Raw genomic sequence first — 228772 nt, forward strand, 5'->3', positions numbered from 1 at the left:
GACCACGCGCTCGTGCTTGCGGCGCTCGGCGGTCATGAGGGTGCGCAGGCGGTGGTGGTTGCCCTCACCGACGAGCACGATGCCCGGGGGACCCACGACGCGGTGCACGACGTCCTGCTGCTTGGTGAACGCCACGACCGGGTCGACCTTCCACCCGCGCCGCAACGTCTGCAGCGCGGCCGCCGCGGCGCCGCGCTGCCCCTCGATCTGGGCGTACGCCGCGCGCTGGGCCCGGCGGCCGAAGACGACGAGGCCGCCGATGAGCGCGCCGAAGAAGGCGCCCACGACCTGGAAGACCAGGCCGACGACGCCGGAGCCGGGCAGCAGCCAGAAGAGGAACCAGCCGATGAGCCCGCCGAGCAGGGCCGCGCCGAGCACCCACAGCCCGATGCGGGGGTCGGTCCGCTTCGTCATCCGGTAGGTCTGGGCGATCTGCTGGCGGCGGTTCAGGTCGCTGCCGGGCGCGGGGGTCGACATCGGGTGCCTTCTTCTCGGACGGGGCTGCGGAGCGGTGCTGGTCGGGAGGGCAGGCTACGCGGTCGTGGCCGCGCCGCCGACCACGGCCTCGACGCGGTCGGCGACGCCGGAGCGGCCGCCGTCGAGGGTGACGTCCTCGCCGCGGGCGGCCATCGCCTGGGTGTAGAGCCGGCCGGCGCGGTAGGACGAGCGCACGAGCGGGCCCGAGAGCACCCCGGAGAAGCCGATCTGGTCGGCCTCGTCCTTCAGTTCGACGAACTCCTCGGGCTTCACCCACCGCTCGACGGGGTGGTGGCGCACCGAGGGCCGGAGGTACTGCGTGATGGTGATCAGCTCGCAGCCGGCCTCGTGGAGGTCGCGCAGCGCCTGGCTGACCTCCTCGCGGGTCTCGCCCATGCCGAGGATGAGGTTGGACTTCGTCACCAGGCCGAAGTCGCGGGCCTGCGTGATCACGTCGAGCGAGCGCTCGTAGCGGAAGGCGGGGCGGATGCGCTTGAAGATCCGCGGCACGGTCTCGACGTTGTGGGCGAGCACCTCGGGGCGCGACTCGAAGACCTCGCCCAGCAGGTCGGGCTTGCCGTTGAAGTCGGGGATGAGGTTCTCGACGCCGGTGCCGGGGTTGAGCTCGTGGATCGCGCGCACGGTCTCGGCGTAGAGCCAGGCGCCGCCGTCCTCGAGGTCGTCGCGGGCGACGCCGGTGATGGTGGCGTAGCGCAGCCCCATCTGCTGCACCGACTCGGCCACGCGACGCGGCTCGTCGCGGTCGAGGGCCTGCGGCTTGCCGGTGTCGATCTGGCAGAAGTCGCAGCGGCGGGTGCACTGGTCACCACCGATGAGGAAGGTCGCCTCGCGGTCCTCCCAGCACTCGAAGATGTTGGGGCAGCCGGCTTCCTGGCAGACCGTGTGGAGTCCCTCGGACTTCACCAGGCCCTGGAGGTGCTTGTACTCGGGGCCCATCTTGGCCCGGGTCTTGATCCACTCCGGCTTGCGCTCGATCGGGGTCTCCGCGTTGCGCACCTCGAGCCGGAGGAGGCGACGACCGTCAGGGGTCACGTTGGTGGCGCTCACTGTCCTCACTGTACGCCGCGGGGCGGGCGCTCCCAACGCGGTGCGGCGCCGCGACGGGCCGGCTCAGGCCACGTCGGCGCGGCGGAACGCGAGCAGCGACGGCAGCGCCACCAGGACCGCCAGGACGAGGAGGTAGCGCCCGCCCTCGCCAGCGGTGAGGACCTCGGGCCGACCCGCGTCGGTGAAGGTCTGGTAGCCGTCGGCGAGCACCGCGGCCACGCGCACGGCGGGGGTCGCGGTCAGCGCGTCGTCGCTGCCGGTGAGGGTCACGAGGACCACCGGGAGCACGGCCAGCGCGGCGAAGAGGACGCCCAGCGCGGCCACCGTGCTGCGCACGAGCAGCGTCAGGGTGCAGCTGACGACGGCAGCCGCGACGGCCACCAGCGCGGTGCGCCAGCACAGCTGCCACAGTGCGGCCTGGTCGGCGGCCGTCACCGGCAGGTCCCGGGTCGCGGCGACGAGCCGCAGCCCGCCCGCGAACACCCCGAGCAGCGTGGCGGTGGCCGCGAGCGCGCCCACCGCGGCGGCGACCACCTTGGCAGCCCACACGCGCGCCCGGCGCGGCTCGACGAGCAGCTGGTTGGTCATCGACCCGGTGCCCCAGTCGTGGCCGGCGAAGGTGGTGCCGACGAGCAGGACGAGGCCGCAGAGCACCGTCGCGAGGGCGACCCCGTGCTCCGCCGCCACCCGCTCGAGGTCGAGCGCCGGCCGGCCGCCGAACCACTCCGGCTGCGGCAGCACGGCCTCCTCGCAGGCCTCCTGCACGACCTCGGGGTCGCTGAGGTCGACCGCGGGCAGCCCCCACCCGGCCGGGTCGGCGACGCAGTCGCGCAGGACCTGCTGGGTGCCGGGGGCGCGGGTCTCGCGCTCGACGTCGGCGGCGATCCGCTGCTGCTCCTGCGCCGACAGCGGGCGGGTGTCCCACGCCGCGACGGCGCCGATGAGCACGGTCAGCAGCAGCGCGGCGAGGAGGAGCCCCTGCACCGCCCGGCGCCAGCGCAGGCGGGTGAGCTCGACGAGCACGAGACGGGTCACCGCTGCTCCTCCGTCGTGGTCCTGCCCGCTGAGCCCCCGGTCCCCGGCCGGGCCAGGGGTGCCGGGGAGCCCCCGGTGAGGCCGAGGAAGACGCTCTCGAGGTCGACCTGCTCGCGGCGCAGCCCGCGCAGCCACACCCCGCCCTCGCCGAGGGTGCGGGTCAGGGCGGCAGGGTCCGCCACGCCGTCGACCACCACGGTGCCGGGCGGGTCGGCCGCGCGCGCGGCGTACCCGGCGGGGAGCAGCAGGCGCAGGGCCGCCTCGGGGTCGTCGACGAGGACCTCGTGGCGGCCGCCCGCGGCCTCGCTCAGCAGCTCGGCGACCGGGCCGGTCGCGACGACGCGACCGCGGTCGAGGATGGTCACGCCGGTGCAGACCTGCTGCACCTCGGCGAGCACGTGGGAGCTGACCAGGACGGTGACGCCGCGCTCGCCCAGGTCGCGGACGGTGTCGCGCACCGAGCGGATGCCCGCGGGGTCGAGGCCGTTGGTCGGCTCGTCGAGGACGAGCAGGTCGGGGTCGCGCAGCAGCGTCGCGGCGATGGCGAGCCGCTGGCGCATGCCGAGCGAGTAGCCGCGGTAGCGGTCGCGGGCGCGCTCGGTGAGCCCCACGGTCTCGACGGCCGCGTCCACCCGGGAGTCGGCGACGCCCACCGCGCGCGCGAGGAGCAGGAGGTTCTGCCGGCCGGTGAGGCCGGGGGAGAACTTCGGCGACTCCACCACGGCGCCGACGCGGTGCACGACCTGCGGCAGCCGGTCGGGCACGCGCTGGCCGAGCAGCGCCATCGTGCCGCCGGTGGGCCGGGCGAGGCCGAGCAGCATGCGCAGGGTGGTCGTCTTGCCCGACCCGTTGGGGCCGAGGAAGCCGTGCACGCCACCGCGGGGGACGGCCAGGTCGAGGCCGTCGACGGCGATCCGCGGCCCGCGGGTGGTGCGGTAGACCTTGCGCAGCCCCTGCGCCTCGACGGCCAGCTCCCCGGTGTGCACGACGTCCCCCCTCACGCGGCGGGCGAAGGGCGCCGCCGCCCGATGGTGGCAGCCGGGTCAGGGACCGTGGGCGCGGCGCGCCGGGGTGGTCGGCCGGATCAGGCCCCGGGTCGCACGAGCTCGACGCGCGGGCCGCGGCCAGGCTCGGGGCGGGGGTCGTAGTCGGGGGTGCGGTCGTAGGCGTCCCAGGCCAGGAGGCGGTCGAGGTGCTTGCGCACCAGCGGCAGCACCTCGGCGACCGTCACGTCGCGGCCGAGCTCGGCCGACAGCGAGGTGACGCCGGCGTCGCTGATGCCGCAGGGCACGAACCGGTCGTACCACCCGAGGTCGACGTCGCAGTTCAGGCTGAAGCCGTGCATGGCGACGCCCTGGCTGACCCGGATGCCGATGGCGGCGACCTTGCGCTCCGGGCCGCGGTCGTCGGCGCGCAGCCAGACCCCGCTGCGGCCCGGCACCCGCGCGGTGGTGACCCCGAGGTCGCGGCACACCCCGATCAGCGCCTCCTCGAGGCGTCGCACGTAGTCGACGACGTAGACGTGCTCGGGCAGCCGCACCAGGGGGTAGCCGACGAGCTGGCCGGGGCCGTGGAAGGTGATCTTGCCGCCGCGGTCGACGTCGACCACCGCGGCGCCGCCGCTGTCGAGGGGCTTCTCCTCGGGGGTGGTGCGCTTGCCGCACGTGAAGACCGGCGGGTGCTCGAGCAGCAGCACCCGGTCGGGGCCGCCCGCGACGACCTCGGCGTGCAGCCGGCGCTGCAGCTCCCACGCGTCGAGGTAGTCGACCGCGTCGTCGCCGGTGCGGGGCGGGAGGTAGGTCAGGGCCACCGTCCGAGCGTACGCCGCGGGGCCTGTGGAGGAGCACCGGCACCGGGCCGTCGACTCGGGCAGGCTGGGCGGGGTGAGGAACCCCGTGCTCGTCCCGGCCGTCGTCGCCACCGCGCTGCTCGTGGCGCTCGCGGTCGCGGCCGTCGTCGTGACCAGCCGCCCGGTCGAGGGCGGCGCGGCGCCGCTGGCCGTGCGGGCGGCGGGGACGCCCGCCGCCCCGGCCGCCGCCCCCGCCCCGCGGGGCGCCGGGCGCGCGCGGCCCCTGTCGCCCGGTGACCTGCTGCGGGCGTGGGACGCCCGACGCGGCCGCGCGTGGGCAGCCGGCGACCTCCCCGCGCTGCGCGCGCTCTACACCGCGGGCTCGGCCACCGCAGCCGCCGACCTGCGGATGCTGCGGGCCTGGCGGGCGCGAGGGCTGCGGGTCACCGGGTTGCGACCCGAGGTGCTCGAGGTGTCGGTGCTCCACCGCGGCCCGGGCCGGCTCGTGCTGCGCGTGACCGACCGCTGGCCCCGCGCCGTGGCCGCGGGCCGCGGGACCCGGCGACTGCTGCCGGCCGCCCCGGTCGCGACCCGGCGCGTGGAGCTGCACCGGAGCACGGCGGGCGGCAGTGACGCCTCGCGCTGGCAGGTGGTGGAGGTGCGCCCCGCCGGGTGAGCCGGGTCAGGCGAGGCCCGCCGCAACCACGTCGCGCACGTCGCGGTCGCGGAAGGCGTAGCCGTCGCGCACCAGCACCTGCGGTCGCGCGTTGACCGACCCGAGCACCTCCGGCGCGAGCGCTCCTGCGGCGACCCGCAGCAGCGGTGAGGGCACCGGCAGCACCGCGGGCCGGCGTACGGCGCTGGCGAGGGCCGCGGTGAACTCGCGGTTGGTCGGGGTGTCGGGGCAGCACAGGTTGACCGGTCCTGCGACGTCGGAGTCGACGAGGTGGGTCACCGCGCCCACCCAGTCGCGCAGGGAGATCACCGGGAAGTACTGGTGGCCGCCGCCCAGGCGGCCGCCGAGGCCGAGGGAGAACAGCAGCCGCAGCTGCTTGAGCGGCGCGGCCCGGCGGTCGAGCACGGGTGCGGTGCGCAGCACGACGACGCGCGCGCCGGCCTGCGCGGCGGGCTCGGTCGCGGCCTGCCACTCGCGGGTGACGTCGGTGAGGAGCGCGTCGCCGTGGGAGCGGGCGTCCTCGGTGAGCACCTCGTCGCCGTGGTCGCCGTAGAAGGAGATGCCGTTGCCGGCCAGGAAGGCCGGGGGCGTGTCCGCCGCGGCCACCGTCTCGGCCAGGAGCCGGGTCGTGGTCACCCGGCTCTCGCGCAGCTCGCGGCGCCAGCGCGGCGAGTGCGGGTTGCCGGCCGTCGGCGAGCCCGCGAGGTTGACCACCACGTCGGCGGTGCGCACCAGGGTGCGGTCGAGCGTGCCGGCGTAGGGGTCCCACGTCGACTCGCCGCCGCCCTGGGCCGGGCGGCGCACGAGGCGGATGACCTCGTGGCCGCGCCGGCCCAGCTCGTCGACCAGGTGGCTGCCCAGGAAGCCGGACGCGCCGGCGACGACGACCTTCACGGGGGTGTCCTCAGACCTCGAACTGCCCGGACTCCAGGCGCTGCTTCACGTCCTGGAGGAAGCGGCCCGCGTCGGCACCGTCGACCAGGCGGTGGTCGTAGGTCAGCGCGAGGTAGACCATGTGGCGCACCGCGATCGTCTCGCCGAGGTTGGGGTCGTCGATCACGACGGGCCGCTTGACCACGGCACCGGGGCCGAGGATCGCGACCTGCGGCTTGTTGATGATCGGGGTGTCCCACAGCGCGCCGACGCTGCCGAGGTTGGTGATGGTGAAGGTGCCGCCCGACAGCTCGTCGGGGCCGATCTTGTTGGTGCGGGTGCGCTCGGCGACGTCGGCGATCTTCTTCGCCAGGCCGGCGATCGTGAGGTCACCCGCGTCCTTCACCACCGGGGTCAGCAGACCCTTCTCGGTGTCGACCGCGAAGGCGACGTTCTCGCGGTCGTAGTAGGTGATCTCGCCCGCGTCGGTGTCGATCGTCGCGTTGAGCTTGGGGTGCTGCTTGAGCGCGTCGACGGCCGCCTTGGCGAAGAACGGCAGGTAGGAGAGCTTGACGCCCTCGCGCTGCAGGAACTCCGCCTTCTTCGTGTCGCGCAGGCGCGCGACGTTGGTGACGTCGACCTCGACGACCTGCGTCAGCTGCGCGGAGGTCTGCAGCGAGTCGGTCATCCGCTCGGCGATGATCTTGCGGAGGCGGCTGATCTTCTCGGTGGTGCCCCGCAGCGGCGACGGCGTCGACGACTGCGCCGCGCCGCTCGCGCCCGACGAGGCGGGCGCGGAGGCGGCGGGAGCGCCCGAGGCGGCGGGGGCGGCCGGTGCGCTCGCGGCCTGCTTGGCGGCGGCCGCGGCGTCGAGGACGTCCTGCTTGCGGATGCGGCCGCCGACGCCGGAGCCGGTGAGCCCTGCCAGGTCGACCCCGTGCTGCTGCGCGAGCTTGCGCACCAGGGGGGTGACGTAGCCGGCCTCGTCGCCGCTGGCCTGGCGGGGCTGGCCCGACTGGCCGGAGGGGGCCTCGCCCTGGCGCGGCTGCTGCTCCTGCCCGGGCGCGACCTGCTGGGCCGGACCGTCCGCGTCGCCGGCCTGGTCGCGCTGCTCGGACTGGCGCGGGGTCTCCGCCGACGGGGCCTCGGAGGCCTGCGGGGCCGGCTCGTCGGCGGGCTCGGACGGCTGCTCCTGGGAGGCGGGCTGCTGGGCCTCGGTCGGCTGCTCGGGCTGCTGGGGCTCCTCGGCCTGCTGCGGGGCGGCGTCCTGCGAGCCACCCCCGGACGGCTGGCCGGAGCCGATGACCGCGAGCTCGGCGCCGACCTCGACGGTCTCGTCCTCCTCGGCCTTGATCTCCAGGAGGGTGCCGGCGACGGGGGAGGGGATCTCGGTGTCGACCTTGTCGGTGGAGACCTCGAGCAGCGGCTCGTCGACGGCGACCTCGTCGCCCACCTGCTTGAGCCAGCGGGTGACGGTGCCCTCGGTGACGGACTCGCCCAGCGCGGGCAGCGTCACCGCGGTGCCGGAACCGCCGGACCCGCCCGAGCCGCCGGTGCCGCTGCCGCCGGACTGCTGGTCGCCGCCGGCGGGGGAGTCGGGCTTGGCGGACTCCGGGGTCTCGTCGCCGGGCGGCAGGTCGCCGGTCTGCTCGGCGATCTGCTGCTCCTGCTCGGCCTTCTTCTCGGCCTCGCCCTCGTCGCGGGGCTGGGCCTCGGGGGTGGCGGTGTCGTGCTCGCCACCCTCGTCGCCGCCCTGGTCGCCGCCCTGGTCGCCGCCCTGGTCGCCGCCCTGGTCGCCGCCCTGGTCCGCGCCGGCCTCGTCGGACTCGCCGACCAGCGCGAGGACCGCGCCGACCTCGACGGTGTCGTCCTCGTCGGCCTTGATCTCGAGCAGGGTGCCGGCGACGGGGGAGGGGATCTCGGTGTCGACCTTGTCAGTGGAGACCTCGAGCAGCGGCTCGTCGACCGCGACGGTGTCGCCCACCTGCTTCAGCCAACGGGTGACGGTGCCCTCGGTGACGGACTCTCCGAGGGCGGGGAGGGTGACTTCGGTGGCCATGGTGTTCCTTCGCTTCGCGTGCGGGTGGGCTGGGTCGGACCGGGTCAGGCGTGGGCGTGCAGCGGCTTGCCGGCGAGGGCCATGTGGGCCTCGCCGAGCGCCTCGTTCTGGGTGGGGTGGGCGTGCAGCAGCGGGGCGACGTCCTCGGCGTGGGCCTCCCAGCCGTAGATCAGCTGTGCCTCGCCGACGAGCTCGCCGACGCGGTCGCCGACCATGTGGACGCCGACGACGGGGCCGTCGACCTGGCGCACCAGCTTGACGAAGCCCTGGGTCTGCAGGATCTGGCTCTTGCCGTTGCCGCCGAGGTCGTAGGTGACGCTCTCGACGGCGTCCTCCCCGTGCAGGGCCTTCGCGGCCGCCTCGTCGAGGCCGACCGAGGCGACCTCGGGGTGGGAGTAGGTGACGCGGGGGATCGCGGTCTCGTCGACCGGCTGCGGCGCGAGACCGGCGATCTCCTCGGCGACGAAGATGCCCTGCGCGAAGCCGCGGTGCGCCAGCTGCAGCCCCGGCACGATGTCGCCCACCGCCCAGACGCCCTCGACGCCGGTGCGGCAGCGGTCGTCGGCCAGGACGAAGCCGCGCTCGGTGGCGACGCCGACCTCCTCGAGGCCGAGGCCCTCGGTGACCGGACCGCGGCCGACGGCGACGAGCAGCAGGTCGGCCTCGAGCACGTCGCCGCCCTCGACGGTCACGGCGACGCCGGTCTCGGTCGGCTTGACCGACTGGAACGGGGTGCCGGTGCGGAAGGTGATGCCGCGCTTGCGGAAGGCGCGCTGCAGCGCGGCGGAGCAGGCCTCGTCCTCGGCCGCGACCAGGCGGGGCAGGGCCTCGACGATCGTGACCTCGGTGCCGAAGGATCGCCAGACGCTCGCGAACTCGCACCCGATGACGCCACCGCCGAGCACGATCGCCGAGGACGGCACCCGGTCGAGGCGCAGGGCGTGCTCCGAGGTGAGCACCCGCTCGCCGTCGACCTCGAGGCCCGGCAGCGAGCGGGAGCGCGAGCCGGTGGCGAGCACGACGTGGCGCCCGCGCAGCACGGCCTCGCCGCCGGCGGTGAGCGCGACGGTGACCTCGCGCGCGGCGCTCAGGCGGCCGGAGCCCTCGACGACGGTGATGCCGCGGCTCTTCACCAACCCGGTGAGCCCCTTGAAGAGGCGGGCCACGACGCCGTCCTTGTAGGCGTTGACGCCGGCCATGTCGACCCCGTCGAGGGTGGCCTGCACGCCGAAGCGCGAGGCGTCGCGCGCGGCGTCGGCGACCTCGGCGGCGTGCAGCAGCGCCTTGGTCGGGATGCAGCCCACGTGGAGGCAGGTGCCGCCGACGCGGTCCTTCTCGACGAGCGCGACGCGCAGCCCGAGCTGGGCGGCCCGCAGCGCGCAGGCGTAGCCGCCTGAGCCGGCCCCCAGCACCACCACGTCGAAGTCCTGGTCGAGCTGTCCTCCGTCGGCCACGCGCGTCCTCTCGTCTCGCCGCCTGGTGGGCGGGTCCGGTGACCGGGCCATCCTCGCACCCCGGTGGGGGTCCGTCGCACCCGGTCGGGCGCCATCCTGCCAGTCCTCCAGGTGACCCGCCGGTAGCCGTGTCGGGCCTCCGGTCGCGGCGCCAGGCACACTGGTGCCATGGGTCTCTTCGATCGACTGCGGCCGGGCCGGGGCTCGGGGCGCACCCGCATGCGCCGACCGGGCCGCGACGCCGCGCGCACCGGGTCGACGACCGTGCGGGCCTCCGACCGTGCCGACGAGCAGCACCTGCTCGACTTCGTCCGCGGACGACGCGGCGTCGAGGGCTTCGTCGAGCCGCGCACGGCAGTCAGCGACGTGACGCTGCTGCTCGTGGCCCACGACGGCGAGTGGACCCGGCGTCGGGTGCCGTCGGTGGCGTGGGCGCACCGCTTCTGCAACGACCAGCAGGTGCCGTCCTACGACGCGGCGGTCGTCGGCGTGCCGCAGCGCATGCGCGAGTGGAACGCCCGCCAGCGCCACGCCCGGCGCGAGGCCGGCCCGCAGGCCTGACCCCTGGCGTACGCCGGGCCTCAGCCCTCCGCGCGGCGCCGGGCGAGCTCGACCAGGGTCGCCACCGCGACGCCGGTGCCGCCGGGGGTCGTGTGGCCGCTCGGGCCCCCGCTGTGGAAGGAGGGGCCGGCGATGTCGAGGTGGGCCCACGGCAGGCCCGCGGTGAACTCCCGAAGGAAGGCCGCGGCGAAGAGCCCGCCGCCCCAGCGCACCCAGTCGTGCTGGGCGAGGTCGGCGACCTTGCTCGAGCGCACCCGCTCCTGCATCTCCTCGGGGATCGGCATCGGCCACATCGCCTCGCCGACCGCCTCGGAGGCGGCGAGCACCTCGTCGACGACCTCGTCGACGCCCATCACGCCGGTGACCTTGTCGCCGAGCGCGAGCACCATGTGGCCCGTCAGGGTGGCGACGTCGTAGACCACGTCGGGCGCGACCTCGGTCGCGCGCACCAGCGCGTCGGCCAGCACCAGGCGGCCCTCCGCGTCGGTGTTGCTCACCTCGACGGTCGTGCCGCCGTAGATCGAGAGGACGTCGCCGGGGCGCACGGCACGACCGGACACCATGTTCTCGGCGAGCGGGGCGAAGGCGGAGACCTTCACCGGCAGGCCGAGCTCGGCGATCGCGAGGGTGGCGGCCACGACGGCGGCCGCGCCGGCCATGTCGCTCTTCATGTCCTTCATCGAGGAGCCCGGCTTGAGCGTCAGACCACCGGAGTCGAAGGTGATGCCCTTGCCGACGAAGGCGACGTGGGCGGTCGCGCCCTTCGGCGCGTAGACGAGCTCGACCAGCCGCGGGGGCGCGTCGGAGGCGCCGCCGACGCCCAGCAGGCCCCCGCAGCCGAGCTCCGCCAGGTCGGTCTCGTCGAGGACGCGCAGGCTGACCTTCGGTGCGCCGCGCCCCTTGGTCAGTGCGCCGTGCGCCTGGGCGACCGCCTCCGCCATGCGGGGCGGGGTGAGGTCGCCCGGAGGCGTGTTGACCCAGTCGCGGGTGGTCGCGACCGCACGCGCCACGACCTGGGCCTCCGCGAGCGCCGCGGTCGTCGCCTTCGACCGCGCCGCGGGGGAGAGCACGACGACCTCGCTGGGCGTGGCAGCGGTCTGCTCGCCCGACCGGTAGGTGGTGAAGGTGTAGCCGCCGAGGGTGAAGCCCTCCACGGCCGCGCGCACCAGCGTCGCGGAGTCGGCGGGCAGGGCGAGGGCGACCGAGGCGGCGTTGGTGACGGCGCGCGCAGCGGCCCCGGCCCCGCGGCGGACGGCGACCTGGTCGACGGCCGCCGCCTTGCCCAGCCCGACCAGCACGAGCAGCGGCGAGGACAGCGTGCCGGCGGTCGGCACCTTGGTGACCTCGCCCGAGGCGCCCTTGACGCCCAGCGACGTCAGCAGCGGGCGCCACTTGCGCCCCCACGCCTTGGCGACGTCCTCGCCGCCGGGCGCCACCACGGGCCCGTCGGGGCCCTGCACCACCCCCACGACCACGGCGTCGGCCTTCGACTTGGCGGGGCTGGCGGAGCGCACGGCGTAGGTCGTCACCGGGTCACCATAGCCACGGCCGCAGGGCTCCTCGGCTGCGGTAGGTTCGCCGCCATGTCGACCCCGGCCGCCGACCTGCTCACCTCCCCGCTGCACGAGCGCCACCTCGCGCTGGGGGCCAAGCTCGCGGAGTTCGGGGGCTGGTCGATGCCGCTGGAGTACACCGGGGTGGTCGCCGAGCACACCGCCGTGCGCACCGCGGTGGGGCTCTTCGACGTGAGCCACCTCGGCAAGGCGGTGGTGCGCGGGCCGGGCGCGGCGGCGTACTGCGACGCGACGCTGAGCAACGACCTGGGCCGGATCGGGCCCGGTCGGGCGCAGTACACCCTGTGCCTCGACGACGCCACCGGCGGCGTGGTCGACGACCTCATCGCCTACCTCCGCTCCGACGACGAGGTCCTGCTCGTGCCCAACGCCGCCAACACCGCCGAGGTGGTGCGACGGCTGCAGGCCACTGCGCCCGACGGCGTGGAGGTCGTCGACCAGCACCGTGACCACGCGGTGCTCGCGCTCCAGGGCAGGTACGCCGACGAGGTGCTCGGCGCGGTCGGCCTCCCGGTCGAGCACGACTACATGTCCTTCGCCGAGGTCGAGCACGACGGCGCGCCCGTGGTGGTCTGCCGGACGGGCTACACCGGTGAGCGGGGCTACGAGCTGGTCGTGCCGGCCGCGGCCGCGGGGTCGCTGTGGGACGCCCTCGTGGCTGCGGGCGAGCCGCACGGGCTGGTGCCGGCCGGCCTCGGTGCCCGCGACACGCTGCGCACCGAGATGGGCTACCCGCTGCACGGGCAGGACATCTCGCTCGGCGTGACGCCCGTGCAGGCCCGGCTCGGCTGGGCGGTCGGCTGGCGCAAGGAGGCCTTCTGGGGTCGCGACGTGCTGCTGGCGGAGAAGGAGGCCGGCCCGACCCGGCTGCTGCGGGGGCTGAAGGCCGTCGGTCGCGGGATCCCGCGACCCGGCATGGCCGTGCACCTGCCCGGTGTCGACGAGCCCGTCGCCACCGTCACCTCCGGCACCTTCTCGCCGACGCTGCGCACCGGCGTCGGCCTGGCGCTGCTGCCGGTCGTCGTGGGCGAGGGCGACCAGGTCGAGCTCGACGTGCGCGGTCGCCGCGAGGTCTTCGACGTCGTCAAGCCGCCCTTCGTCGAGCCCTCCGTCCGCTGACCCCGCAGCGCGTGACCCCTCGGCGGGTGCGCAGCGCGCGACCCCTCGGCGGGGGCTAGGGGAGGGCCAGCACCGTCGCGACGAGGGCGCCGGTGGTGCCGACCTCGACGACCGCGCCGTGCACGTCGCCGGTGAGGCCCCCGAGCCGGCGCACGCAGTGGCGGGCCAGCAGCAGGGCGGGCACCACGCCCAGCAGGCCGGCGAGCAGGGCCGCTCCGTGCTCGCCGCCGCCGCCGGAGACGGCCCCCAGCACCACGCAGGCGAGCACGGAGGTCACGACCGCGACGGCCAGCCCGGCGGGGCGCAACGACCCGGCGACGGTGGCACCGAGACCGTCGGGTCGCGCGGCAGGGAAGGCCGGCAGGCAGGCGAGGGCCAGCGCCAGGCGACCCGTGACGAGGGCGACCACCAGGCTCGCGCCGCCGACGCCGACCGACAGTGCGCTCGCCAGCGCGGCCACCTGCACCAGTAGCACCAGCACGAGGGTGGCGACGCCGAAGGGGCCGACGTCGGAGGCGCGCATCACCTCGAGCGCGCCCGGCGCCGGGCGGCCCGAGCCGAGGCCGTCGGCGGTGTCGGCGAGGCCGTCGAGGTGCATCGCCCGCGTCAGCAGGGCGAGGGCGCCGACCGCGAGGCAGGCGAGCAGCAGCGGCGAGCCCTCGGCGCGTCCGGCGGCGAGGCCGAGCGGGGCCGCGACGACCGCCGCGAGGAGCAGGCCCACGGCCGGGGCGAGGGCCATGGCCCACCCGGCCACGCGCCGGTCGACGCGCCGCGGTGCCGCCACCGGGACGGCGGTGAGCGTGCCGAGCGTGAGGCGCGCGGCGTCCGGCAGCAACGAGGCGAGGCGGCTCACAGCCTCACCACCCTGCCTGCCACGCACCAGCGCACGTCCTCGGACTCTGCGGCGAGTGCCGCGTTGAGCCGGCCCACCTCGTCGCGCCAGCGGCGCAGCGCAGCGGTCGCGGGCACGAGGCCCTGGCCGACCTCGTTGGAGACCGCGACCACGCGCCGGCCGGTCGCGCACCACGCCGCGACCAGCGCCGCGCACTCCGCGGCCACCGCGTCGCCCGCGCCGGCGGCCCACGCGTCGTCGTCCCAGGCGTCGTGGGCGTCGAAGACCCGGGTCAGCCACAGCGTCAGGCAGTCGACGAGCAGCGGGCCGCCGTCGGCCTGCAGCAGGGGGACCAGGTCGGTGGTCTCGAGCGTGGTCCACCTGGCCGGGCGCTGCGCGCGGTGCCGCGCCACGCGCTCGACCCACTCCGGGTCGTCACCGGGCGGGTAGGACGTGGCGACGTAGGTGACGTCGTCGGCGCTGGTCAGCAGTCGCTCGGCCTCCCGCGACTTGCCCGAGCGGGCCCCGCCGAGCACCAGGGTGCGGCCGGTCGACGGCGGCACCACGGGGCCCGGCTCACCCTGGCCGTGGGGGCCGACGGTCACGACGGTGCCGTCGTCGACCACCCGCGCGCCGCAGTCGCGCAGCCGGCGCGCGAGCTCGGGGGTGGGCGGGTTGTGGTGCGACAGGTGCACGGCGAGCACGTCGGTGCCGGGGACGACGGCGCCGACCGCCCGCAGCCGGCGCAGCTGCTCGGCGAAGCCCACCAGCCCGAGGTGGCCCTCGCCGGCGAGGTCGGCTCGGTCGCCGAAGGTCTCCTCCAGCGCCACCACGTCGTACGCCGCACCCTCCGCCGCCGCGACCGTCGCCGCGGGCAGCGCGCCGGTGTCGGTGGCCCACAGCAGGCGGCCGCCGTCGGGGGTGGCGACGTCGTAGAGCACGGCGTCGGGGGCGTCGCCGTCGCCGAGACCGGTGCGGTGAGCGGCCTCGAGCACCCGCACGGTGCACCCGGCGACCTCGTGCACCTCGCCCGGACGCACGGGCACCCAGGTGACGGGGGCGTCGGGGGAGAGCCAGGGACGGGCCGCCGCGACCGCGTCGGGCGGGCCGAGGACGACGAGGGGAGCGTCGCCCACCCAGTCGCGGAACATCAGCGTGGCGGGGCTGCAGTGGTCGGCGTGCTGGTGGGTCCACAGCACGGCGCGCACGCCCGCCAGCGAGGTGCCGCACCGCTCGGCGGCGGCGGGGGTCGCCGGGCCGCAGTCGAGCAGCAGCACGTCGTCGAGGAGCGCCGAGGTCTGGGTGCGCCAGCGCCCGGCCGCCCGCTCGGCACCGCAGGAGGCGCACCGGCAGAAGGCGTTCGGCCAGCCATCGGCCGCGCCCGTGCCGAGCAGCCGCAGCCTCACGGCACGCGCTCGGGTGCGCGCTCGAAGACCGGCGCGGCCTCGAAGGCCGCGAGGCGCGAGGCGCGGCGCAGTGCGCGCAGCAGCGGACGCCCGACCAGCAGCAGGACCACGAGGCTCGACAGGCCGCGGCCGAGGTCCCACAGCAGCGAGGTCGCGAGGTAGTAGCGGGCGTAGGACGCCACGTTGGCCGCGGCGCCGGCGCCGGCCTCGAAGCTCAGGCCGTCGCCGTACTGCGCGAAGGGCCAGAACCACAGGTTCATCAGCGCGCCGTAGGCCAGCCCGGTGACCAGCCCGAGGCCGGCGAGGAGCGTCACCTCGGTGCGCCCGCGGGCGGCCCGCGGCAGGCAGCCGCCGAGGAAGCCGACCCAGCCCGCGGCGATCATCTGGAAGGGCAGCCAGGGGCCGACGCCGCCGGTGATGAGGGCCCCGACGAGGAGCGTGAGGCAGCCCAGCACGAAGCCGAAGCCGCGCCCGAAGACCCGCCCGCCGAGCAGGATCACGGCGAAGCTCGGCTCCAGGCCGGCCGCGCCCGGTGAGAGCGCGCGCAGCGCGCCGCCGACCGAGGCGAGCATCCCGAGCAGCGCCACCGCCTTGGCGTCGAGCCCGCCGGCGTCGACCTCCGCGAGGACGACCGCGACCAGCAGCGGCAGCACCGCGACGAAGAGCCAGGGCGCGTCGCTCGCGTGGGAGGCGCCCTCGCCCGCGCCGCCCGTGTCGAGCACGAAGGGCCAGCCGAAGGCCGCCAGGGAGACCAGCGAGGCCACGAGCAGCGTGAGCGCGGCGCCCCACCGCAGGCGCACGACCCGGGGAGCGGCTGCCGCCTCGGGGCGGGCCCCGGTGGCGGCGGTGCTCACGACACCTCCAGCGTCTGCAGGGCGTCGGCCACGTCGTCGGCGGTGAGCCACGCCTGCGGCGCCATCACCTTCGAGACCTGCGGGGCGAACGCGGGGGAGGCGACGACGACGTCGGGCGCCGGGCCGTCGGCCACGACCTCGCCGTCGGCGAGGACGACGACGCGGGAGGCGACGGCGGCGACCAGCTCGACGTCGTGGGTGGCCAGGACGACGCCGTGGCCGGTGGCCGCGAGGTCGCGCAACCGGGCCACGAGCCGCCGCTTCGCGACGTAGTCGAGGCCGCGGGTCGGCTCGTCGAGCAGCAGCAGCCGCGGTCCGGCGGCCATCACGACGGCGAGCACGAGCGAGAGCTTCTGCCCCTCCGAGAGGTCGCGGGGGTGGTGGTCGTCCGCGATGCCGGGGGCGAGGTCGTCGAGCAGCCCTCGGGTGGTGCCGGGTGCGGCGTGGGCGTCGCGGTCGGCGGCGCGGCACTCCTCGGCCACCGAGGCGGCGTAGAGCAGGTCGCTCGGCACCTGCGGGACCAGGCCCGCAGAGGCGGCGTCGAGCAGGCCGGCGCGCGTGCGCTGCAGCCCGGCGAGGGTGCGCAGCAGCGTCGACTTGCCGGCGCCGTTGCGGCCCATGACGGCCACCACCTCGCCCTCGAAGACGTCGAGGTCGACGTCGTCGAGCACCGTGCGCCGGCCGTAGCCGCTGACCAGGCCGCGGGTGCGGACCACCGCGGCGCCGCAGGTGGTCGCGAGGTGCGGCGGTGGGTCGACGTCGGCGAGGCGGACGCGCAGGTCGACCGAGCGGCGCCGGGCGTCGCGCACGGTGAGGGGGAGCGGGTCCCAGCCCGCGGCGCGGCCCAGCTCCACCACCGGCGGCGCCACGGGGGTGGTGGCCAGCACGTCCTCGGGGAGGCCGTGCACCAGGGGGCCGTCGCCGGGCAGCCACACCACGCGGTCGCTGAACTGCACCACCCGCTCGAGGCGGTGCTCGGCGAGCACGACGGTGAGGCCGAGGTCGTGCACGAGGCGCTGGAGGCTGGCCAGCACGTCCTCGGCCGCCACCGGGTCGAGCGCGGAGGTGGGCTCGTCGAGCACGAGCACCCGCGGGTGGGTGGTGAGGACGGAGCCGATGGCCACGCGCTGCTGCTGCCCGCCCGAGAGGTGGGCGAGCGGGCGGCCGCGCAGGTCGGCGAGGCCGAGCAGGTCGAGCGTCTCCTCGACGCGCTTGCGCATGGTGGCGGGCGGCAGCCCGAGCGACTCCATGCCGTAGGCCAGCTCGTCCTCGACGTTGTCGGTCACGAAGCCGGCGAGCGGGTCCTGCCCGACGAAGCCGACGACGTCGGCGAGGTCGCGCGGGCGGTGGGTCGCGGTGTCGCGCCCGGCGACGGTGACCCGGCCCCGCAGGGTGCCGCCGGTGAAGTGCGGCACGAGGCCGTTGAGGGTGCGCAGCAGCGTCGACTTGCCGCTGCCGGTGGTGCCGACCACGAGGACCATCTCGCCCTCGGGCACGTGCAGGTCGACGTCGCGCAGCACCGGCGCGTCGGCGCCGTCGTAGGTCACCGAGACCTGCTCGAGGCGGATCACGCGGCCGCTCCCGCGGTCTGGGCGCGCGGGGTCAGCGGCGGGGCGGCGGCCTCCGGCGGCGGCGGGGCGAGCACGGCCGGCAGCGCGGCGACCAGGATGCCGGCGAGGGCGACGAGCGGCACGGGTGGCAGCGCGGTGGGGGAGGCTAGCGTGAGCAGCTCGGGGCTCGTGGCGCCGGTCCAGAAGACCGCGCCGGCGGCGACCAGGCCGCACGCCACGACCAGCAGCTCGGGCAGGGCCCACGGGTCCGGGCGGTAGCGCGAGCGGCCCGAGCGTCGTCCCCCGAGCCACAGCCCGGCCACCGCGAGCGCGCTGCCGCCCAGCAGCAGGGGTGCGCCGTACCCGTGGGCGGTCAGCAGGCCGTAGACGCCGGCGAGCAGGCCGATCGAGCCGCCGAGCACCAGCGCGCTGGTCGCGCGGCGCGCGCGGACGCTCTCGCCGGTGGTGCGGCCGTAGCCGCGGGAGTCCATCGCGGCGGCCAGGTCGACCGAGCGCTCGAGCGCCCCCTCGAGCACCGGCATCGCGAGGCGCCCGAAGCGGCGCACCCGCTCGGCCAGGCCGGCAGGGCCGCGGCGCACCGGCGCCCCACGCATGCGGCCCGCGGTGCGCACCCGCGCCGCGTCGGTGGCCAGCTGCGGGGCGAAGGTGAGCGCGATGACGCAGGCGATGCCGACCTCGTAGAGCGCCGCCGGCACCGAGCGCAGCAGCCGCCGCGCGCTGCCGAGGGCGTTGGCCGCGCCGATGCAGCAGAAGATCGTCGCCAGCTGCAGGCCGTGCCACAGCGCCGCGAGCACCGCCTCGAGCGTGACGACGCCGCCGATCTTGAGGCCGGTGCCGGCGGGCAGCGGCAGCTGCGGCAGCGTGAACAGCACCGTCAGCCCCTGGGTGCGGGTCGACAGCAGCGCCTGGAAGACGACGTGCAGCGCGATGACGAGGAGGGCGAGGCGGAAGAACAGGGCGTACGACGCGGCCCACGGCGTGTCGGCGCGGCGTGCGGAGAAGACGAAGAAGGTGACGGCCGCGATCGTCAGCAGCACGACCGGGTTGGCGGTGCGGCTGGCGGCCGCCACCAGCGCGATCGCCCACAGCCACCACGCCCCCGGGTGCAGCACCCGGGGGTGGGTGGGGCGGTGGTGGGCGCGCACGCGCGTGGCCTCGTCGGGTGCCTCCGGCGTCAGCCCCGACGGTCGGCGGTGCGGCGGCGCGCGAGCACGATGCCGCCGATGACGAGCGTGAGGACGACGGCGGGCAGCAGGAGGTAGAGCCACGCGTCGGAGGGCGCCTCGTCGGCCGACTCGAGCGACTGGTCGCCCGGGAACTCCTCGGTCGGCAGGGCGTCGCCCTGGTCGAGCCCGGCGATCGCGAAGTCGACGGTCTCCTCGCCGTCGGCCGGGGTCGCGGTGTCGACGACGCCGCCGCAGCCGCTGGCGGGGTAGCCACCGACGGCGCAGAGCAGGCCGCCGTCGTCGGTGCGGGTCTCGGCGACGGCCGAGACCGCCTGGAGGGCGTTGGCCGACTCCGGCACGACGGCGCAGGCGGCGCTCGGCTCGGGCACGACCGCGCCCTCGCTGTCGGCCTCGACGCCGTAGTCGAGGACCACGGCCACCCGCTTCTCGCCCTCGGCGGCGGTCTCCTCGGCGCAGACGGCGTCGAAGGTGACGGTCTCGAGGTCGGCGCGGGGCAGGTTGGGCGCGGTGAAGTCGGCGGGGGCGGCGTAGCGCAGCGCCTCGACGGCGCCGTCCTCCGGCACGAAGTCGGCCAGGCCCACCTCGGAGGTGACGTACTCGCCGCCCTCGACGTGGAAGTAGCCCCAGTAGCGGTAGATCTGGGCCTCGCCGTCGGCCTGGGCCGGGGCGAGCGAGCCGGTGACGGCGACCAGGGCCGCGACGGCGGCGGTCGCGACCGCGGCGGTGACGCGGCGCAGGGGACGGGCGGTCCGGGGGGTGCGGGTGGTCATGGGAGACCTTTCCGGGCACGCACGGCGATCCGTCCTGGTGACCTGGGCGGAACGCTCCGTGCCGTAGTCCTCGACGGTGGTGGGGAGCTCACGTCGCCCGTCCGGTGCTCCGGCTCACCGCCGCGCCGGAGCGCGGCGGCTCACGGTTGCGGGTCAGCGCCGGACTCGCACCGGCTTCCCCGTCCGGGTCGCGCTCGGCAGTCTAGGGTCTCGACGCCGTGGTCACCACGCACCCAGCGGGTGAGCCGGCCCACTACCATCGGCGCATGGTTGACCTGCCCGAGCAGCCGCCCACCTTCCGTCCCGCCACCCCGGCCGAGCGGCCCTGGTGGTGGCGCCTCGAGGACGCCTCCGGCCAGGAGGTCGCGGTCGAGGGCGAGCTCGGCACCGCCCGCTTCCCCAGCCAGGGCGACGCCGAGTCGTGGGTGGGCGAGGTCTTCGCCGACCTCGCCGCCGAGGGCGTCGACGCCGTCACGCTCTTCGAGCTCGAGCGCCAGGTCTACGGCCCGATGAGCCTGCACCCCTGATGCAGACCTACCTCGACCTCGTCCGCCGGGTCCTCGACGAGGGCGTCGCGAAGGGTGACCGCACCGGCACCGGCACGCTGAGCGTCTTCGGCCACCAGATGCGCTTCGACCTGACCGCGGGCTTCCCGCTCGTGACGACGAAGAAGGTCCACACCCGCAGCGTCTTCGGCGAGCTGCTGTGGTTCCTGCGCGGCGACACCAACGTCCGGTGGCTGCAGGAGCGCGGCATCACCATCTGGGACGAGTGGGCCGACGACGAGGGCGACCTCGGGCCCGTCTACGGCTCGCAGTGGCGCTCGTGGCCGACCCCCGACGGGCACCACGTCGACCAGCTCGCGCAGGTGGTGGAGCAGATCCGGCGCGACCCCGACAGCCGGCGCCACGTCGTCACCGCCTGGAACGTCGCGGAGATCGACAAGATGGCGCTGGCGCCGTGCCACGCGCTGTTCCAGTTCTACGTCGCGCCCGACCCGGCGGGCGGCCCGTCGCGGCTGAGCTGCCAGCTCTACCAGCGCAGCGCCGACGTCTTCCTCGGGGTGCCGTTCAACATCGCGTCCTACGCCCTGCTGACGCACATGGTCGCGCAGGTGACGGGCCTCGCGGTCGGCGACTTCGTGCACACGCTCGGCGACGCCCACCTCTACGCCAACCACCTCGACCAGGCGCGGCTGCAGCTGACCCGCGAGCCGCGGCCGCTGCCGCGCCTCGTGCTCGACCCGGGGGTCGACCGCCTCGACGCCTTCGAGCTCGAGCACATCCGGGTCGAGGGCTACGACCCGCACCCGGTCATCAAGGCCCCGATCGCCGTATGACCCCCACCTCGTGACACCCGGGGGCACGCGGGTCACCCTCGTCGCGGCGGTGGCGCGCAACGGTGTCATCGGCGACACCCGTCCGGGGCACCCCGACATCCCGTGGCGGCTGCCGGGCGAGCAGGCGCAGTTCAAGGAGCTGACCCTGGGCCACGTGCTCCTCATGGGGCGCGCGACCTTCGAGACGATCGGCCGCCCGCTGCCCGGGCGGACCACCGTCGTGCTCACCCGGGACCGCGACTGGCGCGCGCCCGAGGGCGTGCTGGTCGCGCACACGCTCGAGGAGGCGCTGGCGCTGGCCGACGGCCTCCCCGGCGAGGTCATGGTCGTCGGGGGCGCCCAGGTGTACGCCGCGGCGATGGCGGTCGCCGACGCGCAGGTGCTGACCGAGGTGCCGCTCGAGCCCGACGGCGACGTGCGCTACCCCGACGTGCCCGCGGGGGAGTGGGTCGAGGTGGCCCGCGAGCGCTTCGAGCACTGGGAGCGCGTGCGGCTCGAGCGCCGCTGACGCGCTCCGGACCCGCCGTCGACACCCCCTGCCGCGGCGTGGCGCGCCGCGCACCCGGTGCGGTCGAGCGCGCACGTGGCGATAGCGTGGGGCCCATGACCGCTGCTGCGCGCGAGGCCCTGCCGGGTGCTCCCGAGGCCCCCTTCGGCCACGTCCTCACGGCCATGGTGACGGTCTTCGACGACGACGGCGCGGTCGACCTCGACGCCACCGCCCGGGTCGCGGCGTACCTCGTCGACCACGGCCACGACGGCGTCGTGGTCTCGGGCACGACGGGTGAGTCGCCGACGACCAGCGTCGCCGAGGACGGCGAGGTGCTGCGTGCGGTGAAGGCCGCGGTGGGCGACCGCGCCAGCGTCGTGGCCGGCGTCGGGACCAACACGACCGCGCACTCGGTCGAGCTGGCCGAGCAGGCCGCGGCCGCGGGTGCCGACGGCATGCTGCTGGTCACTCCTTACTACAACAAGCCGTCGCAGGCCGGTGTGCTCCACCACTTCCGCTCCGTCGTCGAGGCCGCGCCCGACGTGCCGGTCATGCTCTACGACGTCCCGGGGCGCACGGGCACGACCATCGCGCTGCCGACCTTCGAGGCGGCCGCCGCGTGGGACTCCGTCGTCGCGGTGAAGGACGCCGTCGGCGACTTCGCGCGCGGCGTGCGGCTGCGCGAGCTGGGCTACGCCGTCTACTCCGGTGACGACGTCGCCAACCTCGGCTGGCTGGCGCACGGCGCGGCCGGCTTCGTCTCGGTCGCCGGCCACGCCGCCGGCGACGACCTGCGCGCGATGGCGCGCGACTTCTGGGCCGGCGACCACGCCGCCGCCCTCGCGACCTTCACGCGGCTGCTCCCCGCGATCGACGCCGTCATGGGCGTCGCCAACTACGGAGCGACCACCGCCAAGGCAGCCCTGCAGCTGCTCGGCGTCACCGACAACCGGGTCGTGCGCGCGCCGCTCGTCCCCCTCGACGACGACGAGGTCGCCGCGCTGCGGGCCGGCCTGGCGGCGTCGGGGCTGATCCCGCAGGAGTGACATGAGCCATCCGCACCCCGAGCTGTCCGCGCCGGACGCACTCGCCGAGGGGGGCCTGCGGATCATCCCGCTGGGCGGCCTGGGCGAGGTCGGCCGCAACATGACGGCCTTCGAGCACGACGGACGGCTGCTGCTCGTCGACTGCGGAGTGCTCTTCCCCGAGGAGGACCACCCCGGGGTCGACCTGATCCTCCCTGACTTCAGCGCCATCCGCGACCGCCTCGACGCGGTCGAGGCGCTCGTGCTGACCCACGGCCACGAGGACCACATCGGGGCCACGCCGTTCCTGCTGCGCGAGCGCGGCGACATCCCGCTGGTCGGCTCCGAGCTCACGCTGGCGCTGCTGGGCGGCAAGCTGCGCGAGCACCGGCTGCGCGAGACGGTGCACCACGTCGTGGCGGCCGGTGACCGGGTCTCCTTCGGTCCCTTCGACCTCGAGTTCGTGGCGGTCAACCACTCCATCCCCGACGCGCTGGCAGTCGCGATCCGCACCCGCGCCGGCCTGGTGCTGCACACGGGCGACTTCAAGATGGACCAGCTGCCGCTCGACGGCCGCATCACCGACCTGCGCGCCTTCGCCCGGCTGGGGGAGGAGGGCGTCGACCTCTTCATGACCGACTCCACCAACGCGGAGATGCCGGGCTTCACCACGGCGGAGAAGACCATTGCGCCGGTCCTCGACTCGGTCTTCCACGCCAGCGAGCAGCGCATCATCGTGGCCTGCTTCGCCTCCCACGTGCACCGCGTGCAGCAAGTGCTGGACGCCGCGGCGGCCCACGGCCGGAAGTGTGCCTACGTCGGCCGCTCCATGGTGCGCAACATGGCGGTCGCGCGAGACCTGGGCTACCTCACGGTGCCTCCCGGCGTGCTGGTCGACGCCAAGGAGCTCGCCGAGCTGCCGCCCGAGGAGCAGGTGCTCATCTCGACGGGGTCGCAGGGCGAGCCGCTCTCGGCGCTGTCGCGCATCGCCCAGCGCAACCACCACTTCGTCCACATCGAGGAGGGCGACACCGTCATCCTCGCCAGCTCGCTGATCCCCGGCAACGAGAACGCCGTCTACCGGGTGATCAACGGGTTGTCGCGGTGGGGCGCGCGCGTGGTGCACAAGGCCAACGCCAACGTGCACGTCTCCGGCCACGCCAGTGCCGGTGAGCTGCTCTACTGCTACAACATCGTGCGCCCGCGCAACGTCTTGCCGATCCACGGCGAGGTCCGCCACATGATCGCCAACGCCGAGCTCGCGGTCGCCACGGGCGTGCCGCGCGAGCGCGTGGTGATGGCCGAGGACGGCGTCGTCGTCGACCTCGTCGACGGCGTGGCCCGCATCGCCGGCAAGGTCGAGTGCGGCTACGTCTTCGTCGACGGCGCGTCGGTCGGCGACATCACCGAGTCCTCGCTCAAGGACCGCCGCATCCTCGGCGAGGAGGGCTTCATCTCCGTCATCGTGGTGGTCGACTCCAACACCGGCTCGGTCGTCAGCGGTCCGGAGATCCACGCCCGTGGCTTCGCAGAGGACGACGCCACCTTCGACGAGGTGCGCCCCGAGATCGTCGCCGCCCTCGACCGCCTGGTGGCCGAGGGCGTCACCGACACCCACCAGCTGCAGCAGGGCGTGCGCCGCGTCGTCGGTCGCTGGGTCTCCAAGGCCCACCGCCGGCGCCCCATGATCATCCCGGTGGTCGTCGAGGCCTGAGGGGTCCTCGCCAGACGGGGTCCCTGACCGGCCGGGGGTGCCGTCACTCGTCAGCCGGAGTCCCGGCCGACATGTGTCGGGACGGGCTGACGGGTCGGGTGCCGGTGGCGTCGGAGTCACCGGCTGACCGGTGACTCCTGCACTTGTGGGCCGAGAACTCGGGGCACAAGTGCAGGACCTGGGCCACAAGTGCGGTGTGGGTGACCTGCCGCCCGGGCCCATCGCCGTACGTCGAGTGGTCGCGGCGGGCTGTCGGAGTCACCGGCTGACCGGGGACTCCTGCACTTGTGGGCCGAGAACTCGGGGCACAAGTGCAGGACCTGGGCCACAAGTGCGGCGTGGGTGACCTGCCGCCCGGGCCCATCGCCGTACGTCGAGTGGTCGCGGCGGGCTGTCGGAGTCACCGGCTGACCGGGGACTCCTGCACTTGTGGGCCGAGAACTCGGGGCACAGGTGCAGGACCTGGGCCACAAGTGCAGGACCTGGGCCACAAGTGCAGGACTTGGGCCCCACGTGCAGTGTGGGTGACCTGACGCCCGGCCCGACCGGCGTACGACGGGTGGTCGCGGCCGGGTGGTGACGCGGCGAGGCCCCGCCGGGACGGCATCCCGACGGGGCCTCACGTGGTGCGGTGGTGCTGGGTCGAGCTGGGTGGTGCGGGTGGCTCAGCCCTGACGGCCCGGGCGACCCTTGCCCGGACCGCCGGCGCCCTTGCCGACGACCTTGCAGACGGTCATGGTGACGTCGTCGACGTACCAGCCGTCGAGGCCGCCGCAGCCGTCACGGCCCATGTCGAAGCGGACCTGCACGGTGTCGCCGGGGGCGACGCCGGCCGCGGTCAGGTCGACCACCGAGGTGCCCCAGGTGCCGGTCAGCTCGCCGCCGTCGGTGCCGGTGAAGCCCGGCTCACCTGCCAGCGGGTTGGTGTTGCCGGCCGCGGCGCTCGTGAGCGTGGCGGGCGGGTTGAAGGTGTACGCCTCCGCCGGGACGACGGCGAAGTCGCCGCCGTTGACGCTGATCTTCACGTTGCCGCCGTCGTAGCCGGTCTCCGTCGCCACGTAGTGGTCGAAGGAGAGCCGCGGCGACTGCGCGCCGCGGTCCGAGCGGATGCGGACCTCCGGACCGGTCAGCGTCGTGACGCCGGACAGGTCGGCCGTGTCGCCGGTGCACTGGCCCAGGTCGCTCGGGTCGGGGCCGAAGGCCGCCGTGCCCTCACGGCCGCCGGGCAGCGACCCGTCGGCCTGCCACTGCACGGGAGCCAGGTCGCCCTCGTAGCCGAAGACCAGCTCGTTCGCGACGGTCCAGCCTGCGAGGCCGTCCTCGAAGTCCTCGGACCAGAAGTCCTGGGTCTTCGTGCCGGGGCCGCAGGGGGCGCCGGTGCCGGGCTGCAGCAGCGGCTCGAAGCCGCACTGCACGGGCTCCTCGCGGAGCTCGACGGCCGCAGCCATGGCCTCGACCTGTGCGCAGTCGTCGGCCGTCAGGGTGCCGCCCTTGCCCGGGTCGCCCTCGGTGACGGTCAGCTTGTTCAGGGCCTGGCCGGTGAGGTCGGCGCACGAGGCGGCGAGGGCGTCGGCGTGGTCGGTGAAGTCCGACGCCGGCGTCTGGTACTCGGTCATCGCGCGGTAGTAGACGTGGGCCGCCTTCTCCAGGCCGATGCCGCGGACGGTCGTGCCGTTGTAGGTGCCGCCGTCGACGAGGAGCGCGTAGCCGTGGTTCGGCACGCCGGAGTTGCTGTGCACGCCGCCGTTGTCGTCGGTGGAGCACTTGTACTCCGCGTCCGAGACCTTGCCCGGGTCGCCGTAGCAGGTGGGCGACCACATGTCGCGGATGGCGCCGCCGAAGGCGTCGGACTTCTCGCCGACGAGCCAGCGGTAGGAGTCGACGCGGTCGCCGCCGGCGTCCTTCATCGTCACGTTGACCGTCTCGCCCTGCGCGAGCGCGGTGCGGATCGACTCGCGGTCCGTCAGGCCGATGGAGACGGTCGACACGAGGCTGGGGTCGTCACCCGACATGCCGATCGGCGCGTCGTCGCGGTTTCCGATGATCAGCGCCGCGGCGCCCTCGGCGGTCGCGACCTCGGCCTTCTGCGTGAAGGGGCACAGGCCGCGGTCGACGAGGACGACCTTGCCGGTCACGTCCTGGTCGTAGGGGGAGCAGCCGTCGAGGGCGGTGCCGCCCTCCTCGACCGCGTCGGTCGGGGCGACCACGTCACCGGTGATCCCGGTGCCGTCGAGCTGCTCGCCGAAGGAGGCGCCGCCGGTGAGGCAGTCCTTCGCGATCGACGACGGCGCGTTGATGGTCAGCAGCGGCAGCGCGGGGGAGTGGCTCGAGCACAGGCCCACCGGGCGGACGGCGGTCAGGTCGCCCTCGCCCTCGTCCTGGCGGCCGTTGATCAGGTCGACCGTCTCGCCCCAGATGTCGGAGTAGGCCTCGTTGAGCGCACCCGGCTGCCACTGGTAGATCAGGCCGTGGGTGTACTCGGTGTAGGCGTGGCCCCACTCGTGCGCCACCACGTCGTCGGAGGTGACGCCGTTGCAGTAGTTGGTGGTCGCGCCGTTCCAGTTGGCGTTCGGGCAGTTGATGCGCGGGTCGTTGTTGACCGTCTTCATCGTCGCGCCGGCGCCGTCGTAGGAGTCGCGGCCGAAGACGCTGGCGAAGAACCAGTACGACTCCCCGGTCGCCGCCACGAGGTCCTGCTGCGCCTGGGTGAGGTCGCCCGGCAGGGCGTCGCCCTCGCTCCAGACCAGGTCGGTGTCGGCGGGCGAGCCCTCGTAGAGCTCGCGGTCGAGCGCGCCGTGCACGAGCGACCAGCGGTTGACGGGCTTGCCGGTGGTGGCGTCGACGACGACCACGTCGCGGACCGAGCCGCCGTTGGTCACCTCGACGGTCCAGGCCAGGATCGACTCGCCGCCCTCCTCGCCGTTGACCAGCCCGAGGCGGTAGACGACGAGCTCGGGGTCGACCGCGCGGAGGTCGCCGAGGTCGTCGACCTCGTCGGCGTGCGCGGCGTGCTCCGCGTCGGTCTCCGAGCCGTGGTCGTGCGCCGGCGGGTCGGTGCGGACCTCGGCGACCGCCCGCTGGCCCGCCTCGGAGGCCGAGAAGGTCGGCGTGGTGTCGAGCGACAGGTCGGGAGCGGCGAAGCCGTTGACGGCCGTCAGGTCGCCCTGCTCGTCGACGTGGGCGCGCAGCAGCGAGCCGAAGACGGGGACGCCGCGGTGCTGCTGGCGGAAGGTCACGGTGGTGCCGAGGCCGCCGTCGCGCACCTCGGTGCGCACGAGCTCGTCGGGAGCGGCGCCGAAGGCCGGGGCGTACTCGTCGAGGAACGCCTCCGCCTTGGCGGTCGCGCCGCGCTCGCCGCGGGCGGCCTTGCCCGGCAGCAGGTCGCCGCCGGGGGTGCGGAGGAAGCCGACGGCGCCGGTGGACGGCTCGCGGCTGAGGAGGACGCGGCCCTGGGCCTGCTGACGCAGCTCGGCGACCAGGCGGTCGGGCGAGGCGGCCTGCGGCTGCGGGGCGGCGCCGGCCTGCAGGACGGGGGTGGCCGCGAGGCCGGCCCCCACCAGCGCCAGGCAGGCGGCTTGGCTGAGGAATCTCACGAGAGTGCAACCCTTCCGAGAATGGGGTGCCACCGCCGCACCCGAGCGGCAGCGGTCCCGGGCACCATATGGACCCTGCAACCAGGGCGGAACCCCTGCGACGGACATTTCCAGGTCACGTTCCGGTCACGGCCGCACGACGTACGGCGTCGCGCCGGCCTCACCGGACGGCTCGCGAAGCCGGGACGGTTGGGGCCACGACACGCTCGTGTGGTCCATGAGGCTGGTGTGACTTCGGTCTAGGGTCGCAGCATGGCGACCCGTACGTCTTCCCCGCCGGGGTCGCGGAGCTCGAGCACGCCGCGTGGTGGCAGCACCGCCGGCACCTCCAGCACCCGATCCCGGAGTACGACCACCCGCTCGACCACGACCCGTGCGAGCGGGTCGAGCCGCGGCTCCGCCAAGCGCAGCCCTGCCAAGGGCGGGGCGCCGGCGAAGGGGAAGGCCGCGGCGAAACGGGGGACGAGCAAGGGCCGCCCTGCCCCGCGCGCCGTGCGCACCGGCACGAACCCGGTCACCGTCGTCCTGCTCGGCCTCGGCCGGGCCGTGGTCGCCGCGTGGCTCGCGGTGGCCCACGGGGTCGGTGCCGTCGTGCGCGGGGTCGGCCACTCCGCCCGCGACCTCGACCCGGCGCACCGCCGCGACGGCCTCGCACTGGTGCTCTGCGGTCTCGCGGTCGTCGTCGCGGCCGCCGTCTGGTGGCAGGTGCCCGGCAGCGTCATGGAGGTCACCCGCACCGTCGTCACCGGCGCCGTCGGCAAGGCCGGCTGGCTCGTGCCGCTGCTGCTGCTCGGCGGCGGCTGGCGCACCATGCGCGACCCCGTCGGCGACGCCCCGGCCGGCCGCAAGGTCATCGGATGGACCGCCCTGGCCTGCGGTGTCCTCGGCATCGTCCACGTCGCCAACGGCGACCCGCAGCCGGTCGCCGGCGACACCAGCGCGCTGCAGACCGCAGGCGGGGCCGTCGGCTTCGTGGTCGCGAGCCTGCTGCTCGACCTGCTGCAGTCGGCCTACGTCGTGGTGCCGCTGCTCGCCCTCCTCGCCTTCTTCGGGCTGCTGGTCGTCACCTCGACGCCGCTCTACCAGGTGCCGCACCGCCTCGCCGACCTGCGTGACCGGCTGCTCGGCCGCGCCGAGCACGCCCCCGACGCCGACGAGCGTCGCGCGGGCGACGACGAGATCGACCCCGACATGGGCGACCCCGCCTACGACAGCCCCGTGCTCACCGACCGCGCGACCCGTCGTCGCCAGCGCCGGCGCCTCGACGAGGAGCCGGGGGAGCAGACCGCCGAGCACGACGCGCTCGTCGACCCGCCCGTCGACGGCGACGAGGCGGGCGCGCCCGACGCCCACGACGCCCTCGACCCCCTCGACGTGGCCCTCGGGCACGGCTCCTCCGCGCTCGGCAGCCCGGCAGCGGCCGCCGCGGAGGCGGGCCGGCGCGCCGTCGCCGCGAGCGCCGCGGCCCACGCGGCCTCCGGGGACGACACCGCCGAGCCGAGCGACGACGACACCTCGGGCGGCCTCGAGCCGCCGCCGCACACCCCGCTGCCCGCGCGCGTCGAGCAGCTCGCGCTCTCCGGCGACATCGCCTACACCCTGCCGGCCAACGAGGTGCTCAAGCCCGGGTCGGTGCACAAGACCCGCTCCAAGGCCTCCGACGCGGTGGTCGAGCGGCTCACGCAGGTGCTCGACGAGTTCGGCATCGACGCCCAGGTCACCGGCTACACCCGTGGCCCGACGGTCACCCGCTACGAGGTTGAGCTCGGCCCCGCGGTGAAGGTCGAGAAGGTCACCGCGCTGAGCAAGAACATCGCGTACGCCGTGGCCTCGGCCGACGTGCGCATCCTCAGCCCGATCCCGGGCAAGTCCGCGATCGGCATCGAGATCCCGAACGTCGACAAGGAGGTCGTCTCGCTCGGCGACGTGCTGCGCTCCGGCGCGGCCCGCGGCGACCACCACCCGATGGTGGTGGGTCTCGGCAAGGACGTCGAGGGCGGCTTCGTCGTCGCGAACCTCGCGAAGATGCCGCACCTGCTCGTCGCCGGCGCCACCGGCTCGGGCAAGTCGTCCTTCATCAACTCGATGATCACCTCGATCCTGATGCGCTCGACGCCCGACGAGGTGCGGATGATCATGGTCGACCCGAAGCGGGTCGAGCTCAACGCCTACGAGGGCATCCCGCACCTGATCACGCCGATCATCACCAACCCGAAGAAGGCTGCCGAGGCGCTCGCCTGGGTCGTGCGCGAGATGGACCTGCGCTACGACGACCTCGCCAACTTCGGCTTCCGCCACGTCGACGACTTCAACAAGGCGGTGCGGGCGGGCAAGGTGCAGCTGCCGCCCGACAGCGAGCGCGTGCTCGCGCCGTACCCCTACCTCTGCGTCGTCGTCGACGAGCTCGCCGACCTGATGATGGTCGCGCCGCGCGACGTCGAGGACGCGGTCGTGCGCATCACCCAGCTCGCCCGCGCCGCGGGCATCCACCTGATCCTCGCCACGCAGCGGCCCTCGGTCGACGTGGTCACCGGCCTGATCAAGGCCAACGTGCCCTCGCGGCTGGCCTTCGCCACCTCGTCGCTGGCCGACAGCCGGGTCATCCTCGACCAGCCGGGCGCGGAGAAGCTGGTCGGGCAGGGCGACGGCCTGTTCCTGCCGATGGGCGCCTCCAAGCCGGTGCGCGTACAGGGGTCGTGGGTCACCGAGGCCGAGATCGCGCAGGTCGTCAAGCACTGCAAGGAGCAGCTGCAGCCGACCTACCGCGACGACGTCACCGCCCCGGCCCAGGCCAAGCGCGAGCTCGACGACGACATCGGCGACGACCTCGACCTGGTGGTGCAGGCCGTGGAGCTCGTCGTCTCCACGCAGTTCGGCTCGACCTCGATGCTGCAGCGCAAGCTGCGCGTCGGCTTCGCCAAGGCCGGCCGGTTGATGGACATCCTCGAGTCGCGCGGGGTCGTGGGCCCCAGCGAGGGCTCGAAGGCACGCGACGTGCTGGTCAAGCCGGACGAGGTCGACGGCGTCATCGCGACGATCCAGGGGGAGATGTGAGCGCAGCAGCCCGGTCCCACGAGGGCCACGAGACCGACCGCAGCCACGAGCGCCCGCTCGGGTTGCGCGGCGTCGACGGGGCGCGTCCCGTGGACGACGCGCCGCAGCCGGCGCCCGCGCTCGAGCCGCTCGAGGTACGCCGCAACGGCGGCCTCGCGGGTCTCGTGGGCGTGCTGGCGGCCGCCGTCGCCATCGCCTGGCTCGGCCGGGCCACCGCGGGCGGGGGCGCGGTCGCGTGGCTGCTCGCCCTGGGCACGGCCGCGGTCGCCGCGGCGCACCTGCGCGCGTTCCTCGACGCCCGCACGCCACTGCTCGTCGCCGACACCCTCGGGGTGCGCATCCGGCTCGGCCGCACCTGGCGCGGCCTGCCGTGGAGCGCGGTCCGCGCGGTCGAGCACACCCCGTCGCGCGGGCCGCTGCGCGACGGCAGGCTCGTCGTGCACCCGCACGACCCCGACGGCTTCCTCGACGCCCTCGACGCCGCGGGCCGGCGCCGGGCCGCGCTGGCCTCGCGCCTGCACGGCGCGCCGGTGGCGGTGCCGCTCGGCCTCGCCACCCGGGTCGTCGGTGCCGACGACCTCGGCCTCGCCCTCGACGCCCTCGCCGACGGCGCCACCGCGGTGGTCGCCGAGCAGGCCGGCGACCCGGCGCCCGACGCCCCCGCGGCCGAGGAGGCCCGCGAGGCCGGCCGGGCTGACGACCCGGTGGTCGAGGAGGCCCGCCAGGCTGACGACCCGGTGGTCGAGGAGGCCCGCCAGGGCCGTCTCGAGACCCACGACCCCCGCCCGTGGCTCGCGCGCGGCATCGCCGCGCTCGCCGAGGCCGTGCCGACCCGCGCGCGACGCGGTGCCGAGGACGCAACCGTCGAGGCCGACGACCCACGCGACGAGGCCGGCGACGCCGAGGTCGAGGTCGCCGCTCCCGTCGCGACGGCGACCCCGGCGCCCGCCCGCGAGACCAGCGCCGCGCAGCGCACCGAGGTGCACCGCGACCCCGCTCCTGCGGCGCCCAGCGCCGCGGACCTGCTGCCGGAGGGCCGCGAGCTGCGGCGACCGGGCAGCGTCGACCTGGTGGAGGAGGCGCCCGTGTGGGGCGACCGGGTGCGCCCGATCGCCACGGCCGGCGAGCCGGTCGCCCCGTTGGTCATCGACGACTTCGCGGTCGAGCCGGCGGCCGACCCCGTCGTCGGGCCGGAGCTCGCCGCGGCCCGCACGCGGCTCGGCCTCAGCGTCGACCAGCTCGCGGCGCGCACCCGCATCCGGCCCCACGTCATCGAGTCCATCGAGGTCGACGACTTCGCCCCCTGCGGCGGCGACTTCTACGCCCGCGGCCACCTCCGCACGCTCGCGCGGGTCCTCGGCGTCGACGTGGCCCCGCTCCTCGCGGCCTACGACGAGCGCTACGCCCACGCACCCGTGGACGCCCGCCGGGTCTTCGAGGCCGAGCTCGCGACCACGCCGCTCGGCTCGATCCGCGGCACCCGCGGCGGGCCCGACTGGTCGGTGCTCGTGGCGGCCTTCATGACCGTCGTGCTCGCGTGGTCGGTCGTGCAGCTGCTGCTCGACAGCCCGCCGGAGGTGCGCCAGCCCGCCCCGACGCTGCGCAACGGCTCGGGCGGGCTCGGCGGCGGACCCGCCCAGGCCGACCCCGTCGACGTCGTCGTCTCGGCCGTGCAGGGCGGCGCGACCGTCGAGGTGCGCGGCGGTGACGGCGAGACCGTCTTCTCCGGCGACATCGCCCACGGCGAGTCCCGCGCGCTCGAGGTGGTGCCGCCGGTGCAGGTGCGCGCCGACGACGCCGGCGCGGTCACCGCGCGCGTCGACGGAGACGACAAGGGCCGCCTCGGCGAGACGGGCAGCCCCGCCACCCAGACGTACGTCGTGGCTCGCGGCGACGGCTGACGGCGCCCCCGAGCGGCGGCCGGGGGAGACCCGGCTCACCCCCGGCGGACCGCTCGCCGGTTCGACCCCGGCCGGTCGGCGCCGTCATACTCGGGGCAGCCATGACGACCGACACGACGACCACGACCGAGCCCCCCGCCGCGGCCGCCGCCCTCTCGACGCCGGGCGAGCTGCTCTCGGTCGCCGTCGTGACCCTCGGGTGCGCGCGCAACGAGGTCGACTCCGAGGAGCTCGCGGGCCGGCTCGAGGCGGGCGGCTTCCGGCTCGTCGGCGACGCCGACGAGGCCGACACCGTCGTCGTCAACACCTGCGGCTTCGTCGAGCAGGCCAAGAAGGACTCCGTCGACACGCTGCTCGAGGCGGCCGACCTGAAGGAGACGGGCCGCGCACAGGCCGTCGTCGCGGTCGGTTGCCTGGCCGAGCGCTACGGCAAGGACCTCGCCGAGTCGCTGCCCGAGGCCGACGCGGTACTGGGCTTCGACGACTACCCCGACATCGCCGACCGGCTGCGCTCGATCCTGGCCGGCGAGACCCACCACCCGCACACCCCGCAAGACCGCCGGCGGCTGCTCCCCATCTCGCCGGTCGAGCGCGACGCGGCCGCCGTGAGCGTGCCGGGCCACGGGGCCACCGCGGTGGCCGCGCCCGACCTCCCGGCCGGCGTGGCGCCGGCCAGCGGCCCCCGTGCGGTGCGACGCCGCCTCGACGGCGGGCCCACCGCGCCGCTCAAGCTCGCCAGTGGGTGCGACCGCCGCTGCTCGTTCTGCGCCATCCCCAGCTTCCGCGGGTCGTTCGTGAGCCGCCGCCCCTCCGACGTGCTCGAGGAAGCGCGCTGGCTCGGCGCGCAGGGCGTGCGCGAGCTCTTCCTCGTGAGCGAGAACTCCACCTCCTACGGCAAGGACCTCGGCGACCTGCGGCTGCTCGAGACGCTGCTGCCGGAGCTGGCGGCGGTCGAGGGCGTCGCGCGGGTGCGGGTGTCCTACCTCCAGCCCGCCGAGACCCGTGACGGCCTGGTGCAGGCGATCGCCTCGACGCCGGGTGTCGTGCCCTACTTCGACCTGTCCTTCCAGCACGCGAGCGCCACGGTGCTGCGCCGGATGCGCCGCTTCGGCGACCCGGAGAGCTTTCTGGGCCTGCTCGAGCGCGTCCGCGCGCTCGCGCCGCTCGCGGGGGTGCGGTCCAACGTCATCGTCGGCTTCCCCGGCGAGACCGAGGAGGACCTCGAGACCCTCTGCGACTTCCTCGAGGCCGCCCGGATGGACGTCACCGGCGTCTTCGGCTACTCCGACGAGGACGGCACCGAGGCCGCGACGCTCGACGGCCACCTCGACGACGACGAGGTGCGTGCGCGCGCCGAGCACGTGACGTCGCTGGTCGAGGAGCTCACCGCGCAGCGCGCCGAGGAGCGGCTCGGCGAGGTGGTCGAGGTGCTCGTCGAGTCCCTGGAAGACGGAGAGGTGGTCGGCCGCGCCGCCCACCAGGGCCCCGAGGTCGACGGCACGACGGCGCTCGCCCTCGGCGACGACCACGCCCGCCCCGCCGTCGGCGACCTCGTGCCCGCCACGGTCGTGGCGAGCGAGGGCGTCGACCTGGTCGCGGTCCCGCTGGCCGGAGCGCCCGCGTGAGCGGCACGGACGGCGCGGCCGCGCCGAGCAACTGGAACCTGCCCAACGCGCTGACCGTCCTGCGCATCGTGCTCGTGCCCTTCTTCGGCGCGGCCCTGCTGGTCGACGGCGGCGACTCCGCGACCTGGCGGCTGGTGGCCTTCGGCCTGTTCGCGGTCGCGATGATCACCGACAAGGTCGACGGCGACCTCGCGCGCTCGCGCGGCCTGGTCACCGACTTCGGCAAGATCGCCGACCCGATCGCCGACAAGGCGATCACCGGCATGGCCTTCATCGGTCTCTCGCTGGTCGGCGAGGTCTGGTGGTGGGTCACGGCGCTCGTGCTCCTGCGCGAGTGGTCGGTGACGCTGCTGCGGCTCTCCGTGCTCAAGCGCGTCGTCATCGCCGCGGCCGACCTCGGCAAGCTCAAGACCACCGTGCAGGCGCTCGCCCTCGGCGGGCTGACCCTGCCGCTGCTCGACCCCGACCTGCCCGAATCGCTGGTGGTGCCGGGCGAGGTCTTCTGGTGGGTCTCGCAGGCCGCGCTGGTCGTGGCCGTCGCGCTGACGCTGTGGTCGGGCTACGAGTTCTTCCGGGGCGTGTGGCGCCAGCGCCACCAGCTGCGCGGCGCGTCCGCGACCCCGCCGACGGCCTGACCGGCCGGCTCCCTGCGGTCGCCAACCGTTACCGATCCGTTCCCTGGCAGGGGTGGTCTCGACCACCTCCGTGATGCAAGGTGACCCGCGGTGTGACCACCCGCCGCGTCGGGCCAGTCCGTCGCGGTCGACCCCTCGGAAGGCACTCTCTTGCTCCCTGCACCCGGACACTCGGGCACCGGTGCGCGTCTCGGACTGCGGTCCCTGACGGCTGCTCTCGGTCTCGGACTCGTCGCCACCCCGCTCGCCTTCGTCGTCTCGCCGGCGTCGGCGGCCGACCCGGTCGACATCACGTTGCTCAACATCAACGACTTCCACGGCCGCATCGACGGCAACACCACCAAGGTCGCCACGACGATCGAGACGGCCCGCCGCGAGGCGGGGGAGGCCAACACCCTCTTCCTCTCCGCCGGCGACAACATCGGCGCCTCCCTCTTCGCCTCGTCCAACGGCGCCGACGTGCCGACCCTCGACGTCCTCGACGCCCTGGACCTGGCCGCCTCGGCGGTCGGCAACCACGAGTTCGACCGTGGCTTCGCCGACCTGGCCGGCCGGGTGCAGGACGAGGCCGACTTCGCCTACCTCGGCGCCAACGTCTACCAGCGCGGCACGACGACCCCGGCCCTCGACGAGTACGCCACCTTCGAGGTCGCAGGCGTCACGGTCGGCGTCATCGGCACCGTGACCGAGGAGACCCCCAGCCTCGTGACCCCGACGGGGATCGAGAGCCTCACCTTCGGCGACCCGGTCGAGGCGACCAACCGTGTGGCCACGCAGCTCACCGACGGCGACGAGGCCAACGGCGAGGCCGACGTCGTCGTGGCCGAGTACCACGAGGGAGCCCGCCCGGCGGCCACGCTCGAGGCCGCGGTGGCCGAGGGCGGTGTCTTCGCCCGCATCGTCCAGGACACCAGCGCCGCGGTGGACGTCATCTTCACCGGCCACACCCACGCGGAGTACGCCTGGACCGCCCCGGTGCCCGGTCAGCCGGGCCGCACCCGCCCCGTCGTCCAGACAGGCTCCTACGGCGACAACGTCGGCCGCGTGGACCTCGCCTACGACGCCGCCACCGACACCGTCACGGCTGCGGTGGCCCGCAACGTCGACCGCGCTGCGAGCGCCGACCTGACGCTGCCCCGCGTCGCAGAGGTCAAGGCCATCGTCGACGCGGCGATCGCCGAGGCCGACCGCGTCGGCAACGTGGCGGTCGGCCGCGTGTCCGACGACGTCACCACCGCCTTCAGCGGGGGCACCTACGGCCCCGACGGCTACACCGGCGGCAAGCGCGACGACCGCGAGTCGGAGTCCACGCTGGGCAACCTGGTCGCTGACGCGCTGCGCGACACCCCGATCCCGGCCACGGGCCGCACCGCCGACATCGGCGTCGTCAACTCCGGCGGCCTGCGCAACGAGCTGTTCTTCGCCGGCGACCTCTCGACCAGCCCCGAGAACACCGACGGCGTGGTCACCTTCGAGGAGGCCAATGCCGTCCTGCCCTTCGTCAACAACGTCTCCTACGTCGAGCTGAGCGGCGCGAGCTTCGAGCGGGTGCTCGAGCAGCAGTGGCAGACGACGTTGGACGGCTCCACCCCGTCGCGAGCCTTCATCCACCTGGGCCTGTCCGACAACGTGCAGACCACCCTGGACCCGTCCCGCCCGCTCGGTGACCGCGTGACCTCGGTGACGATCGACGGTGAGCCGCTCGACCCCACGGCGACCTACACGGTGTCCACCTTCTCCTTCCTCGCCGCGGGCGGCGACAACTTCCGCGCCTTCACCGAGGGCGTCGCCACGGACACCGGCAAGATCGACCGCGACCTGTGGATCGACGACTTCCTGGGCGACGGCGAGGTCAAGTCGCCCGACTTCGCTCGCCGGCAGGTCTACACCGACGCCCCTGCCGTGGTGCGGGCCAAGGAGGAGGTGACCTTCTCCCTGGCGCGCCTCGACCTCACCTCGCTCGGCGCCCCGGCGAACTCGGTGGTCTCGGTGGCGTTGGTCAAGCCGCAGGGCAACCGCAAGGAGCTCGGCATGTTCCCGGTCGTCGGCGGCGCCGCACACGTGTCCTTCACGGTGCCCGCGGGCGTGCCCCAGGGCTCCTACCTCGAGGTCCGCGCGCCCGACTCCGGCACGACCTTCGTGGTGCCCGCCGTCCGGCGCTGAGCTTCACGCCGGCCGGGACGGGGCGGAGCCGTCGCGCTCCGTCCCGCCCCGGCCGGTCACTCGCTGGTCCCCTCTCCCTCCCCGCAGCTCCCTCCCTCTCGGAAGGCCCCGTCATGCCCTCGTCACGACCCCACCGCCGCGCGCTCGCCGCGCTGAGCGGGCTCGGCCTCGCCGCCGCGGCCCTCGCCCCGCTCGCGGCCGCCCCGGCCGCGGCCGCCGCACCCGCCGACCACCTCGTCATCTCGGAGGTCTACGGCGGGGGTGGCAACAGCGGCGCCACCTTCACCCACGACTTCGTCGAGCTCTTCAACCCCACCGACGAGGCAGTCGACCTCTCCACCTGGTCGGTGCAGTACCGCTCCGCGTCCGGGACCAGCGCCCAGGTGACCCGGCTCGGCGGCAACGTCGCCCCGGGTGAGACCTACCTGGTGCAGATGGCGCGCGGCGCCGGCGGCACGACCCCGCTGCCCGAGCCCGACGCCACCGGCAGCACCGCGATGAGCGGGACCGCCGGCCAGGTGATCCTCGCGAGCTCCACCGCGGCCCAGAGCCCGACCAGCGCGGATCCGGACGCGGGCGCCGTCGTCGACTTCCTCGGCTGGGGCGGCGCGGCCGTTTTCGAGGGTTCGGCTCCGGCGCCCAGCACCACTAACTCGACCTCGGTGGCCCGCACCGACAGCCGTGTCGACACCGACGACAACCGTGCGGACTTCACGACGGGGGCCCCCACCCCGGGCACGCCCGCGCTGCCCTCGGGCGAGCCGGAGCCCGAGCCCGAGCCGGAGCGCGTCGCCATCGCCGACGTGCAGGGCGACGGCGCCGCCTCGCCGCTGGTGGGCCGCGAGGTCACCACGACGGGTGTCGTGACGGCCCTCTACGCCACCGGCGGCTACGACGGCTTCTACCTGCAGACCGCCGGCACGGGCTCCGGCGCCGACGCGACCCCAGGTCGCTCCGACGCGGTCTTCGTCTACGCCCCCCGGCTCGACCTCGGCGCGCTGTCCGTAGGCCAGCACCTGGAGGTCACCGGCGAGGTCAGCGAGTTCTTCGGCCTCACCGAGCTCTCGCCGGGCGCGCAGGACGACCTCGTGGCCCTCACCACCCCGGCGAGCGTGACGCCCCTGGCGACGACCCTGCCGCGCACCGCCGCGGAGCGCGAGGCCCACGAGGGCGAGCTGGTCGCACCGCAGGGCCCGTTCACGGTCACCAACAGTTTCCAGACCAACCGCTACGCCGAGGTGGGCCTCGCGGCGGGCACCGAGCCGCTGGTGCAGCCCACCGACGTCGTCGACGCGCAGGACACCGCCGGGGTGGCGGCCGTCGAGGCCGACAACGCCGCGCGGGCCGTCACGCTCGACGACGGTGCCAGCACCGACTTCCAGCGCACCACCGACGTGCCGCTGCCCTACCTCACCGCACCCGACGGTGCGCCGCGGCCCGTGCGCGTCGGCGCCCCGGTGACCTTCCTCGAGCCAGTGGTCCTCGACTTCCGCAACAGCACCTGGAAGCTGCAGCCCACCACGCCGTACACCGCCGACGAGCGGGGCCCGGTGGCCATCGCCGACACCCGCGAGGACGCGCCCGAGGACGTCGGCGGCGACCTGCGCCTGGCGACCTTCAACGTGCTGAACTACTTCAACACGACCGGCGCCGACTTCGAGGCCGCCGGTGGGACCTGCACCTACTACCGCGACCGCGCCGGTGACGAGGTCACCAACAACCGCTGCGAGCCCAACGGGCCGCGCGGTGCGGCCGAGGCCGACGACCTCGAGCGTCAGCAGGCCAAGATCGTCGCGGCGATCAACGCCCTCGACGCGGGCATCGTGTCGCTGGAGGAGATCGAGAACTCGGTCGCGCTCGGCGAGGCCGACCGCGACGACGCGCTGAAGGCCCTGGTCCGCGCGCTGAACGCCGACGCGGGCGCCGGCACGTGGGACTTCGTCCGCTCGCCCGACGCCGCCGACCTGCCGCCGGTCGCGGAGCAGGACGTCATCCGGACGGCGTTCATCTACCAGCCGGCGCTCGTGCGGCCGCTCGGCGCCTCGCAGGTGCTCGACGACCCGGCCTTCGACAACGCCCGGGAGCCGCTCGCGCAGCTCTTCCGGCCCGTCAAGGCGCGCGGCAAGGCGAAGTTCGCGGTCGTCGTGAACCACTTCAAGTCGAAGGGCTCGGGCACCGACGACGGCACGGGCCAGGGCAACGCCAACCCCGACCGGATCGCGCAGGCCGAGGCGCTGGCCGCCTTCGCCGACCGGTTCGCCGACGAGAAGGGCACCGACCGTGTCTTCCTGGTCGGCGACTTCAACGCCTACACCCAGGAGGACCCGATGCAGGTCCTCTACGCCGCCGGCTACACGAACCTCGAGTCCGACTTCGGCGACGCCGACGGCCGACCGGGTGAGGCGACGTACAGCTTCAGCGGCCTGTCCGGCTCCCTCGACCACGTGCTCGCGAGCCCGGGGGCACTGGAGATGGTGACGGGCGTCGACGTGTGGGGCATCAACGCGGGCGAGTCGCTGGCCTTCGAGTACAGCCGCGCGAACTACAACGTCACGCAGTTCTACGCGCCCGACCCGTTCCGCTCCTCCGACCACGACCCGGAGCTGGTGGGGCTCGACACGACCCGCTGACGCACGACCGCGCGACGGCCGGAGCACCCCTGTGGGCGGTGCTCCGGCCGTCGGCGTGCTCGCTAGGGTCACCGGCATGCCGGAGCAGAGCGACCAGCCCGACCCCGACGGCACCGACGCCGTCGAGGTCCCCTCCGCCGACGACCTCGGCGACCTGGCGGTCGGGCTGCACACGCTGCTGCAGCTGCGGGAGCAGACCATGGCCACGGCGGAGTCGCTGACGGGCGGGATGGTGGCCGAGACCCTCACCGACGCGCCCGGGGCGTCGCAGACCTTCGTCGGCGGCGTCGTCACCTATGCCACCGAGCTCAAGGTCTCCCTCCTCGGCGTCACCCAGGAGTGCGTCGACGAGCACGGCGTGGTCTCCGCGCAGTGCGCCGAGGCGATGGCCGAGGGGGCGCGCCGGCTCACGGGCGCGACGTACGCCGTGAGCACGACGGGGGTGGCCGGGCCCGGGCCGCAGGAGGACAAGCCGGTCGGCACCGTCTTCGTCGGCGTGGCGGGCCCGGAGGGCACGAGCTCCGACGAGCTGGCGCTGCCGGGGGAGCGCGACACCGTGCGCCGGGCGGCCACGGGAGCGGCGCTGTCGGCGCTGACTGCAAGACTCACCGAAGGGGCGAGGGAAGAATCCCCCGTCCGGTAGCGTTGACCGGACCAGAAGGAGAGGATGCGCGCATGGTGCTGTTCCGACGTCTGCTCGGCGACGTGCTCCGCGGCACGCGGATGCAGCGCGGCATGACGCTGCGCGAGGTCTCCGCCGAGGCCCGGGTGAGCCTGGGCTACATCTCCGAGATCGAGCGCGGGCAGAAGGAGGCGTCTTCCGAGCTGCTCGCCTCGCTGTGCTCGGCGCTCGACGTGCCGCTCTCCGACATCCTGCGCGAGGTCAGCGACGCGATCGCGCTCGAGGAGGCCGCGCTGGCGCTCGACGCCGGGCTGCCGCTCGAGACCCGGCTCGACACCACCGCCCTGCCCGTGCGGCGCCCCGCGCCCGCGGCCGGCGACGTGGTGGCCTCCGCCGCTTGAGCCCTGCGGCGACGCGCCGCTGCTGACGTGACGACGCTCCGGTCCCCACGCGGGGGCCGGAGCGTCGTCGTCGCTGCGGGTGCTCGGCGGGCTCAGCGGTGGATCGAGTAGGTCACCGTGAGCTTGTCGTGGTCGGAGTTCATCGGCGCGCGCGCCGCCGGCAGCGCCGCCACGCGCGGCGACGGGGCGTGGACGAGGTAGTCGATGTGGTCGTGGCCGCTGTCGTAGACGACGCGGTCGCCGAGGAAGGCCGCACGACGGTTGACGTCGCCGCCGCCGATGACCGCCGCGTGCCCGTCGCGGGTGCCGGCGGCGACCAGCGCGGCCAGGACGCGGGCCTGCCGGTTCCACGCGGCCTGGCGCAGCGCCTTGAACGAGACGCGCCGGTCGACCCAGGCGGCGGGCACGAAGTGGATGTTCCACCGCAGCACGCGCACGCCCGAGCGGCGGTGCTGGAGCACGACCCACGAGAGGTGGCGGTCGCGGCACACGCCCGGGATGGCGAGGCTGGCCAGCCGACGGTTCGCCGAGACGAGCGTCCAGGTGTCGCGGCGCCACGAGATGGGGTTGGAGTTCATCGGGCTCAGCGCGATCCGGCCGTCGCGGCGGCGGCCGCCGGGCCAGTAGGTCGACCACCCCCGCTGCCCGTTGATCGCGCCGACCTGGGCGCGGGTGGAGATCTCCTGCCACCCGACGACGTCGGCGCCGCGCACCGCCGTGCGCACGTCCTCGCGCTGCCGCGCGGCGGAGAGGTCGAACGCCACGTTGGCGCTCACCTGCCGGGTCAGTGCGAGGCGCGGGGTGGTGGGCAGGGGTGTCCCGGCGCCGCCGCCGCCGTTGCCGCCGCCGTCGTTCCCGCCGCCGTTGCCGCCGTCGTTCCCCCCGTCGTCGTTGCCGTTGCCGTCGCCGTCCCACCCGTCCCAGTCGTCCCAGTCGTCGGGGTCGGGCCAGTGCCAGTGGTGCGGCGCGGTCGCCGGGTCGCCCGGTGCGCTGGGGACGGCCTCGGTGGTCGCGGGGCCAGGGGTGCCTGTCTCGGAGGTGCCCGTCTCGGAGGTGCCCGTCTCGAGGGTGCCGGTCGCGGCGGCGCTGCCCGCGGTCGCGAGGGTGCCGGTCACGAGGACGGCGCACGCGAGCGCGGTGCCGCCGACCCGGGCGAGGTGGCGTCGGGCGGGGGCGGGGCGGGTGGTGCCGCAGGAGTCGGGGGTGCTGCGGAGCGTGGACGTCGGGCGGCGGAGGCCGAGCATGGGTGTGGGGGGCTCCCTCGTGCTGCGCCGCCTGCAGGCGAGGCGGCGACCTGGTCGCTGAACCCCCCGGATCGGCAGGCCGGGGCAGGACGTGCGCGGAACCTCGGACGACCACCCCTTCGGGCGGTGCGGCCCTCAGGTCAGTGCGACGCCGACCGCCCAGGTGGCGACGGCGGCGAGCGCCGCCGCCAGCTCGACGAGCAGCGCGAGGCCGACCGCGCGCAGCGCCGCCGTGGTCGACGGCCAGGCAGCGCGGGGCCCGACACGGCGGTGCTCCGCGGCGTACACGCCGAGGACGAAGCCGACGACGAGTCCGACGACGGGCACCACGAAGAAGCCCACGACCGCGGCCGCGCCGCCCCACGCGAGCGTGCGGGTGGGCACGCCGGCGGCGGTGAGGCGGCGCCCGGGCACGACGTACTTCACGACGGCACCGACGAGCAGGAGCGCGACGGCGACGGCGGCGACCGTCCAGGCGGTGGCGCCGCCGGTCAGCACCGCCCACCCCAGCACGCCGAGGCCGACCAGCGCGGTGCCCGGCAGCAGCGGCACGACGACGCCGACGACGCCCACGAGGAGCACCAGGGCGGTGAGGACGTCGAGGAGGGTCACGGGCGGAGCCTAGGGCGCCGACGGCGGTGGTCGAGACGCACGACGGCCCCGGACCTGAGGTCCGGGGCCGTCGTAGAGGTCGGTCTGGTCAGCGCTCGTCGTGGGGCGCCGACGGGGTGGGCTGGAGCTTGTGGGTCTCGTCGACGACGTTGACGGCGATCTCCTTGAGCTTGTCACCGTGCTCACGCGCGTGGTGGGCGCAGAACAGCAGCTCGCCGCCGGACTGGAGCTCCACGCGCAGGTAGGCCTGAGCGCCGCAGCGGTCGCAGCGGTCGGCAGCCGAGAGCTCGGCTGCTGCAGGGGCAACGGCAGTGGTCACAGGGAACCTCTTTCCTTCGTGGTCTCCGGGTCAACGGTACGTCCGGGGCCAAGATTCCCCGGGTGCCCGTGTCGCAGGACACGCCATCCAATCACGCGTGGGCGGTACCCCCCGGGGCCAGTCCCGCAACCCCGGCGGACGGGTGCTCGACCGCAGCACCACGTCTTCCTGGTCGGCCACGCTAGCCCCGACCTGAGCGCTCCGGCGGCAGCGAGCCCTCCGCGGCGCACGGCGTGTCGCCGCCTAGAGTGGTGCCCCGGCAGAGCACGCACGGACCGGGCGGGAGCACCACCATCGACAACACCTACAACGCAGCGCACCTGCTCGTCCTCGAGGGGCTCGAGGCGGTGCGCAAGCGGCCGGGCATGTACATCGGCTCCACCGACACCCGGGGCCTCATGCACTGCGTGTGGGAGATCATCGACAACGGCGTCGACGAGGCCCTGGCCGGCGCGGCCACCCGCGTCGAGGTCGTGCTGCACGCCGACGGCTCCGTGGAGGTCCACGACGACGGTCGCGGCATCCCCACCGACGTCGAGCCGCGCACCGGGCTGCCCGGCGTGGAGGTGGTCGCGACCAAGCTGCACGCCGGCGGCAAGTTCGGCGGCGGGTCGTACGTCGCGACCGGCGGTCTGCACGGCGTCGGCCTGTCGGTCGTCAACGCGCTGTCGGCCCGGATGGACATCGACGTCGAGCGCTCGCCCGCGGTGCAGGGCATGTCGTTCCGCCGGGGTGTGCCGGGCGTCTTCGCCGCCGAGGGCCCGACGGCCGACTTCGAGGCCCGCTCGGGCCTGACCCGCAAGGGCTCCCGCGTGGCGAAGGGGCGCTCGGGCACCCGCGTGCGCTTCTGGCCCGACCGCCAGATCTTCACCGCCGACGCGAGCTTCGTGCTCGACGAGCTGGTGACCCGTGCGCGGCAGACGTCCTTCATCGTGCCGGGCCTCGAGATCGCCATCCGCGACCTGCGCGGGGCGGAGCCGGTCGAGGAGTCCTTCCGACACGACGGCGGGATCGCCGAGTTCGCCGACTTCCTGTCCACCGGGGAGCCGGTCACCGAGGTGCTGCGCCTGCAGGGCTCCGACACCTTCACCGAGACCGTGCCGCTGCTCGACGCCCAGGGGCACATGACCCCGCAGGAGGTCGAGCGCGAGCTGACCGTCGACGTCGCGCTGCGGTGGTCGTCGGGCTACGACACCGAGCTGCGGTCCTTCGTCAACGTGATCGCGACGCCGAAGGGCGGCACGCACGTCTCGGGCTTCGAGCAGGCCGTCACCCGCACCTTCAACGACGTGATGCGCCAGACCAAGGCGCTCAAGGTCAACGACGACGACGTCGTGAAGGACGACGTGCTCGAGGGCATGACCGCGGTCGTCACCGTGCGCCTGGCCGAGCCGCAGTTCGAGGGCCAGACCAAGGAGATCCTCGGCACCCCGGCGGCCCGCAGCGTGGTGCGCAAGGTCGTCGCGAGCGAGCTGAAGGCGTGGCTGACGTCGTCGCAGCGCACCCAGAAGGCCCAGGCCAAGCTGGTCGTCGAGAAGGTCGTCGGCGCCGCCCGCACCCGCATCGCGGCGCGCCAGCACAAGGAGACGCAGCGCCGCAAGAACGCCCTGGAGTCCTCGGCGCTGCCGGCGAAGCTGGCCGACTGCCGCTCGACCGACAACGACCGCAGCGAGCTGTTCATCGTCGAGGGCGACTCCGCGCTCGGCACCGCCAAGCTGGCGCGCGACTCGGAGTTCCAGGCGCTGCTGCCGATCCGCGGCAAGATCCTCAACGTGCAGAAGGCGTCGGTCGGCGACATGCTGAAGAACGCCGAGTGCGCCTCGCTCATCCAGGTCGTCGGCGCCGGCTCGGGGCGCACCTTCGACCTCGAGGCCCGCCGCTACGGCCGCATCATCTTCATGGCCGACGCCGACTCCGACGGCGCCCACATCCGCTGCCTGCTCGCGACGCTGTTCTTCAAGTACATGCCCGACCTGGTGCGCGAGGGCCGGGTCTACACCGCCGTGCCGCCGCTGCACCGCATCGAGCTGTCCAACCCCAAGAAGGGGATGGACAAGTACGTCTACACCTACTCCGACGACGAGCTGCAGCGGAAGCTGGCCGAGCTGACGAAGAAGGGCGTGCGCTGGAAGGACCCCGTCCAGCGCTACAAGGGCCTCGGCGAGATGGACGCCGACCAGCTGGCCGAGACCACGATGGACCCCCGCCACCGCACGCTGCGCCGGCTCACCGCCGACGACGCCGAGGCGGCGTCGCGGATCTTCGAGCTGCTCATGGGCTCCGACGTCGCCCCGCGCAAGGAGTTCATCGTGCAGGGTGCCTACGAGGTCGACGTCGAGGCGCTCGACGCCTGACCCGCCACGCCGCGGTCCTCGGGGCGTGCGACGCAGACCACACCGCCGGGACCGGCGTACGACGGTAGGTTGCTGGCCGTGAGCGACTTCGACGACCTGCTGGAGGCGAACGCGCGGTTCGCCGAGGACCACGACGGCAGCGACCTGCGGGGCGCTGCGCGAGCCGGGGTGGCCCTGGTGACCTGCATGGACTCGCGCATCGACCCGCTGCGGATGCTCGGCCTGGAGCTGGGCGACGTGAAGGTCGTGCGCAACCCCGGTGGCCGGGTGACCCCGGAGGCGATGGAGGCGCTGGTGCTCGCCGCGCACCTGCTCGAGGCGACCCGCATCATGGTCGTCCCGCACACGAAGTGCGCCGTGGCCACCAACCCCGAGGCGGCGATCCGCGAGAAGCTCGCCGCGTCCGCCGGCACCGACGTGTCGTGGCAGCGGCTGCCGGTCACGGCCGACCAGCGCGCCTCGCTCGAGGCCGACGTCGCCGCCGTGCGGTCCCACCCGCTGATCCCCGACAGCGTGACCGTCGGCGGCTTCCTCTACGACGTCGACTCCGGGCGCCTGGAGCAGCTCGTCTGAGCCGACCCCCGCTGGGTCAGCCGGCGCGGAGGGCGGCGGCGGGCGACACCTCGCGGGTGTCCGCGCCGCGCAGCAGCACCAGCGCGAGGATGGCCGCCAGTGCCGCGCAGCCGGCGGCGCCGGCGAAGACCACCTGCTCCTGGGCGATGCCTGCCTCGCGCAGCAGCAGCGTGAACTCCTCGCACCGCGACCGGCCGCCGCACACCTCCCGCACCGCTGGCAGGTCGCGCTGCTCGGCGTAGTAGGCGCGCAGCCCGAGCGTCGTCAGGGCCGAGGCGCCCACGAGCATGCCGACCATGCGGGCCACCACGACGAAGGCGCTCACCACGCCGTGCTCGCTGCTGCGGCTCGCGGCCAGGGCAGCGGCGTTGACCGGCGCCAGCGCCAGCCCGAAGCCGAGGCCGCCGAGCACGAGCGGCACGGTCGCGGTCCACGACGCGAGCGCGTCGATGCCCCACCGGCTCATCAGGGCGAAGGCCACCGCAGCGGCGGCCATGCCGAGCGCCGCCACGACGCCGGCGGGCAGGCGGCGCAGCAGCACCCCGCCGAGCACCGCGCCGACGGGCAGCGCGACGAGGAAGCGCACCAGCACGAGCGCCGCCAGCAGCTGGGAGTCGGGGTAGACGGTCGTGCGGGCGAAGAGCGGCACGTCGACGAGCGCCGCGATCAGCGCGGCACCGACGAGCAGGCTCACCACCAGCGAGCCCCACACCGGGCGCGGGGCCAGGGCGCCGCGCGGCACCAGCGGGGCCTCGGCGCGGCGCAGGTGCACCACCAGCAGCACCGCGGCCAGGGCCGACCCGGCGAGGAACCACGGCCCCTGGGGCGAGAAGACCGCGACCTGCGGGTCGGCCGTCGCGAAGGCCAGCACGACGCCGCCCAGGGCGACCGCGACCAGCGACGAGCCCGGCAGGTCCGCGGCCCGCGCCGAGCGCGCCCACCGGCGCAGGTCGACGAGCGGGCGCCGCGCGGTGGCGCAGCGCACCACCAGGGCCAGCGCGGCGCCGACCGCCACGAGCCCCACCGGCGTGAGCCAGCGGCCCTCGCCCGCGACGGGGATGAAGAGGGTGCCCCACGTCAGGTCGCGCAGCAGCGGCGGCGGCATCGTGGCGGTGAGGCCGGCCGCGACCACCAGGACCCCCACCAGCACCAGGCCGACGGGGTCGGGCCACGCCCGTCGGCCACCCGCACGCCCGCCTCGTCCACGGTCGGGGGCCAGGCGTGCGATCGCCACCGCGAGCACGGCGCCGACCGCCAGGTTGAGCGCGAAGATGGCCTGCCACGGCGCGACGGCGAGCACGACGGCGCCGAGCAGCGGGCCGACGACCGACCCGAGCTCCTGGACGGCGGAGACCACACCGAGCGGCACCGCACGGCGCTGCGCGGGGTAGAGGTCGGCGACCAGCGCCAGCGTGGCGGGCACCAGCCCGCCACCGCCGACGCCCTGCAGGAAGCGGCCGGCCACCATCGAGGTGAGGTCGTAGGACAGCACGGTGACCAGCGAGCCGACCGCGAAGACGACGAGCGAGGCGACCAGCACGGGCACCCGGCCCTCCAGGTCGGCGATGCGCCCGATCATCGGCAGCACCGCGACGTAGCCGAGCAGGAAGCCCGAGATGATCGGGGCCGCGCGCTGCAGCTCGTCGAGCGGCACGCCGGCCGTCGTCATCATGTCGGGCAGCGCCAGCACGACGACGTAGGTGTCGGCCGCGGCGAAGGCGACCGCGAGGGCCGCCAGGGCGAGCAGCACGCGGGCGGTGCGGGGGACCGCGCCGCCGTGGGGCGACCCGCGGCCGGCTCGGCCCGCACCGTCGGTCACGGGGCGGTGATCTCCTGCTCGAGGCCGTAGTCGTCGAGCTCGAGCTCGTAGGTGAGGGTGTCACCGCCGGGGTAGAACGCCCCGGTCAGCTCCGCGCCGCGCAGCTCGCCGTCGTCGGTGATCGTGTAGACGACGTCGAAGTCGCCCGACGCCGTCGGGATGACGCCGGCCACGGCGTCGCCGGGGACCGTGCCGGTGTACTCGGTGAGGACGTCGCGGTTGCCCTCGCCACCGCGCACCGCCTCGCCGGCCACCACGTCCTCGGTCTCGGTCAGCAGGGCGGAGAGGCCCGACTCGGGGTCGAGGAGGGTCGCGGGGTCGGGTGCGCCGTACTCCGACGGGTCGACCTCCGACCAGCCGGGCGTCAGCGGGATCTGGGCGTAGACGGTGCCGTCGACGCTGACCACCGGCACCTCGAACTCGGAGCCGGCCAGCGGCACGGTGATGCTGCCCTCGAAGGCGAGCCCCGGCTCGTGGGTGGCCACGCCGCTGGCCTCGGTGACGCCGAGCACGCCCTCGGGCAGCTCGTCGGTGGCGAGCGAGAGGCGCACGCCGCTGGTCTCGTCGAGCGTCGCGCGCGCCTCGGCGAGCACGTCCTCCGGGGCGCGGTCGTCACCGCCGCCCTCCTCGCCGCTGCACCCGGCGAGCGCGCCCAGGGCGGCGAGGCCCAGCGCCGCCGCGCCCACGCTCGTCCGGCGCGTACGGCGGGGCGCGCGACGGGGCGTGAGGCGGGGCGCACGAGGGGGGCGCGGCGTGGCTCGCATGGGCTCAGCCTTCCACAGGGGTGGACGGCGACCCCGGGTCCTGCGCCGCGTCGGGCACTCGGAGCTGGGCCGCGACCGGTCCGGCGACCGCGGCGACCGGCTGGGCCAGCGGCACACCGCTGCCATCGCGCCGGCCGTCGGCCGCGGGCAGGTCGACGGGGGCGCCGCTCGCCGCGGCCGCGCGGGCGGGGGCGGGCCCGGCCCACGCGGTGAGCAGGGTGTCCTCGCCGCGCAGGAAGCGGTGGCAGCGCACGCCGCCGGTCGCACGACCCTTGGCGGGGTAGTCGCTGAAAGGCGTGACCTTGGCGCTGCCCGCCTCGGTGCCCGGCAGTGCGGTGGCGGAGCCGGAGACCGTGACGACCACGGCCGTCGCCGGGTCGACGGCGCCGAAGGAGAGGACCGCGGCGCCGGCGCCGAGCTTCACGCCGGCCATGCCGCCGCCGGCACGGCCCTGCGGCCGCACGAGCGAGGCGGAGAAGTGCAGCAGCTGGGCGTCGGTGGTGACGAAGCACAGCTCCTCCTCGCCGGAGGCCAGCTCGACGGCGCCGACGACCTCGTCGCCGTCCTTGAGCGAGACCACCTCCCACTCGTCGCGGTTGAGGACCTCGGGGTTGACCCGCTTCACGACGCCCTGGCGGGTGCCGAGCGCGAGCCCGGGCCCGTCGGTGCGCAGGGTGGTGAGGCAGAGCGCGCGCTCGCCGGCCTCGAGGGGCAGCACCTCGCTCAGCGGCAGCCCGCCCTGCAGGTGCGGGTCGTTGGCGGAGGCGGGGATCACCGGCAGGTCGAGGACGCCGAGTCGCAGGAGTCGGCCGCGGGAGGTGACCACGCCGACCTCGCCCCGGGCGGTGGTCGCCACCGCGGAGACGACGACGTCGTGGTTGGCACGGCCGTCCCCGGTCGCGGGGGGCTCGTCGCTGGCGGAGCGGGCGAGCAGGCCGGTGGAGGAGAGGTAGGCGAAGCAGGGGTCGTCGGCGACCTCGAGGGAGACCGCGGTGGTGGCGACCGAGGTGCCGGCGGACTGCAGCAGCACGGTGCGTCGCGGCGTGCCGTAGACCTTCGCGACCTCACCGAGCTCGTCGGAGACGACGCGCTCGAGCACGGCCCGGTCGCCGAGGATCGCGTCGAGCTCCTCGATCGTGCGCCGCAGCTCGTCCTGCTCCTTCTCCAGCTCGATGCGGGAGAACTTCGTGAGCCGGCGCAGCGGCATGTCGAGGATGTGGTCGGCCTGCAGCTGGCTGAGGTCGAAGACGGTCATGAGGCGCTCCCGGGCCTCCCCGGCGTTCTCCGAGGCGCGGATCAGCTGGATCACCTCGTCGATGTCGAGCACGGCGAGGAGCAGGCCCTCGACGAGGTGCAGCCGGTCGGCGGCCTTGGCCCGGCGGAAGACCGAGCGGCGTCGCACCACCTCGAAGCGGTGGTCGAGGAAGACCTGGAGCATCTCGCGCAACCCGAGGGTGCGGGGCTGGCCGTCGACGAGCGCGACGGCGTTGATGCCGAAGGAGTCCTCCATCGGCGTCAGCCGGTAGAGCTGCTCGAGCAGCGCCTCGGGCACGAAGCCGTTCTTGACCTCGATGACGAGCTGCAGGCCCTTCTCGCGGTCGGTGAGGTCCTTGACGTCGGCGATGCCCTGCAGCTTCTTCGACTGCACCAGCACCTTGATGCGCTCGACGACCTTCTCGGTGCCGACGCCGTAGGGCAGCTCGGTCACCACGATGCCCTTGCGCCGCGGCGTGACCGACTCGACGCGCGCGGTCGCGCGCATCTTGAACGACCCGCGCCCGGTCTCGTAGGCGTCGCGGACGCCGTCGAGCCCGACGATCTTGCCGCCGGTCGGCAGGTCGGGGCCGGGCACGAAGCGCATCAGGTCGTCGACCGAGGCGTCGGGGTGGCGGATGAGGTGCTTGAGGGCCTGGACGACCTCGACCAGGTTGTGCGGGGCCATGTTGGTGGCCATGCCGACCGCGATGCCGGTCGCCCCGTTGACGACGAGGTTCGGGATGGCCGAGGGCAGCACCGACGGCTCGAGCTCGCGGCTGTCGTAGTTGGCGCGGAAGTCGACGGTGTCCTCGTCGATCGAGGCGGTCATCGCCACGGCGGCGGGCGCCATCCGGCACTCGGTGTAGCGCATCGCGGCGGGGGAGTCGTCGGGCGAGCCGAAGTTGCCGTGCCCGTCGACCATCGGCAGCCGCACCGACCACGGCTGGGCGAGGCGCACCAGGGCGTCGTAGATCGCGCCGTCGCCGTGCGGGTGCAGCCGGCCCATGACCTCGCCGACGACGCGGGCGCTCTTGACGTGGCCGCGGTCGGGGCGCAGGCCCATGACGTTCATCGTGTGCAGGATGCGCCGCTGCACCGGCTTGAGGCCGTCGCGGGCGTCCGGGAGGGCCCGGGAGTAGATGACGGAGTAGGCGTACTCGAGGAACGACGACTCCATCTCGTCGGCGATGTCGGTGTCGAGGATGTGCTCCTCGAAGTCGTCGGGCAGGGGTTGCTTGGTCGAGCGCCGGGCCATGGCGCCATTGTCGCCGCACCCTCCCGTCGGGCGGCGCCGGGGCACGCCCGCCCGCGGGTAGATTCTCCCTCCGTGAGCGAGACGCGGACCGACGACCAGCCGCAGCACGCCCCCGCCCCGCGCCACTGGGAGGCCGACGTCCTGCTGCGCGACGGCCGCACCGCCCACATCCGGCCGATCCGCCCCGAGGACGCCGACCTGCTGGTCGAGTTCTACGGCCGCGTCTCGGAGAAGTCGAAGTACTACCGCTTCTTCGCGCCCATGCCGCGGCTCTCCGAGCGCGACGTGCGGCGCTTCACCCAGGTCGACCACGTCACCCGCGTCGCGCTGGTGCTGCTGGTCGGGGGCCGGATGATCGCGGTCGGCCGCTTCGACGTGCTGGACGGCGAGCGCTCGACGCAGGCGGAGGTCGCCTTCCTCGTCGAGGACGAGCACCAGGGCCGCGGCATCGCGCAGATCCTGCTCGAGCACCTCGCGCAGGCCGGTCGCGAGCGGGGGGTCGAGAAGTTCGTCGCCGAGGTGCTCCCCGACAACCAGCGGATGATCCACACGTTCAAGGACGCCGGCTACCAGGTCGCCTCGGGCTACGAGGACGGCGTGCTGGTGCTCGAGTTCCCCATCGACCCCACCGAGACCGCGATCGGGGTCATGCAGCAGCGCGAGCACCGCGCGGAGTCCGCCTCGATCGAGCGGTTCTTCGGCGCCCGCTCGGTCGCGGTGATCGGCGCGAGCCGCCGCCAGGACACCATCGGCCAGGCGCTCGTGCGCAACCTCGTCACCGGCGACTTCACCGGCCGGGTCTACGCGGTCAACCAGGCCGCGACCGCCGTCTCCGGGCTGCCGGCCTACAAGTCGGTGAGCGACATCCCCGACGAGGTCGACGTCGCCGTGGTCGCCGTGCCCGCCGAGTCGGTGCAGGACGTCGTGCTCGACTGCGCGGCCAAGGGCGTGCACGGCCTCGTCGTGATCTCGTCGGGCTTCGCCGAGACCGGCGAGGAGGGGCGACAGCGCCAGCGGCGCCTGGTCGGGCTCGCGCGTTCCTACGGCCTGCGGCTGATCGGCCCCAACTGCCTGGGCGTCATCAACACCGACCCGTCGATCTCGCTCAACGCCTCGCTGTCGCCGCTCATGCCGCCGCGCGGGCGGGCGGGCTTCTTCTGCCAGTCCGGCGCCCTGGGCTCGGCGATCCTCGAGAAGGTCAACAACCGCGGGCTCGGCCTGTCGACCTTCGTCAGCGCGGGCAACCGCGCCGACGTCTCGGGCAACGACCTGCTGCAGTACTGGGAGGAGGACGACTCCACCGAGGTCGTCCTGCTCTACCTCGAGTCGATCGGCAACCCGCGCAAGTTCTCCCGCATCGCGCGCCGGGTCTCCCGGCGCAAGCCGGTGGTCGCGGTGCGCTCGGGCCGCACCACCCAGGGTGTCCCGATGGGCCACGCGGTGCGCACGATCGCCGCGCCGCAGCAGGCCGTCGACGCGATGTTCCGCCAGGCCGGCGTCATCCAGGTCGACACGCTCGAGGAGATGTTCGACGTCGCCCAGCTCGTCGCCCACCAGCCGCTGCCGCGCGGTCGCCGGGTCGCGGTCGTGGGCAACTCCGACGCCCTCGGGCTGCTCGCCGCCGACGCGGCCGCCGCCGTCGGCCTCGTGGTCAACAAGTCGGTCGCGCTCGGCGCCGACGCGACGGCCGAGGACTTCGAGGACGCCCTCGACGCCGCGATCGACGACCCCGAGGTCGACTCGGTGGTCGCGGTCTACATCCCGCCGCTCAACGTCTCCGGCGAGGACGTCGCCAACGTGCTCGCCGCGGTCGGCGAGCAGTCCGACAAGCCGCTGGTGACGACCTTCCTCGGCGCCGAGGGCGTGCCCGAGCTGCTGCGGGTGCCCGACGTCGCCGGCTCGACCGCCGGCCGCGGCTCCGTGCCGTCCTACCCCGCGGTCGAGGCCGCGGTCCGCGCGCTGGCGCGCGTCGTCCAGTACGCCGTGTGGCTGCGCACCCCGGAGGGCACGCCCGTGGCGGAGGACGAGGTCGACACCCGCGCCGCCAGGCGGCTGGTCAACGAGGTGCTGATGCGCCACCCCGAGGGGCGCGACCTGGCCCCCGACGAGCTGCGCGACCTGCTCGCGACCTACGGCATCGAGCTGTGGCCCGCGATCCGCGTCGCCGACCTCGCGGAGGCGCAGGCGGCCGGCGCCGAGCTCGGCTGGGACGTCGTGCTCAAGGCCACCGCCGAGCACCTGCGCCAGCGCCCCGACATGGCGCACGTGTGGCGCAACATCGACACCCCCGAGGAGATGGCCGACGCCTGGGCCGGGCTCACCGAGCTCATCAACGACCCCGACCTCGCCGCCTTCACGGTGCAGCGCACCGCCCCGCCGGGCGTGCCCGTGGCGGTCAGCAGCCTCGAGGACCCGCTCTTCGGCCCGGTCGTCACCTTCGGCATCTCGGGGCCCTTCACCGAGCTCCTCGGCGACAAGTCCTACCGCATCCCGCCGCTCGGGGAGCACGACGCGGCCGACATGGTCCGCGAGGTGCGCTCCTCGCCGCTCCTCTTCGGCTACCGCGGCAGCGAGGTCGTCGACGTCGCCGAGGTCGAGCGCCTGGTGCGCCGCGTCGCGCAGCTGCAGGCCGACCTGCCGCAGCTGCGCTCGACCGAGCTCGGCCTGGTGCTCGCCGGCGCGCACGGCGCCTCGGTGCTCTCGGCCGCGGCGCGCGTCGAGCCGGTCGTCGACGCCCGCTCCGACTGGTTCGTCCGGCGGCTCTCCACGATGCCCGGCGACACGCTGCCCGACTGATCGGCGGGCCTCCCACCGCCGCGCCGCGCGGCGTCGGTGCGTGACACACTGCCGCCCATGCGCAGCCGCACGTCCGACGCCCACGACCCCGCCGCCCGGCTCCGGGACGCGATCCACCGCACGGGCTACTACCCCGAGGTGGTCTCCGACGGCGTCGTCGGTGCGGTCGGCGGCGAGGAGGTCGTCTCCTTCTACGTCCACCACGAGCCGACGATCGAGAACGACGAGGTGCGCCGCCACATCACCGTGGTCGTGCTCACCGCGACCCGCCTCATCCTCTGCCACACCGACGAGCACGCCGGCGACGACCTGCTGCCCGAGCCCTACACCTCGACCTCCACCGAGGCGATCGCGCTGGCGGCGGTCAAGTCGGTCGTCGTCACCCGCATGACCGCCAACCCGACGTCGGGCCCGCGCCCGCCGGCCGAGGCCGTGCTGACCATCGGCTGGGGCGGCGTGGGCCGCATCGACCTCGAGCCGGCCGGCTGCAACGACCCGCAGTGCGACGCCGACCACGGCTACACCGGCGTCGTGTCCTCCGACGACTTCTCCCTGCGGGTCTCCGCCGCGGCCGACGGCGCCGACGCGGTCGCCGGGCTGCTGGCCTTCGCCGACTCGCTGTCGGCCTCCACCCACCAGGTCTGAGGCGGGTCGCGGTGCCCGACGCCCTCGTCGCGCCGGAGTACGGCGCCCGCTCGCTCGCCGACGTCGTCCCGGCGGTGGCGCAGGCGCTCGGCGTCGGCGACGTCGCGGGACCGGCACCGACGGGGCCGTCCGCACTGCTGCTGCCGGACGCCCCGGCGTACGTCCTGCTGCTGGTCGACGGGCTGGGCGCCGAGCTGCTGGCCCGCCACGCCCACGCCGCGCCCTACCTCTCCTCGCTGGCGACCGGTGCGGCCACGGCCACCGCGGGGGTGCCGTCGACGACGGCGACGAGCCTGACCTCGCTCGGCACGGCGCTGCCGCCGGGCGCGCACGGCACGGGTTGGTCGGCTACACCTCGCGGGTGCCCGGCACCGACACCCTGCTCAACGCGCTGCAGTGGGACCGCGACGTCGACCCGCTGGTGTGGCAGCCGCACCCGACGGCCTTCGAGCGGCTGGCGCGCGCGGGGGTCGACGTGGCCGTGGTCAACAAGCGCGACTTCGCCGCCAGCGGGCTCACCCGTGCCGCCCACCGCGGTGGTCGCTACGTCGGGGCCGACACGACCGCGGAGCGCGTCGGCGCGACGCTGGAGGCGACCATGGCCGCCGGCGGCGTGGTGCCGTCGCTGACCTACCTCTACGAGGGCGACCTCGACAAGACCGGCCACCTGCACGGCGTCGCGTCCAGCGAGTGGCTGCAGGCCCTCGCGCAGGTCGACGAGGAGGCCGAGCAGCTGCGCGAGGCGCTGCCGCCCGCCACCCGGCTGCTCGTCATCGCCGACCACGGCATGGTCGACTCGACCGGCGAGGGCCGCCTGGACCTCGACGAGGTGCCCGAGGCGGCGGCGCTGCGCGACGGCCTGGTGCTGCTCGGCGGCGAGGCCCGCTTCCGCCAGCTGTGGTGCCGCGACGGGGCGCTCGACGACGTCGTCGCGACGTGGCGCTCGGTGCTGGGGGAGCGCGCCGAGGTGCTGACCCGCGAGGACGCCGCGGCACGGGGCTGGTTCGGCGAGGTCGCACCGTCGATCGGGCCGCGCATGGGCGACGTCGTGGTCGCCTGCCGCGACGACCTGGTGCTGCTCTCCAGCCGCGACTTCGCGGTCGAGACCCGGCTCGTCGGCTTCCACGGCTCGCTCACCGCCGACGAGATGCTCGTGCCGGTGCTGGTGGGCTGAGCCCCGCCGCCCGGACCGCCCGGGGGCCAGCCGTCAGCCGAAGGGCAGCGGCTCCGGGGCGAGCGAGACGGCACGGGCACGAGCGGCGGTGAGCCGGCGGCGGTGGTGCTGGCGGCAGAGCACCTCGTAGGCGACCACGACGTCGGGGTCGGCCTCGGCCCCCGCGGTGTCGCCGACCACCACCTGGTCGCCCTCGACGACCATCGCGCCGTTCTCGGTGCGGGCGTTGTGGGTGGCGCGCTTGCCGCACCAGCACAGCGCCTCGACCTGCAGCACGTGCGTGCGGTCCGCGAGCTCGACGAGCCGGGCGCTGCCCGGGAAGAGCAGGCTGCGGAAGTCGGTCAGGATGCCGAAGGCGAAGACGTCGACCTGCAGCTCGTCGACCACCTTCGCGAGCTGGTCGACCTGCGCGGTGGAGTAGAACTGCGCCTCGTCGCACACGAGGTAGTCGACGCGCCCGCCCTGGGTCAGCTCCCGGACGACGTAGGTCCAGAAGTCGAAGTCGGGGCCGACCTCGACCGCCTCGTGGGTGAGGCCCAGCCGGCTCGACAGCGTCGCCTCTCCGGCGCGGTCGTGGGCGGTGAAGATGCGGCCCGCGCGGCCCCGCGCCGCGTGGTTGTGGTTGGTCTGGAGCGCCAGGGTGCTCTTCCCTGAGTCCATCGTGCCGGTGAAGAACTGGAGCTCTGCCACGGGGCGGCAGTCTGCCACCCCGACCGCCTCGCCCAGGAGTTGCGGTCGGGCCCTAGGTTGGCCCCCATGGACTTCCGCTACCTCGGACGCAGTGGTCTCAAGGTCTCCGAGATCACCTACGGCAACTGGCTCACCCACGGCTCGCAGGTCGAGAACGACGTCGCCACGCAGTGCGTGCGCGCGGCGCTCGACGCCGGCATCACCACCTTCGACACCGCCGACGTCTACGCCAACACGAAGGCCGAGACGGTGCTCGGCGAGGCGCTCAAGGGCGAGCGGCGCGAGTCGCTCGAGATCTTCACCAAGGTCTACTGGCCCACCGGCCCCGGCGGGCCCAACGACTCCGGGCTGTCGCGCAAGCACGTCCTGGAGTCGATCGACGCCTCGCTGCGCCGGCTGCAGACCGACCACGTCGACCTGTACCAAGCCCACCGCTTCGACACCGAGACGCCGCTCGAGGAGACGATGCAGGCCTTCGCCGACGTCGTCCGGCAGGGCAAGGCCCTCTACATCGGCGTCTCGGAGTGGACCGCCGAGCAGATCCGCGAGGGCGCCGCCATGGCGCGCGACCTCGGCTTCCAGCTGATCTCCAGCCAGCCGCAGTACTCCATGCTCTGGCGCGTCATCGAGGACGAGGTCGTGCCGGCCTCCCGCGAGGTGGGCGTCTCGCAGATCGTGTGGAGCCCGATCGCGCAGGGCGTGCTGACCGGCAAGTACCTCCCCGGGCAGCCCCCGCCGGAGGGCTCGCGCGCCACCGACGAGAAGGGCGGCGCCGACATGATCAAGCGGTTCATGCGCGACGACGTGCTGGAGCGGGTGCAGGCGCTGAAGCCGGTCGCCGAGGAGCTCGACATGTCGATGGCCGCGCTCGCCGTCGCCTGGGTGCTGCAGAACGACAACGTGGCCTCCGCCATCATCGGTGCCTCGCGTCCCGAGCAGGTGCACGACAACGTGGCGGCCGCGGGCGTGCGGATCCCCGAGGACGCGATGCGCCGCATCGACGAGGCGCTGGGCGACGTCGTCGAGCGCGACCCCGGCAAGACCGCCGAGAACGCGCCGAAGAAGCGCCCCACCTGAGCAGGGAGGCACCGGTGCCGGGCCCGCTCGTCGACGCGGCCGCGCTGCGCGACCTCCTGCAGGCAGGGCGGCCCGTCACCGTCCTCGACGTCCGCTACCGCATGGGCGGTCCGCCGGGGCGCGCCGCGTTCGAGGCGGGCCACGTCCCGGGCGCGGCGTACGTCGACCTCGACGCCGACCTGGCCGCCCCGCCGGGCGCGGGCGGACGACACCCGCTGCCGCCCGTCTCGGTGCTGCAGGCGGCGTTGCGCCGCGGCGGGGTCCGCACCGGCGTGCCCGTCGTCGTGTACGACGACTGGTCCGGCCACGCGGCGGCCCGCTGCTGGTGGCTGCTGCGGTGGGCGGGGGTCGAGGACGTGCGCGTGCTCGACGGCGCCTGGCCCGCGTGGGTCGCGGCCGGGGGAGCGGTCGAGACCGGGCCGGGCGCGACGACTCCGCCCGGTGACGTCGTGGTGCGACCGGGCGGCATGCCGGTCGTCGAGGCGGACCGGCTGCTCGACGTCGACGTGCTGGTCGACGCCCGTGCCCCCGAGCGGTGGCGCGGCGAGGTGGAGCCGGTCGACCCCGTCGCGGGACGCGTGCCCGGCGCGGTCAACGTGCCCACCTCCGCCAACCTCGGACCCGACGGCCGGTTCCTCCCCGCAGCGCGGCTGTCGGCCGTCTACGGAGTCGTCGGTGCGGTGCCCGGGGCCGACGTCGCGGCGTACTGCGGCTCGGGGGTGACCGCCTGCCACGACGTGCTGGCCCTGGAGCTCGCCGGGGTGCGCGCGGCGCTCTACCCCGGCTCGTGGAGCGGGTGGATCGCCGACCCCGCCCGCCCCGTCGAGCGTGGCTGAGGAGCCCGCGCCTCAGCTCACCAGTGGACGCCCTTGAAGACCCGGGCCAGCATGATCTGCTCGGACTCGCGCGACCCGCCCGCGTCGACGCCCTTGGCGGCCGCGGAGTCCGGGAAGACGTGGTAGGCCATGTTGAGGACGCGGAAGGCGAGCCGCGGCGCGACCGTGTGGGCGATCGCGCCGGCGTTGCCGAGCGCGGTGTTGATCTCGTGGGGCCGCTCGACCATCGCCTCGACGACGAGGTCGGCGGCCTGGGCGGGGGAGATCGTGGGGAACTTGTCGTAGAGCTTGGTCGGGGCGATCATCGGCGTCCGCACGAGCGGCATGTGGATGTTGGTGAAGGTGATGCCGTCGCCGACGAGCTCGCTCGACACGACGTTGCTCCAGGCGTCGAGGGCGGCCTTGGACGCGACGTAGGCGGAGAACCGCGGCGGGTTGGTCTGCACGCCGATGGAGCTGACGTTGACGACGTGGCCCGAGCGCTGGGCGCGCATCGACGGCACCAGCCCCATCACCAGCCGGATCGCGCCGAAGTAGTTGAGCTGCATCGTGCGCTCGAAGTCGTGGAAGCGGTCCTCGGAGAGCTTCAGCGAGCGGCGGATGGAGCGGCCCGCGTTGTTGACGACGAAGTCGACGCCGCCGAGCTCCTCGGTCACCTGCTCGCAGAGCCGGTCGATGGCGTCGAGGTCGGAGAGGTCGCACGGGAAGACGTGGGCCTGCCCGCCCCGCAGCTCGATCGTGGCGCGGAGCTCCTCGAGCTTGTCCTTGCCGCGGGCCACGAGGACCGGCACGCCGCCGGCCTGGGCGACCTTGAGCGCGGTGACCTGGCCGATGCCCGACGAGGCCCCGGTGATGAGGACCCGCTTGCCGCCGAGGGCCTCGCGGATACGGGGGTCGTCGCCGGTCGAGGTGTCGAGGTGCTCCTCCCAGTAGCCCCACAGCGTGCGGGCGTAGGACTCGAGCACCGGCACCGCGATGCCCGACCCCGCGAGCGCGCGCTCGGTCGCGCGGGAGTCGAAGGTCGCGGTGAAGGACGTGTGGGCGAGCACCTCGGCCGGCACACCGAGGCGACCGACGGTCTGGTCGAGCGCCACCTTGACCGGCGCGGCCCGCAGCAGCCCGCCCACGACGGAGGACGGGCGCAGCGCCCGGGGCAGCAGGCCCGTGACGCCGCCGGTGACGCGGCGGTCGACGGGCGTGGCGAACTGCGGAGCGCCGGCCGCAGCGCAGAAGGCGTTGACCACGTCGACCACCGGCTGCGGCTCGGGGTTGACGAGGTGGAAGGCCTCGCCGTCGTGGCCGGGCGCGTGGGCGAGGTGGTCGATCGCCTTCGCGACGTAGTCGACCGGCACCACGTTGGTGTCGCCGAGGTCGACCCCGACCAGCGGCAGCCAGCCGGGCAGGGTGTCGCGCAGCCGCTTCATCAGCGGGAAGAAGTAGTAGGGGCCGTCGACCTTGTCCATCGCGCCCGTGACGGAGTCGCCCACCACGATCGCGGGCCGGTAGACGCGCCACGGCACCGGTGACTCCTCGCGCACGAGGCGCTCCGACTCGAACTTCGTGCGGTGGTAGGGCGAGGGGAGCGGCTGGCCCTCGTCGAACATCGCCTCGGTGAAGGGGCCGTGGTGGTCGCCCGCGGCGGCGACCGACGAGACGTGGTGGAAGCACCCGGCCTGCAAGGCGCCGGCCAGCTCGAGGGCGTGGCGGGTGCCGCCGACGTTCATCGCCTCGTTGGTGGCGGCGTCGGCGGTCATGTCGTAGATCGCGGCGAGGTGGAAGACGTGCTCCACGGTGCCGACGTGGCTGCGCACCCACTCCTCGGGCACACCGAGGCGCTCCTCGGCGAGGTCGCCGACGACCGGGAAGACCCGGTCAGCGCCCCAGCGGTCGACGAGCGTCTGCAGGCGGGCGAGCGAGCCCGCACGGCACAGCACGAAGACGGCGCCGTCGCGGCGGGCGACGAGCTCGTCGACGAGTCGGCGTCCGATGAACCCGGTCGCGCCGGTCACGAAGTAGGCCATGCGCGGGAGCGTAGACCCCCGAGGGTGCTCCTGGGGAGTGCTCGTGCGACCTCGTCGGACGTGGTATTACCCACCAGTAACCTCTGGCGGGGTCGCGCGTGGGACGGGCGGGTCAGCCCTTGTCGCCGCCGCCGAACATGATCTCGTCCCAGCTCGGCACCGAGGCGCGGCGCCCGCGCTTGCCGGGGCGGCGGGCGGGCTGCTCCTCGACCGGGGCGTCCGCGGGGGCCTCGGCGGGATCCGAGGGCGGGGCAGCGGAGCTGCCGGCCGGTGCGGTGGCGGGGGTGGTCGGGGCTGCGGCGTCGCGCTCCCCGCGCACCCGAGCGGCCGTCTCTGTCAGGTCCACCGTGGACTCGTCGGGTCCCGCTCCGGGTGCGGCGCCGGGGCCGGGGTCGCCGGGGCCGGGGTCGTCGGGATCGGCGCTGCGCACGAGCGCGAGCGCGTCGGCACCGAGCGGCAGCTCCTGGTCGGCTTCGTCGACGACCGTGCGACGGCGACGGCGGGCCGCCTCGAGGTCGTCGGTCGCCGCTGCGCCGGCGGCCTCGGGCTCGGGCGCCGCCACCTCCTCGCCGACCAGCCAGCGGGCGTCGTCGTCGTCGAGGGTGACGTAGTTGCCGGGCGGGTCGTAGGTGAAGGACGCGGTGCCGGCGCGCCCGGGTGCGTCGTACGCCGCGTGGAGCGACCAGCGGCCGTCGTCGCGGCGCCACGCGTCCCACAGGACCTCCGCGTCGGGCGTGCCGAGGGCGCGCAGCCGCAGCGCGACGAGGTCGCCGAGGGTGCGGGCGCCGCCGGGGGCCGGCTCGCCGCTGCGGCGGCGCACCGAGGAGCGCTGGGCGCGGTCGGCCACGTGGGCGCGCTCGGCCAAGACGGGACGGGCGTAGACCAGCACGCGCTCGACCGGGGTGCCGGCGGCCTCGGCGACCGCCTCGGGCGACTCGCCGGCGCGCACGCGGGCCTGGATGTCGCGGGGGCGCAGGGCGTTGTCGGAGCTGTCCACTCTGGTCTCCATCTGGCCGGTGCGGGCGGGCGCGCCCCGGAGGGCGGCGCGGAGGCGGTCGTCCACGTCGAGGGTGTGCTCGGCGCCCTCGGTGTCGACCAGGCGGAGGCGGCGGCCGTCCTCGCTCGTCCCCGCGAGCGTGAGGTGCGCCATCGCCTGCCCTGTCTCCTGCCGTCGGGGTCGTCCCTCTCCGCACCGAGCCTACGCCCCGGCGGCCCCCGCTAGGGTCGCGCCATGCCGTCGGCCGACCCTGCCCCGCTGCTGGTCGTGCTGGACCTGGTCGGCATCTTCGTCTTCGCGATCTCCGGCGCCCTGGTCGCCGTGCGCAAGGAGCTCGACCTCTTCGGCGTGCTCGTGCTGGCCGGGGCGACGGGGCTCGGCGGCGGCTTCGTGCGCGACGTCCTCATCGGCGCCGTGCCGCCGGCGGCCCTCGCCGACTGGCGCTACCTGCTGGTGCCCGCGGTCGCGGGGGTGACGGCGTTCTTCGTGCACCCGACGCTCGGTCGCTGGGAGCGGCAGGTCAACGTCTTCGACGCCTTCGGCCTGGCCCTCTTCTGCGTGGTCGGTGCGCTCAAGGCCTCCGCCTACGGCCTCGAGGTCGTGCCGGCGGCCCTCATGGGCATGCTCACCGGCATCGGCGGCGGCATGCTGCGCGACGTGCTCGCCGGCCGGGTGCCGGTGATCTTCCGCGGGGAGCTCTACGCCACCCCTGCACTGGCCGGCGCCGCCCTCGCCGTCGGCGGGGTCGAGCTCGGCCTGCCGGTGGTCGTCGTGGCGCCGGTCGCGGCCGCGGTGTGCCTCGTGTGGCGCCTGCTCGCGCTGTGGCGCGGCTGGCAGGCGCCGCTCCCACGCGGCTCGGCCAGCGTCTAGGGCGAGTCGGCCGCAGCCGTCGCCGCGCTGCCGGGTGCACCGGGTGCACCTGCGTCCCCACCGCCCGCGACGCCGTCGGGCAGCCGGTCGGCCTGGCGCGGCAGCGCCTGCGCGGCGAGGGCGGCGAGCACGCCCGCGCCGAGGCTGACGAGGTAGGCCGCGGACGCGCCCGCCGCGTCGACCACCGCGCCGCTGAGGGCGGCACCGGGGGCGACGCCGGCGACGAGCCCGGTGTGCACGACGGCGAGCCCCTCGGTCAGCCGCCGCCGCGGCACGACCTGCTCGGTGAGCGAGACCGTCGCGATGAGGGTCGGTGCGATGGTGCCGCCGCCGACGAGCAGGAGCGCGCCCATCACCGGGACCGACCCGACGAGCGCGAGGGGCGCCATCGCGAGCGCCATCAGCGCCGCGCCCCAGCGCAGCCGGCTCGCGGGGCCGCGCCGCCACGTCAACGCGCCGGTCACGACGCCCGAGACGAGGCTGCCGAGCGCCCACAGCGCCAGCAGCAGGCCGGCCCACGCCTGCGAGCCCTGCTCCTCGGCGAAGGCGACCGTGGTGACCTCGGCAGCGCCGAAGAGCACCCCGAGCATGGCGGAGACCACGACGAGCGGGGCGAAGGTGCGCCACGGCAGCCGCGGCCCGCGCGGCGCCCCGGTCTCGCGGGCGTGCACCGGGGGCGCGGTCGCGCCCTGCGCCGCGAAGGCCAGGCCACCGCCGACGCCGGCGACCACCGCCACGCCGAGGCCGGCGGCGGGGGAGACGGTCGTGGCGAGGAGGGTCACGACGATGGGTCCGAGGATGAAGACCGCCTCGTCGACGACCGCCTCCAGCGCGTACGCCGACTGCACGTCGGCGGGCTGGTCCAGCACGTGGGCCCACCGCGCCCGCACCGCGGAGCCGATCTGCGGCAGGCTCGCGCCCGCGCAGGCCGCCGTGGCGTAGGCCGTCCACGTCGGCCAGCCGGCCTCGACCGCCGTGACGAGGGCGACGGTGGAGACGCCGAAGGCGACGCTGGCCGCGGCGAGCACCCGGCCCTGCCCGAGCGCGTCGAGCAGCCGGCCCTGCACGATGGCGACCACGGCGTTGGCGACGGTGTAGGCGGCCGCGACGCTGCCGGCCAGGCCGTAGGAGCCGCTGGCGCCCTGCACCAGCAGGACGATGCCGAGGCCGAGCATCGAGATCGGCAGCCGCGCCACCAGGCCGGTCGCGCTGAAGCGCAGCGCCCCGGGCGTCGCGAGCACCCGCCGGTAGGCCGTGGTCAGCCCCGCTCGCTGCTCGCCGCCGCCCGTGCCTCCGGGCTGCGCCGCCTCCACCCCGTCCCCCCTGCTCACGCCGAGAGGGTAGGACGCCCCGGTCCCCGCGGCCGCATTGCGGGCGCTGCCTAGGATCAGCGGCATGACCGCCCCCGACGTCGCGCCCTACGACGCCCTGCTCCTCGTCTCCTTCGGCGGGCCCGAGAAGCCCGAGGACGTCGTGCCCTTCCTCGAGAACGTCACCCGCGGTCGCGGCATCCCGCGCGAGCGGCTCGAGGAGGTCGGCGAGCACTACTTCCTCTTCGGCGGCAAGTCGCCGATCAACGACCAGAACCGCGCGTTCCTGGCCGCGCTGCGCGAGGACCTCGCGGCGGCCGGTCTCGACCTGCCCGTCTACTGGGGCAACCGCAACTGGGACCCCTACCTCGCCGACACGCTCGCCGAGATGGCGCGCGACGGCGTGCGACGGGCGGCGTGCTTCTTCACCTCGGTCTACTCCTCCTACTCCGGGTGCCGGCAGTACCGCGAGAACCTCGCCGAGGCCTCCGCCGCGGTCCGCGAGCAGGGCCTGGAGCCGCCGGTGCTCGACCGGCTGCGGCTGCCCTACAACCACCCCGGTTTCGCGGAGGCCAACGTCGACGCCACCCTGGCGGCGCTCGCCGAGCTGCCGACCGAGGTGCGCGACGGCGCCCGGCTGGTCTTCGTGACCCACTCGATCCCGACGGCGATGGACGAGTCGGCCGGCCCCGACGGGCACGCCTACACCCGGCAGCACCACGCGATCGCCGAGCACGTCGTCCTGCGGGTGCAGGAGGAGACCGGTCGGCGCCACCGCCACGACGTCGTCTTCTGCTCGCGCTCCGGCCCGCCGCACGTGCCGTGGCTCGAGCCCGACGTCAACGACCACCTGCGCGCGCTGCAGCAGGCGGGGGAGGGCGCCGCCGTGCTGGTGCCGATCGGCTTCGTCTCCGACCACATGGAGGTCATCTACGACCTCGACACCGAGGCGCTCGCCACGGCCGAGGAGATCGGGATGCCGGTGACCCGCGCCGCGACGGCCGGCGTCGACCCGCGCTTCGTGGCGACGGTGCGCGACCTGCTGGTCGAGCGCGCGGCGGCCGAGACCGGCCGCGACGTCTCCCGCGCCACCGTGGGCGGGCAGCGCGCGGTCCACGACCGCTGCCCCGCGCACTGCTGCCCCAACCTGCGCGGACCCCTGCCCACCCTCTGCGGCGCGGATGCCTGAGCCGGCCGTCGACGACCGGCTGCTCGGCGAGCTGCGGGGCGTCGCCCTCGAGGTGGCCGGGCGCGCCGCGGAGCTCGTGCGCGACCGCCGCCTGGGCGACGTCGAGGTCGCGGCGACCAAGTCGAGTGCCGTCGACGTCGTCACCGAGGCCGACCGCGCCAGCGAGGCCCTCGTGACCGAGCTGCTCGCCGAGCTGCGCCCCGACGACGCACTGCTGGGCGAGGAGGGCGCCAGCGCCCCCGGCTCCAGCGGGGTGCGCTGGGTCGTCGACCCGATCGACGGCACGGTCAACTTCCTCTACGGCATCCCGCAGTACGCCGTGTCCCTGGCCGCCGAGGTCGACGGCGAGGCGGTCGTCGGCGTCGTGGTCAACGCCGCGACCGGCACCGTCTACGAGGCCGCCCTCGGCCAGGGTGCCCTGCGCGACGGCCGCCCCCTCGCCGTGCGCGACCCGGCGCCCCTCGCCGAGCGGCTGGTGCTCACCGGCTTCAGCTACGACGCCGGGCTCCGCGAGCTCCAGGCGGCCTCGCTCGTGCGGCTGCTGCCGCGCATCCGCGACGTGCGGCGCCGTGGCTCGGCCGCGCTCGACCTGTGCCACGTCGCGGAGGGCACCGCCGACGGCTACGTCGAGGAGGGCGTGAACCTCTGGGACCACGCCGCCGGGGGCCTCGTGGCCCGCGAGGCCGGCGCCCGCACCGAGCTCACCACCGGGCAGGGCGGTCTCGACCTCCTGCTGTGCGCGCCCGCCCACGGCTTCGAAGAGCTGCGCGCCGCGGTGGTCGAGGCCGGCTTCCTCGGCTGACGGGCGCTGAGGCGAGGGACACACCGCCCCACCCCCCTGGGGGGAACAACCCCACCGTGCCGCACGTTGGCTGGACCGGGTCCCGGTCCCGGTGCAGACACCGCCGGCGCGATGGTGCACAATCCGGCACCGACGAGGGCCCCGACCCGCACCGCCCGGCGAGCGCCGGGCACCGACTTCCCCGGCAGGAGCACACCATGGCGACCGACTACGACGCACCGCGCAAGACCGAGGAGGACCAGAGCGAGGAGAGCATCGAGGAGCTCAAGGCCCGCCGCCACGACAAGAACTCCGGCAAGGTCGACGAGGACGAGACCGAGGCCGCCGAGTCCTTCGAGCTCCCCGGCGCCGACCTGTCCCACGAGGAGCTCGCCGTCGAGGTCAAGCCCAAGCAGGACGACGAGTTCACCTGCATGAGCTGCTTCCTGGTCCACCACCGCAGCCAGCTCGCGGACGAGGGCAAGATGATCTGCCGCGACTGCGTCTGAGCCGCTACCGCACCTCCGCACTACCCACACGCACGACGAGGGCCGCACCAGCAGGTGCGGCCCTCGTGCTGTCCGTGGGTGCCCGCGCGGGCACCGTCGTGCTCAGGTGGTGGGCGCCCCCGCGGCGTCGGCGTGCTGGCCGTCCTTCTGCAGCTCCGGCGGCAGGTGGCCGGTCGACTTCAGGTAGTAGCCGGCCGCCCGGCGGGTGAAGGCCATGCGCACGATCTGGATGATCGCGCCGCTGGCAGCCGCCCAGAGCACCGCCTCGCGCAGGTCGACGTCGGGGTCGGCGGGGTTCGCCGGAGGGTTCTTGCCCGTGGCGGCGCGCCACGAGGTGTTGAGCGCCTTCTTCGCCACCGCCGCACCCATGAGGGCCGAGCCGAGCGAGAAGACCGACCACGCCTTGGAACCCGATGCCATCTGTCCTCCATCTCGAGACTGGAGGGCAACCCTAGCCGGGGCTCAGCGCGGGTCGCTCGCCCGGCGGCCGTCGCGGGCGGCCTCCAGTGCGGCCACCAGCCGCTGCGGGTGGCGTGTCGAGACCAGCCAGTAGGGCGTCGGGTCGGCCGGGTCGCGCAGCTCCACCTTGACGCTGCGCTTGAGGTAGGGCCGCAGCAGCAGGAAGGCTCGCGCGTCGGCCTCGACGCCGGCGGTGCGCCGCGTGGCCTCGCGGTCCAGCGCCGTGGCCGGGCCGAGGTGGCGCACGTCGATGCGCGCCCGCCCGGCCTGCAGCTCGGCGCCGTCGGGAGTGGTGACCACCCGCACCGGGGCACGGCCGTAGGCGAGCAGGAAGAGCGCCACCAGCGCGAGCGCGACGCCGGTGACGGCCCACGCGAGCGGCTCGGGCACGGCGACGACGAGGGCGAGCCACAGGCTGGCCACCAGCATCGTGCCCTGCACCCACCACCGCAGCGGGACCGTCAGGCGTTCGGTGTGCACGCCACGATCCTCCCACTCCGGCGGGAACGGCCCCGAGGGGGGCGGAGGGCTACCCTCGCGCGGTGCCCGACCTCGACGTGCTGCTGACCCGCCTCGACCCCGACCTCCCGCTCCCGGCGTACGCCCACCCCGGCGACGCGGGCGCCGACCTGCGCACGACGGTCGACGTGCGCCTGGCGCCGGGGGAGCGTGCCCTGGTGCCGACCGGTGTCGCCCTCGCGGTCCCGCAGGGCTACGTCGCGCTGGTGCACCCCCGCTCGGGGCTCGCCGCGCGGCACGGCCTGTCGGTGCTCAACACCCCGGGCACGGTCGACGCGGGCTACCGCGGCGAGGTGAAGGTGCTCCTGGTCAACCTCGACCCGCGCGAGCCCCTCGAGCTGCGTCGCGGCGACCGCGTGGCGCAGCTCGTGGTGCAGCGCGTCGAGCAGGTGCGCTTCGTGGAGGTCGACACCCTGCCGGGGAGTGAGCGGGGCGACGGCGGTTACGGTTCCACCGGGGGCTTCGGTCGTGCCGCGGCTCCCGGCCCGTCCGCAACCGAGGAGTCGTCGTGAAGTTCCGCCGCAAGTCCGCCGCGCAGTCCACCGACGAGGCAGCCGACTCCTCGGTCGACCTCGAGGGCCAGGAGCTCGGCGAGGACGAGGAGGTCCTCGTGCACGGCCCCGTCGACGCCGACGACCTCGACCTGGACTCCTTCGGCGACGAGGCGCCGCCGTGGGTCGACCTCGGCTCGCTGCTCATCACGCCCGAGCCGGGGATGCAGCTGCGGATGCAGGTCGACGAGCAGAGCCAGCGGGTGCAGGCGATCATCCTGACCGGTCCCGACGGGGCGCTCGAGGTCATGGCCTTCGCGGCCCCGCGCGGCGGCGGGCTCTGGGACGAGGTGCGGCCGCAGATCGCGGCCGACATGGCGCGCCGCGGCGGCACCGCGACCGAGGTCGACGGCCGCTGGGGCAAGGAGCTCGACTGCCGCATCACCGTGCAGCGCGGCGACGGCAGCCCCGCGACGCAGCCGTCGCGCATCATCGGCATCGACGGCCAGCGCTGGATGTTGCGCGCCACGCTGCTCGGCCGCCCGGCCGTCGACCGCGAGGCCGCCGAGCACTGGGAGGCCGTGCTGGCCAACGTCGTGGTGCGCCGCGGCAAGGAGCCCATGGCGGTCGGCGACCAGCTGCCCGTCGTCCTGCCGCCCGACGCCCGGCCCGTCTCCTGACCCGTCTGCTGACCCGTCTGCTGACCCGGCACGCGACCGGGTCGTCCTGACCTACGCTGGAGCCATGACCGCAGGCACGAGCCGGCTGCGCCGGACGATCAGTGCGTGGGCCGACGTGAAGGGCCAGGAGGCCCGTGACCTGCGCCGCGAGACCGAGCAGTCCGGCTGCGCCTGCATCGCCGAGTGCGGCGAGCGGGCCCGGGTGGTCCTGCGCGGCACGCTCAGCTCGGTGATGCTGCGCCCCCGCGGGGGCGTCCCGGCCCTCGAGGCCGAGCTCGACGACGGGTCGGGCCGCCTCAGCCTGATCTGGCTCGGCCGTCGCCGCATCGCCGGCATCGGGCCCGGCACCAAGATCCAGGTCGAGGGGCGCATCGGGGTCCAGGACGGCATGCGCGTGCTGTGGAACCCCCGCTACGAGCTGCTCCCGTGACCGCCGGCGAGCGCACCCCCGACGCCCGTCCGGCGGCCGGGCCCGCCGCGGCCCCGGCGCCCGACGCCCAGACCGTCGAGGCCGTCGTGCGCGCCCAGCTCGCCCGGGCGCTCGGCGGTCGCCGCGGCATGCTCGAGGCCGCGCTGCCCACGGCGCTGTTCACCGTCACGTGGCTGCTGGGCGACGACCTCAGGCTCGCGCTCGGCGTCAGCGTGGGTGCCGCGCTGGTCCTGCTCGCCGTCCGGATGGTGCAGCGCAGCTCGGTGCAGTTCGTCGTCAACGCGCTGGTGGGCATCGGCATCGGCTGGCTCTTCGTCACGATGTCGGCCCGCTCCGGCGGCAGCGAGGACGAGCAGGCCCTGGCCTACTTCCTGCCCGGCATCCTCTACAACGGCGGCTACACCGTCGTCCTCGCCCTCACCTGCCTCGTCGGCTGGCCGCTGGTCGGCTTCATGGTCGGCTCCGTCACCGGCGACGCGACCGCGTGGCACGACGACCGGCAGGTGGTGCGGCTGTGCACGCGCCTCACGTGGATCCTGGTCCTGCCGTGCGCCGTGCGCGCCCTCGCGCAGGGCCCGGTGTGGCTCGCGGGCCGCTCGGGCTCCCTCGACCCCGACGTGGCCGTCGCCGTGCTCGGCGCGATGAAGGTCGGCATGGGCTGGCCGCTGCAGCTCGCCGCGCTGGGCGCCATGGTGTGGCTGCTGGCGCGCGGCAGCACGCCGGTGGGCCGCCCGGCCTGACGGCGTACGCCGGGCCCTGGGGGCCGCGGGCCCGTCAGCCGCCGTGCAGCGTGGGCGCCAGCAGTCGCTCGAGCGCGTCCTCGGTCTCGGCGGGCACGACGAAGAGGAGCTCGTCGCCGGCCTCGACCGGCTGCTCGTCGGCCGGCACGTAGACCTGGCCGTCGCGCAGGATGGTGACGAGGGCGCAGTTCTCGGGCAGCGGGATGAGCCCGACGGGCTTGCCGACGTAGGGCGAGTCCTCGGGCAGCGTCATCTCGACGAGGTTGGCGCCGCCCTTGCGGAAGGTGAACAGGCGCACCAGGTCGCCGACCGAGACGGCCTCCTCGACCAGCGCCGACATGATGCGCGGCGTCGAGACGTTGACGTCGACGCCCCAGGCCTCGGTGAAGAGCCACTCGTTGTTGGGGTGGTTGACCCGTCCCACGGTGCGCGGCACGCCGAACTCCGTCTTGGCCAGCAGCGAGGTGACGAGGTTGACCTTGTCGTCGCCGGTCGCGGCGATGACCACGTCGCAGCGGTCGAGCGAGGCCTCCTCCAGCGAGGACAGCTCGCAGGAGTCGGCGAGCAGCCACTCGGCGTGCGGGACCCGCTCGGGCTTGATCGAGGCGGCGTTCTTGTCGATCAGCAGCACCTCGTGGCCGTTGTCGATGAGCTCGCGGGCGATGGAGCGGCCGACGGCCCCCGCTCCGGCGATGGCGACGCGCATGTCCCCTCTACTCCTGCTCGGGTCCGCGCTCGAGCACGGCGTAGGCGTGGGCGGCGTTCTCCTCGCGCATGACCAGGTGCAGGAGGTCGCCCTCCTGCAGCACCGTCTCGCGCACGGGCAGCATGCCCTCGCCGAGGCGGTCGATCCACGCGATGCGCGAGCGCGACTGCTGCTGGAAGACGATGGTGCGACCGCCGATCCAGGCCTCGGGCACGGGCACCTGGTCGAGGCGGATCGTGCCGGAGGGGTCGCGGAAGTCGGGCTCGGCGCCGGCCGGCAGCAGCCGGCGCAGCACCTGGTCGGCCGTCCACTTCACCGTCGCGACGGTGGTGATGCCGAGGCGCTGGTAGACCTCGGCGCGGCCGGGGTCGTAGATGCGGGCCACGACCTGGTCGATGCCGAAGGTCTCGCGGGCCACCCGGGCGGCGATGATGTTGGAGTTGTCGCCGGAGGAGACGGCCGCGAAGGCGTCGGCGCGGCGGATGCCGGCCTTCTCCAGGACCTCCTGGTCGAAGCCGATGCCGGTGACCTTGTCGCCGTTGAACTCCGGGCCGAGGCGGCGGAAGGCGTCCGGCTCGCTGTCGATGACCGCGACGGTGTGGTGGCGGTCCTCCAGGCTGCGGGCCAGCGTGGAGCCCACCCGGCCGCAGCCCATGATCACGACGTGCACACCGGCACGGTACTCCAGCGGACCCCTCCCGGACGCGTCGGTGCAGGCCGTGGGCGCCGCGGGGTCTAGCCTTGCCGGTCGTGGGTGTCGGCGACGTCTCGAAACGGATCCTGCTGGGGCGCAAGCTGCGCAGCTCGCAGGTGGGCGAGACCCTGCTGTCGAAGAAGATCGCCTTCCCGGTCTTCGCCAGCGACGCGCTGTCGTCGGTGGCCTACGCCCCCGACGAGATCTTCATCATCTTGTCGCTGGCGGGCATCTCGCTCTACGCCTACTCGTGGTGGATCGCCCTGGCCGTCGCGGTGGTGATGGTGACCGTCGTCGCCTCCTACCGCCAGACGGTGCACGCCTACCCCAGCGGCGGCGGCGACTACGAGGTGGCGATGGTCAACCTCGGCCCCCGCGCCGGCATGACGGTCGCGAGCGCGCTCATCGTCGACTACGTCCTCGTGGTGGCGGTGTCGCTCTCCTCGGCCGCGCAGTACGCCGCGTCCGCGATCGGGTTCGTCAGCGGGCACGAGGCGACGGTCGCCACGGTGCTCGTCGTGGCGCTCACCGTGGTCAACCTCCGCGGCGTCCGCGAGTCGGGCGCCTGGTTCGCCCTGCCGGCGTACGCCTTCGTGCTCGGCCTCGGCACCATGCTCGCCGTCGGCGCGGTCCGCGCACTGTCCGGCACCCTGCCGCCTGCCGAGAGCGCCGAGCTGCGGATCGTCGAGGCCGAGGGCTACGAGGGCACGCTGACGACGGTCGCGCTGGTCTTCCTGGTCGCGCGCGCCTTCTCGTCGGGCTGTGCGGCGCTGACGGGTGTCGAGGCGATCTCCAACGGCGTGCCGGCCTTCCGCAAGCCGAAGAGCCGCAACGCCGCCACCACCCTCGGGCTGCTGGCGCTGGTCGCGATCACGCTCATGATGGGCGTCGTCACGCTCGCCAACGAGATGCGCGTGCGCTACGTCGACCCCAACGAGGGCGAGCGCCTCGTCGACGCGGCCGGGCGCCCCGTCGAGCTGGAGCAGCAGACCCTCATCGCGCAGATCGCCGAGGGCGTGTTCGACACCTTCCCCCCGGGCTACTACTTCGTGGTGCTGGCCACCGGCGTCATCCTCGTGCTGGCCTCCAACACCGCGTTCAACGGCTTCCCGGTGCTGGGGTCGATCCTGGCCCGCGACGGCTTCGCGCCGCGCGCGCTCGGCTCGCGCGGGGACCGCCTGGCCTACAGCAACGGCATCGTCTTCCTCGCCGTGCTCGCCGTCGTCCTCATCGTGGCCTTCGACGCCGAGGTCACCCGGCTGATCCAGCTCTACATCGTCGGCGTTTTCGTCAGCTTCAACCTCAGCCAGCTCGGGATGATGCGCCACTGGACGCGTCAGCTGGCCTCGGAGGGCGACCCCGCCGTGCGGCGCCGGATGCAGCGCTCGCGCGCCATCAACGGCTTCGGCCTGGCCATGACCGCGGTGGTCTTCGTGATCATCCTGGTGACCAAGTTCCTCGCCGGCGCCTGGATCGCCCTGCTCGCGATGGGCACCTTCTACCTGCTGATGAGCGGGGTACGCCGGCACTACACCGCGGTGTCGGAGGAGCTCGCCGCCGACGAGCAGGACAAGGTGCTGCCGACCCGGGTGCACGCCATCGTGCTGGTGTCCAAGCTGCACAAGCCGACGCTGCGCGCGCTGGCCTACGCCAAGGCGATGCGGCCCAACGTGCTCGAGGCCGTCTACGTCGGCACCGACGCGCGCGAGGCCAACCGGCTGGTCGACGAGTGGGACGCCCGGCGCGTCGACGTGCCGCTCAAGATCCTGCACTCGCCCTACCGCGAGCTGGTGCGCCCGACCGTCGACTACGCGACCGAGATCCGCAAGGCCAACCCGCGCGGCGTCGTCGCGGTCTTCATCCCGGAGTACGTCGTGGGGCACTGGTGGGAGCAGCTGCTCCACAACCAGACCGCGCTGCGCCTCAAGGGCCGGCTGCTCTTCACCCCCGGCGTCATGGTCATCTCGGTGCCCTTCCAGCTGCGCTCCTCGCAGGCGGCCCTGGAGCGCGAGGAGCGCGACGTCGACCGCGTGCGGCCGGGCGACCTGCGCGCCGGGCGCGTGCGCGTCGACGAGCCCGGTGGGCAGGTGCACGGGCGGTGACGCGGCGGGTGCGGCCGCGCCGCGAGCGCGGCCGCTCGCGGGTGGGGGAGCGCTTCACCGCCGACGTCGGCCCCGTCGCGCACGGGGGCCACTGCGTCGCGCGGGTGCCGGTCGACCCCACCGACCCCGCCGACCCCGCCGACCCCGCCGACCCCGCCGACCCCGCGGCGACGCGCGTCGTCTTCGTGCGCCACGCGCTGCCGGGCGAGCGGGTCGTGCTGCAGGTGACCGAGGGGGGCGAGCGCGACCGCTTCTGGCGCGCCGACGCCGTCGAGGTGCTGGAGGCCTCGCCCGACCGGGTCGTGCCGCCGTGCCCCGTGGCGGGGCCCGGGCTGTGCGGTGGCTGCGACTTCCAGCACGTGCGCCTCGCGCGGCAGCGCGCGCTCAAGGCGGAGGTCGTCACCGAGCAGCTGCGGCGCCTGGCGGGGCTCGACGAAGCGGCGCTCGCGGAGGTCGTGGGCCCGGGGGGCCTGGTCGTCGAGCCGGTGCCGGGTGACGACGACGGCCTGCGCTGGCGCACCCGCGCCCGTTTCGCGGCCGCGCCCGGCGGCGGCCGGGGGATGCGCGCCCACCGCTCGCGCCGCGTCGTCCCGGTCGACGACTGCCTCATCGCCGCCCCCGGGGCCCGGGTCGAGGTCGTCGACGGCTCGACCGACTCCGACACCGTCGTGGCGGGGCAGGGTCCGGCTCGCGCGGGGGAGCCGCCCGTCGTCGAGGTGGTCGAGGCGGGCGGGGTGCGCCACGAGCTCGCCGTCGCCGCCGACGGCTTCTGGCAGGTCCACCCCGGCGCGCCTGCGGTCCTCGTCGAGACCGTGCTCGGGCTGCTCGACCCGCAGCCGGGGGAGCGGGCCCTCGACCTCTACTCCGGCGTCGGGCTCTTCGCCCGCTTCCTCGCCGACCGCGTCGGCGAGCGCGGCCGCGTCGTCGCCGTCGAGGGCGACCGCACGGCCGTGGGCCACGCCGTGCGCAACCTCGCCGACGCCGCGTGGGCCCGCCCGCTCGCCGGCCGCGTGGACGAGGTGCTCGCCACCTCGCTCGACGAGCCCTTCGACGTCGTCGTGCTGGACCCGCCGCGCGAGGGTGTCCGCCGCGCCGTGGTCGAGCAGGTCGTCGACCGCGCGCCGCGCGCCGCGGCGTACGTCGCCTGCGACCCCGCCGCGCTCGCCCGCGACGTCGCGACCTTCGCCGAGCACGGCTACCGCCTCACCGCCCTGCGCGCCTTCGACGCCTTCCCCATGACGCACCACGTGGAGTGCGTCGCGCTCCTCGAGCGCTGACCCGGGCCGCCCCCGCGGAGAGGTGCGATCCGCCTCGACGTCATGTATCTTGATGTCAAGACAACTGCTGCCGCCGACTTAGGCGAGCCTGTCTTCCGCGGGGCTTCCCTGCGAGGGCAGGATGGCGGGGCCCGACTGCGACGACGAGGAGACGCGAGACGATGGCGAGCAAGGACAGCTTCGGTGCCAAGAGCACCCTGGACGTCGACGGCAAGAGCTACACCTACTTCCGCCTCGACCAGGTCACCGGTGAGGGGCTCGACGTCGCGTCGCTGCCGTTCTCGCTCAAGGTGCTCCTCGAGAACCTCCTGCGCACCGAGGACGGCGAGGACATCACCGCCGACGACGTGCGCGCGCTCGCCGGCTGGGACGCCGACGCCGAGCCCGACAAGGAGATCCAGTTCACGCCGGCGCGCGTGATCATGCAGGACTTCACCGGCGTGCCGTGCGTCGTCGACCTCGCCACCATGCGCGAGGCGATGGCCGACCTCGGCGGCGACCCGTCGCGCATCAACCCCCTCGCGCCGGCCGAGATGGTCATCGACCACTCCGTCATCGCCGACGTCTTCGGCAGCGCCGACGCCTTCCAGCGCAACGTCGAGATCGAGTACGAGCGCAACCGCGAGCGCTACCAGTTCCTGCGCTGGGGCCAGGGCGCCTTCGACGACTTCAAGGTCGTCCCCCCGGGCACCGGCATCGTGCACCAGGTCAACATCGAGCACCTCGCGCGCACCGTCTTCACCCGCGAGGTCGACGGCGAGCTGCTGGCCTACCCCGACACCTGCGTCGGCACCGACTCCCACACCACGATGGTCAACGGCATCGGCGTGGTCGGCTGGGGCGTCGGCGGCATCGAGGCCGAGGCCGCGATGCTCGGCCAGCCGGTCTCCATGCTCATCCCGCGCGTGGTCGGCTTCAAGCTCTCCGGCGACCTGCCCGAGGGCTCGACCGCCACCGACCTCGTGCTCACGATCACCGAGATGCTGCGCAAGCACGGCGTCGTCGGCAAGTTCGTCGAGTTCTACGGCCCCGGCGTCTCCGCGCTGCCGCTGGCCAACCGCGCCACGATCGGCAACATGAGCCCCGAGTTCGGCTCGACCATCGCGGTCTTCCCGATCGACGAGGAGACCGTGAAGTACCTCGAGCTCACCGGCCGCCCGGCCGAGCAGCTCGCGCTCGTCGAGGCCTACGCCAAGGCCCAGGGCCTGTGGCACGACCCCGACGCCGAGCCGCGCTACTCCGAGAAGCTCGAGCTCGACCTCGCCACGGTCGTCCCCAGCCTCGCCGGCCCCAAGCGCCCGCAGGACCGCGTCGCGCTCTCCGACGCCAAGCAGTCCTTCCGCGGCGCCCTGGCCGACTACGTCACCGACGGCGCCGAGGGCGACAGCGGTCCCGACGACGCCGCCGACGCGCAGGGCTACGACGAGTCGGTCGAGGAGACCTTCCCGGCCTCCGACCCCGTCAGCAGCAACGGCCACGGCGAGGCCGCCCCGCCGAAGGACTACCTCTCCGCCGCGCCCGCCGACGGCGGCCGCCCGAGCAAGCCGGTGCGCGTCACCCTCGAGGACGGCACGGAGTTCGAGCTCGACCACGGTGCGGTCACGATCGCCTCGATCACCTCGTGCACCAACACCTCGAACCCCTCGGTGATGATCGGCGCGGCCCTGCTGGCCAAGAAGGCCGTGGAGAGGGGCCTGCAGCGCAAGCCGTGGGTCAAGACCACGCTGGCCCCCGGCTCGCAGGTCGTCAGCGACTACTACGAGAAGGCCGGCCTCACGCCGTACCTCGACAAGCTGGGCTTCAACCTCGTCGGCTACGGCTGCGTCACCTGCATCGGCAACTCCGGCCCGCTCATCCCCGAGGTGTCGGCGGCCGTGCAGGAGGCCGACCTCGCGGTCGTCTCGGTGCTCTCGGGCAACCGCAACTTCGAGGGCCGCATCAACCCCGACGTGAAGATGAACTACCTGGCCTCGCCGCCGCTGGTGGTCGCCTACGCGCTGGCCGGCTCCATGGACGTCGACCTGTTCCACGACCCGCTCGGCCAGGACGCCGACGGCAACGACGTCTACATGCGCGACATCTGGCCCTCGCCGCAGGAGGTCGAGGAGGTGATCGCCCAGGCGATCACGTCCGACATGTTCGACTCCTCCTACGCCGACGTCTTCGCCGGCGACGAGCGCTGGCGCTCGCTGCCCACGCCGGAGGGCGACACCTTCGCCTGGGACCCCGAGTCGACCTATGTGCGCAAGCCTCCCTACTTCGACGGCATGCCCGACGAGCCGGAGGCCGTCACCGACATCGAGGGTGCTCGCGTGCTCCTCAAGCTCGGCGACTCGGTCACCACCGACCACATCTCGCCCGCCGGCGCGATCAAGAAGGACAGCCCGGCCGGGAAGTACCTCGCCGAGCACGGCGTGGAGCAGCGCGACTTCAACTCCTACGGCTCGCGCCGCGGCAACCACGAGGTGATGATCCGGGGCACCTTCGCCAACATCCGCCTGCGCAACCAGATCGCGCCCGGCACCGAGGGCGGCTTCACCCGCGACTTCACCGCCGGCGGCGAGGTCACGAGCGTCTACGACGCCGCGGCCCACTACCAGGAGCAGGGCATCCCGCTGGTCGTGCTGGCCGGCAAGGAGTACGGCTCCGGCTCCTCGCGCGACTGGGCCGCCAAGGGCACGTCGCTGCTGGGCGTGAAGGCGGTCATCGCGGAGAGCTACGAGCGCATCCACCGCTCCAACCTCATCGGCATGGGCGTCATCCCGCTGCAGTTCCCCGCCGGCGAGTCCGCCGAGAGCCTGGGGCTGACCGGCGAGGAGGAGTTCTCCATCACCGGCATCACCGAGCTCAACGAGGGCCGCACCCCGCGCACGGTCAAGGTCAAGGCCGGCGACACCGAGTTCGACGCGGTCGTCCGCATCGACACCCCCGGCGAGGCGAACTACTACCGCAACGGCGGCATCATGCAGTACGTCCTGCGCAACCTGCGCCGGGGCTGAGCCCCACGGCGCGACCCGCGCCACGCGTCGTACGCCGACCCGTCACCCGCTCCTCGCGGGTGGCGGGTCGGCTGCGTGGAGGGGGTGCTGGCTACGGTGGGCGCGTGCTCGTCGCCTTCAGCATCAGCCCCACCACCAGCGACCCCACCGGCTCGGTCACCGCCGCGGTCGCCGAGGCCGTGCGGGTGGTCCGCGAGTCGGGCCTGCCGTGCGAGACCAACGCGATGTTCACCAACGTCGAGGGAGAGTGGGACGAGGTGATGGCCGTCGTGAAGCGGGCGGTCGACGTCGTCGCCGCCGCCTCGCCGCGGGTCGGGCTCGTGCTCAAGGCCGACATCCGGCCCGGGCACACCGGCCAGCTCACCGCGAAGGTGGAGCGCATCGAGGAGGCCCTCGCCCGGGGCGCCGAGGGCGAGGCGTGAGGCGCCGGCCGCGTCTGCGGCCCGGCTCGCTGCGGCCCGGCTTCCTGCGGCTGGTCCTCGTCGTCGCGCTCGCCGCGATGGTCGTCGTGGTCGCGGTGAGCGCGCCGGTCGCGCTGCGCGTGGCCGAGGACGTGCGGCGCGGGCCGGTCGACCTGTCGGCCGTCGTGGTCTACGACGACCTGCCCACCACCCACGTGCCCGACGACGTGCGCTACTCCGTCACCCCGCCGCCCGGCGGCCCGCACGCCGACCGCTGGCTGCAGTGCGGCGTCTACGACCGCCCGGTGCGCGACGCCAACGTCGTGCACGCCCTGGAGCACGGCACGGTGTGGCTCACCCACGCACCCGACCTCGACGAGCAGGAGGTCGCCGAGCTCGCGGCGTTCCTGCCCGACGAGGGGATCCTCTCGCCCTACCCCGGCCTCGACGCGCCCGTCGTCGTCACCGTGTGGGGTCGGCAGCTCGCTCTCACCGGCGCCGACGACCCGCGGCTGCCGCTCTTCCTCGAGGCGTTCGGCGACGGCGGCACCGCACCCGAGCCCATGGCCTCCTGCGAGGGCGGCGTCGTCGAGTACGCCGTGGGTGCGGGCACGCCCGTCTGACCCGCTCGCCCCCGCGGCAGGCCCGTTGCCCGGCTCTGGCGCGACCGGATCGGCACAATTGTGCGGATCAGCACTGTGCAACCGGCGGGTAACCGTCGTGGCCAGCACAATTGCGCCGAACTCGCCCCCACCGCCTGGCACGATCGACCCCGTGGACTCCGAGACCCGCACCTACCGCACCGGCGACCGCGAGGTCGTGCTCGACCTGACCCGCGACGCTGCCGACTTCGTGCGCGGCCGCGGCGACGGTCTGCTGCACGTCTTCGTGCCGCACGCCACCGCCGGGCTGGCGGTCATCGAGACCGGCGCGGGCAGCGACGACGACCTGCTCGCCGCGCTCGGCGACCTGCTGCCGGCCGACGATCGGTGGCGTCACCGCCACGGCAGCCGCGGGCACGGTCGCTCCCACGTGATGCCGGGGCTCGTCCCGCCGTACGCCACCCTGCCGGTCCTCGACGGGGAGCTCGCCCTCGGCACCTGGCAGAGCCTGTGCCTGGTCGACCTCAACGTCGACAACGACGAGCGGACGGTGCGCTTCAGCTTCCTCGCCGGCTGAGCACGGGGCGGTCGAACACGCGTTCGACTACACTCGCCGGGGTGTCCACCCCCACCGCCCCGCCCGGCTGGCCGGCCGAGGTGCGCCCGCCCCACGCGCCCGACTGGGAGCGCACCGCGGTGGCGTGGCTGCGCGACGTGACGCCGCCGGAGTGGCGGGGGATCGCCCCGCTGCGCCGCCACCCGCTGCTGCTGGCGCGCGGCGCGGTGCTGCACGTCGAGGGCCAGCAGGGTGCCGTGCGCCGCGGCCTGGCCGAGGCGCGGAGCGAGCTGGCGGCGGTCGGCGGACAGGAGCTGGTCGCCGCCGCCCTGGAGGCGTGGTCGCTGGAGGAGGCGCGGCTGCAGGGCCTGCGCCGGGCCGTCGGCCTGGTCGAGGAGGCGCTGCGCGGCCGTCGGTGGGTCGCCCGGCTCTGAGCGCTGCCGAGGGATGCTCAGCGCGTCAGGAGAACCAGGTGGTCCCGCAGGTCGTGCAGACGAACTCGTTGGTCGCGAGCCCGTCGTCGTAGGACACGGCGACGAGCCGCATCTCGTGCTCGTGGGGGGCGCGCTGGGGCGGGACGGCGACGTCCAGGTCCGCTGTGCTCACGTGGTTCTCCTCGACACCGGCGCGGCCCGGTGGGACCGCGGTGCTCCGGTGGTCAGTGTGTGCCGCGCCCGGGTCGCGAGGGCGGCGCCGCGCCGCCCGGCCACCAGTACCCTCCGAGGCATGCGTCGATTCGCCTCGGTCGTGATCGTCGACGCGCGAGGGTGGGTGCTGCTGCAGGAGCGCGACGAGCACGCCCCCATCGACCCGGAGCGCTGGGGCTTCGCCGGCGGCCACGTCGAGCCCGGGGAGGACCCCGACGACGCGGCGTACCGCGAGCTCGCCGAGGAGACCGGGCTCCGCCTCGACCCCGCCGGGCCCCACGCGCTGGCGCACGTCGCGACGCTCGCCGTGCGGCACGACGACGCCGACAGCGGTGCGGAGCCCGACCAGGTCAGGCTGTACGCCGCGCGCGTCGACGTCGGCGACGACGACCTGGTGTGCGGCGAGGGCCGGCAGGTGGTCTTCGTGGCCCCCGACCGGGCGCGCACCCTCCCGCTCACCGCCTCGGCGCGTCTCGGCCTGCCGGCGTTCCTCGACTCGGAGGTCTACGGCAGGCTGTGCGGGTGACCTCCACCACTCCGCACCCCGCCGCGCCGCGCACCGTCCCGATCACCGTCCACCCCGTCGCCGGCCCCGGCGCCGAGGACGTCCTCGTCGCCACCTCCGGGCCGCACGAGGGCAGCGTGTGGACGGGCACCGAGGACGGTGCCGTCGTGCGCATGTCCCCCGACGGCCGCACCAGCACCCGCGTCGCCGAGACGGGCGGCCGACCCCTCGGCATCGAGGAGCTGCCCGACGGCCGGCTACTCGTCTGCGACGCCCACCGCGGGCTGCTCGCGGTGGACCCCGACGGCGGTGCGGTCGAGGTGCTCGTGGCCGAGGTCGACGGGCGCGCGATGCGCTTCTGCAACAACGCCGCGGTCGCCTCGGACGGCGGGGTGTGGTTCAGCGACTCCTCCCGGGAGCACAGCATCGAGGACTGGAAGGCCGACCTGGTGCAGCTCGGCCGCACCGGCCGGCTGCTCCACCGCGCCGCCGACGGCACCGTCACCACCCACCTCGACGGCCTGGCCTTCGCCAACGGCGTCGCGCTCGCGGCCGACGAGTCGTGGGTCGTCGTCGCGGAGACCTCGGCGCGCACGCTGGTGCGGCTGTGGCTGACCGGGGAGCGCGCCGGCAGCCGCGAGCTGATGTCCGACGACCTGCCGGGCTACCCCGACAACATCGCGCGCGGCAGCGACGGCCTCGTCTGGGTCAGCATCGCCAGCCCGCGCGACCCCCTCGTCGAGCGGCTGCAGCGCGGCCCCCGGGTGCTGCAGCGCGCCGCGCTCGGGCTGCCCGAGGCGCTGCAGCCCGCGCCGAAGCGCACCGTGCGCGTGCAGGCCTACGACGACGCGGGCCGCGTCGTGCACGACCTCAGCGCCGACGGCACCCGCTTCCACATGGTGACCGGGGTCCGCGAGCACGAGGGCAAGGTGTGGCTGGGCAGCCTGCACGAGGCCGCCGTCGCCGTGCTGGAGCCGTGAGGCGCCGCGTCTAGACTCGGTCGGCATGGGACACCTCGAGGCGGTCACGGGGCCGCGCGACCTGCGCGACCTCTCCGATGAGCAGCTCGACCTGCTCGCCGCGGAGATCCGCGACCTCCTGATCCGCACGGTCGCGACCAACACCGGGCACCTCGGGCCCAACCTCGGGGTGGTCGAGCTGACCCTGGCGATCCACCGGGTCTTCGACAGCCCCCGCGACCGCGTCGTCTTCGACACCGGCCACCAGGCCTACGTGCACAAGCTGGTCACGGGGCGTCGTGAGCAGTTCGGCACCCTGCGCCGCGAGGGCGGTCTCAGCGGCTACCCCAGCCAGGCGGAGTCCGACCACGACATCGTCGAGAACTCCCACGCCTCCACCGCGCTGTCCTACGCCGACGGCCTCGCCAAGGCCTACGCCATCCGCGGCGAGGACCGCCACGTCGTCGCCGTCATCGGCGACGGCGCCCTGACCGGCGGCATGGCGTGGGAGGCGCTCAACAACATCGCGATCAACCCGCAGAGCCGCCTGGTCATCGTGGTCAACGACAACGGCCGGTCCTACACCCCCACCATCGGCGGTCTCGCGACCGCGCTCGCGACGCTGCGCACCGACCCGTCGTACGAACGGGTGCTGGAGGTCGTCAAGCGCCGGCTCAACGCCGTCCCCGGCGTCGGCTCGGCCGCCTACGACGCGCTGCACGCGGTCAAGAAGGGCCTCAAGGACGCCCTCGCCCCGCAGGGCCTCTTCGAGGACCTCGGCCTGAAGTACGTCGGCCCGGTCGACGGCCACGACCGCGTGGCGACGGAGAAGGCGCTGGCGCAGGCCAAGCGCTTCGGCGGCCCGGTCATCGTCCACGCGATCACGCGCAAGGGCTACGGCTACGACCCGGCCGAGCGCCACGAGGCCGACCAGTTCCACGCCCCCGGCCCGTTCGACGTGCAGACCGGCGCCGAGAAGCCCAAGGGCCGCATCTGGACCGACCACTTCGCGGAGGCGATCGTGGAGGTCGGCGAGCGCCGCCCCGACGTGGTCGCGATCACCGCGGCGATGATGCACCCGGTCGGCCTCGACACCTTCGCCGCCCGCTTCCCCGAGCGCACCTTCGACGTCGGCATCGCCGAGCAGCACGCCGCCACGTCGGCCGCCGGGCTGGCGATGGGCGGGATGCACCCCGTCGTGGCCGTCTACGCCACCTTCCTCAACCGTGCCTTCGACCAGGTGCTGATGGACTGCGCGCTGCACCGCTGCGGCGTCACCTTCGTGCTCGACCGCTCCGGCGTGACGGGCGACGACGGCGCGAGCCACAACGGCATGTGGGACATGTCGGTGCTGCAGGTCGTGCCCGGGCTGCGCATCGCCGCCCCGCGCGACGCGACCCGGTTGCGCGAGCTGCTCGACGAGGCCGTCGACGTGGCCGACGCCCCGACCGTCGTGCGCTTCCCGAAGGGCCCGCCGCCCGAGGACGTCCCGGCGGTCGACCGGGTCGGCGGCTGCGACGTGCTGGTGCGCTCCGGCACCCGCGACGTGCTGGTGGTCGCCCACGGCGCCATGGGCACCACCGGCGTCGAGGTCGCGGAGCGGCTCACCGCCCAGGGCATCGGGGTCACCGTGGTCGACCCGCGCTGGGTCAAGCCGGTCGACGAGGCGCTGGTCGGGCTGGCGCGCGAGCACCGCCTCGTCGTGAGCATCGAGGACAACGGCGTGGTCGGCGGCTGCGGGGCGACGCTGCTGCAGACGCTGGTCGCCGCGGGGGTGGAGACGCCGGTGCGCATCCACGGCATCCCGCAGGAGTTCCTCGACCACGCCAAGCGCGCCGCGATCCTCGAGCGCATCGGCCTCACCGCGCAGTCCATCGCCCGCGAGGTGGTCGAGCACGTCTCGACCCGCGGGACCGACCAGGTCGACGACGTGACGGGGGAGGGCCCCGGTCGTTCACTGGTCGATGCCGATCGACAGCGCTGACGCACCCCGCAGCCGGGGCCGGGCGGCCCTGCGCCCCGAGCGCCCGCGCCACGGCGCGCTGCTGCTCGCGCTCCTGCTGCTGCTCGCCGTCCCCGGCTGCGGCTTCCTCGACGGCGGCCCCGAGCCGCGCGAGCCGGCCACCCGCAGCTCGTCGGCGGCCTCGGCGGTCCAGGAGCTGCTCGACCGGCAGGCGCGAGCGGTCCGCCGCGGCGACCGGGCGGCGTACGCCGCGACGCTGGTGTCCCGGGGCGCTGAGCGCAGGCGGGCCCTGCGGCTCTTCGCCAACCTGCAGGCGCTGCCGGTGGCGCGCTACCGGCTGGTCGTCGACCCCGCCACCGTCGTGCGCACCTCGCGCGGCGCCACGGCCGTCGTGACCACCGTGCTCCGGCTCGACGGCTTCGACGCCGCGCCGGTGCGCACCCCGGCACTGGTGCGCTTCGCCGAGTCCAGCGGCGGCGACCTGGTCGTCGCCGACCACCGCGACCCGGCGTGGGCCGCCGAGCGCGCGGTGGCACCGCAGCCGTGGGAGGTCTCACGGATCGCGGTGGGACGCGGCGACGGCGTGCTCGTGGTCGCCGACCGGCCCTCCGCCCCGGCGGTCGACGCCCTGGTCGACGCGACCGAGGACGCGGTCGCCGCCGTCGCGCCACGGCTGCCCTACGACTGGGACCGCACGGTCGTCGTCTACGCGCTGTCCGACACCCGGGTGCTCGGTGGGCTCGCCCAGGTGCCGGGCGGTGACCCCGAGCGCCTCGACGCGGTGTCGGTGCCGGTGCGTGCCGCGCCCGACGGTCCGCTGGCCGCGACCCGGGTGGTGCTGCACCCGCGCTCGGTCGACGACGACGGGCCGGTGCGCGACCGGCTGCTGCGCCACGAGGTCACCCACGTCGCGCTGGCCGCCCGCGACGACGAGGTGCCGACCTGGTTGGCCGAGGGCATCGCGGAGTGGGTGTCGGTGCAGCCGCTCGCGCCCGCCGAGCGCACCATCGCCCGCTCGGCCGTGGAGGCGGCCCGCGACGGCGTCGACGCGCTGCCGAGCGACGAGGACTTCAACGGCGCGCGCTCGGCGGCCAACTACGGCATCGCGTGGTTCGCCGTCGAGCACCTCGCCACGACCTACGGCGAGCAGGTGCTCTGGCAGCTCGTCGAGGAGCTCCGCGGGCGCGACGACGCCGCCGAGGTCGACGCGGTCCTGCGCGACGTCACCGGTCTCACCACCGCCGACCTCGCCTCCGCTGCCGGCACCCGGATCGTCACGACCTTCGGGTGACCTCGGTCGCACGGCGCGCGCGGCGCGGGCACCGGCCGACCGTGCGCCGCCGCCAGCAGGAATACTGAGGGGTCGGGCGGCGCTGGGCCGCTGGAGCGCCGGCGACCGCCGGACGTGCGAGGACCGAGGAGGACGACCGGGTGTCGGCAGCGGAGTTCGTGCACATCGTCGACGACGTGCCGGCGCTCGACGGCGAGCGACGCCTGGCCGACGGCAGTCCGGGGCTGCTCGCGATGGTGGTGGCGCTCGACGGCTTCCTCGACGCCGGCAACGCCGGCGCGCACGCCGCGACCCACCTCGAGGGGCTCGGTGACGCCCCGGTCGTGGCGACCTTCGACGTCGACGTCTTCCACGACTACCGCGCCCGTCGCCCTGCCGTGTCCTTCGTGCGCGACCACTACGCCGACTACGACGCGCCGCGCCTGGTGGTGCGGCTGGCCCACGACAGCGGCGGCACGCCCTTCCTGCTGCTGCGCGGCCCCGAGCCCGACAACCGCTGGGAGGCCTTCGCGCGCGCCGTGCGGGCCGTGGTCGAGCGCTTCAGCGTCGACCTGGTGGTCAGCATCGGGTCGGTGCCGATGGCCGTGCCGCACACCCGGCCGATCGCGGTCACCCACCACGCCAACGACCCGGCGCTGCTCACCGGCGAGAGCCCGTGGCGCGGTGAGCTGCGGGTGCCGAGCAGCGCGCAGGCGCTGCTGGAGATCCGGCTGGGGGAGTGGGGCCACCCCGCCCAGGGCTTCGTCGCCCACGTGCCGCACTACCTCGCCCAGCTCGACTACCCCCGCGCCGCCCTCGAGCTGCTCGAGCAGGTCGAGCGCGCCGCCCGCCTCACGGTCGACCTGACCGCGCTGCGCACCGCCGCCGAGGAGCGCGAGGTCGAGGTCGCGACCTACCTCGCCTCCCACGAGGAGGTCGCCGAGGTCGTCACCGCCCTCGAGCAGCAGTACGACGCCTTCCGCCGCGCCGAGGAGTCCGGCAGCAACCTGCTGGCCGAGGAGCAGCCGCTGCCGACCGGTGAGGAGATCGGGCGCGAGTTCGAGCGCTTCCTGGCCGGGCTCGGCCCCGACGACCACGGCGGCGCTCCCGACGCCACCGACCCCCCGGAGGACGACGGCCGATGACCGACGCACCCGCACCCGCACCCGCCCCCGCTCCCGACACCGCCGCGGGCGCGCCCGCGGTCGAGGCCGAGCCGCTGGTCGACCTGCTCGACCTCGAGCTGATCGACACCGACCTGTGGCGCGGGGCCCAGCCCGACTCGCCGCGCGAGCGCGTCTTCGGCGGCCAGGTGGCCGCGCAGGCGCTCGTGGCCGCGGTGCGCAGCGTCGACGACGCGCTGAGCGTGCACTCGCTGCACTCCTACTTCCTGCTCCCCGGCGACTACAGCGTGCCGATCGTCTACGACGTCGAGCGCATCCGCGACGGCCGCAGCTTCGCCACCCGACGCGTCGTGGCGCGCCAGCACGGCCGGGCCATCTACTACCTCACGGCCAACTTCCACCGCCACGAGGAGGGCTTCGAGCACCAGGACGCGATGCCCGAGGTGCCAGGACCGGAGCACGGCATCGACATGACCGACCTGATGCGGCGCCGCGGTGATGCGGAGTCGGCTGCCCTGATCAAGGAGTGGGCGGCGATCGACGCCCGCTGGCTCGGCAACAGCCGCCACGGCCTCGACCCCGACCCGGCGCACCCGTCGCGCTCGCGGATGTGGGTGCGCATCAACCAGGACCTCGGCGAGGACCGCCTGCTCCACGACGCCGCCTTCACCTACGCCAGCGACATCAGCCTGCTCGGCGCCACGCTGGCCGCGCACCCGGTGACGCCACCGCAGGTGCAGATGGCCTCGCTCGACCACACCATCTGGTTCCACCGCCCCTTCCGCGCCGACCGCTGGTGGCTCTACGACCAGTGGTCGCCGTCGGCCCAGGGCGGACGTGGTCTAGCCCTCTCCCGGGTCTTCGCGGAGGACGGCACGTTGGTCGCGACCGTCGCTCAGGAGGGGCTGATCCGGCCGCGTCGCAGCTCGTGACAGCGACCCCCACTAGCATGACAACGGTGTAGTTCACCGGACGACACGCCGTACGACTGTGACGTGGGTTAGGTTCTGTGCGTTCTGTGACGACTGGGCCTCCTGAGGTGGATGTGACTCGGCGTCGCCCGACGCCTCGAGGTCCCCATGGCTGCCGCCCCCGCCACGCCCGCCACGCACTCCCGCTCCACGTCGACCCGTGGGCGCGCGCGCGTCGCCGTCGGCCTCGGCGCACTGCTGCTGGCCGGCTCGCCGGTGCTGGCGGCGCCCGCGCACGCGGAGCCGGTGGCCGACTACGAGGTGCCGTTCCCGTGCGGGCAGCAGTGGACGGGCAGCACCCGCGCGAAGCACAGCCCGAGCCGCTTCTCCATCGACTGGAACCGCCCCGACGACCTCGGTGACCCCGTGGTCGCCTCCGCCCCCGGCACGGTGACGACGGCGCAGGCCAGCGGCAGCAGCGGCTACGGCCGCTACGTCGTGGTCGACCACGGCGGCGGAGAGTCCACGCTGTACGCGCACCTGCAGGCCGTGACCGTCCAGCTCGGCCAGCGCGTCGACCAGGGCGTGCAGGTCGGGCTGCTGGGCTCGACCGGCAACTCCTCGGGGCCGCACCTGCACTACGAGCAGCGACTCGACCGCAAGGTGCAGGAGGCGTGGTTCAGCGGCGCCGCCTTCACCTACGGCAGCACGGTGGTCTCGCGCAACTGCCTCGACGTGCCGATGGCCGCCGACGTGCTGGGCGACGACCGGGCCGAGCTGGTGGTCTTCCGGCGCCAGGCCAAGGCGCAGTTCCGCGTGCTGCGCGCCGACGGCACGGTGAAGCGGATGAGCATGGGCACCGCCACCGACGAGCCGCTGCTCGGCGACTGGGAGGGCGACGGCCTGGCGAACCCCGGCATCCGGACCCCCACCGGCTCGACCTTCCGGCTGCGCACGCCGCGGGGACCGGTGTCGGTCACCTTCGGCCTGTCCTCCGACCGCGGGATCGCCGGTGACTGGGACGGCGACGGGCGGTGGGAGGTCGGCGTCCACCGCGCCCGCTCCGGCCACTTCCTGCTGCGCGGCGCCGACGGCACGACCACGACGTTCGCCTTCGGCGACGCCGACGACCTGCCGCTCACCGGCGACTGGAACGGCGACGGCCGCACCGACGTCGGCGTCTACGACACCGACTCGGCGCTGTTCACCCTGCGCTACGTCGACGCCGAGGGCACGGAGTGGACCGCCTCGGTGGCCTACGGCGAGGCGGGCGCCCTGCCCGTCGCCGGCGACTGGGACGGCAATGGTCGCACCGACGTCGGCACCTGGGACCCGGCCAGCGCGACCTTCTCGCGCCGGGTGGCGCCGTCGCCGACGAGCACGAACGCCCGCACCGTCGCGGTCCGCTTCGGCCGCCCCCGCTGAACCTCTCCGTCCCTGCGGGTGCGAGCCCGCGTCGAGGCCCACAGCACACCGGCGACGACGAGCGCACCGCCCGCGAGCTCGAGCACCGAGGGGGTCTCGGCCAGCAGCACCCACCCGGCCAGCAGCCCGGTCACGGGCACGAGCATCGAGAAGGGCGCCACGGTGCTGGCGGGGTGGCGGCCCATCAGCCACACCCAGGCACCGGAGCCGAGCACGGTGCCGAGCAGCACCGTGTAGGCCAGGCCGAGCCAGGCCGGCGCCGCGACGGGGGAGAGGGAGCCGGCGAGCGCCTCGCCGATGCGGCCGGGGCCCTCCGTGGCGAGCGAGAGCGCCAGCATCGGCACGGGCGGCACGACTGACATCCACAGCGTGAGGTGCAGCGGGTTGGGGGCGGCGGCCAGGCGGCTGGCGAGATTGCCGAACGCCCAGCCCAGGCCGCCGACCACGACGAGGGCGAAGGGCACCCAGCTCGTCTCCGACGCCCGGGCCAGGCCGACCACGACGAGCCCCAGCACGGCGACGAGGACCCCGGTCAGGCGCCGGGGCGTGAGGTGCTCGCGCAGCAGCAGGGCACCGAGCAGCACCGTGAACGGCGCGGACGACTGCAGGACGAGCGAGGCGAGGCCGGCGGGGAAGCCCAGCGCCATGCCGAGGTAGAGGCCGGCGAACTGCACCGTGCCGAAGCCGACGCCGTAGCCCACGAGGTGGCGCAACGGCACCGCGGGGCGGGGGACCAGCAGCACCGTCGGCACCGCGATCACCGCGAAGCGCAGCGCGGCGAGGAAGAAGGGCGGGAACTGCTCGAGCGAGGCGTGGATCGCGACGAAGTTGAGCCCCCACACCACGGTGACCAGCACGGCGAGGAGGGCGTGGCGGAGTGGCACGGGTCGAGCGTGGGGCCCCGTGTCACCTGCGGTCCAGCGAAAGGTCCTGCACTGTCCGTTTAGGCTGCCTTCATGGACGTCGCCCACCTCGAGCTGCTGCGCGAGCTGTCGGTGCGCGGCAGCCTGACCGCCGTCGCTGCGGCGACGCACCGCACGCCGTCCGCGTTGTCGCAGCAGCTGCGCACCGCCGAGCGGGAGGTCGGGGTGGCGCTGGTCGAGCGGGTCGGGCGCGGGCTGCGCCTGACCGCCGAGGGTCAGCTGCTCGCCGACAGTGCTGACGAGGTCGGCGCCGTGCTCGCAGGCGTGCAGGCGCGCCTGGACGCCCTGCGCGGGCGTCCGGCCGGGGTGGTCGGCATCGGCACGCTCCCGTCGGCCGGCACGGCGCTGCTGCCCGCCCTGGTCGAGCGGCTCCGGGGCACCGAGATCCGTGTCGAGCTGGACGACCTCGACCTGGCCGAGGCCGACTACGCCGCGCGCACCGTCGACCACGACGTCGTGGTGGGCCACAGCCTCACCGGTGACTTCCCGCTCGGCAGCGACGGCCTCGCACGGCGGGTGCTGGCGCGCGAGCCGATCGACGTCGCCCTGCCCGCCGGTCACCCACTCTGCGGGCACGACCGCCTGCGCCCGGAGCACCTCCGGGGCACGACGTGGGTCGGCGTCCCGGTCGGCTACCCCTTCGACACGGTCCTGCTCGCTGTCGAGCAGGCGCTCGACGAGCCGCTGCGGCGGGCCGTGCGCATCCGCGACAACCAGCTCGCCGCTGCCCTGGTCCGGGCGGGCGTCGGCCTCGCGCTCCTGCCGCGCTTCACCACGGCGACCGGGGACGGCATGGTCACCCGGCCGCTCGACGGCGTGCACGCACGCCGCTCGCTCGCGGCGCTGTGCCGGCCTGACCGCTACGCCCGGCTGGCCGTGCGGACGGTCGTCGACGAGCTCGCGGCCATCGGTGCTGCGCTGGAGGGCTGAGGGAGCGGAAGGGCATCCCTCTGCTCAGGTGAGCCACCCGTAGAGGGCGCCGGCGGCGAAGAACAGGCCGAGCACCAACCCCAGCTTGAGCGTCCAGGAGGCGATGAGCAGCGTCTGCTCGTCGCGCTCCTCCTGAGACCTCATCTCGGCATCGTAGCCACGGTGCGCCCGCTGTCGAGGGCCGGAGCCGGGGGCCCGGTGGGACGCGTCGCGGCCTCAGGTCGGCGGCAGTTCCTTGCGGAGGTGGACGTCGTCTCGACCGTCGGTCGGCACACCCTCCCAGCGGGCGAACTCGACGTACCCCGCCTTCTCGTAGAACCCCGGGGCCTGGAACGTGAACGACGTCGTGAAGACGTGGTCGCACCCACGTCGTGCCGCCTCCGACTCGAATGCCTCGAGCATCGTCGCGCCGAGGCCGCGCGCCCGGTGTTGGTGATGGACCCACAACATCGCGATGCCCGCGGCCTGACCCCACGTCCACCCCGAGATCCCGGCCACCAGCTCGCCGTCGTGCTCGACGCGCACGCTGAGCTCCGCAGCGGGGGCGGTGCCGGCCGGCGCGGCCGCGTTGTGCGCGTCGAGCTCATCGCTCAGGCGCTGGTCGAGCGCGGGGTCACCAGCGCCTACCTGGACTGCGAGCTCCACGGCGACGGATGCTCGCACGACACGTCGGCACCACCACGATCGGTGGGGCCTCAGTCGCCGGCCCCGTGCTGGGAGGTCACCCTCGGCCGGGCTTCGGCGAGGACCCGAGCGACGGTGATCAGGCCCAGACCGGCGACGACGAGGGTCCAGTCGACGTTCGCGACGTCCCAGGAGGACCCGATGTCGCGCTGCGGGAAGACGGCGTCGACCACGGCGGCTCGCGCCCACTCCAGCGCGAAGCCGGCCAGGAACCCGTAGGCGCCGAGGAAGCGACCGAGGTCGATGAGGGCGTTGCAGGTCCGGGTGTGGAAGTAGCCGTCGCGACGGGCTCGACGGAGGACACGCACGAGCAGCCCCATCGAGACCAGGAACAGTGTGGCGGTCGCGAGCGTGTCGGCGCGCGCGACGACGTACTGGACCGTCGTCGGGTCGTCGAGGCAGACCGTCCAGGCGCTCGGCCGCAACGACCCGGCGCTCGTGCCGAACTCGCCGTCCGCCTCCGGGATGCGTGCGAGCCCCAGGTTGCCGATCCGGCTGCTCAGCGACTCCCCGGGTCGGGTGTCGATGCACGTCGAGCCGGCGCCGAAGCCGAAGACGGTGGCGCCGGACGGGCCACCGCGGGCGACGTCGACGCCGGCCATGATCCCGATCAGCAGGAGGGAGCCGACGAACACGCTGATCAGGAGGGTGACCACCGACTCGAGCGGGGCGAGGGGGTCCTTCGTGCGTCCGCTCCGGCGGCGGAGTCGCTGGGGCGCGCTGGTGGGGGTCGACACGGTGTCCTCGTCGGCAGGTGGTGGTCACGACGACGCTAGGTCACGCGGCGAGGTCGCTGCGCCTCGGCGAGCGTGCTGGCGTCGATCCTCGGCAGATCTGCGGGTGTTGCCATGTTTCGCGACTCAGGGCGAGGAGCACACGGCGGCGACGCCGGACGTCGTCCTCAGAGCGCGAACCACGTCCCCTCCGACACCCACGTCACCTGGTCGCCCTCGACGCGGATGGCGGTGCGGTCGTCCAGGGCGTACGCCGGCCCGCTCACCGTCGCCGCCCACGCCTCGGCCTCGGCGCGACTGTTGCCGGGCTCGCCGTCGGCGGCCAGGTGCGGGCAGATCGAGAAGTCGACCCAGCCGAGGGTGCTGGTGTCCCCGGAGGGTGGTCGTCACTGCACGAAGTCCTCGCCGACCTCGGGCGTCATCACCATGCTGCCGGCGCTGAGCCCGACCCAGACGGTGTCGTCGAGCTCGGCCAGCAGGTCCACCAGGCCCGACTCGCGCATCCAGTGGCACAGGAAGAGCACGTCACCGCCCGCGACGAGCAGCGCGTCGGCCTCGCGCACCCGCGGCTCCCACAGCTCGCGGTCGATGCTGGGGAGTGCGGTGAGCTCGAGCAGCCCCACCGAGGCCCACCCCAGGTCGACCATCGGGTTCTCCGAGCGGCCGGCGACGAAGTCCCACGCCATCGTGCCCATGCCGACCCACGGGTGGGCGTACATCGCGGTCGGGATGCACAGGGCCGTGGCCTCCTCGACCGGCTTGCCGAGCATGTCGACGAGCGCCTCGCGGATGCTCGGGACGGTCACCCCGCCGGAGGTCAGCAGCAGCTTCACCGGTGCCTCCTCGGCGTCGTCACCCGACGCCCCAGGCGTAGAGGACGGCCAGGAGCGCGATGCCGGCCAGCGCCGCGACCCGCGCCGCGAGGCGGGCACCGGCCCGCACGCGCCGCTCGGTCACCAGACCCGCCACGGTCCCGGCCGCCGCACCGGCCAGCGAGGCGACGAGGAGGGCGGGCAGGCCCAGGTGGACGAGCGGGTCCCCGACCTCGTAGAAGTCGCCGTCCTGGATGCGCGGGAGCAGGACGACGACGAAGACCAGCGCGATCCCCGACCACAGGCCGAGCACCGCCCCCACGCCCACCCTCTCGGCCACCCGCGGAGTCTCCCGCTTCGGGTGCGTGCCCACAAGGTGGGCGCTCGGGGTGGTCAGCCGGGCCGGTCAGCGGCCGGGCGGGCCACCTCCACGGTCCTGCCCCCAGCCGCCCGGGCTCTCGGCGACGAAGTCGACCAGGTTCGACCGCAGACGCTCCGCCCACCCGCCCTCCGGGACCTCCGCGCCCGGCTGGAAGACCCAGTCGGTGAAGTGGTCGCCGAGTGCGTCCACGTCGAGCTGGACCGTGCCCTCCGCGGCGTAGCGCACGCCCACCGCGGTCACTTCGTCGTCGGTCAGCACGGCACGCACTGCCGGGTCGACCACGTCGCGGAGGATGTCGAGGAGGGACGGCATCGGCTGAGCGTACGGCTCGCGGCCGACCCCCGGGACCCGTCCGGCCGAGCTTGCGCAGGAGCAGATCGCGATTTCGGGAGCATCCGCTCATGCCGATGTGCGGACGGCTTGTTCTCCGCAGCGTGTGGCACCGTTGCCGAGTGATCACTTCCTTGGACGCCGAGTCGCTGGGTGACTGCGTGTCGCTCTACGTCGATACCTTCAACGCGCCTCCGTGGGACGAGTCCTGGACCACCGACGATGCGTCTCTGCGACTCAACGACTTCCTCGCGACCCCTCGATCGACAGGGCTCTGCCTGTGGGGAGCCGACCGAGGGGGCGACCTCCAAGGCTTCGTGCTCGGCCACTTAGAGCGATCAGGCGCGGACGATCACTTCCTGATTCAAGAGATGTGCGTACGGCGCACCCTGCAACGCCAGGGGTACGGGACGCGCCTACTCAAAGCACTTGCTGAGGCACTTCCGACCGTGAACCACTGGTACCTGCTGACAGCGCGCGACAGCGAGGCGTCGGCGTTTTACGAGAAGAACGGGTTCCGGCCTGCGAGGCGTCAAGGTGTCTTCGTCCGGACCTAAACATCCGCATCTGCCGCTGTCTGGGGGCTTACGGGAGCACGATGCGCTGAACCGTCTGGCCGTCAGCATCGAGACCCACCAGGGCCCTCACGTCGTCCACCGGTGGTCGTACTAGGACGAAGCAGCGAAGGGGCGAGCCGTCCGAGGGACCTGCTGCGGCCACCACCTCACGGGTGCCAACTTCGGACCAGTGCTGGACGTCATCGGATTCGGCCCGAACTCGGGCAACTCGGCTCGAGGTCAAGCCGTAGAGGATGTAGTCCCCCTTGCCCGGTGTCAGGCCGCCCGCGAAGCCGATTTCGGTGACCGCCGGGATGTCGAACCCACCGCCAGCCTCATGCTCTTGACCGTCGATGAGAAGGCGAAGGAAGTGGTCGCCGTCCCATGGGCGGTAGGTGAGAGTCCAGGTGTGCTGCCCATCTCGGGTGGGGACCTCGTGGATCACGGTTTCAGCGATTCCGTCGCTCACATCGCGATGATGCCTCAGGCTCACGCTGGTGACCGCTCATGCCGCGTTCAGGACGGCATAGCGTGACCGCTCATGCCGCATGCAAAGGCGGCGGAGGCGGCAACGACTCCGAACAGCAGTGGCGTGGGTGCTTCGACGTCGGCCAGGTGCTGCACGGAGAAGTGTCGCGTGCCGGGTCTGATGGAGGCTCTCATTCCACGGAAGGATGAGAGTCATGGCAGCACCGAGGAAATATCCCGAGGAGCTTCGGGAGCGGGCGATCCGGATGGCGGTCGACCTGCGGCGTGACCCGGCGACGAAGACGGGCGCTCTGCGTCGGGTCGGTGAGCAGTTGGGGATCAATCCCGAGACGCTGCGCAACTGGGTCCAGCAGGCCGAGATCGACGAGGGGCACCGCCCCGGCGTGACCACCGCCGAGGCGCAGCGGATCGTCGAGCTCGAGCGTGAGGTTCGCGAGCTGCGGCGGGCGAACGAGATCTTGCGGACGGCGTCGGCGTTTTTCGCCGCGGCGGAGCTCGACCGCAAGTTGAAGTGACCACGGCGGTGCTGGTCGATTACATCGACCAGCACCGCGGCCGGTTCGGGGTCGAGCCGATCTGCACCGTCCTACGACGGGCCGGGATGCAGATCGCCCCGAGCACCTACTACGCCGCCAAGGCCCGGCCGCCGTCGGCGCGAGCGGTCGCCGACGAGCAGCACCTGCAGGTGCTCCGCCGGGTGCACTCGGAGAACTACGGCGTCTACGGGGTGCGGAAGATGCACGCCGAGCTCAACCGGCGCGGCCACCGGATCGCCAGGTGCACCGTGCACCGGCTGATGCGTGCCGACGGGCTCCGTGGGATCAGCAGAGGCAAGGGCCCACGCACCACGATCCCCGGGAGCGGACCCGACACGAGGCCGGACCTGCTGGACCGCGACTTCAAGGCGCCGGCACCGAACCGGGTCTGGGTCGCCGACATCACCTACTGCCGCACCTTCGCCGGCTGGGTCTACGCGGCCTTCGTCATCGACGTCTACTCCCGCCGCGTCGTGGGCTGGCAACTGTCGAAGAGCCTGCGCACCGACCTGGCGCTGGACGCCCTCGAGATGGGCCTGTGGACTCGCCAGCACGCCGGCCAGGACACCACCGGCGTGATCGCACACTCCGACAAGGGCGTTCAGTACCTCGCGGTGCGCTACACCCAGCGACTGGCCGAGGCCGGCGCCGTCGCGTCGGTCGGGTCGACAGGCGATTCCTACGACAACGCCCTGGCCGAGGCGTTCAACTCGCTGTTCAAGGCCGAGCTGGTCCGCAACAAGGGACCGTGGAAGAGCATCGACGACCTCGAGATCGCCGTCGCGGAGTACATCGACTGGTTCAACCACCGACGCCTGCACGGCGAGATCGGACTCGTCCCACCCGTCGAGTTCGAGGACGAGCACTACCGGCACAACCCCGCCCCGACTACCGTCGGCGCGTCGGTTCAGAGCCTCCACTGAACCCGGCACGCGACAGATGGCCGTGATGGTCGCTCGCACTCCTACTAGGGAACGCGCTGCAACGCCACGCAACGACCATCCGATCAGCAACCCCGAGTTGTTCATGACCCCTGAGATTCCCCCTGCCGCCGTCGCCTCGGTGATGGGCGGCAGTCGGCCCGATCGTGCCGGAGACAAAGCCTCGCTGACTAGTGCGTCCCACGCATAAGTCCGGGTGTCGTGGTTCGCGACTTAGTCGGCGTTACGCCCACGACCGGGCGTCACGCCCCTGGATGCGGCATGAGCGGTCACGCTCTGCCGTCCTGGATGCGGCATGGTTGGGCGCGCATCCCCTTTCACGGCGGAAGCAAGGCACCCCAAAGAAGCTCGGGTCAGCGGTCTGCCGATGCGAGGCCGCTGCGCCGCATGCGCCGGGCGGACCGCGCGAGTGAAGTGGCAATCGCGGCGGCGCACGACGCAGACAGCGCGGTCGCCAGTGCTACCAGGGCGTGAGGCGTCCTCGTCACGACAACAGTGGTTCCAGCACGCTTATAGGAACAGGTTGTCTCGTGCAGTCCGTAGTCGCGCCGAATACTGAAGTACTCGACGGTCCCGAGTGGTGGGTTGTGCTCGCAACCTGTCGCTATCTGATAAAGCTGCGCGACCCCAAGCATGGCTGCGACACCCATCATCAACAGCAGCGTCAGTCTGGTTCTCATCCTTGCCCCCCGAGTGCGAGTCGAGCATAAGTCCAGCGGACCGTTGTCGGGCGCTCTGCCGTCTCGAACGCGGCATGAGCGGTCACGCTTTGCCGTCCTGCATGCGGCATGGTCGGGAGCTCGCGCCCCGACGGTGCTCCGAGCGAAGCGGCATGACCGACCACCACATCGAGACCCTCAGCGGGAATGGCTGCGCCGGTGTCTAAACAGGTAGCCCAAAGTGACGAGCGCTCCGAGCGCCGAGATTCCATCGGAAAGGTTTGCGGCGAGGAAACCATCGAGCTCGACGATTCGAGTCACCGCCCACAGCGCGAGATTGCCGAGAATCATCAGCGCGGCTCCGAGGAACATCGCCGTGGCGATCCGGATGCCCTTCTCCTCGCGCCGCGTCTGGGTCTGCACACAGGCAGTATGCACGCGACGCGCAGCGGCCCCTAGGGCTGGTTCAGAGGTCACGCTTTGCCGTCCTGGATGCGGCATGAGCGGTCACGCTATGCCGTCCTGGATGCGGCATGAGCGGTCACGCTCTGCCGTCCTGCATGCGGCATGAGCGGTCACGCTATGCCGTCCTGCATGCGGCATGAGCGGTCACGCGATGCCGTCCTGAACGCGGCATGGTTGGGCGCTGCGCCCCGACAGCGGCATGGTTGGTCACTCAGCGGCGGCGGTGCCTCAAGAAGCGAACTACGAGGACAACGACGGCAACCCAGAACGCGATGGCCAGAACGAATACGAACAGTTCGGCGATCGACGGAAGGCCTCGTGAGGATGACGCAGCGAGCGTTTGAGCCGCGAGAAAGGTGCGCACCGCCGCAGGCTAGCCGCACTCGCCCCGATACCGGCATGGTCGGGCAATTGGACCATTCACCGGCATAAGCAAGCAACCCGGGAGACGATCACGGGATGGACCTGATTGGCCATATTGACATGGTGGCGGCTGAGTTGCGAACGGATCCGACTGAGACCTACGAGGTCGGCGTCGGAGTGGCCTCTGCCGCCTGGTGGTTCGTCGGGGATGCGAACGTCGGTGAGGCGGCGAGGCTGATCAGCGATGTGTTCGGAACGTGGGCGGAGGTCATTCACACCCATGGACACTCCGGCGGCTCGACAGAGGCGGAAGTGCTGCAGGCTCACGACCAGATCGAGGCGGCAGTCGCTGATTGGTCGGCCTCCGGCAGGGAGGACCCGGTTGCCTTCGGGCGGCGCTGGCGGGCGACGTTAGACCGTGTGTACGCGCCCTGGCTCGAAGAGTTCACGCTCAACACGGCAGCGGAGTGATCGGTCGATTGACGGCGGCGACTCCGCTCATCCCCGTCCGCTCATCGGCATGAGCGGACGGCGTGACGCCCGCTTCGAGTCAGGCAGTCCGGTTGTAGGTCGTGAGTTTGGCGACCCCGACGACGTAGCCGTCGCCGTCGCACGAATCGCTGTTCAGGAAGGACCGCGTGAGGGTGGTCGCGCGATCAGCGGTTGCGACGACGACGCCGCTCGCGTCGGACAGCTCGACGGTGACCTCGACCGGCCCGGGCTGGAGCCGCGTCCCAAGTCGTCGGAGGTCGCGTCCACCTACCGGCCGACCGGGCCCTCGGGTGCGGGCCGGAGCGCGGCCGTGCCCGTCGCGCACCCACGGGCGTCGCAGACCTCCACCCTCACGGTCCCTGACGCCACGACGAGGGCGCGGGGGATCGTCACGGACAGGCCGTGGAGCCGCCGACGTCGGAGCAACCCGTCCGGGGGCAGCCCGTGACCCCCGCGAGCACGAGCAGCCGGGCCGGGGCGAGGGGGCTGGCGAGCCGGCGGGCGCGGCGTACGCCTGGGGCGGCGTCGCCGCGCCCGACCGGGCGCGCGTCAGGCGGGGGTGGTGCGACCCAGCAGGTGGGCGGAGCCGGAGCGGGAGCTGAGCGAGAAGGCCCAGCCCTCGCCCGAGGGGCGGGCGCCGAAGGCGACCGTGCCCGGCAGCAGCACCGGCTTGCGGAAGGACACCTCGACGCTGACGGCGCCGGGCAGCCTGTTCTCCAGCGCCGCGATGCACCGCGCCTTGCTCCACATGCCGTGGGCGATCTGGCGGGGGAAGCCGAGCGCCTTGGCGGTGAGCGGGTAGAGGTGGATCGGGTTGCGGTCGCCCGAGACCGCGCCGTAGCGGCGACCGAGGTCACCGGGCAGGCTCCACCGGGTGCTGCCCGCCGGCACGTCCTCGAGCACGAGACCGGTGGGCGCGTCGGGGTTGCTCTTCCCTCGGCGCAGGTAGGTCGAGGTGCTCTCCCACACGAGCTCGCCGTCGGCCGAGGCCTGGGTGCGGAAGTCGAGCACCACGCCCTTGGCGTGCGGCCGGGCGGGGGAGACCTGCACCGCCACGTCGAGCACCTCGCCGACGCCGATCGCGCGGTGGGCGGTGATCGCGTTCTCGACGTGCACCGTGCCGATCGCGGGGTAGGGGAACGCCCGGTCGGTCATGATCGCCATGTGCAGCGGGAAGGCCGCCATGTGGGGGTAGGTCACCGGCACGGTGTCCTTGACCGGGAAGCCGCACACCGCGGCGTACGCCTCGACGTGGTCGCGCTCGAGCCGCACGCCGTGGCGGGCGTAGGACAGTCCTGCGAAGTCCTCGCGCGAGCCCTTGCGCACGCCCGGCAGCGAGCCGACCACCGGCACGGTCGGCAGCGCCGCCCGCACCAGGGTGCTGAGGCTGCCCGGGGGCTGCTCGAGCAGGACGGTGCGGTCGGGGTGCGCGGCGTCGCTGCGGCCGCTCGGCTGCTGCCCGGCCATCAGGCGCCCAGCATCATCTGGCCGCAGACCCGCACGACGTTGCCGTTGACGGCGGTCGAGGCGGGGTTGGCGTACCACGCGATGGTCTCGGCGACGTCGACCGGCAGGCCGCCCTGCGACATCGCGTTGAGGCGCTGGCCGACCTCGCGGGTGGCGAAGGGGACCGCTGCGGTCATCGCGGTGACGATGAAGCCGGGCGCGACGGCGTTGACGGTGATGCCGTCGGAGACCTCGCCGGCGAGGCTGTCCACCAGGCCGATGACGCCGGCCTTCGACGCGGCGTAGTTGGTCTGGCCGACGTTGCCCGCGATGCCGGCGATCGAGGCGACCCCGACGATGCGGCCGTTGTCGTTGACGACGCCCTGGGCCAGCAGCTCGCGGGTGATCCGCTCGGGCGCGGTCAGGTTGACCGCGATCACGGAGTCCCAGCGGTCCTCGGCCATGTTGGCCAGCTTCTTGTCGCGGGTGATGCCCGCGTTGTGAACGACCACGTCGACCCCGCCGTGCTTGGTCTGCAGGTGGTGCGCGATGCGCTGCGGCGCGTCCTTCGCGGTGATGTCGAGGACGAGGTGGTCGCCGTCGAGCTCACGCGCGAGCTTGACGAGGTCGTCGGCGGCCTGGGGCACGTCGACGCCGACCACGGTGGCGCCGTCGCGGTGCAGCACCCGAGCGATCTGCTCGCCGATGCCGCGGCTCGCGCCGGTCACCAGGGCGACCTTGCCGGCCAGCGGCTTCTCCCAGTCGGTGACCTCGGCGGCGTCGTGCGTGCCCGTGGTGCCGATGCGCACGACCTGGCCGGAGACGTAGGCCGACTTCGGCGAGAGCAGGAACGCCAGCGTCGAGGTGAGGGTCGAGGCCGAGGCGTCGGGCGCGACGTAGACGAGCTGGGCGGTCGTGCCCCGACCGGCCTCCTTGCCGAGCGAGCGCGTGAAGCCCTCGAGGGCGCGCTGCGCGACCCGCTCGGAGCCGCTGGTGTGCGCCGGGTCGGTGCCGATCACGACGAGTCGGGCGCAGGGTGCGAGGTTGCGCATCTGCGGGGTGAAGAACGCGCGCAGGGCAGCCAGGGCGGCGGCGTCGGTCAGGCCGGTGGCGTCGAAGACCAGGCCCTTGGCACGGGTGCCCTCGGGGAGCTCGGTGGCGTGGGTGACGCCGAGGCCGTCGAGCAGGCCCGGCAGCTCCTTGGCCAGCCGGCCGTCGCCGCCGAGCAGCACGGTGCCGTCGACGAGCGGGGCGCCCTCGCGCCAGCGGTCGAGGCGCACGGGGGCGGGCAGGCCGAGGTTCTTGACGAGCAGCTTGCCGATCGGGGTGCCGACGAAGGCCTGGTAGCGGTCGCTCATGGCGCGGGTCCTCCTGCGGGGACGGTCTGCGGACGGTGCCTGACGGCGCGGGGTCGCGCGCGTCGGTGCGGTGCGGTGCTGCGGTGGACAGAAGTGCAACACTGAGTTGCACTCGGTGTCCACCGGTGGTGACATGGCCCTCACCGGCTTCCCCGGGGCGGACCACCGTGCGATGCTACCGACAGGTAACCACGGGGGCCACCGCCCCTGTCGCCCCCTCGACCACACCGCGGTCGCACCGCGATCCCGTCACCGCAGGAGTCAGACATGCAGGCACAGACCCGCCGCGTCGCCGTCATCGGCGGCAACCGGATCCCCTTCGCGCGCTCCAACACCGTCTACGCCACCGCGTCCAACCAGGACATGCTCACGGCCGCGATCGACGGCCTGGTCGCCCGCTTCGGCCTCGAGGGCGAGCGCCTCGGCGAGGTCGTCGCCGGTGCCGTGCTCAAGCACTCGCGCGACTTCAACCTGACCCGCGAGGCCGTGCTCGGCTCGAAGCTCTCGCCCGAGACCCCGGCCACCGACATCCAGCAGGCCTGCGGCACCGGTCTGCAGGCCGCGATCCAGGTCGCCAACAAGATCGCGCTCGGCCAGATCGAGGTCGGCGTCGCCGGCGGCGTCGACACCACCTCCGACGCCCCGATCGCCGTGGGCGAGGGCCTGCGCAAGGTGCTGCTCGAGGCCAACCGCGCGAAGGACCTCAAGGGCCGCATCGCCGCCCTGGCCAAGGTGCGCCCCGGCGACCTCGTGCCCGCCATCCCGCAGAACGGCGAGCCCCGCACCCGGCTGTCGATGGGCGAGCACCAGGCGCTCACCGCCCTGGAGTGGCAGATCGGCCGCGAGGAGCAGGACGCGCTGGCCGCGGCCTCGCACCAGAAGCTCGCCGCGTCCTACGAGGCCGGCTTCCAAGACGACCTGGTCACCCCCTTCCGGGGCCTCGAGCGTGACCAGAACCTCCGCCCCGACTCCTCGGTCGAGAAGCTCGGCAAGCTCAAGCCGGTCTTCGGCAAGGGCGAGGCCGCCACGATGACGGCCGGCAACTCCACGCCGCTCACCGACGGCGCCTCGGTCGTGCTGCTCGCCTCGGAGGAGTGGGCGGCCGAGCACGGCCTGCCGGTGCTCGCCTACCTCACCGCCTACGAGACCGCGGCGGTCGACTACGTCCACGGCGGCGAGGGCCTGCTGATGGCCCCGGCCTACGCCATGGCGCGGATGCTGCAGCGCGAGGGCCTGAGCCTGCAGGACTTCGACTTCTACGAGATCCACGAGGCCTTCGCCTCGCAGGTGCTCTCGACGCTCAAGGCGTGGGAGGACCCGGTCTTCTGCAAGGAGCGCCTCGGCCTCGACGCCCCGCTGGGCTCGATCGACCGCAGCAAGCTCAACGTCAACGGCTCCTCGCTCGCCGCGGGCCACCCCTTCGCGGCCACCGGCGGCCGCATCGTCGCCGCCCTCGCGAAGCTGCTCGACGAGAAGGGCTCCGGCCGCGGCGTCATCTCGGTCTGCGCCGCGGGCGGCCAGGGCGTCACGGCGATCCTCGAGAAGGCCTGACGCACCCGACTGAGACGCACGACACAGCCTGACGACGGCGGTGCGCCCCTCCGGGTGGGGCACACCGCCGTCGCCCGTTCCTACGCTTGGTCGGTGATGGAGCTGCTCGACGGCCGCTACGAGCTCGGCGCCCCGCTCGGGAGCGGCGGCACCGGGTCGGTGCGGCGCGCCCGCGACCAGGTGCTGGGCCGCGAGGTGGCGGTCAAGCTGCTCCACCCCGGCGCGCTCGACGACGCCGTCCACCGCGCCCGGCTGCGCGACGAGGCCCGCCTCGCCGGCGCCCTGCACCACCCCGGCATCGCCCAGGTCTTCGACTACGGCGAGGACCCCGCGACCTCGCCCCCCACGCCGTACGTCGTGATGCAGCTCGTCGAGGGCCCCTCGCTCGCCACGGTGCTGCGGGAGGAGCGGACCCTCCCGGTCGCCCGGGTGCTCGACCTGGTCGGCCAGGTCGCCGCCGCTCTGGCCGTCGCCCACGGCGCCGGCACCGTCCACCGTGACCTCAAGCCGGGCAACGTGGTGCTCGCCGGCGACCGTGCGGTGCTCGTCGACTTCGGCATCGCGCGCTCCACCGGCGGCGAGCCGCTGACCGCGACGGGCGAGCTGGTCGGCACCGTCGACTACCTCAGCCCCGAGCAGGTGGCGGGCGGCTCCGCCGGTCCGGCCTCCGACCTCTACGCCCTGGGCCTGCTCGCCTACGAGTGCCTGACCGGGCACAAGCCCTTCCGCCGCGAGTCGCCGGTGGCCACCGCGCTCGCGCACCTGCACGACGACGCCCCGCCGCTGCCCGACGAGGTGCCGGAGGGGCTGCGCCACCTCGTCGCGCGGCTGGTCTCGCGCGACCCGGCCGACCGCCCGGCCTCCGCGGCCGACGTCGCCGTCGCGGTCGGCGCTCTCACGGCTGCGACCTCGGCCCACGAGTCGGGTGCCACCGTGCTGCTGACCCGCCCGGCGGACCCGCGCGTCGACGGCGCCGGCTCGGCGCGCAGCCGGCGCCGGGTGCTGGTCGCCCTCGCCGCCGCGCTGGTGCTGGCCGCCGGCCTGCTGGTGGCCACCGTCGTCGGCCGCGACGGCACACCGACCGTGCCGGCCGCCGGTGCCTCCGACCGCGCGACCGCCCCCGCTGCCGTCGAGCGCGTGCGGGTGCCCGCGGGCCTGGTCGGCACGGCCTACGACGAGGCGGCGCGGCGCGTGCGCGAGCGCGGGCTGCGACCGCGACGCGTCGAGCGCACCACCGCAGACGCGGTCGCGGGGACGGTCGTGGCCGTCGAGCCGGCGGCCCGCCGTCGCGTCGACGTCGGGAGCGTGGTGCGCCTCGTGGTCGCGGTCACCCCGCCGACCCCGGCCCCGGTCGCCCCGAGCGGCGGGGGTGCCGGTGGGTCGTCCGGCGACGGCGGGAAGGCAGGCGGTGGCGCAGGACGGCCGGGTGGCGGGGCCAAGGGCAAGGGCGGCCCGCCAGGTGGCTCGAAGGGCCGGGGCAAGGGCGGCCGGGGCGGTGGCCAGGGCCGCGGTCGCTGAGCCTCCCGCGCGCTCGGGTCAGCCCGGGTGCGTCGCGAGGGCGAGCGCCGAAGCGACGAGGTAGTCGCGGACCTGGTCGGGGGAGACCTCGCCGACCGTCGGCACGCCCGGGGCCACCTCCTTGACCAGGATGCCGACGCGCGCGAGCTGGAGCGCGCCGAGACCGCTGGCGTAGAGGGTGTTCGCCAGCAGCGTCGGGTCGGTGACGGAGAAGTCGCCGCTCGCGACCCCCTCCTCCAGCGTGCGGGACAGGATCGACAGGCACCCGGTGATGGCGCGGCCGAGCCGGAAGAGCGCGCTCTCGGAGATCTCGTCGAGCAGCTCCGGGCCGGTGCGGCGCATCAGGGTCTGGGCGCAGTCGACGAAGGCCGGGTGGGTGGTGCCGTAGTCGACGAAGGCGGTGACGACGGCCGCGAGCCGGGCGCGGGCGCCGTCGACCTGGGCGGCCTCCTCGAGCAGGCCGCGCAGCTCGTCGAGGTAGCCCACCACCGTGAGCGCGAAGAGCTCCTCCTTGCCCGTGAAGTGGCGGTAGACGATCGCCCGGTTGATGCCGACCGCCTGCGCGATGTCCTCGATCTGCGCGTCGCGCACCCCCCGCTCGTCGAAGAGCGCACGCGTGGCCGCCAGGATGTCCCGCTCGCGCTCGCGGCGCCGCGCGGCTGCTGCCGACCGGCGTCCGTCGCGGGCGGGTGCGACCGGGCTCACCGCGCTCTCGGTGCCCTCAGCGCCCTGGGACGTGCTCATGCGCCGGATCGTACCGGTGTGCAACCCGGTGTTGCACACGTGTGCGCGGGCGCACGGCCGGGTCGGGTCGGCCCGGCGCACTACGGTGCGGCCATGACCTCGCGACCAGGGCCGTCGGCTGCGCGGGTGACGGCGATCCGCCGCTACCCGGTGAAGTCGATGGGCGGCGAGGACCTGGCGCACGTCGACCTCGACGCGCGCGGGCTGGTCGGCGACCGGCTGCTCGCGGTGGTGGACGCCGACGGGCACCTCGCGTCCGGCAAGAGCACGCGGCGCTTCCGGCGCCGCGACGCCGTCTTCGACTTCGCGGCGACGACCGACGCGCACGGCGTGGTGGTGAGCGTCGCGGGGGAGCGGTGGCGGGTCGGCAGCTCCGAGCTCGACGCCGAGCTCACCGCGCGGATGGGCACGGCGGTGTCGGTGCTGCCGGAGGGAGACGTGCCGCACCAGGACGACGGCGCGGTCTCGCTCGTCGGCACCGCCACGCTGGCCTGGTGCGCCGTGCGCTGGGGTGGCGCGCCCGACCCGCGCCGGCTGCGGGCCAACCTCGTGCTGCAGACCGACGAGCCGTTCGTCGAGGAGTCCTGGGTCGGGCACGAGGCCACGCTCGGCACGGCGCGGCTCGACGTGGTGGAGCGGGTGCCGCGCTGCCGGATGGTCGACGTCGACCAGGACGGCGCCGTCGCGGCGTCGCACCCCTGGCTCACCGGCCTCGGGGCCGAGCGCGACCTCTGTGTGGCCGTCTACGCCGACGTCGCCGCCCCGGGTCGGGTCGCGGTCGGCGACGAGGTGCGCCTCAGCCCTCGCTGATCCCGGTCTCCTCGCCGCGCCCCGCCTCGGCGGCGAGCCCGTCGGCGTCGGACTCCGCGTCGAGCTGCTCCTGCGTCGCCGCGATCTCCTCGCGCTGGGCGGCGAGGTCCTCCTCGGTGGCAGGGGTGCTCTCGTGGCCGGTCTCGCTCATCTCGTCCTCTCGGGTAGCGGGTGGGTCACGCGCCGCGCACGGCGCTCCTCTCCGGTACCCGACGAGGCTCGCCGCACCCGCTCAGCCCGGCAGGTGCGCCCGCACGGCCTCGAGCGTGTCGGCCTCGGCGGCCACCTTGTCGTCGCGGTAGCGCACGACGCGGGCGAAGCGCAGCGCAACGCCACCGGGGTAGCGCGTCGACCGCTGCACCCCGTCGAAGGCGACCTCGACGACCTGCTCGGGCCGCACGGTCACGACGTACCCGTCGTCGGCGACCTCGAGCGCGCGGAACCGCTCGGTCTGCCAGGCGAGCACCTCGTCGGTCATCCCCTTGAAGGTCTTGCCCAGCATGGTGAAGCGCGGCTCGCCCTCGCGCGCGGTCGCCTCGGGGTCGAGGGCGCCGAGGTGGATGTTGGACAGCCACGCCGAGCGCCGCCCGCTGCCCCGCTCGACCGCGAGCACGACGAGGTCGAGGGTGTGCACCGGCTTGACCTTGACCCACGCGGCGCCGCGGCGCCCCGCCTCGTAGGCCGCCTCGAGGCTCTTCACCACGACGCCCTCGTGGCCGCACTCGACGGCCTCGCGCGCGAACCGCGCCGCCTCGGCGGGGTCGGCGGTCACGACGCGGGGCACGCGGTGCTCGGCCGGCACGAGCGCGTCGAGCGCCGCGGCCCGCTCGTGCGCGGGGGCGGTCAGCAGGTCGCGGCCGTCGAGGTGCAGCACGTCGAAGAAGTACGGCGTGACCCGCGTGCCGTGGGCCTCGGCACCGCGGCGGGCCGTGCGCGACGCGGTCTCCTGGAAGGGGCGCGGCCGCCCGTCGGGGCCGACCGTCAGCGCCTCGCCGTCGAGCACGACGTGCTCGGCGGGCAGGGCGCGCACCACGTCGACCACCTCGGGCAGCCGGGCCGTGATGTCGTCGAGGCTGCGGGTCACCACCAGCACGTCGTCGCCGTCGCGGTGCACCTGCACGCGGATGCCGTCGAGCTTCAGGTCGACGGCGACCTCGCGGCCCTCCGCCCCGCCGGCCTTGGCCAGCGCCTCGGCGACGTCGGTGGCCGACGACGCCAGCATCGGCTCCACCGGCCGTCCGACCTCGAGGGCGAAGGCGGCCAGCGCCTCCTCGCCGCCGGTGAGGGCGGCCACGGCGGCCCGGGTGGTCGAGCCCGCGAGCATCGCCGCCCGGCGCACGGAGGCGAGCGCGGCGCCGGACGCGGCGGCGACCGCCTCCTGCACGAGGGCGTCGAGCGCGCCCTGGCGCACCTCGCCGGTGACGACGCCGCGCAGCCACGGCTGCTCCCCGGCGGTGGCGGCGCCGAAGAGCGCCGCGACCGCGGCCGCCCGCGCCGCCTGCGAACCCGGCCCGGCCAGCGAGGCCAGCGACTCGAAGGCCGCGTCGACGCCCAGGACCGTCAGCGTCGGGACCTCGGCGGGCGGCGGCAGGTCGCGCAGCCCCCGCCACCCGAGGCCCGTGCGCCGCTGGCGCAGCGACCCGCCGAGCAGGTGCGCCAGCACCTCCACCTCGAGCGGGTCGGGGTCGACCGGCAGCCGGCGCAGCAGCGAGGCGAGCGCGGCGACCTTCTCCTTGCGCGACCGCGTGGCCGCGACGGCGGCCGAGGTCTGGACGACGTGGGCGAGCAGCACCCCCACATCGTGGCAGCCGGCGCCCACGCCGGCACCGACCCGCGGACGGCGGTCGGTGCGCCGGGCTACCGTCGTGGCGTGCACGCGTCGAGGTCTCGGGGGTCCGCCCCCGACGGGCCCGGGGAGCCCGACCCGGGGCACGGCCGCGTCTGGCGCCCGGCCTGGCCCTGCCCCGTGCGCTCCGTGCTGTGGCCGCACCGCCGGGGTGCCGGTGACCCGACCTTCCGCGTCGACGACGCCGGCCGCATCTGGCGCGGCCTGCGCACGCCGGAGGGCCCGGCCACCCTCGTCGTGGCCGCGCGCCCCTCGCTCGGGGAGGTGCACGCGCGGGCCTGGGGGCCCGGCGCCGCCTGGGCGCTCGACGCGGTGCCGGCCATGCTCGGGGCCGACGACGACCCGTCGGGCTTCGAGCCGCGCCACCCCGTGCTGGTCGAGGCGTGGCGCCGACACCCCGACCTCCGGCTGGGCCGCACCGGCCTGCTCGCGGACTCGCTCGTGCCGTCGATCATCGAGCAGAAGGTGACCGGCCAGGAGGCCTTCGCCGGCTTCCGGCGCCTGGTGCACCGCGCCGGCGAGCGGGCGCCCGGCCCGGGTGCGTCGCGCGGCCTGTGGGTGCAACCGACCCCGGAGCGGCTGCGGCAGGTGTCGTCGTGGGAGTGGCTCGCGATGCACGTCGACCCCGGGCGCTCGCGCACGCTGGTGCGCGCCGCGGCCGGGCTCGACTCCCTGCAGCGCGCGGCCGACGCCGGGCCCGACGAGCTCGACCGCTGCCTGCGCACCCTGCCCGGCGTGGGGGAGTGGACCAGCGCCGAGGTGCGCCAGCGCGTGCTGGGCGACCCCGACGCGGTGAGCTTCGGCGACTACCACGTCGCCAAGGACATCGGCTGGGCCCTGACCGGCACGCCCGTCGACGACGACGGCCTGCGCGAGCTGCTGGAGCCCTGGCGTCCGCACCGCGGCCGGGTGCAGGCGCTGGTGGCGGTCGCGGGCCTCCACCGGCCGCGCCGTGGGGCGCGGATGGCGCCGCGCACGCACCTGCCGGTCCGCTGAGCAGCACCGACGGGGACGAGCGCGCGGCAGGCACACGCCGGTCGGACGGCGCGGTGGACAGGTGCGACTCCGTGTTGCACACGCGCCGGGCCCGGTGGGCTGAGCCTCACAGCAGCGGGCGCAGCGGCCCCAGCACCTGCTCGGTGAACTTGCGGTGCAGGTCGCGGGCCTCCCACTCGTCGATGCGCAGCTCGAGGCAGTGGGTCTGGTCGACCTCGAAGACCCGCTCGAGCACCGCGGCGAAGCCGGGGTCGATGACCTCGACGTTGATCTCGTAGTTGCCCGACAGGCTCAGCCGGTCGACGTTGGCGGTGCCGACGGTCGACCAGCTGCCGTCGACGGTGGCGGTCTTGGCGTGCACCATCGCGTCGCGGTAGCGGAAGATCCGCACGCCCGCCATGAGCAGCTGGGAGTAGTAACCGCGCGAGATCCAGTCGGCCACGACGTGGTTGGACTTCAGCGGCACGAGCAGCCGCACGTCGACGCCGCGCAGCGCCGCGGCCTTGAGCGCGTCGACGAAGTCCTGGTCGGGCAGGAAGTAGGCCTGCGTCAGCCAGATCCGCGACGAGGCCCGGTGGATCGCCTCGAGGTAGACCGAGCGGATCGGGAACATCCACAGCCGCGGCACGTTGCGGTGGATCCGGATGCGCGGGTCCCACGTCGACGCCGACTCCAGGAGCAGCGGCGGCTCGCTGTGGCCCAGCCGGCGGCGGCGGTGGAGGTTCCAGAAGTCGGCGAAGGCGCGGGTCAGGTCGCCCACGCCGGGACCGGTGATGCGCACGTGGGTGTCGCGCCACTCCGTGGCGTAGGCGGTGCCGATGTTGTAGCCGCCGACGAAGCCGACCTCGTCGTCGACCACCAGCACCTTGCGGTGGTCGCGGCCGTAGCGGCGCAGGTCGAAGAAGCGCCAGCCGGCGGCGTACACGGGGTAGCGCAGGACCTTGACCGACGGCGGGAAGTGCTTGAAGCGCGGGGAGACCACCAGGTTGGCGAAGCCGTCGAAGATGACGTGGACCTCGACGCCGCGCTCGGCGGCCGCGACCAGGGCGGCCTTGAACCGCTCGCCGACCTCGTCGCCCTTCCAGATGTAGGTCTCGAGCAGCACCCGGCGCCGCGCCCCCTCGATCGCGGCGAGCATCGCGTCGTAGAGGTCCTGGCCGAAGGTGTAGGTCGTCACGTCGCCCTCGCCGACCGGCACCCGCTGCGGCGGGGTGGTAGGGAACGGGCGGGGGCGCTTGCCGCGGCGGCGGTAGGAGTCGACGAGCGACATCGACACCGCGAGCGCCACCTGCACGCCGAGCACCGTGAGCAGCGTGCGGCGCAGGATCGCGAACCACCGTTCGGCGGCGCTGCGTCGGCGGGTCACGGGCCGAGGGTAGCGGCCGCGGAGGACTGTCGGCGGCCGGACGTAGGCTCGACGCATGCGTCCCACCACCGACCTCGAGCGCCGCGTCGCCCCCTTCGAGGTCGTCTCCGACTACCAGCCCTCGGGCGACCAGCCGGCCGCCATCGCGGAGATCACGAAGCGGATCCAGGCCGGGGTGCAGGACGTCGTGCTGCTCGGCGCGACGGGCACCGGCAAGACCGCGACGGTCGCGTGGGTGACCGAGCAGCTGCAGCGGCCGGTGCTGGTGCTGCAGCCCAACAAGACGCTCGCCGCACAGTTCGCCAACGAGCTGCGCCAGCTCTTCCCGCACAACGCGGTCGAGTACTTCGTCAGCTACTACGACTACTACCAGCCCGAGGCCTACGTCCCGCAGACCGACACCTACATCGAGAAGGACTCCTCGATCAACGAGGAGGTCGAGCGGCTGCGCCACTCGGCGACCAACTCGCTGCTGACGCGGCGCGACGTCATCGTGGTCTCCACCGTGTCCTGCATCTACGGCCTCGGCACCCCGCAGGAGTACGTCGACCGCATGCTGCGGCTCAAGGTGGGCGAGGAGCACGACCGCGACGCGATCCTGCGCCGCCTGGTCGAGATCCAGTACACCCGCAACGACATGGCCTTCACCCGCGGCACCTTCCGGGTGCGCGGCGACACCCTCGAGATCTTCCCGGTCTACGAGGAGCACGCCGTGCGCATCGAGTTCTTCGGCGACGAGATCGAGCGGCTGATGACGCTGCACGCCGTGACCGGCGAGATCATCACCGAGGACTCCGAGCTCTACGTCTTCCCCGCCACCCACTACGTCGCCGGCCCGGAGCGCATGGAGCGTGCCATCCAGGGCATCGAGCTCGAGCTCGCCGACCAACTGGCCGTCTTCGAGCGCGAGGGCAAGCTGCTCGAGGCCCAGCGGCTGCGCATGCGCACGACCTACGACATCGAGATGATGCGCCAGGTCGGCTCCTGCTCGGGCATCGAGAACTACTCGATGCACATGGACGGCCGCACCCGCGGGTCGGCGCCCAACACCCTGCTCGACTACTTCGCCGAGGACTTCGTGCTCGTCGTCGACGAGTCGCACGTCGCCGTCCCGCAGATCGGCGGGATGTACGAAGGCGACATGTCGCGCAAGCGCAACCTGGTCGAGCACGGCTTCCGGCTGCCGAGCGCGATGGACAACCGGCCGCTGCGGTGGGAGGAGTTCCTCGACCGCATCGGCCAGACGATCTACCTCTCCGCGACCCCCGGTGACTACGAGCTCGACAAGGTCGGCGGCGCGAAGAATGCCGTCGAGCAGATCATCCGACCGACCGGCCTCGTGGATCCCGAGGTCATCGTCAAGCCCACCAAGGGCCAGATCGACGACCTGATCCACGAGATCCGGCTGCGCACGGAGAAGGACGAGCGCGTCCTGGTCACGACGCTGACCAAGAAGATGTCGGAGGACCTCACCGACTACCTCCTCGACGCCGGCATCCGCACCCGCTACCTCCACTCCGAGGTCGACACGCTCAAGCGCATCGAGCTGCTGCGCGACCTGCGCCTCGGCGAGTACGACGTGCTGGTCGGCATCAATCTGCTGCGCGAGGGCCTCGACCTGCCCGAGGTGTCGCTCGTCGCGATCCTGGACGCCGACAAGGAGGGCTTCCTGCGCTCCGACAAGTCGCTGATCCAGACGATCGGTCGCGCCGCGCGCAACGTCTCGGGCCAGGTCCACATGTACGCCGACACCATCACGCCGTCGATGGCCAACGCGATCGACGAGACCAACCGCCGTCGGGCGAAGCAGGTGGCCTACAACACCGAGCACGGCATCGACCCGACGCCGCTGCGCAAGAAGATCGCCGACATCACCGAGATGCTGGCCCGCGAGGACGAGACCACCCAGCAGCTGCTCGAGACCTGGGCCGGCACCGAGGCCAAGGGCCGCGCGGGCGGGGCGAAGGCGAAGCAGCCCGTGCCCGCCCTCGGCACCCGCGCCGCGGAGGCAGGTCGCCACGCCTCGCAGATGCCCAGCGGCGACCTCGCCCAGCTGGTGCAGGAGCTCAACGACCAGATGCGCACCGCGGCCGCGGAGCTGCAGTTCGAGCTCGCCGCGCGCCTGCGCGACGAGATCTCCGAGCTGAAGAGGGAGCTGCGCCAGATGATGGAGGCGACGCGGTGAACACCTGGCACGCACGCTGGCGGCGTTCTCGTCACTCGACGGCCAACCCCGGGCCGCCTTCGCTCCTCGGCCTTGCCATCGCACCCACCAGGCGTCCACCGCCCGGGGTCTGAGGACGGCTCAGAGCCAGGGCGGGCGCATCCGCCGGCGCCGCTGACGCCAGGCGACGAAGAAGGCCAGCATGACCGCCACCGCACCGGCGGCGGCACCGACGGCGGCGCCGGCGAGGGCGTCGTCGCCGAGGCCGAGCTGCTCGGCCGTGGTCTGCTGCGTGCCGGGCGGCGCCTCGTCGGTGTCGGCGCTGACGCCGGAGGTGGAGCCGTCCGAGGGCGCCTCCTCACCGGCTCCGGTGCCGTCGGTCGTGGGCTCCTCGGCGTCCTCGGGCTCGGGCGCCGTCAGCTCGGGGTCGAGCCGGCCGTCGACCTCGATGACCGGCCCGAGGTCGATCGCGCTGTCGAGCAGGTCGGCACGCATGGCGGCGGCGACGGCGGGGCGCCCCGTGGCGCCCCACTCGACGCGCTCGCCGACCTCCGGCTCGACGCGGGCGAGCTCGAGCCAGGCGATCGCGCCGACCAGGGGGCGCTCGGCGGCCGCGCCCACCAGCTGGCGCCACCAGCTCTGCTTGATCTCCAGCGGGCTCGGCCCGGAGTCGCCGGGGTTGTAGAGCGCGGAGGTCGAGATGAGCATCGGCTGGTCGCGACCCTCGGCGAACCGCTCGTAGAAGCTGGGGCGCCCGAGGTCGTCGCCGTAGCCGTACTCGTCGCGCAGGCGCTGCTCGACCTCGCGCGGGCCGGGCAGCGTGTTGGTGCCCAGCTGGGCGTCGACGCCGAAGCGGTACATCGACAGCCCCACCCAGTCGACGTGGCGGTCGCCGGGGTAGTAGGCGAGGTAGGGGTCGTCGCGCGGGTCGAGCCGCTGGTTGTAGTTGGTGTCGAGCTCGCGCTGCTCGACCCGCGACCGGGGGGTCTGCTCGACCCGACCCAGCGCGCCGCCGAAGGGGTAGCCGGCGCCGTAGTTGGGCGCCCACACCATCGAGGCCTGGTCGCCGGCGGCGGCGTGCACCTCGGTCGCGACGGTGCGGAAGGCCTGCTTGTAGGCGCGGGGGCGCTGGCCCCAGGAGTACCACGTGCCGTTCATCTCCGGCGCGAAGCGCACGAGCCAGCGGCTGCCGAGGCGGTCGCTCAGCTCGGCCAGCTCGCGGGCGAGCACCTGGGCGTCGGCCCGGGTCAGCCGGTCGAGCGGGACCTCGGGGTAGAGGCTGACGACCGAGACGGCGCCGAGGTCGGCCGACTGCCCGGCGAGGTCGCGCAGCTCGACCCAGGCGGCGCTGTCGAGGGGGTAGGTGAGCGGGCGGGAGAGCAGCGAGACCCGGCTGCCGAGGCGGTCGGCGAAGGCGAGGCCGTCGTCGACCTCCCAGTCGAGCTCGGGGCCGAACCACGGGGCTCCGGGCTCGGGCTGCACCGGCTCGGCAGCGAGCGCGGCCGAGGCCGCCGTCGCGGTCAACGTGGCAGCCAGCAGGCCGGCGACGAGCGCCGTCGTGCGCCGGGTCAGGCGGTGGGCAGGTCGCATCGCAGGCTCCAGTGGTTGCGACCGTCGGTGCGGTCGTAGGTGAGGTCGTCGACGGCCGCCAGCGTGAGCGCGAGACCGCGGCCGGACTCGGCCTCCTCGTCGGGCATCACGGCGGTGCTGAGGTCGATCTCGGCCGGCAGGCCGTTGTCGCGGAAGGAGGCCAGCACGCTGCTGGGGGAGACGGCGACGGCCACCTCGAGGCGGCGCCCGCGCACCACCTCCCCGTCGCGCTGGTCGTGGGCGAAGGCGTGCTCGACGATGTTGGCCAGCACCTCGATGGCGGCGGTCTCGAAGCGGATCCGCAAGCCCGACGGCACGTGGTCGTGGCAGGTCCACAGGTGCTCGAAGAGCGCGTGGACGAGCTCGAGGATCTCGGGGCGGGCGGGGGCGGAGAGCTCGACCCGGTCGAGCTCGTCGGCGACCAGCGCCTCCCCGGCCGTCAGCGGCGGCGACACCGCGCCGGTGCCGCTGCCGGCACCGGGGACGCGGGGTGCGTCAGTCATCGAAGGCCGTCTCGACGCTGTCCCGGGCGCGGAGCACCCGGGTCAGGTTGGTGAGCTCGAGGACGGTGGTCACCGCCTCGGTGGGTCGGGCGATCCGGAGGTCGCCGCCCTTCTGCCGCGTGGTCTTCACGCCGCCGATGAGCGCGCCCAGGCCCGAGGAGTCGAGGAAGGACGTCTCGCCGAGGTCGACGACGATGCGGGTCACGTCGCGACCGACGAGGTCGGCGAGGATCTCCTTGAGCTTGCGGGCGGCCACCATGTTGAGTCGGCCCTGGGGGCGGACGACCCCGATGCCTCCGTCGGTGGTCTCGACGGCGAACTCGATCATGCTGCTCCTTCGGAGGTGGAGCGCTCACCGGATGGGTCGGTGGCGCCCGTGGGGCGGGCTTCGTCGGGGGTCTGGGCGGCCTCGAAGCCGCGGTAGCGGACGGCCTGGACGATGACCGACAGGATCGCGAGGTCGAAGACCACCCACAACAGGTTGAAGGCGATCGCGAAGGACTGGTCGTCGCCCAGCGCGATGCGCACCACGCCGACGACGCCCGCGACCACGAGCGCTCCCATGGCGAAGAGCTGCGGCTTCACCAGGTGCCACGGCAACGCGTCGACCTGCCGCTTCTCCTTGGGCGTCACGGCGAAGTCGAGGCTCCGGCCCAGGAAGACGTTGCCGAAGGCGGAGGTGAAGGACCGGATCCAGACGGGGAAGAGGGCGAGGGAGTACTGCATGCCCCGCCAGGTTGGTCGGCCGGCCGCCACGACGGCGAAGAGCAGCTGGTTGACCACGAGGAAGGGCAGCAGGCGCACGAAGAAGTCCGTGGAGAGGGCCTGCACGGGGAGCACCCCGAAGATCATGTAGATGACCGGCGCCGCGAGGTAGACGATCGCCGTGAAGCCCGACAGGTAGCTCCACATCGTGGAGAAGTACATGAGCCGCTGCCCCCACGACAGGCCCTTCTGGGTCAGGGGGTTCTCGCGGAAGAGCACCTGCATCGTGCCCTGGGCCCAGCGCAGCCGCTGCACGAGCATCGTCTGCAGGTCCTCGGGCGCGAGGCCGTCGGCGAGCACCTCGTCGTGGTAGGCCGAGCGCCACCCCAGGCTGTGCATGCGCATGCAGGTCGCCATGTCCTCGGTGACGGAGATCGTGGCCATCGGCATCACGGCCTGCGCTTCGCCGCCGCGGTCGACGTCGACGGCCTCGATGAGCTTCGAGATCGTGTCGACGGCGCCGAGCGGCGAGAAGTCGCGGTGGGCGACCTGCTCCAGGCTGGCGGGGTCGAAGGTGGCCTCGAGCACCGCGTCGTCGCCGTCGAGACCGCGCTCCAGCGCGGCGATCACCTCGAGGTCGGCCGCGATCTCCTGGGCGTCGGCCGCGACGAGCGAGTCGCGGATCTCCTGCACCTGGCGCTGGAAGCGGTAGGTGACGTCGAAGAGCGCGTCACCCGCGGTGAGGTCGGTGCGGGCCTCGCGCACGCGCTCCTTGACCCGGGCCAGCGCCTCGCGGATGCGGGTCTCGGTGCGCGGCACCGCCCGCAGGGTCTCGTCGATCACCGTGTCGGCCGTCCACAGCACCCGCCACACGCGCGTGGCGACCTCGTCGGCGTACCGCTTGACCCCCACACGGATCAGCGCCTCGCGCCGGATCACGGCGTTGGAGCCGCAGAAGAACGCGGCGTTCCAACCGTCCTTGCTCTGCTGGATCGGGCCGTAGAACAGCGGCGCCTGACTGCCGAGCGGGTCGTGCTCGGGCACGTTGACGAACCACTGCGGCGTCTGGACCAGGCCCATCTGCTCGTCGGTGAAGTAGCCGAGCGTGCGGTCCAGGATCTCCGGCTTCGGCACCTGGTCGGCGTCGAGGATGAGCAGGAACTCGCCGTCGGTCTGCTCGAAGGCGCTGTTGAGGTTGCCGGCCTTGGCGTGGCGCGGCATGCCGGCCCACTCCGGGCCGCGGGTGATCCAGCCGATGCCCTCGGCCTCGGCCGCCGCGCGCATCTCGGGGCGGTTGCCGTCGTCGAGCACCCACGTCCTGTGCGGGTAGCGGATCGCCTGGGCGGCCCGCGCGGTGCCCATCACCAGCTCGATGGGCTCGTTGTACGTCGTGATGAGGACGTCGACGGTGAGCCCCTCGGGCGCGGCCGGCGGCTCCCCCCGCTCCTTCAACCGCCACACACCGAGGCCGAAGAGCAGCGAGTCGACGAGGCTGTAGGTCTCCGCCAGGACCAGGGGCACCGCGATCCACCAGGCGTCCCAGTTGACCGAGACCAGCCAGCGCCAGGCGACATAGTTGAGCCCGAGGATCGCCGTGGCGAGGACGATGAGGCGGATGAGCAGCAGGCGGCGGGTCACGCAGAGACCTCCTGGCCGGTGCCGCGGCGCTTCACGCCCAGCACGGTCACGTCGTCGAGCACGGTGCGGCGCCGCGCGAGCTGGCTGATCTGGCCGAGGAGGCTCGGCAGGTCGGTGGCGGCGTGCGCCAGCTTGGCGACGCGCTCCTGCCACCCCGCGTGGTCGCCGACGACGTCGAGGATGCCGTCGCTGAAGACGAGCAGGCTGTCGCCGGGCGCCATCTCGAAGGTGTGCTCGGTCCAGTGGTCGTCGGGGAGCACCCCGAGCGGTCGGTCGTCGCTGCGCAGGTGCTCGAAGCTGCCGTCCGGGTGCAGGTGCAGCGCCAGGCCGCACCCGCCGTCGACGTAGCGGACGTGGCCGTCCTCGAGGTCGATGGCGGCCTCGAAGAGGGTCACGAAGGAGCTCGTGCGCTCGAGGTCCTCGAGCAGGGACCGCGCGGTCTGCGTGACGGTGATGCCGAGGTCGACCCCGGCGGTCACGGCCTCGCGGGTGCCGCGCAGCGCCGAGCGCACGCCGGCGCCGACGAGGGCCGCGGCGGCGCCCTTGCCCATGACGTCGCCGACCCGCAGGTGGGCGACGCCGTGCGAGACGCCGTAGTCGAAGAAGTCGCCGCCGACGGCGAGCGCCGGGACGCAGGTGCCCTCGATCTCCCAGTCGGTCCCGCGGAAGGCCTCCTCGGGCAGCATCGAGGCCTGCGCCTCCCCGGCCAGGCGCATCTCGGTCGAGGCGACCAGTTCCTGCTCGGCCCAGGAGGCGAGGTCCTGCAGCGTGAGCAGCTCGCCGTCGGTGAGCTCGCGGGGCTCGGTGTCGAAGACGCACAGCGTGGCGACGATGTTGCCCAGGCTGTCGCGCAGCGGCTCGGAGGCAGCGAAGCGCACGCCGTGGTCGGTGACGGCGCGCAGCGCGGAGAAGCGCGGATCGGCGGCGGCGTCCCGGACCTGCAGCGCCTCGCCGAGGCGGACCGTGGTGTCGCAGAAGGTCTCGGAGCGGGGGATGGGCGCGGCTGGGAGGCCCTGGGCGCTGGGGAACCAGGCGCGGTCGCCGTCGAGGACGGTGATGTTGGACGCGGCCACCCCGAGCGTGGTGCGGGCGAGGCGGGTGATCCGGTCGAGCCGCGCCTGGCGGCTGTCCTCGCCGGACTCGGCGAGACCGAGGCTCTCGACGAGGCGTTGCTGGCGGTCGTGCGGCTCCGCCGACCCGCCACTGCCGGTCGGCGCGTCCGCGCTCGTGGTCCCCATGTGCGTGCCTGTGCCTGCCTGTCCGTGCCGGGCTCCGTCGACCGGGCTAGCGCCGACGGGCGGGACCCGAGTCCCACCAGTCCCACGCTAGCGTTCAGGTGCGCACGGAGGACAGGGAATGCCACGATGCGCCCAGCCGAGCGAGGACGGAGGTGCAGGCGTGCCGCAGCACACCGCCGTCGTGGTCGAGGATGACCCCGACATCGCCGAGCTCCTCCAGATCGCGCTCGAGGCCGTCGGCGTGACGAGCGAGCGGGCCACCACCGGGGCGGAGGCGGTCGAGCTGGTCCGCCGGCTCGATCCCGACCTGGTCACCCTCGACCTCACGCTGCCCGACATGGACGGCACCGAGGTGTGCCGGCGCCTGCGCGGGTTCACTGACTGCTACGTCGTCATGATCACGGGCCGCACCGAGGAGGTCGACCGCCTCGTCGGGCTCGAGATCGGCGCAGACGACTACCTCGCCAAGCCGTTCTCGCCTCGTGAGCTCGGCGCTCGCGCCGCAGCGCTGCTGCGCCGCCCCCGCGCCGGCGTGGCCCCTGCGGGCCCCGCCGCCACTGCGGCCCCGCCCGCGCCGGTCGCGGAGCCGGTCGAGGCCGGCGGGTTCCGCTACGACCCCGTGACGGGCACCGGTGTGCTCGGCGGCACCGCGGTCGCGCTGACGCCTGGGGAGGCCGACCTCCTCGCCACGCTGGCGGCGCGGCCGGGACACGCCTGGTCGCGCGCTGACCTGGTGCGGGAGGTCTACGACGGAGAGTTCATCGAGTCCGACTACCTCATCGACGTGCAGGTCGCGGGACTGCGTCGCAAGCTGCGACGCGCCGGCGCCGGCACCGGTTGGATCAGCACCGTCGAGGGCTCCCTCTACGCCTTCACCCCGCCTACTGCGGGATGACCGGGAAGAGCACGCGCCGCTTCACCAGCACCCACACGAGTGCGAGGGCGGCCGTGTGCAGCACGAGCCCCTGCCACCAGCTGCTGCGGTCGAGGCCCGGCAGGTTGCCGACCACCACGACGATCGGCACGTGGACGACGAAGACGTAGAGGCTGGCGCGGCCCAGCGGCTCGTAGAACCAGCCGAACGCCCGGTGCAGCGGCTGCCAGCAGCGGGTGAGCACCGCGTAGGCCACGACCAGGAAGAACGCCAGGTCCACCAGACGACCTGGGCGCAGCAGCACCCGGGTGTACTGCTCCCGCACGAACGCCTCGGCCTCGCCGCCCGGCAGCGGGGTCGGGAGGCCCTGTCCGGCGGCGAGCCACAGCCACCCGAGCGCGAGGGCGTAGCCGACCACCAGCGTCGACGTGACCACCAGGCCGAGGCGTGAGGTCAGCGCGGCGGTGACGCGCGCGCGGTGGTGGCCCAGCACCAGGCCGTGCGCGAAGGCGACCTGCCAGGCCAGCAGCGGGAAGACGTCGTCGAGCTGCGAGGGGAGCAGGTCGGGGTCCGCCAGCCACTCCCATGCGTAGAGCGCCCAGCTGGTGGCGAGCAGGAGCCACCAGCGGCCGGCGTCGACGAGCCGCATCGCGAGCGGCGTCACCAGGCTGAGCACCACGAAGAGGCCCATGATGTTGAAGACCCACGGACCCATCTGCAGCAGCAGGAACTGGCGCACGGCGTAGCCCTCGGGCGGCAGCCGCAGCAGGGCGTCGACGTTGGGGTAGAGGTCGTAGACCTGGCCGGCCACCGCGTCGCCACCGGTGCCGGTGCCGCGGTCGGTGAAGGTCGTGACGACCGACGTGTCGACCAGCGGCAGCAGCCCGACCAGGTAGACCAGGGCGACGACGGTCAGCGTGGTCAGGTAGAGCTTGCGGGCCCGTTTCCACATCGCGACGCTCGCCGCCCACGCGCCCACCTTGGCCACGGTGGGCCGCCAGACCATCCCGAGCACGACACCCGAGAGCAGCACGAACATCTCGGCGCCGGTGATGGCGCCCAGTGCATTGACGGTCACGTAGCTGTAGGGACCGGCGAGCTCGACGTGGGTGATGACGACGGCGAGGATGATGAAGCCGCGGAAGAGGTCGAGCCGGTCGTCGCGTGCCGAGCCGGGCGACGCGGCGTACGCCCAGGAGGGGCGCAGGCGGCCCACCACCCCCGCCGCGACGAAGACGGCGGCGAGGACCCCGGCGCTCAGGGCGAGCCACGAGAGCAGGGAGTAGCCGTCGCCCTCCCCGCCGACGGCGCCCGCACCCGACCACGCCTGCGTGACCGCGGTGTTGGACGTCTCCTGGTCGAGCACGCGCGAGACCGGCTCGAGCGAGACGGCCGAGGCGGCGAGGTCGGCGCGCAGTGCCCGAGCGAGCTCGTCGTCGGCCGTCGCGCGCCAGTCGACGACGTCGCCGCCCGCCTCGTCCTCGGCGCGGCGCTGCTCGAGCCACGACACCGCCCCCAGCGCGGGCTCCGGGTCCGCCAGCGCGAGCACCTGGCGCCACCACGCCCGCTTGACGGCGAGCTCGTCTGCGCCGGTGCGCTCGGTGTTGGCCAGTGCACCGGTGCGCAGCAGCAGGGGTCGCTCGCCGGGCACGGCGTAGCGCTCGACGAAGCCGCTCGCCCGGCCGTCGCCCGCCGGGACCGGTGCCGCGAGCCGGGCGGCCAGCGTGCCGTCGGGCGGCACCACGTCGTCGCCGAAGGACCCGTCGGGGCCGAACCACGACGAGCTGAGCCCCACCCAGTCGACGACGTCGTCACCGGGGTAGTAGGGCCCGTAGGGGTCGTCGCCTGCCGTCAGCTCGCCGTCGCCGGTGGTGTCCAGCGCCGGGTCGGTGGCCGCCCCGTCCTGCGCCGCGCCGTCCACCTGCCCGTACGCCGCGCCGAACGGGTAGCCGGCACCGTCGGCCGGCGCCCACACGCTCGCCACCCGCTCCGCGGCCCCGGCGGTCGTCGCGTCGACGGCCTCGGCGACGGCGCGGTAGGCGGTGACGAAGTCGGTGAGCTGCTGGCCCCACGGCTGCCAGGAGCCGTTCATCTCCGGCGCGAAGCTCACCAGCCAGCGCAGGTCGAGGTCGTCGGAAAGCCGGTCCAGCTCGCGCGCGAGCTCGGACGCCTCTCCCGCGCCGACCTCGGCGAGGGGCACCTGCGGATCGACCGCCAGCGAGGCCACCGCGCCCTGGCTCGCCGCATGCCGCGCGAACTGCCGCAGGAAGACCAGGTCGTCGCCGTCCAGCGGCAGGCCGACCCGTTAGCCGTAGAGCGACGGCGTCGCTCCCAGGCGGTCGGCGTAGGCCGCGGCGGAGTCCTGGCCCCAGTCCAGGGCGGGGCCGAAGCACGCGCCGTCCTCGGGCGGCTCGACAGCGGCGGCGGTGGATCCGGCAGACCCGCTGAGCGCGGGGGCCGCGAGCGCGAGCGCGGTGAGCAGGCCGAGCAGGAGGGCGCGCACGTGGTCCCTCCCGTAGCCGGTGCTCGGGCGGCGCCACGCTACCGCGCCGCCCCACCCGACGGGGGGAGGTCAGCCGGGGGCGCCGCGCCCCTCGACGGGGAGGCCACCGGCGAGCAGGATCAGCCCATGACCGTGCACGGGAACGCCGTCGAGACCGACCTGCTCGTCGTCGGCGCCGGCCCGACCGGGCTCTACGCCGCCTACTACGCCGGCTTCCGCGGGATGCGGGTCGCCGTGGTCGACAGCCTGCCCGAGCTCGGCGGCCAGATCACCGCGATGTACCCCGAGAAGGCGATCCTCGACGTCGCCGGCTTCCCCAGCGTCAAGGGACGCGACCTCGTCGCCGGCCTGGTGGCGCAGGCGGCGACCGCCGACCCGACGTACCTCCTGGAGCGCACCGCGCGCACCCTGCGCCAGCGCGACGAGTGCGTCGTGGTGGGCCTCGACGACGGCACCGAGGTCACCGCCGGCGCGGTGCTGGTGACGGCGGGCATCGGCACCTTCAGCCCCCGCCCGCTGCCGGCGGGGGAGGGCTGGCTCGGGCGCGGGCTCTCGTTCTTCGTGCCCAGCTTCGAGCCGTACGTCGACCGCGACGTCGTCGTCGTGGGCGGCGGCGACAGCGCCTTCGACTGGGCGCTGCACCTCGAGCCGCTCGCCCGCTCGGTGACCCTCGTGCACCGGCGCGACACCTTCCGCGCCCACGCGCGCACGGTCGAGCAGGTGCGGGCCTCCGCGGTCGAGGTCCTCACGAAGGCCGAGGTCACGACGCTGCGGGCAGCCCCCGAGGACCCGGACGGCCCCCTCGCCGAGGTCGACGTGACGGTCGGCTCGGAGGTGCGCACGCTGCCGGCCCAGGCCGTCGTCGCGGCCCTGGGCTTCCTCGCCGACCTCGGGCCGCTGCAGGAGTGGGGGGTCGAGGTGCGCAAGCGCCACGTCGTGGTGGACAGCGCGATGCGCACGAGCGTGCCGCGCGTCTTCGCCGCCGGCGACGTCACGGACTACGACGGCAAGGTGCGGCTGATCGCCGTCGGCTTCGGCGAGGCCGCGACGGCGGTCAACAACGCGGCCGTCGTCGTCGACCCGACGGCCCACGTCTTCCCCGGGCACTCCAGCGAGGCTACCGACGGTTAACCTTCTCGCGCGGCACGCGCCCGCGGGCCCGGCCCGGCGGCGACGCGGTCGCCCGAGCAACCGAGGAATCGAGGTCACGGCCGTGCGCGTCGCGCTGCTGTCCTACCGGAGCAAGCCGCACTGCGGCGGCCAGGGCGTCTACGTGCGCCACCTGAGCCGTGAGCTGGTGCGGCTGGGCCACAGCGTCGAGGTCTTCTCCGGCCAGCCCTACCCCGAGCTCGACGAGGGCGTCGTGCTGACGAAGGTGCCGAGCCTCGACCTCTACCGCGAGCCCGACCCCTTCCGGGTGGTGTGGCCCTGGCAGATGCGCGACCGGGTGGACCTCGAGGAGTTCCTCACCATGTGCACCGCCGGCTTCCCGGAGCCGAAGACCTTCAGCACCCGCGTCGCGCGGCTGCTGGCGGGCCGGCGCGGCGACTTCGACGTGGTCCACGACAACCAGGTGCTGGGCTACGGCATGCTCGACGTGGCCCGACACTTCCCGGTGGTGACGACCATCCACCACCCGATCACCTTCGACCGGCGCATCGACCTCGCCGCGGCCACCACCTGGCGCCGGCGCCTGAGCCTGCGGCGGTGGTACGGCTTCCTGCGGATGCAGGGCAAGGTGGCCCGCGCCCAGGAGCGCATCCTCACCGTCTCGGAGTCGTCGCGGCGCGACATCGCCGCCGACTTCGGCGTCGACCCCGCGCGCATCGACGTCGTGCCGCTGGGCGTCGACGACGTCTTCGGGCCGCCGGACGCGCCGCGCGTGCCGGGCCGCATCGTCGCGATGGCCAGCGCCGACGCGCCGATGAAGGGCATCGCGACGCTGCTCGAGGCCTTCGCCAAGCTCCGCACCGAGCGCGACGTCGAGCTGGTGCTGGTGACCCGGCCGCAGCCGGGCGGGCGCACCGAGCAGCTCATCGAGAGCCTGGCGATCGGCGACGCGGTCAGCTTCGTGCACGGCATCAGCGATGAGGAGCTCGTGCGGGTCATGGGCTCGGCCGAGGTCGCCTGCGTGCCCTCGCTCTACGAGGGCTTCTCGCTGCCCACCGCCGAGCTGATGGCCTGCGAGACCCCCCTGGTGGTCTCGCGGGCGGGCGCTATCCCGGAGGTGGTCGGCCCCGACGGCGAGTGCGCCGACCTGGTCACCCCCGGTGACGTCGGCGAGCTCGAGGCCGCCCTGGCCGCCCTGCTCGACGACCCCGCCCGCCGCGAGCAGATGGGCCGCGCCGGTCGCCGGCGCGTGCTCGAGCACTTCAGCTGGCGTGCCGTGGCGGCGGCCACCGCCGCGCACTACGAGGACGCGATCGCGCGTGCCGCCGGCACGCCCACCGCCCACCGCTCCGAGGAGGACACCCCGTGCTGACCGTCGACTTCGACCGCCTCGGCCTGCGACCCGGCGAGCGGGTGCTCGACATGGGCTGCGGCGCCGGGCGCCACGCCTTCGAGATGTACCGCCGCGGCGCCGACGTCGTCGCCTTCGACCAGGACGCCGACGAGCTCGCGGGCGTGCGAGACCTCTTCGGGGCGATGAAGGAGGCCGGCGAGGTGCCCGACGGCGCCGAGGCCGACGTCAAGGAGGGCGACGCGCTCGCGCTGCCCTTCGCCGACGGCGAGTTCGACCGGGTCGTCGCCGCCGAGGTGCTCGAGCACGTGCCGGCGGACATCCAGGCCATCGCCGAGCTGGCCCGGGTGCTGCGCCCCGGCGGCACGCTGGCGGTCTCCGTGCCGCGCTGGTTCCCCGAGGTCGTCAACTGGAAGCTCAGCCACGACTACCACGACACCCCCGGCGGCCACATCCGCATCTACACCGACGCCGAGCTCGTCGACAAGGTGACGCGGGCCGGCCTCGTGCTCACCGGCAAGGACTACGCCCACGGCTTGCACACGCCGTACTGGTGGATCAAGTGCGCGGTCGGCGTGCACGACGACGACCACCCGCTGGCGAAGGCCTACCACCGGTTGCTGGTGTGGGAGATCATGCGCCAGCCGCGGGTGCTGCGGTGGGCCGGCAAGGTCCTCGACCCCGTCATCGGCAAGAGCATGGTGCTCTACTTCCGCAAGCCCGAGGTCGGCTGAGTGGAGCCCGAGGCGCTGACGCCGGCGGCGCTCGGGGCAGTGCCCTACGTCGAGGGCGTGCTCACCGCCGAGCAGGTCGCCGAGACCGCCGCGTCCATCGTGCGGATGCAGGAGCCGAGCGGAGCCGTGCCGTGGACCACCGGCGAGCACACCGACGTGTGGAACCACGTCGAGGCCGCCATGGCGATGCTCGTCGGCGGGCAGGTCGAGGCGGCCGAGCGCGCGCTGCGCTGGGTGCCGACGCTGCAGCGCGCCGACGGCTCGTGGCCGATGAAGGTCGTGGCGGGCGAGGTCGAGGACGCCCGCGGCGAGGTCAACATGTCGGCCTACCTCGCCGTCGGGCTCTGGCACCACTGGCTGGTGCGCCGCGACGCCGCGTTCGTGCGCGAGCTGTGGCCCGCGGTGCGCGCCGGGCTCGACTGGGTGGTCTCGCAGCAGCTGCCCTTCGGCGGCGTCAACTGGACGCCCACCGACCAGGGCGCGCTGCTGGCCGGCTCCTCCAGCATCTACCAGTCGCTGCGCGCCGGGCTGGCGCTCGCGGAGGTGCTCGACGACCCTCAGGTCGAGTGGGAGCTCGCCGGCGGTCGCCTCGGCCACGCCGTGCGCCACCACCGCGACCTGTTCCTGGACAAGTCGACCTTCTCGATGGACTGGTACTACCCGGTGCTGGGCGGGGCCGTGCGCGGGGCCGCCGGCCTGACGCTGCTCGAGTCGCGCTGGGACGACTTCGTGGTGCCGGGCCTGGGGGCGCGCTGCGTCGACACGAACCCGTGGGTCACGGCCGCCGAGACCTCCGAGCTGGTGATGGCGCTCGACGCCGTCGGCGAGCACCAGCGGGCGCGGACGCTGCTCGCCGACGTCCAGCACCTGCGCCACAGCGAGGGGCGCTACTGGACCGGCTGGGTCTTCGGCGACGACGTCGTGTGGCCCCACGAGTGGACGACCTACACCGCGGCCGCCGTCGTGCTCGCCGTCGACGCGCTCGGCGAGCACTTCGGGCACGCCACGCCCGGCTCCGGCATCATGCGCGGCACCTCGCTGGCGCCGCACCCGCCCGAGCTGGCGCTGGAGTGCGGCTGCCCGTCGGGGGCGACGGTCGCGCGCTAGTCGACGGGGGCGACGATATCGCCGGGGTCAGTCGACGGGGTCGCCGGCCGCGCCGCGCACGCGGCGCAGCACGCGCACCGACCCGCGGGCCTCGACCTCGGCGAAGTCGCCGCTGCCGACGGCGCGCAGGAACACGTCGTACGGCGGTCGGCCGCCGTCGGCGGGGTCGGGGAAGACGTCGTGGATGACCAGCAGGCCGTCGCGGTCGACCCAGGGCGCCCAGCCGGTGTAGTCGGCGTGGGCGTGCTCCTCGGCGTGGCCGCCGTCGACGAAGAGCATCGACAGCGGCGTGCGCCAGTGGCCCGAGACCGTGCGCGAGCGCCCGACCACCGCGACGACGTGCCCCTCCAGCCCCGCGCGCTCCAGGGTGCGCCGGAAGACGGGCAGGGTGTCCATGAGCCCCGACTCGGCGTCGACCAGGCTCGCGTCGTGGTGCTCCCAGCCGGCCTGGTTCTCCTCGGAGCCGCGGTGGTGGTCGACGGTGAAGACGGTGCCGCCGACCTCCCGGGCGGCGGCACCCAGCCAGATCGCCGACTTGCCGCAGTAGGTGCCGACCTCGAGGACGGCGCCGTAGGGCAGCCGCTCGCGTGCGAGCCGGTGCAGCAGTGCTCCCTCGTCCTCGGGCATGAAGCCCTTCGCGGCGCGGGCGTGCTCGAGCAGGTCGACCGGCATCAGCGCGAGGTCGGCGGAGACGGCGGCGGCCGCGGCTGAGGCGGCGTCCTGGGAGGACGGGGTGGTGGTCACCGTCGGACCTTAGCCACCCCCGGGCGCGGGGTGCGCGCGGCGTCAGCGCACGGCGTACCGGTCGACGTAGGCGACGACGCGGTTGAACATCTCGGTCACCGCGGCGAGGTCCGTCGTGCCCGGCGGGGGAGCGTCGGCCATCGCGTAGAGCGCCTCGGCGCCCGCAGGGGTCGAGTCGGCCGCGATCGAGGCGGCGGCGCGCGCGGCGGTGCGCACGGCGACGGGGTCGACGGTCCAGATCGCCTCGAAGACGCGGTCGCGGTCGCGGACGTCCTGGCCCGGCACCTCCCACGCGGTGAGGGCGGCCGGCAGGTCGGGGGCGTCGCAGACCAGACCCCACTCGCGACGCATGGGGGAGTCCTCGGCCAGCGGCACCCGCAGCGGGCGGCCGCGGCGGGGCTCGTCGGGGCCCTCGACGCTCGGGAAGTCGGCGTAGACCAGCGTCGAGCGGGAGACGCGTGCCAGCTCGGTCCACCGCGCCTCGGCCGCCTGGTAGTACTTCTCGCGCTGGAAGGCACCGAAGAGCCGCGGCTCGGAGGCACGGGCGCAGAACTCGTCCTCGATCGCCCACGACAGCGCGAGGAGGGTCGACTTGCGCAACCGGTGGACCGCGAGGCGGGGGTGCTCGCGGCGCAGCTCGGCGAAGACCGAGCGCGCGGGGGGCGCCGGGTCGTGCAGCCGGGTCAGCGCGTCGGCGATGGCGACGTCGAGGCGGGTGCCGCCGTCGCGGCGGCGCACGACCTCGCGGACGACCTCGACGGTCGACTCGTCGTAGCGGCGGTGGCCGCTCTCGCGGCGGTGGGCCACCGGGAAGCCGTGGCGGGTCTCCCAGGCGCGCAGGGTCGCGGGGCTGAGCCCGGTGCGGTCGGCGAGGTCGCCGATCGTGAGGTGCTCGGTCGCGGACCCTTGCTTCAACTTCGACGTCGTGTGCATAGTGGACACCCTACACCTCGACAACCTGTCGAGGTAAACACCTGGAGGAGAGAGCAATGGCGCTCAGCACCCAGTCCTACGACGGCACCACCGACGAGGTCGTCGACTGGACCGACCTCGGCCGCACCATGTGGGAGTTCCTCACCGGCCGGCAGGCCGCCATCCACTACACCTTCGAGCAGATGAGCGTGGAGGTGCCGCGCGACACCGGCGCCAACGCGCCGCGGGCGACCTGGAAGGTCGACGGCACGCTCACGATCACCACGACCGACAACGCCGGCCGGGGCTGACGTGGCGACCGTGGTGGGCGCCGACCTCCGCTTCGAGGTCGCGACGCCCGGCGGTCGCTCCGCGCACGGCCACCTCCACGGGGAGGGCAGCCGGCTGCGCCTCGACGTCGACGACCCCGGCCTCTTCGCCGGGGCGGGCGACGCCCCCGCGGTCCGCGACCTCGCCGAGACCCTCGCCCGGCGCGGGGTCTGCGTGCAGGTGTTCTCCGCCGACCGCCACCTGGTCACCCTCGGCGCCGTCTCCGCGCCCTGGTGGCAGCGCCGGGTGACCCGCTCGCGGAGGATCCGGCTCGGCAGCCTCCGCGGGGCCTGGACCTCCGCGCGGGCGAAGGCCGGCGGCCACGAGACCGTCCTGCCCGACTCGGGCCTCCTGCCCGCGCCGACGCTCGCGCCGCTCTTCCCGACCTTCGCGCGGCGCTCACGCCGCGGCGTGACGACCACCCACGACCCCGCCGGCGGCGGCTCACCGCGCCTGGTGCTGGTCAAGACCGACGTGTGGGCCGGCGAGCGCCAGCCCGTGCTGTGGCTGCAGGAGGAGGCGGTCATCGGCAGCGACCCGTCCTGCGACCTCGTCCTCCCCGGCCTCGCGCCGCGCCACGCGCGGGTGCGGCACGACGAGCACGACGAGTACGTCGTGGAGCAGCTCGACGGACCGGTCCGGGTGCACGGCGGGCGGGTGGAGTCGCAGCTGCTGCGCACCGGCTCGCGCGTCGGGCTCGGCCCCCACCGGCTCGTCTACTACCGCGAGGAGCACGCCGACCACGGGCGGCCCTACGGCGGTCGCGTCGGCGGCGAGCTCGGCCGCCAGCGACCGCAGCCACCGCGGCAGCGGCCGGCGTCGGGCTGAGCCGGGGCCGGCGTCGCGGGCGGGTCAGGAGGGGCCGCCGGGCTCAGGACCGGAGCTCGGCGGCCTCCGCGACCGGGGTGCGACCGTGGCGCCAGCCGGCCCAGTGCCAGTGCAGCCAGCGGTCGATGCCACACACGACGTGGGCGCTGCGGATCGACAGCAGGGTGTCGAAGGCGTGCTGCGTGCCGGGGAGCTCGACGTAGGTCACGCTGCGCCGCGACGTGCGTCGCAGCTCCTCGACGAAGAGGCGCGCCTGGTCGACCTGCACGAGGGTGTCGACGACCCCGTGCAGGACGAGGAAGTCGGGGGCGTCGGGAGTGACGCGCAGGATCGGGGAGGCGGCCTCGAAGACCTCGGGCGCGTCGCGCCAGCGCCGCCGGGCGACCCGTGGGGCGAAGAAGCCGTCGCGCATCTGGCGGGCCGTGCGCAGGCCGGTCGCGCCGGCGAGGTCGTAGACGCCGTAGAACGGCACGCACGCCTGCACCGAGGTGTCGGCGTCCTCGAAGCCCGGCTGGAAGGCGGGGTCGCCCGGGGTGAGGGCGGCGAGCGCGGCGAGGTGGCCGCCCGCCGAGCCGCCGGTGATCGCGACGTAGTCGGGGTCGCCGCCGTAGGCCGCGACGTGCTCCTTGACCCAGGCCAGCGCCCGCTTGACGTCCACGACCTGCGCCGGCCAGGGGTGGCGGGGCGCGAGGCGGTAGTTCACCGCCACGCAGACCCAGCCCTTGGCGGCCATCCGGTGCATCAGGGCGAGGCCCTGGTGGCGCTTGCTGCCGACGGTCCACGCGCCGCCGTGCACCTGCACCAGGACGGGGGCACCCTCGACGGGCTGCTCGGGGCGGTAGACGTCGAGGCTGAGGCGGCGGCCGCCCTCGGCGTACGCGATGTCGCGCTCGACGCGCACGCCGGGCTCGGCGAGCCGGTGCGGCTGCGCCACCCGGCGCCACGGCACCCGGAGCTCGGCTGGGGTGGGCGGGGTGTCGAGCTGCTCGACGTAGTCGACGCCGAGGCCCTCGACCAGCGCCTCCTCGACCAGGCGACCGGTGGCCAACGAGCCGCGCACGACGCCGGCCAGCGCCACCGAGCTGGCGGCGGCGAGGGCGAGGCCGGCCCGGCTCGGCCCGCCGCGCTCCGGTCGGCGCGACGGGCGGTGGCGCACCAGCTCCGCGGTGGTGTCGACCGCGGTGAGGGCGAGCACGTGCGGGGCGAGCTCGGAGGTGAGCCAGCCGGCGCCGAAGGCGGGCAGGCCGACACGCGGGCCCCGCAGGGGGCGCACGGCGTTGGCGGCGAGCGCGGCGGTCAGCAGGCGGCGGCGGAGGTACGGCACCCGCCCGATGCTAGCCGGGTGCTGGACGCGGGTTCAGTAGGTCACGGGGCCGGGTCGGAGGCCCGCAGCTTCTCGTCGAGGAAGGCGAGCACGCGCTCGACGGCCTCGGGTCGCCGGTGGGTCGTGACCGTGCTGTGGCCGGCGCCCTCCAGCTCGACGCGCAGGAACGCGTCGCCGAGCTCGCGGGTGAGGGTCTCGAAACGGGTGCCGACGGCCGGGTCCCGGCGGAAGCGAAGGCCCAGCACCTCGCAGCCGCCGGCGGCGCGGCGCTTGACCGTCGCGAGGTCGGCGGGGGAGAGGTTGAGGTCGGCGGCGCGCGCCCGGCCGACCGGGAACGGCGCGGACGGTTGGCAGAGCACCGGCGCGGCGACGGTGTCGTCCACCATCATCGCCAGCGCGAAGCCGCCCGTGAAGCACATCCCGAGGGCGCCGACGCCCGGTCCGCCGAGCTCGTCGTGCAGCTCGCGGGCGAGGCTGCGGAGCCACCCGGCGACCGGCGTGGTCTCGCCGGTGGCGAGCTTGGTGAACTCCCGGCTCACGCACACCTCGCGGAAGGCCTTCGCGACCGTGACCGGCCCGAGGCCCGCCCCAGGGGTGCCGAAGAGGTGCGGCAGCACCACGGTGAACCCCGCCGCGACCACCTCGTCCGCGAAGCGGACGACGTCGGGCGTGATGCCGGGGATCTCGTGGACCACCACGACACCGGGCCCGCTGCCCTTCCGGTAGGTCGGGTGGGTGGTCGGGGTGCCGTGGACGGGCGCGGTGTGCTCCCCGCGGGTCCAGGAGGCGAGCAAGTCGGTCACGGCGGCGATCATGCCCGTCGACCTAGGGTCGGGGCGACGCGCCGCGCGGTGCGGGTGAGGGGTGGTCGGGTGCCGCTGCACGCGGTCGAGCTGCTGGCCGACGAGGCCGGGGACCACGTCGTACGCCGTGACTGGGCCTCGTTGCACGACGCGGGGCTGCCCTCCCAGCTCGACCACACCGGCGCGACCAACGCCCCCCACGTCACGCTGCTCGCCGCGCCGGCGCTGCCGCCCGACGAGGAGGTGGTGCGCCTGCTCGCGCCGCTGCTGCCGCTCGAGGTGCGCCCAGCCGGACTGCTGGTGCTGGGCGGTCGGCGGGTCACCGTCGCGCGGGCCCTCGACGTGCCCGACCCGCTGGTGGCCGCGGTCGCCGAGCTGCGCCGCGGGCTGGCGGAGCTGCCGCACCAGGGGTGGCTGCCCCACGTGACGCTCGCGCGCCGCGTCGACCGGGCGCAGGTGCAGGCCGTCGTCGACGTGCTCGGCTGGGAGGACGTCCCCCTGCGCCTCACGACACTGCGCCGGTGGGACCCCGAGGCCGGCGAGGTGACGGTGCTGGCGCGGGGGTGAGCCCGGCGCGGCCTCGCGCCCGTCAGAGGTCGACGGTCAGCCGGAGGTCGACGACGTCGCCCTCGGCCACCTGCTCCGCGCGTCGTGCCGCCAGCTTGAGCGGCACGAGGTAGGTGCCGTCCTTCGGCCACAGCGACGTGGTCCAGGTCGTCGCGCCCATCCGCACCGCCACCGGCACCATCCCCCAGCCGTAGGTCACCGCCGCCGCGGTCTCCCGCAGCTCCTCCGCCTCGTCCTCCGGCACCGCCACGAAGTGGTGCGGCGCCGGCCCCCGCCAGCAGAACACCGGCCCGCTGAACTGCAGCTCCACCCCGCCACGCTACTCCCCGCCACCGGTCCCCGCCGCCGACCTGAGGTCGAGGGGTCACGCGCTGCTCTGCGGTCGAGGGGTCGCGCGTTGCGCACTCGCCGAGGGGTCGCGCGTTGCGCTTCGGTCGAGGGGTCGCGCGTTGCGCTCGCGTCGAGGGGTCGCGCGCTGCGCACTCGCCGAGGGGTCGCGCGCTGCGCACTCGCCGAGGGGTCGCGCGCTGGGCTCGCATCGAGGGGTCACGCGCTGCTCATCCGCCGAGGGGTCACGCGCTGGGGCGTTCGGGTGGTCAGGGAAGCCCACCGGGACCGTGTCGAGGCGGAGATCCCGGCGAATTGTGGGCCGTTGCTCGTGCACAGGTCGACGGGCTGGATCCGTTGTCCACAGCCAGATCCACGCTGGCGGCGACTGTCGGTGGTGGCTGCTTGACTTCTCTCATGACCACCAGCCCGGCACCCGAGCTCGACACCGCGATCGCGGTGCTCGACCGCGCCGGCGAGGCGGTCTTGGCGCAGCGTCGCTGGGATGCGGAGCTGATGCGGGCCGCGTGTGCATGGGCTGATCTGCACCCCGCCGACGCCCTGGATGCAGCGACGGTGGCCGGCACGTACGGCGACACCGCCCTGAAGGTCGCCGGTGCCTATGCGCCGGGGGTGACGGAGTTCGCGGTGGCGGAGTTCGCGACCCGGCTGGGGCGGTCCACCACCTCCGGTGCCGCCTACCTCGGCCAAGCACTCGTGTGCCGCCACCTGCTGCCCCGGTTGTGGGACGCGGTGCAGGCGCACCGGGTGGACGGGTGGCGTGCCCGCCTCGTCGCCCGCATGGTCCTCGGGAAGGGCCTCACCCCCGAAGCAGCCGGGTGGGTGGACCGCCACGTGACACCGGTGGCGCAGACCATCGGCGCCACCACCCTCGAACGCCTCGTCGCCGAGGCGTTGGCGCGGTTCATGCCCGACGAGGCCGAGCTCGCCCAGGCCGAGGCACGGGAGCAGCGGCGGTTCGAGGTGCACCTGGACGCCCGCCCCGGCGATGACTTGACGGGGACGGTGGACGCGAGCGGGTGTTTCGACCTGCCCGACGGGATCACCATCCACGACGCCGTCACGGAGGAGAAGCAGCGGCTACGTGCCCTCGGCGCCACCGCCGAGCCGGGACCACTGTCGGCGCAAGCCCTGCTCAACCTCGTCGTACGGGGCTCCGACGGCGTGTCCGCGCAAGCCACCCTCGACCTGGTGACCGTGGACGGGGGTCGAGCAGCGAGCCCCGGCGAGCGTGTCGAGACCCCCGAGACTCCTGCGGGTCAGTCGTCGCCGCGGCAGCGACGGAGGTATCTGCTGCACCTGCACCTGTCCGACGCCGTCCTGCGCACCTCGATGTTCCCTGGTCGTCTGGCTGCCGGGGACGGGGCGGTGGGTCGGGTGGAGGAGACCCGGGCACCGGTGACCGCGGCCGCGATCCGCGACTGGCTCACCACCGCCGGGATCGACGGGGTCGCACCCCACGTGACGGTGCTGCCGGTGCTCGACCTGAACGAGGCCGTGCACACCGAGGCCTACGAGGTGCCACGCCGCCTGGCCCACCAGACCGCTCTGACCCACCTGACGTGCGTGTTCCCGTGGTGCGGCCGGGCCGCCCGCAGGTGCGACCACGACCACGCCGTCCCCTACAACTCGGTCGACCGTGCTGGCGAAGCGGACGCGGCGGGCGAGGCGGGCGAGGCAACCATTGGGCCCGCGGGCGGGCCGACCTGTTCTTGCAACATCGCGCCGCTGTGCCGCTCGCACCACCGGTTGAAGACCCACGGACACGCTGCGACCCGCTGGACCCTCACACCCGCTGGTGCCGGGGCGTGGCTGTGGCGGTCACCGCACGGGGCGCACTACCTGCGCGACCACACCGGCACCCGACCACTCGATGGGCCACTCGACGGACCCCTCGCGCATGACACTGGACCACCCGACGCCGGGCCGTCCCGTGATGCTGCCCGGCCGCACGAGGCCGACACCGGTCCACCCGCACCCGCGGACTGACCACAGCGCGTACGCCACCGGGTCTCGACACGGGCCTGACGGCCCTGCTCGAGCAACGAACGAGGACGTCCGGTCCTCGCAAGCCCCCACTCGACGACAGCCCGCACCCCGACACCGGGGTGACGGGCTCGTCGTGCTGCCCCGACCAGCGGGACCGTCCGGGTGCGGGGGTCTGGCGCGGGCCTGGCGGCCCTGCTCGACCACCGAAGGCGTGGCGGCACCCCCTCGACGCAGCGGGGTCAGAAGGCGTAGCGCACCCGGCAACCCGGGAGGCGCTGCTCGACGAGGTCGGTCAGCTGGCCGACCCAACGGCCCTTCCAGCCGGTGCGGTAGCGGACGTTGCGCTGGCCCGACTGCGACACCTTGGGCTGCTGCAGGTCAGGGCGCCACAGCTGGTCCTCGCCGCGCGGGTGCCAGCCGAGGTTGACCTCGTGCAGCTGCTCGTTGTGCGTGAGGAAGATGATCTCGCAGGCCAGCTGAGCGCGCGCTCGCTGCCCCACGCCGTCGGCCACCTGCTGGAGCAGCTCGTCCCACTGCGCGAGCCAGCCCTCGTGGACGACGACGGGGGAGAAGTTCAGGTGGACCTCGTAGCCAGCCTCGACGAAGTCGTCGATCGCCGCGATCCGCTCGGCGATGCGCGACGTGCGCAGGTCGAGGACCTTCGACTGCTCCTCCGGCATGAGGGAGAAGCGCACCCGGGTCCCGCCGCGGGGATCCCAGGTGAGCAGGTCGCGGTTGACGAACTTCGTCGCGAACGAACCCCTCGCGCCCGGCAGCCGCGCGAACAGGTCGACCAGGTCGCGGACGTTGTCGGAGACGAGCGCGTCGACGGAGCAGTCACCGTTCTCGCCCAGGTCGTAGACCCAGTCGACGGGGTCCACCTGGTTCGGCTCGGTCTTGGGTCCCTGCCGCCCGGCGTGCCGCTCGAGGTAGCCGAGGATGCGCTCGATGTTGACGAAGACCGTGATCGGGTTGGCGTAGCCCTTGCGGCGCGGCACGTAGCAGTAGGAGCACGCCATCGCGCAGCCGTTGGACGTCGACGGCGCGATGAAGTCGGTCGAGCGACCGTTCGGGCGAGCGGCGAGCGACTTCTTCTCACCCAGCACGAGCACCTCGCGCTTGTTGCGCACCCAGTCCGCGACCGCCCCGGCGTTGCCGTGCAGTGCCGGGATCGCCTGGTGGCTGAGCACCTCGACGCGCTCCGCGTCGGGGAAGCGGGCGAGCACCTCCGCGCCGCGCGCGAAGCGGTCGATGCCCGGCTCGTGGAAGATCGTGCGGACGTCGAGCATCCGCTCCGCATGCGTGCGCACCGAGTCGCCCCCTCAGGTCCAGTAGAGCAGCGGCGCGCCCGGGAGCCGCTCGGCCACGGCGTCGGTGAACCACGCCTTCATCTCGGCCATCGTCTCGCGGGGGTAGACGTGCTTGACGCCCCCGAACTTGGTCCGCTTCTCGGCGCGCTGCGACTCGTCCATCTCGAGCCGGGTGCGCGGGTACCACCCCGTCAGCACCTCCTTGCTCGCCGGCGTGAAGCGGTGGGTGATGAGCTCGACGGTGAGGTCGAGCCCGGGCACGTCGGCGGTGGCGGCCGCCGCGGCGTCCAGCAGACCGGCGTACGACGTCTGCCAGCCGTCGACGGGCATGACCGGGGCGACCGTCAGCCCGACGGGGTAGCCCGCGAGCGCCATCCGCCGCAGCGCCGCGAGCCGGGCCGCGACCGGGGCCGTGCCCCCCTCGAAGCGGTCGGCGACCTCGTCCACGTTGACCGAGGCGCGCATGCGGGTGCGGCCGCCGTGGGGGAGGTCGAGCAGCTCGTCAACGCCGGCGTACTTGGTGGTGAAGCGCAGGGAGGCGTCGCCGTGCTCACCGCGACCGACGCGCGCGATCGCCGCGCCGAGCGAGCCGGTGAGGTGCTCGAGGCCGAGCGGGTCGGTGTAGCAGGACAGCTCGAAGGTGGTGCCCTCGTGGCCCCGCGCGTCGGTGCCGCTGGTGACGCCGCCCCGGCCCACGTGGGTGTCGATGCCGGCGAGCACGTCCTCGAGGTTGGCGTGCACGCGGGTGATGGGCGGTCCCGAGAGGGAGCCGGCGAGGTAGCAGTACTGGCAGTGCGCGGGGCAGCCGCGCGCCAGGTCGAGACGCCAGTCGGCGCTGGGCGGGATCGGCTGCGGCTTGAGCACGCTCGGCGGCGCGACCACCAGCGCCATGGTCGCCTTGGCACGGGCGTAGACCTCGCGCTCGGAGCCCTCGGACAGCCCGGTGATGCGGTCGGAGGTGAGCATCCGGACGTCGGTGACGCCCGCGGCCTCGCAGCGGCGCAGCACCTCGGCGGTGTGCGGGCGCTCGGCCGCCGAGCGGGTCACGAGCACGTGGCGGGGCACCCACGGGCGCGGTGTGCGTCGCGCGGGTGCGGGCCGCGCGGCGAGGTCCTGGTCGGAGGTGGTGGGCGCGGGGGAGAGGGTCTGCGTCATCACCCTGCACAACACGGGCCGGCGGCCTCGACATCCCCCGACGTGGCCACCCGCAGGGGTGGCAACGGCAGCATCCTCTCGAGCGAGGCGGGTACGGACCCGAGGTGAGCCACCGACACCACGACCGTGCCCTCCTCGCCGCCGCCCGCACCACGGTGGCGGCGCTCGTCGCCGCCCTGGCCGTGCTCCTGCCCGCAGCAGCGGTGTCGCCCGCCTCGGCCACCACTGCCGCCTCCGCTGCCGCCCCGGCGGCCGCCCCCGCCGCGGTCGGCACCGAGGACCTGCAGGACGACGACGAGCCGGTGGGCGTCGACGAGTCCGAGTCGGAGCCCTCCGACGGCAACGACGACAGCACGACCCTCGTGGTCATCGCGATCGTCGTCGCCGTCCTCGTCGCGCTGCTCGTCGGCGGCGCGCTGCTGCGCCGCAAGCAGGACCGCGGCCGCCGCTGAGCGGCCCCCTCGGCCGGCGCCGACGTCGTCGAGGCGGCGCTCGACCTACAGACCCGGCAACGCGTGCAGCAACGAGCGCACGTGCTCGTAGGTCGCCTCGTCGGCCGCTGCCACCAGCCCGGTCGGGGCGTCGTCCTGCGGCCGGTAGGGCCGGCCGTCGAAGGTGCCGACGACCCCGCCGGCCTCGCGCAGCAGCAGCGAGCCCGGCGCGTGGTCCCACGGCTTGGCCCGGCGGTAGAGCGCGTAGTCGGCCTCGCCCTCGGTGAGCCGGGGGTAGTCGACGCCGCAGCACACCCAGGTCAGGTCGAGCGCCCGCAGCGTGCCGAGCGCCTGCCCGATCCAGGTGCGCCGTGAGGTGACTCCGCGCAGCTCGTCGGCAGCCGGCGGCCGCACGAGCCGCTCCCCGTCGCGGAAGGCCCCCGCCCCGCGCTCGGCGACGTAGGCGACCTCGTGCTGCGGCTGCCAGATCCAGCTGCGCACGACCTCGCCGCCGCGCACCTCCGCGGCCATCACCGCGTGGTCGGGTGAGCCGTGCACGAAGTTGCGGGTGCCGTCGACGGGGTCGACCGTGAACGCGTGGTCCGCGGCGCGGAACCGCTCGACCAGCGTCGGGTCGCCCGCCTCGGCCTCCTCGCCGAGGACCAGCGCACCGGGGTACGCCGCGCGCAGCCGGGCGGTGATCAGCACCTCGGCCTCGCGGTCGGCGACCGTGACGAGGTCACCGGGGTTCTTCTCCGCCACGTCGTCGGAGGACAGGCTGCGGAAGCGCGGCACGACCACCTCGTCGGCGACCTCGCGCAGCAGGGTCAGCACCTCGTCGGTCTCCACCTCCGCAACCTAACGCGCGCCCCCGACGACCCGACGGTCCGGCGGCCCGGCGGCCCGGCGGCCCGCGGTCCGACCTGCACCATCAGAGTCCTCTCACCGACGGTTCATCCGGGGCTCACGCGGCGTCCCTAGCCTCCGCCGTGCCGCTGCCCCCGCTGCGGCCTCCACCGCGCCTGCCGCGCCCTACACCGGAGGTCCCCGCCCCGTGCCGCCCCGCCTCGTGCTGCGCCTGCCCGCCCTCGTCCCCGCCCTCGTCCCCGCCCTCGCGCTCGTCCTCGCCGTCGGGCTGGGCCTCACCACCGCGCCGACGAGCGCCGCCTCCGCCACGCAGCCAGGGGGCACGCCGACCGGCGCCGGGCGCGCGCAGGTGGTCTTCGGCGAGCCGGGTGTGCCGCGCATCCGGCGCACGCTGACCGCGCTGCTGCGCGCCGCGCCGGCCGGTGCGACCGTGCGCGGGGTGACGTGGAGCTTCGCGAGCCGGCCCCTGGCCGACGAGCTGGTCCGCGCGGACCGCCGCGGGGTGACGGTGCGGGTCCTGGCGGGCGCCGTGGCGTGCCGGGAGCCGGCCTTCCGCAGCCTGCGCTCGCGGCTGCGCGCGCCCTCCGCCGCGCGGTGCGTGCGCGACTCCGCGCGCGGCCGCGCCCGCTTCGCCGGTCGCCCCGCCCACCTCCACCAGAAGTCGTGGACCGCCACCCGCTCCGGCGGCGACCGGTGGGTGTCGGTCGTGACCTCGGCGAACGCCACCGCGGTCGCCGACCGCGCGCAGTGGAACGACGCGGTCGTGGTGCGCGGCGGCCGGGCCCTGCACGACCGGCTCGCCGGGCTCTTCCGCTCGCAGTGGCGCAACCGGCCCGTCGACCGCCCCTTCCGCCGCTGGTCGGTCGGGCCCGGCAGCACCCTCGAGGCCGGCCCGTGGCACTCGCCACGCATGACCGACCCGGTGCTGCGCCGCCTCGCCGAGGTGCCGGCACGCGGGGCTCGCATCACCGTCGCCCACTCCAACTGGCAGGACGCCCGCGGCGAGCGCATCGCCCGGGCGCTCGCCGCGAAGCAGCGCGGGGGTGCCCAGGTGCGCGTGCTGACGAGCCGGCCGCACTCCGGACGGGTGCGCGACCTGCTCGCGGCCGCGGGCATCCCGCAGCGCAGCGTGTGGGTCGGACCACGGCGCTACAGCCACCTCAAGGTGGTCACGGCGGCCTGGCCGACGGCCGGTGGCGCGCTCGCCACCCGGGTGTGGACGGGCTCGGAGAACCTGTGGTCACCCTCGCGCGGTCACGACGAGCTGGTCCTCGGGCTGTCGTCGCCGGCCGTCCACGCGGCGTACGACGCGTTCCTCGACCGCCTGTGGCGACGCTGAGGCCGCACCCGGGTCCGGGTCAGTCGCGGGCGGTGAGCACGAGCGGGCCGTCCTCGGTGATCGCGACGGTGTGCTCCATGTGGGCGCCGCGCGAGCCGTCGGCCGAGCGCAACGTCCAGCCGTCGTCGTCGGTGTAGATCTCGTCGGTGGTGTGCAGGAACCACGGCTCGATCGCGATGACCAGGCCGGGCTTGAGCGGGAAGCCCCGGCCGGGCTGGCCGTCGTTGGGCACGTGGGGCTCGCCGTGCATCGTGCGGCCGACGCCGTGCCCGCCGAACTGGGTGTTCACGCTGAGCCCCGCCTCCCGCGCCACCGACGCGATCGCGTGGCCGATGTCGCCGACCCGGTTGCCCGGGCGCGCGACCTCGATCGCGGCCGCGAGCGCGGCGTCGGTGGTCTCGATGAGGCGCAGGTCCTCCTCGCGGGGCGTCCCGACGACCAGCGAGAGCGCGGAGTCGGCGACCCACCCGTCGACCGCGACGGCGAAGTCGAGGCTCAGCAGGTCGCCGTCGGCGAGCGCGTAGTCGTGGGGGAGGCCGTGGAGGACCGCGTCGTTGACGGAGGTGCAGATGACCTTGCCGAAGGGCGAGGCCCCGAAGCTGGGGTGGTAGTCGACGTAGCAGGACTCCGCGCCGCGCTCGCGGATCATCCGGTGCGCGATCTCGTCGACCTCGAGCAGGTTGGTGCCCACCTGCACCTGCTCGGCGAGCGCCGTCAGCACCTCGGCGACGAAGCGCCCGGCGGGTCGCATCTGCTCGATCTGGGCGGGCGTGCGGAGCTCGATCATGGTCGCGAGCCTAGGCCAGGGCGCGCACCCGACCTCTACGCTGGGGGCGTGAGCACCGCGACACCGGCGAGCCCTGCGACCGACCCGGTCGGCGCGCTCTTCGCCAGCCGCTCGGTCACCGCCCACCTCGTGCGCGGGGTGCTCGGGCTGGTGCTCGCGGTCGCCTCCCTCGCCGCGGCGCCGCAGCAGCCCGCCGCGCTGCTCGGCCTCGTCGGCACCGTCGTGCTGTGGCGCGGCTGCCCCACCTGCTGGTGCCTCGGGCTCGCGGCCACCCTCGCCGGGCGCGATCGCCGCTGCGCCGACGGCTGCCCCACCTGAGCCACCCCACCCGGTCCACCCACCCCCAGAGGGGCCCCTCCGCCCCACCTTTCCGCAGGGTTGCCTCAAGACCCTGGCCGCGCGTGCAGCCGCGGGTGCACCCTCGGACCATGACCGAGGCCCTGGTGACCCACGACGCACCCGAGGTGCACGTGCCCGCGCTCATCGCGTGCACGGTGGATCCCAGCGCCCTGGTCCGCGAGCACGGCACCGCCTACGCCCGCGACCTCGTCGCCAACGTCGCCGGGTCGCTCGAGGCCCGCGTCGCCGTCGTGCGCCGGGCGCTCGGCGCCGGCGACCGCCGCCTCGCCGCCTTCTCGGCCCGCTCCCTGAAGTCGGTCGCCGAGGTGGTCGGCGCGCCGCGCCTCGCCCAGGTCGCCGCCCACGTCGAGCACACCGGCCTGCTGGTCGACCTGCACGTCCTCGAGGCAGTGGCGGCCGGCGCGCGCGAGGCGATGGACGCCTGGCTCGCGGAGACCGCCGAGGTCCTGCGGCCCTACCAGCCGTCGTACTGCTGACGCCCGCGGCCACCCGCCGCAACCCGCACCGCGACCTCCGTCCGCTGCCCGGCCGGCTCAGCCGATCGGCGGGCTGAACGGCGTCGTCCACGCCACTGCCAGCGCGCGGTCGAGCAGGAAGGGCGAGGCCTGGCGCCTCAGCCACGGCCGGCCCGACCACAGGTAGGCGTCGACGTGCCGCGCCGCCAGCCGTGCCACGTCGGCCGGCAGCCCCCACCGCGGCGACGCGACGTCGGTGGTCGGGGGGATGCCGAGGGTGACGCAGTGCGTCTGGCGCCGGGTGCGGCAGGTCGGCGCGCTGTCGAAGCGGCCCGCCACGTGGTCGCGGTGCCACTCCCAGGTGAAGCCGCGGCCGTTCTGCGCGGTGTCGACCGTGAAGTGCTTGCCCCGGATCCCGCGCGTGGCCAGCGCCCGCACGACCGCGGCACCGAAGCGCACCTGCCGCGCGGTCGGCTCGTAGTGCGTGGTGTTCAGGTGGAAGCCGCGGGCGACCTCGATGCCCGCCGGCAGCAGCAGCCGCAGCGCCTCCCCCGGCCGCAGGTGGTTCCACCCGGCCGAGCCCACCTCGACGTAGACGTCGGTGCGCGGCAGCGCCTCGAGCGCCCGTACGGTGTAGCCGACCATCCGCGACGGCAGCAGCGAGCGCCCCGGGGCGCAGGCGGCGAAGGGCCCGTCGGGCTGCACGACGACGGCCGCGCGGGTGTCGCCGAGCGCCGCGGCGAAGGCGTCGACCCACCGCTCGTACGACGCCTGCTCGGCGCGGGTGGGCAGCCGACGGCACGCCTCGTGCTCCCACGGGACCATCCGGAAGGTCGTCAGCTGCACCAGCACGTCCGGGTCGCCGCCCGTGGCGTTCGCGACGTACTCCCGCACCTTGTCGCCGATCTCGTCGTCGGCGATCCACGCGCCGAACCACTTCGCCTTGGGCTGCAGCGCGATGCGGCCGAGGAGCGTGCGGGTGGTGCCGGTCGCTGCGGCGTAGGGCGCCCACGCCATCTCCGCGCCGCCCGCGTAGGTGCCCCACCGGTGGCCCGCGAGGGGGTTGGTCGGGTTCGTCGCCGACGCCGGCGGCTGCTGGGCCGGCGGCACGAGCGCGGTGCGCGCCGCGACGGGTCGCACGGCGGCGTCGGCGCCGCCGGCCGTCGTGGGGGCCGCGGACCCGAGCGTCGCCACGCACAGCGACGCGGCCGCCACCGCGCCGAGCCGTGCGGGGCGGGAGAGGCGGAGGGAGCGGGCCGGACGGCGGGGCAGCAGGTGCAGCACCGCAGCACGGTAGGCAGCGTCGCCGGCCCCGCGCGGCGGAACGCCCGACCACCACCCGGACGGGCGGAGGCCGACGCCGGGGCGGACGGCTGCGCGTGCGAGCATCGACGGCACGAGGAAGCGCCCGACGGGCGGGCCCCGAGAGACCAGGTGGTGGCGTGGAGCAGTCCTACGAGCTGACGGTGCGCGAGGTCGTGCCCGAGACCGCCGAGGCGTCCTCGGTGGTGCTGGAGGTCCCCGACGACCTCGCGGACGTCTTCGCCTACCGCCCCGGCCAGTTCCTCACGATCGCGGTGCCGAGCGAGCGCGACGGGGTGGCGGCGCGCTGCTACTCGCTCTCCAGCAGCCCGGCCGACGGCGGCCCGCTGGTCATCACGATCAAGCGCACGGCCGAGGGCTACGCCTCGAACTGGCTGCTCGACCACCTCCGGGCCGGCGACACCCTGCGGGTGCTCCCGCCCGGCGGGATCTTCGTGCCGCGCGACCTCGACGCCGACCTGCTGCTCTTCGCGGGCGGCTCCGGCATCACCCCGGTGCTCTCGATCGCCCGGACGGCGCTGGCGCAGGGCAGCGGGCGGGTCGTCCTCCTCTACGCCAACCGCGACGAGTCGTCGGTGATCTTCGCCGACGCCCTCGACGAGCTGGCGCGCGCCCACCCCGACCGCTTCCGGGTGCTCCACTGGCTCGAGTCGCTGCAGGGCGTGCCCGACGCCGGCCAGCTGCGGGCGCTGGCGGCCGACCACGCGTCGTACGACGCCTTCGCCTGCGGCCCGGCTCCGTTCACGAAGGTGGTGATGACCGTGCTGAAGGAGGCGGGCTTCCCGCGCGAGCGCCGCCACCAGGAGAAGTTCGTCAGCCTCGGCGGCAACCCCTTCGGTGACCTGAGCCCCGCCGACACCGGGGCCGCCGCGGCCCTCGGCCAGGGCCAGGGCGCCGCGTCGGCCTGAGACGGCCCACGCGCCCCGAGCGGCGGGTCACCAGGTGTCGACGGTGCGCCCGCTGCCGCGGAGCCGGCCGTCGCGCGCCGCGGCCGCGACCACCGCCGCCACCAGCCGACGGGTCTCCGCGGGGTCGACGACGTCGTCCACCTCGAAGTGACGCGCCACGTTCAGCGCCCCCGCGTGCTCCTGGGCGAGCGCGGTGAGCTCGCGCACCCGGGCCTCGCGCGCGTCCACGTCCTCGATGGTCTCGAGCTCGCGGCGCATCGAGAGCCGCACCGCCCCCTCCAGACCCATGGCGCCCAGGTGGGCGCCGGGCCAGGCCAGCGTGGCGAGCGGCTGGTGGGTGCTGCCGCCCAGCATGGCCTGGGCGCCGAGCCCGTAGCCGCGGCGCAGGACGACCCCGACCAGCGGCACGCTCAGCTGCGCGCCGGCGATCAGCAGCCGCGCCGTGTGGCGCACCAGGCCGGTGCGCTCGGCCTCGGGGCCGACCATCATCCCGGGGGTGTCGACCAGCGAGACCACCGGGAAGCCGTGGGCGTCGCACAGCTGCAGGAAGCGCGCCGCCTTGTCGCCGGCGTCGGCGGTGATCGCGCCGGCGCTGTGCCGGGTGTCGTTGGCCACGACGCCGACGGTGCGCCCCTCGAGCCGGCCCAGCGCGGTGAGGAGCTCGGGCGCGAACCCCTCGCGCAGGACCGTCACGCTGTCCTCGTCGCACAGCGTCTCCACGACCGGGAGCACGTCGTAGGAGGTGCGCTCGCCCTCCGGCACGGCGTCGCGCAGCCACGCCTGGTCCGGCGCGGTCCAGTCCGCGACGGGTCCGAGGAAGTAGCGCAGGAGCCGCCGCGCGGCGGGCACGGCCTCGTCGTGGGGGACCGCGAGGTCGACCACGCCGTTGGCGACCATCACGTCGAGCGGCCCGACGTCGGCGGCGGCGACGTCCCCGAGGCCACCGCCCGCGATCATCGCCGGGCCGCCCATCCCGAGCGACGCCCGCTCGGTCGCGACGAGCAGGTCGGCGCAGCCCGCGACGACGGCGTTGCCGGCGAAGCAGTTGTCGGTCACGACGGCGATCCGGGGCACCCGGCCCGAGAGCCGCGCCCACGCCGCGAAGGTCGGCACGTCGAGCGCCGAGACCAGCGGGACGTCGGTGTCACCGGGCCGCCCGCCCCCGCCCGCAGCGAAGAACACGGTGGGCAGCTCGGTGCGCTCCACCAGGTCCAGCAGCCGGTCGGTCTTGCGGTGACCGCGCATGCCCTGGGTGCCCGCCATGACGAGGTAGTCGTAGGACAGCACCGCGCAGGCGTGGCCGTCGACGGTCGCGAGGCCGCCCACGATGCCGTCGGCGACGGTGCGGTCGAGCAGGTCGTCGAGGTCACGTCGCCGCTCCTGCGCGGCCGTGACGAAGCGGCCGTACTCCACGAAGCTGCCCTCGTCGACCAGCGCGGCGACGTCCTCGCGCGCGGTGCGGCCGCCCCGCGCGTGCAGCCGCGCCACGGCCTCCGGCCGGGCGGCGTCCTCGGTCAGCGCGCGCCGGGCGAGCAGCCGCAGCAGGTCGGCGCGGACGGGCGGGTCGGGGTTCGCGTCGCTCACGGCCGGAGTCTGCCCCACCGGCTAGCCTGCGGCGGTGCTGCACCCGACCCTGGCCCGCCTCGACGACCTCGCCGCGCACCTGGCCCGCGACCCCGACGCGGTGGCGCTGCTCGGCCTCGGCTCGGCGGGGGTCGAGCACGACCGCTTCGACGACCACTCCGACCTCGACTTCTTCGTCGTGGTGGCGACCGAGCGGGCCAAGCGGCGGATGCTCGACGACGTGGGGTGGCTGGCGGCGTTCGGTGACGACCCGGTGTGGAGCTTCGTCAACAGCCCCGACGGCCGCAAGGCGCTCTACGCCGACGGCCTCTTCCTCGAGTACGCCGTCTTCGCCGCCGCCGAGCTGCCGGGCATCCGCTTCGCCGGCGCCCGCACGGTGTGGTCGCGTCCCAGCGCCGGGCAGGACCTCGTCGACCTCGACGACCACCTCGGGCCGCCGGGGCCCGGCCCTCTCGACACCGTTGCCTTCCACCGCGACGAGGCGCTCAGCAACCTGTACGTCGGGCTGCACCGCGAGCTGCGCGGCGAGCGGCTGAGCGCCACCCGCTTCGTGCAGGTGCACGCGGTCGACCACTGCCTGGCCCTGCTGCGCCTCGCGCCCGACGGGGCCTGGCGCCAGCAGGACCCGTTCGAGCCGACCCGCCGGGTCGAGCGGTCGCTGCCGATCGGGGCCTTCCCGCTCGCGGCGGCCGTCGCCGGCTACGACCGCAACGCCGACGCGGCGCAGGCGGTGCTCGACTGGTTGCGGGGCCACGACCCGGCGCCGGCCGCGGTCGCCGCCGTCACGGACCTCCTCGACCGGGCCCGCGAGGCGTCCCCGCAGGGGTGAGGCAGGCCGGTTCGGCCGCGCGCGGCGCGCGGTCGACCTACCGTGGTGGGGACCCCGGCACCGGGTCGCGAGGCCCCGCTCGGGACGGCCGACAATTACAGCGTTGTAGTTGTGGCGAACGAGTTGTGCGGTGCTCGTGGGGCTGGTGTGATGCGTGGGTCCTGAGCGAGACCAGAGGAGCCACCGTGTCCGTCCCCCCCGCTGCGCGCCCCTCCCGGGCCACCTCCCGGGCGCCCCGCGCGACGCTGGGCCGGGCTCTCCGCCGCGGCCTCCGCCGCGGTCTCGCCGCCGGCGCGGTGACCGCCGTCGCCGCCGGCCTGCTCGCCGGGGTCGGCCCGCTCGCCGGCGCCCCGACGGCCCTCCCGGACCCGTCTGCCCCCTCGGCCCGGACCGACCGGCTCGTGCCGGTCGCGGCCGCGGCGCCGAGCCCGCCCTTCCGCACCTTCTCGCTCAACGTGGCCTTCCCGATGGGCGTGGCCAAGGCCCGCGCCGACATGCGCAAGGCGATGAACCGGCTCGGGGCCGCCGCCGGCGGCTTCCAGGAGATGTCGGACGCCGAGGACCGCCAGGCGCTCATCGAGCTGTGCCAGGAGCTCGACTGGGGCTGGTACATGCCGGTCGGCCAGGGCGTGACGATCCCCGTCGTCTTCGACCGCAGCCGCTTCCGCCTCATCGAGGGCCGCAGCACCAAGGTGCACGACGCGGTGGGCAAGAACGCCCCCAGCCGGTGGATCAACACGGTGCGCTTGCGCGAGACCGCGACCGGCAAGGTCTTCGGCGTCATCAACACGCACACGATCGCGCAGGCGTCCCGCGACGCCCAGGCCAGCAACCCCGAGCGCATCCCCTACCTGCGCCAGCACCTCGCGATGCTGCGCGTGGAGATCCAGGACCTCTTCGCGACCACCGAGCACACCGTCGCCATGGGCGACTGGAACGTCAACTACCTCGCCGACCGTCGACGCCAGGTCGCGGGCCTGCCCACCCGGGCGCTCGGCGACCTCGTCAACTTCGACATGCCGCTGGTCGGCTCCCGCGGCACCCGGTCGCTGCTCGACTACATCGTCAGCCTCAAGCGCGGCAGCGGCATCTCCCGGGTCGACACCCGGATCGTCCGCGGCTTCAACTCCGACCACGACGCCGTCGTCGCGACCTACGCCCCGGTCGACGTGCTCGCCGCGGGCCCGCTCCTCACGCGGCCTCAGGGCGGTGTCCACGACCGCCGCTCGGTGCCCGAGAAGTGGGTGCGGGCGATCGGTGGCGCCGAGCCGGGCGCTGTGCTGAGCGTCGCCACCCCGCGCCTGGAGGACGCCGGCGTCGTCACCGCGCTGCTCGCGGCCCACGCCCGGGGCGTGGCGGTGCGCGTGCTGCTCGACGGCGGCGCCCGCACGGAGCGCGAGCAGCTGCTGCTCGGCGCGCTCGGGGAGGACCCCGCCGCCGCGTCCTGGCTGCGTGCCGCGGTCACCGACGGCCCGGCCAGCCGCCTCAGCTTCCTGCTCGCCGACCGCACCGGCGGCACCACCGCGCTGGCGATCACCGGCTCCACCGCCCTCGACGGCACCGTCACCACGACGCTGGCCGACGCCCTCCTGACCTCCACCGACGGCCTGTACGCCGCGCTGCTCGCGGCCTTCGACCGGCTCGCGGTCGGCGGAGCCCCGGCCTCGCCGGCCACGCCCGTCTTCGCGGGCGGCGGCTACCAGCTCACCACTTTCCCGGTGGCCGGGGGCGACCCGGTCCTCGACGCGCTCGCACCGGTGAAGTGCCGGCGCGCGACGGGCGCGCGCAACCGCGACGGCCGCACCCAGGTGCGCGTCTCGGTCAACGGCTTCAGCGGTCGCCGCGGCGCCGCGATCGCCGAGCGCCTCGCGGGCAAGGCACGCCTCGGCTGCGACGTGCGGGTCATCGCCGGGCCCTGGACCGGCCGCGGCGTCGAGCGCACCCTGCACAAGGCGGGTGTGCGGGTGCTGCGGGCGCCGACCACGCAGACGTTGCTGCTCGTGGACGGCCGCTACGGCCGGCACGCCGACCGGCAGCTCACCTGGACCGGCTCGGCGCACTGGGGCGACAGCGGGCTGACCGCCCCCGCCCACACGCTGCGCGTGGTCGGCGAGGAGACGCTGCTGGCCTACCGCGCGCAGTTCGACGGCCGCTGGGCCCGCGGCTGAGCCGACCGCTCAGCCGGAGGGGTCACCAGCCGCGGGCGCGCCACTCCGCGAGGTGGGGGCGCTGCTCGCCGAGGCGGCCGTCACCGCCGTGGCCGGGGTAGAACCAGGTGTCGTCCGGCAGCGTGCCGAAGACCTTCGCCTCGACGTCGCCGATGAGCTGCGTGAAGGCCTCGGCGTCGCCGAAGGTCGCGCCCACCCCACCGGGGAAGAGCGTGTCGCCGGTGAACAGGTGCGGGTGCCCCTCCGGGTCGTGGTGCACCAGCGCGACCGACCCGGGCGTGTGGCCCGCGATCGCGATGACCGACAGCGTCGCCTCGCCCACCTGGACGGTGTCGCCCTGCTCGAGCCGGCGGGTGACGGGCACCCCGGTCTGCTCGGTGACGGCGTCGGCGTCGGGTGCGCCGACGAGCACCTCCGCGCCGGTCGCGGCGACGACGTCGGCCAGGGCGCGGTGGTGGTCCCAGTGCTGGTGGGTGGTGACCACGGCCGTCAGCCCGTCGTCGCCGATCAGCGGCAGCAGGGTCTCGGGCTCGGCGGCGGCGTCGACGAGCACCTGGGTGCCGGTCGCCGCGCACCGCAGCAGGTAGCAGTTGTTCGACATCTCGGGGTCGACCGCGACCTTGGTCACGCTCAGCTGCGCCAGGGTGCGGGTCTGCGCCGGCCCGCCGGGCCGCACGTCCCCGTCGTACGACCCGGCGGGCGCTCCGCCCCCGCCCTGCTGACCGGTCTGCTGGCTCGTCCCTCGGCTGCTGTCGTCGCTCATGGCCGCCAGCCTAGGACCGCCCCGGCGGAGGGTCGGCTGGGTTGTGCCCGCGTGCCACGCTGGGCGGGGTCGGGTCCTCCCCGTGCGTGCGCGCCGACTTGCGTCGCGTGCCCCGATCACGAACACTTGTTCGACCCGCCGGGCCTCGCCGCCCGGGGCACACCTCTCCCAGGAGCACCGTGGCCGACCAGCTCGTCATCCGAGGCGCGCGCGAGCACAACCTCAAGGACGTCTCGCTCGACCTCCCGCGCGACGCCCTCATCGTCTTCACCGGGCTGTCGGGCTCGGGCAAGTCCTCCCTCGCCTTCGACACCATCTTCGCCGAGGGCCAGCGCCGCTACGTCGAGTCGCTCTCGGCCTACGCCCGGCAGTTCCTGGGCCAGATGGACAAGCCCGACGTCGACTTCATCGAGGGCCTGTCCCCGGCGGTGTCGATCGACCAGAAGTCGACGTCGAAGAACCCCCGCTCGACCGTCGGCACGATCACCGAGGTCTACGACTACCTCCGCCTGCTCTACGCCCGGGCCGGCCGCGCCCACTGCCCGACCTGCGGCGCCCCGATCGAGCGGCAGACCCCGCAGCAGATCGTCGACCGCGTCCTCGAGCTCGAGGAGGGCCGCCGCTTCCAGGTGCTGGCCCCCGTCGTGCGCGGTCGCAAGGGCGAGTACGTCGACCTCTACCGCCAGCTCCAGGCGCAGGGCTTCAGCCGTGCCCGCACCGACGGCGAGACCCACGGGCTCGACGCCCCGCCGACGCTGGACAAGCAGAAGAAGCACACCATCGAGGTGGTCGTCGACCGGCTCGCGGTCAAGGCCAGCGCCAAGCAGCGGCTCACCGACTCCGTCGAGACCGCGCTCGGCCTCGCCGGGGGCCTGGTGGTGCTCGACTTCGTCGACCTGCCCGAGCACGACGCCGGTCGCGAGCTGCGCTTCTCCGAGAAGATGTCGTGCCCCAACGACCACCCCATCGACACCGACGAGCTCGAGCCGCGGTCGTTCTCCTTCAACTCACCCTTCGGTGCGTGCCCGGCCTGCCACGGCCTCGGCACCCGCATGGAGGTCGACCCCGAGCTGGTCGTGCCCGACCCGATGGCGCCGCTGGGGGAGGGGGCCATCCAGCCGTGGAGCGGTGCGCACGTCGCCGACTACTTCACCCGCCTGCTCGGCGCGCTCGGCGACGAGCTGGGCTTCTCCCTCGACGACTCCTGGCAGGACCTCACGCCGAAGCAGCAGCGCGTCGTGCTGGCCGGGCACCCGACCAAGGTGCACGTGCGCCACCGCAACCGCTACGGCCGCGAGCGGTCCTACTACACCGAGTTCGAGGGCGTGCAGTCCTACGTCGAGCGGCGCCACCGCGAGGCGGAGTCCGACACCAGCCGCGAGCGGTTCGAGGGCTTCATGCGCGAGGTGCCGTGCCCCACGTGCCGCGGCAGCCGCCTCAAGCCGGTCTCGACCTCGGTCACCCTCGGCGCCAAGGAGGACGGCGGGCTCGACATCGCCGCGCTCTGCGCGCTGCCGATCAACGAGACCGCCGACTACCTCCGCACCGTCCAGCTCAGCCCGCGCGAGCGCCAGATCGGCGAGCGGGTGCTCAAGGAGATCCAGGAGCGGCTGACCTTCCTGCTCGACGTCGGCCTCGACTACCTCTCGCTCGACCGGCCCTCGGGCTCGCTGTCGGGCGGCGAGGCGCAGCGCATCCGGCTGGCGACGCAGATCGGTGCGGGGCTGGTCGGCGTGCTCTACGTGCTCGACGAGCCCTCCATCGGCCTGCACCAGCGCGACAACCAGCGGCTGATCGAGACGCTGCTGCGCCTAAAGGACCTCGGCAACACCCTCATCGTCGTCGAGCACGACGAGGACACCATCAAGGTGGCCGACTGGGTCGTCGACATCGGTCCCGGCGCCGGCGAGCACGGCGGCCAGGTGGTGCACAGCGGCACGGTCCCCGACCTCTACGCCCACCCCGACTCGATGACCGGGCAGTACCTCTCGGGCCGCCGCGAGGTCGCGGTGCCGGCGGTGCGCCGCCCGCGCACGAAGGGGCGCGAGATCGTCGTGCACGGCGCCCGCGAGCACAACCTGCGCGACGTCACCGTGGGCTTCCCGCTCGGCTGCTTCGTCGCGGTCACCGGCGTCTCCGGCTCGGGCAAGTCGACGCTGGTCAACGACATCCTCTACACCGCCCTGGCCAAGCAGCTCTACAACTCCCGCACCGTCCCGGGTCGGCACCGCGCCATCTCGGGCATGGAGCACGTCGACAAGGTCATCCACGTCGACCAGTCGCCGATCGGGCGCACCCCGCGCTCCAACCCCGCGACCTACACCGGTGTCTTCGACCACGTGCGCAAGCTCTTCGCCGCCACGCCGGAGGCCAAGGTGCGCGGCTACCTGCAGGGACGCTTCTCCTTCAACGTCAAGGGCGGACGCTGCGAGGCGTGCTCCGGCGACGGCACCCTCAAGATCGAGATGAACTTCCTGCCCGACGTCTACGTGCCGTGCGAGGTCTGCCACGGCGCGCGCTACAACCGCGAGACGCTCGAGGTCCACTACAAGGGCAAGACCATCGCCGAGGTCCTCGACATGCCGATCGAGGAGGCCGCGGAGTTCTTCGCCGCGGTCCCGGCGATCGCGCGCCACATGAAGACCCTGGTCGAGGTCGGCCTCGGCTACGTCCGCCTCGGCCAGCCGGCGACGACGCTCTCGGGGGGTGAGGCGCAGCGCGTCAAGCTCGCCACCGAGCTGCAGAAGCGCTCCACCGGCCGCACCGTCTACGTGCTCGACGAGCCCACCACCGGCCTGCACTTCGAGGACATCCGCCGCCTGCTGCTCGTGCTCGGCCGCCTCGTCGACGCCGGCAACACCGTCCTCGTCATCGAGCACAACCTCGACGTCGTCAAGACGGCGGACTGGCTGGTCGACATGGGGCCGGAGGGCGGCTCGCGCGGTGGCACGGTCGTCGCCACCGGCACGCCCGAGGAGGTCGCGGCCCATCCGGAGAGCCACACCGGTCGCTTCCTCGCGCCGCTGCTCGAGGGCCGGGCCGCCGAGCAGCCCGGCGCGCCGCGGGCAGCGACCGACGACGTCGTGCTGATCGGCAAGCAGAAGCGCGCGGCGCGCACGAGCGCCCGCGTGGCGGCCGAGGCGGCGACGACGAAGGCCGCGACCGGCGCCACGACGAAGACCACGACGAAGACCACGACGAAGACCACGACGAAGGCCGCGGCGGGGAAGCCCGCGACGAAGGCGCCCGCCAAGCGCGCGGCCCGCAAGACCCGTCCTCCGGCGGGCTGACGACGCGGTCCACCCGGTGGGGTGGGAGGCCCTGGCTACGCTCACCGGCATGACGCACGACGACCGACCGGCCCCGCGGGCCGCCTGCCTCTCCCGCCGCCACGCCCTCGGCGGCGCCGCCCTCGCCGGCCTCGGCGTGCCGGTGCTCGCCGCCTGCGCCGGCGACGGCGGCGCGACCTCGGCCGGCAGCGGCGCCGGGAGCGGATCGGGCAGCGGCTCCGGCGGCAGCGGCTCCGGCATGACCGGGGCGCTCACCTCGACCGCCGACGTCCCGGAGGGCAGCGGGGTGATCTTCGCCGACCAGGGCGTGGTCGTGACCCAGCCGACGGCTGGGGAGTTCAAGGCCTTCTCCACCACCTGCACCCACCAGGGCTGCGACGTCACCGACGTCACCGACACGATCGTGTGCCCGTGCCACAGCAGCACCTTCGCGCTCGCCGACGGCGCCCCGCTGGGCGGCCCGGCCACCGACCCGCTGGAGGAGATCGCGATCACCGTCGAGGGTGACCAGATCGTCCTCGGCTAGGGGCCTCCCGCGGGCCGGGAGCGTCGGCGGCGGACCGTAGGCTGGGAGGCGTGGCCGCCCCGTCGTCGTACCGCCCCCGACCGGGGTCGATCCCCACCGAGCCCGGGGTCTACCGCTTCCGCGACGCGCGCGGCCGCGTGATCTACGTCGGCAAGGCCAAGAACCTCCGCGCCCGCCTCTCGTCCTACTTCCAGGACGTCGGTGGGCTGCACCCCCGCACCGCCACGATGGTGACGACCGCCGCCGGCGTCGACTGGACCGTCGTCGGCACCGAGGTCGAGGCGCTGCAGCTGGAGTACTCCTGGATCAAGGAGTTCGACCCGCGGTTCAACGTGAAGTACCGCGACGACAAGTCCTACCCCTGGCTCGCGGTCACCGTCAGCGACGAGTTCCCCCGGGTGATGGTGGGCCGCGGAGCCAAGCGCAAGGGCACCCGCTACTTCGGTCCCTACAGCCACGCGTGGGCCATCCGCGAGACCGTCGACACGCTGCTGCGGGTCTTCCCGATGCGCTCGTGCAGCAACGGCGTCTTCAAGCGGTCGGCGCAGGTCGGGCGCCCCTGCCTGCTCGGCTACATCGACAAGTGCTCGGCCCCCTGCGTCGGCAACGTCTCGCCCGAGGAGCACCGGGCGATCGTCGACGACTTCTGCGACTTCGTGGGCGGGCAGACCACGGCGTTCGTGCGGCGCATCGAGAAGGAGATGTACGCCGCCTCCGACGCGATGGAGTTCGAGCGCGCGGCGCGCCTGCGCGACGACCTCGGCGCGCTCAACCGGGCGCTGGAGAAGCAGGCGGTGGTGCTGGGTGACGGCACCGACGCCGACGTGGTGGCCCTCGCCGAGGACCCCCTCGAGGTGGCCGTGCAGATCTTCTACGTGCGCGGCGGCCGCATCCGCGGCCAGCGCGGCTGGGTCGCCGACCGCGTCGACGAGGGCGGCTCCGACAAGCTCGTCGAGGACTTCCTGCTCCAGCTCTACGCCGGCGAGGAGGGCGACGCGGTGCCGCGCGAGATCCTGGTGCCGGTGCTGCCGCCCGACCTCGAGACCCTGGAGGAGCTGCTGACCGAGCGGCGGGGCGCCCGGGTGCGCATCCGGGTCCCGCAGCGCGGCGACAAGCGCGCGCTGCAGGAGACGGTCGCGGCCAACGCCGCGCAGGCCCTGGCGCTGCACAAGACCAAGCGCGCCAGCGACCTCACCACCCGCAACCGCGCGCTCGAGGAGATCCAGCAGGCGCTCACCCTCGACGAGGTGCCGCTGCGCATCGAGTGCTACGACGTGTCCAACCTGCAGGGCACCGAGGTCGTCGCCTCGATGGTGGTCTTCGAGGACGGCCTGGCCCGCAAGGGCGAGTACCGCCGCTTCGTCATCCGCGGCGTCGACGGGCAGAACGACGTGGCGTCGATGCACGAGGTGATCACCCGGCGCTTCCGCCGGCTGCTCGACGAGCAGGCCAGCAGCGTCCCCGCGTCCGACCTGCCCGACGGCGAGCTCAGCGGGCCGGTGCTGGTCGACCCCGAGACCGGCAAGCCGCGCAAGTTCGCCTACGCGCCCGGTCTGGTCGTGGTCGACGGCGGCCCGCCGCAGGTGGCCGCCGCCCAGCAGGCCCTGCTCGAGCTCGGCATCACCGACGTCCCGGTCTGCGGGCTGGCCAAGCGCCTCGAGGAGGTGTGGCTGCCCGACGACGACGACCCGGTGATCCTGCCGCGCTCCAGCGAGGGGCTCTACCTCCTGCAGCGCATCCGCGACGAGGCGCACCGCTTCGCCATCAACCACCACCGCAGCCGGCGCTCGAAGTCGATGGTCGAGAGTGCCCTCGACGACGTCCCGGGCCTCGGCGAGGTGCGCCGCCGCACCCTGCTCAAGCACTTCGGGTCGCTGAAGAAGCTGCGGGAGGCCGACGTCGAGCAGATCGCGCAGGTCCCGGGCATCGGCCCGCGCACGGCCGAGGCCATCAAGGGTGCCGTCGACGCCGTGCCGGCCCGGCGCGGCGCCGGCTCCCCGGCCGGTGCCGAGGCACCGCTGCGGGTCAACACCGCCACCGGCGAGATCGAGGAGGACTGATGCACCCGCCCGACGACGACGTCGCCCGCCGGGGCGAGCTCGTGGTGGTGACCGGCATGACCGGCGCCGGCCGCAGCACCGCCGCGAAGGAGCTCGAGGACCTCGGCTACTTCGTGGTCGACAACCTCCCGCCCTCCCTCGTGCGCGACGTGGTCGCCCTCGTCGACGACAGCCGCGGCGTGCAGCAGCCCGTCGCGGTCGTGGTCGACGTGCGGTCGGGGTCGTTCTTCGAGACTCTCGAGGGCCACCTCGCCCAGGGCGCCACGGGCCGCCGCACGACGCTGCTCTTCCTCGAGGCCCGCGACGACGTGCTGGTCCGCCGCCAGGAGGCCGCGCGCCGACCGCACCCGCTGCAGGCCGGCGGCCGGCTCCTCGACGGCCTGGCCCGCGAGCGGGTCGCGCTGGCCTCGCTGCGCGCCACGGCCGACGTGGTCATCGACACCAGCGGCCTCAACGTCCACCAGCTCACCGACCGCGTGGCCGAGGCCTTCGGCAGCGACGACGCCACCCGGCTCAAGGTCTCCGTGGTCTCCTTCGGCTTCAAGTACGGCATCCCCGTCGACGCCGACCTGGTCGCCGACATGCGCTTCCTCCCCAACCCCCACTGGGTGCCCGACCTGCGCCACCAGACCGGTCGCGACCCCGACGTCGCGGCCTACGTCAAGGGCCGGCCCGGCGCCGAGGAGTTCCTCGAGCAGTACGTCCCGGTGCTCGAGACCATCGCCGCGGGCTACCTCACCGAGGGCAAGCGCTTCATGACCGTGGCGCTCGGCTGCACCGGCGGCAAGCACCGCAGCGTCGCGATGACCGAGGAGGTCACCGCCCGGCTGACCGCCCGGGGATACGACGCCCGCGCCGTGCACCGGGACCTCGGGCGTGAGTGACGCCGGCCTCGCGGACCTGCGGGTGGTCGCCCTCGGCGGGGGGCACGGCCTGCACGCGTCGCTGGCCGCCCTGCGGCGCGTCGTCGCACTGCCGACGGCGGTCGTCACCGTCGCCGACGACGGCGGCTCGTCGGGCCGGCTGCGCACCGAGCTCGGGGTGCTGCCGCCCGGCGACCTGCGGATGGCGCTCGCGGCGCTGTGCGGCGACGACGACTGGGGGCGCACCTGGTCGCGGCTGCTGCAGCACCGCTTCGGCGGCGACGGCGAGCTCGCCGGCCACGTCGTCGGCAACCTCCTCATCGCAGGACTGTGGGACGTGCTCGACGACCAGGTGGAGGCGCTCGACTGGGTCGCCCGGCTGCTCGGTGCCCGCGGCCGGGTGCTGCCGATGGCCTCGACCCCGGTCACGATGACCGCGCAGGTGCGCGGGCTCGACCCCGCCGACCCGGCGCGGGTGGGGGAGGTGCGCGGCCAGGTCGCCGTCGCCACCACGGAGGGCCGGATCGTCTCGGTGGCGCTCGACCCCGAGCAACCCGCGCCCTGCCCGCAGGCGGTCACCGCGGTCGGCGAGGCCGACTGGGTCGTGCTGGGCCCCGGCAGCTGGTACACCTCGGTGCTGCCGCACCTGCTGGTGCCGCCGCTGCGCGAGGCGGTCGTGCGCGGACCCGCGCGGGTGCTGGTGGTGCTCAACCTCGAGGACCAGCCTGGGGAGACCGCCGGCTACGGACCCGAGGACCACCTCGCCGCCCTCGTCGCGCTGGCGCCCGAGCTGCGCGTCGACACCGTCCTGGCCGACCCCGCCGCGGTCGGCGACCCCGCCCCGCTCGAGCGGGCCGCAGCCGCCCTCGGCGCCCGCCTCGTGCTGGCCGAGGTGGCCGAGGCCCCCGGGGTCGCGCGGCACGACCCACAGCGCCTCGCCGCTGCGTACTCGCGGGTGCTGGGCACCCCGGCGCCGTCCGCGGGCCCCGCTGCGGGTCGTTGACCGTCGTGGGAGGATCTGCGCCATGGCGATGACGGCACAGGTGAAGGCGGAGCTCGCCTCGACGCAGATCACCAAGACCTGCTGCCGGAAGGCCGAGGTGGCCTCGATGCTCCGCTTCGCCGGCGGGCTGCACATCGTCAGCGGCCGCATCGTCGTGGAGGCCGAGCTCGACACGGGCGCTGCCGCGCGCCGCCTGCGCAAGGACATCGCCGAGGTCTACGGCCACCACTCCGACGTGGTGATGGTGCAGGGCAACGGCATCCGCAAGGGCAGCCGCTACATCGTGCGCGTCGTGCGTGAGGGCGAGGCGCTCGCGCGCCAGACCGGGCTGCTCGACCAGCGCGGCCGCCCGGTGCGCGGCCTGCCGCCCCAGGTGGTCTCCGGCGGGGGCTGCGACGCCGTCGCCGCGTGGCGCGGCGCCTTCCTCGCCCACGGCTCGCTGACCGAGCCGGGCCGCTCCAGCTCGCTCGAGGTCACCTGCCCCGGTCCGGAGGCCGCGCTCGCGCTCGTCGGCGTCGCCCGGCGCCTCGGCATCTCCGCCAAGGCGCGCGAGGTGCGCGGCGTCGACCGCGTCGTCATCCGCGACGGCGACGCCATCGGTGCGCTGCTCACCCGCCTCGGCGCCCACGAGACGCTGATGGCGTGGGAGGAGCGGCGCATGCGCCGCGAGGTGCGCGCCACCGCCAACCGCCTGGCCAACTTCGACGACGCCAACCTGCGCCGCTCCGCCCGCGCGGCGGTCGCCGCCGGCGCCCGCGTCGGTCGCGCGCTGGAGATCCTCGGCGAGGAGGTCCCCGACCACCTCAAGATGGCCGGCCACCTGCGCCTCGAGCACCGCCAGGCCTCGCTGGAGGAGCTGGGGCAGCTCCACGAGCCCGTGCTGACGAAGGACGCGATCGCCGGGCGCATCCGCCGGCTGCTCGCGATGGCCGACAAGCGCGCCGAGGAGCTCGGCATCCCCGACACCGAGGCCTCCCTCACCCCGGAGATGCTGGCCGAGGAGGCCTGAGCCCGTCTGGGCGAGCCCCGCGCGGGTTACCTGCACGTACGCCGGGACACCGGGGCGGCGCGCCCGCGCGCCCCCGGTAGGGTCAGCCACGTCCCGGCCCCGGGGCGCGTGTCCCGGGACCGACCACCCGACCACCCCGATCAGCAGGGAGCTCATCCGTGACGGTTCGCGTAGGCATCAACGGCTTCGGTCGCATCGGCCGCAACTTCTTTCGGGCGGTCCGCGCCTCGGGCGCCGACATCGAGATCGTGGGCGTCAACGACCTCACCGACAACGCGTCGCTGGCCCACCTGCTGAAGTTCGACTCCATCCTGGGCCGCCTCGACGCCGACGTCTCCGCGACCGAGGACAGCATCCTCGTCGGCGACCAGACCGTGCGCGCCTTCGCCGAGCGCGACCCCGCCGCCTTGAAGTGGGGCGACCTGGGCGTCGACGTGGTCGTCGAGTCGACCGGCTTCTTCACCGACGCCACCAAGGCCCGCGCCCACGTCGACGGCGGCGGCGCCAAGAAGGTCATCATCTCCGCGCCGGCGTCCAACGAGGACGTCACCGTGGTCATGGGGGTCAACCACGAGTCCTACGACCCGGCCGCGCACACGGTGATCTCCAACGCCTCGTGCACCACCAACTGCCTGGCCCCGATGGCCAAGGCGCTCCACGACGAGTTCGGCATCGTCAAGGGCCTCATGACCACGGTCCACGCCTACACCGCCGACCAGAACCTCCAGGACAACATCCACAAGGACCCGCGCCGCGCCCGCGCCGCCGCCCTCAACGTGGTGCCGACCTCCACCGGTGCGGCGAAGGCGATCGGCCTGGTCCTGCCCGAGCTCAAGGGCAAGCTCGACGGCTACGCCCTGCGCGTGCCGGTCCCGACCGGCTCGGCCACCGACCTCACCTTCGAGGCCGGCCGCGAGACCTCCGTCGAGGAGGTCAACGCCGCCGTGCAGAAGGCCGCCGACGGCCGCATCCTGCGCTACTCCACCGACCCGATCGTCTCCAGCGACATCGTCACCGACCCCGCGTCCTGCATCTTCGACGCGCCGCTGACCAAGGTCATCGGCAACCAGGTCAAGGTCGTCGGCTGGTACGACAACGAGTGGGGCTACTCCAACCGCCTGGCCGACCTCATCACCTACGTCGGCGAGACCCTCTGACCCATGGGTGACTTCGGCACGCTCGGCGACGTCGCCGGCAGGCGGGTGCTCGTCCGCTCCGACCTCAACGTCCCGCTGGACGGCAGCACCATCACCGACGACGGGCGCATCCGCGCCAGCGTGCCCACCCTCCGCGCCCTGGCGGAGGCCGGGGCGCGGGTGGTGGTCACCGCCCACCTGGGCCGGCCGAAGGGCGCGCCGGACCCGGCGTACTCCCTGGCGCCGGTCGCCGAGCGGCTCGGCGAGCTGTTGGGCCGGCCGGTCGCCTTCGCGAGCGACACGGTGGGCGAGAGCGCCCGGGCCACCGTGGGGGCGCTCGGCGACGGCGACGTCGCACTGCTCGAGAACGTCCGCTTCCACCCCGGCGAGACGAGCAAGGACGACGCCGAGCGCGGTGCCTTCGCCGACGAGCTCGCCGCGCTCGCCGACGCCTTCGTCTCCGACGGCTTCGGCGTCGTGCACCGCAAGCAGGCCTCCGTGTACGACGTGGCGCAGCGGCTGCCCCACGCCATGGGCGCGCTCGTGGCCGCGGAGGTCGACGTGCTGCAGCGGCTCACCGAGCGGCCCGAGCGGCCCTACGCCGTGGTGCTCGGCGGCTCGAAGGTCTCCGACAAGCTCGGCGTGATCGACCACCTGCTCGACCGGGCCGACACGCTGCTCATCGGCGGCGGCATGGTCTTCACCTTCCTCGCGGCCCAGGGCCACGAGGTGGGCGGGAGCCTGCTGGAGGAGGACCAGCTCGACACCTGCCGCGAGTACCTCCAGCGCGCCGAGGACACCGGCGTGCGGATCCTGCTGCCCGTCGACGTCGTGGTCGACACCGCGTTCCCCTCCGGTGACCGCGAGCCCGAGCCGCACGTCGTGCCCGCCGACCGCATCCCCGCCGACAGCATGGGGCTCGACATCGGGCCGCAGTCGGGCCTGGCCTTCGCCGCCGCCCTGGCAGGCGCACGCACCGTCTTCTGGAACGGCCCGATGGGGGTCTTCGAGGTCGACGCGTTCGCCGCCGGCACCCGCGCCGTCGCCGAGGCGCTGACCCGGGTCACCGCCGCCGGCGGCCTCTCCGTGGTCGGGGGCGGCGACTCCGCCGCCGCCGTCCGCACCCTCGGCTTCGCCGACGACGCCTTCGGGCACATCTCGACCGGTGGTGGCGCGAGCCTCGAGTACCTCGAGGGCGCGACCCTCCCCGGCCTCACCGTCTTGGAGGACTGACCCGTGGCCACGCTGCGCACCCCGCTCATGGCGGGCAACTGGAAGATGCACCTGAACCACCAGGAGGCGGTGGTCCTGGTGCAGAAGCTCGCCTGGACCCTGTCCGACAAGCGCCACGACTTCGCCAAGGTCGAGGTCGTGGTCGTGCCGCCCTTCACCGACCTGCGCTCGGTGCAGACCCTGGTCGAGGGCGACCGGCTCGCGGTGCGCTACGGCGCGCAGGACGTCTCGGCCCACGACTCCGGCGCGTGGACCGGCGAGGTGTCGGCGGGCATGCTCGCCAAGCTCGGCTGCTCCTACGTCGTGGTCGGCCACTCGGAGCGCCGCCAGCACCACCACGAGGACGACGCGCTGGTCAACGCGAAGGCCCGTCAGGCGCTCGGGGCCGGCATGACCCCGATCGTGTGCGTGGGCGAGGGTCTCGAGGTGCGCCAGGCGGGGGAGCAGGTCCCCTTCACCCTCGCCCAGGTCGACGGCTCGCTCGCCGGGCTCACGGCCGAGCAGGTCGCCGGGCTGGTCGTGGCCTACGAGCCGGTGTGGGCGATCGGCACCGGCGAGGTGGCCACCCCCGACGACGCGCAGGAGGTGTGCGCCGCGATCCGGGCCCGGGTGCGCGAGGTGCACGGCGACGCCGCGGCCGAGGGGCTGCGCGTGCTCTACGGCGGGTCGGTCAAGGCCGCCAACGTCGCCGGCATCATGGAGAAGCCCGACGTCGACGGGTGCCTGGTGGGCGGCGCGAGCCTGCAGGCCGAGGAGTTCGGCGGCATCTGCCGCTTCTACGACATGCCGGTCATCTGAGCGGTGCCGGTGACCCGCACCACCCGAGGCGTGACGTAGGCTCTGCGACCGTGACCTTGCTCTTCACCGTCCTCCTCGTGATCACCAGCGCGCTGCTGATCCTCCTCGTCCTGCTCCACAAGGGACGCGGTGGCGGCCTGTCCGACATGTTCGGTGGCGGCGTGTCTAGCTCGCTCGGCGGCTCCTCGGTGGCGGAGCGCAACCTCGACCGGCTCACGGTCGGCATCGGTCTGATCTGGTTCGCGTGCATCGTGGCGCTGGGCCTGCTCGTCGCCTACGACGTCTGACAAGGAGAGCTCTCGTGGCTGGTGGAGGTAACGCGATCCGGGGAAGCCGGGTCGGGGCTGGCCCGATGGGCGAGGCCGAGCGCGGTGAGGCCGCGCCGCGGCAGCTGGTGACCTACTTCTGCTCCCACGACCACCGCTCGGTCGTGGCCTTCAGCACCGAGGCGCAGGTGCCCGAGTCGTGGGACTGCCCCAAGTGCGGCCTGCCGGCCAGCCTGGACTGCGACAACCCGCCGCCGGCGCCGAAGATCGAGCCCTACAAGACCCACCTCGCCTACGTGAAGGAGCGCCGCTCCGACGCCGAGGCGGCGGAGATCCTCGACGAGGCGCTCAACCTCCTGCGCAGCCGGCGCAAGTCGGGCGACATCGTCTTCTGACGACCGCGCCCGACCACGTCGGGTCGCAGGGTCAGCGCTCGAAGGCGCCGCGGTCCAGCACGGCCACGCGGTCGCCGTCGCCGTCGCGCGGCAGCCTCCGCCCGTCGGCGTCGACCCGGTCCGTCGGCGAGCTCGCGCGGGCCGCGAGCAGGGCACCGGCCGAGTCGACCGCGGGGCTGCCGGCCGACAGGTGCAGGTCGCCGGTGGCCGGGGACGCGAAGCGGGGGTCGGCGACGAGGTCGCCCGGCAGCAGGGTGTGCTCGACGCCGCTGCCCCAGTAGAGGTTGTCGCGGCCGCCGAGCGGGCCGTCGGCCCACCCGATGCGGCCGGTGATGTCGAAGACGTTGGCCTCGAGCGCCAGCACGTCGGGGGCGCAACCGGGCGCGCACCAGAAGGCCTGGCTGCCCGCCCCGCTGTGCTTCGCGGTGTTGTGCGCGACGACGGTGCCCAGCACGCCGCCGTGCGTGGGGTCGGCGCCGCGCGTGATGACGAACTCCGCCAGCGGCACGCTGGTGCGGCTGACGTTGTAGCTCACGCGGGTGTCGCGGGTGCGGCTGTGGCCGAGCTCCAGGAAGGCCCGGTTGTCGACCGCGACGTTGTGGTGGATGCGGGTGCCCACCGCGCCGTAGACCTCGAGCGCAGCGCCGTCGGTGCCGTAGTCGGGCGAGTCCGCGAGGTGGCCCGAGATGTGGTTCCAGGCCACCTCGGCCTGGTCGCCGCGCACGAGGATGCCGTGGGCGCCGTAGTCGTCGTCGGAGCCGGTGGTGCCGGGCGCCATCCGGTCGTTGTCGCGCACCCAGTTGCGCAGCAGGCGGGCGCCGGTGGTCTCGGGCTCCACCTCGATCCCGGCGAAGCTGCCGGTCGCCTCGACGTTGTAGACCAGGGCGTGGTCGCCCGCGACCTGCACGGCCGACCAGGTGCAGCCGTCGACGTGGACCTGGTGGAGGACCTGGTGGTCGGCAGCGAGGCGCAGGCAGCCCTGCACCCGCGGCAGGGGGCCGCGGCCGTAGGACGAGACGGTGACGGGTGCGAGGGCGGTGCCCGCGTCGTCGACGCGGAGGTCACCGGTCCAGGCGCCGCCGCGGCGCAGCAGGAGCCGGTCGCCGGGGCGCAGGGCGAGCGCGGAGGCGGCTGCGAGCGAGCGCAACGGTGCCGCGGCGCTCGTGCCGGGGTTCGAGTCCGAGCCGGTGGGGGCGACGTAGTAGGTGCGTCCGGTCGCCGACGCCACGGCGGCGAGGGTGGGAGCCGGCGCGGTGGTGTTGACCACCGTGGCGGCGGCGCCGACCGCCGGTGCGGTCCCGGCGCTCGTCGGCGCCGCGGCGGGCGACGAGCCGGCGACGGCCAGGGCGGCCACCCCGGCGACCGCGGTCGTGCCCAGCGCGCGAGCCGCGCGGGCCCAGGCGCGCACAGGGCGCGCGAGCAGGGGGGTGGTGGGGCGTCCTGCCCGGTCGTCGACGCGCATCCTGCGGCTCCTCGGTCCGCGGCGGGCCGAGAGCCCCGCCGATCACGTCTGACGGTGTCGGCAGGTCTTGCGTCGTTCTTGAGGAATCCGGCAGGAATGGCCCGTTCGGGCCATGGAAGTCCGACCAATCAGGTGGCAGGGAGCCGGGAGGCGGCCTCCGTGTCGACGTACCACCGGCGCTCGGGCACCCCCGCCAGGCGCACGGCCGGGGTGACGTCGGCGGCACCCGGGTCGGTCGGGTCGGCCGCCAGGGTGTCGGCCACGGCCTGCGCCTTGCCCTCGCCGCTGACGAGGAACCACGCGCCCCGGGTGCGCGCGAGCGTCGGTGCGGTCATCGAGACCCGCTCCGGCGGCGGCTTCGGCGAGTCCGTCACCGGCACGGCGCCCTCGTCGTCGACGCGGACCTGGGCGAAGCCCGGGAAGAGCGAGGCGACGTGCGCGTCGGGGCCCAGGCCGAGCATCACCACCTCGAAGGCGTCCGGGCCGTCCGCGGAGCCGGGGCCGCGGGCGGCGAGCTCCTCGGCGTACGCCGCCGCGGCGGCCGCGACGTCGGCCACCGCGTCGACCGCGGGCACGGGGTGGACGCGGGCCGGGTCGAGCGGCAGGTGGTCGAGCACGGCCTCGCGCGCCTGGCGCTCGTTGCGCTCGCCGCTGGCCGCCTCGACGAACCGCTCGTCGCCCCACCACACCTCGACCCGGGACCAGTCGACCGCCGAGGCAGGCCCGAGCCGCGCGAGCTCGCGGTGCACCGCGTCGGCGATCGTCCCGCCGGTCAGCACGACGTGCGGCAGGTCGCCGCGGCCCTGGGCCGCGGCGAGCCGCACGAGCAGGTCGGTCGCGACGGTGGTCGCGAGCGTCTCGGCGTCGGGCAGCACCCGCAGGTGGGCACTGGCGTCACCCGGGTCGGCGCCCGGCAGGTGGCTCACCGGCTCACACCCCGCCGAGGAGCGTGCGCACCGCCTCGAGGCCCGCGGCGCTCTCGGCGTGCAGCCGCAGCACCGGACGCCCGTGCTCGGCCAGCACCCGCCCGTCTCCCACTGCCTGGGCCGTGAGGAACTCGTGGAAGGTGAAGGGCCGGTCGGGCACCGCGAGGTCGGCGACGGGCTGCCCTGTGACCTGGAGGAACACCCCGGTCGCCGGACCGCCCTTGTGGTACTGCCCGGTGGAGTGCAGGAACCGCGGTCCCCAGCCGAACGTGACCGGTCGGCCGGTGCGCTCGGCGAGGGCCGGGCGCACCACCGCGAGCGCGGCGTCGCGCAGGCGGTGCAGGTAGGCCTGGACGGCGAGGTAGCCGCGCTCGCGGTCGACGTGGCCCAGCAGCGCCTCGACGGCGCCGGCCGCGGTGTCGGTGCCGGCGGGCAGCCAGCCGTCGCTGGCGTAGACGGTCACGTCGCCGTCGACGAAGACGGGGGTCGGCGTCGAGCCGCCGCCGTCGAGCATCTCGCGGGCCGCGGCCTTCGCGCTCTCGACGTCGGGCTGGTCGAAGGGGTTGATCCCGAGCAGCCGGCCGAGGGCTGCCGTCGCGTGCTCCCACAGCAGCAGCTGCGCCCCGAGGGGCGCCTCGAGGTGGGCCGCGAAGCCGGAGGCCGCGTCGGTCGCCACCTCGTCGGGGCCCCAGGTCACCAGCACCTCGTCGGGGCGGCTGGGGGCGAAGTCGGGCACCTGGGTGTTCTCGACGACGACCGGCAGCACGCCGGTGCCGTCCTTGCCGGTCGACTCGGCCACGAGCTGCTCCACCCAGTCGCCGAGTCCGGGGAAGGGGGAGCCGGCGTCGGCCAGCACCAGCTTGTCGGCGCCGGCCCGGTGGGCCGTCGCGAGCGCCGCGGCCAGCCCGAGCGCCGGGTTGTCGGGGGAGTCCGACTCGAGGAGGGGGCGCGCCGCGGCCGCCTCGTCGAGCAGCCGCCCGGTGTCGGCGCCGGCGAGCCCGCTGGGCACGAGCCCGAAGGCGGTGAGCGCGGAGTAGCGCCCGCCCACGTCGGGGTCGGCGCGGAAGACGCGGTAGCCCGCGGCCGTGGCCTCCTCGTCCAGGGGCGACCCGGGGTCGGTCACGACGACGATGCGGCCGGCCGGGTCGACGCCCGCGTCGCGGAAGGCCTTCTCGAAGGCGCGGCGCTGGCTGTCGGTCTCCACCGTGCCGCCCGACTTCGACGAGACGACGACGACCGTGTGCTGCAGCCGCTGCTCGAGCGCGTCGCGCACGAAGTCGGGGTCGCTCGAGTCGACGACCACGAGGCCCACGCCGTCGGCCGCGCAGACGACCTCCGGGGCGAGCGACGAGCCGCCCATGCCGCAGAGCACGACCCGGTCGACGCCCTGCAGCTGCAGCTGGGCCCGCAGCTCCTCGACCTCGGCGACCAGCGGGCGCGAGGCGGAGGGCAGCTGCACCCAGGACAGCCGCTTCGCGGCCTCCTCCTCGGCCTCCGGCCCCCACAGCGTGGGGTCCTGGCGCGCGGTCGCCGAGGCCACCTGCGCGTCGACGAGCTCGGCGAGCACCGCGTCGTACGCCGCGCGGTCGGGGACCGTGACGCTCAACCGGGGGGTGCCGGGCTCGTGCTCGGCGGCACCGGGGGCGGTCACGCGCCCGCCTCGCGGGCCTGCGCCAGCTGGCCCTCGACGGTCTCGACGAGCTCGGCCCACGAGGCGTCGAACTTGCTCACGCCCTCCTCCTCGAGCACCACGAGCACGTCGTCGAAGTCGACGCCGACGGCCGCCAGGCGGTCCATGACCTCCTGCGCCTCGGCGGCGCGGCCGGTGACGCGGTCGCCCTCGACCTCGCCGTGGTCGGCGAAGGCCGCCATCGTCTTCTCGGGCATGGTGTTGACGGTGCCGGCGACGACGAGCTCGGTGACGTAGAGCGTGTCGGGGTAGGCGGGGTCCTTGACGCCGGTCGAGGCCCACAGCGGCCGCTGCGGCTTGGCCCCGGCCTCCTCGAGCACGCGCCAGCGGTCGGAGGAGAAGACCTCCTGGAAGGCGGCGTAGGCGAGGCGGGCGTTGGCGATCGCGGCCTTGCCCTTGAGCGCCGCCGCCTCGTCGGTGCCGATCGCGTCGAGCCGCTTGTCGACCTCGGAGTCCACGCGGGACACGAAGAAGGACGCCACCGACGTGATCTGGCTGACGTCGAGGCCCGCGTCGCGGGCCTGCTCCAGGCCGGTGAGGTAGGCGTCCATCACCGCGCGGTAGCGCTCCAGGCTGAAGATCAGCGTGACGTTGACGCTGATGCCCTCGGCGATGGCGCCGGTGATGGCGGGCAGCCCCTCCTGCGTGGCGGGGACCTTGACGTAGCAGTTGCGGCGGTCGACCGCCTGCCACAGCTGGCGCGCCTGGGCGAGGGTGCCCTCGGTGTCGCGGGCCAGGCCCGGCTCCACCTCGATCGACACGCGGCCGTCGGCCTCGGTCTCGTCGGCCACCTGCTGCATCACGTCGCAGGCGTTGCGGACGTCCTCGGTGGTGAGCTCGAAGATCGCGCGGTCGACGTCGGCGCCCTCGGCGACCAGTCGCCGCACCTGCTCGTCGTAGCGCTCGCCCTCGGCGAGGGCCGAGGCGAAGATCGTCGGGTTGGTGGTGACACCGGTGACGGAGCGCTCGCGCACGAGGTCGGCGAGGTTGCCGGTCTCGATGCGCTCGCGCGAGAGGTCGTCGAGCCAGATGGAGACGCCGGCATCGGCGAGGGACTTCAGACGGTCGGACACGGGATTCCTTCCCTGCTGCTGGTTGCTGCTGGGTGGGCGGCGCCGGCGGGGCCGGCGCAGGTCAGCGGTCGCGGACCGCGGCGAGGCTGTCGCGAGCGGCGTCGGCCACGGTCTCGGTGGTCATGCCGTACTCGCGGAAGATCCGGGCCTGGTCGGCGCTGGCGCCGTAGGTCTCGATCGACACGGTGCGGCCGTGGTCGCCCACGACCTCGCGCCAGCCCTGCGCGATGCCGGCCTCCACCGAGACGCGCGCCTTCACCGACGGCGGGAGCACCGACTCGCGGTAGGCCTCGTCCTGCGCGTCGAACCACTCGCGGCACGGCATCGAGACCACCCGGGCGCGGATGCCCTCGGCGGCGAGGACCTGCCGGGCCTCGACCGCCATCTGCACCTCGGAGCCCGTGGCCACGAGCAGCACGTCGGGCTGCCCGCCCTCGACGTCGAGCAGCACGTAGGCGCCGCGGGCGACGCCCTCGGCCGAGCCCCACTCCTCGCCGTCGACGGCGCCGCGGGGGAAGGTGGGCACGTTCTGCCGGGTCAGGCACAGGCCGGCCGGGTGGTCGGTGTGCTCGAGCACGGTGCGCCACGCGACCGCGGTCTCGTTGGCGTCGGCGGGCCGCACGACGGCGAGCCCCGGGATCGCGCGCAGCGCGGCGAGGTGCTCCACCGGCTGGTGGGTCGGCCCGTCCTCGCCGAGGCCGATCGAGTCGTGGGTCCACACGTAGGTCGTGGGCAGCCCCATGAGGGCGGCGAGCCGCACGGCGGGGCGCATGTAGTCGCTGAACTGCAGGAACGTGCCGCCGAAGACGCGCGTGCCGCCGTGGAGCGCGATGCCGTTCATGATCGCGCCCATGGCGTGCTCGCGGATGCCGAAGTGCAGGACACGGCCGTAGGGGTTGCCGGTGAACATCCGCGTGGAGTGCTCGGCGGGCAGGAACGAGTCCTCGCCCTCGATGGTGGTGTTGTTGGACTCCGCCAGGTCCGCCGAGCCACCCCAGAGCTCGGGCAGCACACCGGCGAGGGCGTTGATGACCTTGCCGGAGGCCTTCCGGGTGGCGACGCCCTTCGGGTCGGCCTCGAACGTCGGCAGGGCGTCGGCCCAGCCCGACGGCAGGGTGCGGGTGCGCATCCGGTCGTAGAGGTCGGCGCGCTCGCCGGCGGACTCGCGCCAGGTGGCCAGGCGCTGCTCCCAGGCGGCCTGCGCCTCCTTGCCGCGGTCGGTGGCCCGACGGGTGTGGGCCAGGACGTCGTCGGGGACCTCGAAGGTCTGCTCCGGGTCGAAGCCGAGGAGGCGCTTGGTCGCGGCCACCTCCTCCTCGCCGAGCGCGGAGCCGTGGCTCGCACCCGTGCCCTGGGCGTTCGGGGCGGGGTAGGCGATGAGGGTCTTCAGCACGATGAAGCTCGGGCGGTCGGTGACCTGGCGCGCGGCCTCGAGCGCGTCGTACAGCGCCTGGACGTCCTCGTGGTAGGCCTCGCCGGCCTTCCAGTCGACGACCTGCACGTGCCAGCCGTAGGCCTCGTAGCGCTTCGCGGTGTCCTCGGAGAGCGCCACCGAGGTGTCGTCCTCGATCGAGATCTCGTTGTCGTCGTAGATGACGGTGAGGTTGCCGAGCTGCTGGTGGCCGGCGAGCGAGGAGGCCTCGGCGCTGACGCCCTCCTGGACGTCGCCGTCGGAGCAGATCGCGTAGACGTGGTGGTCGAAGGGGCTCTCGCCCGCAGGCGCGTCGGGGTCGAGCAGCCCGCGCTCGCGGCGCGCGGCCATGGCCATGCCGACGGCGTTGGCGACGCCCTGGCCCAGCGGACCGGTGGTGGTCTCGACGCCCGCGGTGTGGCCGTGCTCGGGGTGACCGGGGGTCTTCGAGCCCCAGGTGCGCAGCGCCTTGATGTCGTCGAGCTCCAGGCCCCACCCGCCGAGGTAGAGCTGCAGGTAGAGCGTGAGGCTGGTGTGGCCGGCCGAGAGGACGAACCGGTCGCGGCCCGCCCAGGCGGGGTCGGCCGGGTTGTGCCGCATCACCTTCTGGAAGAGCGTGTAGGCCACCGGGGCGAGGCTCATCGCGGTGCCGGGGTGGCCGTTGCCGACCTTCTGCACCGCGTCGATGGCGAGCACCCGGACGGTGTCCACCGCCTTGGCGTCGAGCTCGGTCCAGTCCAGACGTGCGGTCAACACGGGTCCTCTCGGGGTGGTGGTGTGCGGCGTGGTCGCCCGGGGCGTCGCCCGGGCGTGCCCGGTCGGGCACGGCCGCGTCAGGTGTGCGGTACCCCTCGTCGGGGGCCGGCAGGCGATTCCGAGCCTACTCATCCGGCCGACTACACTCGACCCCGCACCAGCGGGCCGCTCGGCCCGCGCCACCTGGCAGCGCCCCGCCCCTCGAGGACTCCTCTTGACCTACGTCGGCCACTCGGCCCCGGACGCCCGACGGGCCGACGGCGAGGAGCGTGCGAGCCTCAAGGACGTCGTCGCGGCGTACGTCGGGCTCACCAAGCCGCGGGTCATCGAGCTGCTGCTGCTCACCACCGTCCCGGTCATGTTCTTCGCGGCCCGCGGCGTGCCGGAGCTCGGCCTCGTCGTCGCGACCGTCGTGGGCGGCACGCTCTCGGCGGGCTCGGCCTCGGCGCTGAACTGCGTCTACGACCGCGACATCGACGAGCAGATGCGCCGCACCCGGCGCCGCGCCCTGCCGCGCCACCTCGTCTCGGCCCGGGCCGCCCTCGTCTTCGGCCTGATGCTGGGCGTCGTCTCCACGCTGGTGCTCTGGTTCTTCGTCAACGAGCTCTCGGCGTTGCTGGCGCTGGGCGCCAACGCGTTCTACGTGCTCGTCTACACGATGGTGCTCAAGCGGCGCACCACGCAGAACATCGTGTGGGGCGGGCTGGCCGGGTGCTTCCCGGCGCTCATCGGCTGGACCGCCGTCACCGGCGAGCTGGCGTGGACGCCGGTGGTGCTCTTCCTGGTGGTCTTCTTCTGGACCCCGCCCCACACCTGGGCGCTGGCGCTGCGCTACCGCGAGGACTACGCCAACGTCGACGTGCCGATGCTGCCGGTCGTCGCCCCGGCCCGCACGGTCGCGCGGCAGATCCTCGCCTACTCCTGGGTGATGGTGGCCACCTCTCTGCTGCTGTGGCCGGTGGCGGGGACCGGGTGGTTCTACCCCGCCGCCGCCGTCGTGCTGGGCGCCGTCTTCCTGGTCGAGGCCCACCGCATGCTCGGCCGCACCGCCGGCACCGAGTCGCTCGCCGAGATCCGGCCGATGCGGTTGTTCCACCACAGCAACCTCTACCTCTCGCTGCTGTTCGTCTCGGTGGCGCTCGACCCGCTGCTGACCCGCTGAGGCACGGACCCAGCCGGCCGCTGAGCCGCTGAGCCGCGCCACGGAGCCGAGAGCGGGTCAGGTGGTCGCGCTGCGCCGGCCCGCCTCCCACAGCGCGGCCACCTGCCGCGCGGTCCGCTCGACCTCGGCGGCCGCGCCGGCGAGCAGTTCGGGGAGGGCGGCGGGTCCGGGGACGGTCGGCAGCACCGCCACCGCGCCGGCGTCGACGACCTCGTCGGCACCGGGCCCCAGCGAGCCGCCGAGCACCACCACCGGGACCCCGGCAGCCGCGGCCGCGGCGACGACGCCGGCTGGTGCCTTGCCCCGCCCGGTCTGGGCGTCGACCCGGCCCTCGCCGGTGACGGCCAGGTCGGCGCCGCCGAGGCGGCCGGCGAGCCCCACCGCGTCGGCGACGAGCTCGAAGCCGACGCGCAGCCGTGCGTCGAGGGCGGCGAGCGCCGCCGTGCCGATGCCGCCGGCCGCCCCGGCGCCGGGGGTGTGCCGCTCGTCGCGCCCCGTCGCCGCCGCGAGCACGTCGCCCCACTGCGCGAGCGCGGCGTCGAGGGCGGCGACCTCGCCCGCGGCCACGCCCTTCTGCGGCCCGAAGACGGCGGTCGCGCCGCTGGGCCCGAGCAGCGGGTTGTCCACGTCGCAGGCCACCTCGACACGCACCTGGCCGGCGCGCAGGGCGGGGTGCAGCCCGTCGAGGTCGAGGCGGGTGGCGGACGACAGCGCCGCGCCACCAGGCGGCAGGTCGCGCCCGTCGGCGTCGAGCACGCGGGCGCCGAGGCCGACGAGCAGGCCCGCGCCGCCGTCGTTGGTGGCGCTGCCGCCCAGCCCGAGCACGAGCCGCTCGGCGCCGTGGTCGAGGGCGTGCGCGACCAGCTCGCCCGTCCCGCGGCTCGTGGCGCGCCCCGGGTCGCGCCGCGCTTCGGCGACCAGGTGCAGGCCCGAGGCCGCCGCGACCTCGACGACCGCGGTGCGCCCGCCGTCCACCCGGCCGTAGGCCGCGTCCACCGGGTCGCCGAGCGGCCCGGTGACCCGGCGGGTGACGAGCTCACCGCCGAGCGCTGCCACGAGCGCGTCGACCGTGCCCTCGCCGCCGTCGGCGAGGGGGACCTCGTCGTAGTCGGCGTCCGGCCAGACCGCGACCAGGCCCCGCCGCACGGCCGCGGCCACCTCGGGCGCGGACAGGCTCTCCTTGAAGGAGTCCGGCGCGATGACGACCCGCACGTCGGCCGCCGTCAGACCGCGACGAGGGAGAGCACCCAGACCACGGCGGCGGTCGTGAGGCCCATCACCAGGGTCGCCGCGGTCTGGGCGCGGTAGGCCTGCGCGACGCTCATCCGGGAGAACTGCGTGACCACCCAGAAGAAGCTGTCGTTGGCGTGCGAGACCGTCATCGCGCCGGCGCCGATCGCCATGACGACCAGCACCCGGCCGAGGTCGGAGTCCATGCCGATGTCGCCGAGCAGGGGTGCGACCAGCGCCGAGGTGGTGACCAGGGCGACGGTGGAGGAGCCCTGCGCCGACTTGAGCGCGGCAGCCACGAGGAAGGGCATCAGCACGCCGATCCCGAGGCCGGAGAGGTTCTCGCCGAGGTAGTCGCCGACGGGGCTGGCCTGGATGACCGCGCCGAAGGCGCCTCCCGCGCCGGTGATGAGCAGGATCGGCGCGCTCGCGGTGAGGCCGTCGGCGACGTCGTCGTGGAACTGGTGGCGGCGACCGCGGCCCTCGCGGGGGCGCACGAGGGCGAGCGCACAGCCGAGGCCGACCAGCAGCGCCACCAGCGGCTGGCCGGTGAAGGAGACGACCGAGGCGAGGGTCCCGTCGCCGAAGGGGGCACTCGGCAGCGCCGCGACCGTGCCGAGGCAGATCAGCGCGATCGGGACCAGGATCGGCGCGAACGCGGCAGCCGGGCTCGGCAGCCGGCCGTAGCGCGCGCGGAGGGCCTCGACGTCCTCGGTGACCTCGGCCAGCCCACCTGCCTCCTCGCCGTCGGGCTCGACACCGCGGAACCGGTTGGCCCACAGCAGGCCCGCCAGCGCCGCGGGCACCGCGACGCCGAGGCCGACGAGGATGACGAGGCCGAGCTGGTCGGCGAGTCCCAGGTTGCCGGCGGCGGCGATCGGCCCGGGCGTCGGCGGCACGAGGGTGTGGGTGGCGTAGAGGCCGGTGGCGAGCGCGACCGACATCGCCACCAGCGAGGTGCCGGTGCGCCGGGCCAGCGACTCCTTGAGGCTGTTGAGGATGACGTAGCCCGAGTCGCAGAAGACCGGGATGGAGACGATGAAGCCGATGATCGACACCGTGAGCGTCGGGTAGCGCGGCCCGAGCACCTTGACGACGGTCTCGGCCATGGTGACCGCGGCGCCGGAACGCTCGAGCACGACGCCGATGACCGTGCCCAGCACGATGACGATGCCGATGCCGCCGAGGATGCCCCCGAAGCCGCCGGTGACCGTCGGTACGAGCTCGTCGAGGGGCAGCCGGAAGCCGAAGCCGGCGAGGAACGCCGCGAGCAGCAGCGCCAGGAACGGGTGGGTCTTGAGGGCGGTCGTGGCCACGACGATGAGGGCCACCACGACGACCAGGACGAGGACGAGGTCCACGGTGCCTCCGGTGCGGACGGGCCGGCGGGCGCCGGCAGTGGTGTCCGTCACGCTAGGGCGGCGGTGTCTGCCGGCGCATCATCCACCTGCACGACGTCAGACCGGTGGGGCGGCCCTCTCCTCGTGCGGCTGCACCAACGTGGGCCAGCGCGGGTCACGCACCGCGCCGAGCAGCAGCCGGGTCGACCCCAGCGGGTCGCGGGCGTCGGCGCCGCTCAGGGCGGCGAGCCGGTCGAGCCGGTAGCGCAGCGTGTTGCGGTGGACGGCCAGCGCCTCCCCGCAGGCCGCCAGGTCGCCGCCGTGCACGACGTACGCCGCGAAGGTCGCGGCCAGCACGCCGTGGCGGTCGGCCTCCGCCAGCCGCGCCCAGGGTGCGGCGACCTCGGTGAGCCGCCAGTCGTCGGGCAGGTCGGCCAGCAGCACGGTGGTGGGGTCGTCGGCGTAGCGCCGCTCCGGAAGGCCCGCTCGCCGGGCGGCCCGCAGGGCGGCCAGCGCCGTGCGGTGGGAGCGGGGGAGGGCGAGGTCGGCGGGGAGGTCGGAGAAACGGGCGCCGACGCCGACGCGCACCCGCGCGCGCAGCGGCCCGAGGTCGCGCAGGGCGCCGTCGGCACCGCGGGGGTCGGCAGCCAGGACCAGCAGCTGCTCCGACTCGACCAGCGCGCTCAGCGCACTCGGGCCGCCTCCCGCCGCGGGCGCGGCGTCGAGCGCCCGCTGCGCGTCGCGCAGCAGCGTCGCCGGCTCGCCCTCGAGCGGCTCCAGCACGAGCGCGACGCGGGGGACCGCCAGGTCGATGCCGAGCTCGTCTGCGCGGACGGCCGCGGCGTGGGCGGCGGCGGGGCGGTCCGGGACGTCCGCCGGGTCGGCCACGAGCGCGCGCACCAGCGCCTCGGTGCGGCGGCGGCGCCACGCCGCGTCGTCGAGCACCCGCGCCTGCTCGACCATGAGCTCGGCGGTGGTGGCCAGCAGCCGGCCCACCTCGCGCAGCTGCTCGGGGTCGCCGGTCACGCCCACCGCGCCGACGACCTCGCCGCGGTGGACCAGTGGCACGTTGACGCCCGGGCGCACCCCGCGCAGCCGCCGGCCGGCGGCCTCGTCGACCTCGACGGTGCGACGCCGCGAGATGGCGAGCAGTGCGCCCTCGTGGGTCTCGCCGAGCCGGGCGGGGTCACCGCTGCCGATGATCGTGCCCGCGGCGTCCATGACGTTGACGTTGTGCCCGAGCGTCTCCATCACCCGGTCGGTGATCCGCTGGGCGAGCGCCCGGTCCAGCGCCGCCACGGGGCCCGCCGTCAGGCCGTCGCGGCGGGGGCGGTCCCGCGCGCTCGGGTGCGCAGCAGCACCCAGGCGGTGCCGGACGCGAGGAGCGCGGCACCGAGCATGTGCACGCCGACGAGCACCTCGGGCAGGCCGGTGAAGTACTGCACGAACCCGACGGCACCCTGGGCGAGCTCGAGGACGAGCAGCGCGCCGGCGGCACTCGCCAGCGCCACCTCGCCGCGCCGCCGGGCGACGACCAGCAGCGCGACCGTGGTCGCGACCAGGACGTAGACCGACCACGCGTGCACGTGCGAGAGCAGCTGCGGGTCCAGGCCGGTGCGCCGCGACTCGAGGTCACCGGAGTGCGGGCCGCTGCCGGTGACGACGGTCCCGAGGTAGAGCGCCACCCAGCCGAGGGCGAAGGCGCCGAGCGCGAGGCGCGCTGACGCCCGGCCGGCGGCCGCGCGCGGCCGGCCGCGGACCGCGTCGAGGAGCCAGGTGCACAGGACGATGAGCACCATCGAGAGCATGAAGTGCAGCGACACGACCCAGGGGTTGAGGTCGGTCAGCACGGTGACCCCGCCCAGCACGCCCTGGGCGGGGATGCCCAGGAAGACCGCGAGCGCGAGCAGCGTGACGCGCCGGTCGCCGCGGCCCGGGCGGCCGACGGCGCGCCAGGCGGCCACGAGCGTCGCGACCGCGACCGCGGCGAGCACGAAGGTCAGCAGCCGGTTGCCGAACTCGATCGCGCCGTGCAGGCCCAGCTCGCCGTGCGCGACGTAGGACTCCTCGGTGCACCGCGGCCAGGTGGGGCAGCCGAGGCCCGAGGCGGTCAGCCGCACCGCGCCGCCCGTCACGACGATGAGCACGTTGGCGACCAGGTCGGCGACCGCCAGCGGCACCAGCAGCCGGCCGGCGACCGGACGGTCCGGGCGCAGCGCCACGTGGCGCCGGCGCGGCGCGCCGGTCGCGGCGGTCGGGACGGGGTGGTCGAGCGTGGCGGTCACCGTGCTCACTCCCAGGTGAAGAGCTTGGCGGCCAGCGCGGTGCCGAGCACCGTCCAGCCGAGGAGGACGAGGAGGGGGACGACGGCGACGCCGCCGTCGATCAGCGCCGTGCGCATGGCGTCGCCCAGGGCCGCCGAGGGCAGCAGCTGCAGGACGTCGCCGGCCGCGCCGTAGGACGTGCGGGGCAGCACCACGGCCCCGCCCGCCATGAGCAGCAGGTAGACGAGGTTGGCCGCGGCCAGCGTGGCCTCGGCGCGCAGCGCACCCGCGAGCGCGAGCGCCAGCCCGGCGAAGGCGGCGGTGCCGAGCAGCGCGGCGAGCAGCGCGGCCGGCGCCCCCCGCCAGGCGGGGTCCCAGCCGAGTGCGAGCGCGACGGCCGAGATGACCACGACCTGCAGCGCCTGCACGAGCAGCAGTGCGCCGACCTTGCCGAGCAGCAGGCCTGTGCGGGGCAGCGGGCTGGCGCCGAGCCGCTTCAGCAGGCCGTAGCGCCGCTCGAAGCCGGTCGCGATCGCGAGCGACGTGAACGACGTCGACATCACCGCCAGCGCCAGCACGCCCGGCGCGAGCACGTCGACGGTGGGGTGCGCGAACTCCACCCCGAGGCGCCGCGCCCCGAGCACGCCGCCGACCAGCGCCAGCACCGGGATCACCACGGCCAGCAGCACCTGCTCGCCGTTGCGCACCAGCAGCCTGGTCTCCATGGCCGCCTGGGCCCGCACCTGGCGGTGGTACGCCGCAGCGAACGGCCGCGGCGCGAAGGTGCCGGCGGCGGGTGCCCCGGCCGGGGCGGCGCCGCCCGTGGTGGCGGGCTCGACGGTGCTCACGCGGGCACCGCCTCACCGGTGAGCCCCCGGCCGGTCAGCTGCAGGAAGACGTCCTCGAGCGTGCGGCGGCCGAGGGTGAGCGACTCCGGCACGACGCCGTGCCGCTCGCACCAGGCGGAGACCGTGGCGAGCGTGGAGGCGTCGGCGGTGCCGGTGACGAGCAGGCTGTGGGTCGTCAGCGGGGTGACCTCGACGTCGCCGCCGAGCGCGGTGCGCAGCGACTCGGGGGCGTCGGGAGGGAAGGGCTGCACGACGACGAGCCGGATGGTGGCGCTGCCGGTGCCGCGGGTCAGCTCCGCCGGGCTGCCGCTGGCGATGACGCGGCCGCGGTCGAGCACGTGCACGAGGTCGGCGAGCTGCTCGGCCTCGTCCATGTAGTGCGTGGTGAGCACGATCGTCACGCCGTCGCGCTGCATCTCGCGCAGCAACCCCCAGGTCGTGCGCCGGATGGCCGGGTCCATGCCCACGGTCGGCTCGTCGACGAAGAGCAGCTCCGGGCGCCCGACGACGGCCATCGCCAGGCTGAGCCGCTGCTGCTGGCCCCCGGAGAGCCGGCGGTAGGGCGTGCGTCCGCACTCGGCCAGGCCGAGGCGCTCGACGAGCATCCCGACGGGCAGCGGGTGGGCGTGCATTGCCGCGACGTGGCGCAGCATCTCCTCGGCGCGGGCCCCGGACCACGCACCACCCGACTGCAGCATCACCCCGATGCGCGGCAGCAGCTCGCGCCGCTGCCGCACGGGGTCGAGGCCCAGCACGCGCACGGTGCCGCCCTGCGGGGAGCGGAAGCCCTCGCAGGTCTCGAGCGTGGTGGTCTTGCCGGCACCGTTGGGCCCCAGCACGGCGGTCACGGAGCCGCGGGGCACGACCAGGCTGAGGCCGTCCGCTGCCACCGTCGCGCCGTAGCGCATGCGGAGGTCCTGCACGACGACCGCCGCCCCGGCGGCGTAGCCGGGGGAGCCGGGGGAGCCGTCCGCGTCGGCTCGCGGCGCCGCGAGGACCGGCTCGGGAGTGGGGGGCACCTCCCCAGTGTAGGAAGGTGGCGAGCCCGCGCCGAGCCGGCGAGGTCGCCCGCGACGTGAGGCCCGTCACCGCCCGGTCGGGGTTAGGCGACCCTTGCTTGAACGGCCCCGGCCATTAACGACACACTCGTGTTGTGGAAATCGCCGGCAGCGCCCTCGACACGTCCTCCGCGGACGCGCCGACGCGTGCCCGCGTGCTCCGCTCCATCGTCGAGCACGGCCCCTCGACGGCCGCGCAGCTCGGCGACCGCCTCGACCTCACGCCGGCCGCGGTGCGCCGCCACCTCGACCACCTCGTCGAGGAGGGCGTGCTCGACGCCGGCCAGCAGCGCGTCTACGGCACCCGCGGGCGCGGGCGCCCGGCCCGGGTCTTCCGGCTGACCGACGCCGGCCGCTCCCAGCTCGACCAGCAGTACGACGACCTCGCAGCCCAGGCGCTGCGGTTCCTGGCCGAGACGCAGGGCCAGGACGCGGTCGTGGAATTCGCGAGGCGTCGCGTGGCGTTCATCGAGCGTGACTACGCCCGCGTCGTCGAGGAGGACCCCTCCCTGAGCCCCGCCGAGGCCCTCGCGACCGTGCTGACCCGCGGCGGCTACGCCGCGGCGGTGCGGCAGCTGCCGATCGGCGACCAGCTGTGCCAGCAGCACTGCCCGGTCAGCCACGTCGCCGCGGAGTTCCCGCAGCTGTGCGAGGCGGAGACCGAGGCCATCTCGGCGGTCCTGGGCCGCCACGTGCAGCGCCTCGCGACCATCGCGCACGGCGACGGCGTGTGCACCACCTGCATCCCCAGCACCCCCAGCACGAGCAGCACGACCCCCGGCACGACCCCCGGCACGACCCACAGCACGACCCCCAGCCACCCCCTGCAGCAGCCCGACCACACGGATGGAGCGTCCTGATGACGACGATCGACGAGCTCAACCCCGGACTCGAGGGCATCGGCCGCTACGAGTTCGGCTGGGCCGACCGCGACGACGCCGGCGCCGCCGCCACGCGCGGCCTCAACGAGGACGTCGTCCGCGACATCTCGTCGAAGAAGTCCGAGCCGCAGTGGATGCTCGACCTGCGGCTCAAGGGCCTCAAGCTCTTCGACCGCAAGCCCATGCCGACCTGGGGCTCCGACCTCGACGGCATCGACTTCGACAACATCAAGTACTTCGTCCGCTCCAGCGAGAAGCAGGCGACCACCTGGGACGAGCTGCCGGAGGACATCAAGAACACCTACGACAAGCTCGGCATCCCGGAGGCGGAGAAGCAGCGCCTCGTCGCCGGCGTCGCCGCGCAGTACGAGTCCGAGGTCGTCTACCACTCGATCCGCGAGGACCTCGAGGAGCAGGGCGTGCTCTTCCTCGACACCGACACCGCGCTGAAGGAGCACCCCGAGCTCTTCCGCGAGTACTTCGGCACCGTCATCCCGGTCGGCGACAACAAGTTCGCCGCGCTCAACACCGCGGTGTGGTCGGGCGGCTCGTTCATCTACGTGCCGAAGGGCGTGCACGTCGACATCCCGCTGCAGGCCTACTTCCGCATCAACACCGAGAACATGGGCCAGTTCGAGCGGACGCTGATCATCGCCGACGAGGACTCCTACGTGCACTACGTCGAGGGCTGCACGGCGCCGATCTACTCCTCGGACTCCCTGCACTCCGCGGTCGTCGAGATCGTCGTGAAGAAGGGCGCCCGCGTGCGCTACACGACCATCCAGAACTGGTCGAACAACGTCTACAACCTCGTCACCAAGCGTGCGACCTGCGAGGCCGGCGCGACCATGGAGTGGGTCGACGGCAACATCGGCTCGAAGGTGACGATGAAGTACCCCGCCGTCTACCTCATGGGCGAGCACGCCAAGGGCGAGACGCTCTCCATCGCCTTCGCCGGCGAGGGCCAGCACCAGGACGCCGGCGCCAAGATGGTCCACGCGGCCCCGCACACCTCGAGCTCGATCCTGAGCAAGTCGGTGGCGCGCGGCGGCGGGCGCACGTCGTACCGCGGGCTGGTGCAGGTCAACGAGGGTGCCTACGGCTCGAGGTCCAACGTGCTGTGCGACGCGCTGCTCGTCGACCAGGTCAGCCGCAGCGACACCTACCCCTACGTCGACATCCGCGAGGACGACGTGTCCATGGGCCACGAGGCGAGCGTCTCGAAGGTCTCCGACGACCAGCTCTTCTACCTCATGTCGCGCGGCATGGAGGAGGACGAGGCGATGGCGATGATCGTGCGCGGCTTCGTCGAGCCGATCGCCAAGGAGCTGCCGATGGAGTACGCCCTCGAGCTCAACCGCCTCATCGAGCTGCAGATGGAGGGCGCGGTCGGCTGACGCCGGCCCGCCCCACGCCTCGCCGGCACCGCGCCGGCACCCGCGCCAGCTCCCCCTCCCGCACCCCACCAGGAGACAAGCACCTGTGACCGTCACCGAGACCGCCCGCGACAGCGTGGCCTCCGCGCTCGAGCAGGAGCGGGTCGTGTCCCACCTCAACCCGCCGCCGTCCTACGACCTCGCCGACCACCCGGTCCCGACGGGGCGCGAGGAGGTGTGGCGCTTCACCCCGCTGAAGCGCCTGCGCGGCCTGCTCGACGGCGAGCCCTCGGAGGCGAGCCTCGCGCTCGAGCAGGAGCTGCCCGCCGGCGTCGAGCTGCGCACGATCAGCGCCGCGGAGGCCCGCGAGCTGGAGCTGCCGCCCAACGAGCGGCCGGCAGCGCTGGCCGCCGAGCTCGCCGACGGCGCCCTGCTGCTCGACGTGCCGGCCGAGGCCGAGCTCGACGCGCCGGTGGTGCTCCGCTTCCGCGGCGGGTCGGTCGACGACCTCGTGCACGCCCGCCTGGTGCTGCGCTTCGGCGCCCACAGCCGCGCCACCGTCGTGGTCTCGCACACCGGTTCCGCGCGCTACAACGCCATCACCTCGGTGCTGGTCGGCGACGGTGCCGAGGTCGACGTCGTCTCCCTGCAGGACTGGGACGACGACGCCGTGCACCTCGGTCGCGACGCCGTGCGGGTCGGTCGCGACGCCAAGGTCAAGCACACCTCCGTGAGCTTCGGTGGCGACGTCGTGCGCATGCACGCCAACGTCGAGTACGCCGGTCCCGGCGGCGAGGCGGAGCTGCTCGGCCTCTACTTCGCCGACGCGGGCCAGCACCTCGAGCACCGGCTCTTCGCCGACCACAACGCGCCCCGCACCAAGAGCAACGTCGTCTACAAGGGCGCGCTGCAGGGCGAGGGTGCGCGCACCGTGTGGATCGGCAACGTGCTGATCCGCAAGGTCGCCGAGGGCATCGAGACCTACGAGGAGAACCGCAACCTCGTGCTCACCGACGGCTGCCAGGCCGACTCGGTGCCCAACCTGGAGATCGAGACCGGAGAGATCGAGGGGGCCGGGCACGCCTCGGCGACGGCCCGCTTCGACGACGAGCAGCTGTTCTACCTCCGCTCGCGCGGCGTCTCGGACGAGGAGGCGCGCCGCCTGGTGCTGCACGGCTTCTTCCAGGACCTCATCCGCAAGGTGGGCGTGCCCACCCTCGAGGAGCAGCTCACCGCCACCGTCGAGGCCGAGCTGGCCCGCAACGTCTCGGGTGGGGTGCGCTGATGGGCTTCGAGCGCGTCTGCACGACCGGCGAGGTGCCCGAGGACGAGGCGCTCGCCGTGCAGGTCGGCGCCCTCACGCTGGCCGTGGCTCGCGAGGGTGACGAGTTCTTCGCGGTCCAGGACCTGTGCACCCACGCGGCCGTCGCGCTGTCCGAGGGCGAGGTGTCCGAGTGCCAGATCGAGTGCTGGCTGCACGGCTCCCGCTTCGACCTGCGCACCGGCAAGCCCACCGGCCTCCCGGCCACCGAGCCCGTGGCGGTCTTCCCGGTCGAGGTGCGCGGCGACGAGGTCTTCGTCGACGTCGACACCACGACCAACGGCGTCCGCCCCTCCTGACCTCCCGACCTCTCCACGAAGGACACCTGCGATGAGCACCCTCGAGATCACCGACCTCCACGTCTCCGTCGACACCGAGGACGGCCCCAAGGCCATCCTGAAGGGCGTCACGCTGACCATCGGCGACGGCGAGACCCACGCGATCATGGGCCCCAACGGCTCCGGCAAGTCCACCCTGGCCTACTCCATCGCCGGCCACCCGAAGTACACGATCACCGGCGGCAGCGTCACCCTCGACGGCGAGGACGTGCTCGCGATGTCGGTCGACGAGCGCGCCCGCGCCGGCCTCTTCCTCGCCATGCAGTACCCCGTCGAGGTGCCCGGCGTCTCGGTCGCGAACTTCCTGCGCACCGCCAAGACCGCCATCGACGGCGAGGCCCCCAAGCTCCGCACCTGGGTCAAGGACGTCAACGGTGCCCTCGAGCGCCTCAACCTCGACGCCTCCTTCTCGGGCCGCTCGGTCAACGAGGGCTTCTCCGGTGGTGAGAAGAAGCGCCACGAGATCGCCCAGCTCGAGCTGCTCGACCCGAAGGTCGCGATCCTCGACGAGACCGACTCCGGCCTCGACATCGACGCCCTCAAGGTCGTCTCGGAGGGCGTCAACCGCTTCCGCGAGCAGGAGGGCAAGGGTGTCCTGCTGATCACGCACTACACCCGCATCCTGCGCTACATCACCCCCGACCACGTGCACGTCTTCGTCGACGGCAAGGTCGCGGAGTCCGGCGGCCCCGAGCTCGCCGAGGAGCTCGAGGCCAACGGGTACGACCGCTTCCTCAAGGCCAACGCCTCCGCCTGACCGACCGCGCACCCGCACCACCCGGCGTACGCCGGACCGACCGCCCCGCCGACCGAAGGAGATCCCGTGGAGGGCCTGCTCCCTGAGCTCGAGGTGATCCGCAAGGACTTCCCGATCCTCGAGCGCACGCTCGCGGGCGGGAGGCCGCTGGTCTACCTCGACAGCGCCAACACCTCGCAGAAGCCGCAGTGCGTGATCGACGCGATGGTCGACCACCTCGAGCGCCACAACGCCAACGTCGCCCGCGCCATGCACCAGCTGGGCGCGGAGGCCTCCGAGGCGTTCGAGGCCTCGCGCGACAAGGTCGCGGCGTTCATCGGGGCGCCGTCGCGCGACGAGGTGGTCTTCACCAAGAACGCCTCCGAGGCCCTCAACCTGGTGGCGAACTGCCTGGCGTGGGCCCGCGGCGAGCTGCAGCTCGGCGAGGGCGACGAGGTGGTGACCACGGTGATGGAGCACCACTCCAACATCGTGCCGTGGCAGCTGCTGACGCAGCGCACGGGCGCGTCGCTGCGGTGGTTCGACCTCACGCCCGAGGGCGAGCTCGACCTGTCGCAGGTCGACGAGCTCATCACCGAGCGCACCAAGGTGCTCACCTTCACCTGGGTCTCCAACATGCTCGGCACGGTCAACCCGGTCGCCGAGCTGACCCGCCGCGCCCACGAGGTCGGCGCGATCGTCGTCGTCGACGCCTCGCAGGCGGCGCCGCAGCTGCCGATCGACCTGGCCGCGATGGCGCCCGAGGAGCGGCCCGACGCGCTGGTCTTCACCGGGCACAAGGTCGTCGGCCCGACCGGCATCGGCGTGCTGTGGGGGAGCCGGGCGCTGCTCGAGGCGCTGCCGCCCTTCCTCGGCGGCGGCGAGATGATCGAGACCGTGCGCATGGAGGGCTCGACCTACGCCGGCATCCCGCACAAGTTCGAGGCCGGCACCCCGCCGATCACCGAGGCCGTGGGCCTCGGTGCCGCCGTCGACTACCTCGCTGCGATCGGCATGGAGGCCGTGCACCGCCACGAGCAGACGATCACCGCCTACGCGCTCGAGGGCCTGGCCACCGTGCCGGGGCTCCGGGTCGTCGGCCCGCTCGACGCGACGCGGCGCGGTGGGGCCGTCTCCTTCGAGCTCGAGGGGGTGCACCCCCACGACGTGGCGCAGGTGCTCGACTCGCGCGGCGTGGCCGTGCGGGCGGGCCACCACTGCGCGAAGCCGGCCCACCGGTTCTTCGGCGTGCAGTCGACGACGCGGGCCTCGTCCTACCTCTACACGACCCCGGCCGAGGTCGACGCGCTGGTCGAGGCGCTCGAGCACACCCGGTCCTACTTCGCGAGGAGCTGAGCGGTGGACCTCGACTCGCTCTACCAGGAGATCATCCTGGACCACTACAAGAACCCCCACCACGCGGGCCTGCGCGACCCCTTCGAGGCCGAGGTGCACCACGTCAACCCGACCTGCGGCGACGAGGTGACCCTGCGGGTCCACCTGGAGGGCGAGCCGGGCGCCGAGGTCGTGGCCGACGTGTCCTACGACGCGGAGGGCTGCTCGATCTCGCAGGCGTCGGCCTCGGTCATGACCGACCTGGTCATCGGCAAGCCGGTGCCCGAGGCGATGCGCCTGCACGAGGAGTTCTTGACCCTCATGCAGGGGCGCGGCAGCGTCGAGCCCGACGAGGACGTGCTGGAGGACGGCATCGCCTTCGCCGGCGTCGCGAAGTTCCCCGCCCGGGTGAAGTGCGCGCTGCTCGGCTGGATGGCCTGGAAGGACGCCACCGCCTCCGCCCTGACGACGACCACCCCCGGCCAGACGACTGGAGACACGGCATGACCGACACCACCCCCAGCACCCCCACGGGCGCAGCGGCGCCCGACCACAGCGACCTGCCCGACGTCGAGACGGCGGCGGCCGGCGGCACCGCGACCGCCACCGTCGACGACGTGACCGAGGCGATGAAGGACGTCGTCGACCCCGAGCTCGGCATCAACGTCGTCGACCTCGGCCTGGTCTACGGCGTGCACGTCGACGAGACGTCCAACGTCGTCATCGACATGACCCTCACCTCGGCCGCGTGCCCGCTGACCGACGTGATCCAGGACCAGACCAACGCCGCGCTCGAGGGTCTCGCCAACGACGTCGCGATCAACTGGGTCTGGATGCCGCCGTGGGGGCCCGACAAGATCACCGAGGACGGCCGCGAGCAGCTGCGGGCCCTCGGCTTCAACGTCTGAGCCGCGCCGTGAGCGAGGTCGCGGGTGAGCCCGGGGACGTCGAGTCCTTCTGGGCCGACGCCCGGGTCCACGCTCGCATGAACGCCGCCCCGAGCTACTTCGGCCCGACCACCCTGGAGGTGGTCGTCCCGCCGACCTGGTCGTTCTCCGACGACCCGGCCGAGGCCGACGCGGGCCTGGCCGCGCTGCTCGACGGCAGCACCACCCGGCTCGAGACCCCGGTCGCCGAGCTCGAGGCGGCCGGTGAGGCCCCGCCGGCGCCGGGCACGCTCGGCATCGTGCTCGACGGGGCGGGCCGCCCGCGGGCCCTGGTCAGCACCAGCCGCGTCGAGGTCGTCGACGGCGTGCTCGTCGAGCACCTCGCCGTGCTGCACCGGGCCTGAGCCGTGCCCGACCAGCCGGCACCGGCGGCGTCCGAGGTCGCCGTGCCCCTCGAGCGCGTCGAGCGCTGGGTGCTCAACTTCCAGGGCCGCCACGGTGCCACCGCGCTCGACGTGGTCGACGGCGCGCTGGTCGGGGCCGCGGCCGACGGCTCCAGCTTCACCGCTCGCCTCCCCTTCGCCCAGCACTACGCCGGACTGCCGGCCGCCGCCGACTTCCGGCTCGCCGCGGACGTGCCCGCCGACTGGGGCGTGCTGCTGGTCCGCAAGGGCGGCTTCGCCGTCGCCCGGCTCGCCGGTGACCGGGTGGCGGGCAGCAAGGTCGGCAAGCGCCACGTGCAGGGGCGCACCAAGGCGGGCGGGCAGAGCCAGCAGCGCTTCGCCCGACGCCGCGACAACCAGGCGCGGCAGGCCTACGAGGCGGCCGGCGAGCACGCCGTGCGCCTGCTGGTGCCGGCACCCGCGGGCGGCCTGCCGACGGTGGTGGGCGGTGACCGCGGCGCGGTCGAGCAGGTGCTCGACGACCCACGCCTCGCGCGGTGCCGGGTGGTCGAGCCGTGGCTGCCGGTGCCCGACCCGCGCCGCGACGTGCTCACCTCCGCCGTGGCGGACGCCTGCTCTGCCAGGATGACGGTCGTCAACGCCTGAGACGGCCAGGAGGCGCCCGTGTGGCAGCCCGCTCCGGGGTGGCAGCCGCTGCCCGGTGGCGCCTCGGTGTCCACCGTCGGCGTGTGGGCCGCGGTCGAGGACGGGCGCGACGTGGTGGTGAAGCGCCTCGCGCGCCCCGGGCCCGACGACCCGCCCGAGCTCGATGACCCGCGCAGCAGCGCCTGGTGGCGCCGACCCGCCGAGGTGGGGCTGGCCGGCTCGGTCGCGGCCTCGCCTGGCCTGCGGGGCCCCGCGCTGGTGCGGTGCGAGGAGGACGACGACGGCCTGGTGCTGGTGCACGAGCGAGCCGCGGGCGCCGTGGCCGTGCCGGGTCTCTTCGTCGCCGCCTGCCTCGGTCGGTTCGCGGGCGCCCGGGTCGAGGACCCCGGCTGGCTGGCGCGGGGGCAGCTGCGCGAGCGGCTGGCCCGCGTCGAGCGCCGAGGCGGCTGGCGCTCGCTGGCCCGCACCACGGTCGCCGATGTGGCCGACCACCTGTGGCGGCGGCGCACGTCGATGCTCGCCCGCCTCGACGCCCTGCCGCAGGTCGCGCAGCACGGCGACCCGGTCCCGGGCAACCTCGTGGGCGTCGACCCCGGGGACCCGTCGCGCTGCGTCGCGGTCGACTGGGCCACGCTCGGCACAGGCCCGGTGGGCGCCGACCTCGGCTACTGGTCGCTGAGCTCGCGCGAATCGTTCGAGCCGCTGCTCGAGGCCTACGTCGGCGCCTTGCCCGCCGGGCTCGCCGACCCCGACGACGCGGCGTACGCCGCCCGCGTGACGGCCGTGCTCACCGTGCTGACCCGCGCGGACTGGGCGCTCGGGCGGGTGGCCGAGGGGGAGGGGGCGCTGGCGGGGAAGTACACCCACCCCGCGGTCGCGCCGCACCTGCGGGCGATGCAGCGGCAGTTCCCGCAGCTCGAGGCCCTGCTGTGACGGGCCCGGCGACCTCGGTGGTCGCCGGCCGGTGAGGACCGGGGTCGCTCAGGCGCGCGCGACGTCGAGGTGCCCGGCGACGGCAGCGCGCAGCGACACGGTGTCCACCGCGACGGTCACGATCGTCGCGCCCTCGGCGGCGTACGCCGCGGCCTGCTCGCCGTCGTAGGCGTAGACGCCGACCGGCACCCCGGCTGCGCGCGCCCGGGCGATGACCGAGGACAGGACGTCGCGCAGCTCCGCCGCGTGCTCGGCGCCGACCAGCTCCAGGGAGAGCGACAGGTCCCCCGGGACCGACGTAGATCCTGTCGATCCCGGGCACGGCGAGGACGGCGTCGAGGTCGGGCCGAGGACCGCGAGACGCTGCTCACGCGTCCGCAAACCGCATGACGGGTGTCGGTGACGGAGGGGAGGATGGGCGGTGATGCTCACCGCGCTCCGCACCTACGTCACGCCCCCGTCCACCCTCGCCGGCCGCCTGTCGGTCCAGTCGCTGCTGTTCGCCACCGGCGAGGGCGCGTTCCTGGCGGGATCGGCCGTCTACTTCGGCGTCATCCTGGGGCTCTCACTGGGCCAGGTCGGCATCGGCCTCACCGTCGCGGCGATCGCCAGCTTCCTCGCGGCCGTGCCGGCCGGCAAGCTCGTCGACCACTTCGGCCCCAAGCGGATGTGGTCGCTGAGCGCGGTGCTGCAGGGCTCGCTCTTCGTCGCCTGGCCGTTCATCGACAGCGTCGAGCAGTTCGTCGCGCTCGCGGTGGTGATGGAGGTCGCGGGGAGCCTCGGCGGCGCGGCGCACGCCGCCTACGTCCTCGACGTCCTGCCGCCCGCCGAGCGCGTGGAGTCGCGGGCCTACATGTACTCCGCTCTCAACGTCGGCTTCAGCCTGGGCGCCTTCCTCAGCGGCGGCGCCATCGCCTTCGGCGCCGACGTGCTGCGCTGGGCGCCGGTGCTCACCGCGGCGCTCTTCGCGGTCAACGCCGTGGCGATCCTCCGGCTGCCCGACGCCTCCCACGACGTGCGCTCCACCGAGCCGCGCCGCAGGCCGGAGGGCCCGGCGGCCATCCGCAACCGCAGCTGGCTCGCCGTCACCTTCCTCACCGGCGTGCTGTGGTCCAACCAGGTGCTCCTGCACACGGTCATCCCGCTGTGGCTGGTGCTCGAGACCGACGCGCCCCACGAGCTGGTGGCGCTGCTCTTCGCGACCAACACCGTCATGTGCATCGTGCTGCCGCGCCTGACCTCGCGCGGCATCCGCGACGTCGACACCGCCCTGCGCGCGGTGCGGCTGTCCGCGCTCTTCTTCGCGCTGACCTGCGTCGTCACCCTGGCCACCCACGAGACCGTCGGCTGGGTCACCGTCGTGCTGTTCTTCCTCGGCCACGTCGTGCTGACGTGGGCCGAGCTCTACCTCTCGGCCTCGGGCTGGACCTTCGAGGCCGAGCTGATGGACCCGCGCCGGCGCGGCGACTACCAGGGCGTCTCGGAGCTCGGCGGCACGCTGGGCCGCTTCTGGGCGCCGGCCGTCTACGGCTTCCTGGCGATGGAGTGGGGCGCCTTCGGCTGGCTCACGATCGCCGCCATCGTCGGTGCCGCCGCGGCCGCGATGCACCCGGCCACCCGGGCCGGCCGGCGCTTCCTCGAGCAGCACGTGCCGCCCGAGGTGCTCGCCGACGCCCGGGCGGGAGGCTCGCCCGCGCCGCCCGCCACCACCGACCTGACCGACCCGGTCAACCCGGGCGCCACCGTCACCGACGCACCCCTGCCGCGCTGAGCGCCGCGCCCCCACACGTCGTACGCCGCGCCCTCAGCCCTGCGGCAGACCCGCGCCGTCGCGCTGGAAGCGCACCAGCCGCTCGTTCTCGACGTCGACGCGGGACAAGGTGCCCTCGAGCTCGCGGAACATCTCCTTGAGCTCGCGCACCCCGCTCGGTGACTGCCGCACGACCGCCGCGGCGAGCTCGAGCGCGGCGGCCTCCGCCTCGGCGGCAGGGGCCACCCGGTGCACCAGGCCGAGCGCCAGGGCCTCGTCGGCGTCGACGCGGCGTCCGGTGTAGACGAGCTCCTTCGCTCGCGAGAGGCCCACGAGGGGGGTGAGCCGGGCGGGCCCCACCGGCACGCCGAGGCGGGCCCCGGCCCAGGCGAGGTGGAGGTTGTCACCGGCCACGCGCAGGTCGCAGCCGGCGGCGACCTCGGCCCCGGCGCCGACCGTGCTGCCGACGCACACCGCGATCGTCGGGACCGGCACCAGCTCGACGAGGCGGTAGAGCCGGGCGAAGGCCTCCATGCGGGCGACACCCCCGGCGGCGTCGAGCTGCTCGGAGACGTCGGCACCGGCGCTGAACGCGGTCTCGGACGTCGACGACAGCACCACCACGCGCACGTCGGGGTCGTCGCACAGCTCGGTCAGCGCCTGGTTGAGCAGGCCCAGCGTGGCGGTGTCGAAGGCGTTGCGCTTGGCGGGACGGTCGAGGCGCAGCACCTCGACGCCGTCGTCGTGTCTCTCTCGCTGCAGGCTCACGCCCGCGAGTCTCCCGCGGCCAGGAGCTGGCGGGGCGCCGGCGCCAGCCCGTGGACGCTCAGGGGTTGCGCACCGCGAAGGTGTCGCAGGCCTCGACCGTGCCGCGCTCGTAGCCGGTGGAGAACCACCGCACCCGCTGCTCGGCCGAGCCGTGGGTCCAGGACTCGGTGGTGACCTGGCCCTGGGTGCGCTCCTGGATGCGGTCGTCGCCGATCGCCTCGGCCGCCTCGACGGCGAGCCTCACGTCGTCGCGGGTGAGGTCGGAGATGAGCGGCACGCCGGAGGCGGTCTCGGTCGAGGTCGCGCCCTTCGCCCAGGCGCCGGCGTAGCAGTCGGCCTGCAGCTCCAGGCGCACGGCGTCGCTGTCGGGCCCCGACTGCGTGCGGACCTGGCGCATCGTGCCGAGCAGGTTCTGCACGTGGTGGCCGTACTCGTGGGCGAGCACGTAGGCCTCGACGAAGCCGCCGTCGGGCCCGCCGAGCTGCTGCTCGAGCACCGAGTCGAAGAAGCCGCTGTCGAGGTAGATGCCCTGGTCGCCGGGGCAGTAGAACGGCCCCACGGCCGAGGTGGCCTGGCCGCAGGCGGTCTGCACCGAGCCCGAGAACGTCGTGAGGGTGGTGGGGGAGAAGTCGGCCCGGGTCTGGGCCGGCAGCGCCTCGGACCAGTAGTCGTGCAGCGAGTTCTCCACCGCCACGCGGGCGCAGTCGGCCGAGGCGTTGGCGTCGGCGCCGGTCTCGCACGCCGCGTAGCGCTCGGTCGCCGTGAACCGGCTGCTGTCCAACCCGCTGCCGACCCCGCTGCCCAGGCCACCCAGGCCACCGCCGCCACCGCCGCCGAAGAGCTGGATGCCGACGATGATCAGCACCACGACCAGGCCGAGGCCGCCACCGCCGACCGCGCCCCCGGGGATGGGGAGGCCGCCGCCGCGCCCGCGCCCTCCGCCCAGGCCACCGCCGAGGCCACCTCCGAGCCCGCCGCCGAAGCCACCGCCCCCGCGCCGGTCGCCGACGCGGCTGGTGTCGAGCCGGGCCTTGGGGTTGAACCTCATCGTCGCTCCTGGTGTCGGGGGTGTGCGGCGTCACCCGGTATCCCGCGCACGGCGATTCTGCACCCACCCCGCGGCGTTCCTAGACTGGGCCGGACATGATCACCACCACCGACCTGGAAGTGCGCGCCGGGGCCCGCCTGCTCATGGAGCACGTCAGCTTCCGGGTCGCCGCCGGCGACAAGGTCGGCCTGGTGGGCCGCAACGGTGCCGGCAAGACGACGCTGACCAAGATCCTCGCGGGTGAGGCGCTGCCCGCCAGCGGTGCGGTGCACCGCACCGGCGAGGTGGGCTACCTCCCGCAGGACCCCCGCATCGGCGACCCCGAGATGCTCGCCCGCGACCGCATCCTGTCCTCGCGCGGCCTGCACGACGTCGTGCGGCGACTGCGCGACGCCGAGGCCGAGATGGGCTCCGCCGACCCCGCCACCGCCGACCGCGCCATGAAGCGCTGGACCCGCGCCGACGCCGAGCTGCACGCCGGCGGCGGCTACGCCGCGGAGGCCGAGGCCGCGCAGATCGCCAGCAGCCTGGGCATCGAGGACCGCCTGCTCACGCAGCCCCTCAAGACGCTCTCGGGTGGCCAGCGGCGCCGGGTCGAGCTGGCGCGCATCCTCTTCTCCGGCGCCGAGACGCTGCTGCTCGACGAGCCGACCAACCACCTCGACGCCGACTCGATCGTGTGGCTGCGCGGCTTCCTCAAGGCCCACTCCGGCGGGCTCATCGTGATCAGCCACGACAACGACCTGCTCGAGGACACCGTCACCCGGGTGCTGCACCTCGACGCCAACCGCGCCACGATCGACGTCTACAACATGGGCTGGAAGGCCTACCTCACGCAGCGCGAGACCGACGAGCGCCGACGGCGCCGCGAGCGGCAGAACGCCGAGTCCAAGGCCAAGACGCTCACCGACCAGGCCAACAAGATGCGGGCCAAGGCCAGCAAGGCCTCCGCTGCGCAGTCGATGCTCAAGCGGGCCGAGAAGATGATGGCGGGCGTCGAGGGGGAGCGGCAGGCTGACAAGGTCGCGCGCATCGCCTTCCCCAAGCCGGCGCCGTGCGGCAAGACGCCGATCACCGCGGCGCAGCTGTCCAAGGCGTACGGCTCGCTCGAGGTCTTCACCGGCGTCGACCTGGCCATCGACAAGGGCTCCCGCGTGGTGATCCTGGGCCTGAACGGCGCGGGCAAGACCACGATGCTGCGCATCCTCGCCGGCGTCGACCGCCCCGACACCGGTGAGGTCGTGCCGGGCCACGGGCTCAAGCTCGGCTACTACGCCCAGGAGCACGAGACCCTCGACACCGCGCGCACCGTGCTCGAGAACATGCAGAGCGCCGCACCGCAGCTCACCGACTCGGAGGCGCGCAGCGTGCTGGGCTCCTTCCTCTTCTCCGGTGACGACGCGCACAAGCCGGCCGCGGTGCTCTCCGGCGGCGAGAAGACCCGCCTCGCGCTCGCCAGCCTGGTGGTCTCGAGCGCCAACGTGCTGCTGCTCGACGAGCCCACCAACAACCTCGACCCGGCGTCGCGCGAGGAGGTGCTGGCCGCAATCCGCACCTACGAGGGCGCGATCGTGCTGGTCACCCACGACGAGGGTGCCGTGCGCGCCCTGGAGCCCGACCGCGTCCTGCTGCTGCCCGACGGCGACGAGGACCTGTGGAACGAGGGCTACGCCGACCTGGTCTCGCTGGCCTGAAGCGCCACCCGCGTCTCGCGGGCGCGACCGCGCAGCTGCACGGTCTCGACGACCTCCCAGTGCGCGGCCTCCGCGACCCCGGCTGCCTCGACGGTCTCGGCCGAGACCGCGACGCGGCCGGGCCGGTCCTTGGCGAGCTCGGTCAGGCGGGCCGCGGCGTTCACGGCGTCGCCGATGACGGTGTACTCGAAGCGCCGCTGGTCGCCGACGTTGCCCGCCACGGCCTCGCCGGTCGCGACCCCGATCCCGGCGCCCACCTCGGGCACCTCCTGCGCCAGCCGCGCCGCCACGCAGCGGGCCGTCTCCAGCGCCGCGCGCGCGTGGTCGTCCTGGTCGACCGGGGCGCCGAAGACCGCGAGCACCGCGTCACCCATGAACTTGTTGACCAGGCCGCCGCGGCGGTCGACCTCGTCGACCACCACGCCGCAGAAGCGGTTGAGCAGCGCGACGACGTCGGTGGCCGGCCGCTCCTCGGCGTACGTCGTGGAGCCGACGAGGTCGACGAAGAGCACCGAGACGCACCGCACCTCGCCCCCGAGCTCGACGCTGCGCAGCAGGGCGGCCCGCGCCACGTCGTGCCCCACGTGGCGCCCGAAGATGTCGCGGATGCGCTCCCGCTCGCCGAGCCCCTCCGCCATCCGGTTGAAGCCGGCCTGAAGCGCGCCGAGCTCGGTGCCGTCGTAGACCTGCAGCCGCACGTCGAGGTCGCCGCCCTCGACGCGGTGCAGCGCGTCGCGCACGTCGAGGATGGGGGAGACCACCGCGCGGGCGTCGAGCACCGCGATCAGCAGGCCGGGCACGAGCACGACGGTGCCGAGCACGAGCACGACCACCGCCAGCCGGGTGCGGCCGATGTCGTCGCCGGCCAGCGCCAGCACCGCGACGACCATGAGCCCGGCGACCGGCACCCCGGAGCCGAGCACCCAGAAGAGCAGCATGCGCCGCTTGACGCCGGAGCCCGCCGTCGGGCGGTCGGTGAGCACGCGCGCGTCGTCGGTGAGGGCCCGTGCGGCGATCGGGCGCAGCCCGAACTCGGCGAGCAGGTAGGACACGGCGCACACGAGCACGCCGGCGATCGCGACCGACAGCAGCACCGTCGTGGTGAGGGCAGGCTGCAGCCACACCGCGAGGCCGGTGAGCAGCGCGACCCCGCCGGCCCACAGCACCGCCTGCATGACCGTCAGCCGCAGCGGCACCCGCAGCGCCGTGCGCCGCTCCTCGTCGCTGGGCACCCGCTGGTCGGTGGCCCAGCGCAGCGCCCGCAGGGTGACGGTGGTGCCCCACGCCGCGCCCACGAGGACCGCCACCCCGACGTAGGTCGGCACCGCGACCGCCGCCGCCAGCACCCCGGCGGCGCCCAGCGGCTCGGCGGGCCGCACCAGCCAGAAGACCCCGGCGACGACGAGCGCGCCGACGACGTTGGTGGTCACGATGAGGACCGTGAGGAGCAGCTGCACCCGCACGCGCAGCTGTCGCCGGCCCTGGTCGGCGGGCCCCAGGAGCCAGGAGCCGAAGGGCTGAGCGCTGCTCACCGGCCCGACCCTACTGGTCCGTATGCTGCGCGGCATGACTCCCGACGAGCTGGCCCAGGTCGGCCTCCGCTTCGAGGTCGACGGACCCGTCGCCACCCTCACCCTCGACCGGCCGGAGCGCCGCAACGCCCAGACGCCGGCGATGTGGCGTGCCATGGCCCGCCTGGGCGCCGAGGTCCCCGACGAGGTGCGGGTCGTCGTCGTGCGCGGCGCCGGCGTGTGCTTCTCCGCCGGCCTGGACCGCACCATGCTCGACCCGGCGCGCTCCGCAGCCGACGGGGGAGGCGACGAGACCGTCGTCGGCCTGCTCGCGCAGGACGACGAGGCGATCGTGCGCACGATCGGGGACTACCAGCAGGGTTTCCTGTGGCTGCGCGACCCGCGCTTCGTCTCGGTCGCCGCCGTGCACGGGCACGCCATCGGCGCGGGCTTCCAGCTCGCGCTGTCGTGCGACCTGCGGGTCGTCGCGGCCGACGCGCAGTTCTCCATGCGCGAGGCCGCGCTCGGGCTCGTGCCCGACCTCACGGGAACAAAACCGCTGGTCGAGGCCGTTGGCTACGCGCGGGCACTGGAGCTGTGCACCACCGCCCGCACCTTCGGCGCCGAGCAGGCGGCGGCGTACGGCCTGACGACGGTCGACTGCGCCGCCGACGGCCTCGACGCCGCGCTGGAGGAGCTGGTCGGCGCGCTGACCGCCCCGATGGCGGGTGCGGTGCGGGCGACCAAGCAGGTCGTGCAGCAGGCGTCCGCGAACGACCTGGCCACCCAGTGCCTGGTCGAGCGCACCGCCCAGGTCGGCCGCTTCCGCGAGCTGGCCGCCCTGGCCGGCGCCTGAGCGGGGCCGCCCGGCCCGCACCCCGCGGGACCGGGCGAGGTGGGGCGAGGCGGGAGGAGACCCGGTGTCGATGTCAGGGATGGGGCCGGCCTTCCGGACGCTGCGCACGGACCGCAGCGTGGCCCAGCAGCGGCTCGACCGCAGCACCGTGCGCCGGGTCCTGCGCTTCGCGCGCCCGCACCGCCGGCTGATCGCGCTCTTCCTCGTCCTCACGGTCGTCGACGCCGGTCTGGTCGTCGTCAACCCCCTGCTGATCCAGCGCATCATCGACGACGGCATCCTCGGCGGCGACCCGACGCTCATCACCCTCCTCGCGCTCGCCATGGTCGCCACCACCCTGGTGAGCGGGGTGCTGATGGTGCTGATGGGCCTGCTGTCGTCCCGCATCGGCGAGGGCCTGATCTTCGACCTGCGCACGCAGGTCTTCGCCCACGTGCAGCGCCAGTCGTTGGCCTTCTTCACCCGCACCCAGACCGGCGCGCTGGTCTCCCGGCTCAACAACGACGTCATCGGCGCCCAGCGTGCCTTCACCTCGACGCTGTCCGGCACGGTGTCCAACGCGATCGCCGTGGTCGTCGTCGGCATCACGATGTTCGCGCTCAGCTGGCAGGTCACGCTGCTGTGCCTGGCGACCTTCCCGTTCCTCTTCCTCGCCTCCCGCGTCGTCGGCGCCACGCTCTCCGGCCTGACCCGGCAGCAGATGGACGGCAACGCCGACCTGGGCAACGCGATGACCGAGCGCTTCAACGTCGGCGGCGCGACCCTCCTCAAGCTCTTCGGGCGTCGCGAGGACGAGGACGCGCTCTTCGCCCGCAAGGCCGCCAACGTGCGCGACCTGGGCATCCGCATCGCCTTCGTCACCCGCCTCTTCACCACGGCGATGATGACGGTGCCGGCGCTCGCCACGGCCCTCGTCTACGGCGTCGGCGGCCACCTCGCGCTGCGCGACCAGCTGACCATCGGCACGCTCGGCGCCCTGGCCACCCTGCTGCTGCGCCTGCTCGGCCCGCTGCAGGGCCTGTCCAACGTGCGCATCGACGTGATGACCGCGCTGGTGAGCTTCGAGCGCGTCTTCGAGGTGCTCGACCTGCCCTCCACCATCCAGGAGCGTCCCGGCGCGCGACCGCTGCCCGCCGGCAGCGCCTCGCTGGAGTTCGACGGCGTCGGCTTCACCTACCCCCGCGCCGACGAGGTCTCGCTCGCCTCGCTCGAGACCGTGGCCCGCACCGACGGCCGCGTCAACGAGCAGGTCCTGCACGACGTCACCTTCTCGGCCGCGCCGGGGGAGATGGTGGCGCTGGTCGGCCCGTCGGGCGCGGGCAAGACCACCGTCACCCACCTCGTCGCGCGCCTCTACGACGTCACCGAGGGCGTCGTGCGGGTCGGTGGCCACGACGTGCGCGACCTGACGCTGCAGTCGCTCGAGGACGCCGTCGGCTACGTCACCCAGGACGCCCACATGTTCCACGACACCGTGCGCGCCAACCTCGCCTACGCCAAGCCCGACGCCGAGGACACGCTGGTGTGGGCCGCCCTCGACGCGGCACGCATCGGCGACCTGGTGCGCTCGCTGCCCGACGGCCTCGACACCGTCGTCGGCGACCGCGGCTACCGCCTCTCCGGCGGTGAGCGCCAGCGCCTCGCGATCGCCCGGCTGCTGCTCAAGGCGCCGCCGATCGTGGTGCTCGACGAGGCCACCGCACACCTGGACTCCGAGTCGGAGACCGCCGTCCAGCGTGCCCTCGACGCGGCGCTCGCGGGCCGCACGTCCCTGGTGATCGCCCACCGCCTCTCGACCGTGCGCCACGCCGACCGCATCCTGGTGCTCGACGGCGGCCGGGTCGTGCAGAGCGGCACCCACGCCGAGCTGCTGGCGGAGGGCGGGCTCTACGCCGACCTCTACCGCACCCAGTTCCTCGACGACACCCCGAAGGCGGGCGCCGGGGTCTGAGGGCCCTCGGCCGCGAGGCCGGGTCCCGGCTCAGCCCGACGAGCGCACGGCGCGCCGCCGGGCGCGCTCGCGGGCCTGCTGCAGCGCCCGCTCGTCGGGGCTCAGCCGCGGCGCGGGCGGCGCCTTGCGGCCCGTGGCGCGACGCCACTCGTCGTAGGCGAGGTAGCCGAAGCCGACGAGGGCCAGCAGGCCGAAGAACCACCACTGGAGGCCGTAGAAGAAGTGCGGTCCGTCGTCGAGGTCGGGCAGCTCGGCCGCGGCCAGCGGGTCCTCGGGCGCGGGGGACTCCTCGACGAGGTCGACGAAACCGGCGTAGACCTGCCGGTCGAGCGCGTCGCCGATGGCCTCGCTCGACACCGCGCGGGTCGACTGCGCGGTCACCGACGTGGCGTCGCCGGTCGCGTCTCGCCGCACCCAGCCGGTGATCGTCACCTCGCCGGCCGGCGGTGCGGGCAGGGCGTCGAGGTCGGAGCCGTCGATGCCGCTGTTGCGGGTCGCCAGCCAGCCGCGGTCGACCAGCAGCGCCGTGCCGTCGTCGGTCACGAGCGGCACGACGAGGTCCACTCCGGAGCGGCCCTCGCGGGTGCGGTAGCGGACGACGACGGTGTCGGACACGGCGTACTCGCCGGTGGCGGTGACGCGGCGCCACTCGTCCTCCGGCGCGACCGGCTCGTCCACCGACATGAGGTCGTCGACCGGCACCGGCGGTGCGTCCTCGGCGGCGCGCACCAGGGCGTTGCGGTCCCGGCGCTCGTCGAGCCGGCCGAACTGCCACTCGCCGAGGTACCACGCCAGCGAGGCCAGCAGTGCGACCACGAGGCCGAAGAGCACCCACCGGCGGGAGAGGAGGAAGCGCAACGAGCCCACGCTCCGAGGCTAGCCCGCGCGACGCGGCCGTCGACGCGCCGGCGGTGTCGGGTGCGCCACCTATGCTGGGCGTGTGACCGCGACGACACAGGCAGGCACGGACCCCCGCGTGCTCGGCGACCGCTTCGGGCGGGTCGCGACCGACCTGCGCGTGTCGCTCACCGACCGGTGCAACCTGCGCTGCTCCTACTGCATGCCGGCCGAAGGCCTCGACTGGCTGCCGACCGAGCAGGTCCTCACCGACGACGAGGTCGTGCGGCTGATCCGCATCGGCCACGACCTGCTCGGGATCCGCGAGGTCCGCTTCACCGGCGGTGAGCCGCTCGTGCGCCGCGGGCTCGTCGACATCGTGCGTCGCACGCGCGAGGTGGGCCCGGACCTCGAGATCTCGCTCACGACCAACGCGCTGGGCCTGGCCCGCACCGCCCACGCCCTCGCCGAGGCCGGCCTCGACCGGGTCAACGCCAGCCTCGACAGCGTGCGTGCAGAGACCTTCGCGACCATCACCCGGCGCGACCGGCTGCAGGACGTGCTCGACGGCCTGGCGGCGGCGCGCGACGCCGGCCTGGGCCCGATCAAGGTCAACGCGGTGCTGCTGCGCGGCCACAACGACGACCAGGCCGCGGAGCTGCTGCGCTGGGCGGTCGCCGAGGGTTACCAGCTGCGCTTCATCGAGCAGATGCCGCTCGACGCCCAGCACGACTGGTCGCGTGCCGAGATGATCACCGCCGAGGAGATCCTGGCCCGCCTGGAGGCCGAGTTCACGCTCACGCCGGCCTCCGAGCCGCGGGGGAGCGCTCCTGCCGAGCTGTGGCAGGTCGACGGGGGGCCGGCCACCGTCGGCGTGATCGCGTCGGTGACCCGGCCCTTCTGCGGTGACTGCGACCGGGTGCGGCTCACCGCTGACGGTCAGGTGCGCAACTGCCTGTTCGCACGCGAGGAGTCCGACCTGCGCGGCGCGATGCGTGCCGGTGCCACCGACGACGAGCTCGCTGATCGCTGGGTCGCCGCGATGGCGGTGAAGCGCGCCGGCCACGGCATCGACGACGTGACCTTCCTGCAACCCGACCGCCCGATGTCGGCGATCGGCGGCTGACCGCCCGCTGCGCCCGCCTAGTCGGCCCCGGCCTCCGGCAGGTCGTCGGGCCGGTCCTCGGGCTGGTCCTGGGGGAGGTCGGCGAAGGCGACGGTCTCCCGCAGGAAGCCGCGGGCGCCCAGGAAGTCGCCCAGGCTGTCCCGGTGCGTCTCGCAGGCCAGCCAGGTCTTGCGCCGCTCGGGCGGGTGCAGGCGCGGGTTGTTCCACTGCAGCGCCCAGACGGCGTCGGCGCGGCAGTCGCGCGCGGAGCAGGTGGGGGTCACGGGCTCACCTCGCGGCACGGGCTCGGGATCGGGGCGTCGCGGCGCCGGCCGGGCAGGCCGGGTGGTGCCGGACAACCACGGGGGAAGCCGTCCGGCACCACGGCCGACGGGCAGCGCGAGCGCGCCCGTCGGTTGATTCTTGCACGACCACCCGCGAGCGCGTCCACGGTCCGGGTGGGGCCGCGTGCCGCCCTCAGTCCAGCGGTCGGTAGACCGTCGAGCCGCCGCCCGGGGGGAGCTGCCGACGGTCGCTCGTGGGCTGCCGGAGCCGGAACCCGTCGGTGCGCGGACCGGCCACGTTGGCGATGATCACCGCGACGTAGGGCAGCACGACCGCGCCGAGCAGCGCCAGCGAGAACGCCCAGACGCTGACGTTGACGGTGAAGACGGCGGCGACGACGCAGATGGTGCGCAGCGCCATCGAGAAGAGGTACTTGTTCTGCCGCGACCGGATGTCGTCGGCAGCGCTCGAGGGCGCCTCGGTGATGCGCACCGGCTCGGTGCCGCGGCGCTGCCGCGCCTGCCCGCCCGGGCGGACCGCTCCACGACCTGCTCCGCGCGCTGCCATGACCTCGAGCGTACGTCGCTACCATCGCAGAACCCAGCGGCCCCGGAGCGGGCTGCGCCACGTCTCGCCGAACCCCAGGAGCACCCGTGACCGACCGCACCTACCGCGTCTCCGAGATCGTCGGCACCTCGCCCGACGGGATCGACCAGGCGATCCGCAACGGCATCGCCCGCGCCAGCAAGACGCTGCGCCACCTCGACTGGTTCGAGGTGACCCAGGTCCGCGGCCACGTCAAGGACGGCGCCGTGGACCACTTCCAGGTCGGGATGAAGATCGGCTTCCGCCTCGAGGACGAGTGACGTCCGGCAGCTAGGTGGCCCGGTCGCCCGGGGCGGTCCGGGCGGCCCGCCGCTCCGCGCGCAGCCGCCGCCGCTCCGCCCGGGCGCGCGCGGCGCGGTGGTAGCGTTCCTCGACCTCGGCGCGCACCCGCAGCGCGAGCTCGGGCTCGTTGGTCGTGACGAGCCACGCGCGGCCCGGCCGCATCCAGTAGCGCAGTGCCTCCTCGTCGTCGACCGTCCACACCAGGAGCGGCAGGTCCACGCGCCGCGCGAAGGAGCGGACCCCCGCCCGGGCCAGGCGCTGGTGGGCCACGACGACGTTGGCCCGTGAGTCGCGCACCCGCGGGCGGGCGACGACCTCCGAGGTGCGGATGCGGACCTTCTCGGCCACCGGCAGGCCCACGGTGCTGCGCCCGAGCGACAACCCCACCAGCAGCGGCAGTCCCTCGCCCTCCGCCCAGTCGCGCACGGCGCGCACGGAGTCGTCGTCGAGCGTGGTCACGACGAGGTCGTGCGGGCCCAGGCGCTCGACCGCGAGCCGCGCCGCCGCCACCTCCGCAGTGCTCGCCGGGTCGGCGTACGCCGCCGCGGGGGAGCGGAACTTGAGGTCGACGTGCGCCTGCTTGCCGGTGCCGGCGAGGGCGTCGAGGACCTCGTCGTAGCGCAGCACCTCCGACACCGCCCCGGCGTACGTCGCGAGGTCGAGGTGCGCGAGCGGGCGCAGCGCGCCGCCGACCTCCACCACGTCGTCGTGGTGGAGCACGAACGTGCCGTCGCCGAGGAGCTGCACGTCGAACTCGACGAAGTCGACCTCGAGCCCGAGCGCGCGGTCGAGCGCCACCCGGGTGTTCTCGAGGTGGGTCGCCGTGCCGGCCCCGCACCGGTGGGCACTGACCAGCACCGGCGGCGCGGGGCGACGGGCGCGCCCCGGGGCGAGGCGTCGAGGCGGCGTCGGTCGGGGCGCCTCGGCCGGCGCGTCTCGTGTCACCGCTCCAGTCTGGGGCGCGGAGCGGCCGGGGCCGCAGCGGCACGCTGGTTTGAGCGCCGTCACCGGGGGGAACACCCCTCTCGGCGAGCCGTGTCCCGGGGCGGCGTCGCCCTCCGCCCCGCTCGACTCGAGGAGTCCCGTGCCACCGCACCTCCCCACCCGCCCCGTCCGTGCGCGAGCCGCGGCTGCCGCCACCCTCGCGTCGCTGGCCGTCGTCGCCGCCGGTGCTGCACCCGCCACGGCTGCCGGCCGAGGTCACGAGGAGCGACCCGGTGGCGGGGGGGAGCGCGGCACCGGCTCTGCCGCGGCACCGGCGCCGGGCGAGCGCTCGAGTGGGCGCGGCAGCGACCGCGGAGGCGACGACCGCGGCAGCGTCCGCGGAGGCGACGACCGAGGCCCGCGTGCAGACGGCCCGGGTGCCGGAGACGACGGCGACCGCGGCCCCGACGACCGCTCCCAGGACCGCGACCGCTCCCAGGACCGCGACGACCGCGACCGCGGCGACCGGGGCACGGACCGCGACCGCGGCGCACCGGCCGCTGCTGAGCGAGATCGCGGCGGTGAGCGCGGCGGTGAGCGCGGCGGTGAGCGCGGCACTGGGCGCGGCAGCGAGCGCGGTAGGGGCGCCGAGGGCGAGCGCGCGCCCGGCCCCGAGCGCGGGCGTCCCGCCACGTCCGGGCAGCCCGGCACCGCCGAGCAGCCACCCGCCGCGCCGGGCACGACCGATCCCGGTCCTGGCGACGCCTCCACGGGCTCGGAGCCGACCGCCGGACCCGCCGAGGGCCCGGCCGACGGCGACGCCGACGAGTCCGTCGCCGCCGCGGCCCCGACGACCGCGGCGACCGCCGCCGCCGCGGTGCGGACGCCGGTCGCAGCGCGGGTCAGCGCGGCGGGCGGGGTCGGCCGCGCGAGCAGCGAGGGCCCGCAGTCGCCGCAGGCCGCGGCCCAGGTGTGGGAGCTCGGTCCCGGCGCCCAGCGCGACATGGCCGAGCCCACCTGGTCGACCGCCGACGACATGCCGCTGTGGTGGTGGCGGGGCGAGGCCCCGGCGTCCGTGGCAGCCGGCCTCGGCCCGGCCGCGCCGCTCGCGGTGGCGCAGGCGGCCCTGCCCGGCTCCGCGACGGAGCGGGAGGTCGCCTTCCTGCTGCTCGTCGGGGCCGGCGGCGGTGCTGCGCTGCTCGGCGCTGCGGCTCGCCGCCGTCCCGCCCGAGCACGGGTGCGCACGCCGCGCTGAGCCTGACCGCGCGCCCGAAGCCTCACCGCCTCGACGCCCCCGGGACCCGGTCCCGGGGGGCGTCCCTGTGCGCGCACCGGGGTGGCGCCCTCACCCCTGCGGGGGGCCACAGGGTTACGCACGTCGCTGCCGGGACCACCCTCGAGGGTGGTTTTGACGCCGTTTGTTGGCTGGCGCGTTTGTGCAGGTCAGACCGGAGGAACAGTGTTCCCGCCGGGCTCGGGCCGGCGCCACCACCCGTCGCGTCGACCCCTCCCAGGAGATCCCCCATGGCTGCTCAGACACCCCTTCGCCCGGCCGGCGACCGGCCGCGTCGCACCTCGCGCACCCCGGGCCTCGCTGCGGCCGCCGTCCTCACCGCAGCCGCGCTCTCCGTCAGCTCCTCCGGCGCCGCGCTCGCCGCGCCCGTCGCGGTGGCCGCCGCCGACCAGGGCAAGGGCCAGGGCAAGGGCCAGGACAAGGGCCAGGGCCAGGACAAGGGCCAGGGCCAGGGCCAGGGCGGGAGCCGGGGCAACACGGGAGGCGAGCGCGCCCAGGGCGGGTCCGCCGGCACCAGCAGGGCCTCGCAGCCGAGCGCACAGGGGCCCGGCGCCGCCCAGGAGAAGCGCGAGGAGAAGGACGACAAGAAGGCAGCCAAGGCCGAGAAGAAGGCCGAGAAGAAGGCCGGGAAGGGTTCCGGCTCCGCCGGCTCGCGTGGCGGGTCCGGTGCCGGCAGCCCGGGCACGCCGCAGACCACGTCGCCGGGCCGCTCCAGCACCGCCCCGAGCAGCAGCGGCGGCAAGGGCGGCGGCAAGGCCGGCGGCAAGGGCGGCGGCAAGGCCGGCGGTGCCGGTGACCCCGCCGGGAACAACGGCACCGTGAAGATCGCGCCCTACGGCGAGATGGACGGCATCCCGCAGAACAGCCCCCACCCCGGCTGCACCTTCCAGGTCGAGTGGTACGGCTTCGACGAGGGCGAGGACGTCGTCTCGACGGTGTCCTTCGCGATGCACGCCCCGACCGCCGACGTCGGCCTGAGCGTGGCCGGCGACACCACGGTGCCGGTCGGCGGCGACCCGGCATCCGGCGCGGGCACCGACACCGGCCTCGACGGCGTCGAGACCTACACCCTTTCCTTCGACGGCGAGCCGCACCCGCAGCAGGGCTACCACGTCAAGCTGACGGTCAGCACGCCGCGCTCGCAGGGCAACGACACGAAGACCAAGGTCTTCTGGGTCGAGCCGTGCACGACCGAGGCCCCCGGGACCGAGACCCCCGGCACCGAGACCCCCGGCACCGAGACCCCCGGCACCGAGACCCCCGGCACCGAGACCCCCGGCACCGAGACCCCCGGCACGGAGACCCCCGGCACGGAGACCCCCGGCACGGAGCTGCCCGGCACCGTGGACACCGGAACCGGCCTGGACACCGGCACCGACTCGGGCACGGTCACCGAGGAGGGCGTCGTCGCGGGCTTCACGGAGTCGCAGGACGCCGAGGCGAGCGCCGACCTCGCCGCGGCCGGCGGTGCCGGCAGCGAAGCCGGCACGACCGCCGCGGTGCCGACCTCGGTCGACGCCGGTCTGACCACCGGCGAGCAGGTCGGGCTGGCGGCACTGGTCGCCACGCTCCTCGGCGGCGCGGCCGCGCTCGTCGGCATCCTCGCGAGGCGGCGTACTGTCCGGTCGTGACCTCCTCGACGCAGCGCAGCTCGCCCGGTCGCCCGTCGGCGGCCGGGCGGCTGCGCGACGTCGTCACCACCCTGCTCGTGGTCGGCGGCCTGGCGGTCGCCGGCACCGGCCTGTGGCAGTGGTACGCCGACGGCGCACCCACCCCGTCCCGCGCGGCCACCGGCCCGGTCGAGCAGGAGTCGTCCAGCGCGACCGCCGCGCCGCCGGCCGAGCTGCCGCAGGCGCAGCCCGCACGCACGCGCCCCGGCGCGCCGTTGCGGGTGCGGGTGCCCCGCCTGGGGGTGGACGCACCCGTCGACCCGGTCGGCGCACCCGGTGGCACCTTGACCCCGCCGTCGGACGCCACCCGACTCGGGTGGTGGGCGGCGGGCGCCCGGCCCGGACAGCGCGGCAGCGTGCTGGTCGCGGGCCACACGGTCAGCACGGGCGGTGGTGCGCTCGACGACCTCGAGCTGCTGCGCCGCGGTGACGACGTGGTGGTGCGCACCACCACGGGCAGGCGCAGCTACGAGGTGGTGTCGGTGCAGGTGCTCGGCAAGGGCGTGCTCGCCCGGCGGGCACAGCAGCTCTTCGACCAGCGGGTGCCGTCGCGGCTCGTGCTCGTGACGTGCGAGGACTGGGACGGGACGGCCTACCGCAGCAACGTCGTGGTCACCGCGCGCCCGCGACGCTGACGCGGCGCGGGCGGCGGGCGCAGACCCCGGACGAGACCCCGATCAGTGCTGGTAGGTGCCGTGCAGCACGGCCCGCCCGAGGGTCTTGAAGGCCAGGTTGAACGACACGACGGCCGGGCTGGCGTCGGCGTCGACGCCGAGCGTCTCCTCGCCGACGGCGTGGACGACGAAGTAGTAGCGGTGGACCTGGTCGCCCTGCGGCGGCGCGGCGCCCATGAAGCCGGCCTGGCCGGCGTCGTTGCGCACGTGGAAGGCGGACCCCGGCAGCTCGCCCGACGCCGCGCCGGCCTCGAGCGAGGTGACGTCGGCGGGCAGGTCGACGAGCACCCAGTGCCAGAACCCGCTGGGGGTCGGGGCGTCGGGGTCGAAGCAGGTCACCACGAAGGACTTCGTGCCCTCCGGGGCGCCCGCCCACGACAGCTGCGGCGAGGTGTTGCCGCCGTCGGCCACCTGCGCGTCGTCGAGGGGCTGGCCGTCGTGCACGTCGGTGCTGGTGACCTGGAACGACGCCGTGGCCGGCAGCAGGTCGTAGGGGTTCGGGCTGACGGGTCGGTCGAGCTGGCTCATGCCGGTGAACATAGCCCCGGGGCGAACACCCGTCGGCCGTCCGGACGGGCTGGGGGAGACTAGGCGCATGCTCGCCACGACGACGGACGCCGACCACCGCGACCCCGAGGACGCCCTGGCCGCGCTGCGTGCCGCCGTCGGTCCCGGCGACGACGGCGCGGCCCGCGACGCCCGCGAGCGGCAGGCCCAGCTCACCAAGCCCGCGGGTGCCCTCGGGGCGCTGGAGGACGTCTCGGTGCAGCTGTCGGCGATCGCCGGCAGCTGCCCGCCGCCGGTGCCGGCGCGACCGGCCGTCGCCGTCTTCGCGGGTGACCACGGGGTGCACGCCGCGGGCGTCTCGCCGTGGCCGCAGGAGGTCACCGCCGGGATGGTGGAGAACTTCCGGGCCGGGGGAGCGGCGGTCAACGTGCTGGCGCGCGCGTGCGGCGCGCGCGTCGTCGTGGTCGACGTCGGCGTCGCGAGCCCGGTCGAGCCGGGGCCCGACGTGCTGGTCCGCAAGGTGCGGGCCGGGACCGCGGACCTGAGCCGCGGGCCGGCCCTGACGCGCGAGGAGGCGCTCGCGGCGCTCCTGGTGGGGGCACAGGTGGCCGCGGACCTCGTGGCCCAGGGCCACGACCTGCTGCTGACCGGTGACATGGGCATCGGCAACACGACACCCTCGGCCTGCCTCGTGGCCGCCCTGACCGGGGTCGCCGCACGCACGGCGACCGGCCGCGGCACGGGCGTCGACGACGCGACCTTCGCCCGCAAGGTGGGCGTGGTGGAGCGCGCGGTCGCCCGCCTCGCGCCCGACGCCGACCCCGTGGCGGTGCTCGCCGAGGTGGGCGGGCTCGAGCACGCCGCGCTGGCAGGCTTCGTCCTGGGCGGCGCGGCCGCCGGGGTGCCCGTGCTCCTGGACGGCGTCATCGCCGGCTCCGCCGCGCTCGTGGCCGTGGCCCTCGCGCCGCACGCCGCGGCGTACCTGCTCGCGGGGCACCGCTCCGTCGAGCCCGGGCACACCGCCGCGCTGCGGCACCTCGGGCTGCGGCCCCTCGTCGACCTCGACCTCCGCCTCGGCGAGGGCAGCGGCGCCGCGCTCGCCGTGCCCCTCGTGCGGGCCGCTGCGCTGCTGCTGGGCGAGATGGCCACCTTCGACGGCGCGGGCGTCGCCCGCAAGCAGGGCTGATGGGCGCCGAGACGCCCGAGGGCGCACCCGCCCCCTACCCCGTCGGGCTGCGCCTGGCCGGTCGCCGCGTCGTCGTCGTCGGTGGCGGTCAGGTGGCCCAGCGCCGCGTGCCCGCGCTCATCGCCGCGGGTGCGCGCGTCACCGTGGTCGCGCCCGAGGTCACGCCCGCCCTGGAGGGCCTCGGCGGGGAGGTCACCCTCGAGCTGCGCCGCTTCGAGCCGGCCGACCTCGACGACACCTGGTACGCGATCGCGGCCACCGACGACCCGGCGGTCAACGCCGCCGTCGCCGCCGCGGCGGAGGAGCGACGCACCTTCTGCGTGCGTGCCGACGACGCCTCGCAGGCCACCGCGTGGACCCCGGCGGTGGGACGCCACGCCGGTGTCACGGTGGCGGTCCTGGGCAACCGGGAGCCGCGGCGGTCCTCCGCCGTGCGCGACGAGATCATGGCCGCGCTGCAGGACGGCACCATCGCCGCCCGGGGCGCGCGCGACCGCACGCCCGGCGTGGTGCTGGTCGGCGGCGGCCCCGGTGACCCGGAGCTCGCCACCGTCGCCGCGCGGCACGCGCTCGCGTCGGCCGACGTCGTGGTCGCCGACCGGCTCGCCCCGCGCGAGCTGCTCGACGGGCTCGACCCCGACGTCGAGCTGGTGGACGTGGCCAAGCTGCCCCGGGGACGCTCGGCCACCCAGGAGGAGATCAACCGCGTCCTCGTCGAGCGCGCCCGGGAGGGCAAGCGTGTGGTGCGGTTCAAGGGCGGCGACGGCTTCGTCTTCGGCCGCGGCTACGAGGAGGTCCTGGCCTGCCAGGAGGCGGGGGTGCCCGTCACGGTGGTGCCCGGGCTGTCCTCCTCGATCTCGGTGCCCGGGCTCGTCGGCATCCCGGTGACCCACCGCGGCGTGGCCCACGAGTTCACCGTCGTCTCGGGCCACCTGCCGCCCGACCACCCCGAGTCGCTGGTGGAGTGGTCGGCGCTGGCCCGCCTGCGCGGGACCCTCGTGCTGCTGATGGCGGTCCAGAACGCCGGCGCGATCGCCGCGGCGCTGGTCGCGGGTGGTCGCCCCGCGGGCACCCCGGTGGCCGTGGTCGCGGAGGGCTCCATGCCCGCGGAGCGCACGGTGCTCAGCACCCTGGGCACCCTGGACGCCGACCTCGCCCGGCAGCAGGTGCGCCCGCCGGCGATCATCGTCGTCGGCGAGGTGGTCGCCGTGGCCCGGCCCGAGCACTACGCCCGCGCCCACTGATGGCCGAGCTGGTCACCGTCGACGACCCCGCCGACCCCCGGCTCGCCGACTACCGCGACCTGCGCGACGTCCAGCTGCGGCGTCACCTCGAGGCCGAGCACGGGCTCTTCCTCGCCGAGGGCGAGAAGGTGGTGCGGCGGGCGGTCGAGGCCGGCTTCGCGCCGCGCTCCTTCCTCGTCGCGCCGCGCTGGCTCGACGGCCTCGCCGACGTGCTGGCGGCCTCCGACGCCCCCTGCTACGTCGTGTCCGAGGCGCTCGCGGAGCAGGTGACGGGCTTCCACGTCCACCGCGGCGCGATCGCCTCGCTCGAGCGGCGCCCGCTCCCGACGGTCGCCGAGGTGCTGGAGGGCGCCCGCTCGGTCCTCGTGCTCGAGGACGTCGTCGACCACACCAACGTCGGGGCGATCTTCCGCTCCGGTGCCGCGCTCGGCTTCGACGCCGTGCTGCTCTCGCCGCGGTGCGCCGACCCGCTCTACCGCCGCTCGGTGAAGGTCGCGATGGGCGCGGTCTTCTCCGTGCCCTGGACCCGCCTCCCGGACTGGCACGACGCCCTCCCGGCGCTCTCGGCGGCCGGGTTCACCACCGTCGCGCTCACGCTCGCGGCCGACGCCGTGCCGGTGGAGGACGCCGTCGCCGGCGTCGACCGGATCGCCCTCGTGCTCGGGACCGAGGGCCACGGGCTGTCGCCGCGCTGGCAGTCCGCGGCCGACCGCCGCGCCGTCATCCCGATGCGCGCGGGCGTCGACTCCCTGAACGTCGCCGCCGCCACGGCGGTCGCGTGCTACGTCGCCGCGGCGCGCTGAGTCGCCGCGCGCGGAGCCGCCGCGCCGGGGCCGGCCCAGACCAGGGGGCGCTGGGGCCGGCCCACCCGTGACCCGCGGTCGCGCCCCTCGTTGAGCAGGCATGACCACGACCCCTCCGGCGCCGCAGGTGCCGCACCAGCGCGTCGGCGCCGGGGCGCGGCCGGCCCAGCCGGCGCAGGTCGTCGACATCGACGCCGAGGTGCTCGCCGCCAGCCGGCAGCGCCCGCTCATCACCCTGGACCACCTGGACGAGCACGCGACCGCCGTGCTCCTGGGCGTGCTGCTCGACGGTCGCGCCGGCCACCCGGGGGCGGAGGCCCGCGCGCTGCGCGGCGAGGCGCTGGTGCACCACCTGGTGACCCGCAGCAGCCCGGCCGACCTCGTGCGCCACGGCGTCCGCGTGGGTCGCATGGTCCGCGCCCTCGACCCAGAGGCCCGCGCCGAGGTGCTCGACGAGCTCGGCCCCCACGGCAGCCCGCGGCGGGCGCTGGTCGAGCGCCTGGCCACCGCCGGCGACGCGACCGCCCGCGCCTACGCGGTCGGGTTCACCGGCTGGTCCGCGCCCACCGCCTGAGCCCCCTCGGCGACGCCCGCCGGCCAGTCCGCGGGGTAGTCCTCGGCCGCCTTCTCGTGCTGCTTGCCCAGCTTCTTGCGCAGCTTGGTGGGCAACCGGTCGCCGAAGACCGTGCCGAGGGTGTGGTCGGTCTCGTGCTGCAGGCACCGCGCCAGCAGGCCGTCGCCCTCGAAGGAGACCGGCTCGCCGTCGAGGCCGGTGCCGTCGACGCGCGCGTGGTCGGGCCGCGCGCACTCGACGAAGGCGCCGGGGAAGGACAGGCAGCCCTCGTCGTCGGCGTCCAGCCGGCGGTCGCGGCCCTCCGGCAGCGTCAGCACGGGGTTGCACACGACGCCGACGGTGCGGCGACCGCTCGCGTCGGGGCAGTCGAAGACGAAGACGGCCAGGTCGACGCCGACCTGGCAGGCGGCGAGCCCGACGCCGTCCGCGGCGTACATCGTCGCCACCATGTCGGCGACGAGCGAGCGCAACCCCTCGTCGTACGTCGCGACGCGCTGCTGCGCCCGGTGCATGACCGGCGTGCCCCAGCGGGTGATCGGCCGGACCCGCCCGCCCGCGGGCAGCGGGCCGTGGGGGGCGAGGACGTCGTCGGGCGCGGCGGTCTCAGCAGGGTCGGCCATGGTGGGCAAGCCTAGTCCGCGCACCCGGGTGACCCGCACCACCGCGCGGTCTGTAGCGCGCTGTGCAACTCACAGTTACAGTTGCGGCATGTCCCTGACCAAGAGCCTCCGCCCCGGCGGCAAGCACGGTCTGTCCAGCTCGGAGTCGCGCGACCCGATCGGCTACGCCGTCGCTGCGCTCAACGTGCTGGCGCAGAGCGAGCTGATCGACCGCCTCGGCCTGCGGCGCACCGCCGAGCAGACCGTCTTCACCGCGACCCGCAACGGCTTCAAGGTGGCGGGTGCCGCCAGCCGCACCTTCGCCCGGAAGGGGGCGACCGGCCAGCCCGGCGTCCGCGTCCGCCCCGCCGATCCCGCCGGCACCTTCGACCTCACCCCGACCGAGGACGAGCAGATGCTCGTCGACGTCGTGACCGAGCTGGCCGACGAGGTGCTGCGCCCCGCCGCCTCGGAGGCCGACGCGGCCTGCGTCGCGCCCGACACCGTCCTGAAGGCCGGTCTCGAGGTGGGCCTGCCGCTCCTGGGCGTCCCCGAGGCGCTCGGCGGCATCTCCGAGGAGCGCTCGGCGATGGCCGGCGCCCTGGTCGCCGAGGCGCTCGCGCGTGGCGACATGGGCCTGGCCGTGGCGAGCCTCGCTCCCGGTTCCGTCGCCACGGCGCTCTCGCTGTGGGGCACCGAGCAGCAGCAGCAGACCTACCTGCCCGCCTTCACCGGCGACGAGGTCCCGGCCGCGGCGCTCGCGCTGAGCGAGCCGACGGTGCTCGCCGACGTGCTGGCACCGGCCACCACCGCGCGCCGCGAGGGCGGCGAGCTGGTGCTCGACGGCCTGAAGTCCGCCGTCGTGCGCGGCGCCGAGGCGGAGCTCTTCGTCGTCGGCGCGCTGCTCGACGGGGCGCCCGTGCTCGTGCTGGTGGAGTCCTCCGCCGCCGGGTTGAGCGTCGAGGCCGACCCCGCCATGGGCGTGCGCGCCGCCTCGCTCACGCGGCTGCGCCTCGACGGCGTCCGGGTGCCCGTCGACGCCGTCCTCGGCGCCACCGACGGCACGACGTACGCCGAGTGCGTGCGGCTCTCGCGCCTCGCCTGGTGCGCCCTGGCGGTCGGCACCGGTCAGGCCGTGCTCGACTACGTCACGCCCTACGTCAAGACCCGCGAGGCCTTCGGCGAGCCGGTCGCCCACCGCCAGTCGGTGGCCTTCATGGTGGCCAACATCGCGATCGAGCTGCAGGCGATGCGGCTGCTGACCTACCGCGCCGCCTCCCGCGCGGCGCAGGGCAAGGACTTCGCCCGCGAGGTGGCGCTGGCCCGCAAGGCCTGCACCGACCGCGGGATGCAGATCGGCCTCGACGGCGTCCAGCTGCTCGGGGGACACGGCTTCGTCAAGGAGCACCCGGTCGAGCGGTGGTACCGCGACCTGCGTGCGATCGGCGTCATGGAAGGTGCGGTGCTCGTCTGAACACCCCACGCTGTCGCTCGTTCCCCCCGCTCCGCTCCTCCCACTCCCGACACCGAGGGGACCCCGAAAGACCATGATCAACCTCGAGACTCCCAAGAAGCACCGGGCCCTGGTCGACCAGGCGCACCAGGTGGCGATGAACATGCTCCGGCCGATCTCCCGCAAGTACGACCGCGAGGAGCACGCCTACCCCAAGGAGCTCGACATGCTGGCGGCCATGGTCGACGGCCTGTCGGACTCCGGCGCCTCGGAGGGCGCCGGCGCCGCCGGCGTCAAGCGCGACGAGAAGGCCGCCGACACCGGCGTCAGGAACGGCGCCAACCTCGCCTCGGTGCTCTCCATCGCCGAGATGTGCTGGGGCGACACCGGCCTGCTGCTGTCGATGCCGCGTCAGGGCCTCGGCAACTCCGCGATCGCCTCGGTGGCCGACGAGGAGCAGCAGGAGCGGTTCAAGGGCACGTGGGCCGCGATGGCCATCACCGAGCCCGGCACCGGCTCCGACTCCGCCAACATCTCGACCACGGCGCGCCTCGACGGCGACCACTACGTCATCAACGGCGAGAAGATCTACGTCACCTCCGGCGACCGGGCCGACTCCGTGGTCGTGTGGGCCACGCTCGACAAGAGCCTCGGTCGCGCCGCCATCAAGTCCTTCGTCGTCGAGAAGGGCACTCCGGGCATGCGGGTGGAGCGGCTCGAGCACAAGCTCGGCATCCGCGCCTCCGACACCGCGGTCATCATCTTCGAGGACTGCCGCGTGCCGGCCGAGAACCTCCTCGGCAGCCCCGAGATCGACGTCAAGCAGGGCTTCGCCGGCGCGATGGCGACCTTCGACAACACCCGGCCCCTGGTGGCGGCGATGGCGGTCGGCTGCGCCCGCGCCTCCCTCGACCTCACCCGGGAGCTCCTCGAGCGGGCCGGCGTCGAGATCGACTACGACCGCCCGGCGCTGTCGCAGGCGGCCGCGGCGGCGAAGTTCCTCCAGCTCGAGAGCGACTGGGAGGGCGCGCGTCTGCTCACCATGCAGGCGGCGTGGATGGCCGACAACCGCCAGCCCAACTCGCTCGAGGCCTCGATGGCGAAGGCGAAGGCCGGCCGGGTGGGCTCCGACGTCACCCTCAGCTGCATCGAGCTGTGCGGCACGCTCGGCTACTCCGAGGTCGAGCTGCTGGAGAAGTGGGGCCGCGACTCGAAGATCCTCGACATCTTCGAGGGCACCCAGCAGATCCAGCAGCTCATCGTCGCCCGCCGGGTGCTCGGCCTGAGCAGCGCCGAGCTCAAGTAGCACGAGAGCGGCCCAGCCTCCGCACGCACGAGCGGCCGGCACCCCCGCGGGGGCGCCGGCCGCTCGTCGTACGTCGTGAGGTGCCGTGGTGCGTCAGTCGCCGAAGCGCGGGTCGGCCGCCCGGGCCATCGTCTCGGCCTCGGACTGCAGCGCGGCCGCGGTGGCGGGGTCGAGCACCCCGCCCTGGTCGCCGCCCGCGCCGGGGCCGGTGCCGGCGCCCGGCTCGGCGCCCTCGGGCGTCGTCGAGGAGTAGACGACCTCGGCCTCGGGCTCCGGGGTCCGCTCCGGCGGCGGCGCCGGGACAGGCGTGGCCACCGAGCCGGGTGCGGTGCGCTCGGGCTCCGGGGTGGGCTCGGGGTCCGGGGCGGGCGGCTCGGGCTCGAAGGGCACGGGCTCGAAGGTCGGCTCGTCCACGGCGGCGTCGACCGCTGCCTCGGTGCCGGTCGAGCCGGCCCGCTCGGCCTCGGGAGCGCCGGGTGCCCGCGAGGTGCTGTCGGTGGAGGCGTCGGACCCGCCTCGCACGACGTGCACGAGCCCCGCGGCGGTGCCGCGGGCGAGCCCGACACCGTGCGCGACGGTCGCGACGGGGTGCGTCGCGGCGCTGAACGCCGTGGTGACGAGGCGCCGGGGGAGGGCGGTCAGGGTCGAGAGCGACATGGGTCGTCCTTCCGTTCGGTCAGTGGCCGGTCGGTACCCACGACGGCGGCGCCCACCCGTGCCGGCGACGTGAGCAGGACCTCAGGAGACGGCCCGGAAGGGGTCGTGCTCGGCGAGGATCCGCTCGACGCGCGCCTGGTCGAGGCGCTGCACCACGGTGGAGGCCTCCTGGGCGTCGCGCACGCACTTGGCGAGCGTGAAGGCCGAGGTGGTGAGGTAGAGGGTGCCGAGGCCGAGGAAGGCCCGGACCCAGGGGTCGACCGGCAGGTAGAGCACGGCGAAGACCATGGAGACGAGCGCCAGGCCGAACGAGATGGCGGCCTGGGCGTAGAAGGCGTTGGTGTTCTTGGCGGCAGTGGGGTTGTCCATGCCCCGAGCCTCCCGTGGCCGTGGCCGGGCCGGCACCGGTCGCCGTGCTCGACCTGCCTGAGCACGGGTGCTCAGGGCGACGTGGGGCGGCACACTCGGAGCCGTGACCACCGACCTGCCGACCGCCCTGTCCGACGAGGCACGCTCCGAGCACATCGTCACCGTGCTCGAGCAGGCCTTCGCGCCGCTGGTGGCGGCCGACCCCGCGGCCTTCCGCACGAAGTACCGCAAGATGGCGCGCGACCCGCACGCCTTCTACCGCGGGACCGCCTGCCTGTTCTTCGCCGACGTGACCGCCGCCCCGGACCCGTGGGCGCGCCACGGCGCCGACCGGATCTGGGTGCACGGCGACCTCCACGTCGAGAACTTCGGCACCTACCTGTCCTCCGACGGCCGGCTGGTCTTCGACGTCAACGACTTCGACGAGGCCTACCTCGGCCACTTCACCTGGGACGTCCAGCGCTTCGCCGCGTCGCTGGCGCTGACCTGCTGGCAGAAGGCGCTGCCCGAGGACGCCGTGCGCGCGCTGGTGGGCACCTACGTCGACGCCTACCTCGACCAGGTCGACCGCTACCGCGCCACCGACGACGACGAGGACTTCGGGCTGCGCCTCGACAACACGACCGGCCACGTGCAGGCGGCCCTCGCCGCGGCCCGGCTGCGCCGGCGCGGCGACGTGCTCGACCCGATGACCCGGCAGGAGGGCGACAGCCGGGTCTTCCGCGACGACGCGCCGCGGCGCCGCCTCGACGACGCCGAGCGCGAGCGGGTGCTGGAGGCGTTCGCGCACTACCTGACCACGATCCCGCCCGACAAGCGCATCGACCGCGACCTCTTCTACCAGGTCAGGGACGTCGTCGGCGTCTCCGGCTTCGGCATCGGCAGCGCCGGCCTCCCGGCGTACAACGTGCTGGTCGAGGGCCGCAGCGAGGCGCTCGACGACGACGTCGTCCTCAGCCTGAAGCAGGCCAACGTCCCGGCCGTGAGCCGTTTCGTCGACGCCGCGGGCATCGAGGGCTACTTCGAGCACGAGGGTCACCGCACGGTGGTCTCGCAGCGCGCGCTGCAGGTGCACACCGACCCGCTGCTGGGCCACACGGCCGTCGACGGCGTCGGCTACGTCGTCGCCGAGCTCTCGCCCTTCGAGGTGGACCTCGAGTGGCACGGGATCACCGAGCCCGACGACATCCGCGAGGTGGTGGTCAGCCTCGGCCGCGCGACCGCCAAGGTGCACTGCGCCAGCGACGAGGACAGCGACCAGGACCTCGTCGACATCCAGGTCGAGGACGCCGTCGCCGCCTCGGTCGAGGGCCGCCGCGAGGAGTTCCGCGCCTGGGTCACCGACTTCGCCGTCGAGTACGCCGCGCGGGTGCGGCGCGACCACACGCTCTTCGTCGAGGCCTTCCGCTCCGGACGGACGGGGATCTCCGCCACGCGGGCCTGATCGCGGACCGGGGCGTGACCTCCGGTGGTCTGGACCGTTGAGGGAGGCAACCCCTACTCGGAGGAGGACCCCCCATGCGCCGTCCCGCGCGCCTGTCCCTCGCCTGTGCCGCCGCCGCCGCGCTGCTCGCACCGGCCCTGCCCCTCGCCCTCGCCGGCTCGGCCACCGCCGAGCCCGCGGGTGCCCGCGTCCAGGACTTCCTGGCCGACCAGCTCGCCGACCTCGGTGCCGGCGAGGCCGTCGTGATGGTGCACGGCACCGACCTCGCCGCGGCCGAGGCCGCCGTGGACGCCGCCGGTCTCACGCGCGGCACCGCCTTCGAGCGGATCGGCGTCGTCGTGGCCCGCGGCACCGCAGCGGAGATCGAGGCCGCCCGCACCCAGCCGGGCGTCACCTACCTCGAGGGCAACCGGCCGATCACCTTCCAGCAGGAGACCTCGAACGTCGCCACCCGCGGCGCCGAGGCGGTCGCGACGCTGAAGGGCGCCGACGGCAGCGCCCTGGACGGCTCGGGCGTCAGCGTCGGCGTCATCGACTCCGGCATCGACCCGACCCACCCCTACTTCCGCGAGGCCGTCGGCTCCTCCGCCGTGGTCAGCAACCAGAAGGTGGTCTGCGACCTCTTCGAGATCGCCTGCACGGTCCAGGACGTCGGGCCGCTCGTCGACACCGACACCCTCGCCGCCGGCGGCCACGGCACGCACGTGTCCGGCATCGTCGCCGGCCGACCCACCACGCTCAGCGACGGCGCGCAGCTGCAGGGCGCCGCTCCCGGCGCCAAGCTCGTCTCGCTCGCCACCGGCGCGGTGCTGTTCATCGTCGGGGCCGACACGGCGCTGGAGTGGGTGCTGGAGAACCACGAGGCCCCCTGCGGCGAGGGCGTCCCCGCCACCGTCTGCCCGCCGATCAAGGTCACCAACAACTCCTACGGCCCGTCCGGCGGCGGCGAGTTCGACCCCGAGTCCGCCACCGCCAAGCTGCAGCGGGCGCTCGCGGCCGAGGGTGTGCTCACCGTGTGGGCCGCCGGCAACGACGGCGGCGACGGCTCCGCCAACGTGGTCAACCCCGACAGCCAGGACCCGACCCCCGGCATCCTCTCCGTCGCGTCCTACTTCGACCAGGACACCGGCACCCGTGACGGCGTCGTGAGCGACTACTCCTCGCGCGGCGAGGCGGGTCGCCAGGCGACCTACCCCGACCTCTCCGCGCCCGGCGAGGCCATCACCTCCTCGTGCCGCCTCACCATGCCGATCTGCGGCACGGGCCTCGACCCGCGCAACGGTCCCGGCCTGCTCGACGTCGGCACCTTCAACACGATCAGCGGCACCTCGATGGCGGCGCCGCACGTCGCGGGCATCGTGGCGCAGCTGTTCGAGGCGAAGCCGACCGCGACGCCGGCCGAGATCGAGGCGGCGCTGAAGGGCACGACCTACAAGTTCACCGACGGCGCGGCCTACGAGCCGACCGACGGCGGCCTCACCACGTCCTTCGACAAGGGCACGGGTCTCGTCGACGTGGTCGCGGCGGTGCAGGCGCTGGTCGGAGCCACCGCGGAGCCGACCACGGTCCGCACCAAGCCGGGTCTCGGGAAGGGCCGCACCAAGCCCTGACCGACCGCGCAGCGGCCCGCCGGGGCCCGGGGAGCACGCCTCCCCGGGCCCCGGTGTCGCGTAGCGTGGCCCCACGTGCGCTTCCTCCACGACGCGGCCCCGCCGCACGACCTGACCTACGACGACGTCTTCACGGTGCCGCAGCACTCCACGGTGGCCAGCCGCTTCGACGTCGACCTCACCACCGCCGACGGCACCGGCGCGACCATCCCGGTGGTGGTCTCGAACATGACCGCGATCGCCGGACGGCGGATGGCCGAGACGGTCGCGCGGCGCGGCGGGCTGACGGTGGTCCCGCAGGACATCCCGGTGCCGGTGGTGCGCGACGTGGTCGCGTGGGTCAAGCAGCGCCACCACGTGGTCGACACCGCCATCGAGCTCGAGCCGCACCAGACGGTCGCCGAGGCACTCTCGCTGCTGCCCAAGCGGGCCCACCGCGCCGCGGTGGTGGTCGAGGACGGCCGCCCCGTCGGGGTGGTCACCGAGGAGGACTGCGCCGGGGTGGACCGGTTCGCGCAGGTGCGCGAGGTCATGTCGGCGCCCGCGCTGCTCCTCGACGCCGACGCCGAGCCCCGTGCGTCGTTCGAGCGGCTCGAGCAGGCACGGCTGCGGCTGGCGCCGGCGGTCGACCGCGACGGGCGGCTCGTCGGCGTGCTCACCCGCACCGGGGCGCTCCGGGCGACCGTGTACGCCCCGGCGGTCGACGCCCGGGGCGGGCTGCGGGTCGGCGCCGCGGTCGGCGTGAACGGCGACGTGGCCGGCAAGGCGGCCGCGCTGCTCGAGGCCGGGGTGGACTGCCTGGTCGTCGACACCGCCCACGGCCACCAGGACCGCATGCTCGACGCGCTGCGCGCCGTGCGCGCCCTCGACCCCGCCGTGCCGGTCGTGGCGGGCAACGTCGTCTCGGCGGCCGGCACCCGCGACCTCGTCGCCGCCGGGGCCGACGTCGTGAAGGTCGGTGTCGGACCGGGTGCGATGTGCACCACCCGCATGATGACCGGTGTCGGACGGCCGCAGTTCTCCGCCGTGCTCGAGTGTGCGGCCGCGGCGCGCGAGCTCGGTGCGCACGTGTGGGCCGACGGCGGTGTGCGGCACCCGCGCGACGTGGCCCTCGCGCTCGCCGCCGGGGCCGCGTCGGTGATGGTCGGCTCGTGGTTCGCCGGCACGCACGAGTCGCCCGGCGACCTCGTGCACGACGCCGACGGGCGCGCCTACAAGGTGTCCTTCGGCATGGCCTCGGCCCGCGCGGTGGCCCACCGCACCTCGGGGGAGTCGGCCTTCGACCGCGCGCGCAAGGGGCTCTACGAGGAGGGCATCTCCTCGTCGCGGATGTACCTCGACCCCGCGCGCCCCGGCGTCGAGGACCTGCTCGACCAGATCTGCGCCGGGGTCCGCTCGGCGTGCACCTACGCCGGTGCGACCACGCTCGACGAGCTCCACGAGCGCGCGGTGGTCGGCGTGCAGTCCGCGGCCGGCTACGCCGAGGGTCGTCCGCTCGCCTCGAGCTGGTGAGCCGCGTGGCGGTCGGGGTGCGGCGTCAGCGACGCCCGCGACCGGGCCGGCGCTGAGCGCCTCGGCCCGCGGCCGGGCGGGCGTCTCCCCGCCGCCGCGGGGGCGCGGCTGACCGGGGCGCGGCTGACCGGGCAGGGTCGGGGGCGGCGCCGCGCGAGCTCCGGGCGGTGCGCCCGCGCACGACGCCGACGAGCTCCTGGGAGCGCTCGTCGTCGTGCTCGCGCAACCACACCAGCGCCACCTCGGAGACGGGCCCGTCGACGACGGGGCGCACCACGGTGTCCTTGCGGGCGTGCAGGCGCGCGACGGAGGCCGGCACGACCACGACGCCGGTGCCCGAGGCGACCACCTCGACGGCCTCGCGCACACCCATGGCGGGGAAGGGCAGCCGCTCCACGGTCGAGACCTCCGTCCAGCCGGGCACGGTGTCGGGCGGGAGCACCAGCTGCTCCTCGGCGAGGTCGGCCAGGCTCACCTCGTCGGCGGCCGCCACGAGGTGGTCGGCGGGTGCCACGACGACGGCGGGGTCGTCGTACAACCGGACGACGTGGCAGCGCTCCGGCACCGGGAGGCGCGCGATGCACGCGTCGACCCGCCCGCTGTCGAGGGCCTCGAGCTGCTCCTCCGGCAGCAGCGGCACCAGCTCGATCGGTTCCTGGCGCCGCTCGCGCCAGCGGCGGGCCCACTTGTCGGGGGTGGCGCCCTCGACGAAGCCGAGCCGGTAGGGCGGCAGGGGAGCGGGGGTCACCGGGACAGTGTGTCGCCCCCGTCGCCGCCCCCGTCGCCGCCCGCGCCGTGCGGCACGCACGGGCCGACGCGGTTGCCGTCGACGCAGAGCCAGACCGGGGCGCTCAGGCTGGTCCACCCGCTGCTGTCGGTGGCGCGGGCGGTGAGCCGCATCAGCACCCGGCCGGGGGCGTGGACGCCGTCGGCCCGCACCGAGCCGGAGCGCCCGGGCCGGACCGCCGCGGGGTGACTGTGGGGCGTGCTGGTGGCGCCGCCCGCGACGGGGTAGTGCACGGTCTCCGCGAGAACCTCGACCGCGTCGTCGCCGAGCGGGCCGTCCTCGGCGTCGCTCGCGACCGCGGTGTAGTCGACCGTCTCGCCGTCGAGCAGGGTGAGGCCGCTCCAGGGTGCGGTGAGCCGGACCGTCGGGGCCGTGCCGACGCGGTCGCGGGTCAGCGCGAGGGAGGCCTCGCCGGAGACGTGGGCGTACTCCACGACGACGCGGTGCTGGCCCGACCCGAGCCGCACCGGCTCGGAGGTGGTCGCGGTCGGGCCGGAGGTCGCGGCCCGTTCGAGCACGGTGCGGCCGTCGACCTCGACCCGCAGGGCGCCGTCGGTGGTCGCCGAGAAGCGGTAGGTGCCGCCCGGCAGCGTGGGCCGACCGGTCCAGCGCACGGCGAAGCCGTCGGCGGGCAGCGCCGGGTCGGGGGCACCCGCGCCCCAGCTGCCGCCCGGCTCCCGGTCACACCGGCGCGCGGCGGGCGTGCCGGTGGGGGTGCCGGTGGGGGTGGTCGAGGCGAAGAGCTCCGTGACGTACTCGCCGGGCTGGCACCCCGCGGCGTACCGCAGTCGGCGCAGCTGGCCGCTGCCGGGCTCGAAGCCGCCGATCGCGACGTACCAGAGCCGGCCGTCGGGGCCCATCTCGAAGGCGACGGGCGCCCCGCTGGCCTCCGGGGAGACGAGCGGGACGGGCTCGCCGACGAGGCGGTCGCGCGCGTCCCAGCGCAGCTGCGACACGAAGCCCTGCGCGTAGTCGCCGACCACGTGGGTGCCGTCCCACGAGGGTGGGTACTCGCCGCCGGTGTAGAACGCACCGCCCACCACCGACCCGCCGCGCTCGGTGTGGGGGTAGGACCACGCGGGGGCCGTGACCGAGCGCGGGTCGGCCTGCAGGGCGGCGCAGACGGGGCCGTCGACGTCCTGGGGCACGGTGCCCTCGAAGCACGGCCAGCCGAAGTTGGCGCCGGGGCGCACGACGTCGACCTCCTCCGTGGCGCCGTTGCCGACGTCGCCGACGTAGAGCCGGCCGGTGCGGGGGTTGCGGGTCATGCGGAAGGGGTTGCGCAGGCCGTAGGCCCACACGCGGGCGCGGTGGCTCGTGAGGGGGGTGCCGGAGCGCACGAAGGGGTTGCCGCGCAGCCCCCGACCGGTGGCGGGGTCGATGCGCAGCACCTTGCCGAGGGCGGTGTCGAGGTCCTGCGCGCGCAGGTTCAGCGATGAGTCACCCTCGACGAGGATGCCGTCGCCGACGGAGACGAAGAGCGAGCCGTCGGGCGCGAAGAGCAGGTCGTCGACGGTGTGGCCCGTGCCGAGGGCGGGCAGGCAGCCGGGGCGGCGGGCGTCGGCGTCGTCCTCGCACTGCGCCGCGGGCGCGCCGCCCAGCAGCACGCGCTCGCTCCTGGGGTCTGCCACGCCGTTGCGCACGACGAAGCGCGACACCCGCTGGTTCTGCACGGTCGGGAAGGTGGTGGGGCGGCCCTCGTCGTGGTGCACCCAGCCGAGGTAGAGGTCGCCGCTCACCCGCGCGCGGTCGAAGCGCGGGCCGACCGCCATCGCCACGAGGCCCATGTCGCCCTCGGTGACGACGCGGTCGCCGAGGTCGAGCACCGGCCGCGGGTCGATCCGCCCGTCGCGGACCAGGCGGACGGTGCCGCCCTTCTCGGCGACGAGGGCGCTGTCGCCGGTGAGCACCTCGACCTGGGTCGGCAGGGTGAACCCGCTCGCCACCGTCTCGAGGCTGAAGCCCTCCGGCAGCCCGGTGGGCACGGCGTCGGGGACCGCGTTCAGCACGGTGACGCGCACGGAGTCGGCGAGGCGGCCGTGGCGGCCTGCGGTGCGGGCGGTGAAGTCGTGCGGACCGTTGGGCACGAGCGTGGTGTCCCAGGCGAAGGTGTGGCGCAGCAGCGCGTCGGGGTCGGTCGGGTCCCCGCCGCTGGCGCACGGCTCGGTCTCGGCACTGGCGGGGCAGCGCGTCGCCCGGCCGAGCCGCACCCCGTCGAGGAACACCTCGACCGGGCCCTCGAGCTCCTGCGGCACGTCGACGACCGTGACCTGCGTGCGGTTGACGGGGAAGGCCTCCTGCGGCCAGCCGACGCGGGGCAGCGCCCGCGGCGCCCGGTCCAGGGTGCGCTCGGGCGAGGTGGTGGCCGGCGCGCCGCGCCAGGGCAGCGCGGTGACGCGCAGCAGGTCGGTGCGGGTGGTGCCGCCCGGCAGGGTGTACGCCGCGGCGCCCGCCGCTCCCGAGCGCAGCGTCGCGACCTCGGCCCAGGTGCCGCCGCGCAGCTGCTCGAGCAGCAGCGGGCGCCCGGCCCGGGCCGGCAGCGCGACGACGCGCAGGGGGACCTCCTCGCCGACGAGCGTCGCCGGGCGCACCTCGAGCGCGGCCGACTGCGTCGCGTGCACGGTGCGGACCCGGCTGGCGCGGCGCGGGAGGCGACGGCCGCCGGCCCGGGTCGCCGGGGCGACGACGCGGTAGGCGGTGGCACCGGGGCGCGCTCGCAGCGTGACGGCCCACCGGCCGCGGCGCACCGGCGTGCGCGCCACCCCCACCCACCGGCTGCCCCGCAGGCGCTGCAGCTGCACCGGGCGGTCGGGGCCCGCCAACCGGCCCGAGAGCGTCGTCCGCTCGGCGGGGAGCGGCCGTGCCGGACGGGCGCTCGGCGCCGGGAGGAGCGGACCGCGGGCGGCCACGGTTGAGGTGACGGCCCGGACCGAGGTGTCGGCCCGGGCCGGGCTGTCGGCCCTGGTCGGGACGGGAGTGGGCTGGTGCGCCGGCGCGGGGCCGGCGGTCAGGAGCAGGGCGGTCGTCACCGAGCCCGCCAGCAGCCTGACCGCGACGCGCCGCCGTGCGCTCGCGCCCGTCGACCCGGTCCCCGTCCCCGTCCCCGTCCCCGTCCCCATGGGCGGACCGTAGTGCACCGCCCGCGCGGCCCCGGCGTGTCGGACGTCGTGCCGCGACCGCTGGGTAGGGTCGCGCCACACCCGCGGGTGGCCGCGGCGCGACGTGAGGAGCAGGGGTTGCAGATCACCGGAGCCGTGCTGGACGAGATCGGTCGGAAGCGGCCGTACGCCGGGTCCCGCCCGCTCACGGTCGGGTCGCTGGAGCTCGACGACCCGGGTCCTGGCGAGGTGCTCGTGCGGATCGAGGCGGCCGGGCTGTGCCACTCCGACCTCTCGGTCGTCGACGGCAACCGTGTGCGGCCCGTGCCGATGCTGCTGGGCCACGAGGCGGCGGGCCGCGTCGAGGCGCTCGGGCCGGGGGTCACCGACCTCGAGGTCGGGCGCCGCGTCGTCATGACCTTCCTGCCCCGCTGCGGGGAGTGCGAGGGCTGCCGCACCGACGGGCGCCGGCCCTGCGTGCCGGGGTCGGTCGCCAACGGGGCCGGGGAGCTCCTCGGCGGTGGGCGGCGGCTGCACCGCGACGGGTCCGACGTGCACCACCACCTCGGTGTCAGCGCCTTCGCCACCCACGCCGTGGTCGACACCCGCTCGCTGGTGCCGCTCGACGACGACGTGCCGCCCGACGTCGCGGCCCTGCTCGGCTGCGCCGTGCTCACCGGCGGTGGCGCGGTGCTCAACGACGGCCACGTCGAGCCCGGCCAGACCGTGGGCGTCGTCGGCCTCGGCGGCGTGGGCATGGCGGCGGTGCTCACCGCCCTCGCCTCGCCCGACGTGCGGGTCGTCGCGGTCGACGCGCTGCCTGCCAAGCTGGCGACGGCCCGCGACCTCGGTGCCCACGCGGCGTACACCCCCGAGGAGGCGGCCGCGGCGGGCGTGCGTGCCGACGTCGTCGTCGAGGCCGCCGGGCACGTGCGCGCCTTCGAGACCGCGCTCGCGCTCACCCAGGCCGGCGGTCGCACCATCACCGTGGGGCTGCCCGCGCCCGACGCCTTCGCACAGGTCTCGCCGCTGCTGCTGGTCGCCGAGGCCCGGACGATCGTGGGCAGCTACCTCGGCTCGGCGGTGCCGCAGCGCGACGTGCCCGTCTTCGTCGACCTGTGGCGCGACGGCCGGTTGCCGGTCGAGCGGCTCGTCTCCGGCCGGATCGGGCTCGACGAGGTGAACGCCGGGATGGACGCCCTCGCCGACGGCACCGCGCTGCGCCAGGTCATCGAGCTCTGAGGCCCAGGACGCCGACAGGGCCCCGCGCGTGCGGGGCCCTGTCGGTGCTGCTGGTGTCCGAGGGGGGACTTGAACCCCCACGCCCTAATACGGGCACTAGCACCTCAAGCTAGCGCGTCTGCCTATTCCGCCACCCGGACGAGTGCGGAGGGAACGTTAGCAGCCGGCGGGGGTGCACGTCGCATCGGGGGTGCGCGCACCTCGAGGGTGAGCCGGTCGGGTGCCACCATGGGCCCATGACGACCGACGACCCGCGCCACGACCCCGCCCACGAGGTGGTCGAGCTGTGCCGCGACCTGATCCGGATCGACACGAGCAACTACGGCGACGCCGACGGCCCGGGGGAGCGCAAGGCGGCCGAGCACGTCGCCGCGCTGCTCGACGAGGTGGGCATCGAGGCGGAGCTCGTCGAGGGTGCGCCCGGTCGCACCAACGTCGTGGCCCGCTGGGGCGGCGAAGGGTCCGACCGCCCGCCGCTGCTGCTGCACGGGCACCTCGACGTCGTCCCGGCGGCAGCCGAGGACTGGCAGGTGCACCCGTTCTCCGGCGAGGTGCAGGACGGCTACGTCTGGGGTCGCGGCGCGGTCGACATGAAGGACTTCGACGCGATGCTGCTCTCGGTGGTCCGGGCGCGCACCCGTGCCGGTCGGCTGCCGGAGCGTCCGACGGTCCTGTGCTTCACCGCCGACGAGGAGGCGGGCGGTCACCAGGGCGCGGAGGTCCTGGTGCGCGACCACCCCGACCTGTTGGCCGACTGCACCGAGGCGGTCGGCGAGGTCGGCGGCTTCAGCGCCACCGTGCGTGGTCGTCGGGTCTACCTGATCGAGGCCGCCGAGAAGGGCATGGCCTGGATGAAGCTGACCGCGCGCGGCAAGGCCGGCCACGGCTCGATGATCAACCCCGACAACGCCGTCACCACGCTGACCTCCGCCGTGGCGCGCATCGGCGCACACCAGTGGCCGGTGCGCCTCACCCCCACGATGGAGGTGCTGCTGGCGAGCGTGGGCGAGCTGGCGGGCGTCGAGGCGACGCCGGAGAACGCCGACGCGCTCATCGAGGAGTTCGGTGGTGCGGCGCGGATGCTCGGCGCGGTCATCCGCAACACCGCGAACCCGACCATGCTCGGCGCCGGCTACAAGGTCAACGTGGTGCCGACCGAGGCCACCGCGCACGTCGACGGTCGCTTCCTGCCGGGCTTCGAGGACGAGTTCTTCGCCACCCTCGCCGAGCTCACCGGTGAGGGGGTCGAGGTGGAGCACGTCAGCCACCAGCAGCCCTGGGAGACGCCCTACGACGGCGACCTCGTCGACGCCATGTCCCGGTCGATCCTCGCCGAGGACCCCGAAGCCGTGGTCGCGCCCTACCTGATGAGCGGCGGCACCGACGCCAAGCACTTCCGCAAGCTCGGCATGCGGTCCTACGGTTTCGCGCCTCTGCGGCTGCCGGCCGACCTCGACTTCACCGCGCTCTTCCACGGTGTGGACGAGCGGGTGCCCGTCGACGCCCTCGAGTTCGGCGCGCGGGTCTTCGACCGCTTCCTCGACGACGTCTGAGGCAGGCCGGACGGGCGGGCCGCCGGCCCCGGTGGTCGGGCAAGTCCGCCGGCCCCGGTGGTCGAGCAGGGCCGCCAGGCCCGTGTCGAGACCCCCGCACCCGGACGCCCACTCTGTTCGGGCAGCACGACGAGCCCGTCACCCCGGTGTCGGGTGCGGGCTGTCGTCGAACAGATGGCTGAAGAGGACCGGACGCCCCTGTTCGTTGTTCGAGCAGGGCCGTCAAGCCCGCGTCGAGACCCGGGTGACGCACGCGCGTGGCGTCAGTCCGCGGGTGCGGGTGGGCCGGTGTCGTCGTGGTGCGGCGGGTCGCCATCGCGCGGCGGCCCGGTGTTGTAGGCCGGTCCGGAGTCCGGGGGCGCTGGTCCAGCATCGAGCGGTGCGGTGTCGTGGGCGAGGGGCCCGTCGAGGGATCCGTCGAGTGGTCGGGTGCCGGTGTGGTCGCGCAGGTAGTGCGCCCCGTGGGGACTGCGCCACAGCCACGCGCCGGCACCTGCTGGGGTGAGGGTCCACCTGGTGGCGGCGTGGCCGTGGGTCTTCAGCCGGTGGTGCGGCCGGCACAGCGGCGCGATGTTGCACGAACATGTCGGCCCGCCCGCGGGCCCAATGGTTGCCTCGCCCGCCTCGCCCGCCGCGTCCGCTTCGCCAGCACGGTCGACCGGGTTGTAGGGGACGGCGTGGTCGTGGTCGCACCTGCGGGCGGCACGGCCGCACCACGGGAACATGCACGTCAGGTGGGTCAGAGCGCTGTGGTGGGCGAGGCGGCGTGGGACTTCGTAGGCCTCGGTGTGCACCGCCTCGGCGAGGTCGAGCACCGGCAGCACCGTCACGTGGGGTGCGACCCCGTCGATCCCGGCGGTGGTGAGCCAGTCGCGGATCGCGGCCGCCGACACCGGTGCCCGGGTCTCCTCCACCCGACCCACCGCCCCGTCACCGGCAGCCAGACGGCCGGGGAACATAGATGAGCGCAGCACCGCGTCGGACACGTGCAGGTGCAGCAGGTAGCGCCGTCGGTGCCGCGGCGACGACCGACCCGCAGGAGTCTCGGGGGTCTCGACACGCTCGCCGGGGCTCGCTGCTCGACCCCCGTCCACGGTCACCAGGTCGAGGGTGGCCTGCGCCGACGCGCCGTCGGAACCCCGCACGACGAGGTTCAACAGGGCTTGCGCCGACAACGGCCCCGACTCAGCCGTAACGCCCAGGGCACGCAGCCGCTGCTTCTCCTCGACCACGGCGTCGTGGATGGTGATGCCGTCGGGCAGGTCGAAACACCCGCTCGCGTCCACCGTCCCTGTCAAGTCATCGCCGGGTCGACCGTCGAGGTGGACGTCGAAGCGGCGCTGCTCGCGGGCCTCGGCCTGGGCGAGCTCGGCCTCGTCGGGCATGAACCGCGCGAGCGCTTCGGCGACGAGGCGTTCGAGGGTGGTGGCGCCGATGGTCTGCGCCACGGGTGTCACGTGCCGGTCCACCCAGGCCGCGGCCTCAGGAGTGAGGTCTCTGCCGAGCACCATCCGCGCGACCAGGCGGGCACGCCACCCGTCCACCCGATGCGCCTGCACCACGTCCCACAACCGCGGCAGCAGGTGACGACACACCAGGGCCTGGCCGAGATAGGCGGCACCCGAGGCAGTGGACCGCCCCAACCGGGACGCGAACTCCGCCACCGCGAACTCCGTCACCCCCGGCGCCCAGGCCCCAGCCACCCGCAGGGCGGTGTCGCCGTAGGTACCGGCCACCGTCGCCGCATCGAGGGCGTCGGCGGGGTGCAGATCAGCCCAACAGCACGCAGCCCGCATCAGCTCCGCGTCGACCACGCGGGCGTCGGCGACCAGCGCGCCGGCACGGTCGAGCACCGCGATCGCGGTATCGAGCTCGGGTGCCGGGCTGGTGGTCATGAGAGGAGTCAAGCAGCCACCACCGACACTCACCGGCGGCCCGGATCCGGCTGTGGACAACGGATCCACGCCGTCGACCTGTGCACGACCAGTGGCCCACGGCCCGCCTGGACTCCGGTCTCGAGACGGCACTGCGTGCCTCCTCGACCACCCGAGTGCCCCAGCGCGTGACCCCTCGACGCGAACGCAGCGCGTGACCCCTCGACGCGAGCGCAGCGCGTGACCCCTCGACGCGAGCGCAGCGCGTGACCCCTCGGCGCGGGCGCAGCGCTCGGCGGGTGAACAGCGCGCGACCCCTCGGCGCGAGCCCAGCGCGTGACCCCTCGACGGGTGAGCAACGCGTGACCCCTCGACGGGAGCCCAGCGCGTGACCCCTCGGCGCGAGCGCAGCGCGTGACCCCTCGGCGCGAGCGCAGCGCGTGACCCCTCGGCGCGGGCGCAGCGCTCGGCGGGTGAGCAGCGCGCGACCCCTCGACGCGAACGCAACGCGCGACCCCTCGACCCGAGCCCAGCGCGTGACCCCTCGACGCGAGCGCAGCCCGCGACCCCTCGACCGGAGAGCAGTGCGTGACCCCTCGGGCTCGGGTCGAGTCAGCGGGGGTGGGGGTCGTGGGGGTGGGCGGGGTCTGCGGCGAAGGCACGCTCGTAGACGTCGTACACGAGCGCGGCCTTGTGGTTGTTGTAGTCCATCCCGTCGGTGAACCCGCGCCGGCCGAGAGCGAGCTTGAGGGCGGCGTACGCCTCGCGGTCGACTGCGTCCCGGCGCAGCCAGTCGCGGAAGAGCACGTGGCGTGCCGGCTCCGGGGCGCCGGGCGGCCACACGTGGAGGTTCGTGACGGGGGACTCCAGCGTCAGCACCCGGTGCTCGTCCCAGCCGGGCTCGCGCACTCGCAGCACGAAGCCGGCCCGCTCGAGTGGCGGCAGCCAGGAGGCCTCGTCCGCCGGGTCGGCGACCGTGAGGTCGACGTCGACCACCGCCTTCGCGGCCAGGCCCGGCACCGCGGTCGAGCCGACGTGCTCCAGGGTCAGGACGGCGTCGCCGAGGGCGGAGCGCACGCGGGCGGCGACCTGCTCGTAGGCCTCGGGCCAGGCGGGGTCGTAGGGGACGACGGTGACCAGGCGCGGCGGTGGCGCGCCGACGCGGGCCTGGGCGACCTCGGCGAGGTCGGCCAGCGCGAAGGGGCGCCACAGCGGGTGGGTCCGCACCCGCTCAGGCGACCCACGTCGGACGGAGCTGGCGGATGATCTTGCGCCGGAGGACGACGCGGCGGGTGCCGTCGGCGCCGATGCGCACGCGGTCGAGCTCCCAGCCGCCGTGCTCGGCGCGCTCGACGAGCAGCTTGGTGACCACGCCCCGCGGGTGCTCGCGGGAGTAGGTGACGTGCTCGAACTCCCACTCGACCCCACGGCCGGGGGCCCGTCGCTCCGCTCGTCCCACGGTGCTCCTCCTCTCCCGCCGCTGCGGCGGGCCTCAGTCGGCCGACACGTCGTCCAGCGCGGCCACGATCTCGGCGGGCAGCTCCAGCTCCTCGACGCCGAGGGAGCCGCGCAGCTGCGCCGCGGTGCGCGCGCCGACCACGGGCGCCGTGACGCCCGGGCGGTCGCGCACCCACACCAACGCCACCTCGAGCGGAGTCCATCCCAGCCCGTCGGCGGCCCGGGCCACGGCCTCGACCACGCGGGCCGCGCGGTCGTCGAGGTAGGCGCCGACGAAGCCGGCGAAGTGGGGCGAGGCGCCGCGCGAGTCCGACGGCGTGCCGGAGCGGTACTTGCCGGTGAGCACGCCGCGGCCCAGCGGCGACCACGGCAGCACCCCGAGCCCGAGGGCGGCCGCCGCCGGCAGCACCTCGGCCTCGACACCGCGGTTGAGCAGGGAGTACTCGACCTGGGTGGACGCGAGCGGCGCCCGTCCGGGCACCGCCCGCTGCCACGTGGCCGCCTGAGCCGTCTGCCAGCCGGAGTAGTTCGAGACACCGACGTAGGACGCGCGCCCCGAGGTCACGGCGGTGTCGAGCGCCGCCAGCGTCTCCTCGAGCGGGGTGGCACCCGACCACAGGTGGACCTGCCACAGGTCGACGTGGTCGACGCCGAGCCGGCGCAGCGACGCGTCGAGCGCGGGGAGCAGGTGGCCCCGCGAGGTGTCGTGGCGCCGCGACCCGTCGGGCCGGGCACTGATGCCGGCCTTCGTCGCCAGCACGACGTCGTCGCGTGCCACCACGTCGCCGAGCAGCTGGCCCAGCAGCGTCTCGGAGGCGCCCGCGCCGTAGCCGGCCGCCGTGTCGAGCAGCGTGCCGCCGGCCTCGACGAAGGCGACGAGCTGGTCGCGCGCCTCGTGCTCGTCGGTGTCGCGACCCCACGTCATCGTGCCGAGCCCCAGCCGGGAGACGGTGAGGCCGGTGCTCCCGACCGCGCGCTGCTGCATGGGCAGCACCGTAGCGACCGGCGCCGACCCCACCCGTCGCGGCTCGCCGCGCGCACCGCGGTCCCCGTGGTGGGCGCCGCGCCCCGTAGGCTCCCCGGCCGTGGTGGACCTCCTCAAGGCCGTGGTGCTCGGCACGCTGCAGGGACTGACCGAGTTCCTGCCGATCTCCAGCAGCGCGCACCTGCGGATCTTCCCGGAGCTCTTCGGCTGGGGTGACCCGGGCGCAGCCTTCACGGCGGTCGTGCAGCTCGGCACCGAGGTGGCGGTGCTCCTCTACTTCCGCCACGACATCTGGCGCATCGCCTCGACGTGGCTGCGCTCGCTCTTCCGCGCGGAGTACCGCGGCACCCTCGACGCCCGGATGGGCTGGTTCATCATCGTGGGCTCCGTGCCGATCGTCGTGCTGGGCGTGCTGCTCAAGGACGTCATCGAGTCAGACTTCCGCAACCTGTGGGTCATCGGCACGACCCTGGTCGTGCTCGGCGTCGTGCTCGGCGTCGCCGACCGCGTCGGCCGCACCGACCGCACGATCAAGCAGCTCCGGCTCCGCGACGCCGTGCTCATGGGCCTGGCGCAGGCGGCCGCGCTCGTGCCCGGCGTCTCCCGCTCCGGCGCCACCATCTCGATGGGCCGCTTCCTCGGCTTCGACCGCGAGGCCGCCACCCGCTTCGCCTTCCTGCTCGCCATCCCCGCCGTCGTGGGGGCCGGGCTGTTCACGCTCCCCGACATCGGCGCAGGCGACAACGACTACGGCTGGGGCCCGACGATCGCCGCCACCGTCGTCAGTTTCCTCGTCGGGTACGCCGCGATCGCCTGGCTGCTGCGCTACGTCTCGACCCACAGCTACCTGCCGTTCGTGCTCTACCGCATCGGGCTGGGCAGCCTCACGCTCGCCCTCGTGGCCGGCGGCGTGCTGCAGGCCTGACCCGGGTCCGGCAAGCGGCCCTCGACCCCCCGGGCCGCTACAGCCACCCCGCACGGCGCGCGACGAGCCACACCACCAGCGAGCTGAGCGCCATCACCGCCAGCGCGAAGGGGTAGCCGAAGCGCCACCCGAGCTCGGGCATCTGCTCGAAGTTCATCCCGTAGACCGACCCCACCAGGGTGGGCGCCGCGATCAGGCCGACGCTGGCCGAGATGCGGCGCATGTCGTCGTTCTGCTGCACCTGCACCCGCGCGACGTAGGCGTCGAAGGCGGTCGACAGCAGCGCGTCGAGGCTGTCGACCACCTCCGCGACCCGCTGCAGGTGGTCCGCGACGTCGCGGAAGTACGGCGCGGTCTCGCCTGCCACGCCCGACACCTCGCCGCCGGCGAGCCGGCGCATCGGCTCGCGCAGCGGCAGCACCGCTCGGCGGACCTCGGCGAGCTCGCGCTTCAGGGTGTAGATGCGCGCGGCGTCGTCGGTGCGCTCCGGGGAGAACACCGAGGCCTCGACCTCGTCGACGTCCTCCTCGAGCGCAGCGCCGACCGCCTCGTACTCGTCGACGACCTGGTCGCACACGGCGTAGAAGACGGCCGCCGGGCCGTGGGCGAGCACCTGCTGGTGCCGCTCGAGGTCGCGCCGCGAGCGCGACAGGGAGCCACCGTGGCCGTGGCGCACAGTCACGACGAAGTCCGCGCCGAGGAAGAGGTTGACCTCGCCGGTCTCGACGGCGTCGTCCTCGTCGACGTACCACAGCGTCTTCAGGACGAGGAAGAGCGAGTCGTCGTAGCGCTCCAGCTTGGGGCGCTGGTGGGCGTGCAGGGCGTCCTCGACGGCCAGCTCGTGCAGCCCGAAGACCGCCCGGACCTCCTCGAGCTCGGGCCCGGTCGGCTCGTGCAGGCCCACCCAGACGAAGTCGCCCTCGCCGGCGCACGCCCGCAGGGCGCGGAGGTCGCCGGGCGAGTGGTCGGCGACATCGACCCGCTGGCCGGCCCGGTAGAGCGCGCTGTCGACGATCACCGGGCGAGGGTAGCCCCGCTACGCTCCGCCGCATGGCCACCGTCGTCCTGCTGCGCCACGGGCGCACCTCGGCCAACGCCAGCGGCACCCTGGCGGGCCGCACGGCCGGCGTGCGGCTGGACCCCACGGGGCAGGACCAGGCGCGCCGCGCCGGTGAGCGCCTCGGCGCCGTCCCGCTCGCGGCCGTCGTGAGCAGCCCGCTCGAGCGGTGCAAGCAGACGGCCCGCGCGGTGCTCGCCGCCCAGGCGGACCCGCCCCCGCTGGCGACCGACCGCGGGCTGCTCGAGTGCGACTACGGCGAGTGGCAGGGCCGCTCCCTGAAGGAGCTCGCGGAGGAGCCGCTGTGGCGCACCGTGCAGGCGCAGCCGTCCGCGGTCACCTTCCCGGGTGGGGAGTCGATGCGCACCATGCAGGCGCGCAGCGTGGAGGCGGTGCGCCGCCACGACGCCGCGGTCGAGGCCGAGCACGGACCGCACGCGGTGTGGGTCGCGGTGTCGCACGGCGACGTCATCAAGTCGGTGCTGGCCGACGCCCTCGGCATGCACCTCGACGCCTTCCAGCGCCTCCACGTCGACCCGGCGTCGCTGTCGGTCGTGCGCTACACCGAGACCAGGCCCTTCGTGCTGGCCACCAACACCCACGCCGGCGACCTGTCCTGGCTCGCGGTCCGGCCGGGGGAGGAGCGCTCCCAGGACGCGGCGGTGGGCGGGGGCGCGGGCCCGCAGTCGGCTCCTGGTGAGCACCCCTAGGCTGGCGGCATGGCACCCCTCGTGCACGGTTTCGACCCTCCCGAGCGCTTCGTCGCGGGCACCGTCGGCGAGCCCGGGGCGCGCACCTTCTTCCTGCAGGCACGCAGCGGCACCCGGGTGACCAGCGTGGCGCTGGAGAAGCAGCAGGTCGCGGCGCTGGCCGAGCGCGTCGACCAGCTGCTCGACGAGGTGATGGCCGCCTCGCCGACCACCGTCGTGCCCGCCGTCGCCCCGCTCGACCTGGAGGACACCGACCCGCTCGACCAGCCGATCGAGGAGGAGTTCCGCGCCGGCACGATGACGCTGTCGTGGGACCCCGCCGACGAGCGGGTCGTCATCGAGGTCTTCCCCTTCAGCGAGACGGCGGTCGTCGGCCCCGACGACCTGGAGGAGGACGTCGAGGAGCCCGAGCCCGACGAGGTCTTCCTCGTGCGCATCACCGCCGGCACCGCCCGTGCCTTCGTCAAGCGCGCCGCCTCGGTGCTCGGCGCCGGGCGCCCCGACTGCCCCTTCTGCGGCGGCCCCGTCGACCCGTCCGGTCACCTGTGCCCCCGCGCCAACGGCTTCCGACGCCGCGACCCGTGAGCGACCTCCTCACCGGCGAGCTGGTCCTGCACGGGCGGGTCATGCCCGCCTCCAACGCCACCTTCCTCGGCGAGGTCGGCGACACCCGCGTCGTCTACAAGCCGGTCGCGGGGGAGCGGCCCCTGTGGGACTTCCCCGAGGGCACGCTCGCGGGCCGCGAGGTCGCCTCCTACCTCGTCTCCGAGGCGCTCGGCTGGGACGTCGTCCCGCGCACCTTCCTGCGCGACGGCCCGCACGGGCCCGGCATGGTGCAGCTGTGGCAGGAGCCCGACGAGGAGGTCGTCGCCGTCGACATCGTGCCCGCGGGGGAGACGCCGCCGGGCTGGCGGCCGGTCTTCGACGGCGTGGACGCCGAGGACCGCGCGGTCTCCCTCGTGCACGAGGACACCGCCCCGCTGCGCCGCATGGCGGTCTTCGACGCGGTGGTCAACAACGCCGACCGCAAGGGCGGCCACGTGCTGGCCATGGCCGACGGCCACCGCTACGGCGTGGACCACGGTGTCTCCTTCCACGTCGAGGACAAGCTGCGCACCGTGCTGTGGGGCTGGCACGACGAGCCCCTCCTCGACGACGAGCGCGCCGGGCTGGCCCGCCTCGTCGACGTGCTCGACGGCGACCTCGGCACCGCCCTCGTCGAGCACGTCGCCCCCCGCGAGGTCGCCGCGTGCCGCCGTCGCTGCACCCGCCTGCTCGAGGCGGGCCGGCTGCCGAGCCCGTCGGGCGGGTGGCCGGCCATCCCCTGGCCGCCCTTCTGACCGGCCGCGGCTAGGCTGCGCCGCATGCGCGCGTGGTCAGCCCCGGACGTCCCCCGCCTGCCCGTGACCGGGCCGGCGGTCGCCCTCCACGACACCTCCTCGGGCCGCCTGCGCACCACCAGCCCGCGGGGTCCGGCGCGGCTCTACGTCTGCGGCATCACGCCCTACGACGCCACCCACATGGGCCACGCCGCGACGTACGTCGGCTTCGACCTGCTCGTGCGCGCCTGGCGCGCCGCGGGCCACGAGGTCACCTACGTGCAGAACGTCACCGACGTCGACGACCCGCTGCTCGAGCGGGCGGCGAAGGTCGGCGGCGACTGGACCGAGATCGCCCAGCGCGAGACCGAGCTCTTCCGCCAGGACATGCAGGCGCTGCGGGTGCTGCCGCCCGACCACTACGTCGGCGCGGTCGAGTCGATCCCGCTCGTCGTGGCCATGGTCGAGGAGATGCAGCGCGCCGGCGCGGTCTACGAGGTCGACGGCGACCTCTACTACTCCGTCACCGCCGACCCCGCCTTCGGCACGGTCTCGGGCTGGGAGCGGGCCCGCATGCTCGAGGTGTGGCCCGAGCGCGGCGGCGACCCCGACCGGGCCGGCAAGCGGGACCCGCTCGACTGCGTCGTGTGGCGCGGTGAGCGCCCGGGCGAGCCGTCGTGGCCCAGCCCCTTCGGCCCCGGTCGTCCCGGCTGGCACGTCGAGTGCACCGCCATCGCCCGCGAGCACCTCGGCGGCGGCTTCGACGTGCAGGGCGGCGGCTCCGACCTGGTCTTCCCGCACCACGAGATGTGCGCCGGCCACGCGCAGGTGCTCGACCACGACGAGCCGTTCGCGCAGCTCTACGCCCACGCCGGCATGGTCGCCTACGACGGCGAGAAGATGTCGAAGTCGCGCGGCAACCTGGTCTTCGTCTCGGCGCTGCGCAACAGCGACGTCGACCCCGCCGC

At 74.7% G+C, this 228772-nt stretch carries 211 protein-coding genes, 1 tRNA gene, 3 pseudogenes and 1 other annotated feature (2 of these 216 only partly in view); of the genes and pseudogenes, 119 read left to right on the forward strand and 96 right to left on the reverse strand.

Annotation, left to right across the window (positions count from 1 at the left end; genetic code table 11):
* From BJ989_RS09805 to lipB, 5 genes are all read right to left on the reverse strand, one after another.
* A protein-coding gene (locus BJ989_RS09805) for a DUF4191 domain-containing protein (protein WP_179518047.1) crosses the window boundary here: on the reverse strand, positions 1 to 477 show its 5' portion. 231 nt of this gene lie to the left of the window's left edge; 477 of the gene's 708 nt are visible here — the first part of the coding sequence; its start codon is at positions 475 to 477; its stop codon lies off the left edge, out of view.
* Between the two features lie 54 nt (positions 478 to 531).
* Positions 532 to 1545 (reverse strand): lipoyl synthase, encoded by a 1014-nt coding sequence (lipA, locus tag BJ989_RS09810; RefSeq protein WP_343049234.1) that lies wholly within the window; start codon positions 1543 to 1545, stop codon positions 532 to 534.
* Positions 1546 to 1608: 63 nt separating this feature from the next.
* A complete protein-coding gene (locus BJ989_RS09815; protein ID WP_179518048.1) occupies positions 1609 to 2580 on the reverse strand; it encodes a hypothetical protein in 972 nt (323 codons plus the stop codon).
* Positions 2577 to 3566, reverse strand: a complete 990-nt coding sequence (locus tag BJ989_RS09820) for an ATP-binding cassette domain-containing protein (protein WP_179518049.1) — start codon at positions 3564 to 3566, stop codon at positions 2577 to 2579. Before BJ989_RS09820 ends, BJ989_RS09815 begins: the two co-directional genes overlap by 4 nt.
* 98 nt (positions 3567 to 3664) lie before the next feature.
* Positions 3665 to 4390 (reverse strand): lipoyl(octanoyl) transferase LipB, encoded by a 726-nt coding sequence (lipB, locus tag BJ989_RS09825; RefSeq protein WP_343049235.1) that lies wholly within the window; start codon positions 4388 to 4390, stop codon positions 3665 to 3667.
* A gap of 73 nt (positions 4391 to 4463) precedes the next feature.
* On the opposite strand from lipB, the gene BJ989_RS09830 reads away from it, so the two are divergent.
* Positions 4464 to 5045 (forward strand): hypothetical protein, encoded by a 582-nt coding sequence (locus BJ989_RS09830; RefSeq protein WP_179518050.1) that lies wholly within the window; start codon positions 4464 to 4466, stop codon positions 5043 to 5045.
* A 6-nt stretch (positions 5046 to 5051) separates the two neighbouring features.
* On the opposite strand, the gene BJ989_RS09835 is transcribed toward BJ989_RS09830, so the two are convergent.
* Genes BJ989_RS09835 through lpdA form a run of 3 tightly spaced genes read right to left on the reverse strand, consistent with a single transcriptional unit; the run spans position 5052 to position 9431 of the window.
* A complete protein-coding gene (locus BJ989_RS09835; protein WP_179518051.1) occupies positions 5052 to 5939 on the reverse strand; it encodes a TIGR01777 family oxidoreductase in 888 nt (295 codons plus the stop codon).
* Positions 5940 to 5949: 10 nt separating this feature from the next.
* Positions 5950 to 7977: a 2-oxoglutarate dehydrogenase, E2 component, dihydrolipoamide succinyltransferase gene (sucB, locus tag BJ989_RS09840; protein WP_179518052.1), complete on the reverse strand. Its 2028-nt coding sequence runs from the start codon at positions 7975 to 7977 to the stop codon at positions 5950 to 5952.
* A 44-nt stretch (positions 7978 to 8021) separates the two neighbouring features.
* On the reverse strand, positions 8022 to 9431 hold the full coding sequence (lpdA, locus tag BJ989_RS09845; protein ID WP_343049236.1) for a dihydrolipoyl dehydrogenase: 1410 nt from the start codon (positions 9429 to 9431) through the stop codon (positions 8022 to 8024).
* 168 nt (positions 9432 to 9599) lie between these two features.
* On the opposite strand from lpdA, the gene BJ989_RS09850 reads away from it, so the two are divergent.
* On the forward strand, positions 9600 to 9992 hold the full coding sequence (locus BJ989_RS09850) for a hypothetical protein (protein WP_246283425.1): 393 nt from the start codon (positions 9600 to 9602) through the stop codon (positions 9990 to 9992).
* A 20-nt stretch (positions 9993 to 10012) separates the two neighbouring features.
* On the opposite strand, the gene BJ989_RS09855 is transcribed toward BJ989_RS09850, so the two are convergent.
* The gene (locus BJ989_RS09855; RefSeq protein WP_343049237.1) at positions 10013 to 11521 is read right to left on the reverse strand and encodes a leucyl aminopeptidase; all 1509 of its coding nucleotides are present in this window, start codon (positions 11519 to 11521) and stop codon (positions 10013 to 10015) included.
* A gap of 54 nt (positions 11522 to 11575) precedes the next feature.
* On the opposite strand from BJ989_RS09855, the gene gcvT reads away from it, so the two are divergent.
* Positions 11576 to 12685 (forward strand): glycine cleavage system aminomethyltransferase GcvT, encoded by a 1110-nt coding sequence (gene gcvT, locus BJ989_RS09860; RefSeq protein ID WP_179518054.1) that lies wholly within the window; start codon positions 11576 to 11578, stop codon positions 12683 to 12685.
* Positions 12686 to 12740: 55 nt separating this feature from the next.
* On the opposite strand, the gene BJ989_RS09865 is transcribed toward gcvT, so the two are convergent.
* Genes BJ989_RS09865 through BJ989_RS09890 form a run of 6 tightly spaced genes read right to left on the reverse strand, consistent with a single transcriptional unit; the run spans position 12741 to position 19305 of the window.
* The gene (locus BJ989_RS09865) at positions 12741 to 13538 is read right to left on the reverse strand and encodes an adenosylcobinamide-GDP ribazoletransferase (RefSeq protein ID WP_343049238.1); all 798 of its coding nucleotides are present in this window, start codon (positions 13536 to 13538) and stop codon (positions 12741 to 12743) included.
* On the reverse strand, positions 13535 to 14923 hold the full coding sequence (locus BJ989_RS17675) for a bifunctional adenosylcobinamide kinase/adenosylcobinamide-phosphate guanylyltransferase (protein WP_179518055.1): 1389 nt from the start codon (positions 14921 to 14923) through the stop codon (positions 13535 to 13537). Before BJ989_RS17675 ends, BJ989_RS09865 begins: the two co-directional genes overlap by 4 nt.
* A complete protein-coding gene (locus BJ989_RS09875) occupies positions 14920 to 15777 on the reverse strand; it encodes an ECF transporter S component (RefSeq protein WP_179518056.1) in 858 nt (285 codons plus the stop codon). Before BJ989_RS09875 ends, BJ989_RS17675 begins: the two co-directional genes overlap by 4 nt.
* Positions 15774 to 17348 (reverse strand): ATP-binding cassette domain-containing protein, encoded by a 1575-nt coding sequence (locus BJ989_RS09880; protein WP_179518057.1) that lies wholly within the window; start codon positions 17346 to 17348, stop codon positions 15774 to 15776. The genes BJ989_RS09875 and BJ989_RS09880 overlap by 4 nt, the downstream gene beginning before the upstream one ends.
* Positions 17345 to 18493 (reverse strand): CbiQ family ECF transporter T component, encoded by a 1149-nt coding sequence (locus BJ989_RS09885; protein WP_179518058.1) that lies wholly within the window; start codon positions 18491 to 18493, stop codon positions 17345 to 17347. Before BJ989_RS09885 ends, BJ989_RS09880 begins: the two co-directional genes overlap by 4 nt.
* A gap of 29 nt (positions 18494 to 18522) precedes the next feature.
* On the reverse strand, positions 18523 to 19305 hold the full coding sequence (locus BJ989_RS09890) for an SCO2322 family protein (RefSeq protein ID WP_179518059.1): 783 nt from the start codon (positions 19303 to 19305) through the stop codon (positions 18523 to 18525).
* 266 nt (positions 19306 to 19571) lie between these two features.
* Between BJ989_RS09890 and BJ989_RS09895 the strand changes: the two genes are divergently transcribed.
* The 5 genes from BJ989_RS09895 (at position 19572) to BJ989_RS09915 (ending at position 23873) form a co-directional block, all read left to right on the forward strand.
* Positions 19572 to 19832, forward strand: a complete 261-nt coding sequence (locus BJ989_RS09895; RefSeq protein ID WP_179518060.1) for a hypothetical protein — start codon at positions 19572 to 19574, stop codon at positions 19830 to 19832.
* A complete protein-coding gene (locus BJ989_RS09900; RefSeq protein WP_179518061.1) occupies positions 19832 to 20644 on the forward strand; it encodes a thymidylate synthase in 813 nt (270 codons plus the stop codon). Before BJ989_RS09895 ends, BJ989_RS09900 begins: the two co-directional genes overlap by 1 nt.
* Positions 20645 to 20654: 10 nt before the next feature.
* On the forward strand, positions 20655 to 21152 hold the full coding sequence (locus BJ989_RS09905; RefSeq protein ID WP_179518062.1) for a dihydrofolate reductase: 498 nt from the start codon (positions 20655 to 20657) through the stop codon (positions 21150 to 21152).
* A gap of 95 nt (positions 21153 to 21247) precedes the next feature.
* Positions 21248 to 22180, forward strand: a complete 933-nt coding sequence (dapA, locus tag BJ989_RS09910) for a 4-hydroxy-tetrahydrodipicolinate synthase (protein WP_179518063.1) — start codon at positions 21248 to 21250, stop codon at positions 22178 to 22180.
* A gap of 1 nt (position 22181) precedes the next feature.
* Positions 22182 to 23873 (forward strand): ribonuclease J, encoded by a 1692-nt coding sequence (locus BJ989_RS09915; protein ID WP_179518064.1) that lies wholly within the window; start codon positions 22182 to 22184, stop codon positions 23871 to 23873.
* A 665-nt stretch (positions 23874 to 24538) separates the two neighbouring features.
* Here BJ989_RS09915 and BJ989_RS18255 read toward each other — a convergent pair.
* Both BJ989_RS18255 and BJ989_RS17695 read right to left on the reverse strand, forming a co-directional pair.
* A complete protein-coding gene (locus BJ989_RS18255) occupies positions 24539 to 27466 on the reverse strand; it encodes a M4 family metallopeptidase (RefSeq protein ID WP_179518065.1) in 2928 nt (975 codons plus the stop codon).
* A gap of 239 nt (positions 27467 to 27705) precedes the next feature.
* A complete protein-coding gene (locus tag BJ989_RS17695; protein ID WP_246283426.1) occupies positions 27706 to 27936 on the reverse strand; it encodes a hypothetical protein in 231 nt (76 codons plus the stop codon).
* 55 nt (positions 27937 to 27991) lie between these two features.
* Between BJ989_RS17695 and BJ989_RS09925 the strand changes: the two genes are divergently transcribed.
* The 8 genes from BJ989_RS09925 (at position 27992) to BJ989_RS09960 (ending at position 40497) form a co-directional block, all read left to right on the forward strand.
* Positions 27992 to 30520, forward strand: a complete 2529-nt coding sequence (locus BJ989_RS09925) for a DNA translocase FtsK (protein ID WP_246283969.1) — start codon at positions 27992 to 27994, stop codon at positions 30518 to 30520.
* On the forward strand, positions 30517 to 32421 hold the full coding sequence (locus BJ989_RS18760) for a RodZ domain-containing protein (protein WP_179518067.1): 1905 nt from the start codon (positions 30517 to 30519) through the stop codon (positions 32419 to 32421). Before BJ989_RS09925 ends, BJ989_RS18760 begins: the two co-directional genes overlap by 4 nt.
* A gap of 101 nt (positions 32422 to 32522) precedes the next feature.
* Positions 32523 to 34046, forward strand: coding sequence for a 30S ribosomal protein S12 methylthiotransferase RimO (rimO, locus tag BJ989_RS09935; protein WP_179518068.1), 1524 nt, complete (start codon positions 32523 to 32525; stop codon positions 34044 to 34046).
* Complete coding sequence (pgsA, locus tag BJ989_RS09940; RefSeq protein WP_179518069.1) at positions 34043 to 34681, forward strand: CDP-diacylglycerol--glycerol-3-phosphate 3-phosphatidyltransferase; 639 nt, start codon at positions 34043 to 34045, stop codon at positions 34679 to 34681. Before rimO ends, pgsA begins: the two co-directional genes overlap by 4 nt.
* 150 nt (positions 34682 to 34831) lie before the next feature.
* Positions 34832 to 36844, forward strand: coding sequence for a bifunctional metallophosphatase/5'-nucleotidase (locus BJ989_RS18260; protein ID WP_179518070.1), 2013 nt, complete (start codon positions 34832 to 34834; stop codon positions 36842 to 36844).
* A 113-nt stretch (positions 36845 to 36957) separates the two neighbouring features.
* A complete protein-coding gene (locus BJ989_RS09950; RefSeq protein WP_179518071.1) occupies positions 36958 to 39474 on the forward strand; it encodes an ExeM/NucH family extracellular endonuclease in 2517 nt (838 codons plus the stop codon).
* Positions 39475 to 39550: 76 nt separating this feature from the next.
* Positions 39551 to 40117 carry a CinA family protein gene (locus BJ989_RS09955; RefSeq protein WP_179518072.1) on the forward strand — a complete coding sequence of 189 codons (567 nt, stop codon included), beginning with the start codon at positions 39551 to 39553 and terminating at the stop codon, positions 40115 to 40117.
* A 32-nt stretch (positions 40118 to 40149) separates the two neighbouring features.
* Positions 40150 to 40497: a helix-turn-helix domain-containing protein gene (locus tag BJ989_RS09960; protein ID WP_179518073.1), complete on the forward strand. Its 348-nt coding sequence runs from the start codon at positions 40150 to 40152 to the stop codon at positions 40495 to 40497.
* Between the two features lie 92 nt (positions 40498 to 40589).
* Here the strand turns inward: BJ989_RS09960 and BJ989_RS09965 are convergent, their stop codons facing one another.
* The 3 genes from BJ989_RS09965 to BJ989_RS09975 form a co-directional block, all read right to left on the reverse strand.
* Positions 40590 to 41741, reverse strand: coding sequence for an exonuclease/endonuclease/phosphatase family protein (locus BJ989_RS09965; RefSeq protein ID WP_179518074.1), 1152 nt, complete (start codon positions 41739 to 41741; stop codon positions 40590 to 40592).
* A 135-nt stretch (positions 41742 to 41876) separates the two neighbouring features.
* Positions 41877 to 42353 (reverse strand): DUF456 family protein, encoded by a 477-nt coding sequence (locus BJ989_RS09970; protein ID WP_179518075.1) that lies wholly within the window; start codon positions 42351 to 42353, stop codon positions 41877 to 41879.
* 88 nt (positions 42354 to 42441) lie between these two features.
* The gene (locus BJ989_RS09975; protein ID WP_179518076.1) at positions 42442 to 42672 is read right to left on the reverse strand and encodes a DUF7455 domain-containing protein; all 231 of its coding nucleotides are present in this window, start codon (positions 42670 to 42672) and stop codon (positions 42442 to 42444) included.
* Between the two features lie 251 nt (positions 42673 to 42923).
* On the opposite strand from BJ989_RS09975, the gene BJ989_RS09980 reads away from it, so the two are divergent.
* Positions 42924 to 45026 carry a DNA gyrase/topoisomerase IV subunit B gene (locus tag BJ989_RS09980; protein ID WP_179518077.1) on the forward strand — a complete coding sequence of 701 codons (2103 nt, stop codon included), beginning with the start codon at positions 42924 to 42926 and terminating at the stop codon, positions 45024 to 45026.
* 78 nt (positions 45027 to 45104) lie between these two features.
* The gene (locus tag BJ989_RS09985) at positions 45105 to 45599 is read left to right on the forward strand and encodes a carbonic anhydrase (RefSeq protein ID WP_179518078.1); all 495 of its coding nucleotides are present in this window, start codon (positions 45105 to 45107) and stop codon (positions 45597 to 45599) included.
* A 16-nt stretch (positions 45600 to 45615) separates the two neighbouring features.
* Here the strand turns inward: BJ989_RS09985 and BJ989_RS09990 are convergent, their stop codons facing one another.
* The 3 genes from BJ989_RS09990 to BJ989_RS10000 all read right to left on the reverse strand — a co-directional run bounded on the left by BJ989_RS09990 (position 45616) and on the right by BJ989_RS10000 (position 50694).
* Positions 45616 to 47418 carry an MFS transporter gene (locus BJ989_RS09990; protein WP_179518079.1) on the reverse strand — a complete coding sequence of 601 codons (1803 nt, stop codon included), beginning with the start codon at positions 47416 to 47418 and terminating at the stop codon, positions 45616 to 45618.
* Positions 47415 to 48104: an LppX_LprAFG lipoprotein gene (locus BJ989_RS09995; RefSeq protein ID WP_179518080.1), complete on the reverse strand. Its 690-nt coding sequence runs from the start codon at positions 48102 to 48104 to the stop codon at positions 47415 to 47417. Before BJ989_RS09995 ends, BJ989_RS09990 begins: the two co-directional genes overlap by 4 nt.
* An 82-nt stretch (positions 48105 to 48186) precedes the next feature.
* Complete coding sequence (locus BJ989_RS10000) at positions 48187 to 50694, reverse strand: DNA gyrase/topoisomerase IV subunit A (protein ID WP_179518081.1); 2508 nt, start codon at positions 50692 to 50694, stop codon at positions 48187 to 48189.
* Positions 50695 to 50766: 72 nt separating this feature from the next.
* On the opposite strand from BJ989_RS10000, the gene BJ989_RS10005 reads away from it, so the two are divergent.
* The 4 genes and pseudogenes from BJ989_RS10005 to BJ989_RS10015 all read left to right on the forward strand — a co-directional run bounded on the left by BJ989_RS10005 (position 50767) and on the right by BJ989_RS10015 (position 55309).
* Positions 50767 to 53490 carry a GNAT family N-acetyltransferase gene (locus tag BJ989_RS10005; protein WP_179518082.1) on the forward strand — a complete coding sequence of 908 codons (2724 nt, stop codon included), beginning with the start codon at positions 50767 to 50769 and terminating at the stop codon, positions 53488 to 53490.
* A gap of 57 nt (positions 53491 to 53547) precedes the next feature.
* Positions 53548 to 54135, forward strand: coding sequence for a DUF5998 family protein (locus BJ989_RS10010; RefSeq protein WP_179518083.1), 588 nt, complete (start codon positions 53548 to 53550; stop codon positions 54133 to 54135).
* Between the two features lie 74 nt (positions 54136 to 54209).
* Positions 54210 to 54401: pseudogene (locus BJ989_RS18765) on the forward strand (alkaline phosphatase family protein); the annotation flags it as partial.
* 95 nt (positions 54402 to 54496) lie between these two features.
* Positions 54497 to 55309, forward strand: coding sequence for an alkaline phosphatase family protein (locus tag BJ989_RS10015; protein WP_343049239.1), 813 nt, complete (start codon positions 54497 to 54499; stop codon positions 55307 to 55309).
* 33 nt (positions 55310 to 55342) lie between these two features.
* On the opposite strand, the gene BJ989_RS10020 is transcribed toward BJ989_RS10015, so the two are convergent.
* Positions 55343 to 55999, reverse strand: a complete 657-nt coding sequence (locus tag BJ989_RS10020; RefSeq protein WP_179518084.1) for a thymidine kinase — start codon at positions 55997 to 55999, stop codon at positions 55343 to 55345.
* 66 nt (positions 56000 to 56065) lie between these two features.
* Between BJ989_RS10020 and BJ989_RS10025 the strand changes: the two genes are divergently transcribed.
* Positions 56066 to 57076: an aldo/keto reductase family protein gene (locus BJ989_RS10025; RefSeq protein WP_179518085.1), complete on the forward strand. Its 1011-nt coding sequence runs from the start codon at positions 56066 to 56068 to the stop codon at positions 57074 to 57076.
* A gap of 14 nt (positions 57077 to 57090) precedes the next feature.
* On the forward strand, positions 57091 to 57912 hold the full coding sequence (locus BJ989_RS10030; RefSeq protein WP_179518086.1) for a rhodanese-like domain-containing protein: 822 nt from the start codon (positions 57091 to 57093) through the stop codon (positions 57910 to 57912).
* Positions 57913 to 57929: 17 nt separating this feature from the next.
* Here the strand turns inward: BJ989_RS10030 and BJ989_RS10035 are convergent, their stop codons facing one another.
* Entirely contained in the window at positions 57930 to 59933 is a 2004-nt protein-coding gene (locus BJ989_RS10035) for an SDR family oxidoreductase (RefSeq protein WP_179518087.1), read from the reverse strand.
* A 112-nt stretch (positions 59934 to 60045) separates the two neighbouring features.
* Positions 60046 to 61083, reverse strand: coding sequence for a septation protein SepH (gene sepH / locus BJ989_RS10040; protein ID WP_179518088.1), 1038 nt, complete (start codon positions 61081 to 61083; stop codon positions 60046 to 60048).
* An 81-nt stretch (positions 61084 to 61164) separates the two neighbouring features.
* Here sepH and BJ989_RS10045 point away from each other — a divergent pair, with 81 nt between their 5' ends.
* Entirely contained in the window at positions 61165 to 61800 is a 636-nt protein-coding gene (locus BJ989_RS10045; protein WP_179518089.1) for a trimeric intracellular cation channel family protein, read from the forward strand.
* Here BJ989_RS10045 and BJ989_RS10050 read toward each other — a convergent pair.
* A complete protein-coding gene (locus BJ989_RS10050; protein ID WP_179518090.1) occupies positions 61797 to 63131 on the reverse strand; it encodes an MFS transporter in 1335 nt (444 codons plus the stop codon). The genes BJ989_RS10045 and BJ989_RS10050 overlap by 4 nt on opposite strands.
* Before the next feature lie 64 nt (positions 63132 to 63195).
* Between BJ989_RS10050 and BJ989_RS10055 the strand changes: the two genes are divergently transcribed.
* From BJ989_RS10055 to BJ989_RS10065, 3 genes are all read left to right on the forward strand, one after another.
* Positions 63196 to 64299 (forward strand): ferrochelatase, encoded by a 1104-nt coding sequence (locus BJ989_RS10055; RefSeq protein WP_179518091.1) that lies wholly within the window; start codon positions 63196 to 63198, stop codon positions 64297 to 64299.
* Positions 64292 to 65101: an inositol monophosphatase family protein gene (locus BJ989_RS10060; protein ID WP_179518092.1), complete on the forward strand. Its 810-nt coding sequence runs from the start codon at positions 64292 to 64294 to the stop codon at positions 65099 to 65101. Before BJ989_RS10055 ends, BJ989_RS10060 begins: the two co-directional genes overlap by 8 nt.
* Positions 65102 to 65298: 197 nt before the next feature.
* Entirely contained in the window at positions 65299 to 65589 is a 291-nt protein-coding gene (locus BJ989_RS10065) for a DUF4193 domain-containing protein (RefSeq protein ID WP_179518093.1), read from the forward strand.
* 102 nt (positions 65590 to 65691) lie between these two features.
* Here the strand turns inward: BJ989_RS10065 and BJ989_RS10070 are convergent, their stop codons facing one another.
* On the reverse strand, positions 65692 to 66009 hold the full coding sequence (locus BJ989_RS10070) for a DUF4235 domain-containing protein (RefSeq protein ID WP_179518094.1): 318 nt from the start codon (positions 66007 to 66009) through the stop codon (positions 65692 to 65694).
* Positions 66010 to 66051: 42 nt separating this feature from the next.
* Positions 66052 to 66528, reverse strand: a complete 477-nt coding sequence (locus tag BJ989_RS10075) for a DUF3093 family protein (protein ID WP_179518095.1) — start codon at positions 66526 to 66528, stop codon at positions 66052 to 66054.
* Between the two features lie 62 nt (positions 66529 to 66590).
* Here BJ989_RS10075 and dut point away from each other — a divergent pair, with 62 nt between their 5' ends.
* From dut to BJ989_RS10095, 4 genes are all read left to right on the forward strand, one after another.
* Positions 66591 to 67079 (forward strand): dUTP diphosphatase, encoded by a 489-nt coding sequence (dut, locus tag BJ989_RS10080; protein ID WP_179518096.1) that lies wholly within the window; start codon positions 66591 to 66593, stop codon positions 67077 to 67079.
* On the forward strand, positions 67076 to 67738 hold the full coding sequence (locus BJ989_RS10085; protein ID WP_179518097.1) for a DUF3710 domain-containing protein: 663 nt from the start codon (positions 67076 to 67078) through the stop codon (positions 67736 to 67738). Before dut ends, BJ989_RS10085 begins: the two co-directional genes overlap by 4 nt.
* 64 nt (positions 67739 to 67802) lie before the next feature.
* Entirely contained in the window at positions 67803 to 68168 is a 366-nt protein-coding gene (locus BJ989_RS10090) for an OB-fold nucleic acid binding domain-containing protein (protein WP_179518098.1), read from the forward strand.
* The gene (locus BJ989_RS10095; RefSeq protein WP_343049241.1) at positions 68165 to 68908 is read left to right on the forward strand and encodes a DUF3159 domain-containing protein; all 744 of its coding nucleotides are present in this window, start codon (positions 68165 to 68167) and stop codon (positions 68906 to 68908) included. Before BJ989_RS10090 ends, BJ989_RS10095 begins: the two co-directional genes overlap by 4 nt.
* A 34-nt stretch (positions 68909 to 68942) precedes the next feature.
* Here the strand turns inward: BJ989_RS10095 and BJ989_RS10100 are convergent, their stop codons facing one another.
* Positions 68943 to 69614, reverse strand: coding sequence for a potassium channel family protein (locus BJ989_RS10100; RefSeq protein WP_179518099.1), 672 nt, complete (start codon positions 69612 to 69614; stop codon positions 68943 to 68945).
* A 7-nt stretch (positions 69615 to 69621) separates the two neighbouring features.
* Positions 69622 to 70269: a potassium channel family protein gene (locus BJ989_RS10105; protein ID WP_218849285.1), complete on the reverse strand. Its 648-nt coding sequence runs from the start codon at positions 70267 to 70269 to the stop codon at positions 69622 to 69624.
* 95 nt (positions 70270 to 70364) lie between these two features.
* Here BJ989_RS10105 and BJ989_RS17180 point away from each other — a divergent pair, with 95 nt between their 5' ends.
* The 7 genes from BJ989_RS17180 (at position 70365) to BJ989_RS10135 (ending at position 78679) form a co-directional block, all read left to right on the forward strand.
* Entirely contained in the window at positions 70365 to 72410 is a 2046-nt protein-coding gene (locus BJ989_RS17180; protein WP_343049242.1) for an APC family permease, read from the forward strand.
* Entirely contained in the window at positions 72407 to 73687 is a 1281-nt protein-coding gene (locus tag BJ989_RS17185) for a class I SAM-dependent RNA methyltransferase (protein WP_343049243.1), read from the forward strand. The genes BJ989_RS17180 and BJ989_RS17185 overlap by 4 nt, the downstream gene beginning before the upstream one ends.
* A 161-nt stretch (positions 73688 to 73848) precedes the next feature.
* A complete protein-coding gene (locus BJ989_RS10115; protein ID WP_179518101.1) occupies positions 73849 to 76686 on the forward strand; it encodes an aconitate hydratase in 2838 nt (945 codons plus the stop codon).
* A 104-nt stretch (positions 76687 to 76790) separates the two neighbouring features.
* On the forward strand, positions 76791 to 77108 hold the full coding sequence (locus tag BJ989_RS10120) for a thiamine-binding protein (protein WP_179518102.1): 318 nt from the start codon (positions 76791 to 76793) through the stop codon (positions 77106 to 77108).
* Entirely contained in the window at positions 77105 to 77710 is a 606-nt protein-coding gene (locus BJ989_RS10125; protein ID WP_179518103.1) for a DUF3105 domain-containing protein, read from the forward strand. The genes BJ989_RS10120 and BJ989_RS10125 overlap by 4 nt, the downstream gene beginning before the upstream one ends.
* Before the next feature lie 151 nt (positions 77711 to 77861).
* The gene (locus tag BJ989_RS10130) at positions 77862 to 78266 is read left to right on the forward strand and encodes a YjbQ family protein (RefSeq protein ID WP_179518104.1); all 405 of its coding nucleotides are present in this window, start codon (positions 77862 to 77864) and stop codon (positions 78264 to 78266) included.
* 41 nt (positions 78267 to 78307) lie between these two features.
* Positions 78308 to 78679 (forward strand): hypothetical protein, encoded by a 372-nt coding sequence (locus BJ989_RS10135; protein ID WP_179518105.1) that lies wholly within the window; start codon positions 78308 to 78310, stop codon positions 78677 to 78679.
* A gap of 25 nt (positions 78680 to 78704) precedes the next feature.
* Here BJ989_RS10135 and BJ989_RS10140 read toward each other — a convergent pair whose 3' ends face one another.
* Positions 78705 to 78851 (reverse strand): hypothetical protein, encoded by a 147-nt coding sequence (locus tag BJ989_RS10140; protein ID WP_179518106.1) that lies wholly within the window; start codon positions 78849 to 78851, stop codon positions 78705 to 78707.
* Positions 78852 to 78971: 120 nt separating this feature from the next.
* Between BJ989_RS10140 and BJ989_RS10145 the strand changes: the two genes are divergently transcribed.
* The 7 genes and pseudogenes from BJ989_RS10145 to BJ989_RS19010 all read left to right on the forward strand — a co-directional run.
* Entirely contained in the window at positions 78972 to 79418 is a 447-nt protein-coding gene (locus BJ989_RS10145) for an NUDIX domain-containing protein (RefSeq protein WP_179518107.1), read from the forward strand.
* A complete protein-coding gene (locus BJ989_RS10150) occupies positions 79415 to 80377 on the forward strand; it encodes an SMP-30/gluconolactonase/LRE family protein (protein ID WP_179518108.1) in 963 nt (320 codons plus the stop codon). The genes BJ989_RS10145 and BJ989_RS10150 overlap by 4 nt, the downstream gene beginning before the upstream one ends.
* 25 nt (positions 80378 to 80402) lie before the next feature.
* A complete protein-coding gene (gene dxs / locus BJ989_RS10155) occupies positions 80403 to 82340 on the forward strand; it encodes a 1-deoxy-D-xylulose-5-phosphate synthase (RefSeq protein ID WP_179518109.1) in 1938 nt (645 codons plus the stop codon).
* A complete protein-coding gene (locus tag BJ989_RS10160) occupies positions 82321 to 83610 on the forward strand; it encodes a hypothetical protein (RefSeq protein WP_179518110.1) in 1290 nt (429 codons plus the stop codon). The genes dxs and BJ989_RS10160 overlap by 20 nt, the downstream gene beginning before the upstream one ends.
* Before the next feature lie 140 nt (positions 83611 to 83750).
* Entirely contained in the window at positions 83751 to 84734 is a 984-nt protein-coding gene (locus tag BJ989_RS10165) for a proteasome assembly chaperone family protein (RefSeq protein WP_343049245.1), read from the forward strand.
* Positions 84731 to 85645 (forward strand): acyl-CoA thioesterase, encoded by a 915-nt coding sequence (locus BJ989_RS10170; RefSeq protein WP_179518111.1) that lies wholly within the window; start codon positions 84731 to 84733, stop codon positions 85643 to 85645. Before BJ989_RS10165 ends, BJ989_RS10170 begins: the two co-directional genes overlap by 4 nt.
* 147 nt (positions 85646 to 85792) lie before the next feature.
* Positions 85793 to 86272: pseudogene (locus BJ989_RS19010) on the forward strand (M23 family metallopeptidase); the annotation flags it as partial.
* Between the two features lie 608 nt (positions 86273 to 86880).
* On the opposite strand, the gene BJ989_RS10175 reads toward BJ989_RS19010, so the two are convergent.
* The gene (locus BJ989_RS10175; protein WP_179518112.1) at positions 86881 to 87933 is read right to left on the reverse strand and encodes an EamA family transporter; all 1053 of its coding nucleotides are present in this window, start codon (positions 87931 to 87933) and stop codon (positions 86881 to 86883) included.
* Positions 87934 to 88005: 72 nt separating this feature from the next.
* On the opposite strand from BJ989_RS10175, the gene BJ989_RS10180 reads away from it, so the two are divergent.
* On the forward strand, positions 88006 to 88902 hold the full coding sequence (locus BJ989_RS10180; protein WP_179518113.1) for a LysR family transcriptional regulator: 897 nt from the start codon (positions 88006 to 88008) through the stop codon (positions 88900 to 88902).
* A 216-nt stretch (positions 88903 to 89118) separates the two neighbouring features.
* Here BJ989_RS10180 and BJ989_RS10185 read toward each other — a convergent pair whose 3' ends face one another.
* From BJ989_RS10185 to BJ989_RS10205, 5 genes and pseudogenes are all read right to left on the reverse strand, one after another.
* On the reverse strand, positions 89119 to 89547 hold the full coding sequence (locus BJ989_RS10185) for a GNAT family N-acetyltransferase (protein WP_179518114.1): 429 nt from the start codon (positions 89545 to 89547) through the stop codon (positions 89119 to 89121).
* A 50-nt stretch (positions 89548 to 89597) separates the two neighbouring features.
* Complete coding sequence (locus tag BJ989_RS10190) at positions 89598 to 90323, reverse strand: hypothetical protein (RefSeq protein ID WP_179518115.1); 726 nt, start codon at positions 90321 to 90323, stop codon at positions 89598 to 89600.
* 164 nt (positions 90324 to 90487) lie between these two features.
* Positions 90488 to 91252, reverse strand: a pseudogene (locus tag BJ989_RS10195) (Type 1 glutamine amidotransferase-like domain-containing protein).
* The gene (locus BJ989_RS10200) at positions 91173 to 91472 is read right to left on the reverse strand and encodes a hypothetical protein (RefSeq protein WP_179518116.1); all 300 of its coding nucleotides are present in this window, start codon (positions 91470 to 91472) and stop codon (positions 91173 to 91175) included. The pseudogene BJ989_RS10195 and the gene BJ989_RS10200 overlap by 80 nt, the downstream one beginning before the upstream one ends.
* 66 nt (positions 91473 to 91538) lie before the next feature.
* Positions 91539 to 91826, reverse strand: coding sequence for a hypothetical protein (locus tag BJ989_RS10205; RefSeq protein ID WP_179518117.1), 288 nt, complete (start codon positions 91824 to 91826; stop codon positions 91539 to 91541).
* A gap of 95 nt (positions 91827 to 91921) precedes the next feature.
* Between BJ989_RS10205 and BJ989_RS19015 the strand changes: the two genes are divergently transcribed.
* Positions 91922 to 92401 (forward strand): GNAT family N-acetyltransferase, encoded by a 480-nt coding sequence (locus BJ989_RS19015; RefSeq protein WP_425490017.1) that lies wholly within the window; start codon positions 91922 to 91924, stop codon positions 92399 to 92401.
* Positions 92402 to 92429: 28 nt separating this feature from the next.
* Here BJ989_RS19015 and BJ989_RS10215 read toward each other — a convergent pair whose 3' ends face one another.
* Positions 92430 to 92870, reverse strand: coding sequence for a hypothetical protein (locus tag BJ989_RS10215; RefSeq protein WP_179518119.1), 441 nt, complete (start codon positions 92868 to 92870; stop codon positions 92430 to 92432).
* Positions 92871 to 93084: 214 nt separating this feature from the next.
* On the opposite strand from BJ989_RS10215, the gene BJ989_RS10220 reads away from it, so the two are divergent.
* A protein-coding gene (locus BJ989_RS10220) for an IS3 family transposase (RefSeq protein ID WP_179518120.1) occupies positions 93085 to 94349 on the forward strand; the annotation gives its coding sequence in 2 pieces (ribosomal slippage) (positions 93085 to 93376 and positions 93376 to 94349; 1266 coding nt in all).
* Positions 93363 to 93506, forward strand: a sequence feature (AL1L pseudoknot). It overlaps the preceding gene by 144 nt.
* An 875-nt stretch (positions 94350 to 95224) precedes the next feature.
* Here BJ989_RS10220 and BJ989_RS10225 read toward each other — a convergent pair.
* Positions 95225 to 95449: a hypothetical protein gene (locus BJ989_RS10225; RefSeq protein ID WP_179518121.1), complete on the reverse strand. Its 225-nt coding sequence runs from the start codon at positions 95447 to 95449 to the stop codon at positions 95225 to 95227.
* A gap of 501 nt (positions 95450 to 95950) precedes the next feature.
* Between BJ989_RS10225 and BJ989_RS10230 the strand changes: the two genes are divergently transcribed.
* A complete protein-coding gene (locus BJ989_RS10230; RefSeq protein ID WP_179518122.1) occupies positions 95951 to 96325 on the forward strand; it encodes a hypothetical protein in 375 nt (124 codons plus the stop codon).
* A 570-nt stretch (positions 96326 to 96895) separates the two neighbouring features.
* On the opposite strand, the gene BJ989_RS10235 is transcribed toward BJ989_RS10230, so the two are convergent.
* Together BJ989_RS10235 and BJ989_RS10240 are read right to left on the reverse strand one after the other, a co-directional pair.
* On the reverse strand, positions 96896 to 97813 hold the full coding sequence (locus tag BJ989_RS10235; protein WP_179518123.1) for a MaoC family dehydratase: 918 nt from the start codon (positions 97811 to 97813) through the stop codon (positions 96896 to 96898).
* Positions 97813 to 99150, reverse strand: coding sequence for a 3-oxoacyl-ACP reductase (locus BJ989_RS10240; protein ID WP_179518124.1), 1338 nt, complete (start codon positions 99148 to 99150; stop codon positions 97813 to 97815). Before BJ989_RS10240 ends, BJ989_RS10235 begins: the two co-directional genes overlap by 1 nt.
* Before the next feature lie 267 nt (positions 99151 to 99417).
* Between BJ989_RS10240 and BJ989_RS10245 the strand changes: the two genes are divergently transcribed.
* Positions 99418 to 100701: an acetyl-CoA C-acetyltransferase gene (locus BJ989_RS10245; RefSeq protein WP_179518125.1), complete on the forward strand. Its 1284-nt coding sequence runs from the start codon at positions 99418 to 99420 to the stop codon at positions 100699 to 100701.
* A 96-nt stretch (positions 100702 to 100797) separates the two neighbouring features.
* A complete protein-coding gene (locus BJ989_RS10250) occupies positions 100798 to 102219 on the forward strand; it encodes a serine/threonine-protein kinase (RefSeq protein WP_246283981.1) in 1422 nt (473 codons plus the stop codon).
* A gap of 18 nt (positions 102220 to 102237) precedes the next feature.
* Here BJ989_RS10250 and BJ989_RS10255 read toward each other — a convergent pair whose 3' ends face one another.
* A complete protein-coding gene (locus BJ989_RS10255) occupies positions 102238 to 102963 on the reverse strand; it encodes a TetR/AcrR family transcriptional regulator (protein ID WP_179518127.1) in 726 nt (241 codons plus the stop codon).
* Positions 102964 to 103056: 93 nt separating this feature from the next.
* On the opposite strand from BJ989_RS10255, the gene BJ989_RS10260 reads away from it, so the two are divergent.
* On the forward strand, positions 103057 to 103773 hold the full coding sequence (locus tag BJ989_RS10260; RefSeq protein WP_179518128.1) for an MOSC domain-containing protein: 717 nt from the start codon (positions 103057 to 103059) through the stop codon (positions 103771 to 103773).
* Here BJ989_RS10260 and BJ989_RS10265 read toward each other — a convergent pair.
* Together BJ989_RS10265 and BJ989_RS10270 are read right to left on the reverse strand one after the other, a co-directional pair.
* Entirely contained in the window at positions 103760 to 103924 is a 165-nt protein-coding gene (locus tag BJ989_RS10265; RefSeq protein ID WP_179518129.1) for a hypothetical protein, read from the reverse strand. The genes BJ989_RS10260 and BJ989_RS10265 overlap by 14 nt on opposite strands.
* Positions 103925 to 104005: 81 nt before the next feature.
* Positions 104006 to 105565, reverse strand: coding sequence for an ATP-dependent DNA ligase (locus BJ989_RS10270; RefSeq protein ID WP_179518130.1), 1560 nt, complete (start codon positions 105563 to 105565; stop codon positions 104006 to 104008).
* Positions 105566 to 105643: 78 nt separating this feature from the next.
* Here BJ989_RS10270 and BJ989_RS10275 point away from each other — a divergent pair, with 78 nt between their 5' ends.
* Complete coding sequence (locus tag BJ989_RS10275) at positions 105644 to 106615, forward strand: DNA-3-methyladenine glycosylase family protein (protein WP_343049246.1); 972 nt, start codon at positions 105644 to 105646, stop codon at positions 106613 to 106615.
* Between the two features lie 106 nt (positions 106616 to 106721).
* Here the strand turns inward: BJ989_RS10275 and BJ989_RS10280 are convergent, their stop codons facing one another.
* Positions 106722 to 107981 (reverse strand): phospholipase D-like domain-containing protein, encoded by a 1260-nt coding sequence (locus BJ989_RS10280; RefSeq protein ID WP_343049247.1) that lies wholly within the window; start codon positions 107979 to 107981, stop codon positions 106722 to 106724.
* Between the two features lie 55 nt (positions 107982 to 108036).
* Between BJ989_RS10280 and uvrB the strand changes: the two genes are divergently transcribed.
* Positions 108037 to 110166, forward strand: coding sequence for an excinuclease ABC subunit UvrB (gene uvrB, locus BJ989_RS10285; RefSeq protein WP_179518132.1), 2130 nt, complete (start codon positions 108037 to 108039; stop codon positions 110164 to 110166).
* A 120-nt stretch (positions 110167 to 110286) separates the two neighbouring features.
* Here the strand turns inward: uvrB and BJ989_RS10290 are convergent, their stop codons facing one another.
* Genes BJ989_RS10290 through BJ989_RS10310 form a run of 5 tightly spaced genes read right to left on the reverse strand, consistent with a single transcriptional unit; the run spans position 110287 to position 115819 of the window.
* Positions 110287 to 111735: a glycoside hydrolase family 26 protein gene (locus BJ989_RS10290; protein ID WP_179518133.1), complete on the reverse strand. Its 1449-nt coding sequence runs from the start codon at positions 111733 to 111735 to the stop codon at positions 110287 to 110289.
* On the reverse strand, positions 111714 to 112238 hold the full coding sequence (locus BJ989_RS10295; RefSeq protein WP_179518134.1) for an ATP-binding protein: 525 nt from the start codon (positions 112236 to 112238) through the stop codon (positions 111714 to 111716). Before BJ989_RS10295 ends, BJ989_RS10290 begins: the two co-directional genes overlap by 22 nt.
* The gene (locus BJ989_RS10300; protein ID WP_179518135.1) at positions 112231 to 112566 is read right to left on the reverse strand and encodes an STAS domain-containing protein; all 336 of its coding nucleotides are present in this window, start codon (positions 112564 to 112566) and stop codon (positions 112231 to 112233) included. The genes BJ989_RS10295 and BJ989_RS10300 overlap by 8 nt, the downstream gene beginning before the upstream one ends.
* Positions 112563 to 114581, reverse strand: coding sequence for a glycosyltransferase (locus BJ989_RS10305; protein ID WP_179518136.1), 2019 nt, complete (start codon positions 114579 to 114581; stop codon positions 112563 to 112565). Before BJ989_RS10305 ends, BJ989_RS10300 begins: the two co-directional genes overlap by 4 nt.
* Positions 114578 to 115819, reverse strand: coding sequence for a PP2C family protein-serine/threonine phosphatase (locus tag BJ989_RS10310; RefSeq protein WP_179518137.1), 1242 nt, complete (start codon positions 115817 to 115819; stop codon positions 114578 to 114580). The genes BJ989_RS10305 and BJ989_RS10310 overlap by 4 nt, the downstream gene beginning before the upstream one ends.
* A 160-nt stretch (positions 115820 to 115979) precedes the next feature.
* Here BJ989_RS10310 and BJ989_RS10315 point away from each other — a divergent pair, with 160 nt between their 5' ends.
* A complete protein-coding gene (locus BJ989_RS10315; protein ID WP_179518138.1) occupies positions 115980 to 116714 on the forward strand; it encodes a response regulator in 735 nt (244 codons plus the stop codon).
* Here BJ989_RS10315 and opgC read toward each other — a convergent pair.
* Positions 116701 to 118893 (reverse strand): OpgC domain-containing protein, encoded by a 2193-nt coding sequence (gene opgC / locus BJ989_RS10320; RefSeq protein WP_179518139.1) that lies wholly within the window; start codon positions 118891 to 118893, stop codon positions 116701 to 116703. The genes BJ989_RS10315 and opgC overlap by 14 nt on opposite strands.
* A gap of 105 nt (positions 118894 to 118998) precedes the next feature.
* Entirely contained in the window at positions 118999 to 119196 is a 198-nt protein-coding gene (locus BJ989_RS10325) for a hypothetical protein (protein ID WP_179518140.1), read from the reverse strand.
* Positions 119197 to 119322: 126 nt separating this feature from the next.
* On the opposite strand from BJ989_RS10325, the gene BJ989_RS10330 reads away from it, so the two are divergent.
* From BJ989_RS10330 to BJ989_RS10345, 4 genes are all read left to right on the forward strand, one after another.
* Complete coding sequence (locus tag BJ989_RS10330; RefSeq protein ID WP_179518141.1) at positions 119323 to 120327, forward strand: NAD(P)/FAD-dependent oxidoreductase; 1005 nt, start codon at positions 119323 to 119325, stop codon at positions 120325 to 120327.
* An 82-nt stretch (positions 120328 to 120409) separates the two neighbouring features.
* A complete protein-coding gene (locus tag BJ989_RS10335; protein WP_179518142.1) occupies positions 120410 to 121678 on the forward strand; it encodes a glycosyltransferase in 1269 nt (422 codons plus the stop codon).
* Positions 121672 to 122391 carry a methyltransferase domain-containing protein gene (locus BJ989_RS10340; RefSeq protein ID WP_179518143.1) on the forward strand — a complete coding sequence of 240 codons (720 nt, stop codon included), beginning with the start codon at positions 121672 to 121674 and terminating at the stop codon, positions 122389 to 122391. Before BJ989_RS10335 ends, BJ989_RS10340 begins: the two co-directional genes overlap by 7 nt.
* Positions 122392 to 123498, forward strand: coding sequence for a prenyltransferase (locus BJ989_RS10345; protein ID WP_343049248.1), 1107 nt, complete (start codon positions 122392 to 122394; stop codon positions 123496 to 123498).
* 27 nt (positions 123499 to 123525) lie between these two features.
* On the opposite strand, the gene BJ989_RS10350 is transcribed toward BJ989_RS10345, so the two are convergent.
* Positions 123526 to 124242: a class I SAM-dependent methyltransferase gene (locus BJ989_RS10350; protein WP_343049250.1), complete on the reverse strand. Its 717-nt coding sequence runs from the start codon at positions 124240 to 124242 to the stop codon at positions 123526 to 123528.
* Between the two features lie 42 nt (positions 124243 to 124284).
* Entirely contained in the window at positions 124285 to 125175 is an 891-nt protein-coding gene (locus BJ989_RS10355) for a DICT sensory domain-containing protein (RefSeq protein ID WP_179518144.1), read from the reverse strand.
* Between the two features lie 56 nt (positions 125176 to 125231).
* On the opposite strand from BJ989_RS10355, the gene BJ989_RS10360 reads away from it, so the two are divergent.
* Positions 125232 to 125465, forward strand: a complete 234-nt coding sequence (locus BJ989_RS10360) for a hypothetical protein (RefSeq protein WP_179518145.1) — start codon at positions 125232 to 125234, stop codon at positions 125463 to 125465.
* A gap of 1 nt (position 125466) precedes the next feature.
* Positions 125467 to 126312, forward strand: a complete 846-nt coding sequence (locus tag BJ989_RS10365; RefSeq protein ID WP_218848792.1) for an FHA domain-containing protein — start codon at positions 125467 to 125469, stop codon at positions 126310 to 126312.
* Positions 126313 to 126355: 43 nt separating this feature from the next.
* Here BJ989_RS10365 and BJ989_RS10370 read toward each other — a convergent pair whose 3' ends face one another.
* Entirely contained in the window at positions 126356 to 127636 is a 1281-nt protein-coding gene (locus BJ989_RS10370) for an alpha/beta hydrolase fold domain-containing protein (RefSeq protein WP_179518147.1), read from the reverse strand.
* A gap of 41 nt (positions 127637 to 127677) precedes the next feature.
* Positions 127678 to 128439, reverse strand: coding sequence for a dienelactone hydrolase family protein (locus BJ989_RS10375; RefSeq protein WP_343049251.1), 762 nt, complete (start codon positions 128437 to 128439; stop codon positions 127678 to 127680).
* 69 nt (positions 128440 to 128508) lie between these two features.
* Between BJ989_RS10375 and BJ989_RS10380 the strand changes: the two genes are divergently transcribed.
* A complete protein-coding gene (locus BJ989_RS10380) occupies positions 128509 to 129006 on the forward strand; it encodes a 2'-5' RNA ligase family protein (protein WP_179518149.1) in 498 nt (165 codons plus the stop codon).
* A gap of 22 nt (positions 129007 to 129028) precedes the next feature.
* Here the strand turns inward: BJ989_RS10380 and BJ989_RS10385 are convergent, their stop codons facing one another.
* Positions 129029 to 129316, reverse strand: coding sequence for a DUF1905 domain-containing protein (locus BJ989_RS10385; RefSeq protein ID WP_179518150.1), 288 nt, complete (start codon positions 129314 to 129316; stop codon positions 129029 to 129031).
* A gap of 434 nt (positions 129317 to 129750) precedes the next feature.
* Here BJ989_RS10385 and BJ989_RS10390 point away from each other — a divergent pair, with 434 nt between their 5' ends.
* Positions 129751 to 131343: a hypothetical protein gene (locus BJ989_RS10390; protein ID WP_179518151.1), complete on the forward strand. Its 1593-nt coding sequence runs from the start codon at positions 129751 to 129753 to the stop codon at positions 131341 to 131343.
* Positions 131344 to 131582: 239 nt separating this feature from the next.
* Here the strand turns inward: BJ989_RS10390 and BJ989_RS10395 are convergent, their stop codons facing one another.
* Positions 131583 to 132653: a spore photoproduct lyase family protein gene (locus tag BJ989_RS10395; RefSeq protein WP_343049252.1), complete on the reverse strand. Its 1071-nt coding sequence runs from the start codon at positions 132651 to 132653 to the stop codon at positions 131583 to 131585.
* 12 nt (positions 132654 to 132665) lie between these two features.
* Positions 132666 to 133808: an SPL family radical SAM protein gene (locus BJ989_RS10400; RefSeq protein ID WP_246283429.1), complete on the reverse strand. Its 1143-nt coding sequence runs from the start codon at positions 133806 to 133808 to the stop codon at positions 132666 to 132668.
* A 104-nt stretch (positions 133809 to 133912) separates the two neighbouring features.
* On the opposite strand from BJ989_RS10400, the gene BJ989_RS10405 reads away from it, so the two are divergent.
* A complete protein-coding gene (locus tag BJ989_RS10405) occupies positions 133913 to 134260 on the forward strand; it encodes a hypothetical protein (RefSeq protein WP_179518152.1) in 348 nt (115 codons plus the stop codon).
* A 45-nt stretch (positions 134261 to 134305) separates the two neighbouring features.
* On the opposite strand, the gene BJ989_RS10410 is transcribed toward BJ989_RS10405, so the two are convergent.
* Positions 134306 to 135088, reverse strand: a complete 783-nt coding sequence (locus BJ989_RS10410) for an inositol monophosphatase family protein (RefSeq protein ID WP_179518153.1) — start codon at positions 135086 to 135088, stop codon at positions 134306 to 134308.
* A 205-nt stretch (positions 135089 to 135293) separates the two neighbouring features.
* Between BJ989_RS10410 and BJ989_RS10415 the strand changes: the two genes are divergently transcribed.
* Positions 135294 to 136445 carry a phospholipase D-like domain-containing protein gene (locus BJ989_RS10415; RefSeq protein WP_179518154.1) on the forward strand — a complete coding sequence of 384 codons (1152 nt, stop codon included), beginning with the start codon at positions 135294 to 135296 and terminating at the stop codon, positions 136443 to 136445.
* Positions 136446 to 136464: 19 nt separating this feature from the next.
* On the opposite strand, the gene map is transcribed toward BJ989_RS10415, so the two are convergent.
* Positions 136465 to 137232, reverse strand: coding sequence for a type I methionyl aminopeptidase (gene map / locus BJ989_RS10420; RefSeq protein WP_179518155.1), 768 nt, complete (start codon positions 137230 to 137232; stop codon positions 136465 to 136467).
* 48 nt (positions 137233 to 137280) lie between these two features.
* Between map and BJ989_RS10425 the strand changes: the two genes are divergently transcribed.
* Together BJ989_RS10425 and BJ989_RS10430 are read left to right on the forward strand one after the other, a co-directional pair.
* Positions 137281 to 137550 carry a hypothetical protein gene (locus BJ989_RS10425; RefSeq protein ID WP_179518156.1) on the forward strand — a complete coding sequence of 90 codons (270 nt, stop codon included), beginning with the start codon at positions 137281 to 137283 and terminating at the stop codon, positions 137548 to 137550.
* A 110-nt stretch (positions 137551 to 137660) separates the two neighbouring features.
* Complete coding sequence (locus BJ989_RS10430; RefSeq protein ID WP_179518157.1) at positions 137661 to 138068, forward strand: Hpt domain-containing protein; 408 nt, start codon at positions 137661 to 137663, stop codon at positions 138066 to 138068.
* A 57-nt stretch (positions 138069 to 138125) separates the two neighbouring features.
* On the opposite strand, the gene BJ989_RS10435 is transcribed toward BJ989_RS10430, so the two are convergent.
* Positions 138126 to 139331: a glycoside hydrolase family 6 protein gene (locus tag BJ989_RS10435; RefSeq protein ID WP_179518158.1), complete on the reverse strand. Its 1206-nt coding sequence runs from the start codon at positions 139329 to 139331 to the stop codon at positions 138126 to 138128.
* A gap of 158 nt (positions 139332 to 139489) precedes the next feature.
* On the opposite strand from BJ989_RS10435, the gene BJ989_RS10440 reads away from it, so the two are divergent.
* On the forward strand, positions 139490 to 140278 hold the full coding sequence (locus BJ989_RS10440; protein ID WP_179518159.1) for an FAD-binding oxidoreductase: 789 nt from the start codon (positions 139490 to 139492) through the stop codon (positions 140276 to 140278).
* A gap of 27 nt (positions 140279 to 140305) precedes the next feature.
* On the opposite strand, the gene BJ989_RS10445 is transcribed toward BJ989_RS10440, so the two are convergent.
* Positions 140306 to 141862 carry an acyl-CoA carboxylase subunit beta gene (locus BJ989_RS10445; RefSeq protein WP_343049255.1) on the reverse strand — a complete coding sequence of 519 codons (1557 nt, stop codon included), beginning with the start codon at positions 141860 to 141862 and terminating at the stop codon, positions 140306 to 140308.
* 34 nt (positions 141863 to 141896) lie between these two features.
* On the opposite strand from BJ989_RS10445, the gene BJ989_RS10450 reads away from it, so the two are divergent.
* Both BJ989_RS10450 and BJ989_RS10455 read left to right on the forward strand, forming a co-directional pair.
* Positions 141897 to 142691, forward strand: coding sequence for a hypothetical protein (locus BJ989_RS10450; RefSeq protein ID WP_179518160.1), 795 nt, complete (start codon positions 141897 to 141899; stop codon positions 142689 to 142691).
* Positions 142692 to 142876: 185 nt separating this feature from the next.
* Positions 142877 to 144859: a hypothetical protein gene (locus BJ989_RS10455; RefSeq protein WP_179518161.1), complete on the forward strand. Its 1983-nt coding sequence runs from the start codon at positions 142877 to 142879 to the stop codon at positions 144857 to 144859.
* A gap of 22 nt (positions 144860 to 144881) precedes the next feature.
* On the opposite strand, the gene BJ989_RS10460 is transcribed toward BJ989_RS10455, so the two are convergent.
* On the reverse strand, positions 144882 to 145622 hold the full coding sequence (locus BJ989_RS10460; protein WP_179518162.1) for an MBL fold metallo-hydrolase: 741 nt from the start codon (positions 145620 to 145622) through the stop codon (positions 144882 to 144884).
* Between the two features lie 179 nt (positions 145623 to 145801).
* Between BJ989_RS10460 and uvrA the strand changes: the two genes are divergently transcribed.
* The 11 genes from uvrA to BJ989_RS10515 all read left to right on the forward strand — a co-directional run bounded on the left by uvrA (position 145802) and on the right by BJ989_RS10515 (position 158201).
* The gene (gene uvrA / locus BJ989_RS10465) at positions 145802 to 148912 is read left to right on the forward strand and encodes an excinuclease ABC subunit UvrA (RefSeq protein WP_179518163.1); all 3111 of its coding nucleotides are present in this window, start codon (positions 145802 to 145804) and stop codon (positions 148910 to 148912) included.
* Positions 148913 to 148961: 49 nt separating this feature from the next.
* Positions 148962 to 149438, forward strand: coding sequence for a Rieske (2Fe-2S) protein (locus BJ989_RS10470; RefSeq protein ID WP_179518164.1), 477 nt, complete (start codon positions 148962 to 148964; stop codon positions 149436 to 149438).
* Between the two features lie 50 nt (positions 149439 to 149488).
* A complete protein-coding gene (uvrC, locus tag BJ989_RS10475) occupies positions 149489 to 151498 on the forward strand; it encodes an excinuclease ABC subunit UvrC (protein ID WP_179518165.1) in 2010 nt (669 codons plus the stop codon).
* The gene (rapZ, locus tag BJ989_RS10480) at positions 151498 to 152382 is read left to right on the forward strand and encodes an RNase adapter RapZ (protein ID WP_179518166.1); all 885 of its coding nucleotides are present in this window, start codon (positions 151498 to 151500) and stop codon (positions 152380 to 152382) included. The genes uvrC and rapZ overlap by 1 nt, the downstream gene beginning before the upstream one ends.
* Positions 152375 to 153364: a gluconeogenesis factor YvcK family protein gene (locus BJ989_RS10485; protein ID WP_343049256.1), complete on the forward strand. Its 990-nt coding sequence runs from the start codon at positions 152375 to 152377 to the stop codon at positions 153362 to 153364. Before rapZ ends, BJ989_RS10485 begins: the two co-directional genes overlap by 8 nt.
* A 22-nt stretch (positions 153365 to 153386) precedes the next feature.
* Positions 153387 to 154373: a DNA-binding protein WhiA gene (whiA, locus tag BJ989_RS10490; RefSeq protein ID WP_179518167.1), complete on the forward strand. Its 987-nt coding sequence runs from the start codon at positions 153387 to 153389 to the stop codon at positions 154371 to 154373.
* Between the two features lie 158 nt (positions 154374 to 154531).
* On the forward strand, positions 154532 to 155530 hold the full coding sequence (gene gap / locus BJ989_RS10495; protein ID WP_179518168.1) for a type I glyceraldehyde-3-phosphate dehydrogenase: 999 nt from the start codon (positions 154532 to 154534) through the stop codon (positions 155528 to 155530).
* A gap of 3 nt (positions 155531 to 155533) precedes the next feature.
* Positions 155534 to 156742 (forward strand): phosphoglycerate kinase, encoded by a 1209-nt coding sequence (locus tag BJ989_RS10500; RefSeq protein WP_179518169.1) that lies wholly within the window; start codon positions 155534 to 155536, stop codon positions 156740 to 156742.
* A 27-nt stretch (positions 156743 to 156769) separates the two neighbouring features.
* Positions 156770 to 157540, forward strand: coding sequence for a triose-phosphate isomerase (gene tpiA, locus BJ989_RS10505; protein WP_218849302.1), 771 nt, complete (start codon positions 156770 to 156772; stop codon positions 157538 to 157540).
* 50 nt (positions 157541 to 157590) lie between these two features.
* Positions 157591 to 157827 (forward strand): preprotein translocase subunit SecG, encoded by a 237-nt coding sequence (secG, locus tag BJ989_RS10510; protein ID WP_179518171.1) that lies wholly within the window; start codon positions 157591 to 157593, stop codon positions 157825 to 157827.
* A 14-nt stretch (positions 157828 to 157841) separates the two neighbouring features.
* Positions 157842 to 158201 carry an RNA polymerase-binding protein RbpA gene (locus tag BJ989_RS10515; protein WP_179518172.1) on the forward strand — a complete coding sequence of 120 codons (360 nt, stop codon included), beginning with the start codon at positions 157842 to 157844 and terminating at the stop codon, positions 158199 to 158201.
* A 31-nt stretch (positions 158202 to 158232) separates the two neighbouring features.
* Here BJ989_RS10515 and BJ989_RS10520 read toward each other — a convergent pair whose 3' ends face one another.
* From BJ989_RS10520 to tkt, 5 genes are all read right to left on the reverse strand, one after another.
* Entirely contained in the window at positions 158233 to 159663 is a 1431-nt protein-coding gene (locus BJ989_RS10520; RefSeq protein ID WP_179518173.1) for a hypothetical protein, read from the reverse strand.
* 128 nt (positions 159664 to 159791) lie between these two features.
* Positions 159792 to 160589 carry a 6-phosphogluconolactonase gene (pgl, locus tag BJ989_RS10525; protein ID WP_343049258.1) on the reverse strand — a complete coding sequence of 266 codons (798 nt, stop codon included), beginning with the start codon at positions 160587 to 160589 and terminating at the stop codon, positions 159792 to 159794.
* A gap of 4 nt (positions 160590 to 160593) precedes the next feature.
* Positions 160594 to 162240: a glucose-6-phosphate isomerase gene (locus tag BJ989_RS10530; protein ID WP_343049259.1), complete on the reverse strand. Its 1647-nt coding sequence runs from the start codon at positions 162238 to 162240 to the stop codon at positions 160594 to 160596.
* A complete protein-coding gene (tal, locus tag BJ989_RS10535) occupies positions 162237 to 163352 on the reverse strand; it encodes a transaldolase (RefSeq protein WP_179518174.1) in 1116 nt (371 codons plus the stop codon). Before tal ends, BJ989_RS10530 begins: the two co-directional genes overlap by 4 nt.
* A gap of 61 nt (positions 163353 to 163413) precedes the next feature.
* Entirely contained in the window at positions 163414 to 165516 is a 2103-nt protein-coding gene (tkt, locus tag BJ989_RS10540; protein ID WP_246283430.1) for a transketolase, read from the reverse strand.
* Positions 165517 to 165733: 217 nt separating this feature from the next.
* Between tkt and BJ989_RS10545 the strand changes: the two genes are divergently transcribed.
* Positions 165734 to 166681, forward strand: coding sequence for a heme o synthase (locus tag BJ989_RS10545; RefSeq protein WP_179518176.1), 948 nt, complete (start codon positions 165734 to 165736; stop codon positions 166679 to 166681).
* Positions 166682 to 166738: 57 nt separating this feature from the next.
* On the opposite strand, the gene BJ989_RS10550 is transcribed toward BJ989_RS10545, so the two are convergent.
* The 6 genes from BJ989_RS10550 to BJ989_RS10575 all read right to left on the reverse strand — a co-directional run bounded on the left by BJ989_RS10550 (position 166739) and on the right by BJ989_RS10575 (position 173382).
* Positions 166739 to 167893 carry a glycerate kinase gene (locus tag BJ989_RS10550; protein WP_179518177.1) on the reverse strand — a complete coding sequence of 385 codons (1155 nt, stop codon included), beginning with the start codon at positions 167891 to 167893 and terminating at the stop codon, positions 166739 to 166741.
* Between the two features lie 11 nt (positions 167894 to 167904).
* Positions 167905 to 169272: a GntT/GntP/DsdX family permease gene (locus tag BJ989_RS10555; protein ID WP_179518178.1), complete on the reverse strand. Its 1368-nt coding sequence runs from the start codon at positions 169270 to 169272 to the stop codon at positions 167905 to 167907.
* 96 nt (positions 169273 to 169368) lie between these two features.
* Positions 169369 to 170550: a sugar diacid recognition domain-containing protein gene (locus BJ989_RS10560; protein WP_179518179.1), complete on the reverse strand. Its 1182-nt coding sequence runs from the start codon at positions 170548 to 170550 to the stop codon at positions 169369 to 169371.
* A gap of 11 nt (positions 170551 to 170561) precedes the next feature.
* Positions 170562 to 171545: a COX15/CtaA family protein gene (locus tag BJ989_RS10565; protein WP_343049262.1), complete on the reverse strand. Its 984-nt coding sequence runs from the start codon at positions 171543 to 171545 to the stop codon at positions 170562 to 170564.
* Positions 171542 to 172363 (reverse strand): ABC transporter permease, encoded by an 822-nt coding sequence (locus tag BJ989_RS10570; protein ID WP_343049263.1) that lies wholly within the window; start codon positions 172361 to 172363, stop codon positions 171542 to 171544. Before BJ989_RS10570 ends, BJ989_RS10565 begins: the two co-directional genes overlap by 4 nt.
* Positions 172360 to 173382, reverse strand: coding sequence for an ABC transporter ATP-binding protein (locus BJ989_RS10575; protein ID WP_343049264.1), 1023 nt, complete (start codon positions 173380 to 173382; stop codon positions 172360 to 172362). Before BJ989_RS10575 ends, BJ989_RS10570 begins: the two co-directional genes overlap by 4 nt.
* Positions 173383 to 173516: 134 nt before the next feature.
* Between BJ989_RS10575 and BJ989_RS10580 the strand changes: the two genes are divergently transcribed.
* From BJ989_RS10580 to BJ989_RS10630, 11 genes are all read left to right on the forward strand, one after another.
* Positions 173517 to 174281 (forward strand): helix-turn-helix domain-containing protein, encoded by a 765-nt coding sequence (locus BJ989_RS10580; protein WP_179518180.1) that lies wholly within the window; start codon positions 173517 to 173519, stop codon positions 174279 to 174281.
* The gene (gene sufB, locus BJ989_RS10585) at positions 174281 to 175699 is read left to right on the forward strand and encodes a Fe-S cluster assembly protein SufB (protein ID WP_179518181.1); all 1419 of its coding nucleotides are present in this window, start codon (positions 174281 to 174283) and stop codon (positions 175697 to 175699) included. Before BJ989_RS10580 ends, sufB begins: the two co-directional genes overlap by 1 nt.
* A gap of 85 nt (positions 175700 to 175784) precedes the next feature.
* The gene (gene sufD, locus BJ989_RS10590) at positions 175785 to 176963 is read left to right on the forward strand and encodes a Fe-S cluster assembly protein SufD (protein WP_179518182.1); all 1179 of its coding nucleotides are present in this window, start codon (positions 175785 to 175787) and stop codon (positions 176961 to 176963) included.
* On the forward strand, positions 176963 to 177298 hold the full coding sequence (locus BJ989_RS10595) for a non-heme iron oxygenase ferredoxin subunit (RefSeq protein ID WP_179518183.1): 336 nt from the start codon (positions 176963 to 176965) through the stop codon (positions 177296 to 177298). The genes sufD and BJ989_RS10595 overlap by 1 nt, the downstream gene beginning before the upstream one ends.
* Before the next feature lie 31 nt (positions 177299 to 177329).
* Positions 177330 to 178094: a Fe-S cluster assembly ATPase SufC gene (gene sufC, locus BJ989_RS10600; RefSeq protein WP_179518184.1), complete on the forward strand. Its 765-nt coding sequence runs from the start codon at positions 177330 to 177332 to the stop codon at positions 178092 to 178094.
* A 66-nt stretch (positions 178095 to 178160) separates the two neighbouring features.
* Positions 178161 to 179429, forward strand: coding sequence for a cysteine desulfurase (locus BJ989_RS10605; RefSeq protein WP_179518185.1), 1269 nt, complete (start codon positions 178161 to 178163; stop codon positions 179427 to 179429).
* A 3-nt stretch (positions 179430 to 179432) separates the two neighbouring features.
* Complete coding sequence (gene sufU, locus BJ989_RS10610; RefSeq protein ID WP_179518186.1) at positions 179433 to 179915, forward strand: Fe-S cluster assembly sulfur transfer protein SufU; 483 nt, start codon at positions 179433 to 179435, stop codon at positions 179913 to 179915.
* A complete protein-coding gene (locus BJ989_RS10615) occupies positions 179912 to 180316 on the forward strand; it encodes a metal-sulfur cluster assembly factor (protein ID WP_179518187.1) in 405 nt (134 codons plus the stop codon). The genes sufU and BJ989_RS10615 overlap by 4 nt, the downstream gene beginning before the upstream one ends.
* An 8-nt stretch (positions 180317 to 180324) precedes the next feature.
* Positions 180325 to 180699, forward strand: a complete 375-nt coding sequence (locus tag BJ989_RS10620; RefSeq protein ID WP_179518188.1) for an ASCH domain-containing protein — start codon at positions 180325 to 180327, stop codon at positions 180697 to 180699.
* A 3-nt stretch (positions 180700 to 180702) separates the two neighbouring features.
* Complete coding sequence (locus BJ989_RS10625) at positions 180703 to 181344, forward strand: acVLRF1 family peptidyl-tRNA hydrolase (protein WP_179518189.1); 642 nt, start codon at positions 180703 to 180705, stop codon at positions 181342 to 181344.
* Between the two features lie 18 nt (positions 181345 to 181362).
* A complete protein-coding gene (locus tag BJ989_RS10630; protein ID WP_179518190.1) occupies positions 181363 to 182277 on the forward strand; it encodes an aminoglycoside phosphotransferase family protein in 915 nt (304 codons plus the stop codon).
* Positions 182278 to 182325: 48 nt separating this feature from the next.
* Here the strand turns inward: BJ989_RS10630 and BJ989_RS10635 are convergent, their stop codons facing one another.
* Positions 182326 to 182658: an aldolase/citrate lyase family protein gene (locus tag BJ989_RS10635; protein ID WP_218848794.1), complete on the reverse strand. Its 333-nt coding sequence runs from the start codon at positions 182656 to 182658 to the stop codon at positions 182326 to 182328.
* Between the two features lie 43 nt (positions 182659 to 182701).
* On the opposite strand from BJ989_RS10635, the gene BJ989_RS10640 reads away from it, so the two are divergent.
* Positions 182702 to 184048: an MFS transporter gene (locus BJ989_RS10640; RefSeq protein WP_179518191.1), complete on the forward strand. Its 1347-nt coding sequence runs from the start codon at positions 182702 to 182704 to the stop codon at positions 184046 to 184048.
* Positions 184049 to 184081: 33 nt separating this feature from the next.
* Here the strand turns inward: BJ989_RS10640 and BJ989_RS10645 are convergent, their stop codons facing one another.
* Both BJ989_RS10645 and ypfJ read right to left on the reverse strand, forming a co-directional pair.
* Positions 184082 to 184795, reverse strand: a complete 714-nt coding sequence (locus BJ989_RS10645; protein ID WP_179518192.1) for an enoyl-CoA hydratase-related protein — start codon at positions 184793 to 184795, stop codon at positions 184082 to 184084.
* A gap of 58 nt (positions 184796 to 184853) precedes the next feature.
* Positions 184854 to 185843 carry a KPN_02809 family neutral zinc metallopeptidase gene (ypfJ, locus tag BJ989_RS10650; protein WP_179518193.1) on the reverse strand — a complete coding sequence of 330 codons (990 nt, stop codon included), beginning with the start codon at positions 185841 to 185843 and terminating at the stop codon, positions 184854 to 184856.
* A 95-nt stretch (positions 185844 to 185938) separates the two neighbouring features.
* On the opposite strand from ypfJ, the gene BJ989_RS10655 reads away from it, so the two are divergent.
* Entirely contained in the window at positions 185939 to 187537 is a 1599-nt protein-coding gene (locus BJ989_RS10655) for an ABC-F family ATP-binding cassette domain-containing protein (protein WP_179518194.1), read from the forward strand.
* Here BJ989_RS10655 and BJ989_RS10660 read toward each other — a convergent pair.
* Complete coding sequence (locus tag BJ989_RS10660; protein WP_343049266.1) at positions 187510 to 189069, reverse strand: adenylate/guanylate cyclase domain-containing protein; 1560 nt, start codon at positions 189067 to 189069, stop codon at positions 187510 to 187512. The two genes, BJ989_RS10655 and BJ989_RS10660, sit on opposite strands and share 28 nt — an antisense overlap.
* Before the next feature lie 34 nt (positions 189070 to 189103).
* Here BJ989_RS10660 and BJ989_RS10665 point away from each other — a divergent pair, with 34 nt between their 5' ends.
* Positions 189104 to 189904 carry an enoyl-CoA hydratase/isomerase family protein gene (locus BJ989_RS10665; protein WP_246283431.1) on the forward strand — a complete coding sequence of 267 codons (801 nt, stop codon included), beginning with the start codon at positions 189104 to 189106 and terminating at the stop codon, positions 189902 to 189904.
* Between the two features lie 70 nt (positions 189905 to 189974).
* On the forward strand, positions 189975 to 191855 hold the full coding sequence (locus tag BJ989_RS10670; protein WP_179519544.1) for an ABC transporter ATP-binding protein: 1881 nt from the start codon (positions 189975 to 189977) through the stop codon (positions 191853 to 191855).
* Between the two features lie 30 nt (positions 191856 to 191885).
* Here BJ989_RS10670 and BJ989_RS10675 read toward each other — a convergent pair whose 3' ends face one another.
* Positions 191886 to 192722, reverse strand: coding sequence for an SURF1 family cytochrome oxidase biogenesis protein (locus tag BJ989_RS10675; protein ID WP_179518197.1), 837 nt, complete (start codon positions 192720 to 192722; stop codon positions 191886 to 191888).
* Positions 192723 to 192795: 73 nt separating this feature from the next.
* On the opposite strand from BJ989_RS10675, the gene moaA reads away from it, so the two are divergent.
* On the forward strand, positions 192796 to 193818 hold the full coding sequence (gene moaA, locus BJ989_RS10680; RefSeq protein WP_179518198.1) for a GTP 3',8-cyclase MoaA: 1023 nt from the start codon (positions 192796 to 192798) through the stop codon (positions 193816 to 193818).
* Between the two features lie 17 nt (positions 193819 to 193835).
* On the opposite strand, the gene BJ989_RS17720 is transcribed toward moaA, so the two are convergent.
* Positions 193836 to 194081: a hypothetical protein gene (locus tag BJ989_RS17720; RefSeq protein ID WP_343049267.1), complete on the reverse strand. Its 246-nt coding sequence runs from the start codon at positions 194079 to 194081 to the stop codon at positions 193836 to 193838.
* A 193-nt stretch (positions 194082 to 194274) separates the two neighbouring features.
* Positions 194275 to 194649 carry a DUF3099 domain-containing protein gene (locus tag BJ989_RS10690; protein WP_179518200.1) on the reverse strand — a complete coding sequence of 125 codons (375 nt, stop codon included), beginning with the start codon at positions 194647 to 194649 and terminating at the stop codon, positions 194275 to 194277.
* A gap of 86 nt (positions 194650 to 194735) precedes the next feature.
* Here BJ989_RS10690 and BJ989_RS10695 point away from each other — a divergent pair, with 86 nt between their 5' ends.
* On the forward strand, positions 194736 to 194948 hold the full coding sequence (locus tag BJ989_RS10695; RefSeq protein WP_179518201.1) for a dodecin: 213 nt from the start codon (positions 194736 to 194738) through the stop codon (positions 194946 to 194948).
* A gap of 10 nt (positions 194949 to 194958) precedes the next feature.
* Here BJ989_RS10695 and BJ989_RS10700 read toward each other — a convergent pair whose 3' ends face one another.
* A complete protein-coding gene (locus BJ989_RS10700; RefSeq protein ID WP_179518202.1) occupies positions 194959 to 195915 on the reverse strand; it encodes a glycerophosphodiester phosphodiesterase family protein in 957 nt (318 codons plus the stop codon).
* A 139-nt stretch (positions 195916 to 196054) separates the two neighbouring features.
* Between BJ989_RS10700 and BJ989_RS10705 the strand changes: the two genes are divergently transcribed.
* The 3 genes from BJ989_RS10705 (at position 196055) to BJ989_RS10715 (ending at position 199493) form a co-directional block, all read left to right on the forward strand.
* Positions 196055 to 197149: a hypothetical protein gene (locus BJ989_RS10705; RefSeq protein WP_179518203.1), complete on the forward strand. Its 1095-nt coding sequence runs from the start codon at positions 196055 to 196057 to the stop codon at positions 197147 to 197149.
* 269 nt (positions 197150 to 197418) lie between these two features.
* Positions 197419 to 198819, forward strand: a complete 1401-nt coding sequence (locus BJ989_RS10710; RefSeq protein WP_179518204.1) for a hypothetical protein — start codon at positions 197419 to 197421, stop codon at positions 198817 to 198819.
* Positions 198816 to 199493 (forward strand): sortase domain-containing protein, encoded by a 678-nt coding sequence (locus BJ989_RS10715; protein ID WP_343049268.1) that lies wholly within the window; start codon positions 198816 to 198818, stop codon positions 199491 to 199493. The genes BJ989_RS10710 and BJ989_RS10715 overlap by 4 nt, the downstream gene beginning before the upstream one ends.
* 42 nt (positions 199494 to 199535) lie before the next feature.
* Here BJ989_RS10715 and BJ989_RS10720 read toward each other — a convergent pair whose 3' ends face one another.
* Positions 199536 to 200060, reverse strand: a complete 525-nt coding sequence (locus BJ989_RS10720) for a YbhB/YbcL family Raf kinase inhibitor-like protein (protein ID WP_179518205.1) — start codon at positions 200058 to 200060, stop codon at positions 199536 to 199538.
* A gap of 67 nt (positions 200061 to 200127) precedes the next feature.
* Here BJ989_RS10720 and cobT point away from each other — a divergent pair, with 67 nt between their 5' ends.
* From cobT to BJ989_RS10740, 4 genes are all read left to right on the forward strand, one after another.
* Entirely contained in the window at positions 200128 to 201225 is a 1098-nt protein-coding gene (gene cobT, locus BJ989_RS10725) for a nicotinate-nucleotide--dimethylbenzimidazole phosphoribosyltransferase (RefSeq protein WP_179518206.1), read from the forward strand.
* The gene (gene cobA, locus BJ989_RS10730; RefSeq protein ID WP_179518207.1) at positions 201225 to 202469 is read left to right on the forward strand and encodes a uroporphyrinogen-III C-methyltransferase; all 1245 of its coding nucleotides are present in this window, start codon (positions 201225 to 201227) and stop codon (positions 202467 to 202469) included. Before cobT ends, cobA begins: the two co-directional genes overlap by 1 nt.
* Positions 202469 to 203272: a TrmH family RNA methyltransferase gene (locus tag BJ989_RS10735; protein WP_179518208.1), complete on the forward strand. Its 804-nt coding sequence runs from the start codon at positions 202469 to 202471 to the stop codon at positions 203270 to 203272. Before cobA ends, BJ989_RS10735 begins: the two co-directional genes overlap by 1 nt.
* Before the next feature lie 100 nt (positions 203273 to 203372).
* Positions 203373 to 203846 carry a hypothetical protein gene (locus tag BJ989_RS10740; RefSeq protein WP_179518209.1) on the forward strand — a complete coding sequence of 158 codons (474 nt, stop codon included), beginning with the start codon at positions 203373 to 203375 and terminating at the stop codon, positions 203844 to 203846.
* Here the strand turns inward: BJ989_RS10740 and def are convergent.
* Complete coding sequence (gene def / locus BJ989_RS10745) at positions 203804 to 204466, reverse strand: peptide deformylase (RefSeq protein ID WP_179518210.1); 663 nt, start codon at positions 204464 to 204466, stop codon at positions 203804 to 203806. The two genes, BJ989_RS10740 and def, sit on opposite strands and share 43 nt — an antisense overlap.
* Before the next feature lie 88 nt (positions 204467 to 204554).
* Here def and BJ989_RS10750 point away from each other — a divergent pair, with 88 nt between their 5' ends.
* Both BJ989_RS10750 and BJ989_RS10755 read left to right on the forward strand, forming a co-directional pair.
* Positions 204555 to 205919 carry an acyl-CoA dehydrogenase family protein gene (locus BJ989_RS10750; protein ID WP_179518211.1) on the forward strand — a complete coding sequence of 455 codons (1365 nt, stop codon included), beginning with the start codon at positions 204555 to 204557 and terminating at the stop codon, positions 205917 to 205919.
* A 73-nt stretch (positions 205920 to 205992) separates the two neighbouring features.
* On the forward strand, positions 205993 to 207204 hold the full coding sequence (locus BJ989_RS10755; RefSeq protein WP_179518212.1) for an acyl-CoA dehydrogenase family protein: 1212 nt from the start codon (positions 205993 to 205995) through the stop codon (positions 207202 to 207204).
* 93 nt (positions 207205 to 207297) lie between these two features.
* On the opposite strand, the gene BJ989_RS10760 is transcribed toward BJ989_RS10755, so the two are convergent.
* Complete coding sequence (locus BJ989_RS10760) at positions 207298 to 207861, reverse strand: hypothetical protein (protein WP_179518213.1); 564 nt, start codon at positions 207859 to 207861, stop codon at positions 207298 to 207300.
* A gap of 81 nt (positions 207862 to 207942) precedes the next feature.
* Positions 207943 to 208230, reverse strand: a complete 288-nt coding sequence (locus tag BJ989_RS10765; RefSeq protein ID WP_179518214.1) for a YiaA/YiaB family inner membrane protein — start codon at positions 208228 to 208230, stop codon at positions 207943 to 207945.
* Positions 208231 to 208333: 103 nt separating this feature from the next.
* Between BJ989_RS10765 and BJ989_RS10770 the strand changes: the two genes are divergently transcribed.
* The 3 genes from BJ989_RS10770 (at position 208334) to BJ989_RS10780 (ending at position 212796) form a co-directional block, all read left to right on the forward strand.
* Entirely contained in the window at positions 208334 to 209674 is a 1341-nt protein-coding gene (locus BJ989_RS10770; protein WP_343049269.1) for a DUF2252 domain-containing protein, read from the forward strand.
* A 74-nt stretch (positions 209675 to 209748) separates the two neighbouring features.
* Positions 209749 to 211284 carry a S8 family peptidase gene (locus BJ989_RS10775; protein ID WP_179518215.1) on the forward strand — a complete coding sequence of 512 codons (1536 nt, stop codon included), beginning with the start codon at positions 209749 to 209751 and terminating at the stop codon, positions 211282 to 211284.
* Positions 211285 to 211359: 75 nt separating this feature from the next.
* Positions 211360 to 212796, forward strand: a complete 1437-nt coding sequence (locus BJ989_RS10780; protein ID WP_179518216.1) for a GuaB1 family IMP dehydrogenase-related protein — start codon at positions 211360 to 211362, stop codon at positions 212794 to 212796.
* Between the two features lie 25 nt (positions 212797 to 212821).
* Here BJ989_RS10780 and BJ989_RS10785 read toward each other — a convergent pair whose 3' ends face one another.
* Together BJ989_RS10785 and BJ989_RS10790 are read right to left on the reverse strand one after the other, a co-directional pair.
* Positions 212822 to 213544 carry a LysR family substrate-binding domain-containing protein gene (locus BJ989_RS10785; RefSeq protein ID WP_343049270.1) on the reverse strand — a complete coding sequence of 241 codons (723 nt, stop codon included), beginning with the start codon at positions 213542 to 213544 and terminating at the stop codon, positions 212822 to 212824.
* A complete protein-coding gene (locus tag BJ989_RS10790; protein ID WP_179518217.1) occupies positions 213541 to 216405 on the reverse strand; it encodes a PQQ-dependent sugar dehydrogenase in 2865 nt (954 codons plus the stop codon). The genes BJ989_RS10785 and BJ989_RS10790 overlap by 4 nt, the downstream gene beginning before the upstream one ends.
* A 414-nt stretch (positions 216406 to 216819) precedes the next feature.
* Between BJ989_RS10790 and BJ989_RS10795 the strand changes: the two genes are divergently transcribed.
* On the forward strand, positions 216820 to 217923 hold the full coding sequence (locus tag BJ989_RS10795; protein WP_179518218.1) for an alcohol dehydrogenase catalytic domain-containing protein: 1104 nt from the start codon (positions 216820 to 216822) through the stop codon (positions 217921 to 217923).
* A gap of 51 nt (positions 217924 to 217974) precedes the next feature.
* On the opposite strand, the gene BJ989_RS10800 is transcribed toward BJ989_RS10795, so the two are convergent.
* Positions 217975 to 218063: transfer RNA gene (locus tag BJ989_RS10800), tRNA-Leu, on the reverse strand.
* Positions 218064 to 218159: 96 nt separating this feature from the next.
* Between BJ989_RS10800 and BJ989_RS10805 the strand changes: the two genes are divergently transcribed.
* Positions 218160 to 219476, forward strand: a complete 1317-nt coding sequence (locus BJ989_RS10805) for a M20/M25/M40 family metallo-hydrolase (protein ID WP_179518219.1) — start codon at positions 218160 to 218162, stop codon at positions 219474 to 219476.
* A 263-nt stretch (positions 219477 to 219739) separates the two neighbouring features.
* Here BJ989_RS10805 and BJ989_RS10810 read toward each other — a convergent pair whose 3' ends face one another.
* From BJ989_RS10810 to BJ989_RS10825, 4 genes are all read right to left on the reverse strand, one after another.
* On the reverse strand, positions 219740 to 221371 hold the full coding sequence (locus BJ989_RS10810; RefSeq protein ID WP_179518220.1) for a hypothetical protein: 1632 nt from the start codon (positions 221369 to 221371) through the stop codon (positions 219740 to 219742).
* Positions 221372 to 221962: 591 nt separating this feature from the next.
* On the reverse strand, positions 221963 to 222577 hold the full coding sequence (locus tag BJ989_RS10815) for a GrpB family protein (RefSeq protein WP_218848795.1): 615 nt from the start codon (positions 222575 to 222577) through the stop codon (positions 221963 to 221965).
* A 4-nt stretch (positions 222578 to 222581) separates the two neighbouring features.
* Positions 222582 to 222809 carry a DUF5703 family protein gene (locus BJ989_RS10820; RefSeq protein WP_179516470.1) on the reverse strand — a complete coding sequence of 76 codons (228 nt, stop codon included), beginning with the start codon at positions 222807 to 222809 and terminating at the stop codon, positions 222582 to 222584.
* A 33-nt stretch (positions 222810 to 222842) separates the two neighbouring features.
* Positions 222843 to 223793, reverse strand: a complete 951-nt coding sequence (locus BJ989_RS10825) for an aldo/keto reductase (protein ID WP_179518221.1) — start codon at positions 223791 to 223793, stop codon at positions 222843 to 222845.
* 100 nt (positions 223794 to 223893) lie between these two features.
* On the opposite strand from BJ989_RS10825, the gene BJ989_RS10830 reads away from it, so the two are divergent.
* Entirely contained in the window at positions 223894 to 224718 is an 825-nt protein-coding gene (locus tag BJ989_RS10830) for an undecaprenyl-diphosphate phosphatase (RefSeq protein ID WP_179518222.1), read from the forward strand.
* A gap of 37 nt (positions 224719 to 224755) precedes the next feature.
* On the opposite strand, the gene corA is transcribed toward BJ989_RS10830, so the two are convergent.
* Positions 224756 to 225736, reverse strand: coding sequence for a magnesium/cobalt transporter CorA (gene corA / locus BJ989_RS10835; protein ID WP_179518223.1), 981 nt, complete (start codon positions 225734 to 225736; stop codon positions 224756 to 224758).
* Between the two features lie 32 nt (positions 225737 to 225768).
* On the opposite strand from corA, the gene BJ989_RS10840 reads away from it, so the two are divergent.
* The 4 genes in view from BJ989_RS10840 to mshC are tightly spaced (at most 24 nt apart) and all read left to right on the forward strand, a layout consistent with a single transcriptional unit that may run on beyond the window.
* On the forward strand, positions 225769 to 226485 hold the full coding sequence (locus BJ989_RS10840) for a histidine phosphatase family protein (protein ID WP_179518224.1): 717 nt from the start codon (positions 225769 to 225771) through the stop codon (positions 226483 to 226485).
* 9 nt (positions 226486 to 226494) lie between these two features.
* On the forward strand, positions 226495 to 227070 hold the full coding sequence (locus BJ989_RS10845; RefSeq protein WP_179518225.1) for a DUF3090 domain-containing protein: 576 nt from the start codon (positions 226495 to 226497) through the stop codon (positions 227068 to 227070).
* Entirely contained in the window at positions 227067 to 227825 is a 759-nt protein-coding gene (locus BJ989_RS10850; protein WP_343049271.1) for an SCO1664 family protein, read from the forward strand. Before BJ989_RS10845 ends, BJ989_RS10850 begins: the two co-directional genes overlap by 4 nt.
* A gap of 24 nt (positions 227826 to 227849) precedes the next feature.
* Positions 227850 to 228772, forward strand: partial view of a cysteine--1-D-myo-inosityl 2-amino-2-deoxy-alpha-D-glucopyranoside ligase gene (gene mshC, locus BJ989_RS10855; protein WP_179518226.1) — the 5' portion only. The gene runs 316 nt beyond the window's last position; only the first 923 of its 1239 coding nucleotides appear in the window; the start codon lies at positions 227850 to 227852; its stop codon lies off the right edge, out of view.

Origin of the sequence: Nocardioides perillae (assembly GCF_013409425.1) — a bacterium.
GTDB classification, from domain to species: domain Bacteria; phylum Actinomycetota; class Actinomycetes; order Propionibacteriales; family Nocardioidaceae; genus Nocardioides; species Nocardioides perillae.

Bases quoted from the DNA above. Each gene is read 5' to 3' on its own strand.
- cobA (WP_179518207.1), top strand. From the start codon at position 201,225: ATGGGCGCCGAGACGCCCGAGGGCGCACCCGCCCCCTACCCCGTCGGG.
- sucB (WP_179518052.1), bottom strand. From the start codon at position 7,977: ATGGCCACCGAAGTCACCCTCCCCGCCCTCGGAGAGTCCGTCACCGAG.
- BJ989_RS10430 (WP_179518157.1), top strand. From the start codon at position 137,661: ATGACCGAGGCCCTGGTGACCCACGACGCACCCGAGGTGCACGTGCCC.
- BJ989_RS10025 (WP_179518085.1), top strand. From the start codon at position 56,066: ATGGACTTCCGCTACCTCGGACGCAGTGGTCTCAAGGTCTCCGAGATC.
- BJ989_RS10265 (WP_179518129.1), bottom strand. From the start codon at position 103,924: ATGAGCGAGACCGGCCACGAGAGCACCCCTGCCACCGAGGAGGACCTC.
- BJ989_RS10720 (WP_179518205.1), bottom strand. From the start codon at position 200,060: ATGAGCCAGCTCGACCGACCCGTCAGCCCGAACCCCTACGACCTGCTG.
- BJ989_RS10160 (WP_179518110.1), top strand. From the start codon at position 82,321: ATGCCGATCGACAGCGCTGACGCACCCCGCAGCCGGGGCCGGGCGGCC.
- BJ989_RS10775 (WP_179518215.1), top strand. From the start codon at position 209,749: ATGCGCCGTCCCGCGCGCCTGTCCCTCGCCTGTGCCGCCGCCGCCGCG.
- BJ989_RS10255 (WP_179518127.1), bottom strand. From the start codon at position 102,963: ATGAGCACGTCCCAGGGCGCTGAGGGCACCGAGAGCGCGGTGAGCCCG.
- BJ989_RS09900 (WP_179518061.1), top strand. From the start codon at position 19,832: ATGCAGACCTACCTCGACCTCGTCCGCCGGGTCCTCGACGAGGGCGTC.
- BJ989_RS10520 (WP_179518173.1), bottom strand. From the start codon at position 159,663: ATGCGCGTCGACGACCGGGCAGGACGCCCCACCACCCCCCTGCTCGCG.
- BJ989_RS10035 (WP_179518087.1), bottom strand. From the start codon at position 59,933: ATGGCCTACTTCGTGACCGGCGCGACCGGGTTCATCGGACGCCGACTC.
- BJ989_RS10845 (WP_179518225.1), top strand. From the start codon at position 226,495: ATGGCACCCCTCGTGCACGGTTTCGACCCTCCCGAGCGCTTCGTCGCG.
- BJ989_RS10400 (WP_246283429.1), bottom strand. From the start codon at position 133,808: ATGACGCAGACCCTCTCCCCCGCGCCCACCACCTCCGACCAGGACCTC.
- BJ989_RS10655 (WP_179518194.1), top strand. From the start codon at position 185,939: ATGATCACCACCACCGACCTGGAAGTGCGCGCCGGGGCCCGCCTGCTC.
- BJ989_RS09895 (WP_179518060.1), top strand. From the start codon at position 19,572: ATGGTTGACCTGCCCGAGCAGCCGCCCACCTTCCGTCCCGCCACCCCG.
- BJ989_RS10295 (WP_179518134.1), bottom strand. From the start codon at position 112,238: ATGACTGACGCACCCCGCGTCCCCGGTGCCGGCAGCGGCACCGGCGCG.
- map (WP_179518155.1), bottom strand. From the start codon at position 137,232: ATGATCGAGCTCCGCACGCCCGCCCAGATCGAGCAGATGCGACCCGCC.
- BJ989_RS10100 (WP_179518099.1), bottom strand. From the start codon at position 69,614: ATGCGCGTCGCCATCGCCGGAGCGGGGGCCGTCGGCCGCTCCATCGCC.
- def (WP_179518210.1), bottom strand. From the start codon at position 204,466: ATGGCCGACCCTGCTGAGACCGCCGCGCCCGACGACGTCCTCGCCCCC.
- BJ989_RS10755 (WP_179518212.1), top strand. From the start codon at position 205,993: ATGATCAACCTCGAGACTCCCAAGAAGCACCGGGCCCTGGTCGACCAG.
- sufC (WP_179518184.1), top strand. From the start codon at position 177,330: ATGAGCACCCTCGAGATCACCGACCTCCACGTCTCCGTCGACACCGAG.
- BJ989_RS10090 (WP_179518098.1), top strand. From the start codon at position 67,803: ATGACCGCAGGCACGAGCCGGCTGCGCCGGACGATCAGTGCGTGGGCC.
- BJ989_RS10105 (WP_218849285.1), bottom strand. From the start codon at position 70,269: ATGGGCTGCGGCCGGGTGGGCTCCACGCTGGCCCGCAGCCTGGAGGAC.
- BJ989_RS10045 (WP_179518089.1), top strand. From the start codon at position 61,165: ATGCCGTCGGCCGACCCTGCCCCGCTGCTGGTCGTGCTGGACCTGGTC.
- BJ989_RS10615 (WP_179518187.1), top strand. From the start codon at position 179,912: ATGACCGACACCACCCCCAGCACCCCCACGGGCGCAGCGGCGCCCGAC.
- BJ989_RS10750 (WP_179518211.1), top strand. From the start codon at position 204,555: ATGTCCCTGACCAAGAGCCTCCGCCCCGGCGGCAAGCACGGTCTGTCC.
- BJ989_RS10115 (WP_179518101.1), top strand. From the start codon at position 73,849: ATGGCGAGCAAGGACAGCTTCGGTGCCAAGAGCACCCTGGACGTCGAC.
- BJ989_RS10500 (WP_179518169.1), top strand. From the start codon at position 155,534: ATGGGTGACTTCGGCACGCTCGGCGACGTCGCCGGCAGGCGGGTGCTC.
- BJ989_RS10690 (WP_179518200.1), bottom strand. From the start codon at position 194,649: ATGGCAGCGCGCGGAGCAGGTCGTGGAGCGGTCCGCCCGGGCGGGCAG.
- BJ989_RS10310 (WP_179518137.1), bottom strand. From the start codon at position 115,819: ATGGGGACCACGAGCGCGGACGCGCCGACCGGCAGTGGCGGGTCGGCG.
- BJ989_RS10390 (WP_179518151.1), top strand. From the start codon at position 129,751: ATGACCACCAGCCCGGCACCCGAGCTCGACACCGCGATCGCGGTGCTC.
- BJ989_RS10840 (WP_179518224.1), top strand. From the start codon at position 225,769: ATGGCCACCGTCGTCCTGCTGCGCCACGGGCGCACCTCGGCCAACGCC.
- BJ989_RS10760 (WP_179518213.1), bottom strand. From the start codon at position 207,861: ATGTCGCTCTCGACCCTGACCGCCCTCCCCCGGCGCCTCGTCACCACG.
- BJ989_RS10710 (WP_179518204.1), top strand. From the start codon at position 197,419: ATGGCTGCTCAGACACCCCTTCGCCCGGCCGGCGACCGGCCGCGTCGC.
- uvrB (WP_179518132.1), top strand. From the start codon at position 108,037: ATGCGTCCCACCACCGACCTCGAGCGCCGCGTCGCCCCCTTCGAGGTC.
- BJ989_RS10355 (WP_179518144.1), bottom strand. From the start codon at position 125,175: ATGCACACGACGTCGAAGTTGAAGCAAGGGTCCGCGACCGAGCACCTC.
- BJ989_RS10000 (WP_179518081.1), bottom strand. From the start codon at position 50,694: ATGGCCCGGCGCTCGACCAAGCAACCCCTGCCCGACGACTTCGAGGAG.
- BJ989_RS10180 (WP_179518113.1), top strand. From the start codon at position 88,006: ATGGACGTCGCCCACCTCGAGCTGCTGCGCGAGCTGTCGGTGCGCGGC.
- BJ989_RS10805 (WP_179518219.1), top strand. From the start codon at position 218,160: ATGACGACCGACGACCCGCGCCACGACCCCGCCCACGAGGTGGTCGAG.
- BJ989_RS10470 (WP_179518164.1), top strand. From the start codon at position 148,962: ATGACGCACGACGACCGACCGGCCCCGCGGGCCGCCTGCCTCTCCCGC.
- BJ989_RS10765 (WP_179518214.1), bottom strand. From the start codon at position 208,230: ATGGACAACCCCACTGCCGCCAAGAACACCAACGCCTTCTACGCCCAG.
- BJ989_RS10810 (WP_179518220.1), bottom strand. From the start codon at position 221,371: ATGACCACCAGCCCGGCACCCGAGCTCGATACCGCGATCGCGGTGCTC.
- BJ989_RS10250 (WP_246283981.1), top strand. From the start codon at position 100,798: ATGGAGCTGCTCGACGGCCGCTACGAGCTCGGCGCCCCGCTCGGGAGC.
- BJ989_RS10145 (WP_179518107.1), top strand. From the start codon at position 78,972: ATGCGTCGATTCGCCTCGGTCGTGATCGTCGACGCGCGAGGGTGGGTG.
- BJ989_RS10070 (WP_179518094.1), bottom strand. From the start codon at position 66,009: ATGGCATCGGGTTCCAAGGCGTGGTCGGTCTTCTCGCTCGGCTCGGCC.
- BJ989_RS10240 (WP_179518124.1), bottom strand. From the start codon at position 99,150: ATGAGCGACCGCTACCAGGCCTTCGTCGGCACCCCGATCGGCAAGCTG.
- BJ989_RS09955 (WP_179518072.1), top strand. From the start codon at position 39,551: ATGCCGGAGCAGAGCGACCAGCCCGACCCCGACGGCACCGACGCCGTC.
- BJ989_RS10060 (WP_179518092.1), top strand. From the start codon at position 64,292: ATGCCTGAGCCGGCCGTCGACGACCGGCTGCTCGGCGAGCTGCGGGGC.
- BJ989_RS10670 (WP_179519544.1), top strand. From the start codon at position 189,975: ATGTCAGGGATGGGGCCGGCCTTCCGGACGCTGCGCACGGACCGCAGC.
- BJ989_RS10460 (WP_179518162.1), bottom strand. From the start codon at position 145,622: ATGAGCGACGACAGCAGCCGAGGGACGAGCCAGCAGACCGGTCAGCAG.
- whiA (WP_179518167.1), top strand. From the start codon at position 153,387: ATGGCGATGACGGCACAGGTGAAGGCGGAGCTCGCCTCGACGCAGATC.
- cobT (WP_179518206.1), top strand. From the start codon at position 200,128: ATGCTCGCCACGACGACGGACGCCGACCACCGCGACCCCGAGGACGCC.
- BJ989_RS10290 (WP_179518133.1), bottom strand. From the start codon at position 111,735: ATGCGACCTGCCCACCGCCTGACCCGGCGCACGACGGCGCTCGTCGCC.
- BJ989_RS10235 (WP_179518123.1), bottom strand. From the start codon at position 97,813: ATGGCCGGGCAGCAGCCGAGCGGCCGCAGCGACGCCGCGCACCCCGAC.
- BJ989_RS10300 (WP_179518135.1), bottom strand. From the start codon at position 112,566: ATGATCGAGTTCGCCGTCGAGACCACCGACGGAGGCATCGGGGTCGTC.
- BJ989_RS10360 (WP_179518145.1), top strand. From the start codon at position 125,232: ATGGCGCTCAGCACCCAGTCCTACGACGGCACCACCGACGAGGTCGTC.
- BJ989_RS10205 (WP_179518117.1), bottom strand. From the start codon at position 91,826: ATGCCGTCCCTCCTCGACATCCTCCGCGACGTGGTCGACCCGGCAGTG.
- BJ989_RS10170 (WP_179518111.1), top strand. From the start codon at position 84,731: ATGACCGACGCACCCGCACCCGCACCCGCCCCCGCTCCCGACACCGCC.
- BJ989_RS09850 (WP_246283425.1), top strand. From the start codon at position 9,600: ATGGGTCTCTTCGATCGACTGCGGCCGGGCCGGGGCTCGGGGCGCACC.
- tpiA (WP_218849302.1), top strand. From the start codon at position 156,770: ATGGCGGGCAACTGGAAGATGCACCTGAACCACCAGGAGGCGGTGGTC.
- BJ989_RS10055 (WP_179518091.1), top strand. From the start codon at position 63,196: ATGACCGCCCCCGACGTCGCGCCCTACGACGCCCTGCTCCTCGTCTCC.
- BJ989_RS10665 (WP_246283431.1), top strand. From the start codon at position 189,104: ATGACTCCCGACGAGCTGGCCCAGGTCGGCCTCCGCTTCGAGGTCGAC.
- BJ989_RS09950 (WP_179518071.1), top strand. From the start codon at position 36,958: ATGCCCTCGTCACGACCCCACCGCCGCGCGCTCGCCGCGCTGAGCGGG.
- dxs (WP_179518109.1), top strand. From the start codon at position 80,403: ATGGGACACCTCGAGGCGGTCACGGGGCCGCGCGACCTGCGCGACCTC.
- rimO (WP_179518068.1), top strand. From the start codon at position 32,523: ATGACGACCGACACGACGACCACGACCGAGCCCCCCGCCGCGGCCGCC.
- BJ989_RS09890 (WP_179518059.1), bottom strand. From the start codon at position 19,305: ATGACCACCCGCACCCCCCGGACCGCCCGTCCCCTGCGCCGCGTCACC.
- BJ989_RS10010 (WP_179518083.1), top strand. From the start codon at position 53,548: ATGCGCAGCCGCACGTCCGACGCCCACGACCCCGCCGCCCGGCTCCGG.
- BJ989_RS09965 (WP_179518074.1), bottom strand. From the start codon at position 41,741: ATGCTCGGCCTCCGCCGCCCGACGTCCACGCTCCGCAGCACCCCCGAC.
- BJ989_RS10735 (WP_179518208.1), top strand. From the start codon at position 202,469: ATGGCCGAGCTGGTCACCGTCGACGACCCCGCCGACCCCCGGCTCGCC.
- sufB (WP_179518181.1), top strand. From the start codon at position 174,281: ATGACGACGATCGACGAGCTCAACCCCGGACTCGAGGGCATCGGCCGC.
- BJ989_RS10260 (WP_179518128.1), top strand. From the start codon at position 103,057: ATGACCTCGCGACCAGGGCCGTCGGCTGCGCGGGTGACGGCGATCCGC.
- ypfJ (WP_179518193.1), bottom strand. From the start codon at position 185,843: ATGAGGTTCAACCCCAAGGCCCGGCTCGACACCAGCCGCGTCGGCGAC.
- BJ989_RS19015 (WP_425490017.1), top strand. From the start codon at position 91,922: ATGTGCGGACGGCTTGTTCTCCGCAGCGTGTGGCACCGTTGCCGAGTG.
- sepH (WP_179518088.1), bottom strand. From the start codon at position 61,083: ATGGCGCACCTCACGCTCGCGGGGACGAGCGAGGACGGCCGCCGCCTC.
- BJ989_RS10245 (WP_179518125.1), top strand. From the start codon at position 99,418: ATGCAGGCACAGACCCGCCGCGTCGCCGTCATCGGCGGCAACCGGATC.
- BJ989_RS09915 (WP_179518064.1), top strand. From the start codon at position 22,182: ATGAGCCATCCGCACCCCGAGCTGTCCGCGCCGGACGCACTCGCCGAG.
- BJ989_RS10640 (WP_179518191.1), top strand. From the start codon at position 182,702: ATGCTCACCGCGCTCCGCACCTACGTCACGCCCCCGTCCACCCTCGCC.
- BJ989_RS09960 (WP_179518073.1), top strand. From the start codon at position 40,150: ATGGTGCTGTTCCGACGTCTGCTCGGCGACGTGCTCCGCGGCACGCGG.
- gcvT (WP_179518054.1), top strand. From the start codon at position 11,576: ATGTCGACCCCGGCCGCCGACCTGCTCACCTCCCCGCTGCACGAGCGC.
- BJ989_RS10825 (WP_179518221.1), bottom strand. From the start codon at position 223,793: ATGCAGCAGCGCGCGGTCGGGAGCACCGGCCTCACCGTCTCCCGGCTG.
- BJ989_RS10330 (WP_179518141.1), top strand. From the start codon at position 119,323: ATGACCGTGCACGGGAACGCCGTCGAGACCGACCTGCTCGTCGTCGGC.
- BJ989_RS10740 (WP_179518209.1), top strand. From the start codon at position 203,373: ATGACCACGACCCCTCCGGCGCCGCAGGTGCCGCACCAGCGCGTCGGC.
- BJ989_RS10065 (WP_179518093.1), top strand. From the start codon at position 65,299: ATGGCGACCGACTACGACGCACCGCGCAAGACCGAGGAGGACCAGAGC.
- dapA (WP_179518063.1), top strand. From the start codon at position 21,248: ATGACCGCTGCTGCGCGCGAGGCCCTGCCGGGTGCTCCCGAGGCCCCC.
- BJ989_RS10595 (WP_179518183.1), top strand. From the start codon at position 176,963: ATGGGCTTCGAGCGCGTCTGCACGACCGGCGAGGTGCCCGAGGACGAG.
- rapZ (WP_179518166.1), top strand. From the start codon at position 151,498: ATGCACCCGCCCGACGACGACGTCGCCCGCCGGGGCGAGCTCGTGGTG.
- BJ989_RS10230 (WP_179518122.1), top strand. From the start codon at position 95,951: ATGGACCTGATTGGCCATATTGACATGGTGGCGGCTGAGTTGCGAACG.